General features: G+C 42.8%; 217 protein-coding genes and 1 tRNA gene (1 of these 218 cut by a window edge). 116 read left to right on the top strand and 102 right to left on the bottom strand.

Features of this window, described 5'->3' with window-relative positions:
* From HDC92_RS04085 to HDC92_RS04075, 3 genes are all read right to left on the bottom strand, one after another.
* Positions 1–200: the 5' portion of a thioredoxin family protein gene (locus tag HDC92_RS04085; RefSeq protein ID WP_183872517.1), read on the bottom strand. The gene continues 112 nt to the left of window position 1, outside the view; only the first 200 of its 312 coding nucleotides appear in the window; its start codon is at positions 198–200; its stop codon lies beyond the left edge, outside the window.
* 15 nt (positions 201–215) lie between these two features.
* Positions 216–848, bottom strand: coding sequence for a peroxiredoxin (locus tag HDC92_RS04080; protein WP_015810064.1), 633 nt, complete (start codon positions 846–848; stop codon positions 216–218).
* A gap of 126 nt (positions 849–974) precedes the next feature.
* Entirely contained in the window at positions 975–2,183 is a 1,209-nt protein-coding gene (locus HDC92_RS04075) for a hypothetical protein (protein WP_183872515.1), read from the bottom strand.
* A 44-nt stretch (positions 2,184–2,227) separates the two neighbouring features.
* Here HDC92_RS04075 and HDC92_RS25115 point away from each other — a divergent pair, with 44 nt between their 5' ends.
* Together HDC92_RS25115 and HDC92_RS04070 are read left to right on the top strand one after the other, a co-directional pair.
* Positions 2,228–2,719: an aldehyde dehydrogenase family protein gene (locus HDC92_RS25115; RefSeq protein ID WP_255484448.1), complete on the top strand. Its 492-nt coding sequence runs from the start codon at positions 2,228–2,230 to the stop codon at positions 2,717–2,719.
* On the top strand, positions 2,694–3,638 hold the full coding sequence (locus HDC92_RS04070) for an aldehyde dehydrogenase family protein (protein WP_255484447.1): 945 nt from the start codon (positions 2,694–2,696) through the stop codon (positions 3,636–3,638). The genes HDC92_RS25115 and HDC92_RS04070 overlap by 26 nt, the downstream gene beginning before the upstream one ends.
* A gap of 1 nt (position 3,639) precedes the next feature.
* Here HDC92_RS04070 and ygiD read toward each other — a convergent pair whose 3' ends face one another.
* Positions 3,640–4,467 carry a 4,5-DOPA dioxygenase extradiol gene (gene ygiD / locus HDC92_RS04065; RefSeq protein WP_183872513.1) on the bottom strand — a complete coding sequence of 276 codons (828 nt, stop codon included), beginning with the start codon at positions 4,465–4,467 and terminating at the stop codon, positions 3,640–3,642.
* 118 nt (positions 4,468–4,585) lie between these two features.
* Here ygiD and HDC92_RS04060 point away from each other — a divergent pair, with 118 nt between their 5' ends.
* The 4 genes from HDC92_RS04060 to HDC92_RS04045 are packed head-to-tail and all read left to right on the top strand — an operon-like array spanning position 4,586 to position 8,311.
* Entirely contained in the window at positions 4,586–5,317 is a 732-nt protein-coding gene (locus HDC92_RS04060) for a peptidylprolyl isomerase (RefSeq protein ID WP_183872511.1), read from the top strand.
* A 4-nt stretch (positions 5,318–5,321) separates the two neighbouring features.
* Positions 5,322–6,092: an exodeoxyribonuclease III gene (locus tag HDC92_RS04055; RefSeq protein WP_015810069.1), complete on the top strand. Its 771-nt coding sequence runs from the start codon at positions 5,322–5,324 to the stop codon at positions 6,090–6,092.
* A gap of 3 nt (positions 6,093–6,095) precedes the next feature.
* Complete coding sequence (gene hutI, locus HDC92_RS04050; RefSeq protein WP_183872509.1) at positions 6,096–7,340, top strand: imidazolonepropionase; 1,245 nt, start codon at positions 6,096–6,098, stop codon at positions 7,338–7,340.
* Entirely contained in the window at positions 7,340–8,311 is a 972-nt protein-coding gene (locus tag HDC92_RS04045; protein WP_183872507.1) for a formimidoylglutamase, read from the top strand. The genes hutI and HDC92_RS04045 overlap by 1 nt, the downstream gene beginning before the upstream one ends.
* 54 nt (positions 8,312–8,365) lie before the next feature.
* On the opposite strand, the gene HDC92_RS04040 is transcribed toward HDC92_RS04045, so the two are convergent.
* The 8 genes from HDC92_RS04040 to HDC92_RS04005 form a co-directional block, all read right to left on the bottom strand.
* Positions 8,366–10,156, bottom strand: a complete 1,791-nt coding sequence (locus tag HDC92_RS04040) for an OmpA family protein (RefSeq protein ID WP_183872506.1) — start codon at positions 10,154–10,156, stop codon at positions 8,366–8,368.
* Positions 10,157–10,260: 104 nt separating this feature from the next.
* Positions 10,261–10,821: a 5-formyltetrahydrofolate cyclo-ligase gene (locus HDC92_RS04035; protein WP_183872504.1), complete on the bottom strand. Its 561-nt coding sequence runs from the start codon at positions 10,819–10,821 to the stop codon at positions 10,261–10,263.
* A gap of 294 nt (positions 10,822–11,115) precedes the next feature.
* Positions 11,116–11,676, bottom strand: coding sequence for an elongation factor P (efp, locus tag HDC92_RS04030; protein ID WP_015810074.1), 561 nt, complete (start codon positions 11,674–11,676; stop codon positions 11,116–11,118).
* A 156-nt stretch (positions 11,677–11,832) separates the two neighbouring features.
* Entirely contained in the window at positions 11,833–12,447 is a 615-nt protein-coding gene (locus HDC92_RS04025; RefSeq protein WP_183872502.1) for an ATP-binding cassette domain-containing protein, read from the bottom strand.
* Positions 12,448–12,460: 13 nt separating this feature from the next.
* Positions 12,461–13,246 (bottom strand): acyl-ACP--UDP-N-acetylglucosamine O-acyltransferase, encoded by a 786-nt coding sequence (lpxA, locus tag HDC92_RS04020; protein WP_015810076.1) that lies wholly within the window; start codon positions 13,244–13,246, stop codon positions 12,461–12,463.
* Entirely contained in the window at positions 13,243–14,652 is a 1,410-nt protein-coding gene (locus HDC92_RS04015) for a bifunctional UDP-3-O-[3-hydroxymyristoyl] N-acetylglucosamine deacetylase/3-hydroxyacyl-ACP dehydratase (protein ID WP_015810077.1), read from the bottom strand. The genes lpxA and HDC92_RS04015 overlap by 4 nt, the downstream gene beginning before the upstream one ends.
* A gap of 2 nt (positions 14,653–14,654) precedes the next feature.
* A complete protein-coding gene (gene lpxD, locus HDC92_RS04010) occupies positions 14,655–15,728 on the bottom strand; it encodes a UDP-3-O-(3-hydroxymyristoyl)glucosamine N-acyltransferase (protein ID WP_015810078.1) in 1,074 nt (357 codons plus the stop codon).
* A 119-nt stretch (positions 15,729–15,847) separates the two neighbouring features.
* A complete protein-coding gene (locus tag HDC92_RS04005; protein ID WP_036675014.1) occupies positions 15,848–17,071 on the bottom strand; it encodes an HD domain-containing protein in 1,224 nt (407 codons plus the stop codon).
* Positions 17,072–17,174: 103 nt separating this feature from the next.
* Here HDC92_RS04005 and HDC92_RS04000 point away from each other — a divergent pair, with 103 nt between their 5' ends.
* The 4 genes from HDC92_RS04000 to HDC92_RS03985 all read left to right on the top strand — a co-directional run bounded on the left by HDC92_RS04000 (position 17,175) and on the right by HDC92_RS03985 (position 21,174).
* Positions 17,175–18,728 carry a bifunctional response regulator/alkaline phosphatase family protein gene (locus HDC92_RS04000; protein WP_036675347.1) on the top strand — a complete coding sequence of 518 codons (1,554 nt, stop codon included), beginning with the start codon at positions 17,175–17,177 and terminating at the stop codon, positions 18,726–18,728.
* A gap of 50 nt (positions 18,729–18,778) precedes the next feature.
* Positions 18,779–19,195: a tRNA (adenosine(37)-N6)-threonylcarbamoyltransferase complex ATPase subunit type 1 TsaE gene (tsaE, locus tag HDC92_RS03995; protein WP_183872500.1), complete on the top strand. Its 417-nt coding sequence runs from the start codon at positions 18,779–18,781 to the stop codon at positions 19,193–19,195.
* Between the two features lie 62 nt (positions 19,196–19,257).
* A complete protein-coding gene (locus HDC92_RS03990; RefSeq protein ID WP_015810082.1) occupies positions 19,258–20,484 on the top strand; it encodes an alanine dehydrogenase in 1,227 nt (408 codons plus the stop codon).
* A 9-nt stretch (positions 20,485–20,493) separates the two neighbouring features.
* Positions 20,494–21,174: a M15 family metallopeptidase gene (locus HDC92_RS03985; RefSeq protein WP_183872498.1), complete on the top strand. Its 681-nt coding sequence runs from the start codon at positions 20,494–20,496 to the stop codon at positions 21,172–21,174.
* On the opposite strand, the gene HDC92_RS03980 is transcribed toward HDC92_RS03985, so the two are convergent.
* On the bottom strand, positions 21,146–22,216 hold the full coding sequence (locus tag HDC92_RS03980; RefSeq protein WP_183872496.1) for an aminotransferase class I/II-fold pyridoxal phosphate-dependent enzyme: 1,071 nt from the start codon (positions 22,214–22,216) through the stop codon (positions 21,146–21,148). The genes HDC92_RS03985 and HDC92_RS03980 overlap by 29 nt on opposite strands.
* Positions 22,203–23,555, bottom strand: coding sequence for a D-alanyl-D-alanine carboxypeptidase/D-alanyl-D-alanine-endopeptidase (locus HDC92_RS03975; protein WP_183872494.1), 1,353 nt, complete (start codon positions 23,553–23,555; stop codon positions 22,203–22,205). The genes HDC92_RS03980 and HDC92_RS03975 overlap by 14 nt, the downstream gene beginning before the upstream one ends.
* 40 nt (positions 23,556–23,595) lie before the next feature.
* Here HDC92_RS03975 and HDC92_RS03970 point away from each other — a divergent pair, with 40 nt between their 5' ends.
* The 4 genes from HDC92_RS03970 (at position 23,596) to HDC92_RS03955 (ending at position 26,968) form a co-directional block, all read left to right on the top strand.
* Positions 23,596–24,837 carry an aspartyl protease family protein gene (locus HDC92_RS03970; protein ID WP_255484446.1) on the top strand — a complete coding sequence of 414 codons (1,242 nt, stop codon included), beginning with the start codon at positions 23,596–23,598 and terminating at the stop codon, positions 24,835–24,837.
* A gap of 23 nt (positions 24,838–24,860) precedes the next feature.
* A complete protein-coding gene (locus HDC92_RS03965; protein WP_183872490.1) occupies positions 24,861–25,730 on the top strand; it encodes a phosphodiester glycosidase family protein in 870 nt (289 codons plus the stop codon).
* Between the two features lies 1 nt (position 25,731).
* Complete coding sequence (locus HDC92_RS03960; RefSeq protein ID WP_183872488.1) at positions 25,732–26,679, top strand: hypothetical protein; 948 nt, start codon at positions 25,732–25,734, stop codon at positions 26,677–26,679.
* A gap of 97 nt (positions 26,680–26,776) precedes the next feature.
* Complete coding sequence (locus tag HDC92_RS03955; RefSeq protein ID WP_008241764.1) at positions 26,777–26,968, top strand: cold-shock protein; 192 nt, start codon at positions 26,777–26,779, stop codon at positions 26,966–26,968.
* Between the two features lie 68 nt (positions 26,969–27,036).
* Here the strand turns inward: HDC92_RS03955 and HDC92_RS03950 are convergent, their stop codons facing one another.
* Entirely contained in the window at positions 27,037–27,834 is a 798-nt protein-coding gene (locus tag HDC92_RS03950; protein WP_183872486.1) for a glycerophosphodiester phosphodiesterase, read from the bottom strand.
* A 156-nt stretch (positions 27,835–27,990) separates the two neighbouring features.
* Between HDC92_RS03950 and HDC92_RS03945 the strand changes: the two genes are divergently transcribed.
* The 5 genes from HDC92_RS03945 (at position 27,991) to HDC92_RS03925 (ending at position 37,465) form a co-directional block, all read left to right on the top strand.
* Positions 27,991–31,299, top strand: coding sequence for a DUF4175 family protein (locus tag HDC92_RS03945; protein WP_183872484.1), 3,309 nt, complete (start codon positions 27,991–27,993; stop codon positions 31,297–31,299).
* 10 nt (positions 31,300–31,309) lie between these two features.
* Positions 31,310–31,738 (top strand): rRNA maturation RNase YbeY, encoded by a 429-nt coding sequence (ybeY, locus tag HDC92_RS03940; protein ID WP_183872482.1) that lies wholly within the window; start codon positions 31,310–31,312, stop codon positions 31,736–31,738.
* A gap of 120 nt (positions 31,739–31,858) precedes the next feature.
* Complete coding sequence (locus HDC92_RS03935; protein WP_183872480.1) at positions 31,859–33,721, top strand: ABC-F family ATP-binding cassette domain-containing protein; 1,863 nt, start codon at positions 31,859–31,861, stop codon at positions 33,719–33,721.
* A 109-nt stretch (positions 33,722–33,830) separates the two neighbouring features.
* Complete coding sequence (gene mnmG, locus HDC92_RS03930) at positions 33,831–35,693, top strand: tRNA uridine-5-carboxymethylaminomethyl(34) synthesis enzyme MnmG (protein ID WP_183872478.1); 1,863 nt, start codon at positions 33,831–33,833, stop codon at positions 35,691–35,693.
* A gap of 143 nt (positions 35,694–35,836) precedes the next feature.
* The gene (locus HDC92_RS03925) at positions 35,837–37,465 is read left to right on the top strand and encodes an Ig-like domain-containing protein (protein WP_183872476.1); all 1,629 of its coding nucleotides are present in this window, start codon (positions 35,837–35,839) and stop codon (positions 37,463–37,465) included.
* Here HDC92_RS03925 and HDC92_RS03920 read toward each other — a convergent pair whose 3' ends face one another.
* Positions 37,466–37,975 carry a gamma carbonic anhydrase family protein gene (locus HDC92_RS03920; RefSeq protein ID WP_012780191.1) on the bottom strand — a complete coding sequence of 170 codons (510 nt, stop codon included), beginning with the start codon at positions 37,973–37,975 and terminating at the stop codon, positions 37,466–37,468.
* A gap of 3 nt (positions 37,976–37,978) precedes the next feature.
* On the bottom strand, positions 37,979–39,565 hold the full coding sequence (nadB, locus tag HDC92_RS03915; RefSeq protein ID WP_183872474.1) for an L-aspartate oxidase: 1,587 nt from the start codon (positions 39,563–39,565) through the stop codon (positions 37,979–37,981).
* Positions 39,566–40,078: 513 nt separating this feature from the next.
* On the opposite strand from nadB, the gene nadA reads away from it, so the two are divergent.
* Together nadA and thiL are read left to right on the top strand one after the other, a co-directional pair.
* Complete coding sequence (gene nadA, locus HDC92_RS03910; RefSeq protein ID WP_183872472.1) at positions 40,079–41,077, top strand: quinolinate synthase NadA; 999 nt, start codon at positions 40,079–40,081, stop codon at positions 41,075–41,077.
* A gap of 84 nt (positions 41,078–41,161) precedes the next feature.
* A complete protein-coding gene (gene thiL, locus HDC92_RS03905) occupies positions 41,162–42,202 on the top strand; it encodes a thiamine-phosphate kinase (RefSeq protein ID WP_183872470.1) in 1,041 nt (346 codons plus the stop codon).
* On the opposite strand, the gene HDC92_RS03900 is transcribed toward thiL, so the two are convergent.
* The gene (locus HDC92_RS03900) at positions 42,197–43,519 is read right to left on the bottom strand and encodes a DNA recombination protein RmuC (RefSeq protein WP_183872468.1); all 1,323 of its coding nucleotides are present in this window, start codon (positions 43,517–43,519) and stop codon (positions 42,197–42,199) included. The genes thiL and HDC92_RS03900 overlap by 6 nt on opposite strands.
* 216 nt (positions 43,520–43,735) lie before the next feature.
* Between HDC92_RS03900 and HDC92_RS03895 the strand changes: the two genes are divergently transcribed.
* The gene (locus tag HDC92_RS03895; RefSeq protein ID WP_012780196.1) at positions 43,736–44,428 is read left to right on the top strand and encodes a zinc metallopeptidase; all 693 of its coding nucleotides are present in this window, start codon (positions 43,736–43,738) and stop codon (positions 44,426–44,428) included.
* A 4-nt stretch (positions 44,429–44,432) separates the two neighbouring features.
* Here HDC92_RS03895 and apaG read toward each other — a convergent pair whose 3' ends face one another.
* The gene (gene apaG / locus HDC92_RS03890) at positions 44,433–44,819 is read right to left on the bottom strand and encodes a Co2+/Mg2+ efflux protein ApaG (RefSeq protein ID WP_012780197.1); all 387 of its coding nucleotides are present in this window, start codon (positions 44,817–44,819) and stop codon (positions 44,433–44,435) included.
* A gap of 33 nt (positions 44,820–44,852) precedes the next feature.
* Positions 44,853–45,860 carry a tRNA dihydrouridine synthase DusB gene (dusB, locus tag HDC92_RS03885; RefSeq protein WP_183872467.1) on the bottom strand — a complete coding sequence of 336 codons (1,008 nt, stop codon included), beginning with the start codon at positions 45,858–45,860 and terminating at the stop codon, positions 44,853–44,855.
* Positions 45,861–45,923: 63 nt separating this feature from the next.
* On the opposite strand from dusB, the gene HDC92_RS03880 reads away from it, so the two are divergent.
* Entirely contained in the window at positions 45,924–46,832 is a 909-nt protein-coding gene (locus tag HDC92_RS03880) for a CPBP family intramembrane glutamic endopeptidase (protein WP_183872465.1), read from the top strand.
* Complete coding sequence (locus tag HDC92_RS03875) at positions 46,829–47,638, top strand: phosphatidate cytidylyltransferase (RefSeq protein WP_012780200.1); 810 nt, start codon at positions 46,829–46,831, stop codon at positions 47,636–47,638. The genes HDC92_RS03880 and HDC92_RS03875 overlap by 4 nt, the downstream gene beginning before the upstream one ends.
* Positions 47,639–47,775: 137 nt before the next feature.
* Here the strand turns inward: HDC92_RS03875 and HDC92_RS03870 are convergent, their stop codons facing one another.
* Positions 47,776–47,991, bottom strand: a complete 216-nt coding sequence (locus HDC92_RS03870) for a DUF3820 family protein (protein ID WP_012780201.1) — start codon at positions 47,989–47,991, stop codon at positions 47,776–47,778.
* Positions 47,992–48,001: 10 nt separating this feature from the next.
* Complete coding sequence (mfd, locus tag HDC92_RS03865; RefSeq protein WP_183872463.1) at positions 48,002–51,343, bottom strand: transcription-repair coupling factor; 3,342 nt, start codon at positions 51,341–51,343, stop codon at positions 48,002–48,004.
* Positions 51,344–51,487: 144 nt separating this feature from the next.
* On the opposite strand from mfd, the gene HDC92_RS03860 reads away from it, so the two are divergent.
* The 5 genes from HDC92_RS03860 (at position 51,488) to HDC92_RS03840 (ending at position 55,607) form a co-directional block, all read left to right on the top strand.
* Positions 51,488–51,793: a DUF2752 domain-containing protein gene (locus HDC92_RS03860; protein ID WP_183872461.1), complete on the top strand. Its 306-nt coding sequence runs from the start codon at positions 51,488–51,490 to the stop codon at positions 51,791–51,793.
* 18 nt (positions 51,794–51,811) lie between these two features.
* On the top strand, positions 51,812–52,171 hold the full coding sequence (locus tag HDC92_RS03855) for a TM2 domain-containing protein (RefSeq protein WP_183872459.1): 360 nt from the start codon (positions 51,812–51,814) through the stop codon (positions 52,169–52,171).
* A 24-nt stretch (positions 52,172–52,195) separates the two neighbouring features.
* Positions 52,196–53,293, top strand: coding sequence for a Nif3-like dinuclear metal center hexameric protein (locus HDC92_RS03850; RefSeq protein ID WP_183872457.1), 1,098 nt, complete (start codon positions 52,196–52,198; stop codon positions 53,291–53,293).
* Complete coding sequence (locus tag HDC92_RS03845) at positions 53,293–54,036, top strand: zinc ribbon domain-containing protein (protein WP_012780206.1); 744 nt, start codon at positions 53,293–53,295, stop codon at positions 54,034–54,036. Before HDC92_RS03850 ends, HDC92_RS03845 begins: the two co-directional genes overlap by 1 nt.
* A gap of 77 nt (positions 54,037–54,113) precedes the next feature.
* Positions 54,114–55,607, top strand: a complete 1,494-nt coding sequence (locus tag HDC92_RS03840) for a tetratricopeptide repeat protein (RefSeq protein ID WP_183872455.1) — start codon at positions 54,114–54,116, stop codon at positions 55,605–55,607.
* Here HDC92_RS03840 and HDC92_RS03835 read toward each other — a convergent pair.
* Genes HDC92_RS03835 through rsfS form a run of 4 tightly spaced genes read right to left on the bottom strand, consistent with a single transcriptional unit; the run spans position 55,604 to position 59,933 of the window.
* Positions 55,604–56,686: a 3-oxoacyl-ACP synthase III family protein gene (locus HDC92_RS03835; protein ID WP_183872453.1), complete on the bottom strand. Its 1,083-nt coding sequence runs from the start codon at positions 56,684–56,686 to the stop codon at positions 55,604–55,606. The two genes, HDC92_RS03840 and HDC92_RS03835, sit on opposite strands and share 4 nt — an antisense overlap.
* 55 nt (positions 56,687–56,741) lie before the next feature.
* Positions 56,742–57,386: a lactate utilization protein C gene (locus HDC92_RS03830; RefSeq protein WP_183872451.1), complete on the bottom strand. Its 645-nt coding sequence runs from the start codon at positions 57,384–57,386 to the stop codon at positions 56,742–56,744.
* A gap of 55 nt (positions 57,387–57,441) precedes the next feature.
* A complete protein-coding gene (ftsH, locus tag HDC92_RS03825) occupies positions 57,442–59,532 on the bottom strand; it encodes an ATP-dependent zinc metalloprotease FtsH (protein WP_012780210.1) in 2,091 nt (696 codons plus the stop codon).
* Positions 59,533–59,558: 26 nt separating this feature from the next.
* Positions 59,559–59,933 (bottom strand): ribosome silencing factor, encoded by a 375-nt coding sequence (rsfS, locus tag HDC92_RS03820; protein WP_012780211.1) that lies wholly within the window; start codon positions 59,931–59,933, stop codon positions 59,559–59,561.
* Between the two features lie 83 nt (positions 59,934–60,016).
* Here rsfS and HDC92_RS03815 point away from each other — a divergent pair, with 83 nt between their 5' ends.
* Together HDC92_RS03815 and pfkA are read left to right on the top strand one after the other, a co-directional pair.
* Entirely contained in the window at positions 60,017–60,751 is a 735-nt protein-coding gene (locus HDC92_RS03815) for a biotin--[acetyl-CoA-carboxylase] ligase (RefSeq protein WP_255484445.1), read from the top strand.
* Positions 60,752–60,809: 58 nt separating this feature from the next.
* Positions 60,810–61,793 carry a 6-phosphofructokinase gene (gene pfkA / locus HDC92_RS03810; protein WP_183872447.1) on the top strand — a complete coding sequence of 328 codons (984 nt, stop codon included), beginning with the start codon at positions 60,810–60,812 and terminating at the stop codon, positions 61,791–61,793.
* 30 nt (positions 61,794–61,823) lie between these two features.
* On the opposite strand, the gene HDC92_RS03805 is transcribed toward pfkA, so the two are convergent.
* Positions 61,824–62,147: a YbjQ family protein gene (locus HDC92_RS03805; RefSeq protein WP_012780214.1), complete on the bottom strand. Its 324-nt coding sequence runs from the start codon at positions 62,145–62,147 to the stop codon at positions 61,824–61,826.
* 185 nt (positions 62,148–62,332) lie between these two features.
* On the opposite strand from HDC92_RS03805, the gene HDC92_RS03800 reads away from it, so the two are divergent.
* The 8 genes from HDC92_RS03800 to HDC92_RS03765 all read left to right on the top strand — a co-directional run bounded on the left by HDC92_RS03800 (position 62,333) and on the right by HDC92_RS03765 (position 68,015).
* Positions 62,333–62,947: a 30S ribosomal protein S16 gene (locus HDC92_RS03800; RefSeq protein ID WP_183872445.1), complete on the top strand. Its 615-nt coding sequence runs from the start codon at positions 62,333–62,335 to the stop codon at positions 62,945–62,947.
* Between the two features lie 72 nt (positions 62,948–63,019).
* On the top strand, positions 63,020–63,547 hold the full coding sequence (rimM, locus tag HDC92_RS03795) for a ribosome maturation factor RimM (protein WP_183872443.1): 528 nt from the start codon (positions 63,020–63,022) through the stop codon (positions 63,545–63,547).
* A 15-nt stretch (positions 63,548–63,562) separates the two neighbouring features.
* Positions 63,563–64,240: a tRNA (guanosine(37)-N1)-methyltransferase TrmD gene (trmD, locus tag HDC92_RS03790; RefSeq protein ID WP_183872441.1), complete on the top strand. Its 678-nt coding sequence runs from the start codon at positions 63,563–63,565 to the stop codon at positions 64,238–64,240.
* 233 nt (positions 64,241–64,473) lie between these two features.
* Positions 64,474–64,776 (top strand): hypothetical protein, encoded by a 303-nt coding sequence (locus HDC92_RS03785; RefSeq protein WP_012780218.1) that lies wholly within the window; start codon positions 64,474–64,476, stop codon positions 64,774–64,776.
* A 20-nt stretch (positions 64,777–64,796) separates the two neighbouring features.
* A complete protein-coding gene (locus HDC92_RS03780; RefSeq protein ID WP_012780219.1) occupies positions 64,797–65,069 on the top strand; it encodes a hypothetical protein in 273 nt (90 codons plus the stop codon).
* 146 nt (positions 65,070–65,215) lie between these two features.
* On the top strand, positions 65,216–65,563 hold the full coding sequence (gene rplS, locus HDC92_RS03775) for a 50S ribosomal protein L19 (protein ID WP_008241658.1): 348 nt from the start codon (positions 65,216–65,218) through the stop codon (positions 65,561–65,563).
* Between the two features lie 92 nt (positions 65,564–65,655).
* Complete coding sequence (locus HDC92_RS03770; protein WP_183872439.1) at positions 65,656–66,882, top strand: Glu/Leu/Phe/Val dehydrogenase dimerization domain-containing protein; 1,227 nt, start codon at positions 65,656–65,658, stop codon at positions 66,880–66,882.
* A gap of 8 nt (positions 66,883–66,890) precedes the next feature.
* Positions 66,891–68,015 carry a mechanosensitive ion channel family protein gene (locus tag HDC92_RS03765; RefSeq protein WP_255484444.1) on the top strand — a complete coding sequence of 375 codons (1,125 nt, stop codon included), beginning with the start codon at positions 66,891–66,893 and terminating at the stop codon, positions 68,013–68,015.
* A 49-nt stretch (positions 68,016–68,064) separates the two neighbouring features.
* Here the strand turns inward: HDC92_RS03765 and HDC92_RS03760 are convergent, their stop codons facing one another.
* The 3 genes from HDC92_RS03760 to HDC92_RS03750 are packed head-to-tail and all read right to left on the bottom strand — an operon-like array spanning position 68,065 to position 71,479.
* A complete protein-coding gene (locus HDC92_RS03760) occupies positions 68,065–68,724 on the bottom strand; it encodes a phosphatidylserine decarboxylase family protein (protein WP_183872435.1) in 660 nt (219 codons plus the stop codon).
* A gap of 42 nt (positions 68,725–68,766) precedes the next feature.
* Positions 68,767–69,306 carry a hypoxanthine phosphoribosyltransferase gene (gene hpt / locus HDC92_RS03755; protein WP_183872433.1) on the bottom strand — a complete coding sequence of 180 codons (540 nt, stop codon included), beginning with the start codon at positions 69,304–69,306 and terminating at the stop codon, positions 68,767–68,769.
* A 13-nt stretch (positions 69,307–69,319) separates the two neighbouring features.
* Complete coding sequence (locus HDC92_RS03750; protein ID WP_183872431.1) at positions 69,320–71,479, bottom strand: transglycosylase domain-containing protein; 2,160 nt, start codon at positions 71,477–71,479, stop codon at positions 69,320–69,322.
* Between the two features lie 119 nt (positions 71,480–71,598).
* Between HDC92_RS03750 and HDC92_RS03745 the strand changes: the two genes are divergently transcribed.
* The 3 genes from HDC92_RS03745 to HDC92_RS03735 are packed head-to-tail and all read left to right on the top strand — an operon-like array spanning position 71,599 to position 73,686.
* On the top strand, positions 71,599–72,702 hold the full coding sequence (locus HDC92_RS03745) for an Mrp/NBP35 family ATP-binding protein (RefSeq protein ID WP_183872724.1): 1,104 nt from the start codon (positions 71,599–71,601) through the stop codon (positions 72,700–72,702).
* Between the two features lie 41 nt (positions 72,703–72,743).
* Complete coding sequence (locus tag HDC92_RS03740) at positions 72,744–72,989, top strand: NifU family protein (protein ID WP_012780226.1); 246 nt, start codon at positions 72,744–72,746, stop codon at positions 72,987–72,989.
* Positions 72,990–73,044: 55 nt separating this feature from the next.
* Positions 73,045–73,686 (top strand): hypothetical protein, encoded by a 642-nt coding sequence (locus HDC92_RS03735; protein WP_012780227.1) that lies wholly within the window; start codon positions 73,045–73,047, stop codon positions 73,684–73,686.
* Here HDC92_RS03735 and def read toward each other — a convergent pair.
* Positions 73,683–74,243, bottom strand: coding sequence for a peptide deformylase (def, locus tag HDC92_RS03730; RefSeq protein ID WP_183872429.1), 561 nt, complete (start codon positions 74,241–74,243; stop codon positions 73,683–73,685). The two genes, HDC92_RS03735 and def, sit on opposite strands and share 4 nt — an antisense overlap.
* A gap of 18 nt (positions 74,244–74,261) precedes the next feature.
* Positions 74,262–75,491: a M16 family metallopeptidase gene (locus tag HDC92_RS03725; RefSeq protein WP_183872427.1), complete on the bottom strand. Its 1,230-nt coding sequence runs from the start codon at positions 75,489–75,491 to the stop codon at positions 74,262–74,264.
* Positions 75,492–75,617: 126 nt separating this feature from the next.
* On the opposite strand from HDC92_RS03725, the gene htpG reads away from it, so the two are divergent.
* A complete protein-coding gene (gene htpG, locus HDC92_RS03720) occupies positions 75,618–77,507 on the top strand; it encodes a molecular chaperone HtpG (protein WP_221270915.1) in 1,890 nt (629 codons plus the stop codon).
* Between the two features lie 61 nt (positions 77,508–77,568).
* Here htpG and HDC92_RS03715 read toward each other — a convergent pair whose 3' ends face one another.
* Complete coding sequence (locus HDC92_RS03715) at positions 77,569–78,033, bottom strand: nucleoside triphosphate pyrophosphohydrolase family protein (protein WP_012780231.1); 465 nt, start codon at positions 78,031–78,033, stop codon at positions 77,569–77,571.
* Between the two features lie 234 nt (positions 78,034–78,267).
* Between HDC92_RS03715 and HDC92_RS03710 the strand changes: the two genes are divergently transcribed.
* From HDC92_RS03710 to HDC92_RS03700, 3 genes are all read left to right on the top strand, one after another.
* Positions 78,268–78,975 (top strand): DUF4397 domain-containing protein, encoded by a 708-nt coding sequence (locus tag HDC92_RS03710; RefSeq protein ID WP_012780232.1) that lies wholly within the window; start codon positions 78,268–78,270, stop codon positions 78,973–78,975.
* Between the two features lie 108 nt (positions 78,976–79,083).
* Positions 79,084–79,671 carry an RNA polymerase sigma factor gene (locus tag HDC92_RS03705; protein ID WP_183872425.1) on the top strand — a complete coding sequence of 196 codons (588 nt, stop codon included), beginning with the start codon at positions 79,084–79,086 and terminating at the stop codon, positions 79,669–79,671.
* Complete coding sequence (locus HDC92_RS03700; RefSeq protein WP_012780234.1) at positions 79,668–80,951, top strand: outer membrane beta-barrel protein; 1,284 nt, start codon at positions 79,668–79,670, stop codon at positions 80,949–80,951. The genes HDC92_RS03705 and HDC92_RS03700 overlap by 4 nt, the downstream gene beginning before the upstream one ends.
* On the opposite strand, the gene HDC92_RS03695 is transcribed toward HDC92_RS03700, so the two are convergent.
* From HDC92_RS03695 to HDC92_RS03675, 5 genes are all read right to left on the bottom strand, one after another.
* Entirely contained in the window at positions 80,948–83,764 is a 2,817-nt protein-coding gene (locus tag HDC92_RS03695) for a M16 family metallopeptidase (protein ID WP_183872423.1), read from the bottom strand. The two genes, HDC92_RS03700 and HDC92_RS03695, sit on opposite strands and share 4 nt — an antisense overlap.
* 9 nt (positions 83,765–83,773) lie before the next feature.
* On the bottom strand, positions 83,774–85,234 hold the full coding sequence (locus HDC92_RS03690) for a RagB/SusD family nutrient uptake outer membrane protein (protein WP_183872421.1): 1,461 nt from the start codon (positions 85,232–85,234) through the stop codon (positions 83,774–83,776).
* Positions 85,235–85,244: 10 nt separating this feature from the next.
* Complete coding sequence (locus tag HDC92_RS03685) at positions 85,245–88,802, bottom strand: SusC/RagA family TonB-linked outer membrane protein (protein ID WP_183872419.1); 3,558 nt, start codon at positions 88,800–88,802, stop codon at positions 85,245–85,247.
* Between the two features lie 43 nt (positions 88,803–88,845).
* Positions 88,846–89,850: a FecR family protein gene (locus HDC92_RS03680; RefSeq protein WP_183872417.1), complete on the bottom strand. Its 1,005-nt coding sequence runs from the start codon at positions 89,848–89,850 to the stop codon at positions 88,846–88,848.
* A 91-nt stretch (positions 89,851–89,941) separates the two neighbouring features.
* Positions 89,942–90,544: an RNA polymerase sigma factor gene (locus HDC92_RS03675; RefSeq protein WP_012780239.1), complete on the bottom strand. Its 603-nt coding sequence runs from the start codon at positions 90,542–90,544 to the stop codon at positions 89,942–89,944.
* Between the two features lie 150 nt (positions 90,545–90,694).
* Here HDC92_RS03675 and HDC92_RS03670 point away from each other — a divergent pair, with 150 nt between their 5' ends.
* From HDC92_RS03670 to HDC92_RS03650, 5 genes are all read left to right on the top strand, one after another.
* The gene (locus HDC92_RS03670) at positions 90,695–91,288 is read left to right on the top strand and encodes a TlpA family protein disulfide reductase (RefSeq protein ID WP_012780240.1); all 594 of its coding nucleotides are present in this window, start codon (positions 90,695–90,697) and stop codon (positions 91,286–91,288) included.
* 138 nt (positions 91,289–91,426) lie between these two features.
* Positions 91,427–91,825, top strand: coding sequence for a hypothetical protein (locus HDC92_RS03665; protein ID WP_183872415.1), 399 nt, complete (start codon positions 91,427–91,429; stop codon positions 91,823–91,825).
* A 32-nt stretch (positions 91,826–91,857) separates the two neighbouring features.
* A complete protein-coding gene (locus HDC92_RS03660; protein ID WP_183872413.1) occupies positions 91,858–92,451 on the top strand; it encodes a penicillin-binding protein activator LpoB in 594 nt (197 codons plus the stop codon).
* 26 nt (positions 92,452–92,477) lie between these two features.
* Positions 92,478–93,911 carry a COG3014 family protein gene (locus HDC92_RS03655; RefSeq protein ID WP_183872411.1) on the top strand — a complete coding sequence of 478 codons (1,434 nt, stop codon included), beginning with the start codon at positions 92,478–92,480 and terminating at the stop codon, positions 93,909–93,911.
* A 38-nt stretch (positions 93,912–93,949) separates the two neighbouring features.
* Entirely contained in the window at positions 93,950–94,198 is a 249-nt protein-coding gene (locus HDC92_RS03650) for a hypothetical protein (protein WP_012780244.1), read from the top strand.
* Here the strand turns inward: HDC92_RS03650 and HDC92_RS03645 are convergent.
* The 9 genes from HDC92_RS03645 to ruvX all read right to left on the bottom strand — a co-directional run bounded on the left by HDC92_RS03645 (position 94,195) and on the right by ruvX (position 102,068).
* Positions 94,195–95,733 carry a YifB family Mg chelatase-like AAA ATPase gene (locus tag HDC92_RS03645; RefSeq protein WP_183872408.1) on the bottom strand — a complete coding sequence of 513 codons (1,539 nt, stop codon included), beginning with the start codon at positions 95,731–95,733 and terminating at the stop codon, positions 94,195–94,197. The genes HDC92_RS03650 and HDC92_RS03645 overlap by 4 nt on opposite strands.
* An 88-nt stretch (positions 95,734–95,821) precedes the next feature.
* Entirely contained in the window at positions 95,822–97,162 is a 1,341-nt protein-coding gene (gene ffh / locus HDC92_RS03640) for a signal recognition particle protein (RefSeq protein WP_012780246.1), read from the bottom strand.
* 83 nt (positions 97,163–97,245) lie between these two features.
* On the bottom strand, positions 97,246–98,271 hold the full coding sequence (locus HDC92_RS03635) for a DUF3078 domain-containing protein (RefSeq protein WP_183872406.1): 1,026 nt from the start codon (positions 98,269–98,271) through the stop codon (positions 97,246–97,248).
* Between the two features lie 24 nt (positions 98,272–98,295).
* On the bottom strand, positions 98,296–98,619 hold the full coding sequence (locus tag HDC92_RS03630) for a hypothetical protein (protein ID WP_183872404.1): 324 nt from the start codon (positions 98,617–98,619) through the stop codon (positions 98,296–98,298).
* Complete coding sequence (locus HDC92_RS03625; protein ID WP_183872402.1) at positions 98,616–99,365, bottom strand: hypothetical protein; 750 nt, start codon at positions 99,363–99,365, stop codon at positions 98,616–98,618. The genes HDC92_RS03630 and HDC92_RS03625 overlap by 4 nt, the downstream gene beginning before the upstream one ends.
* 47 nt (positions 99,366–99,412) lie before the next feature.
* Positions 99,413–100,324: a glucosaminidase domain-containing protein gene (locus HDC92_RS03620; protein ID WP_183872400.1), complete on the bottom strand. Its 912-nt coding sequence runs from the start codon at positions 100,322–100,324 to the stop codon at positions 99,413–99,415.
* Positions 100,324–101,004, bottom strand: a complete 681-nt coding sequence (locus HDC92_RS03615; RefSeq protein ID WP_183872398.1) for a glucosaminidase domain-containing protein — start codon at positions 101,002–101,004, stop codon at positions 100,324–100,326. Before HDC92_RS03615 ends, HDC92_RS03620 begins: the two co-directional genes overlap by 1 nt.
* Before the next feature lie 2 nt (positions 101,005–101,006).
* A complete protein-coding gene (locus tag HDC92_RS03610; protein WP_012780252.1) occupies positions 101,007–101,642 on the bottom strand; it encodes an O-methyltransferase in 636 nt (211 codons plus the stop codon).
* Between the two features lie 9 nt (positions 101,643–101,651).
* Positions 101,652–102,068, bottom strand: coding sequence for a Holliday junction resolvase RuvX (ruvX, locus tag HDC92_RS03605; RefSeq protein WP_012780253.1), 417 nt, complete (start codon positions 102,066–102,068; stop codon positions 101,652–101,654).
* Between the two features lie 105 nt (positions 102,069–102,173).
* Here ruvX and HDC92_RS03600 point away from each other — a divergent pair, with 105 nt between their 5' ends.
* From HDC92_RS03600 to HDC92_RS03590, 3 genes are read left to right on the top strand one after another with little or no spacing between them, the layout of a single operon-like run.
* Positions 102,174–103,322 (top strand): ATP-binding protein, encoded by a 1,149-nt coding sequence (locus tag HDC92_RS03600; protein ID WP_183872396.1) that lies wholly within the window; start codon positions 102,174–102,176, stop codon positions 103,320–103,322.
* 2 nt (positions 103,323–103,324) lie between these two features.
* Positions 103,325–104,716: a stage 0 sporulation family protein gene (locus HDC92_RS03595; RefSeq protein ID WP_183872394.1), complete on the top strand. Its 1,392-nt coding sequence runs from the start codon at positions 103,325–103,327 to the stop codon at positions 104,714–104,716.
* Positions 104,713–105,183 carry a gliding motility lipoprotein GldH gene (locus tag HDC92_RS03590; protein WP_183872392.1) on the top strand — a complete coding sequence of 157 codons (471 nt, stop codon included), beginning with the start codon at positions 104,713–104,715 and terminating at the stop codon, positions 105,181–105,183. The genes HDC92_RS03595 and HDC92_RS03590 overlap by 4 nt, the downstream gene beginning before the upstream one ends.
* Here the strand turns inward: HDC92_RS03590 and HDC92_RS03585 are convergent.
* The gene (locus HDC92_RS03585) at positions 105,180–106,481 is read right to left on the bottom strand and encodes a UDP-N-acetylmuramoyl-tripeptide--D-alanyl-D-alanine ligase (protein ID WP_183872390.1); all 1,302 of its coding nucleotides are present in this window, start codon (positions 106,479–106,481) and stop codon (positions 105,180–105,182) included. The genes HDC92_RS03590 and HDC92_RS03585 overlap by 4 nt on opposite strands.
* Before the next feature lie 118 nt (positions 106,482–106,599).
* On the opposite strand from HDC92_RS03585, the gene HDC92_RS03580 reads away from it, so the two are divergent.
* The 3 genes from HDC92_RS03580 to HDC92_RS03570 all read left to right on the top strand — a co-directional run bounded on the left by HDC92_RS03580 (position 106,600) and on the right by HDC92_RS03570 (position 114,194).
* Positions 106,600–109,089: a M14 metallopeptidase family protein gene (locus HDC92_RS03580; protein ID WP_255484434.1), complete on the top strand. Its 2,490-nt coding sequence runs from the start codon at positions 106,600–106,602 to the stop codon at positions 109,087–109,089.
* Positions 109,090–109,560: 471 nt separating this feature from the next.
* Positions 109,561–112,710 carry a SusC/RagA family TonB-linked outer membrane protein gene (locus HDC92_RS03575; RefSeq protein WP_183872388.1) on the top strand — a complete coding sequence of 1,050 codons (3,150 nt, stop codon included), beginning with the start codon at positions 109,561–109,563 and terminating at the stop codon, positions 112,708–112,710.
* A 146-nt stretch (positions 112,711–112,856) separates the two neighbouring features.
* A complete protein-coding gene (locus tag HDC92_RS03570) occupies positions 112,857–114,194 on the top strand; it encodes a SusD/RagB family nutrient-binding outer membrane lipoprotein (protein ID WP_255484433.1) in 1,338 nt (445 codons plus the stop codon).
* An 802-nt stretch (positions 114,195–114,996) separates the two neighbouring features.
* Here the strand turns inward: HDC92_RS03570 and HDC92_RS03565 are convergent.
* Positions 114,997–115,896, bottom strand: a complete 900-nt coding sequence (locus tag HDC92_RS03565) for an LD-carboxypeptidase (protein WP_183872384.1) — start codon at positions 115,894–115,896, stop codon at positions 114,997–114,999.
* Positions 115,897–115,937: 41 nt separating this feature from the next.
* Between HDC92_RS03565 and metG the strand changes: the two genes are divergently transcribed.
* The 4 genes from metG (at position 115,938) to HDC92_RS03545 (ending at position 120,977) form a co-directional block, all read left to right on the top strand.
* Complete coding sequence (gene metG, locus HDC92_RS03560) at positions 115,938–118,046, top strand: methionine--tRNA ligase (RefSeq protein ID WP_183872382.1); 2,109 nt, start codon at positions 115,938–115,940, stop codon at positions 118,044–118,046.
* A 51-nt stretch (positions 118,047–118,097) separates the two neighbouring features.
* Entirely contained in the window at positions 118,098–119,942 is a 1,845-nt protein-coding gene (locus HDC92_RS03555; RefSeq protein ID WP_183872380.1) for a glycoside hydrolase family 2 protein, read from the top strand.
* A gap of 106 nt (positions 119,943–120,048) precedes the next feature.
* Positions 120,049–120,120, top strand: a tRNA-Arg gene (locus HDC92_RS03550).
* Positions 120,121–120,416: 296 nt separating this feature from the next.
* Positions 120,417–120,977 (top strand): WYL domain-containing protein, encoded by a 561-nt coding sequence (locus tag HDC92_RS03545; RefSeq protein ID WP_317618081.1) that lies wholly within the window; start codon positions 120,417–120,419, stop codon positions 120,975–120,977.
* A gap of 25 nt (positions 120,978–121,002) precedes the next feature.
* On the opposite strand, the gene HDC92_RS03540 is transcribed toward HDC92_RS03545, so the two are convergent.
* Entirely contained in the window at positions 121,003–121,770 is a 768-nt protein-coding gene (locus tag HDC92_RS03540; protein ID WP_183872378.1) for a dienelactone hydrolase family protein, read from the bottom strand.
* Positions 121,761–122,534 carry an HAD-IIA family hydrolase gene (locus HDC92_RS03535; RefSeq protein WP_012780268.1) on the bottom strand — a complete coding sequence of 258 codons (774 nt, stop codon included), beginning with the start codon at positions 122,532–122,534 and terminating at the stop codon, positions 121,761–121,763. Before HDC92_RS03535 ends, HDC92_RS03540 begins: the two co-directional genes overlap by 10 nt.
* Positions 122,535–122,651: 117 nt before the next feature.
* Here HDC92_RS03535 and HDC92_RS03530 point away from each other — a divergent pair, with 117 nt between their 5' ends.
* Positions 122,652–123,215: a thiamine pyrophosphokinase gene (locus HDC92_RS03530; protein ID WP_183872376.1), complete on the top strand. Its 564-nt coding sequence runs from the start codon at positions 122,652–122,654 to the stop codon at positions 123,213–123,215.
* Complete coding sequence (locus HDC92_RS03525) at positions 123,212–123,706, top strand: GNAT family N-acetyltransferase (RefSeq protein WP_183872374.1); 495 nt, start codon at positions 123,212–123,214, stop codon at positions 123,704–123,706. Before HDC92_RS03530 ends, HDC92_RS03525 begins: the two co-directional genes overlap by 4 nt.
* 7 nt (positions 123,707–123,713) lie before the next feature.
* Here the strand turns inward: HDC92_RS03525 and HDC92_RS03520 are convergent, their stop codons facing one another.
* Positions 123,714–124,673 carry a M20/M25/M40 family metallo-hydrolase gene (locus HDC92_RS03520; RefSeq protein ID WP_183872371.1) on the bottom strand — a complete coding sequence of 320 codons (960 nt, stop codon included), beginning with the start codon at positions 124,671–124,673 and terminating at the stop codon, positions 123,714–123,716.
* On the bottom strand, positions 124,670–125,755 hold the full coding sequence (locus HDC92_RS03515) for a DUF4407 domain-containing protein (RefSeq protein WP_183872369.1): 1,086 nt from the start codon (positions 125,753–125,755) through the stop codon (positions 124,670–124,672). Before HDC92_RS03515 ends, HDC92_RS03520 begins: the two co-directional genes overlap by 4 nt.
* 176 nt (positions 125,756–125,931) lie before the next feature.
* Between HDC92_RS03515 and HDC92_RS03510 the strand changes: the two genes are divergently transcribed.
* Both HDC92_RS03510 and HDC92_RS03505 read left to right on the top strand, forming a co-directional pair.
* Entirely contained in the window at positions 125,932–126,249 is a 318-nt protein-coding gene (locus tag HDC92_RS03510) for a rhodanese-like domain-containing protein (RefSeq protein WP_183872715.1), read from the top strand.
* Positions 126,250–126,251: 2 nt separating this feature from the next.
* Positions 126,252–126,440, top strand: a complete 189-nt coding sequence (locus HDC92_RS03505) for a DUF6358 family protein (RefSeq protein ID WP_012780275.1) — start codon at positions 126,252–126,254, stop codon at positions 126,438–126,440.
* Here the strand turns inward: HDC92_RS03505 and HDC92_RS03500 are convergent.
* Positions 126,427–127,464: a dipeptide epimerase gene (locus HDC92_RS03500; protein ID WP_183872367.1), complete on the bottom strand. Its 1,038-nt coding sequence runs from the start codon at positions 127,462–127,464 to the stop codon at positions 126,427–126,429. The two genes, HDC92_RS03505 and HDC92_RS03500, sit on opposite strands and share 14 nt — an antisense overlap.
* A gap of 86 nt (positions 127,465–127,550) precedes the next feature.
* On the opposite strand from HDC92_RS03500, the gene HDC92_RS03495 reads away from it, so the two are divergent.
* Positions 127,551–128,519 (top strand): hypothetical protein, encoded by a 969-nt coding sequence (locus HDC92_RS03495; protein WP_183872365.1) that lies wholly within the window; start codon positions 127,551–127,553, stop codon positions 128,517–128,519.
* A gap of 9 nt (positions 128,520–128,528) precedes the next feature.
* Here HDC92_RS03495 and HDC92_RS03490 read toward each other — a convergent pair whose 3' ends face one another.
* Together HDC92_RS03490 and HDC92_RS03485 are read right to left on the bottom strand one after the other, a co-directional pair.
* Entirely contained in the window at positions 128,529–129,146 is a 618-nt protein-coding gene (locus HDC92_RS03490; RefSeq protein ID WP_012780278.1) for a rhomboid family intramembrane serine protease, read from the bottom strand.
* Between the two features lie 16 nt (positions 129,147–129,162).
* The gene (locus HDC92_RS03485) at positions 129,163–129,870 is read right to left on the bottom strand and encodes an outer membrane beta-barrel protein (RefSeq protein ID WP_183872363.1); all 708 of its coding nucleotides are present in this window, start codon (positions 129,868–129,870) and stop codon (positions 129,163–129,165) included.
* A gap of 65 nt (positions 129,871–129,935) precedes the next feature.
* Between HDC92_RS03485 and pepT the strand changes: the two genes are divergently transcribed.
* On the top strand, positions 129,936–131,189 hold the full coding sequence (pepT, locus tag HDC92_RS03480; RefSeq protein WP_183872361.1) for a peptidase T: 1,254 nt from the start codon (positions 129,936–129,938) through the stop codon (positions 131,187–131,189).
* A gap of 4 nt (positions 131,190–131,193) precedes the next feature.
* Here the strand turns inward: pepT and HDC92_RS03475 are convergent, their stop codons facing one another.
* The 4 genes from HDC92_RS03475 to HDC92_RS03460 all read right to left on the bottom strand — a co-directional run bounded on the left by HDC92_RS03475 (position 131,194) and on the right by HDC92_RS03460 (position 134,114).
* Entirely contained in the window at positions 131,194–131,892 is a 699-nt protein-coding gene (locus tag HDC92_RS03475; protein WP_183872358.1) for a class I SAM-dependent methyltransferase, read from the bottom strand.
* A gap of 18 nt (positions 131,893–131,910) precedes the next feature.
* A complete protein-coding gene (locus HDC92_RS03470; protein ID WP_183872356.1) occupies positions 131,911–133,308 on the bottom strand; it encodes an MBL fold metallo-hydrolase RNA specificity domain-containing protein in 1,398 nt (465 codons plus the stop codon).
* A gap of 26 nt (positions 133,309–133,334) precedes the next feature.
* Positions 133,335–133,541: a YtxH domain-containing protein gene (locus HDC92_RS03465; RefSeq protein WP_012780283.1), complete on the bottom strand. Its 207-nt coding sequence runs from the start codon at positions 133,539–133,541 to the stop codon at positions 133,335–133,337.
* Between the two features lie 159 nt (positions 133,542–133,700).
* Positions 133,701–134,114 carry a hypothetical protein gene (locus HDC92_RS03460; RefSeq protein WP_183872354.1) on the bottom strand — a complete coding sequence of 138 codons (414 nt, stop codon included), beginning with the start codon at positions 134,112–134,114 and terminating at the stop codon, positions 133,701–133,703.
* A 667-nt stretch (positions 134,115–134,781) separates the two neighbouring features.
* On the opposite strand from HDC92_RS03460, the gene HDC92_RS03455 reads away from it, so the two are divergent.
* The 9 genes from HDC92_RS03455 (at position 134,782) to HDC92_RS03415 (ending at position 142,275) form a co-directional block, all read left to right on the top strand.
* Complete coding sequence (locus tag HDC92_RS03455) at positions 134,782–135,153, top strand: nuclear transport factor 2 family protein (RefSeq protein ID WP_183872352.1); 372 nt, start codon at positions 134,782–134,784, stop codon at positions 135,151–135,153.
* A gap of 102 nt (positions 135,154–135,255) precedes the next feature.
* Positions 135,256–135,699, top strand: coding sequence for a 50S ribosomal protein L13 (gene rplM, locus HDC92_RS03450; RefSeq protein WP_012780289.1), 444 nt, complete (start codon positions 135,256–135,258; stop codon positions 135,697–135,699).
* Between the two features lie 11 nt (positions 135,700–135,710).
* On the top strand, positions 135,711–136,097 hold the full coding sequence (gene rpsI, locus HDC92_RS03445; RefSeq protein WP_012780290.1) for a 30S ribosomal protein S9: 387 nt from the start codon (positions 135,711–135,713) through the stop codon (positions 136,095–136,097).
* Between the two features lie 18 nt (positions 136,098–136,115).
* Positions 136,116–136,940, top strand: a complete 825-nt coding sequence (rpsB, locus tag HDC92_RS03440; RefSeq protein ID WP_012780291.1) for a 30S ribosomal protein S2 — start codon at positions 136,116–136,118, stop codon at positions 136,938–136,940.
* A 99-nt stretch (positions 136,941–137,039) separates the two neighbouring features.
* Entirely contained in the window at positions 137,040–137,879 is an 840-nt protein-coding gene (tsf, locus tag HDC92_RS03435; protein WP_183872350.1) for a translation elongation factor Ts, read from the top strand.
* Between the two features lie 88 nt (positions 137,880–137,967).
* Entirely contained in the window at positions 137,968–139,068 is a 1,101-nt protein-coding gene (nagA, locus tag HDC92_RS03430; RefSeq protein ID WP_183872348.1) for an N-acetylglucosamine-6-phosphate deacetylase, read from the top strand.
* A gap of 44 nt (positions 139,069–139,112) precedes the next feature.
* Positions 139,113–139,820, top strand: coding sequence for a UMP kinase (pyrH, locus tag HDC92_RS03425; protein WP_012780294.1), 708 nt, complete (start codon positions 139,113–139,115; stop codon positions 139,818–139,820).
* Positions 139,821–139,860: 40 nt separating this feature from the next.
* Positions 139,861–140,424, top strand: a complete 564-nt coding sequence (gene frr, locus HDC92_RS03420; RefSeq protein WP_012780295.1) for a ribosome recycling factor — start codon at positions 139,861–139,863, stop codon at positions 140,422–140,424.
* Positions 140,425–140,526: 102 nt separating this feature from the next.
* Positions 140,527–142,275 (top strand): ABC transporter ATP-binding protein, encoded by a 1,749-nt coding sequence (locus HDC92_RS03415; RefSeq protein WP_183872346.1) that lies wholly within the window; start codon positions 140,527–140,529, stop codon positions 142,273–142,275.
* 23 nt (positions 142,276–142,298) lie between these two features.
* Here HDC92_RS03415 and HDC92_RS03410 read toward each other — a convergent pair whose 3' ends face one another.
* The 5 genes from HDC92_RS03410 to pnuC all read right to left on the bottom strand — a co-directional run bounded on the left by HDC92_RS03410 (position 142,299) and on the right by pnuC (position 148,016).
* The gene (locus HDC92_RS03410; RefSeq protein WP_012780297.1) at positions 142,299–143,576 is read right to left on the bottom strand and encodes an MFS transporter; all 1,278 of its coding nucleotides are present in this window, start codon (positions 143,574–143,576) and stop codon (positions 142,299–142,301) included.
* 34 nt (positions 143,577–143,610) lie between these two features.
* The gene (locus HDC92_RS03405) at positions 143,611–144,243 is read right to left on the bottom strand and encodes a thiamine phosphate synthase (protein WP_183872344.1); all 633 of its coding nucleotides are present in this window, start codon (positions 144,241–144,243) and stop codon (positions 143,611–143,613) included.
* Between the two features lie 7 nt (positions 144,244–144,250).
* Positions 144,251–146,752 carry a TonB-dependent receptor gene (locus HDC92_RS03400; RefSeq protein ID WP_012780299.1) on the bottom strand — a complete coding sequence of 834 codons (2,502 nt, stop codon included), beginning with the start codon at positions 146,750–146,752 and terminating at the stop codon, positions 144,251–144,253.
* Between the two features lie 135 nt (positions 146,753–146,887).
* Positions 146,888–147,418, bottom strand: a complete 531-nt coding sequence (locus HDC92_RS03395; protein ID WP_183872342.1) for an AAA family ATPase — start codon at positions 147,416–147,418, stop codon at positions 146,888–146,890.
* Entirely contained in the window at positions 147,402–148,016 is a 615-nt protein-coding gene (gene pnuC / locus HDC92_RS03390; RefSeq protein WP_012780301.1) for a nicotinamide riboside transporter PnuC, read from the bottom strand. The genes HDC92_RS03395 and pnuC overlap by 17 nt, the downstream gene beginning before the upstream one ends.
* 117 nt (positions 148,017–148,133) lie before the next feature.
* Here pnuC and HDC92_RS03385 point away from each other — a divergent pair, with 117 nt between their 5' ends.
* Together HDC92_RS03385 and carB are read left to right on the top strand one after the other, a co-directional pair.
* Entirely contained in the window at positions 148,134–148,445 is a 312-nt protein-coding gene (locus tag HDC92_RS03385) for a carboxypeptidase regulatory-like domain-containing protein (protein ID WP_012780302.1), read from the top strand.
* 215 nt (positions 148,446–148,660) lie between these two features.
* A complete protein-coding gene (carB, locus tag HDC92_RS03380; protein WP_183872340.1) occupies positions 148,661–151,477 on the top strand; it encodes a carbamoyl-phosphate synthase large subunit in 2,817 nt (938 codons plus the stop codon).
* A 309-nt stretch (positions 151,478–151,786) separates the two neighbouring features.
* On the opposite strand, the gene radA is transcribed toward carB, so the two are convergent.
* From radA to HDC92_RS03360, 4 genes are all read right to left on the bottom strand, one after another.
* Entirely contained in the window at positions 151,787–153,163 is a 1,377-nt protein-coding gene (radA, locus tag HDC92_RS03375; RefSeq protein ID WP_183872338.1) for a DNA repair protein RadA, read from the bottom strand.
* A gap of 202 nt (positions 153,164–153,365) precedes the next feature.
* The gene (locus HDC92_RS03370) at positions 153,366–154,916 is read right to left on the bottom strand and encodes a ribonuclease E/G (protein ID WP_012780305.1); all 1,551 of its coding nucleotides are present in this window, start codon (positions 154,914–154,916) and stop codon (positions 153,366–153,368) included.
* Positions 154,917–155,168: 252 nt separating this feature from the next.
* Positions 155,169–156,038, bottom strand: coding sequence for a tetratricopeptide repeat protein (locus HDC92_RS03365; RefSeq protein ID WP_183872335.1), 870 nt, complete (start codon positions 156,036–156,038; stop codon positions 155,169–155,171).
* A 5-nt stretch (positions 156,039–156,043) separates the two neighbouring features.
* Positions 156,044–156,346 carry an HU family DNA-binding protein gene (locus HDC92_RS03360; protein ID WP_012780307.1) on the bottom strand — a complete coding sequence of 101 codons (303 nt, stop codon included), beginning with the start codon at positions 156,344–156,346 and terminating at the stop codon, positions 156,044–156,046.
* Between the two features lie 172 nt (positions 156,347–156,518).
* Here HDC92_RS03360 and mutY point away from each other — a divergent pair, with 172 nt between their 5' ends.
* Positions 156,519–157,568, top strand: coding sequence for an A/G-specific adenine glycosylase (gene mutY, locus HDC92_RS03355; protein WP_183872333.1), 1,050 nt, complete (start codon positions 156,519–156,521; stop codon positions 157,566–157,568).
* Between the two features lie 14 nt (positions 157,569–157,582).
* The gene (locus HDC92_RS03350) at positions 157,583–158,011 is read left to right on the top strand and encodes a single-stranded DNA-binding protein (protein ID WP_183872331.1); all 429 of its coding nucleotides are present in this window, start codon (positions 157,583–157,585) and stop codon (positions 158,009–158,011) included.
* A 41-nt stretch (positions 158,012–158,052) separates the two neighbouring features.
* Here HDC92_RS03350 and glmS read toward each other — a convergent pair whose 3' ends face one another.
* From glmS to HDC92_RS03335, 3 genes are all read right to left on the bottom strand, one after another.
* Positions 158,053–159,891, bottom strand: a complete 1,839-nt coding sequence (gene glmS, locus HDC92_RS03345; protein ID WP_012780310.1) for a glutamine--fructose-6-phosphate transaminase (isomerizing) — start codon at positions 159,889–159,891, stop codon at positions 158,053–158,055.
* An 83-nt stretch (positions 159,892–159,974) separates the two neighbouring features.
* Positions 159,975–161,432: a DUF4270 domain-containing protein gene (locus tag HDC92_RS03340; protein WP_012780311.1), complete on the bottom strand. Its 1,458-nt coding sequence runs from the start codon at positions 161,430–161,432 to the stop codon at positions 159,975–159,977.
* Between the two features lie 23 nt (positions 161,433–161,455).
* Positions 161,456–162,280, bottom strand: coding sequence for a glycogen/starch synthase (locus HDC92_RS03335; protein ID WP_036675367.1), 825 nt, complete (start codon positions 162,278–162,280; stop codon positions 161,456–161,458).
* Between the two features lie 152 nt (positions 162,281–162,432).
* Here HDC92_RS03335 and panC point away from each other — a divergent pair, with 152 nt between their 5' ends.
* The 3 genes from panC to HDC92_RS03320 all read left to right on the top strand — a co-directional run bounded on the left by panC (position 162,433) and on the right by HDC92_RS03320 (position 164,903).
* Positions 162,433–163,272 carry a pantoate--beta-alanine ligase gene (gene panC, locus HDC92_RS03330; RefSeq protein WP_012780313.1) on the top strand — a complete coding sequence of 280 codons (840 nt, stop codon included), beginning with the start codon at positions 162,433–162,435 and terminating at the stop codon, positions 163,270–163,272.
* 44 nt (positions 163,273–163,316) lie between these two features.
* Positions 163,317–163,667, top strand: a complete 351-nt coding sequence (panD, locus tag HDC92_RS03325; protein WP_012780314.1) for an aspartate 1-decarboxylase — start codon at positions 163,317–163,319, stop codon at positions 163,665–163,667.
* A gap of 96 nt (positions 163,668–163,763) precedes the next feature.
* Positions 163,764–164,903 carry an acyl-CoA dehydrogenase gene (locus HDC92_RS03320; RefSeq protein WP_183872329.1) on the top strand — a complete coding sequence of 380 codons (1,140 nt, stop codon included), beginning with the start codon at positions 163,764–163,766 and terminating at the stop codon, positions 164,901–164,903.
* A gap of 189 nt (positions 164,904–165,092) precedes the next feature.
* Here HDC92_RS03320 and HDC92_RS03315 read toward each other — a convergent pair whose 3' ends face one another.
* Positions 165,093–165,440, bottom strand: coding sequence for a phage holin family protein (locus tag HDC92_RS03315; protein WP_183872327.1), 348 nt, complete (start codon positions 165,438–165,440; stop codon positions 165,093–165,095).
* An 18-nt stretch (positions 165,441–165,458) separates the two neighbouring features.
* Here HDC92_RS03315 and HDC92_RS03310 point away from each other — a divergent pair, with 18 nt between their 5' ends.
* The 7 genes from HDC92_RS03310 to HDC92_RS03280 all read left to right on the top strand — a co-directional run bounded on the left by HDC92_RS03310 (position 165,459) and on the right by HDC92_RS03280 (position 174,432).
* Positions 165,459–165,893 (top strand): hypothetical protein, encoded by a 435-nt coding sequence (locus HDC92_RS03310; protein WP_183872325.1) that lies wholly within the window; start codon positions 165,459–165,461, stop codon positions 165,891–165,893.
* Positions 165,894–166,129: 236 nt separating this feature from the next.
* The gene (gene rimP, locus HDC92_RS03305) at positions 166,130–166,594 is read left to right on the top strand and encodes a ribosome assembly cofactor RimP (protein WP_183872323.1); all 465 of its coding nucleotides are present in this window, start codon (positions 166,130–166,132) and stop codon (positions 166,592–166,594) included.
* 2 nt (positions 166,595–166,596) lie between these two features.
* On the top strand, positions 166,597–167,832 hold the full coding sequence (nusA, locus tag HDC92_RS03300; protein WP_012780319.1) for a transcription termination factor NusA: 1,236 nt from the start codon (positions 166,597–166,599) through the stop codon (positions 167,830–167,832).
* Between the two features lie 82 nt (positions 167,833–167,914).
* Entirely contained in the window at positions 167,915–170,947 is a 3,033-nt protein-coding gene (gene infB / locus HDC92_RS03295; RefSeq protein ID WP_183872321.1) for a translation initiation factor IF-2, read from the top strand.
* A 95-nt stretch (positions 170,948–171,042) separates the two neighbouring features.
* Entirely contained in the window at positions 171,043–172,200 is a 1,158-nt protein-coding gene (locus tag HDC92_RS03290) for a hypothetical protein (protein WP_183872319.1), read from the top strand.
* A 146-nt stretch (positions 172,201–172,346) separates the two neighbouring features.
* Positions 172,347–173,264, top strand: coding sequence for a GDSL-type esterase/lipase family protein (locus HDC92_RS03285; RefSeq protein WP_183872317.1), 918 nt, complete (start codon positions 172,347–172,349; stop codon positions 173,262–173,264).
* An 88-nt stretch (positions 173,265–173,352) separates the two neighbouring features.
* A complete protein-coding gene (locus HDC92_RS03280; RefSeq protein ID WP_183872315.1) occupies positions 173,353–174,432 on the top strand; it encodes an acyltransferase family protein in 1,080 nt (359 codons plus the stop codon).
* Positions 174,433–174,444: 12 nt separating this feature from the next.
* Here the strand turns inward: HDC92_RS03280 and HDC92_RS03275 are convergent, their stop codons facing one another.
* The 3 genes from HDC92_RS03275 to HDC92_RS03265 are packed head-to-tail and all read right to left on the bottom strand — an operon-like array spanning position 174,445 to position 177,325.
* Positions 174,445–175,401, bottom strand: coding sequence for a glycosyltransferase (locus tag HDC92_RS03275; RefSeq protein ID WP_012780324.1), 957 nt, complete (start codon positions 175,399–175,401; stop codon positions 174,445–174,447).
* A gap of 7 nt (positions 175,402–175,408) precedes the next feature.
* Positions 175,409–176,260 (bottom strand): alpha-1,2-fucosyltransferase, encoded by an 852-nt coding sequence (locus HDC92_RS03270; protein ID WP_183872313.1) that lies wholly within the window; start codon positions 176,258–176,260, stop codon positions 175,409–175,411.
* Between the two features lie 48 nt (positions 176,261–176,308).
* Complete coding sequence (locus HDC92_RS03265) at positions 176,309–177,325, bottom strand: glycosyltransferase family 2 protein (protein ID WP_012780326.1); 1,017 nt, start codon at positions 177,323–177,325, stop codon at positions 176,309–176,311.
* A gap of 48 nt (positions 177,326–177,373) precedes the next feature.
* Here HDC92_RS03265 and HDC92_RS03260 point away from each other — a divergent pair, with 48 nt between their 5' ends.
* The gene (locus HDC92_RS03260) at positions 177,374–178,516 is read left to right on the top strand and encodes a glycosyltransferase (protein ID WP_183872311.1); all 1,143 of its coding nucleotides are present in this window, start codon (positions 177,374–177,376) and stop codon (positions 178,514–178,516) included.
* Here the strand turns inward: HDC92_RS03260 and HDC92_RS03255 are convergent.
* Genes HDC92_RS03255 through HDC92_RS03240 form a run of 4 tightly spaced genes read right to left on the bottom strand, consistent with a single transcriptional unit; the run spans position 178,494 to position 183,449 of the window.
* On the bottom strand, positions 178,494–179,474 hold the full coding sequence (locus HDC92_RS03255; protein ID WP_183872309.1) for a glycosyltransferase family 10 domain-containing protein: 981 nt from the start codon (positions 179,472–179,474) through the stop codon (positions 178,494–178,496). The two genes, HDC92_RS03260 and HDC92_RS03255, sit on opposite strands and share 23 nt — an antisense overlap.
* Positions 179,475–179,495: 21 nt before the next feature.
* A complete protein-coding gene (locus HDC92_RS03250; RefSeq protein WP_183872307.1) occupies positions 179,496–180,446 on the bottom strand; it encodes a glycosyltransferase in 951 nt (316 codons plus the stop codon).
* The gene (locus tag HDC92_RS03245) at positions 180,443–181,606 is read right to left on the bottom strand and encodes a glycosyltransferase (protein WP_012780330.1); all 1,164 of its coding nucleotides are present in this window, start codon (positions 181,604–181,606) and stop codon (positions 180,443–180,445) included. The genes HDC92_RS03250 and HDC92_RS03245 overlap by 4 nt, the downstream gene beginning before the upstream one ends.
* 1 nt (position 181,607) lies before the next feature.
* Entirely contained in the window at positions 181,608–183,449 is a 1,842-nt protein-coding gene (locus HDC92_RS03240; protein WP_183872305.1) for an ABC transporter ATP-binding protein, read from the bottom strand.
* 131 nt (positions 183,450–183,580) lie between these two features.
* On the opposite strand from HDC92_RS03240, the gene meaB reads away from it, so the two are divergent.
* From meaB to recG, 6 genes are all read left to right on the top strand, one after another.
* Positions 183,581–184,471 carry a methylmalonyl Co-A mutase-associated GTPase MeaB gene (meaB, locus tag HDC92_RS03235; RefSeq protein WP_183872303.1) on the top strand — a complete coding sequence of 297 codons (891 nt, stop codon included), beginning with the start codon at positions 183,581–183,583 and terminating at the stop codon, positions 184,469–184,471.
* A gap of 360 nt (positions 184,472–184,831) precedes the next feature.
* Positions 184,832–186,169 (top strand): OmpA family protein, encoded by a 1,338-nt coding sequence (locus tag HDC92_RS03230; protein WP_183872300.1) that lies wholly within the window; start codon positions 184,832–184,834, stop codon positions 186,167–186,169.
* A 79-nt stretch (positions 186,170–186,248) separates the two neighbouring features.
* Positions 186,249–186,389, top strand: a complete 141-nt coding sequence (locus HDC92_RS03225; RefSeq protein WP_012780334.1) for a DUF6728 family protein — start codon at positions 186,249–186,251, stop codon at positions 186,387–186,389.
* Between the two features lie 44 nt (positions 186,390–186,433).
* Positions 186,434–186,814: a RidA family protein gene (locus HDC92_RS03220; protein ID WP_012780335.1), complete on the top strand. Its 381-nt coding sequence runs from the start codon at positions 186,434–186,436 to the stop codon at positions 186,812–186,814.
* Positions 186,815–186,818: 4 nt separating this feature from the next.
* Positions 186,819–187,730: an EamA family transporter gene (locus HDC92_RS03215; protein WP_183872298.1), complete on the top strand. Its 912-nt coding sequence runs from the start codon at positions 186,819–186,821 to the stop codon at positions 187,728–187,730.
* A gap of 4 nt (positions 187,731–187,734) precedes the next feature.
* A complete protein-coding gene (gene recG / locus HDC92_RS03210) occupies positions 187,735–189,840 on the top strand; it encodes an ATP-dependent DNA helicase RecG (protein WP_183872296.1) in 2,106 nt (701 codons plus the stop codon).
* Here recG and HDC92_RS03205 read toward each other — a convergent pair whose 3' ends face one another.
* The gene (locus tag HDC92_RS03205; RefSeq protein WP_183872294.1) at positions 189,841–191,073 is read right to left on the bottom strand and encodes a serine hydrolase domain-containing protein; all 1,233 of its coding nucleotides are present in this window, start codon (positions 191,071–191,073) and stop codon (positions 189,841–189,843) included.
* Positions 191,074–191,236: 163 nt separating this feature from the next.
* On the opposite strand from HDC92_RS03205, the gene fumC reads away from it, so the two are divergent.
* The 7 genes from fumC to HDC92_RS03170 all read left to right on the top strand — a co-directional run bounded on the left by fumC (position 191,237) and on the right by HDC92_RS03170 (position 198,073).
* Entirely contained in the window at positions 191,237–192,634 is a 1,398-nt protein-coding gene (fumC, locus tag HDC92_RS03200; protein ID WP_183872292.1) for a class II fumarate hydratase, read from the top strand.
* A gap of 19 nt (positions 192,635–192,653) precedes the next feature.
* A complete protein-coding gene (locus HDC92_RS03195; RefSeq protein ID WP_036675370.1) occupies positions 192,654–193,148 on the top strand; it encodes a hypothetical protein in 495 nt (164 codons plus the stop codon).
* A gap of 22 nt (positions 193,149–193,170) precedes the next feature.
* Positions 193,171–193,977 (top strand): S1/P1 nuclease, encoded by an 807-nt coding sequence (locus HDC92_RS03190; RefSeq protein WP_183872290.1) that lies wholly within the window; start codon positions 193,171–193,173, stop codon positions 193,975–193,977.
* Between the two features lie 2 nt (positions 193,978–193,979).
* Positions 193,980–194,417: a low molecular weight protein-tyrosine-phosphatase gene (locus HDC92_RS03185; protein WP_183872288.1), complete on the top strand. Its 438-nt coding sequence runs from the start codon at positions 193,980–193,982 to the stop codon at positions 194,415–194,417.
* Positions 194,418–194,439: 22 nt separating this feature from the next.
* Positions 194,440–194,997, top strand: a complete 558-nt coding sequence (locus tag HDC92_RS03180) for a DUF1543 domain-containing protein (RefSeq protein ID WP_255484421.1) — start codon at positions 194,440–194,442, stop codon at positions 194,995–194,997.
* Positions 194,998–195,056: 59 nt separating this feature from the next.
* Positions 195,057–195,731, top strand: coding sequence for a tetratricopeptide repeat protein (locus HDC92_RS03175; RefSeq protein ID WP_143715676.1), 675 nt, complete (start codon positions 195,057–195,059; stop codon positions 195,729–195,731).
* 161 nt (positions 195,732–195,892) lie between these two features.
* On the top strand, positions 195,893–198,073 hold the full coding sequence (locus HDC92_RS03170) for a carboxy terminal-processing peptidase (RefSeq protein ID WP_012780345.1): 2,181 nt from the start codon (positions 195,893–195,895) through the stop codon (positions 198,071–198,073).
* Positions 198,074–198,149: 76 nt separating this feature from the next.
* On the opposite strand, the gene HDC92_RS03165 is transcribed toward HDC92_RS03170, so the two are convergent.
* Positions 198,150–199,088, bottom strand: a complete 939-nt coding sequence (locus HDC92_RS03165; protein ID WP_012780346.1) for an SPFH domain-containing protein — start codon at positions 199,086–199,088, stop codon at positions 198,150–198,152.
* Positions 199,089–199,226: 138 nt separating this feature from the next.
* Here HDC92_RS03165 and HDC92_RS03160 point away from each other — a divergent pair, with 138 nt between their 5' ends.
* Positions 199,227–199,412: a hypothetical protein gene (locus tag HDC92_RS03160; RefSeq protein ID WP_012780347.1), complete on the top strand. Its 186-nt coding sequence runs from the start codon at positions 199,227–199,229 to the stop codon at positions 199,410–199,412.
* On the opposite strand, the gene HDC92_RS03155 is transcribed toward HDC92_RS03160, so the two are convergent.
* Entirely contained in the window at positions 199,409–200,518 is a 1,110-nt protein-coding gene (locus tag HDC92_RS03155) for a CapA family protein (protein ID WP_183872284.1), read from the bottom strand. The two genes, HDC92_RS03160 and HDC92_RS03155, sit on opposite strands and share 4 nt — an antisense overlap.
* 105 nt (positions 200,519–200,623) lie before the next feature.
* Positions 200,624–201,178 carry a C40 family peptidase gene (locus HDC92_RS03150; protein WP_012780349.1) on the bottom strand — a complete coding sequence of 185 codons (555 nt, stop codon included), beginning with the start codon at positions 201,176–201,178 and terminating at the stop codon, positions 200,624–200,626.
* Between the two features lie 391 nt (positions 201,179–201,569).
* Here HDC92_RS03150 and pdhA point away from each other — a divergent pair, with 391 nt between their 5' ends.
* The 3 genes from pdhA (at position 201,570) to hisS (ending at position 205,727) form a co-directional block, all read left to right on the top strand.
* Positions 201,570–202,565 carry a pyruvate dehydrogenase (acetyl-transferring) E1 component subunit alpha gene (gene pdhA, locus HDC92_RS03145; RefSeq protein WP_012780350.1) on the top strand — a complete coding sequence of 332 codons (996 nt, stop codon included), beginning with the start codon at positions 201,570–201,572 and terminating at the stop codon, positions 202,563–202,565.
* A gap of 31 nt (positions 202,566–202,596) precedes the next feature.
* Positions 202,597–204,252, top strand: a complete 1,656-nt coding sequence (locus HDC92_RS03140) for a pyruvate dehydrogenase complex dihydrolipoamide acetyltransferase (RefSeq protein ID WP_183872282.1) — start codon at positions 202,597–202,599, stop codon at positions 204,250–204,252.
* A gap of 86 nt (positions 204,253–204,338) precedes the next feature.
* A complete protein-coding gene (hisS, locus tag HDC92_RS03135) occupies positions 204,339–205,727 on the top strand; it encodes a histidine--tRNA ligase (protein WP_183872280.1) in 1,389 nt (462 codons plus the stop codon).
* Between the two features lie 15 nt (positions 205,728–205,742).
* Here hisS and HDC92_RS03130 read toward each other — a convergent pair whose 3' ends face one another.
* The gene (locus HDC92_RS03130; RefSeq protein WP_012780353.1) at positions 205,743–206,135 is read right to left on the bottom strand and encodes a response regulator transcription factor; all 393 of its coding nucleotides are present in this window, start codon (positions 206,133–206,135) and stop codon (positions 205,743–205,745) included.
* A gap of 247 nt (positions 206,136–206,382) precedes the next feature.
* On the opposite strand from HDC92_RS03130, the gene HDC92_RS03125 reads away from it, so the two are divergent.
* The 3 genes from HDC92_RS03125 to HDC92_RS03115 all read left to right on the top strand — a co-directional run bounded on the left by HDC92_RS03125 (position 206,383) and on the right by HDC92_RS03115 (position 210,266).
* Positions 206,383–206,688, top strand: coding sequence for a hypothetical protein (locus tag HDC92_RS03125; RefSeq protein ID WP_183872278.1), 306 nt, complete (start codon positions 206,383–206,385; stop codon positions 206,686–206,688).
* Positions 206,689–206,850: 162 nt separating this feature from the next.
* Entirely contained in the window at positions 206,851–209,142 is a 2,292-nt protein-coding gene (locus HDC92_RS03120) for a TonB-dependent receptor (RefSeq protein WP_012780355.1), read from the top strand.
* A gap of 134 nt (positions 209,143–209,276) precedes the next feature.
* Positions 209,277–210,266, top strand: a complete 990-nt coding sequence (locus tag HDC92_RS03115; protein WP_012780356.1) for an alpha/beta fold hydrolase — start codon at positions 209,277–209,279, stop codon at positions 210,264–210,266.
* Here HDC92_RS03115 and HDC92_RS03110 read toward each other — a convergent pair whose 3' ends face one another.
* From HDC92_RS03110 to HDC92_RS03105, 3 genes are read right to left on the bottom strand one after another with little or no spacing between them, the layout of a single operon-like run.
* A complete protein-coding gene (locus tag HDC92_RS03110) occupies positions 210,267–210,821 on the bottom strand; it encodes a zinc-dependent peptidase (protein WP_317618080.1) in 555 nt (184 codons plus the stop codon).
* The gene (locus HDC92_RS25105; protein ID WP_255484418.1) at positions 210,818–211,048 is read right to left on the bottom strand and encodes a hypothetical protein; all 231 of its coding nucleotides are present in this window, start codon (positions 211,046–211,048) and stop codon (positions 210,818–210,820) included. Before HDC92_RS25105 ends, HDC92_RS03110 begins: the two co-directional genes overlap by 4 nt.
* A 2-nt stretch (positions 211,049–211,050) precedes the next feature.
* On the bottom strand, positions 211,051–212,064 hold the full coding sequence (locus tag HDC92_RS03105) for a Gfo/Idh/MocA family oxidoreductase (RefSeq protein ID WP_183872276.1): 1,014 nt from the start codon (positions 212,062–212,064) through the stop codon (positions 211,051–211,053).
* 79 nt (positions 212,065–212,143) lie between these two features.
* On the opposite strand from HDC92_RS03105, the gene HDC92_RS03100 reads away from it, so the two are divergent.
* Positions 212,144–212,485, top strand: coding sequence for a hypothetical protein (locus HDC92_RS03100; protein ID WP_012780359.1), 342 nt, complete (start codon positions 212,144–212,146; stop codon positions 212,483–212,485).
* 81 nt (positions 212,486–212,566) lie between these two features.
* Here HDC92_RS03100 and HDC92_RS03095 read toward each other — a convergent pair whose 3' ends face one another.
* The 7 genes from HDC92_RS03095 to HDC92_RS03065 all read right to left on the bottom strand — a co-directional run bounded on the left by HDC92_RS03095 (position 212,567) and on the right by HDC92_RS03065 (position 220,864).
* Complete coding sequence (locus tag HDC92_RS03095) at positions 212,567–213,247, bottom strand: OmpA family protein (RefSeq protein ID WP_081436868.1); 681 nt, start codon at positions 213,245–213,247, stop codon at positions 212,567–212,569.
* Between the two features lie 165 nt (positions 213,248–213,412).
* Positions 213,413–214,111 carry an ABC transporter ATP-binding protein gene (locus HDC92_RS03090; RefSeq protein WP_183872274.1) on the bottom strand — a complete coding sequence of 233 codons (699 nt, stop codon included), beginning with the start codon at positions 214,109–214,111 and terminating at the stop codon, positions 213,413–213,415.
* A 7-nt stretch (positions 214,112–214,118) separates the two neighbouring features.
* Complete coding sequence (locus HDC92_RS03085; protein ID WP_183872272.1) at positions 214,119–215,591, bottom strand: DUF5687 family protein; 1,473 nt, start codon at positions 215,589–215,591, stop codon at positions 214,119–214,121.
* Between the two features lies 1 nt (position 215,592).
* Entirely contained in the window at positions 215,593–216,873 is a 1,281-nt protein-coding gene (locus HDC92_RS03080) for a replication-associated recombination protein A (RefSeq protein WP_183872270.1), read from the bottom strand.
* Between the two features lie 51 nt (positions 216,874–216,924).
* The gene (locus tag HDC92_RS03075; RefSeq protein ID WP_183872268.1) at positions 216,925–218,181 is read right to left on the bottom strand and encodes a DEAD/DEAH box helicase; all 1,257 of its coding nucleotides are present in this window, start codon (positions 218,179–218,181) and stop codon (positions 216,925–216,927) included.
* 50 nt (positions 218,182–218,231) lie between these two features.
* Positions 218,232–218,990: a DUF4197 domain-containing protein gene (locus HDC92_RS03070; RefSeq protein ID WP_183872266.1), complete on the bottom strand. Its 759-nt coding sequence runs from the start codon at positions 218,988–218,990 to the stop codon at positions 218,232–218,234.
* A gap of 5 nt (positions 218,991–218,995) precedes the next feature.
* Complete coding sequence (locus HDC92_RS03065; protein WP_255484417.1) at positions 218,996–220,864, bottom strand: vWA domain-containing protein; 1,869 nt, start codon at positions 220,862–220,864, stop codon at positions 218,996–218,998.
* A gap of 129 nt (positions 220,865–220,993) precedes the next feature.
* Between HDC92_RS03065 and HDC92_RS03060 the strand changes: the two genes are divergently transcribed.
* Positions 220,994–221,572 (top strand): RNA polymerase sigma factor, encoded by a 579-nt coding sequence (locus tag HDC92_RS03060; RefSeq protein ID WP_012780367.1) that lies wholly within the window; start codon positions 220,994–220,996, stop codon positions 221,570–221,572.
* Positions 221,565–222,887 carry an energy transducer TonB gene (locus HDC92_RS03055; RefSeq protein ID WP_183872264.1) on the top strand — a complete coding sequence of 441 codons (1,323 nt, stop codon included), beginning with the start codon at positions 221,565–221,567 and terminating at the stop codon, positions 222,885–222,887. The genes HDC92_RS03060 and HDC92_RS03055 overlap by 8 nt, the downstream gene beginning before the upstream one ends.
* On the opposite strand, the gene HDC92_RS03050 is transcribed toward HDC92_RS03055, so the two are convergent.
* From HDC92_RS03050 to HDC92_RS03020, 7 genes are all read right to left on the bottom strand, one after another.
* Positions 222,884–223,894, bottom strand: coding sequence for an inorganic phosphate transporter (locus tag HDC92_RS03050; RefSeq protein ID WP_183872262.1), 1,011 nt, complete (start codon positions 223,892–223,894; stop codon positions 222,884–222,886). The genes HDC92_RS03055 and HDC92_RS03050 overlap by 4 nt on opposite strands.
* A 12-nt stretch (positions 223,895–223,906) precedes the next feature.
* Entirely contained in the window at positions 223,907–224,548 is a 642-nt protein-coding gene (locus tag HDC92_RS03045; RefSeq protein WP_012780370.1) for a DUF47 domain-containing protein, read from the bottom strand.
* Between the two features lie 87 nt (positions 224,549–224,635).
* Positions 224,636–225,661 (bottom strand): sensor histidine kinase, encoded by a 1,026-nt coding sequence (locus HDC92_RS03040; RefSeq protein ID WP_183872260.1) that lies wholly within the window; start codon positions 225,659–225,661, stop codon positions 224,636–224,638.
* A gap of 58 nt (positions 225,662–225,719) precedes the next feature.
* Complete coding sequence (locus tag HDC92_RS03035) at positions 225,720–226,484, bottom strand: TIGR03915 family putative DNA repair protein (RefSeq protein ID WP_183872258.1); 765 nt, start codon at positions 226,482–226,484, stop codon at positions 225,720–225,722.
* Positions 226,485–226,487: 3 nt separating this feature from the next.
* Positions 226,488–227,744: a putative DNA modification/repair radical SAM protein gene (locus HDC92_RS03030; RefSeq protein ID WP_183872256.1), complete on the bottom strand. Its 1,257-nt coding sequence runs from the start codon at positions 227,742–227,744 to the stop codon at positions 226,488–226,490.
* 55 nt (positions 227,745–227,799) lie between these two features.
* Entirely contained in the window at positions 227,800–228,435 is a 636-nt protein-coding gene (locus tag HDC92_RS03025; RefSeq protein WP_012780374.1) for an HD domain-containing protein, read from the bottom strand.
* A gap of 12 nt (positions 228,436–228,447) precedes the next feature.
* Entirely contained in the window at positions 228,448–229,635 is a 1,188-nt protein-coding gene (locus HDC92_RS03020) for a class I SAM-dependent RNA methyltransferase (protein WP_012780375.1), read from the bottom strand.
* A 72-nt stretch (positions 229,636–229,707) separates the two neighbouring features.
* Between HDC92_RS03020 and HDC92_RS03015 the strand changes: the two genes are divergently transcribed.
* Together HDC92_RS03015 and HDC92_RS03010 are read left to right on the top strand one after the other, a co-directional pair.
* Positions 229,708–230,076: a DUF3127 domain-containing protein gene (locus HDC92_RS03015; RefSeq protein WP_012780376.1), complete on the top strand. Its 369-nt coding sequence runs from the start codon at positions 229,708–229,710 to the stop codon at positions 230,074–230,076.
* A 132-nt stretch (positions 230,077–230,208) separates the two neighbouring features.
* Positions 230,209–230,586, top strand: coding sequence for a nuclear transport factor 2 family protein (locus HDC92_RS03010; protein ID WP_012780377.1), 378 nt, complete (start codon positions 230,209–230,211; stop codon positions 230,584–230,586).
* The last annotated feature ends 100 nt before the right edge of the window (positions 230,587–230,686 follow it).

The following is a 230,686-nucleotide window of genomic DNA, read 5'->3' as shown; positions in this document are numbered from 1 at the left end:
TTTGCCAGTTTACGTGAACCCGGAAGTTTTTCAGCATCAACAATAAGGAAGGTTACATCTTCATTTTCTGCTGCCAGTTTTTTAAACTTTGGCTTCATGATCCTGCAGTTTCCACACCAGGATGCGGCATACTGAACCATCACCTTGTTGTTATCGGCAACATATTGCTGAAGATTATCTTCTGTTAATTCTAAAAACATATTTTCGTTGATTAATTAATTAGCGCTCAGATATTCTGCAACGCCGGTCCTGTTCGCACTCATCGCTTCCTTACCTTCTTCCCAGTTTGCAGGGCATACTTCACCATGTTTCTGTACATGGGCATAAGCATCTATTAAACGCAGGTATTCTTTTACATTTCTGCCAACAGGCATATCGTTTACACTTTCGTGGAACACTTTACCCGTCTCATCAATCAGGTAAGTAGCCCTGAAAGTAACATTTGAACCACTGAAAGATTCGTTTCCTTCTTCATCATACTCCACTTCCTGATCAACAATTCCTAAAATATTGGCCAGATGCCTGTGTGTATCCGCCAGGATCGGGTAAGTTACACCTTCAATACCACCGTTGTCCTTTGCGGTATTTAACCAGGCAAAATGAACTTCATTGGTATCGCAAGAAGCACCAATTACAATGGTATTTCTTTTTTCAAAATCAGGTAAGGCCGCTTGAAAAGCATGCAGTTCAGTTGGACAAACAAAAGTGAAATCTTTTGGATACCAGAATAACAATACTTTTTTTTCTTTACTAACTGCTTCTTCAAATACATTGATCTTCAGATCATCGCCCATTTCAGACATCGCATCAATGCTAACACTCGGGAATTTTTTACCTACTATAGCCATAATTATATTTTGTATTTATTGTTTTTTTTGATGGCACAAAGGTACGGCTATCGCCCCTCAAAAACAACCGGAACCGGGATATAAGGGATACTTAATCTTGATACAGATATAGACAAAATCTATGGCCTACCGCAGCACCTTTCCTGCTTTATCTATATTCACAATAAAGGGGTTCAAATACTCGTTCAGCAGTACAGCAAATTCCCTGCGCGTTGCAATGCGGTTCAGGTCAAATTCTGTTTTAAATTTATAGCCCGTCTTCCATTTCTTTTTCACTTCTTCCCTCGTGTTTTCGGGCGATTTATTTCCTACCATACAAACCAGGCTCAATACTGCGCCGATGCTCATTTCAGGTTCCTTGTAATCGTCAAACCAGATCTGTGCCTTATAATAAAAGCTTTTTACGGGCTCCTTTATTTCAGTTGTAGTTACCGGCTGCTCCGGCAAAAAGCGTGCAGTACCCGCAGCAATCTGAGCCTTCAAAAAGCCCGAAAGGCCAAGTAGCTGAATTGCTTTCCAGTTGCTGTCTGCACTAGGCACATCGGCAAAAGGCATTACCGAAAGTTTATGGTCAATCAGCTCCCGCTGTATCACCTTTAAATTAGATAATGAGGTTTTTGTTTTAAAAAATGCTGCATAAGCGGCTGTAGCACCTGCTGCCTGCCCGGCAGCTATGCTCTCCTGAACCGCATTCAGCACCACCAGGTTTTCCTGGCCGGGCAGCAGCAAATTGTGCATCAGCAGAATATTACCTGTAGCACCCCCTTCTGCATAGCCTGAAGCTACACTCAGGCGGTAAAGGTTGTCGGCATAACTCAAAGCCTGCCATTGTTTGGCTGCAGCGGCCGGCAGCGCAATGGCGGTATTTACCTGGCCAGTATGGTCGGCATTTACCAGTACTTCCGGTTTTATGGTCCTCCCGTCTGCCAGCAGCACATTCCAGTTGTTGCCCGAGCGTTTGATCCTGGACCATTTTATATTGCGGATCACCGTTAAATTCTTCACACTGTCGCCCCAGTTTTTAAGCACCACGTTTGCGCTCGTCCCATCCACATAAACCGCAGCGGTGCTGTCCTTAATGCCCTTCTCTTTGCGCATTTTATTTAAAAAGGTCAGCTCCAGTCCCGAGGCCAGGTTTTTATCCATTGCAGCAAGATTAAACTCCGGCTCCTGCAACAGCAATATGGTCTTTACGCCCGACAAGGCCGATTGAAAGCCTGCACCGATTGCATTATTTCCATTCCCGATGACCAGCACCCCCGTTTTAATGGCCTGGGCCATCGCTGCCTGGGCCAATACTGCAATTACGAAAACAACAAATAATCTCCTTTTCATTTTGTATCTCTTATATTTAATTAATCATCTGCAATATCGGTCAAATGAAGTATTTACGGGAACCCCAAATGATGGACTCCGCTTTTGAAGCCCAGCAAAAACATAAATATACACTTAGAAACAGCAATGCTGCACAAAGAATTGACAAATTAAAAACCTTAAAGGCCTGTATAGAAAGCTATGAGGAAAAAATTTATGCTGCCCTGCAAAGTGATCTGCGAAAAAGCCGGTTTGAAAGTGCGCTTACAGAACTGATCTTTATTTACAGTGAGATCGGCTTTGCCATCCATAACCTGAACAGCTGGATGAAACCGAAAAGGGCTGGCAAAACCATCAGTAATCTTTTTGCGAAAAACAGGATCTGTTACGAGCCAAAGGGCTGCTGCCTGATCATTGCGCCCTGGAACTATCCTTTTCAGCTCCTCATGAGCCCCCTCATCTCGGCCATAGCTGCGGGCAATTGCGCGATACTGAAGCCATCTGAACTGAGCCCGGCTACCAGTTCGGTGATTGCAGCTGATCAGGGATTGTTTTGATGAACGTGAGGTCTGTTGTTTTGAAGGGGACGCCGGCATTTCCACTGCGTTGCTTGAGCTGCCTTTCGACCATATCTTTTTTACCGGCAGTACCGCAATTGGCAAACTGGTTATGCAGGCCGCCGCCAAAAACCTCAGCTCGGTTACCCTGGAGCTTGGCGGCAAATCGCCTGTTATTATAGAGGAAACGGCCAACCTGAAAAAAGCAGCCGAAAAAATTGCCTGGGGCAAACTGATCAATGCGGGCCAGACCTGTATTGCCCCCGATTATGTGCTGATCCCCCGCGATCTGCAACAGTCTTTTATCGAATATTATAAAGAGGCCGTTAACCGCTTGTTTTTTAAGAACGGAAAGCTCAATACCGAAGTTTATGCAAAGCTGATCAGTAAAAAACACTTTGAAAGGCTGTCAGACTTAATAACAGATGCCCTGGATAAAGGGGCCATCACGGTGCTGGGTGGCGAAAAAGATGAATCCAGCCAGACCATATCCCCAACTGTACTGGCCCGGATCCCCGTAGGAACGACCATCATGAAGGAAGAGATCTTTGGGCCTGTCCTGCCCCTTATCGCTTACCAGACCCTCAGCGAAGCGGTTGCTTATGTAAACCATAAAAGCAAGCCGCTGGCTTTATATGTTTTTAGTGCCAACCGCAAAAACATTCAATACATCCTCAAAAACACCTCTTCCGGAGGGGCCTGTATCAACGATGTCCTCATCCACATTTCCAATCCGAAACTCCCTTTTGGTGGGGTAAACGGGAGCGGAACGGGCAGCTGCCACGGCTTTTTTGGCTTCAAGGCCTTTTCTCAAGAAAGGGCAGTAGTCTACCAGTCGCCCATCAATACCACAGCGCTCATTTACCCGCCTTATGAAAACAAGTCCCGGCTGCTGAAATGGTTAAAAAAACTGCTGTAAATTACCCTACGCGAACCGAGGTCATGGTCAGCGAGCCCCCCACGGCTTTGTCGTTAAACAAAGAAACCTCCTCATTTTTATTTTGCAGGCCCAAAGTATACATCAGGGGCAGGTAATGCTCGGGGGTAGGAATGGCCATCATGGCCGCGCTACCCAGGCGTTGGTAGTTCAATAAAGGCTGGTGTTCCCCGTTCATGATCAGGCTTTTGAACTTCTCATTCATTTCCAGGGCCCAGTCGTATCCGCCGCCGTTGATCATTTCCCAGCTCATCATCCTCAGGTTATGCACCATATTGCCACTCCCTAAAATCAGCACACCCTTTTTACGTAAAGCCGACAGATCTTTCGCCAGGTTATAATGATAGGTCGCATCTTTAGTATAATCGATGCTCAGCTGCAGTACCGGGATATTGGCTTTAGGGTACATATGGCGCACAACCGTCCAGGCCCCATGGTCAAGGCCCCAGTCGTGGTCAAGCCCCACTGCTGTGCTATGGATCAATCCGGCAGTTTCTTTGGCCAGTTCCGGATCACCGGGAGCCGGATATTCCACGTCAAACAGGGCCTGCGGAAAACCGCCAAAGTCGTGGATCGTTTTTGGAAAATCCATTGCCGTAACCTGCGTACCCCGCGTAAACCAGTGTGCCGATACCACCACTACCGCTTTGGGTTCCGGGATGTTTCGGCCCATTTCGACCCATTTGGCACTGAACTCATTGTCCTCAATCCCGTTCATGGGCGAACCATGGCCCATAAAAAGCACTGGCATCAGCAGGCCCTGATCCTGCAGGCTGCTGGTAAATGTGTTAAACCCGGCTAAGTTTGACATAATCGTTACTGGTTTTAAATGATTTACAAAACTATAACGGATCAGCGACTTAATTGTTGATCCAGGATAAGAAATTGTCTGGCCAAATAAATAACTTAGCAGGATAATTAAACTGATAATGAAGAATTATTTTACCATAATCCTTTGCCTATGCTTTATTTCAGCATTTTCTGCAAAACCTAAGTACCAGTATGTTAAAATCAAAACTACATTCGGCGAATGCATCATCAAATTGTACAATGAAACCCCGCAGCATCGCGACAATTTCCTTAAGCTGGCCGCAGCGGGCACTTATGATGGCACGCTTTTTCACCGTGTGATCAAAGATTTTATGATCCAGGGTGGAGATCCCGACTCCAAAACAGCACTCCCGGGTGCTTTGCTTGGTGAGGGAACTGTAGGCTATACCGTTCCTGCTGAATTTCGCGACAGCCTGTTCCATAAAAAAGGGGTACTGGCCGCGGCAAGGGACAATAATCCGGAAAAAGCATCCAGCGGCTGCCAGTTTTACCTGGTGCAGGGCAAAATATTTACAGACCAGGGCCTGGATGACCTGGAAAATAAACGCCTTAATTTCAAAATCCCCCTTTGGCAAAGGGAAATTTATAAAACCATTGGCGGTACACCCCATTTAGACCACAATTATACGGTTTATGGCGAGGTGGTTAAAGGAATGGAACTGATTGACAGCATTGCAGTAGTGAAGACCGACAGCAACAACCGGCCGCTTGAAGATGTAAAAATGACGGTTACTGTTTTAAAACGCTCCGAATCCCGAAAACTGGAAAAGGAAATCGCTAAGCTGGAAAAAGCGGCCCACACTTCATCACAAAAGAAAAACAAAATTTAAACAGATGAAAATTATCTCTTATAACGTTAACGGAATCCGCTCTGCCTCTACCAAAAATTTCTTCGGATGGCTGCAGGCTACCGATGCCGACATGATCTGTATGCAGGAAGTTAAGGCCCTGCCTTCGCAAATCCCAGAAATCATTGCTTTAATAGAGCAACTGGGCTATCATCACTATTGGTTTCCTGCCGAAAAAAAGGGGTACAGTGGCGTTGCCATTCTGACCCGAATCAAACCCAACCATGTTGAATATGGCTGCGGTGAAGAATGGATTGACAAGGAAGGCCGCATCTTAAGGGCCGACTTTGACGACTTCTCCCTGATGAGCGTGTATCTTCCATCCGGATCAAGTGGTGATGAACGGCAGGTGAAGAAGTACGAGTTTATGCGCTTTTTTGAGGCTTATATTACAGCCTTACGCAAAACGCTCCCCAACCTGATCATCTCCGGCGATTACAATATATGCCATACGGCCATCGACATCCATAACCCCAAATCCAACGCCAACTCTTCAGGTTTCCTGCCCGAAGAACGGGAATGGATGGAACTCTTTTTGAATGGTGGTTTTATCGATACCTTCAGACATTTTAACAAAGACCCCCACCATTATACCTGGTGGAGCTTCAGGGCCAACTCCAGGGCCAAAAACCTGGGCTGGCGTATCGATTATCACCTGGCTACGCAGGCCATGCTGCCGAAACTGAAAAAAGTGTCTATCCTTGCCGATGCGATCCATTCCGACCACTGCCCTGTTTTATTAGAACTAAACCCATAAAATATGGCTGCCCTGCTGCTCATCAATATTGGCTGCCTTGTTGGCCTCCACCCCGGCAACACAAGGCAGTTAAAGGGCGCACAGCTGGGCGAACTCCCGCTGATGGAAAACGCCTGGTTGTTGTGCGAAGACGGAAAGATCTCGGATTTTGGAAAGATGGGCAGCCTGCCTGCACAATTACCAAATGCCCTGCATACACACGATGCTAAAAAGGGCTATGTCTTTCCTTCCTGGTGCGATTCACATTCCCATATAGTTTTTGCGGCCTCCCGGGAAGAGGAATTCGAGATGAAAATAGCCGGAAAAAGCTATGAAGAGATAGCTGCTGCAGGGGGTGGCATCTTAAATTCTGCGCGTAAGCTGCAGCACGCTTCAGCAGATGCGCTTTATGATGCTGCAGCGCTGCGGCTGAACGATATGATCAGGCAGGGTACAGGCGCTGTAGAGATCAAGAGCGGCTATGGATTGACCACAGCCAGCGAACTCAAAATGCTGAGGGTGATCCGCAGATTAAAAGAATCTTTCCCCATTCCGGTTAAAGCTTCCTTTTTAGCAGCACATGCCTATCCCCCGGAATATAAGAACGACCATGCCGCTTACATTAAGCTGATTACCGATGAAATGCTGCCCAGAATTGCGGATGAAGGCCTGGCCGACTATATGGACGTTTTTTGCGAGCAGGGCTTCTTTTCTGTGGCTGAAACGGATGAGCTGCTTGCTGCAGCAGCGGGTTACGGACTAAAACCTAAAATCCATGCCAACCAGTTATCGGTATCGGGCGCGGTACAGTTGGGGGTAAAGCACCAGGCCGTGTCGGTAGACCACCTGGAAGTTACAGATGAGGCCGTCATCAGCAGTTTGCAAAACAGCCATACCATCGCTACCTTATTGCCTTCCTGTTCTTTTTACATCAATATCCCCTATGCCAACGCCAGGGGGCTGATCAATGCCGATATCCCTGTAGCCATAGCCAGCGATTACAACCCGGGCTCTACCCCTTCCGGCAACATGAACCTGGTCGTGTCCCTGGCCTGCATCAAACTGCGGATGCAGCCCCGGGAAGCCATCAATGCGGCTACCCTGAACGGGGCTGCGGCTATGGAGCTGAGCGGGGAAACCGGCAGCATTACCAAAGGTAAAAAAGCCAACCTGTTCATCACCAGGCCCATGCCTTCCCTTGCCTTTCTGCCCTATAGCTTCGGACAGTCGCAAATAGAAAGCATTATCCTTAACGGAAAGATCTGCTGATGGAAGGGTTTAAAATTTACAGCAAAGCGGATTTCCTGGCCCTGGTTAGCCGCAGGGAAGGTGAAACCAGGCTTGGAGAACAGGTGCAGCATGTAAGCAGTGCCGGCCAGCTGCAAACGAGTACCGCTAAATTTGTTTTGCTGGGCATTCCGGAGGATATAGGTGTAAGGGCCAATTATGGTATAGCAGGCGCCTCAACGGCCTGGCAACCCGCACTGAAAGCGCTGCTCAACATTCAAAGTACACCTTCTTTTAAGGGCGATGAATTACTGGTACTGGGCCATTTTGAGTTTTCGGAACCGGCAGACAACAGCATTAGCGGTCTGCAGCAAAAAGTAGCTGAGATAGATGACCTGGTTTACCCCGTTGTCCAAAAAATAGTTGAGGCAGGCAAAATCCCGATTGTGATCGGCGGGGGGCACAACAACGCTTTCCCAATTATGAAGGGCATTTCAAAGGCGCTGAACCGGCCAGTAGATGTGCTCAACATAGATGCCCATGCAGACCTGAGGGCCACAGCGGGCCGGCATAGCGGCAATGGCTTCAGCTATGCCTTAAAACAGGGCTTTTTAAAACATTATAGTGTATTTGGCCTGCACCAGAATTATAACAACGGCAGCATTTTACAGGAAATCGCAAAAAACCCGGATATACAGGCCGTGTTTTTTGACGATATGTTAAAAAGCAGCCAGCCCGTAACCATGTTCTGGGACAGTCTGTTAAAACAAAGCGGCGCAGCACCTGGTCTGGAGATTGATCTGGATGCGATAGCAGATGTGTTGTCAAGCGCCGTCAGCCCCTCCGGCTTTAGTCTGAACGAAGTCAGGAGCCTGGTGTTAAGGGCAGACAAAAAATTCGCTTATTTGCACCTTTGCGAGGGCGCTGTTGCCCTGACAGATGGCCGGCAAAGTACCAGCACCCCCAAAACCATTGCTTACCTTATCAGCGATTTTATCCGGTCGCAACCATAAAAAGCCCTGCAAATTCATCTGCAGGGCTTTGCCACTCCTCCTAAAACTTGCGCACTAAAACTTTAAAACCTTTATTTCAGTCCTTCTGTTTTCCTGATGTTCATCTTCAGTACAGATTATCCCATTTGCACAACGGTTCAGCAATCTTGTTTCTCCATATCCTTTGGCTACCATCCTGTCACGCGCCACACCTTTGCCCACCAGGTAATTTACCGCAGCTTCTGCCCTTTGTTGCGAAAGGCGCAGGTTATAGGTATCCTTACCCCTACTGTCGGTATGCGACGACAACTCGATCTTCAAGGTTGGGTTTTGTGACATGACGTTCAGCAGGTTGTCCAGTATCCTCCCGGCATCTGGCCTGATGTTCGATTTGTCAAAGTCATAATGGATATTTTTCAGTACAAATACCGCTCCGGCATCCAGGTTACTTACCCCAAGTTTCAGGGTTACATACAATGTTTTACTCCTGTCCAGCCCTTTGGTGCTCACACTTTCTGTCTGCGAGAATTTACCGGCCTGATTGGCGACAATATTATAATCCGATTGCTGTTCCAGCTGGTAAACAAATTTAGCTTCCGCATCCGAGATCTGGGTCATATTGGTACTGTTAGATGCATTGGTCAGCACCGTACCAATACCTGGCAGTTTCGCATTGTCATTTGCCCTTACCGTTTCCCCGATCAGCGTAAAACGGGGATCATCATGATAAATCTCTTTATAGATCACATTTCCTGCCTTATCGAAGTCAGACGCAGTGATGGCCACAGGTTCAGCAGCAATTCCATTTTTTACGGCTGTAACCTGGTAACTGCCTTTTTCAGCGCCTTTAATGCGCTCTGCCTGTCCTTCGGCATTGCTGATGGAAGTATGGTCTACCCCCTTATGGCTGATCTTAAGGGTAACGCCGCTTAAAGCAAGGCCTGTTTGCCTGTCCTTTACCACCACCAGAATGTCTTTAGGCACTGCGGAAGCGGGTGGCGCTAGGGTTTTGGTAACAGGAACAGGCGCAGCAATTTTACGTTTACCACCAAAAGTATATTTAATCCCCAGGCCCACATTTACGGCCTGTACAAAAGTTTTTTGAGTAACCGGTTTTTCTTCATAGAAATCAAGTATGTTGGTGATCTGTCCGATTTTTACATTCATGACATCGGTTGCGGTAATGGCTTTCTTTTCACTATAGCGGGTGATGTAAAATTCACTGGAGTCGCTGCCAAAGCTTTTACCAAAGGCCCGCAGGTAGTCGGCCTGTACAAACAAAGCCAAATGATCCCCAAGGCCATATGACAGCCGCAAACCTCCCAGTCCCATCCAGGATTTGGTTTTCTCTTTCGAATTGCTGGTGTAATAATTGTCGAATGTTTTTACCGGGGGGCCTGAAGCAGCATTTACATAAATGGACTGTGTATACTGCGGAAAGCCCTCAAACAATACCCCACCGCGTAAAAATGCCTCAAAATCAAGCTTACCAAAACCCACTTTATAAGTAGGGCCCACACTTAGGGCAATGTGCTGAAAAGAAGGATGGTTTTTATAAGCTGTAGCAATATGCCCATTGGCAAAAAACACGCTGTCCAACTTGCGCATCTCATGGTTCAGAAAACGTGCGTCCAGGCCTATACCCCACTTGTTCCCTTTGAAGTACTGGTCTATAGCCAATCCGGCAAAATAACCGTTTTTGGCCCTGCCGATCTCATTTTTATATTTGCCGAGGGGCATGCTAAGGCCACCAAAAGCCGAAACCTGAAGTCTTCCCCTGTTGCTTGCCGTCGAATCCTGCCTGTTTTGTGCCCAGGTAAGGCTGCTCAATACTACTGCCATTACCATTAATATTAACTTTTTCATAATCTTCTCCTTTAGTTTAAAAATCAAACTGTTTGGAGAGATATCAGGCGGAGCCGGTATTTGTTACCCCCTGAGTTGAAATTTCTTTCTGATTTAAGCCCTGACTAAAAATAATATACTTTTTCGGGGGTGATGCAACAATCCAGCGCCACATCATGCACATTGATATCATCAATCTTTTCAACCGGACCAAAGAACGATAAACCTATTTTCCGGGTATCCAATCCCTGCAAAAAACGGTCGTAAAAACCCTTTCCGTAGCCTGCGCGGTAACCCCGGAGGTCAAAGGCGAGCATCGGTACCAGCACCATATCTACCGCTCCGGTATGCAGTTCGCCACCGGCAGGCTCCAGGATCTTGTAAATATTTTTCAGCAGCCCCTCCCTGCCCGTATACACATAATTATGCATTAAGGCCGTCTCAAAATCAGCCTTAGGTACTATGATCCTGATCTTGGGGTGCTGCCGGGCCAGCCAGTCTATAAACAAAAAGGTATCCGGCTCCTTCTGCTCTGCTATAGGAAGAAACACATGAATGATATGTACGCCGGTCAGATTAAATGAAGTGAAATGGGACAACAATCGCTGGCTATAAACAGCAATTTCTTCTTCAGAAAGCCCTCTACGCTGTACAACAGCCTTTTTTCTAATTTCCGCTTTTGTCATTAAAGCAAATATAACAAAACACCCGGTTGTAACCCCTATCGGTTCCGCGCTCTGCAAATGACACCCCATCAAAAACCCCAAAGCCCTTCTTTTCTGTGTCCTATAGGTACCCAAAGTAAAGTTATGGCTGTGCTAAAGAAGCATTGAAATATTTTGCCCTTCTTCAGGCAAAGGATTTCCGCCTCAGCAGCATCGGCAATGATTTTTCTCCAGAATAAAAAGTAAAAAAGAAGGCTTCGGGAACCACTCCGAAGCCTCAATCAACCTAAACCTAAAACTAAACTATGAAAATTCTTATTTTACTCTTTCTATATAGTCACCTGTCCGTGTATCAATCTTAACTTTATCGCCCTGATTGATAAACATTGGCACTTTTATCTCTACTCCTGTCTCTACAGTTGCGTATTTCAATGCATTTGTAGAGGTATCGCCTTTAACTGCAGGCTCTGAGTAGGTTATTTCTAACTCTACATGCGAAGGTGTCTGGGCCATAATCGGCTCGTCGCTTTCAAATGCAATGATCACATTCATTCCTTCTTTCAAAAACCGAACACTTTTACCGAATAACAATTTCGGGATATTAAACTGTTCGTAAGTATTGTTGTCCATGACCACCAACGCATCGCCATCTTCGTATAAATACTGGTAATCACTGGTTTCAACGCGACAAATCTCCACCTCTTCATCTACACGGAACCTGTATTCCACCAGTTTCCCGGTTTTTACATTCCTCATCCTGGCCTGGTAAAAAGCACGCAAGTTGCCCGGCGTACGGTGTAGAAACTCTTCTACTTGTACCAATTCTCCGTTAAAACGAAGGATATTACCATTTTTAATGTCTGATGCTTTTGCCATTTTTTTTGAAATTGTGCCTAAACTTTCGGCCTTTTTTCGTGCCGCAAAGGTAAAGACTATTTATTAATTATACAATAGTAGTTTAAAAATATTTTCACAAAGGTGTTTTAAGCCCTAAATAGTCCCCTTTGCCCTGTTTTCAAATATAAATTTTACTTATTTATAATCCGTCAACTGCACAAAATGGTTACAAAAAGAATATTCAACCTCCTGATTTGAGCCTATGATCAGCGTCCTGTTCAAGGCAAAACGCTCAATCAGCTCAAGGTACCAGGCCAGCCCCTGCTTGTCGAGGTTAGAGGTCGGCTCATCTAAAAAAAGCAGAGGCGTGTCTGCGCAGCAGGCCAGTACAAGCTTCGTACGCTGCTTCATCCCCGAAGAAAAATATTTTAAGGCCTTGTCCTGAGCTTTCGAAAGCCCCAATAACTCAAGTACTGCTGCCGCATCCATTCCTGCATGAAAACCCTTAAACTTAAAATGAAAATCTATGGTCTCCTGAAGCGTAAACTCCTCTATCAGGTCTAAATAGGGCGCTGCAAAGCTGATGTACTTATAAATAGCTGCTACAGGAACAACTGCTCCGTCCTCATAAACCACCTTCCCCTCAGAAGGGCCAAGATTGCCCAATAAAACACTTAGCAAAGTAGACTTACCAGAACCGTTTGGACCCAGCACTGCGTATTTTCCGGCAGAATTGAAGGTATAATCCAGCCCTCTGAAAATCCATTCCTGATTAAACCTTCTGCCAACGTTCTGCAAGCTGATCGTCATGCTTTCCGGGCGATTAACTGCCAGAGCCAAAACCTTTCATCACCCCTCTGTTCGAGTTCCTGATAAAATCTACGATCTCATCCCGGATCTCGGTAGGTTTAAATTCTGCTTCTATCATATCCAGGGCTTTGGTCACATTGTTATGCTTCACAAATAAGACCCTGTAAATTTCCTGTATCTCATTGATCTTTTCCGAAGAAAAGCCCCTTCTGCGTAAGCCTACAGAATTAATCCCTGCATAAGAAAGCGGCTCTCTGGCGGCTTTTACATAAGGCGGAACGTCCTTTCTAACCAATGAACCCCCGGTAACAAAAGCATGTGAGCCAACCTTTACAAACTGGTGGATGGCCACCAGGCCCGCAAGCACCACATAATTTCCGATTGTAATGTGCCCTGCAAGCGTAGTACTGTTAGAAAATATACAAAAATCACCAACCTCACAGTCGTGCGCAATGTGTGAATACGCCTGGATCAGGCAATTGCTGCCAATAACCGTTTTCCATTTATCCTTCGTTCCACGGTTTATCGTTACACACTCCCTGATTGTTGTATTGTCGCCAATCTCCGCGGTCGTGATCTCGCCGGCAAACTTTAAATCCTGGGGTACACCAGAGATCACCGAGCCGGGAAACACCCTGCAGTTTTTCCCGATCCTTGCTCCATCCATGATCACCACATTGGAGCCGATCCAGGTTCCTTCACCAATTTCAACATCTTTATGAATTACCGCAAAAGGCTCAATAACGACATTGTCTGCTATTTTTGCCTGGGGATGAATGTATGCTAAAGGTTGTATCATGTAGTTTCGGTTTCTTTTACTTTTACGATCTGGGCCATCATCTCGGCTTCAACCACCACTTTTCCGCCCACCATGCCCACACCTTTCATTTGTGCAATTCCGCGTCTTATTGGCTCCATCAGATCGCACCTGAAGATAATGGTATCGCCTGGCAGTACCTGAGCCCTGAAGCGCACATTGTCTATTTTCAGGAATAAAGTAAGGTAGTTCTGCGGGTCAGGAACCGTACTCAGTACCAGGATCCCGCCGGTCTGTGCCATGGCTTCTATCTGGATCACCCCAGGGAAAACCGGCGCTCCCGGAAAATGTCCTTTAAAGAACTCCTCGTTCATGGTCACGTTCTTTACGCCAACCACATGGGTCTTCGATAATTCCAAAACCTTATCGACAAACAAAAATGGTTGTCTGTGCGGCAGGATGTCCATAATCTGAACCGTATCGTACAGCGGTTTAACGCTTGGGTCATACACATGCTGTACCTTTTTGTTTTTTTCCTTTTTGATGGCTGCTTTGATTTTTTTGGCAAATGCCACGTTGGCGGCATGTCCGGGTCTGGCTGCCATAATATGTCCTTTTAGATGCACCCCCACAAGGGCAAGATCACCAATCATGTCCAGCAATTTATGTCTTGCCGGTTCGTTCTGGTGCCTCAGCTCCATATTATTTAAAATACCCTGAGGGGCAACTTCAATCGCCTTTCTTTTAAATATCTTGGCCAGGTGGTCCAGTTCTTCCTTGGTTACTTCTTTGTCTACAATAACAATGGCATTGTTTAGATCGCCGCCTTTGATCAGGTTATTTTGCAGCTGGTATTCCAGTTCGTGCAAAAAGCAAAAAGTACGGCAGGAAGCGATTTCCTTTTTAAATTCAGCAATACTGGTAATCCCGGCGTGCTGACTGCCCAAAACCGGCGAATTGTAATCAATCATACAGGTAAACCTGTAATCGTCCAAAGGCATCGCCACAATTTCTACCTTTCTGTCCGGCTCTGTATAAGCAATATTGTGTGGGATCTGAAAATATTCCCGGTCTTTTTCCTGTATCTGAATGCCCGCACTTTCCAGTGCATCTAAAAACTGAATGGCACTGCCATCCATAATCGGCGTTTCAGGTCCGTCAAGTTTCATCAGCACATTGTCCAGGTCCATTCCCACCAAAGAGGCCATAACATGTTCAACAGTACTTACACTGGCCCCGTTCTGAGAAATGGTGGTTCCCCTGGCGGTATCCGTAACATTGTCACAATCGGCATCTACAACCGGATTGCCCGGAAGATCGGTACGCTGGAATTTAAATCCATGGTTTTCAGGTGCCGGACAAAAAGTAAGTGTAACATTTGCCCCGGTGTGCAGCCCTACGCCCTGTACCGAAACTTCATTCTTTATGGTCTTTTGTTTAACGTTCATTGTTATTTTGGTATTGTACTGTTTTGTTCAATGAGCTCATTCAGCTGTTTAATCTTTGCTTCCAGGCTCGCTATCCTTTTTTCAACACTAGGCAGCTGTTTAAAGATCACAGATGCCCGCATCCAATCGCGAAGGGGCTGTGCCGGACTCCCGTGCCATTGTTTGTTTTCTTCAGTGGTATTAAAATTTATCCCTGCCTGGGCCCCGATCTGGGTGCCCTTTGCCAGCGAAAGGTGACCGGCGATGCCCACCTGCCCTCCAATAACAGACTTTTCGCCCAGTTTAGAACTGCCCGAAATCCCTGTCTGTGCCGCAACAACACTGTGCTCACCCACATCAACATTGTGTGCAATCTGGATCAGGTTGTCTAATTTAACCCCTTTCCTGATAAACGTAGAGCCCATCGTAGCCCGGTCTATCGAAGTATTCGCACCAATTTCCACATCATCCTCTATCACCACATTACCGATCTGCGCAATTTTTGTATAGGTCCCATCGGCCTGGGGAGCAAAACCAAAACCATCGCTCCCAACTACAGTGTTGGAATGTATAATGATGTTATTGCCCAAAACAGACCGGTTATACAACTTCACTCCGGGAAACAAAGTACAGTTCCTGCCCAAAGCAGAATCAGCACCAATGTATACCTGCGGAGAAACTTTGCAGTTATCGCCAATCTCTACATTTTCAGCAATATAGCTAAAAGCTCCTATAAAAACATTTTTACCGATTTTTGCCGAGGGGTGAATAAAACTGGGCTGCTCAATACCTACCTGTGCACTGTTCTGGTTCACCACTTCGTTATATTTTTCCAGCAAAACAGAAAAGGCACTGTAAGGATCTGCCACACGGATTAAGGTGCTGTTCACCTGCTGCGAAGGGACAAAGTCTTTTCCAACAATAACTACTGAAGCACTTGTGGAATATAAATAGTTCTCGTACTTGGGGTTGGACAGAAAGCACAATGAACCGGCCTTCCCATCTTCTATTTTGGAAAGCTCACTAACCCCAACGCGCTCATCGCCTTCAATGGTACCATCTATAAACTCACTTATCTGCTTGGCAGTAAATTGCATTTTACAAAGTTATATGTTAAATTGATATGAACAAATAAACCTGTTTAGGTTGTCAATTCATCATTTTAAATTGAAAAACTAAAAACGGGATAAATCACGAGTTATTTTGTTAAAAAATGCTAAATAATTCGTGGATAGCATAATATATGTTTTTTCACAGTCTTGTCTAAAGATTCTAAGTTAGATAAATCCGAAGCTTTTGCAATATCAATGATCGTATTGTTTTTCAACAGGATGTTGATGTTGCCGCTGCCGGCATTATAGGCCCGGTTCCTGATCATATCTGTAAATACAAAATAACAGACATCTTTTTGGTTCAGGTTTAAAAATGCAGCAGTCCTGGCCCTCAGTTCGGCTACCCGGCTTTCATCGGGCGCATCATTGCTGATCTCTACCTTATAAAGGTTTCTTTGGTTAAGCATGCCACAAAGCTGGGAAAGGATCCTGTCGGGATGCTCGGCCCAAACCTTTACCGAAGCAAAAATATCCTGGTCGTCCAGCTTCGAAAATTGTTCCAGGTGCAAATCCCCTTTAAAAAACTCCTTTTCCGTAATTTCATTTTTTAAAAAATGCTGCAATGCCGGCGTAGCAAACAAAGCCTCGCCATGAGAAGCCAGGTATTTTGCCCTTTCCAGAATTTTTACCAGCAGCATTTCGCCCGCAATCACTGTTTTATGCAGGTAAACCTGCCAGTACATCAACCTGCGTGCAATCAGAAACTTTTCGATCGAATAAATGCCCTTTTCTTCTATGACCAATTCCTCATCCAGTACATTAAACATCTTAATGATGCGGTCAAAACTGATCACTCCTTCACTTACTCCCGTAAAAAAACTGTCGCGGTTCAGGTAATCCATCCGGTCCAGATCCAGCTGGCTCGAAACCAGCTGTGGCAGGAAATGTTTGGGATAATCGCCTTTAAAAATCCTTATGGCCAGCGTTAAGCGACCATCAAAGGCTTCGTTCAGCTTTTCCATCAGCCGCATGGAAATGTCTTCATGCTTAATTTCGTTTACCAATGTATGCTCCAGCGCATGCGAGAAAGGCCCGTGCCCAATGTCATGCAGCAAAATGGCTATCGTTGCAGCCTCTTCCTCTTCGGCCGTAATGTCCTGCCCCTTGCCCCTCAACACCTCAATGGCCAGGCTCATCAGGTGCATGGCACCTATAGCATGGTGAAAACGCGTGTGCAAGGCCCCCGGATATACCAGGTGCGTCATCCCCAATTGCTTAATATATCTTAATCTTTGAAAATACGGATGTGAGATCAGGTCAAATACGATTTCAGAAGGGATATTGATGAAGCCATATACCGGATCATTTATGATTTTCTTCTTGTTCAATCCTTGAAAATAAATTATACGGTACAAAAATTGCTATTTTTATCCATACTAAGAAAGAGATGTCTCTTTTTAAGGAATTATTTTTATATTATACACATAAATGATGCAAGAGACTAAGATTTTATGGGCCGATGATGAGATCAACTTATTAAAACCACATATATTACTATTAAACGAAAAGGGGTACCATGTAACTACCTTTACCAATGGCAACGATGCCCTGGAAGCCTTTGGAAAGGAGCATTTTGACCTGGTTTTCCTGGATGAAAATATGCCCGGGCTAAGCGGACTGGAAACCCTGACCGCCATCAAGAACATCAGGAATGATGTTCCAGTAGTTCTGATCACCAAAAGTGAAGAAGAAAACCTGATGGAGGACGCCATCGGCTCAAAGATTGACGACTACCTGATCAAACCTGTAAACCCTAAACAGGTATTGCTGACCATTAAAAAGATCATAGACAATAAAAGACTGGTCAGCGAAAAAACATCTATGGCCTACCAGCAGGACTTCAGACGACTGGGCATGACCCTGAACGACAAGCTGAGCTATGAAGAGTGGGTAGAAGTTTATAAAAAACTGGTATTCTGGGAGCTGGAACTCGAAAAACTGGATGATCCGCAGATGCACGAAATCCTGACGATGCAAAAATCGGAAGCCAATATGCAGTTTTCAAAGTTTATTGAAGACCATTACCTGGGCTGGGTAAACGGTAAGGGCCAGGCCCCGCTTTTGTCAAATGACCTGCTGAAAAAGAAAGTTTTTCCTTTGATCAACAGTACTACCCCTGTTTTTTTTATTTTGATCGATAATCTGCGTTACGACCAGTGGCGCATTATCAATCCGCTGATTACCGAACATTTCCGGATGGACGATGAAGATATTTATTCCAGCATTTTGCCTACAGCTACACAATATGCCAGGAACGCCATATTTTCCGGTCTTATGCCCCTTGAAATGGAGCGCCGCTTTCCGGGGTTATGGCAGAACGATGATGATGAGGGCGGAAAAAACATGCACGAGGGAGCCTTTCTGGCCGACCAGATCAAACGTCAGCTGCGTAAGGACTGCAAGTTCAGCTACAATAAGATCCTGACCTATGATGATGGCCGGGCTTTGAACGAGCAGGTCAACAACCTGATGCAAAATGAATTCAATGCCATCGTTTACAACTTTGTAGACATGCTTTCGCATGCCCGCACTGATATGCAGATGATCCGTGAACTGGCCAATGACGATGCAGCTTACCGTTCTTTAACGCTTTCCTGGTTTGAACATTCGCCCTTAATGGACCTGCTTAAAAAAATCTCGCAGAAAAAGGTTAAAGTGGTGATCACGACCGACCACGGCACCATCCGGGTTAAACATCCGAGCAAGGTGATCGGCGACAGGAACACCAATACCAACCTCCGCTATAAACAAGGCCGAAACCTTAATTTTAATGCCAAAGAGGTATTTCTGATCAAAAATCCCCATGAAGCACAATTGCCGAAGATCAATATCAGTTCCAACTACATCTTTGCAAAAGAGGACCGTTATTTTGTTTACCAGAACAACTATAACCAGTTTGTAAATTATTACAATGAGACTTTTCAGCACGGGGGCATTTCATTAGAGGAAATGATCATTCCTATTGCAACATATAGTTCAAGGTAAGTGCATTATAAATTCATATTTACTAAATTTGTATTTATTGAATACACCACATGAAACTTACAGTTAATGGCATTGAGGCACTGGATGAGGCTGCTGAAAAAATCTTAAATTATGCAGAGGACGAATCTTTCTTCATTTTTGAGGGCGATATGGGCGCCGGAAAAACTACCCTGGTCAAGGCCCTGGCCAAAGCAATGGGTGTAGAAGAAGTGGTTTCAAGCCCGACCTTTTCCATCGTAAATGAATACCATGCCAATGGCCATATCATCTATCATTTTGATTTCTACAGGATTAAAAACCTGCAGGAAGCTTACGATATTGGTTATGAAGAGTATTTTTATTCTGGTAATACCTGCTTTATTGAATGGCCCGAGAAAATTGACGGGCTTTTACCTGAGCATTACCTCAAAATCCGGATCGAAACCCTGAATGAAAACGACCGTTTATTGTCAATTTCAAAAATTTAAATCCCAAACATAAAAATTTCAGCTAAATTGCTTAATTTCAATCCATAATGAATAAATAAACAATGGCTACAGGATTACGCGAAGGTATGGCCTCCATTGCCCAAAAAGGGTTAATACAACCCAAAGAGGCAATGTCAGAAATCAATAAAAAGAACAACAGTTTATACATCGGCATTCCTAAAGAGATCTCTTTTCAGGAAAACAGGATCGCACTGACCCCACTTTCTGTTGCACTCCTGGTCAACAACGGGCACAAGGTAATTATTGAAACCGGGGCCGGCGTAGGTGCAAATTTTTCTGATAAAGATTATAGTGAACAGGGTGCGATCATTTCTTTTAACAAAAAAGAAGTTTTTGAAGCAGATATCCTGGTAAAGATTGCACCCCCTACTACTGAAGAAATTGCCATGATGCATAAGGGGCAGACCTTAATTTCTGCCCTGCAGATGGGTGCCCTGAAAGAGTCTTACCTCAAGGCCCTGCTCAACAAAAAGATCAATGCCCTTTGCTTTGAGAACCTGCGTGATGAAGGTAATATCTTAAGTGTGGTGCGGTCCATGAGCGAAATTGTTGGTGCCACCTCTATTTTAATAGCCGCAGAATACCTGAGCAACGTAACGGGTGGAAAAGGGCTGATGCTGGGTGGTTTTACCGGTGTGCCGCCTACAGAAATTGTAATCCTGGGCGCAGGTACAGTTGGCGAATATGCTGCCCGTACAGCCATATCGCTGGGCGCAGAGGTAAAAGTATTCGACAGTTCTATTTACAGGTTAAGGCGGTTGCAAAATAACCTGGGCAGCAGGGTTTTTACTTCGGTAATGCAACCTATCGTATTGGGCAAGGCCATTACGACCTGCGATGTGGTGATTGGCGCCATTCGCGCCTCACATGGCCGGAGCCCCTGCATTGTAATGGAAGAAACCGTAGCGCGCATGAAACCAAACTCGGTGGTAATTGATGTAAGTATCGACCAGGGCGGTTGCTTTGAGACCTCAGAAGTAACCAACCATAAGGACCCCGTATTCCGGAAACACGACGTCATTCATTATTGTGTGCCCAATATTGCCTCAAGGGTACCCCGAACGGCCTCTTATGCGCTAACCAATATCTTTACGCCTATTTTGATAGATATAGGCGACATGGGCGGATTGATGAACGTGGTATGGAACAAACCGGGGATCAGGGAAGCACTGTACATTTACCAGGGCCACCTGACCAGTAAGGACCTGGCAAACATGTTTAACCTGCCCTATAAGGACATTGAGCTGCTTGTAGCCGCCAATCAATAACCGCTCCGGATGAAAAAATTATTCCTTTTATTGTTTCTGGCTCCGTTTTGCGCTGTTTTTGCGCAGGAAAATAAGCTCAATCCGTATGGTTTAAAGGTGTGTTCTTATGCCGATTACCTGGATTCCTGCAAAAAAAACAGCGACAATAAGCTACTGGAGATCAAAAAATATGTTCCAGGTATTGTGCTCGACATTAAATACGCCACAGCGAACAATTTTATGAACCGCGTCATGTACAAGCAGGCAAGGGCCTTTGCACGCAGACCGGTGGTTATACAATTGAAAAAAATTCAGGCAGAGCTTAAAAAAGCAGGTTACGGGTTAAAAATATTTGATGCCTACCGCCCGTATCAGGTTACCCTGGCTTTTTACGAAGGGGCTTCGGACAAGAACTTTGTGGCCAACCCTAAAAAGGGTTCAAAACATAACAGGGGTTGCGCCGTAGACCTGACTTTAATTGATTTAAAAACCAGGAAAGCACTGGCCATGCCCACACCTTATGACAGCTTTGCCCCCGAGGCCTCTTCCACTTATGCAGACCTGCCCCCGGAAATCCTGAAAAACAGGGAGTACCTAATCAATATCATGCACAGACACGGTTTCAGGGTAATCCCCAATGAGTGGTGGCATTTTGATTTCATGGGCTGGCAAAATTACGACCTCATGGATATTCCTTTTGAGCAGCTATAGCCTCAAGCAGCTCATTTATACTTTCGGGACTAGCCCAGCTGCTCAGGACAACCCTGTTTAAAGATGGCCCGTTCTGATCTGGGTAAGGGAAGGAAGAGATCAGGATATGATGCTGCAATAATTTCGTGTATAAATTACGGTCCTTACTTAAATAAACCGGATAATCCGGTATAAAATCCCATTCTTCAGGGTTGATTCCGGCAGAGAAGGTTTCCATATGCTGCTTTAGCCTGTTCAGTTCGGCACGATAGAGTGCTTTGGCATGCATAAAAGCATATAGCCCGGCGGCGGCAGGTGGTGAGGCACCCATAAACACATTGCTCTTTTTTAACCCTGCAACAAGCGCCCGGGTGCCTAAGATAATCCCGGCGTCTACGCCTAAAGCCTTGGCCATAGACGCGACCACAACTACCTTGACGTGTTTGGGTGCCGCAATTAAATTTAAAACACCCCGGCCATCATCCAGCACACCAATACCATGAGAATCATCTACGATCAGGATCACTTCATTATCGGGATGGATCTCCTTTAAAAAAGAGAAATCATAGCGCTCGGGAAAAAGATTGTTCAAAGCATTGCTGACCAGCAGCCATTTGTTTTGTTTGCTGGTATTAATATGCGTCAACGCATTTTCTGCCCAGCTGCTAAAGGTTCCGCCAACAGCGGGGGCCTCATTTAACCAAAGGGCGGGGTGTGTTTGCGGGGCATAGAGCACCTTGCCATAAGCTGTATAATGCCTGACCAGCAATTGGGCCGCCAGGTAGCCGCTTGAGGTGATCAGGGCCTCTTCAGCCCCAAAATACTGCGCCGCATAATGTTCTGCTTCATTGTAAATGCCCAGCTGAACATTATTGCCCCTGCTGGTTCCGTTGTTCAGGCCGAATTTTTTAAGCCCTTCCTGATAAAAGGCCATAAAGTCTGGATTTTGGGGAATACCCAGGTAGGCCGTTCCGCTGAAATACAGATACGACTGCCCCTCTACCCTTATGTTTAGCGACAGGGGGCTTTGCAGCTGCGTTAAATCCGGATCAGAATTTTTCATGGATATAAGTCATAACACGCACCATTTCATTTCTCACATCGGCCGTTGGAACAACATAATTGTTGTTCATAAAAGAGAAAATATAAGTTTTTCCCTTTTTGGTAAGCACATAGCCGCTTTGGTTATGCACCCCTGAAAGGGTACCTGTTTTACCAAATACAAAAGGCTGGTCGGTTTTGGGATAGGCATTTCTGAGTGTTCCGCTTTTGCCCCCCGCAGGCATCATGTTAAACAGGCGTACCGGGTTGTTTACCTGTTTATAGATGAGCTCCAGCAATTTTATCATATCCCGGGGGGTAAATAAATTGCGCCTGGAAAGACCAGAGCCATCCTGCCAGCGTGGTTTATCCGGCAGCTCGCTTAAATACGTTTTTTCAATATAAGAAATGGCCTTACTGGTATTTAGCTCTTCCCCCAGTTGGTTTGCGTAAACCAGCAGCAGCTGCTCTGCAATAAAATTATCGCTGGGCAGCATCATTGCCTTGAGCACAGAATCGGTTCTCATATTATAAACGGTCTTTGCATCGGCAGGCATTTTCATTTTAGCCAGCATAACTGTCTTTTTCAACGTATCTGAAAGCAGGCTCAGCGTAAGCGGCAGGCTTACCTTATAAGGAACCTCCTGGCTATAGCCGGCAGGAAGAGGTATTGCCGGGTATTTAAAATGATTGGTATAAAAATCGCGCGTAACGCTGAATGTTTTTTGGGTGTCTCCGGAATCTGCCGAAAGGCAGTCCTTCAGCAGGCGGGGAACCATAGACAGCCTTCCATTTTCGGCCTTCAGGCTAAGCAGGTTGTCCATCAATGGCAGTTCATTGATCTCGGCCTGGTAATACTCGTTATAATCATCCCATTGCCAGCCACTGCCGTAAAAATCGCCGGTATACCTTCCTGGTGCATAAAACAGTTTTTTCGGACTGGCCTTTAAAAATTCTATGGCCTTTGTTCCCTTCAGCTTGCTTTGCAACAAAGATGGGTCCCCTGTACCCCAAAAGATCAGGGAATCGCCCCGCTCTACATAACGCAGCGAAGGAATGGAGTCGGGCAGCATTTTTAAACCTGCATAAAAGGTAAACAGCTTGGTATTGGATGCCGGCGTAAAATACTGGTCGGCATGTCTTTCAAACAACATTCGTGCTGTGGCCATATCGTATAATGCAAAGCCTGCATAATATTTTTTCAGTACCGGCGAGTCTGCAAAAACCTTTTTTACAGAACGGCCAATCTGCTTCTCTGTAGAACAGGCGGAAAATAAAACCGGGCATAATATAGCTGCCAACAAAGCTAACCCGAGGCGCTGCACCTGAAGTTGCTTTCTTTTGTGGATAAATCTGATCATACTGCGACTAATTTATTAATTTAGTTTTATGATGTTGTTAATGAGCAGGATTAATTTCGGTAAACTTATCTTATTCCAGCTTATCCTGGCCTTTCAGATCGGCATCGCAATTCCTGCCCGGGCACAGCAGTTCCATTTCACAGAAAACAAGATCAAGGATGCTATCCGGTTTACGATGGTAAAGAACCTGGTGATCATCCCAGTTTACCTGAACGGCCAGGGGCCCTTTAATTTTATTCTAGACACCGGCGTTGGCCCGCTGATCATCACCGATCCGGCATTGATTGATAGTCTTGGCCTGAAGGTTTCACGTTCCATTAAAATCTCGGGCCTGGGAAAGGGGGAAGAAATTGATGCATTTGTTTCAAACGAAATCTCTGCAAACGTGGGGAAGGCGGCGATTGAGCATATCCCTGCAGCGATCTTAAAAAAGGATATTTTCGGTTTATCCAATTACCTGGGCACAAAGATCTACGGACTGCTGGGGTATTATTTTTTTAAAAGTTTTTTGGTACAGATCAGGTACTCCCAAAAAAGGTTATTGTTTAGCTACCCTGCTGCGGTCCGTAAAATCAAGGGAGAAAGGGTGTCCATTGAAATTGTAGGTTATAAACCTTATGTCAATATTGACATGGAGACCGCTGACCATAAAAATATAACGATAAAAATGCTGGTAGACAACGGGGCAAGTCATGCCATATCTTTGGAAAGGCTCAATGAGCGCCCTTTCCCCGTGCCTTCAACGTCTATTCCCGCCAGTCTTGGTGTAGGCATGAGCGGGCCTATCGACGGTAGCATTGGCCGGATCCCTTCCTTAACCATTGGCGGGGTTGTGCTCAAAAATGTTTTGGCATCTTACCCCCACTACGATGATGTAGCTGCTAAAGTGATACTGAAAGACCGCAATGGTAATTTAGGGGCCGATGTATTGAGCCGTTTTAACATCACTTTTGATTACGAAGATAATTCTGTATACCTGAAAAAGAACAGCCTGTTTAACCGGCCTTTCGAACATGACATGTCGGGCATAGAGGTATACCTTCAGGAGGGCAAGAAAAAACATTATTTCATCAGCAGGATCGAACCCGGGTCACCAGCCGAAAAAGCGGGGATACAGGTAGATGACGAGCTCATTTCCATCAATCTTATGCCTGTTATGAGTTATAAACTGGATGAAATCAGCAACCTGTTCAAAGCTGCCGACGGTAAACAGATGATCCTCACCATTATAAGGAACAATGAGCTGATGATTAAGGTTTTTAAGCTTAAACAAAGAATTTAAAGGATTATTTTACCTTTGTGTATATGCTTAAAAAATCTTTCCTTACCCTTGTTGTGCTTTGTGGCTATGGTTTAGCTTTTGCACAAAATACAGACTCACTTAATCTGGTCCATACCAAATGGGATAAACAGCGCCTGGCCCGGAAAATCAAACTGGTTACCCACCATTTTAATGCTAAAGATCTTTTTCTGGCCAACCAGAACATCAGCTACCTGGAAATTAAAAACAAAGGCAGATCGCCTGTACTGGCCATCGCCGCAGAAGAAAAAGTGTTAAAAATGACCAGTACCTTTGGCACAGAAAACAATGCGCTGGCCGCTGTTAACGGTTCTTTTTTTGATGTTAAGAATGGCGGGTCGGTAGATTTTATAAAAGTGGGGGGCAAAGTGCTGGCCGAAAACCGGCTCGAAAAAAATGATAGCCGCGCAAGGCACCAGCAGGCAGCTGTAGTGATCAGCAATGGTAAACTGGCCTTAAAAAAATGGGACGGTACCGCCGACTGGGAGCAACGCTTAACAGAAGAAAATGTTTTGCTGAGCGGCCCCCTGCTGATGTTAAACGGTACGGACGAGGCGCTCGACTCTACCAGTTTTTCACGGTCACGGCATCCGAGAACTGCCATCGGCATTAAGCCGAACGGAAGAATCCTTTTACTGACGGTTGACGGCAGGAACAGCAACTCGGCAGGAATGAGTTTAACAGAACTGGCCAAAACGATGAAATGGCTGGGCTGTACCAGCTCCATTAACCTGGATGGCGGGGGCTCTACAACCTTATGGGTAAGTGGTTTTCCCGGGGGTGGAGTGGTGAATTACCCAACGGACAATAAACTTTGGGACCATGCCGGACAACGGAAAGTAGCAAATGTGATCCTGGTGAAAAAGACGCGCTGATATGACAAAAACCAGTATCCTGAATGTGCTGGCGGTTGTGGCGCTACTGCTTGGCAGCTGCAACAGCGCAGGGGACAAGCCTGCAAACAGCAAAAAAATTACCGGGAAGCAGCCTTTTGATGCCGTTATTGGCATTAAATATTATGAAGTAAAGCGTCGTTTTAGTACCGGCCTCTCTTTTAATGAACTTGGCTTTCAGCAGGAACCTTCCTGGATCATACAGTTCAAATCCAGGGACACGATAATGGCTTATAGCCCTCAGTATAAAAGGATGCAGTCCTTTTACCTGCATTACGACCATGGTGATGTGTATAATTTTGCCAAAGAGTGGTTCAGGATCAAGAAGGTAAGTAAAGACAGCCTGGTCTTTCAGCGCCTTCATTTAACGGCAAGGGAGATTTCTAGAGACATCCGTTCTGACGTAAACCTGACCTGGTATGCTGAAGATTATATCAACAAGACACTTAAAACGTCGGTAGAAAAGCTGCAACGCCCTACCAGGGCAGATACACTGTACATCCAAAAGCTGGCAGAAAAAACGAACAGGAATCCCGACAACCGTGACAGTGCCTTTGGGGCCCGGCAACCCGTGGAATTGATCCCCCTAAGTAAAATGATTAAAGTAGAAAAGATCAGCAGTGTGGATAAGCTTTTGGGCAAGACTGAGGCTTATGATTATCTTTTCCCGAGATACCGGGTCGACATTTCAAAAGCTTACGCCGATTTTGGCTACGATTTTTCGGCTGTAGTTGATGCAAAAGGCCGCATACATTTAGGCGCTTTTCATACCAATTTTCCGGAGAATTATGAGCCGCGTAAAAAAACGCTGGAGGCCATTATTGATGTTTATTTTCAGCATCTTTTAAAGGTTGTTCCGGGAAAAACACTCGGAATTCCGCATTCAAGTGAAATAAACTTCTCGGTAATAGGCCGGAAAAACAGCAAATAAAGCCTGTTTTATTTTATATTTATCAAAAAATGAAGCATTTGCATATTATAAAAAAATATTATGTACCTTGCACACTTAATTTTTAATAAATAATACAATGCAAGAAGGAACAGTAAAATTTTTTAATGTAACTAAAGGTTTCGGTTTTATTATCCCAGCTAATGGAGATAGCGAAATTTTTGTACATTCAACAGGCCTTATCGACGAAATTCGTGAAAACGACAAAGTTGAATATGACGTTGAAAGCGGCAAAAAAGGGTTGAATGCGATTAATGTTAAAGTAATCTAGATTATTAAAAACATAAATTGTACAGCATCGCGGATAACCCGCGATGCTTTTTTGTTTATAAGCCTTTTCTATTTGTGGTTTTTGATCACCTCGAAAAGCAATTCCGGCTCATTGGTGGTAATGAACTCTACCTTATTGTCGAGCAGCCATTTCATATCCGCTTCCGCATTTACAGTCCATGCGTTAATGGTCAGACCCAGCGCTTTAGCTTTGTTAAACCACTCCCCTTTCTGATAAACGCTGTAATTATAATCAGCACCATAAAAACCATCCTGCTTCATCTTTTCAAGCGAAACATCTCCTTTTAAATAGGCGACATGTGCATCGGGCTGGATCTGTAATACCTGTTTCAGGATGTCGTAGCTAAAACTGATATAGTCTACCCAGGCAGTAGCGTTCAGTTTGTGTACCATAGCCACTACTTTAGCTGTTAAGATCTTGTCAAACTCTGCCCCTGCCTTAGAGGGTTTGATCTCAAGGATCAGCCGGGTTGTTTTTTGCTTCATTCCAGCTTTTAAATAGGCTTCTAAGGTTGGGATGCCCTCTCCATTGGAAAGTTTTTTACCCAGCAGCTCCTTATAGGTAGATTTTTCAATATGCATGCCCTGAAAATCAGGATCGTGGTTCACCACCAGCACACTGTCCAATGTCATATGTACATCAAATTCAGATCCGAAACAACCGATTCTTATGGCCTCTTTTAAAGATGCGATAGAATTTTCAGGAAGATTGTTCTTCTTCCAGGCCCCCCGGTGTGCAATAACCTGATTCTTGTTCCAGCTGTTGATCGTTTTGATTTTCTTTTGTGCAAATGCGCCATTTAATGTCATCACCATAAGGACAATGAGTAAAGATACCTGTTTCATATTGTTATGTTTTTTTACTAAAGTAAAAATTATAAAAACAAATCGAAACATTGTTGTTGTTAATAAAATGTAATCCCTGCATAAAGCCAGGGTTAATGTTCGTATTTTTATTAAAAAACGTGGCTGATTCTTATCTTTAAGCTATATTCACCAGCAATGAGCAGCAATTACGAACTTTTAATTTCTAAAATTAATGAGTTTACGCAAAAGTTTTACCTCAATAAACTTTTGCGGGGCAGCATTTATACGGCTGCGCTCCTGCTGGCTTTATACCTGGTACTGTTTGTCCTGATCTATTATACCCAGCCTGGCACAGCTACTAAAACCGCCTTGTTTTTTGGATACATTGCCCTTGGCCTCCTCGCCATTGTACTGCTGGTGATCAGCCCTGCCCTGTCCTATTTTAAACTTGGTAAAAATTTAAGCATAGAACAGGCTTCGGTGCTTATCGGCGATCATTTTTTTAATGTGAAAGATAAGCTGCTCAATACCCTTCAACTGAAAGCAATGGTCGAAAAATCGCCCGGTAACAGTCAGCTCATCCTTGCCGGGATAGACCAGAAGATTTCAGAACTGAAGCCCATTCCCTTTTCGAGTGCCATTAAACTGGCAGACAACAAAAAATACATCAAATATTTTCTGGCACCAGCTTCCCTTATTCTGCTGATTGCGATCATTGCCCCGGCCATATTGCGGGAAGGTACAAGCAGTTTTGTCCAGTACAATAAGGAAATTTTGCCCAAAGCCCCCTTTAATTTTGTGCTGCTCAACTCCGGGCTCAGGGTGGCGCAGGGCGATGATGTAAAGCTGCAGCTCAAACTTACCGGCGATGAAATTCCACAGGAAGTCTATGTCTCGGACGGAACAAACACTTATAAACTGGAAAAGGAAAGCACTACAAGGTTCAGTTATACATTTAAGAACATTCAAAAAAGCCAGAAAATAAGTTTCATGGCCGGGGGCTTTAATTCGGCAGCCTTTGCCATTGAGGTAAAGCCAAGGCCATCCATCCTTGCCTTGACGGCCCGGTTGCTTTATCCGGCCTATCTGAACAAAAAGCCCGAAAGCATTAAAAATGCGGGCGACCTGCTGCTGCCTGAAGGAACAAATGTAACCTGGACAATGGAAACGCAGCACAGCGACCAGCTTACTTTTACATTGGGCAACAAATCGCAGGTTTTAAAGGCCATCAACAATTCCTTTTCCTATACGGGCACCATCCGCGAAAATTCGACCTACCGTATTGTACCCAGAAACAATTTTGTAGTCAGTAAAGACTCCCTGACCCATCAGTTAAATGTAATCAAGGATGAGTTTCCCGCCATTTCTGTTACCGAAACACCAGATTCCCTGAGCAGTAAGGCGCTTTATTTTTCAGGCAAGATCAATGACGATCACGGTTTTACTTCACTAAAATTTAAATACAGCATTAGGGAAGACGACAAGATAAAAAGTACTGTGAGCAGCCTGGTCCCGTTCAAAAATGGACGACAGGACTTTGCCTTCTTCTATTTCTGGGATTTAAAAACGATAGCCGTAAAACCTGGCCAGCGTATGGAGTATTACTTTGAGGTTGCCGATAATGATGGGGTAAACGGACCAAAGACCACAAAATCAGAAATTAAGGTCTTTACCCCCCCTTCTTCTCAGCAGGTTGCCGAGAAAATAAACGAAAGCAGCCAGGTACTCAAACAGAAAATGGGAAAAGCAATTAAACTGGCCGCACAGGTAGAAAAAGAAAGTAAAAAGCTGGGGGAAACCCTGCTGGACAAGAAACAGCTTACTTATGAAGATAAAAAGCAGGTTGAACTGCTGCTGGACAAGCAAAAGCAATTGGAAGAGGCCGTAAAAGAAATCAACAGCCTGAACAAAAAGAACACTTTTGAAAAAGAAGAAAATAACATTCTTAAACAGGAACTTGCCGAGAAACAAAAGCAGATCGACGACCTGTTTAACCATGTTCTGGATGAAAAAACGAAGACCCTGCTGGAAAAGCTGCAGCGCCTGATGGACCAGAACAACAAGGACCAGACCCAGAATGAATTGTCTAAAATGCAGCTGGACAATAAATCGCTTAAAAATGAGCTGGACCGAATCCTTGAACTTTACAAACAGCTGGAATTTGAACAAACCCTTCAACAGACGACAGACCGGCTGAAAGAACTGGCCAAAGCACAAAAAGAACAGGCCGACAAGAGCCTGGCCAAAGATGCAGGGCTAAACGAACTGAAAAACAAGCAGCAGCAATTGTCGGAATCTTTTAACGACCTGAAAAAAGAAATGAAAAAGCTGGACGAAAAAAACCAGCAGCTTGAACGGCCCAACCCTTTTCAAAACCCTGAAAAAGAAACCAAGGACATTGAACAACAGCAAAAAGGGGCTGAAGCGCAGCTGGATAAAAACGACCGGAAAAAAGCTGCTGAACAACAGCAAAAGGCTGCCGACCAAATGGAGCAGCTGGCCCTTAAAATGAGTGAAATGCAGCAGGAATCGGCCGAAATGGAAAATAACCTGAATGCAAAAGAACTGCGCCAACTTTTGGAAAACCTGTTAAAGACCTCATTTGACCAGGAAAAAGTAATGTTGAATTTAAGACGCTTAAATAGCAATGATCCCCAATATACCAGCAATGTTCAGCAACAACGCCTGATCAGAGACAACATGAAGACCATTGGCGACAGCCTGTTTTCGTTGAGCAAACGCGTACCACAGATTGAGACTGCGGTAAATGAGGAGCTGCAAAAGATCAATTTTAATATGGACAAGGGGCTGGAAAACCTGGGTGAGCGGAACACAGCCGCTGCAAATAAAAACCAGCAGTATGCGATGACCTCTATCAATAACCTTTCCTTAATGTTAAATGAAGCGCTGGACCAGTTACAGAAGAGCAAAGCAGGCAAGGGGGCTGGAAAAGGAAAGAAACAAAGCCTTGGGCAGTTACAGAAAATGCAGCAGCAACTGAATGACAATATGCAAAAGGCCCGTGAGCAGATGCAAAAAGGAGGCAATAAAGGCAATGTCCCAAAAGGCGCGATGAGTGAGGAATTTGCGAAAATGGCCCAGCAGCAGCAAATGATCAGGGAAGCTCTACAGAAAATAAACAGTGAAGAAAACAAGGATGGAAAAGGAAAGCTCGGTAACCTCAACAAAACCATTGAAGACATGAAGGCTACAGAAACGGAACTGGTGAACAAACGACTGGAACAGGAAACCCTGAACCGCCAAAAGGAAGTGTTGACCAAGCTGCTGGAAGCGGAGAATGCCGACCGGGAACAGGACGAAGATGCCAAAAGAGAAAGCAAAGCAGGTAAAGACCTGCCTCCTTCGTACAGACAAATGCTGGAAAAGTTTAAAACCCTGCAAAAAAGCGAGACCGAATGGCTGCAAAAAATGCCCCCCAGCTTAAACCACTATTACAAAAATAAAATTGCAGAATATTTTAAATTGTTAAATTCGGGGCAATAATTCTGATCAGATGAGTAAAGCCAGCATCCATTTTTTTACTGAAGACACCAGTTATCGCCTCAAAAATAAAACACAGATCAAAGACTGGATCCGATCGGCCATTGCCGAAGAAGGTTATGTATTAAGGGAACTAAATTTCATTCTTTGCTCTGACGAATATTTATTGCGTATAAACCAGGATTACCTTCAACATGACACCTATACCGATGTAATTACTTTTGACAACGCTGAGGAGCTTAAAACAATTGTGGGCGATATATTTATCAGCATAGAGCGGGTCCAGGAGAACGCCCGGGTGCTAAAGCTGCCGGTAGCCGAGGAATTGTGCCGGGTGATGATCCATGGCACATTGCATTTACTGGGTTATAAAGACAAGGGGAAAGCAGCGAAAGCAACCATGACAACACGGGAAGATCATCATTTGGCCAAACTTTCCTGAACTGCTTATCAATCTGCAATTTACCTGCTGTTGTCAAATTCCGCCTGCGGTAAAGCGATGCAAAAGAATTAATGTTTACTTTTGTGGTAATTTCTTATCTATAATATCTTAAACACAGAATTGAGCACACTTATTGCAGCCGAAAACTTAGGCCATGCTTATCACGACGAATGGCTATTCAAAAATTTAACCCTGGGTATCCAGACCGGGCAACGCATAGCGTTGGTAGGAATTAACGGTGCCGGAAAAAGCACCTTACTGAAACTCCTTGCGGAAAGGTTCTCTCCTCTTGAAGGAAAAATTGTAAAGAACAAATCTGTAAAAATTGGCTTTCTGGATCAGGAGCCCAGTTTTCCGGAGAATTATTCTATCAGCGATTTCATCTTTTCCCTCGAAAACAAACAGCAGCAGCTGATCAAAGAATATGAGGAACTGATAGAAGATCCGAACCCTGATGAAAAGACTTTAAACCGTTTATATGAGGAGCTGAGCGAGCACAATGCTTGGGAATACGAGCATGAGATCAAAACCATCCTGAGCAGAATGGGCATTAACCATCTGCAGCAAAAGATCGCTACCTTATCAGGCGGACAAAAGAAACGCCTGGCATTGGCTAAACTTTTGATTGAAGACCCGGAGATCTATGTACTGGACGAACCCACCAACCACCTGGACATTGATACCATAGAGTGGCTGGAGAAATTACTGACTTCAGGCAACAAGACCATTCTGCTGGTTACCCATGACAGGTATTTTTTAGACAATGTATGCAATACTATTGTAGAGCTTGACCGGGGGAAGATCTACAACTATAACGGAAATTATGCCAATTTCCTGGAAAAGAAATCGGAAAGGGAGGCTGCGAATGAAAGCACATTTCAAAAAAACAAAAACCTGCTGAAGAAAGAGCTGGAATGGATGAGAAGGATGCCGGCAGCACGTACCACCAAATCGCAATCCAGGATAGGTGCTTTCTATGACTTAGAGGAAAAAACGAAACAAAGAACTGATAATCAAAAGGTTACATTAAATGTAAAAATGTCCAGACAAGGTAATAAAATACTTGAACTGGATCATATCGGGCAGTCCTTTGATGGCAAAAACATCATTAACGACTTCAGTTATACTTTTAAACGCGCGGATAGAATTGGACTGGCTGGTAAAAACGGGACCGGAAAATCAACTTTACTGAACATCATTACCGGATACTTGCAGCCTGAAAAAGGAAAGGTTAGTACCGGCGATACAACCGTGTATGGTTATTACAAACAGGGCGGACTCGCATTTAATGAAAAAGAGCGCGTAATTGATATTGTGAAATCAGATGCAGAATATATTAAAATGGCCGATGGGCAAACCATCTCTGCTTCGCAACTGTTAACCCTCTTTCTCTTCCCTCCTAAAAAACAACATGGGATGGTAGAGAAGCTGAGCGGTGGTGAAAAGAAAAGGTTGCACCTGATGAAGGTGTTGATGCAAAACCCGAATTTCCTGATCTTGGATGAGCCGACCAATGATCTGGATATTGATACATTAAATGTACTGGAAGAATTTTTGGAAAACTTTCCGGGCGTATTGATCCTGGTTTCTCACGACCGGTATTTACTGGACAAAATGAGCGAACAATTGTTCATCATGGAAGGCAATGGAGCGGTAGCCATTTACAATGGAAATTATTCGGAATACAGAATAAGTTTAGATATACCTAAAGAAAAACCAGAACAAAAACAGAAACAAACTACAGCCAGCCCCGCTCCTGCAGCTGCAGTAAAAAAATTAAGTTATAAAGAACAACGGGAACTGGAAGAACTGGAGAACAGAATAGCAGCAGTGGAAACTGAGCTCGGTACACTGAATGCTTCCCTGTTGAAAACAGATACATCAAACTATTTAGAGCTGCAGGAACTGACTAAAACTATAGAGACGTTAAACGCGGAGCTGGAAGAAAAAACAGAACGGTGGTTAATACTTTCTGAAGCATAGATCAAATTAATTATTTAAATTAAAACAAATGTTCCACGTGAAACGAGACCAACAAGAGTTCAATACTAAGCGACTGTTTCACGTGGAACATCTATAAAATAAAAACAAAATGTTTAAAGAATATGATGTAATTGTGGTGGGCGGAGGCCATGCCGGTTGCGAGGCGGCAGCGGCAGCGGCCAATCTTGGATCATCTGTTTTATTGATTACGATGAACATGGAAACCATTGCGCAGATGAGCTGTAATCCGGCCATGGGCGGCGTTGCCAAAGGTCAGATTGTACGTGAAATTGACGCTATGGGGGGTTACTCTGGTATCATCAGCGACAAAACAACACTCCAATTCCGTATGCTCAACCTTTCTAAAGGACCTGCTATGTGGAGTCCAAGAACGCAAAACGACAGAAAAAGATTCGCAGAAGAATGGAGGCTTGCGCTGGAACGCACGCCGAACGTAGATTTCTGGCAAGATATGGTAGGTAGTTTACTGATCAAAGACAATACGGTTATTGGGGTTAAAACGGCAATAGGTGTTGAAATAAAAGGTAAAGCCGTAGTGCTTACCAATGGCACATTTTTAAATGGGCTGATCCATATCGGAGAGAAAAAGTTTGGCGGCGGTAGAACAGGAGAAAAAGCTGCAACCGGATTGACTGAGCAACTTACAGCATTTGGGTTTGAGGCCGGGAGAATGAAAACCGGTACCCCACCCCGTGTAGATGGACGGTCGTTAAATTATAGTTTGATGGAAGAACAATGGGGAGATGAAAATCCTGGTCGTTTCTCCTTTACAAATGTAGAACTTCCAAAAGAACAGCGCTGCTGCTGGATCACTTATACCAATGCAAATGTACACGAAACCTTAAAAGAGGGATTCGAAAAATCGCCCATGTTTACCGGTCGGATCAAAGGTCTTGGGCCAAGGTATTGCCCTTCTATAGAAGATAAGATCAACCGCTTTGCTGAACGGGAAAGACACCAGATCTTTGTAGAGCCCGAGGGCTGGAACACCTGCGAGATTTACGTAAATGGGTTCTCTACTTCATTACCTGAAGATGTACAATACAGGGCGCTTACCCAGATACCTGGTTTTGAAAATGCCAAAATGTTCCGCCCGGGGTACGCCATAGAATACGATTATTTTCCACCTACGCAGCTGTCTTTAACACTGGAGACCAAATTGATCAGCAATTTGTTCTTTGCAGGCCAGATAAATGGCACAACTGGTTATGAAGAGGCTGCTAGTCAGGGTTTTATAGCCGGAATCAATGCCCATCAGAAGGTAAGTGGCCAGCAGGAACTCATCATGAAGCGTTCAGAGTCGTACATTGGTGTATTGATCGATGACCTGGTCACTAAAGGGACGGAAGAACCTTACAGGATGTTTACTTCAAGAGCAGAACATCGCTTATTGCTGCGCCAGGATAATGCCGATATCCGCCTCTCTCCTATTGCGCATAAACTGGGTCTGATCAGCGATGAGCGGTTGGATATCGTAAACCAGAAAATAAAAAATTCAGATACCATTGTAGCTTTTGCCAAAAAACAGGGAATTGAAATGAATAGCGCAAACTCCATGCTGGAAGAATTGGGAACTACTCCATTAAACCAGAATGTAAAGTTATTCAGCTTACTGAGCCGGCCACAGGTTGGCATCAATGATGTAAGAAAAGTAAGTGAGCCGCTGGAAGGATTACTGAAACAATTTGATAAAGAAACCATAGAACAGGCAGAAATCAAAATCAAGTATGAAAGCTATTTTGAAAAAGAACAGGAAATTGTGAATAAAATGCAGAAAATGGAAGATAAAGATATCAATCCCAATTTCGATTATTCACAATTGGTATCTTTATCAAAAGAAGCCAGAGAGAAATTGCTTAAGATCAAACCGAGAACATTGGGACAAGCCTCCCGGATTTCAGGTGTTTCACCTTCTGATATCTCTGTTTTAATGGTACACATCAGTAAATAACATTCAACTCATTGATTTTTAAATAATTAGAGGTAAACAAGCAACATTTTAAACAAGGCTATTTAAATGCGATCTAAGCGACTTTTAATTTTCTTTAATGATATGGGTTAAAAAAGTATATAAATTAAATATAGCGCATATAAATGGCTAAAAAACGAATTGTAATAAACTCGCTGAATTTTTCCCTGCTTATTTTCATAAGTATGCTCTTTTATGCCTGTGCAAGTATGCAGCAACCACAAGGAGGGCCGAGAGATACGGAGCCCCCAAAGATTTTAAAAATGAGCCCTAAAAATTTGACCGTCAATTTTACTGCCCCTAAAATTGTCATTGAATTTGATGAATATTTTAAAATTCAAAATGAGTTTAAGGAATTTTCCGTTTCACCTGAAATGGAAAAAGCTCCACAGCTAAAAGTCAAAGGTAAAAAACTGGAAGTAAGTATTCAGGACAGCCTGGAAAAGAACACCACCTACACCTTAAATTTCGGCAAGGCCATAGGCGATGTAAATGAAGGCAATACCGTTAAAAACTTTACCTATGTTTTTTCTACTGGCCCCCAGCTTGATTCTTTAAGTATTAAAGGAAAAGTTACCAATTCGGTAACCGGACTGCCTGAACTGGATGCGCTTGTATTTATACTTCCTTTAAAAAGAGATACCCTATTTGGTAAAGGTAAACCATCCATATTTACACTGACAGACAGTAGTGGCAATTATGCATTAAATAACCTGAGAAAAGATACTTATAAGATCTATGCCCTAAAAGAAAAAGGGGGAGATAAGATCTATCAGCAGGCTTCCGACGAGATCGGCTTTTTAAAGGACTCAATTTTTTTAGATAAGGTTCTGGATAACATCAATTTAAGTATTTTTAAAGAAGATGCGGTGACTTTCAGGATATTGGACAGAAAGTTAAATGCAGACGGAAGCATTTCTTTTGCTTTTAACCAGAAACTAAAAAAACCGGAAGTGGTGGTTACAGACCCCCCTGCACTAAATGAGGGTAAACTGATCAAATTTAGCCGGAACAATGATTCATTAAAAGTCTGGCTAAAGGACCTGAGCTTTGATTCTACCAAAATAACCATTAAAGACCAGGGGAAGGAACTGCAGACGGTAAACATTACCCGGGGTAAAAAAGAAACCTATACCCGCAACCTAACGGCCACCGACAATCTTGAGGGACGCCTTTTAAACCCAAACAAGCCATTAAAACTGAGTTTTAATTTTCCCCTGGAAAGCACAGATATCACCAAAATAAGTTTACTGGAAGATTCCGTTGAACGTACAGGATTTACATTGTTAAAAGACAGTGCAGACTTTCTCTCCTACTATTTCAGGTATCCCTGGAAACCCAAAAAGACTTACGAACTAAAATTTGAAGCAGGGGCTGCAACTGCTATATTCAACACCAAGAACAAAGAATTTATCAAAACGTTTGAGCTGGCAAATAAAGACGATTATGGAACATTAATTGTAAAAATAGTTCCGCCCGAGCCCGATAAAAGTTACATTCTTGAAGTTATAAATGAAAGCAAAAATGTAGCCAATACCCTGGTGGTAACCAGAGATACGACAGTCAGGTTTGCCAATTACAAAGCAGGCAAATACTGGTTGCGCATTACTTACGACACCAATAAAAACGGAGTATGGGATACCGGAAATGTAAAACTTGGCCGGCAGCCCGAAAGGATCTGGAATGAACCCAAAGAGCTCTCTATAAGGGCCCTCTGGGAAAGGAACGAAACTGTAACTATTCCTAAAGAATAACTATTTGAACCATTCCGCATATAAGTTATAATTGTCTGGTAATCTTTTCAATAAGTCTCTTTGCTCCTCTGTAATGGGCTTTATTTTCTTTGCGGGCGTGCCTGCATAAATATAACCGCTTTCGCAGCGGGTATTTTCAAGCACCACCGAACCGGCAGCAATAATGCAATACTCCTCTACCAATGCATTATCCATGACAATAGCGCCCATGCCCACCAATATATTATCCTTCAGGATGCAACCATGAACAATCGCATTGTGACCTATAGATACCCTGCTACCTATAATGGTAGAAGCTTTGAGGTAAGTAGCATGGATTACTGCACCATCTTGTATGTTGGTCTCATTTCCTATGGTAATGCTGTTTACATCCCCTCTGATCACGGCATTGAACCAAACTGAACAATTGCTGCCCATCAGCACATCACCAACAATAGTTGCATTTGGTGCGATAAAACAATCACTTCCCCATTTGGGTTCTTTATCTTTAACTGGCAATATAACTGGCATAATCTAAAAAATAGTATCTGTTAACTGTGTGGAATGATTTGGATAATCAGTTGTATAATGCAGTCCCCTGCTTTCCTTTCTGACCATAGCCGCTTTAATCACTAAAAAAGCTACCTGTATTACGTTTCTAAGTTCACAAAGTTTCACCGAAACTTTATTGGCTTTATAAAATTCTTCTGTTTCCTCATGGAGTAAAAAAAGCCTTCTCATTGCCCTCTCCAGGCGGAAATCTGAGCGTACAATACCTACATAATCGCTCATAAGTTTTTGTGTTTCCCTAAGGTTGTGGGTCACCAAAATATCCTCATTGGACTGTGTTACCCCTTTTGCATTCCATTCGGGTATATTCTCAGGTATGACATTGTCTTTAAATGCTTTAACGGCATCTTCATATATTCTGTGGGCAAACACCGGCGCTTCCAGAAGGGAGTTTGAGGCCAGTCTGTTTGCCCCATGCAAACCTGTTGAAGAGCATTCGCCGCAGGCATACAGATTTTTAATAGAAGATCTGCCATACTCATCTACCATAATGCCCCCACACATATAATGTGCTGCGGGTGTAACGGGGATCAGGTCCTTTGTCATGTCAATGCCAATAGATAAACACTTGGCATATATATTAGGAAAATGTGCTAAAATATCAGATTTTTTCCTGTTCCTGATATCAAGGTAAACAAAATCATCTCCTGATTTCTTCATTTCCGCATCTATTGCACGGGCTACTATATCACGCGAAGCCAGAGAGCCCCGTTTGTCATACTCGTACATAAATTCTTCTCCATTCTTACGTCTCAGCACGCCTCCAAACCCCCTTACCGCTTCCGAAATTAAAAAAGCCGGATATTCACCGGGGTGATACAAAGCTGTAGGATGGAACTGTATAAACTCCATATTCCTAACTTTTCCTTTTGCACGATATACCATAGCCATTCCGTCGCCTGTGGCAATTACAGGGTTTGTAGTACTTGAATAGATATGTCCCGCCCCTCCGGAAGCCATGATAGTCACATTCGCCAATATCTTTTCCACATCGTTACACTCTGTATTAAAGGCATATATACCATAACAGTTGATATCTTCAGAACTCTTATCCACATGCTGGCCCAGGTGGTGCTGGGTAATCAGCTCCAGGCAAAAGTAATGTGTTAATATCTCTATATTCTTATTCTGATGGATTTGCTTTAGCAATACACTCTCAATTTCATAGCCGGTAACATCCTTATAGTGCAAAACACGGTGTTCTGAGTGCCCACCCTCTTTAGCCAGATCATAAACACCTGTTCTGTCCTTATCAAAATTTATCCCGTAATCTATAATCTCCTGTATTCGCTGGGGCCCTTCTTTTACTACAATCTCTACTATGTTTTTATCACACAGGCCATCACCGGCAATCAGTGTGTCTTCAATATGTTTTTCAAAAGAATCATGCTTATCTACCACAACAGCTACCCCACCCTGTGCATATTTAGTATTTGACTCATCTTCATTTGATTTGGTAACAATTAGTACTTTACCGTGCCTGGCCGCCTTTAAGGCAAAACTTAAACCGGCAATTCCAGATCCGATTACTAAAAAATCTACTTTTCTCATTTCTGTGCTGTTGTATTTCAATATATTAGATACACCTCTTGTCTTCTATCAGCCAATTTAACCCTTTCAACATATTTAAAATATACGAATTATCAGGCTTTGTTAACAACGTTAATATAATTGTTAATTACATGTCTAAATAAAAAGAACAAATATTTTTGAATGTTTAAAGCTAACCTAAAAAGCTAATTTGCCACAATATTTTATTTATTTTTAAGCAGCATCACCTAGTTTATCCACTTTTTTTGCAGCCACTAACAATACACATATTTATATGGATAAAAAAATGGGCTTAAAAATATCTCACTGTAAATCAGCCTTTATTTTAAATGAAAATGTAATCTAAATGTTAGTAAATTATTAATAACTCATATAATCGAACAGAAAAAGGATATTTATGCACAGTATCCACATGATAATAAACAATAGAAATCTATTTATATTAAATTAATTATAATTTATTGAAGTGTGGAAACTCCGTACATTTACAAAAGTTAAAATAAACTCATTCTGATGAAAACGGAAACTTTAGAGGAATTAAACAGAAAAGGTTTTATAGAAGAAAGCATTGATCCTACCCTAGATCTCTTTGAGGAAATTGAAAGATTAAAAAAGGAAAAAAATGCCATCATACTGGCTCATTATTATCAAGAACCTGATATTCAGGATATAGCAGATTATATAGGGGATAGTTTAGGCCTTTCACAGGAAGCTGCAAAAACAGAAGCCGATGTAATTGTGTTTGCTGGGGTACATTTTATGGCAGAAACAGCCAAAATACTTTCTCCTGAAAAAAAAGTATTACTGCCGGATTTAAAAGCAGGTTGTTCACTGGCCGACAGTTGTCCGCCTCACTTGTTCAGAAAATTTAAAGAGAAATACCCTGATCATCTGGTCATTACTTATGTAAACTGTACAGCAGAACTGAAGGCTTTGAGCGACATTGTCTGTACTTCAACAAATGCCGTTCAGATTGTTGAAAGTTTACCTAAGGATCAGAAGATCATATTCGGACCAGATAAGAATTTAGGGGCCTGGGTGGCCAAAAAAACCGGCCGCGATATGGTCTTGTGGAACGGGGCCTGTATGGTACATGAGATATTTTCAAGAGAAAAGATTACCAAACTGAAGGAACGTCATCCGCAGGCCAGGTTTATAGCGCATCCCGAATGTGAAGATGCGGTATTGAAAATGGCAGATTATATAGGTTCTACTACTGGTTTATTGAAATATACCATCAATAATGACGCAAAGGAATTTATTGTAGCTACCGAAAGTGGAATTATCCACCAGATGGAAAAGGCCAATCCGGATAAAACTTTTATTCCTGCACCTCCAAATAACAGCTGTGCCTGCAACGATTGCCCTTATATGAAAAGAAATACACTGGAAAAGCTGTATTTATGCATTAAAAATGGCTTACCGGAGGTTACAGTGCCTGCCAATATTATTGTACAGGCCCGTAAACCGATTGAAAGAATGCTGGAAATATCGGCAAAGCTTGGCTTGTAATGTGATTGTTAACAGCAGATAACGCTGTTGGGTACTGCACATGGATGTGGATAACCTGTTAATTGACTGTAAAAGAAGAAAATAATGTTTGAAAATAAAGAACGCACGGATATAGCAGAATTGCGAGAATTTGGCCTGATTAAACACCTGACTGATCATTTTAAAATTAGACATGAAAGTAGCATAAAGGGCATTGGTGATGATGCTGCTGTATTAAATTTTGGAAATAAAGAAGTTTTGGTTTCTACAGACCTGTTACTGGAAGGTATCCATTTTGACCTGGCTTATGTACCGCTCATGCACCTGGGCTACAAGGCTATACAGGTTAACCTGAGCGATATTTATGCCATGAACGGCATTGCCAGTCAGGTAACGGTTTCGATTGGTTTATCCAGTAAATTTCCGCTGGAAGCGGTAGAAGAAATTTATAAAGGGATAGCGCTGGCCTGCGATAAATTCAATATAGACCTGGTGGGTGGTGATACTTCATCCAGCAAACAGGGACTGGTGATCAGCGTAACCAGTATCGGCTATGCGGATAAAAAAGAAGTAGTGTATAGAAATGGGGCACAGGAAGGTGATCTTTTATGCGTTTCAGGTGATTTAGGGGGTGCTTATGTAGGCCTGCAAATCCTGGAAAGGGAAAAACAGATATTTTTAGAAAATCCTGCTATTCAGCCTGATCTGGAAGGTAAGGATTATATTATAGAGCGTCAACTTAAACCTGAGGGAAGAAGGGACATTGTTGATTTGCTTGCGCAGATGGATATTGTGCCAACCTCTATGATCGATGTTTCGGATGGCCTGGCCTCTGAAGTGATGCACCTTTGTCAGCAATCCGAAAAAGGAGTGACTTTGTACGAAGAAAAACTGCCTATTGACCCGATGACCTATGAAACTGCGCGGGAACTTGGGCTTGACCCAACCGTATGTGCTTTAAATGGCGGTGAAGATTATGAGTTGCTGTTTACCATAAAACAAGCCGATTATGATAAACTGAAACACGATGTGGACATCAGTATCATCGGACACATAACAGATAAAAATTCGGGCTGTAAAATGATATCCAAATCCAATGTGGTACACGAACTGAAGGCCCAGGGCTGGAATGCCTTTAAACTATAAACCCTCTTCTTCAGGTAAAACAGAATCTAAAAATTTGGTGTCAATCTGCTTTGTTGCTTTGGCACCTAATTTTTTTATCTTTTCTGAGGTATTGGACAGGTTCCCAGTACCTGTCGATAACTTGTTAATGGCCTTATCATAAGCATCCTGGCTCAGTTTAATGTTCCGGCCTATACTTTCCATATCGGTTAAAAAACCTACAAATTTATCGTACATACTTCCACTTAAACGGGCTATTTCCAACACGTTCCTGTTTTGTCTTTCCTGTTTCCAGATGCTGGCAATGGTACGTAAGGTAGCCAGTAAGGTAGAAGGGCTTACCAATACAACTTTACGGTCCCAGGCATAATTAAAAAGTTCGGCATCCTGTTGTACAGCAATACCAAAAGAAGATTCAATAGGAATAAAAAGCAATACAAAATCAGGTGAATTGATCTGATAAAGCTCCTGGTAGTTCTTTCCTGACAAACCCTGGATATGTGTTTTTATAGAAATTAAATGCTGTTTGAGCTGTATTTCCTTTTCTTCATCTTTATCTGCTGTTACCAATCGCTCGTAAGCTACTAAAGAGACCTTGGCATCAACGATAATGTGTTTATCATCCGGAAGGTCAATAATTACATCCGGCTGCATCCTGGAGCCTTCAGACGAGCTTAAACTGCTTTGTATCCTGTATTCCCTATCCTTGGTTAAACCGGAGCGCTCCAGGACACGTTCCAGTATCACTTCTCCCCAGTTGCCCTGTTTTTTACTGTCGCCTTTAAGGGCCCTGGTTAAATTGCCGGCCTCTTCCTGGATCTGTTTACTCTGGTCCATCAGCTGTGCAATTACCCCTTTTAAAATGTTGCGTTCATCAGATTCGGCTTTATACACTTTTTCAACTTTGTCTTCAAAAGCTTTGATGTTTTCTTTAAGGGGATTTAAAATGATATCGAGGTTTGCCTTGTTTTGCAGGGTAAATTTTTCCGATTTTTCGTCCAGTATTTTACCGGCAATATTTTCAAATTCCAGTTTAAAGCGTTGCTGAAGTTCCGCTATAGATTTTTCTTGTTCAGCATACCTTTCCCTCTGGGCCATTAAATTTTCTTCTGCCTTGATCACTTTGCTGCGTTCTGCAATAAAATTCTGACGAAGATCGTTCAGTTCATCTTCCAGCTTTTGTTTTTCGTCCCTTAACCAATTTAAGGATTTTTGGTGTTCTGTTTCTTTTAGTTCTAAAAGCAGCAACTCAGTATTATGGGCAGCGGGCTTTTTAAACAATAAAAAGAGAAGACTGGCCAGAATGATGATCAATAAAACTATTCCTGTTATTTCCATACTAATATTGTTATCAAATGTCATGATAATAAGTAATTTTTGCAAAAGAAAATAGTATTTGGTTTAAAAGCATTGCTGCTCAGTTTATACTACAAATCAGAAAGCATTCTGCTTTAATTACATTAGGTTGTTGGATATCCAGGGCCTTTTTTGGTTTAAAGATAAATTAGGAACGCTTTTTGATTAAACAATTGTGGAAAAAACATTCTTAAAGAAATGGGAACTTATTTTGTTTTGATAATCCCGATACTGATAATTAGCATGTTTGTGCAGTGGCGTTTTAGAAACAGATTTTCTAAATATGCAGAGATGCAGTTAAATTCAGGGTTTTCGGGAAAAGAGGTGGCTGAGAAAATGCTGCAGGATAATGGGATTTTTGATGTAAAAGTGATGAGCACAGACAAGGCCTTATCCGATCATTACAATCCTGAAGATAAGACAGTCAATTTAAGTACTGACGTATATTACGGAAGAAGCGTTGCGGCAGCTGCAGTGGCAGCACATGAATGTGGACATGCGGTACAACATGCCCGATCCTATCATTGGTTACAATTGAGATCAAATATGGTACCTGTAGTCAGCATCACTTCAAATTTGCTGCAATGGGTATTGATTGTTGGTGTATTGCTGATTGCTTTTACCTTTAACCCAATCGTATTGGGCATTGGTGTACTGGGTTTGGCCTTAATTACCATATTCAGCATCATTACTTTGCCGGTTGAATTTGATGCCAGCAAAAGGGCTTTATTGTGGTTAAAAAACAATAAAAGTGTGTTGTATACTACTGAAGAACATGTTCAAGCAAAAGATGCCCTTTGGTGGGCCGCTATGACTTATGTGGTTGCGGCAATGGGTGCCCTGGCCAATCTGTTTTACTATGCTTCTATTCTTTTTGGCAGGAATAAATAGGCACTTAATTTAAGCGGTAAGGTACAATCAATTCAAATTCGGGAATATCTACAATAAAGTCCCTGTCATCGGCAATCCGGTACATCAGGTAATTACCACTCATGGTACCCATATCCGTGTTTAAATTACAGCCTGATACATAAGAATGGCTGGCCCCAGGTTCTATTACGGGTTGTTCACCAACAACGCCCTCACCTTCTACTTCTCTTTGTGTACCATTAGAGTCAAATATAAACCACTGCCTTCTTTTAAGCTGTACGGCATAGTCGGTCAGGTTTTCAATTGTAATGCGGTAAGCAAACATAAAATGTGCGTTAGCCGGATTAGAATGTTCTTCCTGGTAAGTTGTTTCAACTGAAATCTTAACGCCTAATGTAATAGCTGTAACCATTTTAACTTATATTTAATAAATAGTTTTCAAAAATCAAGCCATTTCACTGGCCGGGTAAATATGTTGATATTTTTCAGCTATTTCATCTAAAATACTGTGAATAGTATCTATATTTTCTTCTTTAACCAATTGCATCCTGTAGCTTTTAAAATCGGGTATGCCTTTAAAATAATTGGCATAATGACGCCTCATTTCAAATATACCAACTCTTGGTCCTTTCCAGGCAATGGATTTTTCAAAATGTGTACGGCATACGGAAACCCTTTCTTCTATGCTCGGACCCGCCAGGGTTTCCCCTGTATTAAAGAAATGTCTGATCTCTCTGAATATCCAGGGATACCCAATGGCGGCCCTGCCGATCATGATGCCATCTACCTCATATTCCAGGCGCCAGTCGGCCGCTTTCCTGATGCTGTCCACATCCCCGTTTCCAAAAATCGGGATTTTTATCCTGGGGTTCCTTTTGATCTGACGGATCAGTGTCCAGTCGGCTTCTCCCTTATACAATTGTGCCCTGGTACGGCCATGAATGGTTAAAGCCTGGATACCTATATCCTGCAAACGTTCTGCCACCTCTTCCACATTTTTGGTATTGTCGTCCCAACCCAGCCTTGTTTTAACCGTTACAGGTAAATGTGTGGCTTTTACAACGGCTTCAGTCATCCGTACCATTTTATCGATATCCTGGAGCAAACTGGCACCAGCGCCCCTGCAGGCTACGTTTTTAACCGGACAGCCATAGTTGATGTCCATTAAATCAGGCCCAGCCAACGTAGCAATTTCAGTAGCCTCACGCATGTGGTCTATTTCGCTGCCAAAAATCTGTATGCCTATTGGTCTTTCATATTCAAAGATATCCAGCTTTGCCCTGCTTTTAGCCGCGTCCCTGATCAGTCCTTCCGATGAAATAAACTCTGTATACATCATATCCACCCCACTTTGTTTACATACAAAACGGAAAGGCGGATCGCTTACATCCTCCATCGGTGCAAGCAATAAGGGAAATTCTCCCAGATCAATATTTCCTATCTTTACGGACATTTTTCTATCTTCAACCCAAAATTCAGGGTACAAAGGTACGAAACTTAGCTAAAATTTACATAAATGGGTTCTATAGAAGAAATTAAAGAAGAGAACAGCCCCTTTGTACAGCTGTTGATGTTGTGCTTTTATGCTTTTTTAGGCCTGTTTGTATTTTTAGCTATAGGTTTTGCAGTGATCTATTTGAAATATGGCGGGAGCCTGCTGCAAAATATGGACTGGCTGAGTAGTACTGAAGCAAGTTACTTGCCCGCACAGAGAATACTGATAACAGCCCAGCAAATCGGTTTATTTTTAGTGCCCGCCCTGCTGCTTGCTAAAATTGAAGGCGGCCGAATCAATGGTTTTTATGGATTTAAAAGACCTGATGCAGGGCTGTTGTTGCTGGTATTGCTGATGATGGCTGGTGCCCTGCCCTTGCTGGAATGGGTGACCCAGTTGAACCAGAAAATGAGCTTTCCTGCCGCTTTAAAAGGTGTAGAAAACTGGATGAAAGCAGCGGAGGACCAGGGTATGAAAATGACCATTGCCTTATTAAAAATGGAGAATATAGGGATGTTCCTGTTGAATATAGGAATGATTGCCCTGCTACCGGCTGTGGCTGAAGAACTGATGTTCAGGGCAGGCCTGCAGCGTATTTTTGGCAGAATGTTTAACAATCCACACCTGGCGATCTGGTTTTCAGCTTTTGTATTCAGTGCCATACATATGCAGTTTTACGGGTTTTTACCCCGATTGCTGCTGGGGGCAACATTTGGGTATATCTATTTCTGGAGCGGCAGCTTATGGTATGCCATATTTGGACATTTTTTAAATAATGCCTATGCTGTATGCGCAGCATGGTATATGCAAAAAAACAATATACCTTTGTCGGAGGCCGATAAAACGATGGACATTGCCTGGTATGGTTATGTGATCAGTGCCGGATTGACCTTTTTGCTGTTCCGATATTTTAAAAAACAAACTCAATGAAGACAAGAGCAATAACTGCTTTCTTTTTTACCATTGTAATGTTAGGTTCTATATTTTTAGGGGCCTATACCTTTACTTTTTTTTACCTCATTTTAAGTCTTGCCGCTTTATTTGAATTCTTTGGCATGATTAAGACTGCAGGCATCCGTCCGCACAGAAATATTGCGCTGGTTGCAGCAGCACTTATTTTTTTGATGACGGCAGGCTATCACTTACTACAATTTGAAACTAAGTTCATGCTGCTCATTGTACCCTTAATTTTCTCGGTATTCATCAGTGAGCTGTATAAAAAGGAAAAAATACCTTTTTCTAATATTTCCTACACATTTGTAGGGTTTATCTACGTTACAGCACCCTTTTGTTTCTTTTATTCCTTAGGTTTTATACAGGAAACAGCCACTTATAATTTTCATTTACCACTGGCTTTTTTATTGATGTTATGGGCCAGTGATACCGGAGCGTATCTGTTTGGGATGAAATTCGGAAAAACACGTTTGTTTGAACGCCATTCGCCTAAAAAATCATGGGAAGGCTTTTTTGGTGGTGTCTTTACCAGTGTGCTGGTGGCTTATTTAATTTCTTTATGCTTTACGGAGATCAGTCCATTCATATTTGGTGGAATGGCGGTCTTGATCGTCTGTTTCGGTACACTTGGAGATCTTGTGGAATCCATGCTTAAACGAAGTTTAAATGTAAAGGATTCCGGTAATATACTGCCAGGCCACGGAGGTTTTTTAGATCGCTTTGACGGACTTTTAATTGCTGCGCCGGTAGTTTATGCTTATCTGTACCTGATACTGAATTAACCACATTTTCTCCGTTTGGCTATACCTGTGTAAGCAATTAATTTTGCTTTAGGATAGATTCATATCACCTAAATAATAAATGCAATATAAGTCCAGGTTTTATAGTAAAAACATGGACTTGATATGGAATTGAGCCCTTATTTTCTCTTCTTTAAGGGTTCCAGAAGGTATTCCAGTCCGTTTAATTTGATTTCATAAAGTGTTGCGATCATCTCGCCCAGTTTTCCTGGCGGAAATCCTTCCTGATGAAACCAGACCAGGTAAGATTCTGGCAGGTCACAGATGATCCGGCCTTTATATTTGCCGAAAGGCATTTGCATGGTAACCAGGTCTTGTAACAGCTGTGGGTTCATCTTGATCTGTTTAATTGACCACCATTTCCAGCATTTCTACAGCTTCATCTATGGTATTGAGGTTGTCGAATGAAATGCGGAGTGAATCTTTAACTTCTTTAAGGTTGCATAAACGCGGGTGGATCTGTGCAAAATGCAATATTTTATTGAACATGGTAGAATCAAAAAAGGCAGATTGTTTGTCGGTAATGAAATAACCGCGCAATACACCTTTTTTGAAACTTATTTTTTCGAAAGCCAGTTTTTTGGCTATCCATTGCAGCCGCAATACATTCAACATGGTTTTTACCGGATGAGGAACAGGACCAAAACGGTCTTTTAAACTCAGTTCAAACGCCTTTAGCTGGTTTTCATCCTCAATTTTTGAAAGTTCGGTATAGAGGTTATACCTTTCGGTAATGTTGGTTACATAATCATCCGGAATATACAGCTCCAGGTCGGTATCCACTTGTGTAAAATTCACAAAGGGGCGTAAGGGCTCATCTTTAAACAGGTCTTTAAATTCATCTGTTTTCAGTTCCTGTATGGCCTCATCCAGTATTTTGTGGTACATCTCGAAACCTATTTCGGCAATGAAGCCACTTTGCTCAGCGCCTAAGAGGTTTCCGCTACCCCGGATGTCCAGATCCCTCATGGCAATGTTAAAACCGCTTCCAAGGTCTGAAAACTCTTCAATTGCACTCAGGCGTTTGCGGGCTTCCGAAGTAAGCGTACTTAAAGGCGGGCTAAGCAGGTAACAGAAGGCTTTTTTATTGGACCGGCCTACCCTGCCTCGCATTTGGTGCAGGTCGCTCAGGCCAAACATATGCGCATGGTTGATGATGATGGTGTTGGCATTTGGGATGTCAAGGCCGGCCTCGATAATGGTGGTGGCTACCAGGACATCCTTTTCTCCATTGATAAAATCGAGCATCACATCTTCCAGCTGATCGCCATCCAGTTGTCCGTGTGCAATACCAATACGGGCTTTTGGGACCAGCGTCTGGATTAATCCCCCCAGTTGAGGGAGGTCGTGCACCCTGTTATGGATAAAAAACACCTGTCCGCCCCTGTCCAGTTCAAACTGAACGGCTTTCTGGATCAGTTTATCGTTAAAAACATGTAATTCTGTATTTACAGCCTGCCGGTTTGGTGGCGGGGTACTCATGATGGAAAGGTCGCGGGCCCCCATTAAAGAGAAGTGCAGTGTTCTGGGTATGGGGGTTGCGGTAAGGGTTAAGGTATCTACATTTACCCTTAAAGCCCTTAATTTCTCTTTGGAAGATACCCCGAATTTCTGCTCCTCATCGATGATCATGATGCCCAGATCTTTAAACTTCACATCCTTACTGAGCAGGCGGTGCGTGCCAATGATGATATCTACTTTGCCTTCGGCCACTTTAGCCAGCGTTTCTTTGATCTGCTTGCTTGTTTTAAAGCGGTTGATGTAATCTACGGTGCAGGGAAAGTCCTTTAATCGACCGGTAAAAGTTTTAAAGTGCTGGAGGGCAAGAATGGTGGTTGGCACCAGTACGGCCGCCTGTTTGCCATTGGCAACCGCCTTAAAAGCAGCCCTGATGGCAATTTCCGTTTTACCGAAGCCCACATCACCACAAACCAGCCGGTCCATGGGATGTGGCGCTTCCATGTCCTTTTTTACATCGCTGGTTGCCTTTTCCTGATCGGGCGTATCTTCATAAATAAAGGAGGCTTCCAGCTCGGTTTCAAGATAGCCATCGGGCGCGAAAGCTGTTCCTACCTGCGATTTTCGCAGGGCATACAGCTTGATCAAGTCTCGGGCAATGTCCTTAACTTTTTTTTTAGTTGTTTTTTTGAGCTTATCCCAGGCCTCTGTGCCCAGTTTGTTCATTTTTGGAGCAGTACCATCTTTTCCACTGTATTTGGCAATGCGGTTAAGGGAGTTGATGTTGACATACAGCAGGTCGTTATCGGCATAGACCAGCCTGATCATTTCCTGGGTTTTACCGTTTACCTCTACCTTTTCCAAACCGGCATATTTACCTATCCCATGGTCTATATGGGTTACAAAATCGCCGGGCTTCAAGTCCCTCAGTTCTTTTAAGGTGATAGCCTGACTTCGCTGATAGCCTCTTTTGAGCTTATATTTATAGAAACGGTCGAAAATCTGATGATCGGTATAAAAGGCCACTTTCTGCCCCCCATCTACAAAACCCTCCCTGAGCGGGATATTTACCGGTGTAAATTTGACCGTTTTATCGATATCGTCCAGGATGGCATATAAACGTTCCGTTTGTTTAACTGAAGCGCTGAAAATAAAGTTATGCAGGCCCTGTTTTTCGTTTTCTTTAAGGTTGTGGATCAGCAGGCTGAAATCTTTGTTAAAAGAGGGTTGGGGTTTGATTTCGAACTGAAAAACCTGATCTGTTTTATAAAAGAACTGCTTTCCAAATTCTACAAGCGGAAAATCGTGGAACATATCGCCCATCATTTTCTCGTCTGTAAAAGCAAATTTAGGATCTATCCAGTCCTGGTTTTCCTGTTTTTCTTTTGCAGGCAGGGCTTTCCATAGTTCAACCGCTTTTTTATATCCACTTTTAACAATGTCCAAAGTGAATTCTACGTCCTTAAACCAAACCTGGGTATCCTTTTCAATGTAGTCGAGGATACTGATGTTGTTTTCGGTAAGGTATTTTGATTGTACATTGGGAATGATGGTCAGTGTTTTTACATCTTCAACGGAAAGCTGGCTTTCAATTTCAAAAGTACGGATACTTTCCACGATATCGCCAAAAAACTCGATGCGGTAAGGCAGGTCGTGCGAGAAGGAAAAGATATCGACGATACCGCCACGGATGGAAAACTGTCCGGGTTCATATACAAAATCTGTACGGTTAAAATCGTAGTCGATTAGAAACTCATTGATAAAATCGATGCCCAGTTTGGCATTTAAACTGATCTCCAGCGTGTTTTTTTCCAGCACGGTGCGGTCTATCACCTTTTCGGCCAGGGCCTCAGGATAGGAAACCACAATTTTGCCGTATTCTGACTGGTGGTTCAGTTCGTTCAGTACTTCGGCACGCGCCAGCACATTGGCGGTATCCACTTGTGTAAAATCAAAGGCTTTACGGAAGGAAGAAGGAAAGAGCAGTACCTCTTTATCGAGGATACTTTCCAGGTCGGCCAGAAAATAGGCCGCCTCTTCCCTATCGGGAAGTACAAATAGCTGGGGTTTATGTAACAGGAAATAGATGGCCACAGCAATTGTTGCATCGGCAGAACCTACTAGACCCTTTAGTTGAAGTTTAGTGCCTTTACCGGCGTTAAGTGCCTTTGCCAATGCTACAATACGCTCATCTGTCTTGTATCTGCTGATCAGGTCGCGAATATTCACCTTGCAAAGGTAAGATTTATGAAGGGCATTAAATGTAACAAAATTTCAACCAATTGATCTAAAATTAAAATTTATGCACAAAACGGGCTTTTGCAGGATGTTTGATGGAGAAGTGCCTATATTTAGCCATTAAGAGAAAATAAAATGAAAACGCTGAAGCATATCCCTTTTGAACTGATTTTCTGGATTGGGGCGATGATATTGCTGGCGACAGCAAATCCAGATAAGCATGGGGATGCGCAGCATTTTACGCTTTGTCCACTGGCCAATATGGGTTTCAGCTGGTGTCCCGGATGTGGCATAGGGCGTTCTATCACCCAGGTGTTCCATGGAAACTTTACAGAAAGTTTTGCCCATCACTGGTTTGGCGTTCCGGCTTTGCTGATTATATGTTGGCGGATCGGGGTTTTGATACGTACAAATTTGATAAACAATAAGTTATTAATTTAAAATACAAGGAGGAAAGCTATGTTTGATTCACCATTTATGTCGCTACCAGGCATTACGCCACAGGAATATTCGTACTTGCAAAGTGCAACTACCGGATTTAGCGAGCAACAGTTAAGGGGCTTTTTAATGATTTATAGAGGTAAAAGACGGAACCCTGATGATATGGTGCTGTACTGTATCCTTGGTTTTTTTGTACCGGGACTGCCCAGGTTTTTAGTGAACCAGATTGGTATGGGTATTTTGTATTTCTTTACAATCGGTTTGTGCTTTATAGGTACGATCATCGACCTGATCAACCATAAAAGCCTTGCCTATGAATACAACCAGCGGATGGTGTTTGAAAGTCTGCAAATGGTAAAAATGGGTAATTTACAGTAATTAAAATCGTCGTATATTTACGGGATGAGGTTATCTGTTTTAATAAAGCACCTGGAGGCGTTTGCGCCTTTAAATTACCAGGAGGATTATGACAATTCGGGCCTGATTGTTGGCGATCCGGAGCAGGAGGTACAGGGGGCTGTTATTGCGCTCGACTGTATGGAAAATGTGGTTGACGAGGCTATTTTACATGGCTGTAACCTGGTCATTACCCATCACCCGATTGTTTTTAAGGGCCTGAAAAAGATTACCGGGAAAAATTATGTAGAGCGGGTGGTCCTGAAGGCGATAAAAAACAACATCGCCCTGTACGCCATACACACGAATCTGGACCATGTACAGCATGGGGTAAATGGGGTGATTGCGGAAAGGCTGGGCCTGAAAAACAGAAAAATACTAAGCCCGAAAGCTTCGGTTTTGAAAAAACTGGTTACTTTTTGTCCGGTTGAACAGGCAGAAGTATTACGGGAAGCCTTGTTTGCTGCAGGAGCGGGGCATATCGCAAATTATAGCGAATGCAGCTTTAATGCGGAAGGTTTTGGCACTTTTAAAGGAGGAGAAGGTACAGATCCTTATGTTGGTGAAAGGGGGATACAGCACCAGGAACCGGAGGTGAGGATAGAAACCATTTTTAAAGTCCAGGACGAACGGAAGGTCCTGCTGGCCCTGTTTGAACACCATCCTTATGAGGAAGTGGCCTATGATATTTATGTGCTGGAAAACAAGCTGGAAACCGTTGGGGCCGGAATGATTGGCTGGCTGGAAGAGCCGCTGGATGGCCCTGAATTTTTGAGGCGGGTAAAAAACAATATGGATGCGACAGTGATCAGGCATACGAGACTATTGCCCAAAAAGATCAGGAAGGTTGCCGTTTGTGGAGGATCGGGAAGTTTTTTATTGCGGGAAGCGATAGCTGCCGGAGCAGATGCTTTTGTGACAGCAGATTTTAAATATCATGAGTTTTTTGATGCAGACGAAAAAATAGTTATCGCAGATATCGGACACTTTGAGAGTGAACAATTTACATCTGATTTGTTGATAGATATTATTCAAGAAAAATTTCCTAACTTTGCAATCCGTTTAACGGAGCATAATACAAACCCCATAAATTATTTCATTTAATGGAACAAACTGTAGAGCAAAAGCTAAAAGCTTTATACGAATTACAAACCCTGCATACTAAGATCGATAAAATACGTCAGATACGTGGTGAACTGCCAATGGAAGTTGCCGATTTAGAAGATGAGGTTGCAGGACTGGAAACACGTATACAAAAATTCAAAGGCGAATTGGATGATACTGAAGATGCCATTGTAACGCGTAAAAATATGATCAAGGAAGCTCAAAACCTGATCAAGAAATATGAGACCCAATTAAAAGATGTTAAAAACAACCGGGAGTACGATGCCCTGACTAAAGAGGTAGAGATACAAACACTCGAAATCCAGGTTTGTGAGAAAAAGATCAGGGAATTCGGATTTGACATCGCCCAAAAAACGGAAGTTTATGATAAGGCGCTTGCTGATTTAGAATCAAGGAAAAAAGATCTTGAGATAAAAAGGGGAGAGTTGCAGACCATTACTGCCGAAACAGAAAAGGATGAGCAGGGCCTGCTTAAAAAAGCAGAAAAAGCAGAAACCCAGATTGAAGAAAGGCTATTGGTGGCTTACAACAGGTTAAGAGGGAATGCCAACAATGGTTTAGCGGTAGTAACAATTGACCGTGACTCTTGTTCAGGTTGTTTTAACCAGATTCCGCCCCAGCGCCAGCTGGATATCCGTCAACGCAAAAAAATCATCGTTTGCGAACATTGCGGAAGGATTTTAGTAGACGAAGCACTTACTCAGGAAGTCGTTCCTGCTTAAACATTTAAATGATATAGAAGAGGCCAGAAATTCCATCTGGCCTTTTTTTTGTGGTTAAATTTGCACAAAATGAAATTATGCACAAGATCAGTTTAGCGAACAAATTTTTTTTAGCCCTCAGCCTGTTGTTTTTACCCGGACCTTTATTTGCCAAATTTGATTTTAATGCAAACTGTCTAAAGGCTTATCAGCTGATTTTTGAGCTTAAACTGAACCCGGCAAGACAAATGGTCGCTTCAGAGAAGAAAGCTAATCCTAACAATGCTATTGTGCCTTTACTGGAAAATTACATTGATTTCTTTTATTTGCTGACAACAGACAGTAAGGATGATTTTAACCGTTTGAAAGGCAATAAAGGGAGCAGGCTGGACCAGATTGCAGATGATGACAGCAATTCTCCGTATTATTTATATGCACAGGCAGAGATCAATTTACAATGGGCGCTCATTCGTGGGCGTTTTGGCGAACAGTTTAATGCTGCGCTGGAAATTAAAAAAGCCAACAGCTACCTGCAGGAGAACGCGAAGAAGTTTCCCGGCTTCCATTTAAATTTAAAAGGGATAGGCCTGATCAATGCCGTCCTGGGCAGCCTGCCGGATGGTTTCATGAAGAAAACACTATCCACCTTTGGAATCAAGGGAAATGTAAAAACCGGCCTGGCCATGATGCAGAAGCTGGCAGAGGGCTTACCTAAATCTACCTACGAGCCATTTTATGAAGAGGCTGTATTTTATTATTCATTTGTACTGGTAGATGTAGCCCATGCGGAAAATGCCTATGCCGAAACCATGAAATATGCGGCCAGGGTTTCGGACAACAGTTTGTTAAAATCCTACCTTAAAGCTTATGTAAGTGCCAAAAGAGGGCATAATGAGGAAGCGATTGGCATTCTTGCAGAAAGGCCTTCCGGGGGACAGTACCAGGCTTTTCCATACCTGGATTACCTGATGGGGATTGCAAGGCTGAATAAGCTTGATTTTAGTGCTGCAGCTTATTTCAATAAATTTTTGCAGAGCAATAAAGGGGTAAGCTATGTAAAGGACAGCTACCTGCATTTGGGATGGATCGAATTGATCTCGGGCGATATAAAGGGGTATCAGGCTTATGCTGAAAAAGTTAAAGGTATGGGCTATGCGATTAACGAACGCGACAAGCAGGCGCTGAACGAAGTGGCTTCAGGAAGCCCGAATGTTGGTCTTTTAAAAGCCAGGTTGTTATTTGACGGAGGCTATTACAGCAAATCGTTGGAAATATTGGGAGGAATAAAGGAGGGCGACCTGAGCCTGGTAAAAGACCGGACGGAATACCATTACCGGCTGGGAAGGAACAATGATGAACTGGGAAAATGGGATGCCGCACTGGAGCATTACAAGCAGGCGGTAAATTATGGAAAAAGCCTGAAGGCGTATTTTGCGGCCAATTCAGCTTTGTGCATGGGAAAGATCTATATGAAGAAAAAGGCCTATACGCAGGCCAAGGCCAGCTTTAATACCGCGATAAACATGAAAGACCATCAATATGAAAACAGTATTGAAAGTGAAGCAAGGGACAGCTTAAGAAGGATCAATTAAAAGCGATAGACAAAAGCATTGATGTGCATACCTGCCCCAACAGAGGTAAAAACGGCATATTCGCCCTTTCTGATCTGGTAACCTTTCACTTTGTTTTTCATGACCAGGTCTAACAGCGTTGGAATGGTAGCTACCGAACTGTTTCCTAACCATGAAATGGTCATAGGCACAAGGTTTTCGGGAACAGTATCCAGTCCGTAAAGTTTAAAAAGCCGCTTCATGATGGCATTGTCCATTTTTCCATTGGCCTGGTGGATGAAGACTGTTTTAATATCGGTAATGCTGATTCCGGCTTTATCTATTGCAGTTTTCACAACCTGTGGTACGGTAGTTACGGCAAATTCATAAAGCTTACGGCCATTCATTTTAAGGTAAGCATTGCCATTGCATTCATCCGGATTATTGCTTTTCCCCATGACCAGCAATGAACCGTAATCAACCGCATAGGTCTGTGTTTTATGAGCGATGATACCAAGGGCTTCTTCACTGTTTTGGGCTTCGAATATAACTGCGGCTGCCCCATCAGAGAAGATCATGCTGTCGCGGTCGTGCGGGTCAATAATCCGGGACAATGTTTCTGCGCCTATGACCATTACCCGGCCGGCATCACCACTTTGGATCAGATAATTGGCCTGGATGGCTCCCTGTACCCAACCTGGGCAACCAAAGATGATATCATAAGCCACACAGTCCGGATTTTTAATCTGCAGGGTCTGTTTTACTTTAGCGGCAAGCGAAGGCAGGATGTCCATGCGGTTGCTGCCTGCTTTTACATCCCCAAAGTTGTGGCAAAAAATAATGTGGTCAAGGCTTTCCTTATCGATTTTTGCGCTGTCGATGGCCCTTTGTGCAGCAATGGCAGCAATATTACTGCTCACCAGATTGGCATCAATATATCGGCGCTCGTTGATCTCGGTAATTTCTGAGAATTTGCTGATGATCTCATTGATGTCCTTATCCAGCTTTACCCCATTTTCGTAAAAGGATGCGTTTAAAAAGGCATTTCCTGAGATAACATTTTCGGGGATATAACTTCCCGTGCCAGTAATAACCGAGTGTATTGTTGATTTAATGCCCATTTTGTACCGTATACTGTTTTAGTGTACAGTATAAAACTAGAATAAAATAATTAGATTATGAAAAATCGTCGATTAAAAATACAAATAATTCTTTAGGTCCGTGTGCACCCAGCACTAAAGTCTTCTCAATATCGGCTGTACGGCTTGGTCCGGTAATGGTGCTGATCATAGAGGGAATCTGGCTGCCGTATTTGTCGCGGATCAGTTTAAAAGCATCTTTCAGATCCATTACCAGTTGGCCGGTACGGGCAATAACGATATGGTGATGGGGAAAAATACTTAACCTTCGGCCGGCTGCATTCTGATTGGAGACCATTACAGATCCATTACGGGCAATTAAGGCTTCACACAGGGTAATGCCTGCTTCGGCCATTTCAAAATCCTTGTCGGTCTGATAAAAAGGGAATTCGTAGGTGGAAAGCAATTCCTGGAGTTCGGGTTCCCAGCAGTATATCTTTCTCCAGTTAAACTTTTCGGCCAGCTGAAGGATATTTTCAATGAATTCTATTCCGTTTTCACAGTAAATAAAATTTCCGGAGACCGCGGTAAGTTGTTCTGCAAACAACACCTCGGGATATTCTGTATTTTCAGCGTAAAGGGGGCTGTCTTCTAAGTTGGGATAAGGGTTGTCTCTTCTTTCAAGAAGGGCTTTTCTTATCTTTTTTAGCATGAGCTCTTTTGAGGAAATGTTTTCTTGCATAGGTAATGGATTTGCTGCCGTTCTATAAAGAAACGGCAGCTCCATAAAATTGTTATTAAGACTCTGTTTTAGCCGGAGTTATAGGCGTTGCAGGATCTGCGGGCTGGCTAACGCCATCGTGCAGCAATCCTTCGGCTGCCGGTTTCTGGTCACCTGTGCCATTTACAAACTCATCATAAGTGGTGCGGTTGTCGAAAGGGCGTTTGCCCAGGATCTCTTCCAAATCTGCCTGGAAAAGGATCTCTTTCTCTATCAGCTTTTGGGCCAGTTTTTCAAGACCTTCCCTTTTATCTGTTAACAAGGACTTTGTTCTGGTATAAACTTCCGAGATCAGGATACGCACTTCATTGTCGATCATTTCCGATGTTTTTTCAGAATAAGGTTTATTGAAGTTGTATTCATTTTGAGGATCGTGGAAAGAAACATTTCCAATAGTGCTGTTCATACCATAAATGGTAACCATGGCGTAAGCCAATTTAGTAATGCGTTCCAGATCGTTCTGTGCACCGGTAGAGATTTTTCCGAAAACAATGTCTTCTGCGACGCGGCCACCCATGGTCATACACATGCCATCGGTTAACTGCTCTGTAGTATACAGGAACTGTTCTTTAGGCAGGTATTGCGCATAGCCTAAAGCTGCTACCCCACGGGGAACGATAGATACTTTTACCAGAGGATCGGCATGTTCAAGGAACCAGCCCGCAATGGCATGACCAGCTTCGTGGTAAGCAACGATGCGTTTTTCTTCAGGAGAGATGATTTTGTTTTTCTTTTCTAAACCACCAATAACACGGTCTATCGCGTCCTGAAAGTCCTGCATATCTACAAACTCCTTATTGCGTCGGGCGGCAATTAATGCGGCCTCATTACACACATTGGCAATTTCAGCTCCTGCAAAACCAGGGGTTTGTGCAGAAAGCTTTTTGGCATCTACAATTTCATCGGTTTTGATGGGTTTCAGGTGAACTTTAAAGATCTGTTCACGGCCCACCAAATCTGGCTTATCGATAGAGATCTGCCTGTCAAAACGTCCGGGTCTCAGTAAGGCTGAGTCCAGTACGTCAGGACGATTGGTAGCGGCAAGGATAATGATTCCCGAATCTGTACCAAAGCCATCCATTTCAACCAGCAACTGGTTAAGCGTATTTTCACGTTCATCGTTTCCGCCCATCATACTGTTTTTACCACGGGCACGGCCAATGGCATCTACCTCATCAATAAAGATGATACAAGGGGCTTTATCTTTCGCCTGTTTAAACAGGTCGCGTACACGGGAAGCGCCTACACCGACAAACATTTCTACAAAGTCTGACCCTGAAAGGGAGAAGAAAGGCACCTGGGCTTCTCCGGCTACAGCTTTGGCCAGTAAGGTCTTACCGGTACCCGGTGAGCCTACCAACAGCGCCCCTTTAGGGATTTTACCGCCAAGATTGGTGTATTTTTTGGGGTTTTTAAGGAAATCTACGATTTCCATTACTTCCTGTTTGGCTTCTTCAAGGCCGGCTACATCATTAAAAGTAACATTTACCTGGCTTTCTTTATCAAAGAGGGTCGCCTTGGATTTTCCGATATTAAAGATCTGACCGCCCCCACCACCGGCACCACCGCCCATGCGGCGCATGATAAAGATCCAGAAGGCGATGAACAATAATACAGGGAGGATAATGGTAAAGAACCAGGAGTTAAAGGTACTTTGTCTGGTCTGTTTTTCGGCAAGGATCTGCTGATCTTCAGGAATGTTCTTTTGGGACTCCTTCAGATCAGTGTCCAGCCTGTCCATTGAACCTGCATTAAAGTAGACGGTAGGGCCGTCGCTGGCACCAAAGTTGTTTCTGCTGATATACTGTTTATATTTTGCTTCTTTTAGCCTGTCCTTTTTAATAAAAACTTCTACTTTAACCACATCTTCATGTTTGTAGGCGATCAGTTTCTCTACATCACCAGGTAAGAGCATCTGGGTTTCAAAGGTGCGGTAAGAGACTGTTTTGGTCGCATCGGCACTAAACAGGAACTGTAATAAAATAAGGCCTAAAATAATAGCAGCATAAACCCAAAATATGTTAAACTTTGAACCTTTTTGAGGTTTCTTGGGAATATTTGGAATTCTCTTTATCAATTTGGGTTTTGTATTTGGGTTCTCTTTCATTGTAAAATCAAAAATGGGGTGAATGATTAAGCACTTTGATAGGAAGTAGACTGGGCATCGCCCCAAAGGTCTTCAATTCCATAAAATTCGCGCTTTTCAGTTTTAAATATGTGAACTACGATATCAAAATAATCAAGAATGATCCAGTCGGCATGTTCCAGGCCTTCTTTTCTCCATGGATTAGTTTGAGTTTTTTTATAGATTTCTTCCTCTACACTATCGGCAATTGCTTTAACTTGTGTTGCGGAATCTGCATTGCAGATGATAAAGTAATCAGAAACAGAACTATTGAGCGCTCTTAAGTCCAATCTTACGATGTCGTTTCCTTTTTTTTCCTGGATGCCGTGTACAGCGATCTCTGAGAGGTATGTAGAAAGGTTTCCAATTTTCTTTTTTACCATTAAAATGTTTTAATTTTGATAAACAAATATACAATCAACACTTGCAAAATAACACTTTTTCAACATTATTTGTTGGTCAAAATTTGATCAGATTATCTGAGGTTGATTCTACCAATAACTTTTTAAAAGCTAAGGTGTCAAATTCCGAGCCATTACCCGAAGGAACTGTTATTATGGCAGATAATCAATTTGCGGGGAGGGGGCAGCAGGAAAACACCTGGTATGCAGAACCTGGGGCAAGCCTTACTTTCAGCATTTACCTGTGTCCGCTTTTCTTGCCTGTTTACAGCCAATTTCTGTTGAATATGGCAGTCAGCCTTGGGGTTAAAGAGGCGCTGGCAGGCTTTCTGGGCGATTCCCTGAAAATAAAATGGCCTAACGACCTGTATGATAACGATCAGAAAGTTGCAGGGATTTTGATAGAAAACATCATTTCCGGATCTCAATATAAGGCCAGCATTGTAGGCATAGGGGTTAACGTGAACCAGGTAAATTTTGATCCTGTGCTGTTAAACAGAGCGACGTCTTTAGCTAAAATTTTACAGCGGGATGTTAATTTAATGGAAGTATTGGCAATTATTTGCGAAAACATCGAAGCAGAATACCTTAAATTAAAAGCAGGGAATTTTAAGATGTTGCAATACAATTACATTAATGGCCTGTATAAATTCAATCAACCGGCGCTTTACCGCCATAATGACGAACAGTTTGAGGGGACGATAACAGACGTAACCGGGAACGGACAGCTGGTAATCTTATCGGAGGGGACTGAAAAGCAGTTTAATTTTAAAGAAGTAGAATTTTTAAATAACATTTAAAGATTATAGCTAATTTCACGGCCTTGTAGAATACTGTTTAAAACCGGCTGAAAACTAAATGAACAAGATTAAAAATATAGGAGTATTAACTTCCGGCGGTGACGCCCCGGGAATGAATGCTGCCATTAGGGCAGTTGTTAGAGCGGCAATTTACTATGATTTGGAAGTTACAGGTATTTTAAGGGGTTATGAAGGCTTGGTTCATGGCGATTTTATCGAAATGAACAGAAAATCGGTAGCGAATATCATTCAACGGGGCGGAACCATTTTAAAAACTGCCCGCAGTGAAACGTTCAAGACCGCGGAAGGTCGTGAAATGGGATACCAGCAATTAAAAAAACACCATATAGATGCCCTGATCGTGATTGGTGGTGACGGGACTTTTACCGGGGCAAATTTATTTACGAATGAGTTTGATTTTCCGATAGTGGGCCTTCCGGGTACCATAGATAATGATTTACAGGGAACAGATTTTACGATTGGATATGATACGGCCATTAATACAGTCGTAAATGCGGTTGATAAAATAAGGGATACTGCTGAATCGCATGACAGGCTGTTCATTGTAGAGGTGATGGGCCGGGATTCGGGACTGATTGCTTTGAGAAGCGGTATAGGAGTGGGCGCTGAAGCGATCCTTATCCCGGAAGCGAACATGGGTGTGGAAGGCCTGATCCAGCGCCTGGAGAACGGGCGTAAAGACAAGGCCTCAAAAATTGTGATCGTTGCTGAAGGTGATGAAGTTGGCGGGGCTTTTAATGTTGGAGAAGCACTCAAACAAAAATTCCCGAACTACGACATCAGAGTCTCGGTACTGGGACATATACAACGTGGTGGGAAACCAAGCTGTATGGACCGGGTTCTGGCAAGCAGGTTTGGCGTGGCCGCCGTTGAGGGGATTTTGGCCGGACAGTCGGGCGTAATGGTTGGACAGGTAAACCGGGAGCTCATTTTTACCCCATTTGATCATGCCATAAAACATATTGATGCACAGCAGGTTAGTCCGGCCTGGTTAAAACTAGTAGAAATTTTATCTTTATAAATAAGAAATGGCCAGTTAACTGGCCATTTCTTATTCTTCTATAATCACAGCAGTACCTGTTGCAGCAACCATGAGCATGCTGCCGCCACTGCCAACGGTTTCATAGTCCAGATCGACCCCGATAATTGCATTGGCACCCATTGCCGCTGCATATTGCTGCATCTCGTTTACAGCGGTATTTTTACCTTCGCGGAGGACCTGTTCGTAAGAGCCTGACCTGCCGCCAACAATATCACGGATGCCAGCAAAAATATCTTTAAAAATGTTGGCACCAATAATGGTCTCGCCGCTTACAAGGCCGATGTATTTAACTACTTTTTTGCCTTCTATAGAGTTGGTGGTTGTGATTAGCATAAATTATTTTTTGATTGTTTGACTGCCATACAACCCGGATGTTACAGGGAATAATGGGTTTTTGCAATATAATGTGGAATTTTAAAACAGTGCATCTTGTTAATCATTAGTATTTTACTTACTTTTGCAGCCCCGCAAGCATAAAGCTCCGGGAACTATGTTGAATACATAAATTAAAAGAAGAAATGGCAACTAAAATCAGATTGCAAAGATTCGGTAAAAAAGGGAAACCTTTTTTCCACGTAGTGGTAGCGGATTCCCGTTCACCAAGAGATGGTAAATTTATTGAGCGTTTAGGTTCTTATAACCCAAATACCAATCCTGCTACCATTGACCTTAATTTTGATAAAACTTTAGACTGGGTAAACAAAGGCGCTGAACCTACGGATACTTGTCGCGCTATCCTTTCTTACAAAGGTGTTTTGTATAAAAAACATTTAGAGGGCGGTGTTAAAAAAGGTGCTTTAACCGCAGAACAGGCAGAAGCTAAATTTGCTGAATGGTTAGGCGCAAAAGGTGAAAAAATTGAAGGCAAAAAAGACAGCTTAACTAAATCTAAAGATGAAGTTAAAAAAGCTGCTTTAGCTGCTGAGGCTAAGAAAAATGCTGACCGTGCTACTGCACTTGCAATTAAAAATGCACCTGTAGAAGAAGAAGTAGTAGAAGAGGCTCCTGTAGCTGAAGCTGCAACTGAAGAAGTAGCTGTAGAAGAAAGTCCTGCTGTAGAAGAAGCCCCTGTGGCCGAAGCTGCTGCTGAGGAAGCTCCTGCTGCTGAAGAAAGCAAAGAAGAAGAAGCATAATATTTTTGTTATGCTGCAGGATAGCGAAGGATTCATTTCATGATTCTTCGCTATTTTTATTCATAGGTATTTATGACACAGGAAGAAACATTTTATATAGGGTATATTACCAAAACAAAGGGGCTAAAAGGAGAGGTTCAGTTATTTTTTGAATATGATGAGCCAGACTTGCTTGATCTGGATGTGGTTTTTGCAGCTATCAATGGCAAAATGGTTCCTTTTTTTGTCTCTTCTTATAAACTACAGAACAACAATACGGGGAATTTCTATTTTGACGACATTGATCATATAGACAAGGCGCAGCCCCTGGTGAAAAAAAAGATATACCTGCCCCTGACTAAAATGCCGGACCGTTCGGACGAGGACTTTCATTATAATGACCTTAAAGGCTTTATGGTCTCAGATGAAAACAAGGGCGAACTGGGTGAGATTATTGAAGTAAACGAATACCCCCAGCAATTTGTGGCAACGGTTTTATATAAAGGAACAGAGATCATGTTTCCTTTAAATGAGGACATGATTGTTGAAATAGATGAGGAGGAGGAAACATTACTGGTAGATTTACCGGAGGGCCTGCTTGATATTTATCTGTCAAATTAATTTTAACTTTATACCATGCGTTTCGACATTATATCCGTCTTGCCCGATCTGCTGAGCAGTCCTTTTGCCCATTCTATTTTACAGCGGGCACAAAAGAAAGGTCTTGTAGAAATTGTGCTGCATAACCTGAGGGATTATGCCAGTAATAAGCAGAAAAGCGTTGACGATTATCCTTATGGGGGAGGCAGCGGCATGGTGATGTCTATAGTGCCTTTTGCCTGCTGCATTGAAGCGCTGAAGGCTGAAAGGGATTACGACGAGGTTATTTTTATGAGCCCGGATGGGGAAACATTCAACCAAACTATCGCGAATGAGCTGTCGGGGAAAAAAAATATCATGATTTTATGCGGGCACTATAAAGGGATCGACCAGCGGATCCGCGATCTTTTTGTAACCCGGGAAATATCGATCGGGGACTATGTGCTTTCGGGAGGAGAATTGCCCGCCGCAGTATTGGTGGATGCAATTGTACGCCTGATACCAGGTGTACTGAATGACGAAACTTCGGCCCTGTCCGATAGTTTTCAGGGCGAATTGCTGGATGCGCCAGTTTATACCAGACCGGCCGACTGGCGGGGGCATAAGGTTCCGGATATTTTATTGAGCGGCCATGAGGCGAAGATCAATGAATGGCGACACGAACAGGCCTTAATACGCACGCAATTGCGCAGGCCGGATCTGCTGGAGGATTAATTTTCTATTTAAATACCCTTATTCATCTTTTGAAAGGACTAAGTCCCGTATTTAAGCTAATCCAGCTTACATACGGGACCGCTGTTTGGTTATTTTCTTTTTAAATAAAAATATTTTTTGTTGGGTTGTGATTATTTTTTAAGTAGATTTACGCTAAAAAAATTATGATTGTATCGGTTTTTTTTGATAAAAAATCATAAAAATATAATTAAAAACAAGCTAAATATACCTTTATGAGCGACAAAGCAAGAAAATACAAGATCAATGATTGTTTGTTGCGGTTGCCAGTGCCACAGTACCGGGAGGCCGTAAAAATTATTCCTAAGATTTTAGGTGTTTCATTAAATACCTTTCATAATTACCGGAATATTTTATTTGATGACAAACAGGACATTCCATATGAAAAAGTGATCATGTTTGAAAAATTATTTGAAATGAGGACAGGTGAGCTGATCAATAAAGAGGTGCAGTGCAAACCTTTAAAAGTGCTTATGGGAAAAGAGTTGCTCACCAGCAGGTTTACGAAGAGGAATTAAAGCAAATTAATTTTATTAAAATGTACAAGTATAAAATCAATGAGTATTTATATGGCCTGAATGTGGTAGAATATTCGGCTGCAAGAAAGATCATTCCCCAGGAATTGGAAATATCGTTAAATACCTTTCATAACTACCGGAACATCCGGATTGATTCTGAAGCAGATATTCCCTATTGTATGATCAGAAAGCTGGAGATTCTTTTTAAGATGAACCGGGGCGGGCTGGAAAATTTTAAAATTAAGGGAGAGGACCTGCAGTCACTAATCTATAAAAGGAAAGGAAAAAAATGATTGGCAGCTCCGATCGGCCACTCTGGTTTTGTGGAAATATTAAAGAATGTGGAAAAAAATAAAAAACGTTTTTATTTTTGAAATAATATTCCTAATATTGCAGTCCGATTTTAAACAACAAAAAATCGGCTTAATAGCTTAAAATCATGGATTTAGTAAAATTTGTTGAAGAGCAGGTAATCGCAAAAAATGAGTTTCCTGCATTCAAATCAGGAGATACAGTGAGTGTTCACTATAAAATTCGCGAAGGTAATAAAGAACGTATTCAAATTTACCAGGGCGTAGTATTACAACGTAACAGCGTAGGCGCAAACGAAACGTTTACTGTTCGTAAAATGTCTAACGGTGTTGGTGTAGAGCGGATATTCCCTATTAACTCTCCAAACATTGCCAAAATCGAGGTGAACAGCCATGGTAAAGTTCGCAGGGCGAAACTATTTTATCTGCGCGAATTAACTGGTAAAGCAGCACGTATAAAATCTAAAAGGGTATAACATTCTTTCAAAAAAATATACGAACCTCCCCGATCATATCGGGGAGGTTTTTTTGTTTGTATATCTTTGCGCCAACTAACTTATTATAAATAATGAAAGAACTGTTAAAAAAATTCGAAGAGAAGCGGCCGGAGATCGTTTTTGAGTGGAAGGATAAGGATTCTGAAGCTGAAGGGTGGGTGGTGATCAATTCGCTTCGCGGAGGAGCAGCAGGTGGAGGGACCAGGATGCGCAAAGGCCTGGACAAAAGAGAGGTTGAATCTCTGGCAAAAACAATGGAAGTAAAATTTACCGTATCCGGCCCACCGATAGGCGGGGCAAAGTCGGGCATCAATTTCGATCCTGCAGACCCGAGAAAAAAGGAGGTTCTGGAGCGCTGGTATAAAGCGGTAATGCCCCTGCTAAAAAATTATTACGGTACGGGCGGCGATTTAAATATTGATGAGATCCATGAGGTGATCCCTATTACTGAAAACTACGGGTTATGGCACCCTCAGGAAGGCGTAATCAATGGGCATTATCAGGCAAGGGAAAATGAAAGGATCCACCAGATCGGGCAGCTGCGCTACGGGGTCTCCAAAGTGCTGGAGGATTTAAATTATACGCCAGACATTAAAAGAAAGTACAAGGTTGCTGATATGATCACCGGTTATGGTGTGGCGGCATCTATCGGCCATTTTTACAGCATCTGGGGTGGGAAGTTGTCAGGAAAAAGAGCGGTTATCCAGGGCTGGGGAAATGTAGCGGCAGCAGCAGGGTATTACCTGGCACAAAATGGTGTGAAAATTGTTGGGATCATTGACCGTGTTGGTGGATTGATCTGTAAGGATGGCTTTACACAGGAAGAGGTCATTAGCCTGTTTAACAGCAGAACAGGAAATACGCTGGTATCGCCCGACCTGATTCCTTTTGAACTGGCCAGTAAAGAGATCTGGGATATTGGCGCCGAGATATTTGTTCCCGCTGCAGCTTCCAGACTTGTTCAGCAAAACGAAGTGGACCAGTTGATACATGGGGGGCTCGAAGTGATTGCCTGTGGTGCAAATGTTCCTTTTGCGGATAAAGAGATTTTCTTTGGGAGCATTATGGAGCATGCAGATAAGCACGTTGCAGTGATACCGGATTTTATATCAAATTGTGGTATGGCCAGGGTTTTTGCTTACCTGATGCAGAGAAATGTAGAAATGAGTGACGATGCGATATTTACGGACGCGTCACAGGTGATTTATAAGGCACTGAAAGCGGTTCATGAGGAATCTCGGGAAAAGAAGGAACTCTCTAAAACTGCATTTGAGATTGCGCTTAAACAATTAGTATAATTATGATTATGGACTATCAATTTTTTGAACAGGTTTTTTGGGGAAACACCGTTAAGCAATATTGCGTTTTTGTAGTTATTATTTTACTTGGATTGCTGTTTAAAAGATTGGTGTCCAGGTTGTTTAGTCTGGCCCTTTTTAAGGTGTTCAGCAAATTTGCGGAAGAGGTCAGGGGAGAAACCTTTGTTGCGCTGCTGGTAAAGCCTATAGAGTCTTTCATTACTTTTTGCACCATTTATCTGGCGATCAACAATTTAACCCACCCCCTTAACCTTGTGCTCTGGCACAGGTCGAAAACTAAGGTTGGGGTTACGATAGGGGATTGCCTGGATAAGATCTTTCTTTTTCTGATTATTCTGTCCATTTTCTGGATCATCCTGAGGATCATTGATTTCATCGCTTTTGTATTAAAACACAAGGCAAGCATAACGAATAACCGGGCCGATGATCAGTTGGTCCCTTTTTTAAAAGAACTGACCAAAACCTTGATCTGTTTTCTTGGTTTTTTTGTTTTGCTGGGCTTTGTTTTTGAGATCAATGTGCTTACACTGATCACGGGATTGGGTATAGGGGGTATTGCGATTGCACTGGCTGCAAAAGAAAGTCTGGAAAACCTGATCGGTTCATTTACGATATTTTTGGACAAGCCCTTCACGGTTGGCGATGTGGTAAAGGTGGATGGTATTGAAGGTACAATTGAGAAAGTGGGCTTCAGGAGTACCTGGCTGGTCAGTCCGGATAAAACAACTATTGTTATCCCAAACCGGGCAATGATAGATGGTGTGCTTGAAAATGTGACGTTAAGAAATTACAGAAGGGTTAATTTTTTTATAGGAATAGTCTATGAGACGGCGCCTGAGGATATTAAAAAGATCCTGTCTGCCATTGCTGCTTTTCTTGAGGCACATCCTGATACTAAGGACGGATATGCCACATTTGATAATTTTGGCGATTCTGCCTTGCATATCCAGGTTGTTTACCTGGTGATCAATATGGAGCACAGTAAATATGTAAAAGTAAAAGAAGAGATCAATTTTAAACTAATGGAGATTGTAAAAGAATTCAGGTCTGGGTTTGCCTATCCGACCCAGCGCTCTATCAGTGACAGCTTTCCGCAGCAAAACAGTAAATAAAAAAGACCCGGCATTACCGGGTCTTTTTTATAGTGTATAGGTTCATCCCTTATGCCAGCTCGGCCAGCACTGTAATCCCGCCTTTTACGACCTGATTGAGCTCGAGGTTAACCTTCGTGCCCAACGGCAGGAAAATGTCCACCCTAGAGCCAAATTTAATAAATCCGAATTCTTTATTCTGGGTTACGGTATCGCCTTCCTTAATGTACCATACAATTCGTCTGGCAAGGGCCCCTGCAATTTGTCTGAACAGGACCGGGGTGCCATTTTGGTGTTCTACTACAACCGTGGTCCTTTCATTTTCTGTAGATGATTTAGGGTTCCAGGCGGCCAGGTATTTGCCGGGATGATATTTAAAGAATTTAACTACACCGGAAATGGGGTTTCTGTTGATGTGTACATTTACAGGCGACATAAATATCGAGACCTGTAGTCTTTTATCTTTAAAATATTCTCCTTCCAGCGTTTCTTCTATCACCACTACTTTTCCGTCTGCCGGACAGATCACAAGGTTCCCGCCACTTGTAAATGACCGGGATGGATTCCTAAAGAATTGGAGGACCGTGATAAACAATAAAAAAGATAAAATGTAGATCAGCCACTTTAACCAGGTCATATTTGCAAATCTGTAATCGATGAATGCGTTGAGTACAAATATGAAAAGAACAGATAGTGCTATGGTGGTGTAACCCTCTTTATGTATGGTCATTGATATGGTATAATATGTTTGCGCAAAATTGGGAAAAAAAAATTACATTTTTGCCCTGTAAATGTCTTTAAGGTTTCGGCCAAGGCCAATATAATCCAGGCCATATCCTACTACAAATTCATTGGCAATTTCAAAACCTACGTATTCCAGTTCGGCAATTTCTATTTTTAATGCTGCGGGTTTAAACAATAAAGCGCATACCCTAACTGAAGCGGGCGCTTGTTTGTGTACCTCATTTAAAATATGGCCCAGTGTAAAACCGGTATCTACAATATCTTCCACAATGATGACGTCACGATTGTGCAGGTCCTCAGGTAAACCAAAGGCCTGTTTCATAGTTCCACTGCTTTCTGTACCCTCATAAGAAGAGACCCGGATAAAGCCGGCTTCGCAGGGCCCGTCAAATTCTCTCAGCAGGTCGGCCATAAAGAGGAAGCTGCCATTGAGTACGCCGATAAATACCGGGCTGCGGTTCTCGTAATCAACATTTAACTGTATGCCGATTAAACGGATACGTTTGCTGATGTTGTCGTTGTCCAAAAGGAGCTCAAATTCTTTACCGGCGATTTGAATTTTATTCATGGTATGGGTTTCATTAAAGCTGTCCTGTTTTCTCCTTCTCCTTTTCTTTCCGGCGTTGTTCGCGGCGCTCCTGCCTTAATTCTTTTTTTGTTTTTTGCGCTGTATCTAGCTTTGCCGGCTGGGTGGTTGTAGTATCTTTTTTATTGCGCCCAAATAAGCGGTCAAATAAGTTCTTTGAAGCGTCCTGTGTTTCAACAGCAGGCAGCGGGTCGTCGTTATCGAAAGCATTGGTGTCAATTTTAGCAGAGTCGGGCAGCAGATATTGCCGCAAACCTTCACGAAGGCGTACATTGTAGAAGCCATATCCGCTGGTATCGGCAGGGGTAAGTCCCCTTCTGGCCATAATGTTACCAATGTATTTGAAATAGGGATACAGGTAGTCTTTCAATCCGCCATCACCCCGGAACTTAAAGAGGGCAATTTTAGGGCGGGGGACAATATTGGCCAGAAAAATGCCTTCTCCTATGTTCAGGTCAGACGGTCTTTTGCCAAAATAGTATCGTGTAGCTTCTCCTATGCCATAAATGTTCTGCCCCATTTCGATAATGTTGAAATAAACCTCAAGCATACGATTCTTGCTGACCAGGTGGTTGTTTTCTATCAGCCAGACAATAAGGATCTCTTCAGCCTTTCTTGCGAGCGTTTTCTGACGGCTGAGGAAAACATTTTTAACCAGCTGCATAGAAATGGTGCTGCCGCCGCGTACAAATTTCTTTTCTTTAAAGTTTACGGCAAACGACTTGCGGATGGATTCCTGAACAAAGCCCTTATGTGTAAAAAAAGAAGGGTCTTCAGAAGTTAAGATCGCATTTTTAAAATTGCTTGAAACATCAGAAAGGGGCGTAAAGTTGGGATTGGAAGGCCCGATCATAATGTCGCGCATGGGTTTGCCCCGTTCATAGGGGGTATAAATAAAGTCACTGTTGATCTTTTGCAGGTTTGTTTTGCCCCATTTCAGGATCTTAAAGTTCATTGGTGTTAACGAGGAATTGAATTGCACGCTGTCGGGCAAAGCGCTATCCAGGTAAAAATTCAGGTCGTACCGTACTTTTCCGCTTACCTGCATCCCCTCAAGCGATTCAAAGAGCCCTTTAGGAAAGGCGCTCAATACTTCCTGGGCATCCTGGTCGGGAGCATGCAGCTGAAGTTCATAAATTTTGTGGGGTGAAAGGGTGTATTTTAAGTAAGGATGAATAGCGGCGTTTTTCAGAAATATAGTGGATGAGCTGTCAAGGGCCACAAAGTTTTTTCCGATCAGCATATCTGCATCAATTTTTGCATCCGGAACGATGATATCGTTCGAAGCGATCTTAGGATGGTTGATGAGCAGGTTTTTTACCGACCAGGAGCCTGAGATCTTAAAATTATCCCCGCTGTAATCGGCATTTTTCATTTCTGTCCTTACCGTATCAAAGCTGAACCTGGCCTGCAGTTTTCGCTCCAGATAGGGCAGCTCAACTTTTTTATTGTCGGCAAAAAGCATAACGTCCAGTTGTTTTTTGCCCGGTTTTACCGTTCCCTTGATGTGCCAGGTTGCTTCATTCCAATTTACTAGAATGGTCGAGTTCAGGTCGCCATCATCTATCGTGGCTGTTGTGGTCAGGAAAGTTAATTTTGCTGTGTCGTTGTCATTTACGTTCAGCAAAAAGTCTTTGACCTCCATGTTATCCGGAATTTTGTACAAAACTTGATTTAAAAGGTTATGTGCAAGATCGCCAAGGCCAATTTTTGATTTATTTTCTGTGCTGTCTTTCTTTTTGCGTTTCAGGAAGAAATCAAGGTTGCTCAGGGAGTCCCTGAACACAATGTTGACTTTCCCGCTGTTTAAATTGATCTGCGAAAGCTTTACATCTCCAAAAATCAGAGGAAAAAGCTTTACCCCAATGGTCATATCGTTAATAGTCGTCAGGGTATCACGGTCTTTGGGTACCACAGAAATACCTTTCATCTGAACGGTATTGAGGCCGTTAAAGCCATATTCTCCGATTTTTATATCGAGTCCATAATCCTTATCTGCTTTTGCAATGGCTTTTGCCATCATTTTTTCCAATAACGCTTCTCTTTTGTTATAGGCAATAATGCCTCCAATAACCAGGACGAGCAGAAAACCCCCTAGTACCCACGCGCCAATCTTAATGTACTTTTTAGGGATGTTAATTTTTGGAAGATGCATGCTATAAAACAGATATTATTGCTAAACGTTAAACTCAAATGTTTATTTCGTGTTAAAATTACAATAAAAAGGGGCATTTAAAATTAATTGTGGCGGTCTTTTGTTAAATTTGACTAATGATGATTAGCCAAGAACAAGTTCTAGCCGCTTTAAGGAATGTTGAAGACCCAGATCTGAAGAAAGACCTGGTGACCTTAAACATGATCAAGGACTTAAAAATAGAAGACAAACACATAAGTTTTACCTTAGAACTGACCACTCCGGCCTGTCCGATGAAGGATATGCTTAAAAATGCCTGTTTAAATGCCATTAAGCATTTTGTGAGCAGAGAGGCAGAAATAGAGATCAACATTACCTCGAGGGTAACCAGACCTATGGATACCACGCAGCTTAAGGCCATCCGGAATATTATCCTGGTCTCTTCAGGCAAAGGGGGGGTAGGAAAATCAACTGTAGCCAGTAACCTGGCCATTGCACTGGGGGCCGATGGGGCAAAAGTAGGGCTGATAGACGCGGATATTTATGGGCCTTCGGTACCAACTATGTTTGGCCTGGTTGGGGCAAAACCAGGTGCAAGAGAAACAGCAGAGGGTAAAACGCTGATTATGCCTATCGAAAAATATGGCATAAAACTATTGTCTTTAGGCTTTTTTGCCGATCCTGACCAGCCTGTGCCCTGGCGCGGACCAATGGCTTCCAATGCGGTAAAGCAGCTGTTTAATGATGCCGACTGGGGCGAGCTGGACTACCTGATTGTAGACCTGCCACCGGGGACGGGCGATATCCACATTACGATTACCCAAAGTTTTCCTATTGCCGGGGCTGTAATTGTGACCACACCCCAGCAGGTAGCGCTTGCGGATACACGAAAAGGGCTTGCCATGTTTAAAATGCCATCCATTAACATCCCTGTATTGGGTGTAGTGGAAAATATGGCTTATTTTACACCGGCCGAGCTGCCCGAAAACAAATATTATATTTTTGGAAAAGATGGCGGAAAAGAACTCGCAAAATCATTTGGTGTGCCTTTCCTGGGCGAAATTCCGATTGTACAAAGCATTACTGAAGGGGGCGATAGCGGCGTTCCGGTAGCTATGGATACACACAACAGTGTGGCCCGGTCTTTTGCAGAAATTGCAGGTAAAGTAGCCCAGCAAATTGCTATAAATAATGCCCAAAGTGCAGGTAATGTTTCCCCTGTCGTAGAAATTGATACGAATTGAGGAAAAAAATTACTATTTTTATATTTTAATAATTTACCAAAATGAATTTAACAGAACAAGTAGAGCAGGCACTGGAAACCATCAGACCTTATTTAATAGCTGATGGAGGAGACGTAGCCATAGAAGAGATTACGCCGGAAAATGTAGTTAGATTGAAATTATTAGGTAACTGCGGATCCTGCAAAATGAGTTTTATGACCATGAAAGCAGGGATTGAACAGGCCATCATGAAGTCTGTTCCACAAATTACTGCTGTTGAAGCCGTTAACCTTGCCGAACCGGTATAAAATGATTTAACACAATTTAACTAGCCGTTTTAATCTTAACCGCTATTTTTGCAATATGAAGTATGCGCTGACCATTTTATTGTTTCTTTTCGTTTCTCCGTTATTTGCGCAGCAAAATACGACGGAGCGGCCATTGATCCAATTTACAGGTATCATTACCGATGTGGATAGCAATACAGTGGTCCCTTACGTTACGGTTACAAATTTAACCAATAAAGGTCAGCGCTACGCTGCCAATTATAAAGGGTATTTTTCTTTTATAGCCCATCCGGGCGATACCCTACTGTATACTGCAATCGGGTACAAGGACCTGCTGCTGGCCATCCCTTCGCAGATCAATGACAGTAAGTATACGGCAATGGTCAAAATGAAAGCCGAGATTGTAAACCTGCCTACCGTGCGTGTTTATCCCTGGGCTACTGTTGAAGAGTTTACCCGTGACTTCATGTCGATGAAGATTGCAGATGATGACTATGTCATTGCCGCCAGAAATCTTTCGCAGGAAAGTCTTAGCGGATTGATCCAAACCCTCCCAAGGGATGGTGGTGAGATCCAGAGCATCAACAACCGGCTTAACCACGACCGGGCATTAAATAAGAATATGGTTCAGACCAACCCACTTTTAAATCCTTTTGCCTGGGGCAAACTCATGCAGTCCATCTTTAAAGGAGATAAAGCCCGGAGCGAGAGCAACTAGCGTTTTTTGCTTTGTTTCGGAAAGCGCATCTTATAATCGGCCTTTACATTTCCTTTAGAAATGGCATCCAGCTTGCTTTTAAGCATTGTTTTACGCAGCAGGCTTAAAGTATCTGTAAACAGCTTGCCCTCTATGTGGTCATATTCATGCTGTATTACCCTTGCCGGCATTCCGCTTACTTCTTCTTCATTCAGCTCCCAGTGCTCATCGTAATATTTAATACGGATATTGGGCTTGCGCATAACGTCTTCCCTGATGTCGGGAATACTCAGGCAACCTTCATTAAATGCCCATGGCTCACCCGTTTCTTCCAGAATTTCGGCATTGATGAATACTTTTTTAAACTTGTTCTTATCCCCCTCATCGGCCCCTGTATCTACAATGAACAGGCGTATAGGCAGGCCCACCTGCGGTGCCGCCAACCCAACGCCGTGCGCGTTATACATGGTTTCAAACATGTTGCTGATCAGTTGTTTCAGATCCGGGTAAGTTTGTTCAATGGGTGTACATACTTTTTTTAAAACCGGGTCACCGTAGGCTATAATGGGTAGTTTCATGCTGCAAAAATACGAATATTACGCTAAAGGATAAAAAGTTAGGGAAGTAAGATTACTTTCGTCCAATATTTCATGCGTAATATTAGCCATATCAGTAGTGCTAACCGCCTGTATTTTCCTGAAAACGGTTTGCAGATCGTCAATTTTATCATAGTCGATCAGGCTTTTTGCCATAGATATGATCAGGCCGATCCGGTTTTCCTCGCCAAGGGCAATTTGTCCGATGAACTTGTTTTTAGCTTTTTGAAGCTGTACTTCAGTAAGGGGCTTGTCTTTAAGCTTTTTAAACTCTTTAAAAATGAGCGCCCAGGCCTTGTTTACCTTTTCTTTATCTGTTCCGAAATACAGGGTAAAAATACCGGTGTCACTTAAAGGGCTGTAGCCCGTTTCAATGGTATAGGCAATGCCGTATTTTTCCCTGATCTGCAGATTCAGAACAGAACTCATTCCGGTGCCTCCTAACAGGTTATTTAACAATAAAAGACCTGTTTTGTAAGGGTGTTGCAGGGAATAGGCCTGCGCACCCAGCATGGCATGCGCCTGCTGAATGGGCTTTTGAAATGTTTGGGTAATTGGCTCTACTTTGAGTGGTGCAATCCTTGTTGCGGTATGCAGGTTGGCAGGAATGTCTGAATAATGCTTAGAGCCAATTTTTACCACCTTGTTTAGAGAATAATTTCCCAATACGGCAACCACTATTTTGTCGGTATGGTAATTGGTTGCAATGAATTGCAGAATGTCCTTTTTATTCAGCTTGCCCACGCTTTCGGTAGTACCCAGAATGTTCCTTCCTAAGGGGTGCCCGGCAAATACAAGGTCTTCAAAATCGTCGTATATGGCCTCTTCTGGCTGGTCGAGGTAAGAGGCAATCTCATCCAGCACTACACTTTTCTCTTTCTCTATTTCCTCTTCAGGGAAAGTAGAGTGGAATACGATATCGTTAAACAGGTCCAGCGTCCGGTCTAAATAGGGATTCAGAAAAGAAGCGTGGATACAGGTATACTCTTTGGTGGTATACGCATTCAAATCGGCACCCACACTTTCCAGCCTGTTCAGGATCTGGTTGGTATTGCGCTTCTCCGTACGTTTGAAAATCAGGTGCTCAATGAAGTGGGCCAGTCCGGATTTGCTTTCTTGTTCATCCCTGGAGCCACTGTTAACAATAATACAGGCATGAGATATGGCAGATGCGGCCGGCACATGGAGCAGACGGATGCCGTTGGGTAAAGTATGAACGTTGTATTCCATTAAGGGGCAAAGGTACGGAGAAATATATCATGGCATTATAATTTTATTGTACTGTCAATTTGACAACAAAACCAATTTGGAATGCCCCTTGATATGTAGCTGATGTACTTAAAAATGAGTTAACATATGAGCATAGAAGAAAAAGGAACGATATCCATTCACACGGAGAACATTTTCCCAATCATCAAGAAATTCCTGTATTCAGACAACGAGATCTTTTTAAGAGAGCTGGTTTCCAATGCCGTTGATGCGGTACAAAAAATTAAACGCCTGGCAGCACTGGGCCAATACAACGGTGAACTGGGCAACCCACTGGTTGAAGTTGCGGTGGATGAAGAAAAAAAGACCATTACCATTACCGATAATGGCTTGGGTATGACCGCCGAAGAGATTAAAAAATACATCAACCAGGTGGCATTTTCCGGCGCCAGCGAGTTTGTAGAGAAGTTTAAAGATGCCAAAGATGCCAACGAGATCATCGGTAAATTTGGCTTGGGCTTCTATTCGGCCTTTATGGTTGCAGATCTCGTAGAGATCCAGACACTTTCTTATCAGGAGGGTGCCGAACCTGCCCGTTGGGTATGTGATGGCAGTACTGAGTTCGAAATTACGGCAGGTAACAGGACCAGCAGAGGTACCGAGATCATTTTACACATCAATGCAGAATCGGAAGAGTTTTTAAGCAAACACAAGCTGGAAGAGATCCTGGATAAATATGGCAAGTTTTTGCCTGTACCCATTAAGTTTGGTACCAAAACCATACAGGAACCGGATGGGGAGGATGAAGAAGGAAAACCGAAAACCAAAAGCGTTGAGACAGACAACATCATCAATACCACCAACCCGATCTGGACCAAGGCACCTGCAGATTTGTCAGACGAAGATTACCTTGACTTTTATAAGCAATTGTATCCTTTTTCGGAAGATCCGCTTTTTTGGATCCACCTGAATGTAGATTATCCTTTTAACTTAACAGGTGTATTGTACTTCCCGAAAGTGAAGAATGATTTTGATATGCAGCGCAATAAGATCAAATTGTTCTCACGTCAGGTATTCATTACCGATGAGGTGAAAGACATTGTGCCGGAGTTTTTAATGTTGCTGCATGGGGTGATCGATTCACCTGATATCCCTTTAAATGTTTCCAGAAGCTTTTTACAGGCCGACAGCAATGTGAAAAAGATCAACAGCTACATCACTAAAAAAGTTGCTGATAAGTTACAGGAGCTGTTCAATAAAGACCGTAAAGGTTATGAAGAAAAATGGGGTGATATTGGCCTGTTCGTAAAATACGGAATGGTGAGCGAAGAGAAATTTTATGAAAAAGCTAAAGACTTTGCCTTACTGACCAATACAAAACAAGAAAACTATACCCTGGAAGAGTACCGCGATAAGGTGAAAGACATCCAGACCGATAAAAACGGGCAGCTGGTTTACATTTACGCGAACGATCCGTCAAAACAGGATAGCTTTATACAGTCGGCCAATAAAAAAGATTACGACGTATTGCTGATGAATTCCCCAATCGATAACCACTTTGTACAGCACCTGGAGCAGAAGCTGGAAAAAACATCTTTAAAACGTGTAGATTCAAGCGTGGCCAGTAAATTGATCGAGAAGGATGATAACCTGGAATCGGTTCTGTCAGAAGAACAAGCTAAAAAGGTTGCAGCTATATTTGATAAGGCGATCAATAAGCCGGGATACCATGTTGAGGTTGTAGGCTTAAATCCTGATGAACTACCTGTAACCGTAACCATGGATGAATTTATGCGCCGGATGAAAGATATGGCCGCTATGGGCGGTGGAATGGGTTTCTATGGCAATATGCCGGATAGCTATAAAGTCGCCATTAATGGAAACCACAAGCTGATCGGAAAAATTATAGCTGCTGACAATGAAGAAGAGCAGGGCTTGCTGGCCAAACAGGCTGTAGATTTAGCATTGCTTGCGCAAGGCATGCTTACCGGAGCGGAACTGACAGCCTTTGTGAGCAGAAGTGTAGAATTGATATAGCATATAGCTGATGCTTTTCTGAAGAAGATAAAAAGGCCTGGCTACTGCCAGGCCTTTTTATTTATAGCATGCTTTTAAGATCAGCAGGCGAATAATTGATGGATTTTAAGGTCTTGTCGTCATTGGACCTGTATACCAGGAACAATTCTTCTTCTTCCTTATGATAAGCATCGCACTGGTGGTTTTTTCTGTAGTGCGCTATTGTTTCATTCGCTTCTTCAAGCGATTTACAGGCTTTGCTCATGTTGGAACGGTGGACTTCATCAAAAAGAGACTTGAACTTATCACCCAGTCCGAATTCGAGAATGGCACCAGCCAGCACATATTGCAGGTCACATAGTGCATCGGCAACTTCTACAAAGTCGTTCGCCTCAATCGCCTGTTTCAATTCATGGAGTTCTTCAGCAAGTAAAGAAACCCTTAAATTGGCCCTTTCCCGGGAAGGAATGCCTGGTGTTTCTTTTATGGGGTGCTTAAAGGTTTTATGAAATTCAGCAACCTGATTTAATGAATTCGGCTCTTGCATAGCTTTATAGAGTTGTTAGTGATCTGATTAAATTACTTCCGGGCAAAATTAAGTATTCCCGCTTAATATTTCGGTCCCCAGGCTACATCCTTAAAAAAAATATACGCTGCTGTAGCGTTTTTGATGCGGCCATCGTTTTAAGAAGAAAAATAGTTAATGGCCATTAACCTATTGTTGTGTAAAATTTAATAAAGACTCTTGTCGGGCCCTGTCTGACAATTAAAAACAAAAAAGATGAAACTAACAATTAATTTAAAAACGATATTCAAAACATTTATAGCTGCGGTTACCTTATCAGTAGTTTTTGTGGCCTGTTCAAAAGACAGGAGTGAGCCTCAGCAGGTAGCGGGGCTTTCTATTATCATGGCCTATCCGGATACCACAACTTTAGATTTTATCGTCGATCAAACAAGGGTAAACAATGCTAAAGGGTTGAACTTTAACGGAAAAATTGATTATTTAAACCTATTTCCAGGAAACAGAAGGCTGGGCATCACCAAAAGAAATTCCAACAGGTTAATCATGTCCGAGAACTTTAACCTGCTTTCAGGGGTTGGCTATTCTATTTTTGTGGTAGATACCGTTAAGGATAATACCAAAAGATTTCTTTTGACAGAGGACGACCTGAGTGCTCCTGCTGCAGATAAAGCAAAAATCCGCTTCATCAATTTAAGCAAGGATGCCCCTGCATTGAGCCTTAGGATACATGGAAAAGATGCAGACCTGTTTACCGGTAAAGCATTTTATGAATATACCAGCTTTTCTGCTGTTGACCCGGGCGAAAGTGTAACCTTTGATGTCAACGAAGGAACAACACTTAAAACCAGTTTGCCGAATGTTAAAATAGAAAAAGGGAAAATTTATACCATTTACGCCAAAGGGTTTCAGGCTGCTGCAATAGATAGCTTAAAACTGCGCGCTGCAATTTACACACACAAATAATATCTGTTTATATTTGAGGATGTTCTGTAATTTTATACGGGACATCCTCTTTTAAAATTCAGCTGAGGTCTATGAAAAACGTATAAACCCCTAATTGCCTAAAAAGGAATGCTCAAGTTTGAGGACGCTATAGCGGGGTGCTTAAGGAACGACAATAAGAGTAAAGAGATGGTGTATAAATCATTCTATGGATATTTAATGGGCGTAATTTTACGGTATGTTGAGGATAGGAATGACGCGGAAGAGCTTGTAAATGACAGTTTTATAAAGATATTTAAGAATATCTCCCAGTTTAGCGCACCTAAGTATAATGACCAGATGCAAAAAGCCTTTAAAGGCTGGATTGCCAAAATTTCTTCCCGTACGGCAATAGATTTTTTGAGGGGCAAAAGAACATTTCTATACGTTGATGACATGACTGAACTGCAGCAGCCCATTACCGAGCTGAATGCGGTTTCGCAGCTTAATGTGCAGGATATGATGAAGATGCTGAATAAATTACCGGAAACACACAAACTGGTTTTTAATATGTACGAAATTGAAGGCTTTTCGCATGAAGAGATTTCAAAAATGATGAATATCCCGGAAAGTTCCTGCAGGGTTTACCTGACAAGGGCAAAGAACAAGTTGAGAGAACTTTATAAAAACTCTTTGTTAAATGCATACGAACCGACAACACAAATCCGCAAAACATGAAACCGGAAGATGACGGGCTGATTGCCCATATAAGAGAAAGTTTGACGGAACACGAGGAGGCCTATAATCCTGGTGCATGGGAGCGCTTTGAAAAGAAAGAGCGTAAAGGGAAAGGTCTGCTTTGGCTAACAAGTTTAGCTGCGGCAGCAGTGGCCCTGATGATTGGTTTTGCTTTATTTTATACCAGCCATAAAACACTGCATAAAAACCCGGACCTGTATACTAAAATCAGTAAGCCGGTACAGGATACTATCGCTGTGTTGCCGGTCCCGGCAAAAGAAACAGCAGCTGCTCATGGCATAGCCGAAAGACTGAATACTGGAGTTGCACATAACCAGGCGGTAACTAAACAACGCAGCAACAATAACATCAGCAGCAGTCCTTTAATTGTGAATACACAACAGCCTGTGGCACCGATTAGCGCTGTAAGCCCCGTAAAAGAGCCGGCCGTTCAGGAGCCTAAAACAAGTACAGCACCTGTTGCGGTGACTATTGAGAAAAAAGAGGTTATTGTAACTGCTGCAGATTCGGGAGTTGTGGCTAAAACCCAGGAAAAGACAAATAAGCCACTTAGTTTTCAGGAGTTTCTGAACGCAGAAGTAAAGACCAACCCGCAGGTTGCCCAAACAAAATCGGTCGCCAAAAAGAGCGATAAATGGGAAATGGGAGTTGTTGTGGCCCCGTCTATAGGCAACGGTAAAAAACTGAACATGGGTTATGGTGTAAGCATGGCTTATGCATTGTCCAATAAAGTATCTATCAGTTCTGGAATTTCTTACAGTGAAATGGGCGCATCTAAAGACCTCACAAATAATGGCGAAAGAGCATTTAACAGTCCCGGTCCGGCCTCGGCAATGGTTAGGGAAACAAAAAGCCTGCAATCTGTTGATGCCAACCTGGTAGGACTGGATATCCCGATAGAGATCAAATATTACTTCAATAAAAAATTCTATACCAATGTCGGGCTCTCTGCCTTTGCCGTATTAAGCCAGAAACAAAGTAACAATTACCTGCAGGGGGTGGTAGAAAATGACCTGAGCAACCAATCGGGGTTTTCGGCTGTTTATACCACGAAAAGTGTTTCTGAGGCAGTTCCATCGGCTGAAGTGAGGAACGACAAATATCTCGGCTTTTACAACATCTCCTTTGGCTATAAGCAAAAAATATCCGACAAACGTGCTTTTGCTGTAGAACCCTTTCTGAAGCTGCCGGTAAAAGAATTTACAAAAGAAAACCTATACCTGCTGGGTACAGGTATAAGGTTAAAGTTTGATTTCTAATGGCGGGGGCCTTTCTTTTCCGGCATTAAGATAAATTCGGCCAGATTTTCGCCACCGGCATATTGCCGCGCAGCAGTGCGGACACTTTCAGGGCTTACTTCACCAAGAAGCTTATTGTAGGACGGTTCTGTTTCGGGTTTATCCCTGTTCATGTACTGGTTTCTCAGGTAATATACCCACCAGGTATTGCTTTCCACCTGCGTTTCGCGCATGCGCAGTTGCGCTGCCATAAACTTCTGTATTTCTGCCGGTTCGGGCCCTTCTCTTTTTAAGCGCTCCACTTCTTCTTTGCTGGCCTCAATTAAATGCTGTACATTTTCGGGGGCACAGTTAAAGCTGATGGTGATGCTGTATCTTTGAACGGGGATATTGCCATAACCCACATTTACAGATGGGGTATATACACCGCTTTCTTTTGCCCTTAAACGGTTCAGGATCCTGTAATTGATCATTTCCTTTAAGGCTTCCAACTGAATGTTGTTCAGGTCATTGTAGGTATAAGTGCCGCTATATACCAGCTGCACCCTGCTTTTTGCTTCGATACCCTTATAAACGGTTTTGCTTACCTGGCCCCTGGGCGTGCCAAAGCCAGCGTCTTTGTAGTGCTCTTTTCTGTGGATGGCCGGCAGGTTTCCCAGGTATTTTTTGATCAGGGGAATGGCCTTTGCCGTATCTATCGCCCCCACCAGTATAAAAGTAAAATCACTGGCATCAGCAAAACGATCCTGATAGAAACGATAAGCCTGGTCTATCGATGTACCATCCAGGTTTCCCGCTGTTTTTCTGGGGTTATAGCTGTTTAAAACAGCTGTAACGGTATCCTGAAAAACCAGGTTAGGACTTGCACTTCGATTGGCCATACTGGCTTCCTGTTGTGAAATGATGGCCAACCAGGCCTCAGGATCTTTGCGGGGCTGTGTAAAATACAGGTATATCAATTGCAGTGCTGTTTCCAGTTCAGTTGGCGAGGCACTTCCACTCAGACCTTCTGTAAAGTCGCTGATGGAGGCCGAAAGATTTACCGAACGGCCGCTCAGCATTTTATTCAGCTGTGCCCGTGTCAGCTTGCCCAGGCCACTCCGGTTTACCAGTAATGCTGCCAGCGCGGCTGAATGGTATATAGAATCTGCGGCAATAGATGTACCGCCATAACTGTATCCATTGATGATAATCTGGTCATTTTTAAAACGTGTCGGTTTGAGTATTACCCGGGCACCATTGCCTAAAATGAGTTCGGAAACCCCGGTGCCGACATTGGTTTTTGCCGCACTTATAACACCGCCCTCCGGTAGGTTGTCCAGCAGTTTTGATGGAACGGCCTCGCTCTGGTAGGGCTGCAGGTTCCTGCCGGAATCACTGATCCAGGAAAGCAGTTTTTTTTGATCAGGAAGCAGGGCTTTGTCCTTTTCCGGCGCTTCTATAATAATTACCCGGTTCTCTGTGCTGTTCAAAGCGCGGATCAGTTTATCCAGCTGCTCAAGCTTAATCTTAGCGAGGTTATTTTTCAGGAAATGATACTCATAATCGATGCCGGGAATGGCTTCTCCCTTTGTAAAGTGATTCAGGTATTCGGTCACATAAGCGGCAGAACTGTTCTTGTCGCGTTCTTTCCATTGTCTTTCTATGGTATTGAAAAGCGATTTCTTTGCACTTTCTAGTTCAGCCTGGGTAAACCCGAATTGCCTGGCCTGTTCATTAACCGCAAGTATTTTTTTTGCTGCCTGTTCCAACTGTCCCGGCTTGGCGGTTACCGCAATTGTAAAGGCATCAATATCAGCCAGAAAGCGGCCATAACCAATAGAGCCGATCAGCAAGGGAGCATTGGCCTGCTGTCTCAGTTCAGCAACACGGCTACCCAACATCCGGTTCAGCAGGCTCCGGCTTAATGATTCTATCAAATCGGCACTGGTTCTGACCGCTTTACCCTGGTGCCGTACAATAATCTGCATCCTGGTACTGGTCTGCTCGGGGTCTGTAATGATTTTTATTTGTGTGCCTTTATCAGGGGGAATGGAATAGTTTATTCTTTTCCTGCTGTGCATCGGATTTTTTAAAGTGCTGAAATTTTCCCTGATCAGCCTTTCTACCAGCTTCGGGTCAAAATCACCAACGGCAATAACGGCCTGAAGGTCGGGCCGGTACCAGTCCTTATAAAACCTTTTGATCACATCAGGTTTAAAGGTTTTTAACAGCTCATCTTTGCCAATTGGCATGCGACTGGCGTACCTGGAGTTGTTCAGCAAGGCAGGTATTACCTGTTTCTGAATGCGTTCTGCCACATTTTTGCCCCTTGAGCGTTCTTCTTCTAAAATGATCCCGCGCTCCCTGTTTATTGCCCCCTCTTCAAAAGTAACCAGTCCTGCCCAGTTGGCCATCATGCTGAAGCTCTTTTTAAAAACGGCCATACTATCTGTTGGCAAAGGGAGCTTGTATATCGTTTCATTAAAAGAAGTAGAAGCGTTTACATCCGCACCAAACTTTACCCCGGCCTTTTGGAGGTAATTGACCAGTTCATTTTTAGGGAAATCCCTTGTACCGTTAAAAGCCATATGTTCTGTAAAGTGGGCAAGGCCCAGCTGGTCATCATCTTCCATTAAGGAACCGACATGTGTAACCAGGTACAGGACAGCCCGTTTTGCCGGTTCGCTGTTTTTACGAATGTAATAAGTAAGCCCATTGGGCAGCTTGCCGATTTTAACTGCCGTATCTACCGGCAACAATCCGGCCTTAGCGGTGGTTTTTGTTGTATGCTGTGCCATTAACGGTACAGCATACAATAGCATTACAGTAAAAAATAAAAAATGATTCTTCATGCCAGGTGGTTAATTGTTTTTCATTCCCGGATTGGCATTGATCACACTTTGAGGAAAACGAATGGCAAACCTTTCAGGTTTTAAAGTATAGGTAGTTACCGCCCCTGTTGCCGATACATATTTGTGGGTATAGGGCATTTTGCCGGCAAATAAAGGATCTTTATACAGACGGCGCATGTCAAACCAGCGATAACCCTGCATAGAAAGCTCCCGTGTCCGCTCGTCTATGATAAAGCGGATCAGCGCATCTTTATCGGTAATGCTTACGGTAGCGCTGGTTGCAGGCATCCTTTTCTTTCTCAGGGCCTCCAGGTCGGTTACAGCTCCGCCGATGTCGCCCGTACGGGCTTTACATTCTGCACTCAGCAGGTACATTTCGGCTAAGCGAACACCATATTGTGTGTTGTAAAAACCGATGGCCCGCATCGGGGCCGGGGCTCCGGGAGGATTTGGTGATACGATGGTCCCGCCTCCGTAAGGTTGGCTGGAGAACAGCTTAAGGCGGGTATCATTTGCGGTATACAAAGCCACAACTTCGGGTGCCAGCAAAATGTCGGCCCCGTTTAACGACCAGCTATTGTTAAAGCCCCGGTCCAGCAAAGTCTCTTCGTGCAGGTCTCCGGAAGGTACACCTGATAAATAAGCTTTAGGGGTGGTGGTCACATTATAGCCCCAGGTACCACCTGTAGCCAGGGTTACATTGTAATCATATAATTTAACCACAAAATTAGTGGGCAGGTGCGTAAATGCATTGCTGATCTGGGTAAGGCCCTCCGTATAGCGGCCCATAAATACATATACTTTAGCCAATATGGCCTCTGCTGCGGCTTTGGACATCCGTACGCGGGCCGCAGATTGGGGGGGCAAGCCAGCAATGGCCTTTTTAAGGTCGTCAATAATAAAATCATATACTTCGGCTACCGAAGCCCGGGTAAATTTTGTTTCTGCCACATCTGCGGCAGTAATGATCGGATAGCCCGGATCTGTTTTAGAGGTTGTTTCATTGTAAGGCAGACCAAAATAATTGATCAGCATGAAATATGACCAGGCGCGGTTGGCATAGGCTTCGGCCTGCAGTTCTGCCTTTTGCTGCTGAGAACCGCCTTCAGAATCCATCACCTCATTGATCACTTTGTTGTAAATATAGATCTTGGGCATCAGCAGGCTCATCTCTGTGGCATTGTCTTCCGGTTCATACACCTCATCTTCCCAGCGGAAAAAGCGCTGCGTTCTCAGTGTGGCCTTGGCATAAAGCGGATCGGCAACAATGGCATCGTCGCCCATAATTACTGCAGAAGTTGGAAGGCCGATGCGGATCGCGCCCCAGTTAAACATCAGGTCATATTCAGCGGTTTTTGAAGCAATCAGTTTTCCCTTCGGATTAACGTTCAGAAAGTCTTTTTTGCAGGCATTTAATGCAGTCAGCACGAACAGCACAACAGCTATTTTGGTTAATAATCTCTTTTTCATAATCGTTCGTTTAAAAAGTTACGTGAGCGCCCAGGGTAAAGGTTTTTTGGTTGGCGGGCATGTTCCTGGTACCCGATGCCGCACTTTGAAATTCAGGGTCTATGCCATAATCATTGGCTTTCCACAATAGGATGTTGGAAACCTGGAAACGGAAACTGATGCTTTCTGCCCTGATGCTGTTCAGCAGGGCCTTTGGCAATTGATAAGCTAAAGTAATGTCCCTCAGTTTGATATACGAGGCATCAACTACATTTTTATCTGCCAGGTAGTAGTAGTTCAGTTCGCGGGTGTCGGTTTTTGAACCCACATAGGCCGGGATATCTGTAAAGGCCTCATCACCTGAAGCTTTCCAGCGGTTTGCGAAATCAGAATGAACATTTCCGGTAGTGAATGAGCCTACATCAGGTACCAGCCTCCCGCCTGAATAAAAGCGGTTGACATCTTTGCGCATCACAAAACCAAGGTTATAAACGGCATTGAACTGCAGTCCGAAATCCCTGTACTTTAGACTGTTGCTAAAACCCCCGGCCCATTTAGGCTGAAAGCTGCCCATATAAACGATATCGTCTGGTGTGGCCACATTTTTGGCTGTACTTACGGTACCATCATTTAACCTTACCTGCGGCGCACCGGTATTGTCGAGCCCCGCGTATTGATAAGCGAATACGGCATAAGCAGAATATCCCTTAATAAAACGTTGTTCTACTTTCCCGCTGCCGGTAGTAATGGCGGTTTTACTGTAAAGGTCGGTCACTTCATTTTTGTTATAGCCCAGGGTCAGTAAGGTTCTCCAGCTAAAATCCCTGGTATTGATGTTTAAAGAACTGAGGTTCAGTTCAACCCCCCTGTTTTTTAGGGCGCCCTGATTTCCTTCTATGGTAGCAAAACCGGTAAAAGGGTTCACCTGCAGTTCGCCGATCAGGTTCTCTGTTTTTTTGCTGTAAACATCAACAGAGCCGTTCAGGCGTTTAAGTATGGAAAAGTCGACCCCAAAATTGAGTGTTTTTGTCGATTCCCAGGATAAGCTCTGATTGCCAGGGGTAGACAGGACCAGCCCTTTACCCCCGGGGAAAATGGCATTGGCCTGTGCGGCAAAAATATCATAAGAAGCCGCACTACCTGGTATAGGGGCATTACCGGTAATGCCGTAAGTACTACGCAGGTTAAGGCGATCTACCCATTTAACCTGATCCATAAAGCCTTCGTTGCTCAACAGCCAGCCCGCGCCTACACTCCATACCGGCCTGTTCTGGGCCGATTGGTCCTTCCCGAAAAGGTTAGACTCATCAATGCGCCAGCTGCCATTTAAAGTATACCTGTTGTTAAAGGTATAGCCAAGGTTGGCATAGTAAGAAAGGAAACGGACATCAGCTTCATTGGCTGAAAAATTCCTGATGTCCAGTTTATTGGCACCAGACCCTCTTGGTAAAACTCCTGTAACACCTGTTACGGCAAGCATTTTATAATCCACCTGGCCTGAAGTCAGTAATTGTTCGTCATAACCCCTTACAATGCTGCCATTGCCGGTGTTGAATGTTTTGCGGATTTCCTGCCCAAATAAAGCAGTGATCTGGTGTTTCTGGTTATCAAAAGAATGGTCAAAGACCAATTGGTTCCTAACATTCCAGTTTTCCTGCAGGTTGTTGGTCACTTCATAAATGGCCCCTGTTTCGGGCAGGTAATAAGTAGGTTTGGTTGCCGGGGCAACAGCCGCTACAGTAAACTGAGCCAGCTCACGTCTGAAGGTAAAGCTGTCGTCGCCATCATAGCTCCTGGTTTTGGTATTGCCTTTGACCAGGCCATACACGCCCTGGAACTTCAGGCCCTTAATCAGGTTTACATCTAAACCGGTGTTTATCCGCGCCAGCATGCTGTTGGAGTTGTTGTACCCGCGGTTTATTTCATCCAGCGGGCTGTAATTCAGGTCAATCAGACTTTTGCTTTCGAAAGTTGCCCTGTCTGCATCTGGCAGATATAGCCAGGGCATAGAAATGTTGCTGCCGTTCTGGTCCTGGAACAATGCATAAGGAAGGAACATATTGTTTGGGCGGATATTGCGTTTTGCCTGTGCCGTAGTATTGGTCAGGTCGGTGATGAGGTACAACTGGATCCTGTCCGAGAACTTAAAGTCCTGCCGTAAATTGATTTTATAAGTATTATTGCTGGCCCCAGGACTGCTATTGAGTGTTCCGGTATAAGCTGCCGAGCCGTAAAAGTTATACTTCTCCGTTCCTCCGCTTAAGGAAAGCGTGTGGTTGGTGAGTAAAGCGTTGCGGTACAACAGCTCGTTGATCTGTTTCTGATTGCTGGTATTTGCCAGATCGGTCAATTGCTGTTCATAAGCGGCTACCTGCTGCGGGCTAAGCGTTTTATCTGCAAGTTTATATAAGAGTTCTTCATGCGCAGGAACAGGTTTCCAGGTAGTAGGACTAAACTTTGTAACCGAAGCGTAAGTGTTCAGTACAGGATCAAAAATGTCTCGCGCAGCCTGTATAAACTGACTGCTGTTCAAGGCCGGCAGGTAATCGGTTTCAGGCCTGCCCTGAAAATTCACAAAACCGTCGTAGTCTATCCTGATCCTGCCGGTATTGCTCCCTTTTTTGGTGGTAATGACAATTACCCCATTGGCGGCGTTAGAGCCCCATATAGAGGCCGCAGTGGCATCTTTTAGTACAGTAATGTCGGCCACGTCATTTGGGTTAATGGAGTTTACATTGGCGCCGTCCAGCACAATCCCGTCTACTACAAAAAGCGGCGAAGCTGTAGCATTGATAGAGGTAAGGCCCCTGATCAGTAAGGTCTCGGTGCCGGGGGCATTGTTAACTGTAAGTCCGGGTACCAGTCCGTCTAAACGCTGGGCAATGTTCATACTTGATGAACGGCTGTTCATGATATCCAGGTCTGGCTTGGCAAAAGACCCGGCACTCCGCTCCCGGGAGATGCGCTGGTAACCTGTCGATACCACTTCCACGTCTTTTAGCTGCGAAACGTCAGGTTTCATGTTTACATTTAAAATGCCCCCTGAATTGGGCGAAAGTTCTGCTACCTGATAGCCAACGAAAGTAAACAGCAGCAGGTCTTCCCTGTCGGCCGCAATTACATAATTCCCCGAATTGTCTGAACTGGCCCGGCTTGTTTTATCCTTTACCGTAATGTTGACCCCTGGTAAAGGCAATCCGTTTTCATCAGTAACATTTCCTTTTATTATACCACGTACAGCAGTACCAAGTGTTATTCCGGCTGCGTTTTGGAATGACTTGTCATCTTTATTGATGATGGCATAGTGGTTGTCGCTTACGTAAAGAAACAACAGGTTGTTGGGATATAGAATGCCTTTTAATACCTCTTCTATAGACTGTCCATTTGTTTTTTCCAATGCGGCCGTGGTCGTTTTGCCACGCAGCACAGCCGGTTCGTAAACAAATTTGGTCTGGTATTTCTCTGTGATCTTTTTTAAGGCCTCTGCAACAGGCATTGCTTTATTCACCTGAGCATGCGCCTGGTTCAAATAGAGGACGGACAGTACAAGGCAAAATACTTTAATAAGGCAGGTAATGGTTTTCTTCATCGTTTGGAGTTTAGTTTATTTATGTGATTTCTTATAATTGGTCTTATGGTGTTTTGCGCGGTTTAAACCAAATGGTGTCGCCTTGTTTCCTGATCTGTACGTTCAGGATATTTGCAATTACAAAAAGGGTATTGTCTTTATCGCCCATGGGTACCACCCCATCAATAACACGGTTATACAAAGTGGTATCCTCAAGAATGATCCTGCTGCCATACAAGTCTTCAAAATCCTTAATGATGCTGCCAACAGTTGTGTTTTCGGCAATTACTTTATGGTCCATCCAGGCGGTATAAACCTGGGGATTTGTTGTTGTTTTTACAGCTGTATTTGTGTTTTCATCAAAACGAAAAAGCTCAGCAGGATTCAAAATCGAAGGTTTTAAAGGGTTAATGGCAGATCCTTTTATGGCTACCCTACCCCTGATGAGGGCAACCAGTGTTGTTCCCCGCCTTTCTTTGATGTTAAACTCTGTTCCCAGCACCTGTACTGTCAGGTTTTTTGTATGTGCACTAAAGGGGCTTCCATGGCTTACCTTAAAATAGGCTTCCCCTTTTAAGAAAACTTCCCTGGTATTTTTCCAGTTATAAGCCCTCGGGTACCGGAGTTCTGTGTTGGCGTTTAGCAGGACCTGGCTCCCGTCGGGCAGAAAAACCTGCTGTGTTTTTCCGTAAGGTGTGCGCAGCGTAATGCTGGAATTGAAAAACCATAACGAAGCCGAGAGCAGCATCAGCGCCAGCACTGCTGCAGCCGAAAGAATGGCCATCTGTATTTTTCGCAGTTTATGCCGGTGCTCAGTTTCAATACTTCCGTTGATGTCTTCCCACAAACTTTCCATAAATACACTTCCGGGCTTTAGCCGTCGGGACGACAGGATCAGCCGCAGCTGCAGTTCGGCAGCCTCATAGTCCTGCAGATTCGATGGGCCGGAACTTTTCCATTCTTTCCAGTAACTAAGATCACGTTCTTTATGATGCTTTATGGCATTTATAAAGGAAATATCATCCAGAAAATCAGCGGTTTTGTATGTTTCGTGTTTAGGGTTGATCATGTGATTACGTCTGTTCTTTTATACAAACCAGAAAGCCCGAAAAAACACCCCATGGTTTTGCATTTATTTTAAAAAAAGAAATTTATAAGGTTTAAAACCGTTCCCGGCCCATCAGCAACAGGAAAAGAAGGAGTGACAACGGAAGTTTCATAAGTTCACGCAAGGCCTCCAAAGCACGTGCAGATAATTTATATGCTCCTTTTACAGAGATGTTCATCATTTCAGCAATCTGGTTGTAATCCAGTTCTTCAAAATACCTCAGGTAAAGAATTTCCTTTTGTCTGGGGCTGATCTGGTTCAGCGCATCCAGCAATTGTATGGAAAGCAGATTAAGGTCTTCTTTCCGGATGTATGCCGACTCAAGGGTAAAATCAAGATGAAAAGCATCCGCCTCATTTAAACCGGTCAGCTGCATCCTGTTCTCTATGCCCTTTAATGTAAAAATAGTGTTGCGAAGCGCTGTGATAAGGTAATACTTGATGTTATTGGTTGTGCCAATGGATTTTCTGTTTTGCCAGAGCTTCACAAAAAGGTCATGGATGGCGTCCCTGGTCAGTTCTTCATCCTGCAGTATCCTCATCCCATATTCATACAAATTAGGGCTATAAGTGGTGTAAATGAAAGAAAATGCCTTTTTATCGCCATTTTTAAATAGCTGCCAGGTTACTGAATCATCTGTAAAAGGAAGTTCCATGATCGCCAAAATGCTTTAACATGAGCGCATTAATTTGGTGAAATTAGCAAAAAGCCCTAAGGTTTTAGCCCTTCAACAGCAAAATGTCAAAAGCCGGGCAGATTTGAGCGGTTACAGAATAATCCTGTAGCTTTACAAAAAAGATTGCCAATGGAGAAAATTTTCAATAAAAAGAATGGCCTGAACATCTTGTTTATCGCCATTTTTCTGGTACTTATTTTTGTTCCGGCAGCAAAAGCATTGATGATAAGGGGACTGATGGAAATCGGGCTTTTCAGGCCCGATGTAGCGCAAACCGAAGCGCCGCTGACTGCTGCTGTAAATGACCTTTCGGGTATCCGGTTTAAAGATGCTGCCGGTAAGGAAGTTGACCTGGGCAGTTTAAGAGGAAAAGTTGTTTTTATTAATTTCTGGGCTACTTGGTGTCCGCCCTGCCTGGCCGAAATGCCTGCGGTAAATAAACTGTACAGCCAGTTTAAGGAGGACAAGGGGGTGGTATTTATATTGGTGGATGCCGACAGTGATTTTGCAAAAGCACAACAATACATGGACAGAAAAGGCTATAAAATGCCAGTTTACAATGCGGCAAGCCCTATTCCTGAAGCCATTTTTAAAGGCTCACTGCCCACAACCCTGGTGTTTGATAAAAAGGGTCGTGTTGCTTATAATGAAGTGGGTGCAGCCAATTATGGAAGCGAAAAATTTATAGAATTCTTAAAAAAATTAAAAGCAAGTAACATTTAGGCGCTTAAACCCGTCTTATGTTAAAATAGGTTAAATCGTTACAGATCATTAAAAATTCTGTAATTTTATATACAGCTAACATCAATAAATGGGCCGCTAGACTAATGAAGGTTCATTTTGATAAAAAAACGGATACAGATGAAAACGAACTGGATTTTTGTATGGAGTTGTGCAGCGGCAATGGTTTATGGTACCGCAGGCTATGCACAAAAAACAGAACTGGTAAAGGATCAAAACCCAAGGTACCAGGAAAGCAGGGCCAAATACATTGAACTGGCCGATTCTTTGAACCGCGATCAGGGCACAACTGTTCAGCAGACTTATAAGGCTTACGACTGGTATGAGGCCCGGGAAGAGCGCAGAAAACTGAGGCGGGAACGGAACTATCAGCTGAACCTGAACAGTGGCTATTATTATGGCAGCCCATATTTTTATCCTTCTATAAGCTATGGCAACTATGGCTTTGGCAGGGGCTTTAATTATGGCGGATATCTGGGCTATAGCTGGGGTAACAGCAGGCCCTGGGGCAGATGGTAAAACAGCAAATAAAAACAATAAGATTCAATAATATGCAATTAAAAAGAACAATGACCATTGCGGCTATAGCCGTTTCCGGAATGATAATCAGCTCATGTTCGCGACAAGTTACCCGGGTAAACACAGACCAGGCCATTGATGTAAGCGGCAACTGGAACAATACCGATTCCAGGCTTGTGGCCGAAGAAATGACCCAGACAGTTTTAGGTGGCAAATGGTTATCTACCCATCTGGAAGAGAAGCATGGCAAAAGACCGGTTGTAGTGGTTGGTGTGGTAAAAAATAAAAGCCATGAACATATCGATGCCGAAACCTTTGTTAAAGACGTAGAGCAGGCTTTTATTAAAAGCGAACGTGTACGCCTGGTGCAGGGTGGCAAGAAAAGAGAGGAACTGCGTGCCGAAAAAGCCGATCAGCAGGACAACGCCACAGTATCTACCATGAAAAAGTTTGGCCTGGAAAATGGTGCAGATTACATTTTACAAGGTTCCATAAATTCTATCGTAGATTCCCATAAGCGTAAAAAGGTGGTTTATTATCAGGTAAACCTGGAGCTTACAGATATCCAGACCAATGAAGTGGTATGGATTGGGGATAAGAAAATAGCTAAATACGTTAAAAATTAGTTAGGGGTACCCGGCTAAATACCATAATGATAAATATCCGCAGGAACATTTTTAAAGCATCATTCTTTTTAGGACTGGTGCTTTTTCTTTCCGGCTGTGCCAGCTATAACGACATGATCGCCTCTTATTACAAGCAGATCGCTGCCGGTAATTATACGGAAGCGGTAAAAGAGCTGGATAAGAACAAACTGCTGCAAAAGCCACGCAACAAGCTTCTTTTTCTGATGGAAAAAGGGAAGGCGAGCCATCTTTCAGGCGATTACGAAAATAGCAACCGTTATTTTAATGAGGCCGATCAGCTCTTGGAGAACGGAATAGGCGGAGCTATGGATGCCGTAGTAGGCACACTGGTTAACCCCATGACGCAAAGCTACAAAGGCGAGGACTTTGAGAAGTTTATGATCCATTATTACAAGGCACTGAACTATGTGTACCTGGGGCTTAACGAAGACGCCATTGTAGAGGCCCGACGCATTACACTGCAATCGCAGGAGCAAGGCGATAAGTTCAATGATAAAGATAGCCGCTATTCCAAAGATGCCTTTTCATTGATGCTGCAGGGGCTGATCTATGAACAGGATGGTGATGTAAACAATGCCTTTATTGCCTATAGAAATGCAGCAGAAGTTTACCTGAACAGTAAAGATCAGACTTATTACGGGGTGAAAATACCGGCTGAACTGAAACAGGATGTGTTAAGAATGGCCGACAGGAATGGATTTACTGCCGAATTGAGCCGTTTTGAAGCGCTGTTTGGTATGAAGTACCAGGCAGAGCCCAAGCCGGAAGGTGGCGAACTGATCTTTTTCTGGGAAAACGGATTGGCCCCGGTTAAAAAACAGGAAGAGCTTTTCTTTTCACTGATCAAAGGCAGTAATGGCGACCTCTTCTTTACCAATCTTGGCGGAACGATCATTATCCCCTTTAACCATACGTACAGCAATAGTAATTTTAGCCTCAATGGGGTAGAAAGCCTTCGGGCAACGTATCCCAAATATCAGGCCCAGCCACCCCATTACAGTTCTGCGACACTGAGTAATGGAACACAGACTGTTTCATTTGAAAAGGCTGAAGACATCAACGAACTGGCTTTTAAGACCCTTGACCAGCGTTTTGTGAAGGAGATGGGCAAGGTGCTGACCCGCCTGGCTGTTAAAAAGAGTGCAGAATACGCCTTAAGGCAAAGCGCCAAAGGAAATGGTAAGGATGGGAAAGACAATTCTCTGCTGGAAGGCCTGGGCATTGGCATGCAGTTGTACAGCCTGCTTTCAGAAAAGGCCGACACACGGAACTGGCAATCGCTTCCGGCCAACATCAGTTATACCCGTATTCCACTTAAAAAAGGTGAAAATACCCTTACCCTTGATTTAAAAGGCGCTGGTGGAAACAGTGATTCCAAAACGATAACCGTTAACGGTACAGGAAAACTTCAGTTCTATAATTATTCAACTTTACGCTGATTATTCCCAAATTTGCGTCAATTATTAACCTTACCAACATGCAACAACCTTTTGATATTGAAATCGGAACTACAGCTTATGCCGTGTTTCCGGAAGGCAACGATACTTACGTTATTTTTAAAGATGGCAAAGAATATGTAGAGATCCAGAAGGATACAGATGAGCAATGGCTAAAACTGGATCCTGAAACGGCATTGCCCTTATTTGAACTGGACGAAGAGATCAACGCCATAGGCCGTGCCATCACGGCTTACGTTCCGGAAGAAGAAGATGAAGAAGAGGATTAACCCGACCAGCTGTCGCGGTCTAAACTCCGGTAATGTATGGCTTCTGCAAGGTGCTCCAGCGTAATGACGTCGCTGGCTGCAAGGTCGGCAATGGTTCTGGCCACCTTTAAAATCCGGTCGTATGCCCTGGCCGATAAACCCAGCTTTTCCATTGCTTTTTTAATGAGTGTTTGCCCGGCATCGTCTATTTTACAGATCTCCCTTACCATATTGGGGCTCATCTGTGCATTGTAATGCAGGTTGGCCCGGCTGCTGAACCTGAGGTCCTGAACAGCCCTGGCCCTGATCACCCTTTCCCTGATGGCGGCACTTTTTTCCGCTTTTACGGCCGAAGTCAGTTCATTAAAATTTACCGGGGTAACCTCTACATGCAGGTCTATACGGTCTAACAGCGGCCCCGAAATTTTACTCAGGTACTTTTGTACCTGCCCGGGAGCACAGATACATTCTTTTTCAGGGTGGTTAAAAAAACCGCAGGGGCAGGGGTTCATTGAGGCGATGAGCATAAAGCTTGCCGGGTATTCCACACTCAATCTTGCCCTGGAAATGGTTACCCGGCGGTCTTCAAGGGGTTGCCGCATTACTTCAAGTACACTTCGCTTAAACTCGGGCAGCTCATCTAAGAAAAGGACACCATTATGGGCCAGAGAAATTTCTCCTGGCTGCGGATTGGCCCCGCCACCTACCAGGGCCATATCTGAAATGGTATGGTGCGGACTTCGGTAAGGCCTTTCTGTCATCAGCGCATCGGCTGCATTCAGCTTTCCGGCTACAGAATGTATTTTAGTGGTCTCCAGGGCTTCATGCAGGTTTAAGGGCGGCAAAATTGTAGGCAAACGTTTGGCCAGCATGGTTTTTCCGGCCCCGGGAGGGCCAATCAGGATCAGGTTATGCCCCCCGGCCGCGGCAATTTCCAGTGCCCGTTTGATGTTTTCCTGGCCCCTCACATCCGAAAAATCCTGTTCATAATTGTTGATGTGGTTTAAAAATTCGTCCCTGGTGTTCACCAGTACAGGGTGGGGCGCAAAGGAACCATTAAAAAAAGAAACAACTTCCATTAAATTGCACATCCCATAAACGGCAATGTCGCTTACAATGGCGGCCTCCCTCGAATTCTCCTTGGGCAATATAAAACCTTTAAATCCGGCAGACCGGGCTTGTATGGAAATGGGTAAAGCTCCTTTTATGGGCTGCAGGCCGCCGTCTAACGACAGTTCTCCCATGATGAAGTATTTGTCTACTTCCGGGATTTCCAATTGACCAGAAGCCGCTAAAATGGCGATCGCAATGGGCAGATCGTAGGCTGAACCTTCCTTGCGGATATCTGCAGGGGCAAGGTTGATGACAATCTTTTGCCGGGGCATTTTAAGCCCGGCCGACTGGATCGCACTTTCTATCCTTCTCAGGCTTTCTTTAATTGCATTGTCGGGCAGGCCCACAATGTGGTACCTGTTGCCGCCACCTATACTTACCTCTATGGTAATGGTTAAGGCATCAACCCCAAAAACGGCACTGCCATAAGTTTTTATCAGCATAAAAAAATCGGTCTAAATCCACTACTGTGAATCTAGACCGATTTAACGATATGGTGGTCAAAAATCCTGAAATTATTTTCAGACAAGCCTACATTCTGCCCTGAGGCATTTTAGGCATGTTTTTCATCATCCTTGCTGCGGCAGCGGGATTAGAGAACTGCTTCATCACTTTACGCATGTCCTCAAACTGTTTGATCAGCTTGGTCACTTCCTCTATTTTATTGCCCGATCCTTTGGCAATGCGCAGACGTCTGCTTTGCTGGATACTATCAGGGTTTTCACGCTCGTATTTGGTCATCGACTGGATAATGGCCTCTACATTTTTAAAGGCATCATCTTCAATGTCCACATTTTTCATCATCTTCCCTACACCAGGTATCATGCCCATCAGGTCTTTCATGTTACCCATTTTTTTGATCTGCTGGATCTGGTTGTAAAAGTCGTTGAAGTCAAATTTGTTCTTACGGATCTTTTTCTGCAGTTCTGCGGCTTCTTTCTCGTCAAACTGCTGCTGGGCACGCTCAACAAGGGAAACCACGTCACCCATGCCTAAAATACGGGAGGCCATCCTTTCCGGATAGAATACATCAAGGGCTTCCATTTTTTCGCCTGTACCGATAAATTTGATCGGCTTGTTCACTACAGATTTAATGGAAAGGGCCGCACCACCACGGGTATCACCATCTAATTTGGTCAGTACCACCCCTGTAAAATCGAGCCTGTCGTTAAATGCTTTGGCTGTATTTACGGCATCCTGTCCGGTCATGGCATCTACAACAAAGAGGATCTCATGCGGTTTGGTACTTTCTTTTACAGCGGCAATCTCATCCATCATCTGCTCATCTATTGCTAAACGACCTGCAGTATCTATAATGATGACATTGTTTTGCTGTTTTTTACCCTCTGCAATCCCTTCCAGGGCAATCCCAACGGGGTCTTTAGAGGCCGTGTTGGCATACACCGGAACACCGATCTGCTCGCCAAGGATCTGCAGCTGGTCTACCGCTGCAGGCCGGTATACGTCGCCTGCTACCAGTAAAGGTTTCTTGCCTTTGTTTTTCAGGAAGTTGGCCAGCTTACCGGTAAAAGTGGTTTTACCCGCACCGTTTAAACCGGCAATTAATATAATGGTTGGATTTGTTTTTAAATCAAGCTCCGTTACCTCACCACCCATTAAGGCTGCAAGCTCATCGTTCATGATCTTGGTCAGCAACTGGCCCGGCGAAACAGCCGTAAGTACATTGGCGCCCAAAGCTTTTTCTTTTACCTCATCGGTAAAGCTCTTGGCCGTTTTGTAATTTACGTCGGCGTCTAATAAAGCCTTACGGATCTCTTTCATGGTTTCAGCCACGTTGATCTCGGTAATGCTGCCTTGTCCTTTTAAAACTTTAAACGCACGGTCTAGCTTGTCCTGTAAATTTTCAAACATTTCTTTTAATGCTTAGTGTTCAATTTTTTGTAGCTCCAAAGGTATTAATTTTGGAGGAAAAGATGGGGGAATAATAAAAAGTATTAGCGCGGGAAGATAAACATTACGCCAAGGGCAAGCGTCTGGCTCCCCTGTATCTTGGTATCATTGTCACGGTCAAACAAACCAACACCCGTAAGTGAAACGTTCATCAGCCGGTTTAATTTAGAGGAAATAGAAACATCCAGGCGATGGTCTATGTTGACCAGCGCCCTGTCGTACGGGATAAACATCTGGTACCTTGCCTTAAGCATGGTATTGGTGAACACCTCTTTTTCAAAATTGCTCACAATCTGAAAAGCCAGCTCGTTCTTAAACTTTTTGTTGAAATCGACCCCATATTTTGTCTGACCTTTGGTCATGACCCCGGTACTGAAGTTTTTGGTATAATAAACGGCGGTATCCAGCACAAAAGTTTGTCGCGCGGTTCCGGTACCAATACGTGTAGAAAAGAATTTGTTGGGCTTGTACTCAAAACCGAATGATTCGGTGAGGTAGCCGGGGGCCATAAATTTAGAAATCAGGTATTTGTCTTCAGTTCCTTCTTTATCCTTGCCATAGGCAAAACCAGCATCAAATTGCGATTCAAAACTTACAGATCCAAAGAAATACCAGTTTTTAGACAATTGAATTGCCGCCTTATTGTCCCAGAAAATCCGGTCGCGTGTTTTCTTTTGCAACTGGTCTTTGTTCCTGATCTTCCCATATTCCAGGATCACCTCGCTTACATAGCTATAGCTTTCTTTGGAGTATTCAGCCTTGTAGTTTACCAGGCCGCCTATGGCAAGTGAGTTTACCCCGCCGCCTTTCCAGTTGTTGGAAAAAGTGGCCTGGTTTACATTGATGCCTACAGAAGTCCGGGTTTTCCAGTAGTTTACCCTTGCATCTATTACAATAGGAGTCAGTGGCACCGCTTTAAAAGGAATGGTACCGCTTCTTGAAGGCAGAGGACTCCGCTTTAATTTAATGTCAAGTCCTTTGGTATTGATCTGGATCGTGTCAATCTCCTGTGCTTGCAGGCTTGTCGTACCGATAAAAACTAAAAGTAAGTAGGCATAAAAAATCTTCATTCCTACAAAGAAAAACAAAAAAAATCAAACATACTTTATCCAGGCAAAAAACTTCCTTTTCTTCAGGTAAACAAGGTCATGCTCATGTGCATAGGCCTCTTTTTCAAAAAGGATATTAAAATAGGCCAGGTAGTGATTTTTAAAGCGGACAAGGTTAACCAGGTAATTCAGCAGGTATAACAGGTAAAAAGGCAGGATCAGTAACTCCAGCTGCTGCCTGAAATGGATGCGCTCATGGTTTACCAGCACCGGGTCTGTTTTCATCCGTACATCTTTAATGATGATAAAGGGATATATTGCCATCCCGTTTGCCGGGAGCCTGCTCCATATCAGAAACCAGGGTTTCAAAACTGCTCCACGTTTATTTTAGGCAATGCTGGTAGCCTGAAGGCCGAAGGATTGCGTTTATAGCTGGCATAGCTGTTCCGCAGGTATACCACAAAGGCATAATCAGAAGCCGCTAAAACAAACTGATAGGAAGGCCGGTATTGCTGCATAAAATCTTCTGCTTCATAATCGCTGATCTGCAACACCCGTTTAACATAATCGGGTTTAAAACGGTAATCAATAATGGCCTCCTTATAGTCCCGCTCCAGTATTTTCTGCAAATGCCGGGCATTTTTCCCTTCACGGCTCAACAGGTTATAAATGGCATCAATGCCAAGGCCTGCACCACCCAGGCCTAAATTGAGCAGATCTTTTGCTTTACCCTTGTCCAGTTTATACTTGTATTCCTTTAATGTTTTTTCATGGCGTTCCCTGGGCGTGTATTTGTCGCCTATAATGGCCACCTCCTTTAAGGTAATCCCTAAAGATTTCAGCTGAAAATATACTGCTTTCTGTCCATTTAGCACAACTGTGTCCAGGGCATAACCCTGTAAAACAGCAAACAGCGTATCGCCGGGCTTGGCCTTAATGCTGAACTCGCCTTTAGGGGTATTGTAAATCCCCTCATCATTGGCCGAATTGTAGATGTAAACTTTGGCCAGTCTCAGTTTGGAATCCTTGTCTACCACAAAGCCCTGCACAGTACCCTGCTGTGCAAATACCTTAAATGCCAAACCATAGAAAAGGAGCAGGAGAAAAACCTTCATTTATTACAAAATTACAAGATAACGATAATGCCGTAATAATATTAACATTATTTAACTAAGACCAGCTTTTGTCCGATCTTAATCCCGGTATCTGTAAGGTTATTTAAGGTTTTAAGTTCATCAATGCTGATGTTGAACCTTTTAGAAATGCCATATAGCGTATCGCCCTGTTTAACAGTGTAGCTTGTGGGTTTAAATATTGGCGCAACATCAGGCCTGGCGGCCGAAGTGTCCTGTACTACAGGGGCTGATATCTTTAAGGTATCCGGTGTTTTGAGCACTTGTTTTGACGGAGGGACCTCTACCGGTGTAAACTTCTTCTTCTCGTTAGGGATGTTGGCATTGATCTCTGTAAACACTTTATCTTCCCGCTTCAGCTTGTCCCTTTCCGATTCCGGCTGATCATACTGGTACAGCTGGTACTTATCGATCACATTGATGAGCATGTCGGGATACCTGGGATTTGTGGCGTAGCCAGCCTGCTTTAAGCCATAAGCCCAGTTTTTGTAATCGTTCTTGTCCAGCTCAAACAAAAAACTGTAGCGTTTTCTTTTCAAGAACTCCGAATGGTCTTTATACGATTCCCGGGCATCTTTATATACCCTGAAACAATCGTTTGCCTGGTCGTCATCCTTATAGTAAGCTTTGCCTTTCCATTCAGAGGTACACTTAATGCCAAAGTGGTTGTTGGCATACTTGGCCAGGCTGCTGTTGCCGCTTCCCGACTCGATAATGCCCTGTGCCAGGGTAATGCTGGCCGGAATGCCATATTTGTTCATTTCTTCTACGGCCACAGCTTTAAAGGCTTCAATATAATTTAGTGTGGTATAAGATTTAACATCGGGATTGGCTTTATTGGCTGCCTTTTCAATTTGCTTGTTGTTGCGGCTATACTTTTTAGTTTTACATGCGCTAAAAAAAACAAGGGCCAGTGCTAAGGCTAATAATCTGTTGTTCATTATAGTTTAAGTTTTTGTCCGGGTTTAATGGCCGGGCCTTTTAATCCGTTCTTTTTCATTAATGCTGCGGGCGTAGTGTGTCGCGCTTTGGCAATGTTGTGCAGGTTGTCGCCAGCCTTAACCGTATAGGTTTTTGCAGTGCTTCGCCTGTTGCGGCTGGCTACACGGACTTCCGGTGCTGCAGGTTCTGTATAATCTTCCGGCCTTTCGTCGTATTGATAAAGGTTGTTTTTTTTAATGATGCCAATGATCTGGGCAGCCCAGGTCCGGCTCCTCGCATACCCTCCGCGCTGTATCCCCCTGGCCCAGCTCTTGTAATCGTACTGGTCATATTTGTCAAACAAGGTCCTGAAAGCCATTCTGCTGGTCAGAAATTCTATAAAATGATCGTAAGATTCCAGTGCGCTGGGGTAATCTTTATAAGCAGAACGGATTTCATTGTTGCTGTTTGCCCCTTTTATTCCGAAATGGTTGTTCAGGTAACGGGCAATTTTACTGGTGCCGGCAGCCGATTCATGGATGGCAACCGCCAGGATCACACTTGCCGGAATTTTATATTCACGCATCAGGCCCTGTGCATGCTCTGCATAAGAATCGATGTAATCTTCTGTGGTCTGTGCCGCAGCACTAAAAGTAAGAATGGTAAAACATAGCCCGGTATACAGTAGTGTTTTAAACATAATTATTTTTTTCTGATGACAAATAACCCATCCCTGACCGGCAGGATCAGTTTTTCTATGCGGGTGTCTGCAGCAATTTTATCGTTAAATGTAGTGATATTTCTGGTGTCCTTATCGGGATTGCTGTTCAGTACTTTTCCACTCCACAATACATTATCAACAATGATCAGCCCCCCCGGCCTTACCTTGTCGAAGATCAGGTCGTAATACCTGCCGTTGTTCTTTTTATCCGCATCAATAAAAACCAGGTCAAATGTTTCGTCCAGATGGTTAACCGTTTCTGTGGCATCCCCCAGGATGTATTTTATTTTATCGTTATAGCCCGAGGCTTCAAAATTACGGCGTACCATTTCTTCCAGCTCCTCATTGATGTCCAAAGTATAAATGAGCCCGTTTGCTGTTAAACCTTCGGCCAGGCAAAGCGTGGCATAGCCGGTAAAAGTACCGATTTCCAGAATCCTGCCAGGATTGGTCAGTTTACTGAGCATGCTCAGTACGCGGCCCTGGTAATGCCCGGAAAGCATCCTCGGCATTAAAACCTTAAGGTTCGTTTCCCGGTCAATCTTTTGCAGTAAGTCGCTTTCCGGTTCACAATAACCGAGCAGCAGTTGCTGCATATCGTCGCTAATTAAACTCATATAATTTTCTTATAAACGGTGCTGTTCCATAAAATATTGCAGAATTATAGTTGCCGATATGGTGTCTACACGTTCTTTATTTTTTCTGTCCTGTTTTTTCAGGCCGCTTTGCATAATGGCCTGATGGGCAAGTTTTGAAGTAAAACGCTCATCTATCCAGTATTGCGGAATATCCGGAAAAGTTTTTTTCAAAGTTTTGGCAAAGCCTTTTACATGCTGGGCAGATTCGGAGGGTGTGCCGTCCATTTGTTTGGGGTCGCCAAAAACAAAGGCTTCTACCTGTTCTGCCAACAGGTATTTTTTCAGGTACTCCACAATGTCCTTAGGGTGTATGGTGTCCAGGCCTGTTGCAATAATCTGCAGGGGGTCTGTAACGGCTATCCCGATACGTTTGGTACCATAATCAAAAGCTAGGATTCTGGGCATGCTGGCAAAGATAATAAAACCTGGAGCAAATGGTTAGCCGGCCAGTACTTGTCAACTTTGGGGGCAGTACCACCCAAGTCTTAAAATTTTACTATTTTGCACCAAATGCAATTTAAAGAGATCACCGGTCAGGAAAACGTAAAGCAGCAATTGTTACAAACAGTTGCAGAGAACAGGATCAGTCATGCCCAGTTGTTTTTGTCGTGCGATGGCAGCGGGGCTTTGCCACTTGCTATCGCCTATGCGCAGTACATCAATTGTTTAGACAAACAGGAAAACGACAGTTGCGGGCTTTGTTCATCCTGCCGTAAGTACGAAAAGTATATTCATCCCGATCTGCATTTTTCCTATCCTTTTTTTGCTTCCAAAGATGTAAAAACAGCGGTTGATGTGCTGGAAGAGTGGAGGAGCATGCTCCTGGCCGATGCTTATTTTGATATAGACATCTGGCGATCTAAATTAAATGCCGAGAACAAACAGGCCAATATCAACATTGCAGAATGTCATGATATCATAAAAAAATTAAGCTATAAAGCATTTGAGGCCCATACCAAGGTGCTCATTATGTGGCTGCCCGAATACCTGGATAAAGAAGGGAACGCCTTATTAAAAATTATTGAAGAACCGCCGCAAAACACACTGTTCATTTTGGTGGCCAATAACCAGGAACAAATCCTTTCTACTTTGCTGTCGCGCACACAGATTGTGAAAATACCAAAGCTTTCTCATGCTACCGTAGAAAATTATTTAATGGAAGCACATGGCTTACCCGAAAACCAGGCTACAGAATATAGCTTCCTGGCCGATGGAAACCTGATAGAGGCCAAATCGCTGGTAGCGAATATCCATAACGACAATGCAGATAAGTTTGCCGACTGGCTGCGGATGGGTTATGGCAACCGGGTGCTCGATCTGGCTGCTTTTACTGAGCAGGCCGCTGGCTGGGGAAGAGAAAACCAAAAGAATTTTTTAAAGTACGGCATCAGCTTTCTGAGGGAATGCAGCTTGTTGCTGACTGGGGCCGATGACCTGGTAAAACTGCCTTCAAGGGTACTTGAAACCGCGAAAAAGCTGGCTACCCATGTGCTCGACCTGAATATGGCGGATGCCATTATCTCGGAACTGGAGCAGGCGCATTATCACATTGAACGAAATGCAAATCCTAAAATTCTGTTTTTAGATGTATCTTTACAATTGGTAAAAATAATTAAGTTTAAAACGCTCCCGAAAGGGACTCAATATATATACAATTAATTATGGGATGTGGAAGTTGTTCTACAGGTGGCGGATGCGCCCCCGCAGGTTGCAAAAGTAATGGCTCGTGCCTTACAGGTGGCTGCGGAAAAATGGAAGTTTACGATTGGCTGTCCAATTTGGATATGCCTTCAAATTATAAGCCTTTTCCGATCATTGAAGTTAAATTTAAAGGCGCAAGAAAAGAATTCTTTGTCAATCATGACAACATTTATCTGGAAATCGGTGAGCTGGTTGCAGTTGAAGGCCCTACAGGAGGCTACGATATAGGTCATGTATCCTTAACAGGAGAGCTGGTCAGGATGCAGATGAAACGTAGAAAGACCAACGCTGACCAGGTAACCAGAAAGGTTTACCGTAAGGCAACAGAAGCGGATGTGGAAAAATGGAAAGTGGCCAAATCTATGGAGTGGGAAACCATGCATAAAGCCCGGACACTGGCCTTGGACCTCCGTTTATCTATGAAAATAAGTGATGTGGATTATCAGGGCGACAAAACCAAGGCTACGTTCTTTTATACAGCTGAAGGGCGTGTAGATTTCAGGGAACTGATCAAGAAAATGGCCGAAGCTTTCCGCATCAGGATAGAAATGCGGCAGATTGGCATGCGCCAGGAAGCGGGCCGTTTGGGCGGTATCGGATCCTGCGGCAGGGAGCTGTGCTGCTCTACCTGGCTAACGAATTTCAAAACCGTGTCTACAGCTGCGGCAAGGTACCAGAACCTGTCTTTAAATACGCTGAAGCTGGCAGGCCAGTGCGGTAAGCTCAAGTGCTGCTTAAACTATGAGCTGGATACTTACCTGGATGCACTGAAGGATATCCCTGATCGTGTGGATAGCCTGCAGACCGAGATTGGGGTAGCCAGACATCAGAAAACAGATATCTTTAAGAAACTCATGTGGTTCAGCTACCCGAATACGGAAGACTGGATCCCATTAAAAGTAGACCGTGTAAAAGAAATCATGGCCATGAACAAAAAGGGCCAGAAACCGGTTAACCTTAAAGAGGAAGCGGTTGAACTGGTAACCACCGCTGTATTGGATAAAATTCCTGATTACGAAAATGTTGTGGGCCAGGACAGTTTAACCCGCCTGGATGATAAGCCCAGGAACAAGGGCAATAAAAACAACCGGAATAACCAGAACCGCAATAAAAACAATGCAGAGCGGAATGATAAGACTGCGAGACCGGATAAACAGCCAAAACCTGCGCAACAAATAAAAAACAGGCCTGAAGGCAATAAAAAGGAAAATGTGAATGCCGGACAGCCTGGTGGAAATGCAGGGGCGCAGCCAGGTACAGGACAAGCTAACGGCGGCCAACCCTCGGGCAACAGAAACAACAGGAACCGGAATAACCGCAGGAAAAAGCCAACCGATAAGCCTACGAAATGAATAGATGGATAATTCTGCTTCTGTTTTTTGCTGTTTTAGGGCTGCTTTTTAGTGGCTGCGACCTCAATAATATAGCGGACAGCAACCAGACCATGCCGGCACGTAACTGGAGTTATGCCGATAAGGTGAAGGTGATGGTTGACATTACCGATAGCAATAAATTATATAACATCTATTTTAAACTGCGCCATACGGCAGATTACAGGTATTCCAACATTTTTATCCTGCTAAATGTAAAAACGCCAAAAAAGAAACGGAGCCGGCGTTATGAGTTTAAACTGGCCCAGGCCGACGGGCAATGGAACGGATCAGGATCGGGCAATTTATATACCTATACTTTCCCTTTGCTTACACGTTTTAAGTTTCCGGCGCCAGGTCGCTACGAGCTGGAACTGGAGCAGAATATGAGGGACAATCCCCTGAAACAGATCAGTGATGCAGGAATAAAGGTCTCTGTAATTAATTAAAGCAAGGGCATCAGTTGCTCCAATGCCATTCCACGCGACCCTTTAAGTAAGATCAGGGCATTTTTTAGCGGGTTTGTTTTCAAAAATGCAGCTGCCTCTGCCGGGGTAGCAAAAAAATGGCCCTTGTGGTCTTGTTTCGCATGGTAAAAGTGTTTTCCAATAAAAATAAGCGTAGCAATATCTAGCTTTTCTGCCTGTTCAATAATGTTCAGGTGCTGTTTGGCCGATTCTTCCCCCAATTCAAACATATCTCCGATAATCACCGTTTTGTTGCTGCCCTTTAACAATTCAATATTGGTTAAGGCTGCAGCCATACTGCTTGGATTGGCATTGTAAAAATCGCAGATCACGGTGTTACTGGCGGTTTTGGTTAACTGTGAGCGGTTGTTGTTGGGGAAATAGCCCGACAGGCCGGCATTGATCTCTACCGGGCTTACTTCAAAAAACTGGCCGATACATATGGCAGCAAGGATATTTTCAAAGTTATAAGCACCGGTTAAGTTTAAGGCGATGTAGAATTCGCCGGCCTTGCTTTGCCAGGAAAGTTCAATAAAGGGATCTGTTTTTAAGAGCTTTCCAGCTACCGTATTGCTGCTTTCAGTACCATAATAAACAACTTTGCTCAGTTGCGCTTTTTCGCTCATCTCTAATAAATAAGGGTTGTTGCGGTTGATGAACGCAAAACCCGAATGCTGCTTCAGGTAAGCAAACAGTTCTGCTTTTCCTTTTTTTACCCCTTCAAAGCCGCCAAAGCCGTCCAAATGGGCCATGCCAATATTGGTGATCAGGCCATGGGTAGGCTGGGCTATGCCACAAAGAAATTCAATCTCCTTTTGATGATTGGCACCCATTTCTATCACAGCCATTTCTATTTCGGGTCCAAGGGACAGGATAGAAAGCGGAACCCCGATATGGTTATTCAGATTGCCCTTGGTGGCAAAGGTTTTGTATTTGCGGGAAAGCACGGCATTGATCAGTTCCTTCGTGGTGGTTTTGCCATTACTGCCTGTAAGGCCAACCACGGGGATATGGAGTTGCGAACGGTGATGCCTGGCCAGGTCCTGCAGGGCGGTTAGCACATCGCTTACCAGCAGGCAACGCTCATTGGTTTGATAAGCTTCATTATCGATGATGCTGTATGCTGCACCAAGCTTCAGGGCCTCTTCTGCAAAGGTGTTGGCATCAAATTTTTCGCCTTTAAGGGCAAAGAAAAGACAACCAGGTACAATATTCCTTGTATCAGTACATACAGTGCTGTGGTTGAGGTAATGCTGATATAGGGAGCCTATGCTTGTCATACGTTAAAGTTAAAGCAACAAATTTATTCTAATGAACCCTAAACAAAGAATAATCTTTATTATTTTGGTATATTAAACAAGTATAGCCGGCCATCAAGAATAGTAATAACGAATCCAGATGATAAAATACTTTCTGTACCCCTTTTTGTTGTTATGGATGGGCGTTTTTACTGCGGATGCACAGGTGAAATCACCTGATGAGTTCCTCGGTTATGCTTTGGGCAGTAAATTTACGGCTCATGATAAAGTGCTGGACTATTTCAGGTACCTGGGCAAAGCAGGTAAAAATGTGCGGATTGTAAATTATGGCAAAACTTATGAGCGAAGGGAATTGCTGCTGGCCATTGTTTCTTCCAAAGAAAACCTGGACAACCTGGAGCAGATCAGAAAAAACAACCTGATTTTGAGCCGTGGGCAAAAGATAACGGGGAAACAGTTTAAACAACCGGCTATCCTGTGGCTGAGTTATAATGTTCATGGCAATGAGGCCAGTCCGACAGAAACGGCCTTAAAAACTTTATATACCTTGGCCGAGGCCAGGACAGGTAACATTCAGGAATGGCTAAAACGTACAGTGGTGATTATTGACCCCTGTCTGAATCCTGATGGCAGGGAGCGCTATGTAAATTATTTTAACAGTGTAAGCGGTCTTAAACCGAACCCCGATCCGATGGCAAGGGAGCATGTAGAACCCTGGCCCGGGGGGCGTAGCAACCATTATTATTTTGACCTGAACCGCGACTGGGCCTGGCAAACCCAGGTAGAAACGCAGCAGCGCCTGGTGTTATACCAGGAATGGATGCCACAGGTACACGTAGATTTTCATGAGCAGAACTACAATGAGCCTTATTATTTTGCACCTGCAGCAGAGCCGATACACCAGGATATTACAGCCTGGCAAAAGGAATTTCAGGTAACGGTAGGTAAAAACAATGCAAAGTATTTTGACCAGAAAGGCTGGTCGTATTTTACCAAGGAACAGTTTGACCTGCTATACCCCTCTTATGGGGATACTTATCCCCTGTACAATGGGGCTGTGGGAATGACTTATGAGCAGGGTGGGATTGGGGCTGGCCTGGCTGTAACTACTATTGATGGGGATACATTGACTTTGAAAGACCGGATAGACCACCATTATACCGCAGGAATGGCAACGCTGGAAACCGTGGCCCAAAATGCAGACCGCCTGCAGGAAGAGTTTAGAAAATACTTTGAAAAAGGGATGCTTGTCCCGCCCGGAATTTTTAAAACATACATCGTAAAAGGGAGCAATACTGGTCGTTTAAAGCGGATGGCTGCGCTTTTAAAGAAAAATCAGGTCGAATTTGCTTTCGGGGCAGAGGGAACTGTAAGTGGTTACAACTATGAAACAGGTAAGGTTGAGCCCTTTAAAATGGAGCGGAATGACCTGGTCGTAAACCTGCAGCAACCCCGTGCCGTGCTGGCCAATGTGCTGTTTGAACCGCAGACAACGGTAAACGACTCCAATACTTACGACATTACGGCCTGGGCCCTGCCTTATGCCTACGGTTTAAATGCTTACGCCATAAAAGAATCCATTAAGGGCAGGTATCCGTTTATGGAAACGGAACAGGCTGCCGTTGCCCTGCTGCAGCGACCCTATGCCTGGATATTGCCCTGGAATTCGCTGGATGATGCCAAAGCATTGATTGCCCTGCAAAAAACAGGGGTTAAGGTAAGGATAGCCGAGGAAAGCTTTAAGGTAAGTGGCCGGACCTATGATCCTGGGACCTTATTGGTTTACCGCTCCGAAAATGAACGTTTGGTTAAAGACGTTTCAGCAAAAATTGCCGCGGTCGAAAAAATAGCTAAAGTAGCTTTTTATCCTGTAGCGGGGGGCTTTGTGGACAAGGGAAAAGATCTGGGTTCCTCTGTTTACAGGGCCTTAAATGTGCCTAAAGTAGCCATAGTTGCCGGAGCAGAGAGTTCGGCCCAAAGTATGGGCGAGATCTGGCATTTTTTTGAACAGGAACTGGATTTCCCTTTAACCACTATTGGCTTGGATGATATTGGCAACCTGGATATCAATAAAGTGAATACCCTGATTTTTCCGGATGGGGCGTATGGGGACAGTATTGGAGAAAAGCTGCAGGAATGGATAAAGATTGGCGGCAAACTGATCCTTTTTGAGGATGCCATATTGAGTGCTGCGGGTAAAAAACCGTTCGACATCCAGAAGAAAGAATATTTTAAGGATGAACTGCCGGTTAATTCTATCCCAAAATATTTGAGCAGGAAACAAGCCAATTTATCCAATGCCATTCCGGGGGCAATTTTTAAAGTAGAGCTTGACCATAGCCATCCCATATCGGCCGGACTGGGAAACTACTATTATACGTTAAAGACTGATGACAAGCTGTATGAATTTCTGAAAAAGGGCTGGAGTACCGGTATTTTGAAACCTGGGAGTTATATGGCCGGTATTGCCGGTGAAGGCGTGCTGAAAAAACTGGGCGCAGGAATGCTTTTTGGTGTACAGCCTGAAGGGAAAGGCTGCATTATCTACATCGGGGCGAATATCCTTTTCCGCTCTTTCTGGGAAAATGGGAAACAGATGTTTGCCAATTCTATTTTTTTAGTGAATTAAAACTTTAATGATTTAGGTATTCGTAATAGCAAGTCCTCACATAGTTCACACATTCTACACACTTTCTTCACAAAAAGGTACCTGTTTGTGGGTTTGGTGTGAAGGATAGGTGAACCAGGTGTGAAGAATGACTTTCTTTGTGAAGAATCCGGTTGGAAATACATCCTGGTAGATCAGCAAGCATAAGAAAACAGACTGAATTTTACTTTATTGTTGTGCGGATGTTAGGAAGTGTTAAAAAAAGTTAAAATTTTGAAATTCAAACCGTTTGGCGCTCTGTTTGGTTTTTTGTTTTGTTATGACGGTTTTTTGTAAAATAATATTCCGAATTAAAACTTTTTTCAGTTATTTGTTGTTTAAATGATGTGTCACTGAAGTGTCATATGTGGGTTGAACTTACTGAATATGTTATGCTTGCATATCAAGTTTGGTATATTTGATCATTATTAACTAACCTAAATTTTTTATCTAATGAAAAAACTTCTACAAAGTTTGTTCATTTTTGTGTTCGTTGCGGGAGCAGCTATGGCACAAGATCGGACAATTACTGGTACGGTTACAGGAAAGGACGACGGATTGCCGGTTCCTGGAGTTTCCGTAAAAATTGTTGGTACACAGAATGGTACTTCAACAGATGCAAATGGTAAGTACGCCCTCAAAATTTCTTCGGGTGCAGCTTCAATCGAATTCTCTTCAATTGGTTATTTAACACAAACCATTGCTGTCGGCTCTGGTAATGTGGTAAATGCAGCTTTAGCTACTGATGCGCAGCAACTGGGCGAGGTTGTAGTTACAGCTTTGGGTATTTCCAGGGAGAAAAAATCGTTGGGATATAGCACAACTACGATCAACTCTGAAGAACTGACCAAAGCAAGAGAAACAAATGTTTTGAACTCACTGGCAGGTAAAGCTGCAGGTGTGAGGATTAACTCGCAGTCTGGAACGGTTGGTGGATCAAGTAAAATTGTGATCAGAGGTGTAAACTCACTTAGTTCCACGGGTAACGAACCTCTTTTTGTAATTGATGGAATGACTGTTGGTGATGCTACCGCGGCTGGCGGTACAACAGCTAAAAATGTTGATTTTGGTAACAGGATGGGAGATTTAAGTTCGGATGATATCGAAAGCATGACCATATTAAAGGGGGCTGCAGCTACAGCATTATATGGAGCAAGAGCGAGAGACGGTGCGGTTATCATTACCACAAAAAGAGGTAAAAAAGGAAGCACCAGCTCAGTAAGCGTGAATTCATCTATGCGTTTTGATAATCCCTTGGTTTTGCCTGATTTTCAAAATGAATATGCCCAGGGTAATCAGGGTGTATACAGTGCTGACCCGAATGCCAACAGTACCAGCACTAACGGCTGGGGGCCTAGAATTTCAGATGTTGCAAACCAAACATTTGTCAACTTCTTAGGTAATCGGGTTACTTTACAGGCTTATCCGGATAACGTTAAGGATTTCTTCAGGACAGGGATTTCTGCACAGAACAACATTTCATTTTCTGGTGGCGGTGACAATTCTGATTACCGGATGAGTTTTTCAAGTGCAAATGAAAAAGGAGTAATTCCTGAATCTAAACTAGACCGTTATGCACTTACTTTAAATGCCGGAAGAGATTTTAGCCCGAAATTATCATCAAGATTTTCTGGTACTTATACCAGTATCAAATCGGATGGTAGACCTGCTCAAAGTTCAAATAATACCAATGCGATCGTTTCGACTATTTATGGTCTTCCACGAACGATTGATATCGATTTATTAAAGAATAATTTCGAAGATCCGGTTACTGGATCACAGATCTTTCTGACTTCTAACCGGAATGGGAATAACCCGTACTGGGTAATGAACTACAATAAGAATGGTAATACTGTAGATCGTTTTCTTGGAACTTATAATATGACGTATAAACCGATAGACTGGATTACCATTAGTAATACTTTAGGGACAGATATTTATACAGAAAAACGTTCATTAATAGTACGCAAAGGAACTGCAGGTTTTCTCCCTGGTAATTTTACCAATTTTGACCAGCTAAGTAAACAAATCAATGACGATTTGATCGCAACTTTTGAGCAGAACAACCTCGTTAAAGACTTTAAGTTTAAGCTAATTGTTGGTGGTAATATTAACCAGAGATTTGTACAGGGAACCAATATTGATGCGGTTGGTTTAACCGTTGACGGTATATATAATTATACCAATGCTGAAAGTAAGACGCCGACACTGACCTATACCAAAAGAAGATTAATGGGCGTTTATGGTGATCTCGGTATCAGTTATAAAGATTTTTTATACATGAACATTACTGGACGTAATGACTGGACTTCTACTTTACCGGTGGCGAACAGGTCATATTTCTATCCTTCGGTAAGCGGTGGGTTTGTGTTCTCTGAATTGTTAAAAGAAAAAAATATGGACTGGCTAAGTTATGGTAAATTAAGGGGAAGCTGGGCTTCTGTAGGTAGCGATTTACTTCCATATAACTTGGACTTTCAATATACACCAATTTCAACAGTTTTTTTACAGTATGTATCTGCTCAGGCAAACGTTTTCCCTGCCGGACCGATCACAACAGCCTATACAGGCCCAAGGATTCTTCCTAATCCAAACCTGAAACCACAAAGGCAAAACTCCTTCGAATTTGGTACAGAACTGAAGTTTTTAAATAACCGTATAGGCTTAGATTTCACTTATTATAATACTACAACTAAAGACAACTTAATTCCTTTAGATGTGGCCATATCTACCGGATATTTCGCAAAATACATTAATGCGGGAGCGATCAGAAACAAAGGTATTGAGATTGCTTTAAACCTTGTTCCAATTAAAACGGCCGATTTCCAGTGGGATATTGATGCCAACTTTGCTAAAAACAAGCAAACAGTAACGGAGCTTGCTGAAGGACTAAATGAATATAGTTTAGCTAGTGGTTACAGTGGCCTACAGATCAAAGCTAAAAAAGGTGAAGTTTTTGGACTTTATGGTTCTAAGTGGGCAAGAGACCCCGATGGTAATTACATCATTAATGCAACAAGTGGTTTAAAAACAGCGGTTGCAAACCAACGTTTGGGTAATATTTATGCCGACTGGACTGGTGGTATCAATAATACTTTCAGGTATAAAGGACTTAGCTTAAGTGCGTTGCTTGATTTCCGTCAAGGCGGTGTATTCTTCTCTGGTACAGTTTCTAACTTAAGGACCAATGGTTTAGCTAAAGAAACCGGCGGTGACCGAACTATTCCTATTATTGATGATGGTGTAAACTTGGTTGGCGGACAGTATGTTAAGAATACCACACCAGTAGCCAATGCACAGGCATATTGGGCATGGGAATCAAGTACAACAAATACTGACGGAAGTTTATTTGATGCATCTTTCATCAAATTGAGAGAGGTGAGACTGGCTTATGCTATTCCTGCAAAAGTGCTTCAGGGTACATTTATCCGTGGCGCAGAATTTGGAGTAGAGGGCAGGAACTTATGGTTAATTAAAAGCCATGTACCTCACGTTGATCCTGAGCTTAACTTCTTTGGCGCTGGTTCTGTTGGTGAAGGGGTTGAATTCAACAGTATTCCTTCTGTCAGGTCATTTGGTTTGAACTTAAGGTTGACTTTATAGAAATTTTAAATATTAATATCATGAAAATTAAACATAAAATTTTAGTCAGCTCTGTACTGTTCCTCGTGGCGGTTGCAGGGGTGTCTTGTAAAAAATATCTGGATATCAACAAGAGTCCGCTTACTGCTGAAACGGTAGATCCAAAATTGCTTTTTGGTTACGCTGTTACAGCATGGGACGTAAGTAAAAACAGTGGAGACTCTTATATTGCTGTCGGCTTTATTGGTCAATCGCTTTCATCAGGAGCAGATTTTTCTGACAACTGGGGTTCTTCTAACTTATACAATGTAAGTACCAATGTTTTAGGAAATACCTGGAAAGTATATTTTAGTACTGCGGGAAATAACTTGAAACTCGCGATTAAAAATGCTGAAACAGCGAACCCCGTAAATAATAATGCTGCTGCACAATGTAAGATATTACTTGCTCAGCTGATGTATGAATGTACTACTTTATACGGGGATGTTCCATTTACACAGGCATGGGACCCTGAAAAATTCCCATATCCTAAATATGATAGTCAGCAAAGTGTTTTAGAGAGTGTACTGAGCTTGCTTGAAGAAGCGAAAGCACAAATTGATCCTTCAAGTCCCTTTAAAATTGCTGATTATGATGTGTTTTATGGTGGGAACATGTCTAAATGGACAAAGCTGGCCAACTCGATCAAATTCAAAACTTTGATGGTAATGGCTGACAAAGATCCAAGTAAAGCTGCTGCGATTGGCCAACTGGTATCTAACCCTACAACGATGATCGCATCAGCCGCAGAGAATTTGAGAGTGTTGTATACAGGAAATACAAATAACGAAAACCCTAAATTCAGATTATTTGGAGGCGAAAACCCTTTTACTTATGCAAGTAAAGCTGTTACCGATATTATGGTTCCAAAAAATGACCCAAGGTTAAAAAAATATTTTGATCTCCCAACTGGGCAAACACAATATATTGGTGTTCCTGCAAATGTTGATGCTAATGCAAGCACTTCGTTGATCAGTTTATATTTGTATAGAAAGAATGCACCGTCCTTGATTTTGTCTTACCAAGAGCTTCTTTTTTTACAGGCTGAAGCCTATGCAAGAGGGTTAGGTGTGGCTAAAAATTTAACAACAGCTAATACTTTATATAAACAAGCATTACAGGTAGCAATGGAGTTTTATGAAGCAGATCCTACTGATATAGCAAATTACATGAAAACCCCAGCCAATGGGGGCCATCTTGTAGATTTGACTACCGCTGCCGATCCTGTTAAGGAAATCCATCTTGAACAATGGGTTGATTTAATGGACAGACCTTTAGAGGCTTTTGTACAATGGAGAAGATCGGGTCCTGATGGTAGCGAAGTGCCTTTACTTACTTTGCCTAAGGATGCTACACCTGGACCCCTGATTAGAAGATTTACTTTGTCTCCTGATGAGCTTGCAGCAAATCCTAATATCCCAAATCCACAACCAAAATATTTTGATAAAATGTGGTTTGATTTGTAATTATAATAATATTGAATGAAAAGAGGGTGCCAAACGTTGGCATCCTCTTTTTTTTGCAATTTTAGATATCGACTCCTTATGGAGTTTATCTGTGTTATTAGATTGATAGTGAGTCAATACGAATGTTCTGCTCTATCTTTTGCTCCCTTCCGACACATAGTGAATTACCTCATGAACCTGCCAAAAATCAAACGCTGAACAGTCTATACTAATATTTAATACTTAGAGAGAGCTTGATTTGCACTTTATTCAGCTCCTTTAACTGACAATGTTTATTGGAGAAAAGCAATCTGTAGAATCATTATCTTTTTACTTCAAATTGAAATGTGGTGTAGTCAGAATCTCTATCACTCCTAAGTCCCTATATAATAACTATGTATTTACCGGACTGAACAGAGCTATAGAAATTAAGATTTCCCTTGCTAAGCACATCGGTTGAGAACTCAGGTATCCAGGCCAAAACAATTTTTCTATCTGGCATTTTACTATTTCTCTTGAGGATTGTTTCGTATGTAGGCGCGAAAAATTCTGTTCTCATTTGAAGCCCATCATCATCTAAAATTAGTGCATTGGACTCAATTTCATATCCTGCCATATTTTTTTATTGATTGTCATGTTTAAAATGCCATCTTCAATTCTATCATTCACAATTTAAAGGGTTGATTCGTTTGGTAGGCTCAGGAAAATACAGCGCTACTCTTTTTACAAGATAAATAGCTAATAGTGGGGGATAAATAATAGTGTGAAATCAATTTTTTTCATATCGAACCGCTTTTTTCTTGCTTAAACGAGTAAATGTGGGTTATTTAAAATTTAGGGTTACGCTTTTTTCTTGCACTGACATCTTTAATTCCCTCCCCAATACCATTGCCCGGTTGTCGTCAATATGTCCGGTAGGAAAATTAAAACAAACCGGATAGTTGTATTCTTTTACAATATCCCATATGACCTGCTCGGGGCTGGCACCAAAGGGAATCGATTCTGGCGTAATTTCATTAAAAGCACCAACAATAAGGCCTTTTAATTTGGCCAGTTTGCCACTGCGCTTTAACATACGCATCATTCTATCTATGGAATATTCATGTTCACCAACATCTTCAAGAAACAGGATTTTATCGTTATAGTCCATTTCCGATTCCGAACCTTGTACGGCAACCAGCAAAGTTAAATTGCCGCCAATTAAAAGGCCCTCGGCATGGCCACTGCGGTTTTCGAATGTACTGGTATGATGATAACTGACTGTGCCCCCAAATAAAGCGGCTTTTAAAGATTCGAGCGATGCCGGGCTTGCTTCATCAAATGTATAGGGCATTTGGCCATGAATGCTTTGTGTTTTTACTTCCGCAAACAGATGGGAGAGCAAAACGGTGATGTCGCTAAAGCCAACAATCCATTTGGGATAGCGTTTAAATGTGCTGAAGTCAAGGTCATCAATGATCCTGATGGTGCCATAGCCCCCTCTTCCAGCAATAACGGCCTTAATTTCCGGATCGTCTAAAAAGCCTTGCAGGTCAGCAGCCCTTAAAGCGTCGTCGCCAGCAAACTGGTGGTGCACTGCACTTACTGTTTTTCCCCTGATCACGGTTAATCCCCATTGTTCAAGAAGGGCAATCGCACTTTCTATGCTCCTGGGTAATTGCTTGGCCGGACAAACAATTGCAATTTTGTCACCTTTTTTTAAATACGGGGGCTGCTTAATCATTACGTAAAACACTTATCTTTGCCAAAATAATAAAAATAGTTTTGGATAACAGTAAAATAAAAAGATATACGGTAACCGCCGCGCTTCCTTATACCAATGGACCGGTACATATCGGGCATTTGGCAGGTGTTTATTTACCTGCAGATACCTATGTGAGGTACCTGCGCTCTAATAAGAGGGATGTAAAGTTTATTTGCGGCTCTGACGAAAATGGGGTACCCATTACCCTCAAGGCCAAAAAAGAAGGGGTAACCCCCCAGGTTATTGTAGATAAATACCATAAGATCATTGGTGATTCTTTTAAAGAATTTGGTGTTTCTTTTGATATTTATCACCGCACATCATCACTGATGCACCACCAGACTGCATCCGACTTTTTTGAGACCCTTTATAACAAAAGGGTTTTTACTGAAGAGGTTACCGAACAGTATTATGATGAAAAGGCACAGACGTTTCTGGCCGATCGCTACATTACCGGTACCTGCCCGAAATGTGGCAATGAAAATGCTTATGGCGATCAGTGCGAAAACTGCGGCAGTACGTTAAATGCAACTGATCTGATCAATCCGAAGTCGACATTATCAGGTGAGCCACCTGTAAGAAAGGAAACCAGGAACTGGTTTTTGCCATTGGATAAATATGAAGAGCAGTTAAGAAAATATATTGACGGACATAAAGAATGGAAGCCAAATGTATTTGGGCAATGCCAATCCTGGTTAAACGCAGGTTTACAGCCCAGGGCGATGACCCGTGACCTGGACTGGGGCGTAAAGGTGCCATTAAAGGATGCGGAAGGGAAAGTACTTTATGTTTGGTTTGACGCCCCTATTGGCTACATTTCAGCAACAAAGGAACTCTTTGAATATGCCCGTCTGGATGTGTGGAACCCAAAGGCCGAAGAATATTATATCAACCAGAGTGAGGTAGAAAAAGGCAGCTGGGAAGATTACTGGAAAGATGAAGAAACCAAACTGGTGCACTTTATAGGAAAAGACAATATCGTTTTTCATTGCATCATATTTCCGGCAATGTTAATGGCGCATGGCGATTACATTTTAGCAGATAATGTACCGGCCAATGAATTTTTAAACCTGGAAGGGCAGAAAATATCTACTTCTAAAAACTGGGCCGTATGGTTAAATGAATATCTGGAAGAGTTTAAGGATAAACAGGATGTATTGCGCTACGTATTAACGGCCACGGCTCCTGAAACAAAAGATAACGATTTTACCTGGAAAGATTTTCAGGCCAGGAACAACAATGAACTGGTTGCCATATTGGGCAATTTTGTAAACCGGGTGGTGGTACTGACGCACAAGTACTTTAAGGGTAAGGTGCCAATGTGTATGCACATTACACCGGAAGACCAGCAGGTAATGGATGAGCTGGCTGCAGCCCCGGCAAAAATCAGCGCATCGATAGAGAATTACCGTTTCAGGGAAGCGTTGGGTGAGGTAATGAATGTTGCACGCTTGGGCAATAAATACCTGGCAGACACAGAGCCTTGGAAAGTGATTAAAACGGATGAGGACAGGGTGCGTACGATTTTGAACATCAGTTTACAGATCGCTGCCAATTTAGAAATACTGATTGAGCCGTTCCTGCCGTTTACAGCGGATAAGCTGATGAAAATGCTGAACTATGGTGGGCATACGTGGGAATCGGCAGGTAACGTAAATTTACTGCATAGGGGCCATCAGCTGAATGAGCCGGTATTGCTGTTTGAAAAAATTGAAGATGAGGCCGTACAGGCCCAGATAGATAAACTGAACAGGAGCAAAGCAGACAATACTGCTGCTGCTGCGGTTACAGCACCGGCAAAAGAAAACATTCAGTTTGAACAGTTTACAGCCGTTGATATCAGAGTTGCCACGATAATTGCGGCAGAGAAGGTAGAAAAAACCAAAAAGTTGCTAAAATTAACACTGGATACTGGAATAGACCAGCGTACAGTGGTTTCTGGCATAGCCGAATTTTATAAGCCAGAAGATGTGATTGGGCAACAGGTTAGCCTTGTGGTCAATCTGGCACCGAGAGAGATCAAGGGGATTGTTTCACAGGGAATGATCCTGATGTCGGAAGATGCAGAGGGAAAGCTGGCGTTTGTGGCGCCGGTAGTTAAGCATAATAACGGTAGTGTGATCAGGTAAACGGATCACACAAAAGTTAAGATAAAACTAAACCAATATAAACCTGATGCTATGACAAGACTAAACCTTAGTTTGCTGCTACTGCTTATGGTTCATTTTGCGCATGCGCAATGGAAACCTGTTCCTGGAAAAATTTCAACAGACTGGGCAGCTAAAGTAAACCCATCCAACCCTTTACCTGAATATCCGAGACCACAACTGGTCCGTAAAAGCTGGATAAACCTTAACGGGTTATGGCAATATGCCATTTTACCTAAAGGCAGTGATAAAATACCGGTAAGCTATGCAGGGCAGATCCTGGTTCCTTATGCGGTAGAATCTTCACTGAGTGGTGTGGGCAAAATGGTTGGTGAAAACAATGTATTGTGGTATAACCGCAGCATAGACCTGCCAGCAAAAATGATGGGAGGGAAATTATTGCTTCATTTTGGAGCTGTAGATTGGTCTTGTAGGGTGTATGTAAACGGAAAGCTTGCAGGCGAGCATGCCGGGGGCTATGATGCCTTTTCCTTCGACCTTACTTCGCTGGTCAAAAAGGGTGTTAAACAGAATATTTCCGTACAGGTCTGGGATCCTACAGATGATGGACCACAGCCACGGGGCAAACAGGTTAAACAACCCAAAGGTATTTGGTATACACCTGTTACAGGGATATGGCAAACCGTATGGCTGGAAAATGTACCTCAAACTTATATTGTAGCTACCAAACAAACGCCTGATATTGATAAAAAACAATTGGCTGTTCGGGTAGAAGTTGCTGATTTACAATCGGGCGATCAGCTGGAAGTTACTGCCTGGGAGGGTGCCAAGCGGGTTGCTTTACAGGCCGGTGATCCGCAAAGAGAAATGATACTGAACATTCCTGATCCCAGGTTATGGTCACCGGAATCGCCATTTCTATATGATCTGAAAGTAGCGGTTAAGAGAAAAGGGAAAACGATTGATGAGGTTGCGTCCTATTTTGGAATGCGTAAATCTGCTATGGCTAAGGATGCCGCCGGCATACAAAGGATGACGCTGAACAATCAGTTTGTATTTCAATACGGACCTTTAGATCAAGGCTGGTGGCCGGATGGTTTATACACGGCCCCAACAGATGAAGCATTAAAATTTGATATCGAAAAAACGAAGGCTTTGGGATTTAATATGATCCGGAAGCATGTTAAAGTAGAGCCGGCCAGATGGTATTACCATTGCGATAAAATGGGCATGCTGGTATGGCAGGATATGCCAAGTGGCGATACCGGAGGAAATGTATGGGATGCGAAACCTGGTTTTATCACCGGCGGTAAGCTGGATAAGGACCGTAGCCCGGAATCGGAAAATATTTTCAGAAAGGAGTGGAAAGCCATTATGGATCAGTGCTATAATTATCCGAGCATTGTTTCCTGGGTTCCTTTTAACGAAGCATGGGGCCAATTTAAAACCAAAGAAATTGTAGACTGGACGATGAAATATGATCCATCGCGCCTGGTAAATGCAGCGAGTGGCGGAAATTATTTTATGGGCGCAGGACAGGTGCTCGACCTCCACATTTATCCGGCACCTGCGATGCCTGATCCTGCAATTTTTGGTGCCCGGCAAGCTTTGGTGTTGGGTGAATTTGGTGGATTGGGGCTGCCGATTGAGGGGCATACCTGGCTGGACAAGGGCAATTGGGGATACCAGAGTTATAAAAACAAGGAGGATCTGTTTGCACAGTATACCAAGTTTATCAGCGCTATTCCTAAATTGATCCGTTCGGGCTTATCTGCTGCGGTTTATACCCAGACAACGGATGTGGAAATAGAAACCAATGGCCTGTTTACGTATGATAGAAAAGTGTTAAAAATGCCTTTGGATGGAATGTATCAGCTGCATCGCCAGTTATACGATCCATCGCTTGTTAAATGGTAATCACTTAAAGATTAAACAGCGGATTAAGAGGTTTTTTTCTTTCCTGCTATTTAAACAAAGGGTTTTATTGTTATATTTGCGACCGTTACTTTTTAAGGTAACAATTGGTTTCGTAGTTCAACGGATAGAATAGAAGTTTCCTAAACTTTAGATATGGGTTCGATTCCCGTCGAGACCACTTCACAAGAAAGGTGCGAATTTATCGCACCTTTCTGTTAATCTGATATATTAGCCCTGCTGCCTCATTCAATTCTCCGCGACATCTTTCAATATTTAAAAAAAGGGCAAAAAGCAACTTGTGAATGTAAAATCTGAACTACTTGTAAATGATTACAGGTTGGATTTGAACCAAACGACCTTCCCGATTTTGTCGGGGTGTTCTAACCGAAGTATCACCAGTTTACGGCACCTTTTAGGTTTAATAAGCAATGGGTTAAAGGACTGGAATACATTGAAGTAATCCGCAAGGCCATTGTGGCTAAAAAAACAATTTGCATCACTTATCGCTCGTTTAAAGCCCGGCAGGAGAGTAGCTTTTGTTTTAGCGGCTATCTGCTGAAAGAATACCGCAACCGCTGGTTTGTATTAGGCGTACAACACAGGCAGGCCGGAAGGAACCTGTATAATTTGGCGCTGGACAGGATCCAATCCATAACGGATCACGAGGAGCCTTATCAGGAAAATATCACACTGGATCTGGCTACTTATTATGACAATTGTATCGGGGTAACCAAATCTCCAGAACAACGTGCTTGCGATGTTGTTTTTTGGATAGACAAGGAAAATGCACCCTATGTCGTTACTAAGCCCCTGCACCATACGCAAACCTTGTTGACTGAAGACGAAACGGGTAAAATATTCAGTATAAGGGTAATTCTGAATTTTGAACTTGAGCGGGAACTGTTGGGCTTCGGCTCCAAAATGAAAGTGCTGGGGCCAAGGATTTTGGTAAAGCAAATGAAACAGCAATTGCAAAAAGCGATTGAGCGTTATCATACCCAGCAGATCGTACAACTAATCCGGAAAATTAATTAGTAAAGCTTTTTAGTCAACGTGTGCTTTATCGCCTTCTTTGAGAGAAAAGCCAGTCAAACAAACCAGGCTCCTCATAAGCTTTAAGCCAGCTGTTGTGTTTAACGCCCTGATATTCCGTGTACTTCGGCGTTCCTTTACGGTTTTCAAGAGCTGTAATCATCAATCTGGAATATTTCACATCGTTTACATCATCCTGATCGCCATGAAAAGCCCATATCGGTATTTTATAAATCAACCTGGCCTTAGCCGTGTCTGACACAGAACATATAGGAATGGCTGCGGCAAATAAACCAGGGCGACGGGCTAAAAAATCAAAGGCCCCTTCGCCACCCATAGAGTAGCCCGTTACATACACACGCTTAGGATCAATTGGAAGGTTTTTAATCAGTAGATTGAGTTTTGCCAGTACCGACTTAGTAGCAGGTGTAGCAAGCTTAGTAGTTTCTAAGCTTGCCGGAAAGTTCGGAAACTTAACCCATACATCTTTTTTACTACACTGGGGTGCAAGAATAAAGCAGGCATATTTCACCCTTCCTGCAGAATCTGTTAAACGTTTTGGCACTCCGGTTAACTGGGCCTCGTTATTATTTCCACGTTGCCCAGATCCATGCAAGAAAACAACAATTGGATATTTCTTGTTCTTATTATAGTTTAACGGATATAAAAGCCTATAAGGTAAGCTGTCCTTCGATGTTACATATACATCCTTTGTATATGTTGAAATTTGTTGTGCTTTTACAGACTGGCAAGCCAGGATGAAGGCAATAACCAATTTCAATTTATCTACCACCATTTTAACGGAAATTCGATCTGGTCAACAGAGCTTACAATCAAGTCTGGTTTAAAGGCATAATGACTTAAACGTTCCTTTTTGGCTATACCCGATAAAACGAGAATGGTCTTATAACCCATCTGTACCCCACCCTGGATGTCTGTTTCCATCGTATCACCTATAACAGTGGTTTCGGCAGTCTCCAGGCCCAGATATTTTCTGGCCGAGCGCATCATTACCGGGCTTGGTTTTCCAATTACAAAGGCTTTTCGGCCAGTTGCCTCTTCTATCATGGCCGTAGTGGCGGCAATGCCTAAATTGCTCCATCCTGGTTTTTTAGGTGAAGGGTCTTGATTGGTAGTAATGAACTTGGCCCCGGCCAGGATCATGTCTACTGCCCGCTGTACCATTTCCAGGGTAAAATTCCGGCCTTCTCCCAATACCACAAACTCAGGGTCGGTATTCACCAGGTTGATGCCATTTTCGTGTAAGCTGGTAATCAGACCACCTTCCCCCAATACATAAGCGGTGCCATTGGCAGCCTGGTCGCCCAGAAACTTGCCCGTTGCCATGGCGCTGGTGTACACATGGTTTTCTGTTACCTCAATTCCCAGCAGCTTCAGCTTCCGTACCACATCAAGGCGGGTACGCTGACTGTTGTTGGTCATAAAAGTAAAAGGAATGTCGTTTTTAAGCAGTCCCGCTATAAATTTATCTGCGCCTTCTATCAGTGTTTCGCCACTGTAAATAACGCCATCCATATCAATTAAAAGTCCGTGTTTCATATTGTTCAATTATGGTTACAAATATGCATATATCCATTTAATCTTGATGTTAAGATTCTTGTCAATAATTTAATCTTCAGAAATTTCCACGCAGCTTTGTTTTTATATATTTGCTTTATGTCATCACACCATATCATAAGGGAAAAGCAGGAACCGGCACTGTATATCCATAATCCGGGTACTTTTAATGAAGAATACCTGGGGCAGCTGCTGGAATGGAACCCTACATTGATTGTTAATGAGCCGGTTTATGAAAAGGTGCTGAGCATGGGCTTAAAGGTTGACGCCGTAGTAAGCCTATTGGAGACACCTGCTGTGCAGGAAAATACTAAACTGATCAGAGCAAGAACAGAAGCTTTGGATGCGGTACTCGACTATCTGATTGCCGAAAAATATCCGGCGGTAAATGTAATCGATACCGAAAGTAATTTAAGGGAACTGGGCAGTTACATTGCCGAGATCAATATTGTGGTGTTTACTGCAACAGAAAAGGCTTATGCCATTAAAAAAGGCTTTAAAGTATGGAAGCCAAAAGGCAGTGTTTTCAGGATAGAAGTGGTGTCTTACTTTGAAACCAGTAACCTGATGCAGCAGGAAAACGGTGATTTTGTGGTTATCAGCGATGGTTTTGTAGAATTCAATTTCAATACGGATTATTTATTTATCAGTGAGGTGTTATGATCATTTTAAGAAAGGCAAAGGAACAGGACATTCCATCTATTCAAAACATAGCCAATAAGACCTGGCCTGAAGCTTATGGCGATATGATCAGTAAGGAGCAGATCAGTTATATGCTCGATAAAATGTACAATAAAGGAGAGCTCCTGTCACAGTTTCAACAGGGTCATATCTTTTTAATTGCTGAAGAAGATGATAAAGACCTGGGTTTTGCAGGGTTTTCGGTAATTGATTCAAAGAACCAGGTGTATAAACTGCACAAGCTGTACATACTCCCCCAAATGCATGGTATGGGCGTAGGGAAACTGCTGATCAACGAAGTGGTAAATGTGATAAAGAAAGCGGGAGGGAAATACCTTCAGCTAAATGTGAACAGAAACAACAAGGCTGTCCGGTTTTACGAAACGGCGGGCTTCAAGGTTAAAGAAACGGTTGATCTGGATATTGGCAATGGCTTTCTGATGAATGATTATGTAATGGAAAAGCGGCTTTAAAAAAAAGCTATTCATGGCTGTCAACCAACTTTGGTATCCTGCTGGGCGTATCTGTACCTTTCACAATGCTGATGGCACTTTTTGCAATTGCTTTAATGGTGTACAGGATGTTTAAAGTGTCTAAAGTGCTGTACTCATCTTTTACGGTATGGTAAAATTCATCCTTATCAATCTGATCTGTACTGATGGTATGTGCCGGTACACCCAATGCCGCTAAAGTGGCGTTGTCGCTCCGGTAAAAGAGATTTTGCTGTGGGTATGGGTCAGGATGAAAGGTAAATTCGGTGCCGGCAAGGTTTTTCTGCAGTATTTTTCCAAAATCAGATTTGTCGTAGCCGGTAATAAAAGCGGTGTTTTTTCCGAACTTACTTTCCTTGCCGATCATCTCTATGTTAAACATGGCCGTTACCTGCTCAGGATCCAGTTTTTTGGAGAAATATTTGGAGCCAAAGCCTCCGATTTCCTCAGCGGTAAAGGCGATAAATACCAGTGTACGTTCATTATTGTTTAAAGCCTTATAATATTTTGCCAAAGCAATTACGGCTGTTATACCCGATGCATCGTCATCTGCACCATTGGCAATGCTGTCCTGCAAATCGCCTTTTACTATGCCCAGGTGATCGTAATGTCCCGAAAAAACAACAATTTCATTGGCCCTGGATTTTCCGGGGATCATGCCTGCTACATTAAACAAAGGCCTTTTATCTGTCGAATCTTTATAAAACGTTTGCCGGTAACCGGTTTCTCCCTTTAAAGGCTGTAATCCAATGGCTTTAAATTGCTGTTCAATAAAGGTGGCGGCTTTGTCAATACCCGGGGTATATAAACCACGGCCCTGCATGTCGTCGCTGCTCAGTGTTTTGATCAGGTGATCAACATATCCGGCAGTAATAATTTTATTGATGTCCTGGGCCCGGGATAGCTGGGCCGACAGTACAATAAGCAGGGCGAAGCAGATCTTTCTCATTGTTCGTATAGTTTATGCTTTCTTTTTTCAATTTCGGTATGTACGCGTGTGTCATGTACCCCGTCTATTACCGCTGTTTCATAATCTTTGTCCTTATCAGACTCATATACCTGGGTTTCTTCGGTATTTTCTACCGACCTGTCGTAAGGCCCCCGGCTACTCATCAGTTTTACAAAAACGGGCAGGCATTCGAAAAATATGAATAATAATCCAATAAAAGTTACAGCCAGATAAGTACTGGTATCGCGCGTGCCATCGCGGTTAAAGCTCAGCTGGCCCAAAGCCCAGTTGCGGTCGGCAAAACCGGCTAGGCTGGTCAGGCTGTCCAGTTGCTTTCCGGTGTATAGTTTTTCTGTCATCAGCCCATCAAATTCTTTTCTGCCGGCTACAAACGCTTCCTGTGAGCGTACGCTGGCCGTTAAGGTATCTAATTCCTGTTCACGTTGTTTCAGCTCAGCCTCTTTTCTTTTGGCATAAGGCCCATAGCCCATAATGCCCGAAGTTTCTTCAGTCTTATTTCCAAAAATCTCGAAATTCAGTTTTTGCCGGTCTGCCTTTATGGCGCTGGCCATAGTATCCCTTTGGGCTTTACTCTCATTCAGTTTGCCCATTTCTATCCGGTATTTATTTTCAAAAGCGGCATTCAGGGTGTCAATTTTTGAACGCTGGTTGTTCAGGTAACTTACCTTTAAACGCTCTTTGATCTCTTTGTCAAATATTTTAAGCTCCAAGGGGCGCGATATCACCACCCCAATCATAATGGCAAGCAAAATACGTGGGGTAGCCTGTAAAATCTGCTTATTGGTACTGGCATTTTTGTTGATGCTGGACACGATATACCTGTCCATGTTAAAAATGGCAAGACCCCAGATCAAGCCAAAAAACAGGGCAAAAAAGACAGCCCCGCTATCGCCCTTAAAAACGAAATACATGGCATAGCCACCAGATAAGGCCGCAAACAGGCCGGTAAAAAATATGGTAGCGCCAATGCCAATGTATTTGTTGTGTTCTGTAGGGTGTTTTTCCAATGTAGAAAGATGCGCACCAGAGCAAAACCAAAAGAAACGGGATATCGCATTCATGATATAATGGTCAGATTAATAAGCTTACCATTTAAACGCACGGGGCCTCAAGTTGTTACAGAATTTTTTGTAAAGCTGTACAGAATTGCTGATAATTATCACTCTGATGTATTTTTAGCCACAAACATTCCCTATGACAAGTGATTTAATTATCTTTGAAAAAATCAAATGACATGATAAAAGAAATAACCGTTGAGGAGCTTAAAGAAAAGATTGACAATAAGGAAGATTTTCAATTGATCGATGTTAGGGAAACATTTGAATATGACACTTCAAATCTGGAGGGCCTTAACATACCTTTGGCCGGCATTTTAATTGAAGCAGATAAAATTGCGCAGGACAAACCTGTAATTATTCATTGCAGAAGCGGAAAAAGAAGTGCAGCTGCTGTAATGCAGCTGGAACAGCAACTGGGTTTAACCAATTTATATAACCTGAAAGGTGGAATTCTTGCCTGGCAGGAAGCTTTTGATCCTGAAATGCCTGTTTATTAAGCATGGGAAAGAAAATTGCATTGAACGTTTTTTATAACCTGGGCCTTATTGTTTCCATTTTTGGCATCGTATGGGGTTATAACAATACTAAGTATCTGGCCATCGCCTTGTTTGTGGCTACGGCTGCATTTTTCCTTTACTTAAAATTGAAATTGGTAAAAGAAATGCGCGAAAACCTTAAAAGGAAGTGAACAAAGAGGGCTTTATGCCTTCAAGACCCAGTCCCGGCAACTGATTGAAAAGATATTTACCTTCAAGCATTGCCGGGGCCTTAAAAGGATTGTTGCTGGTTAACCAGGGCCCATCCAGATCGGCCCAGTCGCACAAAGGGGCAAGTGCCATCCCCGCCTGGGTAGCACAGGAGGTTTCGCTCATGCAGCCAATCAGTACTTTCATACCAAATGACTTTGCTTTCAGGATCATCTGATGACCTTCATACATACCTGTACTCTTCATCAGTTTCATATTAATGCCATGATAAGCCCCTTTCAGCGTATCCATATCGGCCAAACGTTGTACGGCTTCATCGGCTAAAATCGGGATCGGGCTGCGGGCAGTAAGCCAGGCATTGCCATCCAGATCGGCCTTATCCATAGGTTGTTCAATTAGCTGTACGCCCTGGTCATGCAGCCAGTAAATCATATCTATAGCCTGTTTTTTATCAGCCCAGCCCTGGTTGGCATCTACATACAAAGGCAGGTCGCTTACACTCCTGATCGTATGGATCAGTTCCTTATCATTGTCCCTGCCCAGTTTTATTTTTAACACTTTGAAACCTTTGGCATCGGCAACCTTTTCCTTGATGACCTCTGGCGTATCAATACCTATGGTATAAGAAGTAACCGGCATTTTAACCGGGTCAGCGCCATAAATTTCATAGCAGGGCTTATTCAGCAGCTTTCCGTTAATGTCGTTTAATGCTATATCTATTGCCGCTTTGATGGCAGGGTGGCCCTTTTCTATACTGTCCAGATAGGCAATGATCTCTTCAAAATTAAAAGGATGAACAAACCGGCCCCAGTCTACCTGCTTCAAAAACTTAACCGCAGTTTCTTCACTTTCGCCCATGTATGGCACCATAGAAGCTTCTCCATAGCCCTCTATATTTTCATAGCTTAGCCTGATCAGCATAACCGGAGTGCTGGTACGGGAAAATTTGGCAATTGCAAAAGGGTGTTTCAGTTCCAGGTTATAAGCGGTATAAGCAAGTTTCATTGGAAAATAAGGTTTTGGTAATTTAAAGGTTATAAAAAAAATGCCAGGGGCTAATGTAAAAATAATATACCTAATATTGTGCCTTTATGAGCAGCATGATATACCAGCCTTTTAAAAATTTCGACTTTAAATATAAAAACTGTTTTTTAAGTGGCGATACATTCCCCTCGCCAGTTGAAGAACTCAATATCCTGCCGGCATGGCTGCTGGAAGTGGCCAATTTTAGTGGCGAAGAACAGATTAAATTGCTTGACGAAAGTGTGCGTTCCTATAATGCTTTAAAGGTTCCCTGCAATACTGAGGTTCGGGATCATTTTATACAACCCCTGGAAGAGAAAATTGCTGCAGCATTTGCAAAAGGTTATGAAGGGGTTTCGCAGCTGGATGAAGTTGATCTTTTTAACTGGATTGGCAAGTTTATGTACAGCCTGATCTATATAGAAATGAATGCTGCGGTGCGTTTGCAGCAGCTAAGTGCCGATGGGCTAAACATGTCGCAGGGACTGATGCACAAATTTGGGAACCTGAACACCATGATCCAGGGCATTTACCTGGATGTGGTATTTGAAGATTTCGTGCCCTGGTCTGTCGTGGTGGTGCCCCTTGAAAATAAAGAAACAGCTTTCAGCTTTAGGGACGAGATCAATACACTTACTTTCTCTTTAAAACTGAAGGACTTTGGCATCATTGCCTGTTTACAGGACAATGGCACCAATAAAAAATATCACCGGGAAGTCCTGGACCAGATCGGCAACACGGCTTTGTCGGCCGAGCAGTTTGAAGAGCTTTGTGCGCGCTTTTTTTATTCGGCATACCTGTTTAACCGATTGCCCGAATATGCCGTTATGCCTGTTGAAGGATCGATATACATTGATGCCATGCCGCTAAAAGGCACACTGAATAAGGCGCTGTTTGACCACTGGCAGCATAAAACCTATGCCCAGGTGCTGCAGGATTTCTGGAAACCATGGGGGCATACGCTGTTCGAGATCATTAAAGACCCGACAAAGCCCATGAGCTATTTTAACCCGCCAGCATTACCCGAAACCAATTAAAAAATAAGGTTACCCGATTTTAGCCAGCAGCTGACCAATGAAATGAGGGATTGTTCCGGGCACTACCAATACGGTAACAATCATTCCTGCCAGTGCACCAAAAAAGTGTGCATCGTGGTTAATGTGGTCTCTGGCATTTTTAGAGGCATACACACAATAAACCAGGTACAGTGGCCCAAAAATAATTGCCCAGATGCGAATGGGTATCGGAAATATCATCATGCTGGAAAAAGGCTGAAACAGGATGAAGCTGAACAATACCCCGCTGATGGCGCCGGAAGCACCGAGGCTGTTGTACCACATGTCATTCTTATGTTTCATTACCGATGGAATATCGCTCAGTATCAGGCTTAAAAAATATACGGCCCCAAACTGCCATGAACCGATCATTGCCTCCAGCTGGAAGGCAAAGAAAAAGAAGGTCATCATGTTGAAGATCAGGTGCATCCAGTCGGCATGAATGAGTCCGCTGGTAATCAAAGTATACACTTTATACCTGCGTGAAACGCTATAGGGATGCAGCATAAATTTGCCATACAGGCCATTGTCGTTAAACGCGTAAATGCTGGTGACTATAGTAAAAAGAAAGATGATCGAGGCAACAGGCGTATGTATTAAATATTCCATTTCTGATGATTTCCCGCTAATATAGGGATTTTATAGAGAGGCCCATCGGTCCGAAGTAATACTTAAGGCCAATAGAAACATAGGTATATACATCAGGTTTGCCGCTTTTAAATTTAATTGGCGAATCGTTATAGCCATCCAGTCCCTCGCCCAGGGTAACATTGGCCTGGTAATTCAGATTGAGGCCATAGCGGGTATAGCCACTACGGTCCATGAAGTTAAAGGCAATGCCCAGGTTTAAAGGGACCACCAGATCTTTGGAGCTGTCGCTTCCCGGAAATACATATCCATTGGGATCGTTCGGCTTTTCCCTCACCACAAACTTCATCTTATTCATGATTACACCAGCACCAGCACCAACATATAGTCCTTTTATGGCATTGGTAAAACCACTCCTGTCGTAATCGATGAGGGCACCCAAATAGAGTTTGGCATTCAGTGCAAAGGCTTTGTAGCTGTTTATAAACTGGCGGTTGTTGGGGTCAGTATTGATGTCGCCCCCGTTAATTTCACCCATCTGACCTTCAATACCCATACTTACAAAGGGCGTAAAATAATAATCGAAAGAGCCATAACCGGCGAGCCCGTAATCGTGTTTGTTCAAATCAGCAAACGACTGGGTAACTCCTAATCCGCCGCCTATTCCCAGTTTGTAAAAGTTAGATTGTGCTGCGGCGCTTACATATAATAATGCGGACAGTAAGAGGGTTAAAGTTGTTTTCAAGTGATCTTCATTAAATTTTTAGGCAAAACTATAATCTTTACATAACTTTGAATTTTCATAAGAGTATGCTAATTTATATAAATAAAAATAAATCCCTTCAAAATAGATTTACAAAATACGTTCAAATCGACACACAGTCAGACCCTTCCTCGCCAACCGTACCTTCTACTGAAAAGCAAAAGGATCTGGGCAGGGTGCTGGTAGCTGAATTACTGGAGATGGGAATAGCAGACGCACACCTGGATGAGTATGGCTATGTTTATGCCACTATACCATCCAACTCCGACAAGAAAGTTCCGATAATCTGTTTCTGCTCACACATGGATACCTCACCGGATTGCAGCGGCTATGGTGTAAAGCCGGTGATCCATGAAAACTACCAGGGGCAGGACCTGGTACTGCCAGACGATCCTTCTGTTGTTTTAAAAATGGCAGAACATCCCGACCTGAAACACCAGATCGGGAATGACATCATTACTGCCAGCGGTACCACTTTGTTGGGGGCCGACAATAAAGCGGGCCTTGCAGAAATTATGGAGGCTGCCGCATTTCTGATGAAAAACCCGGAGCTGAAACATGGCACCATCAAAATATTGTTTACACCGGATGAAGAAATAGGACGTGGTGTAGATAAGGTGAACCTGGAAAAGCTGGGAGCCGATTTTGCTTATACCATTGATGGGGAAACGCTGGGTTCTATTGAAGATGAAACCTTTTCGGCTGATGGGGCTGTGCTTAGCATTAGAGGGGTAAGTGCACATCCCGGCTTTGCCAAAGGAAAAATGGAAAGCGCCATTAAAATATTGTCTGATGTGATCAGTGCTTTGCCTGCCGATTGCCTTTCACCAGAGTCAACAGAAGCCAAGGAAGGCTTCATTCATCCGGTCAGTATCAGCGGTAATGTAGAGCAGGCCGAGGCCCGGTTTATCCTGCGGGCTTTTAACGATGAGGAGCTGGCTGCAAACGGAGAACTGCTGGACGCCACAGTCCAGAACATCATAGAAGACTTTCCAAACTCAACATACGAGCTGAAGATCACTGAACAATACCGCAATATGAAACAGGTGTTGGACCAATACCCTCAGGTAATTGAATATGGTATAGCAGCCATAAAAAGGACGGGTATTAGGCCTAAACAACAAAGCATAAGAGGTGGTACAGATGGTTCACGCTTGTCCTTCATGGGTTTGCCCTGTCCGAATATCTTTGCCGGAGAGCACGCCTTTCATGGCAAGCAGGAATGGGCATCGGTGCAGGATATGGAAAAAGCGGTAGAAACAATTGTCAATATCGCCACCATCTGGGAAGAAAAAGCCTGATTGATCAGGCCAGTGTTAACCTGGCCAGGTACTGGTCCGAGTCATCTTCAAAGATGATATCGGTGTGCCATCCGGTTTGAGTGGCCAGCTCAGTAAGTGTTTGCTGATCTACATAGATCCATTTAAACCAATTGCCTTTAAGACTTTTGTATTCATATCTGAAACTTACTTCACCAAAATAGCCTTTTTCGGGAAAGGGGATCTCCAGGTACAGGTAAGAAAGGTCGGAGCTGTCGAAAACCAGCTGTCCGTCTTCGTTGATCAGTTTTTTGACCTCTTGCAGAAAAGATTTTAGCCCCGCAACAGAGCCAGTAAGGCCAATTCCATTCATCATAAACAACAGGGTGTCGTATTTGCTGCTCCCTTCAGGCAGTCTGTAGGTTAGGATATTCCCTTCAATGGCCTGCTTTAGGCCGCGCTGTTTCATAATGCTTACTGCAGCTGCCGAGATGTCCATTCCACATACGTTAATCCCCCTTTTTTGCAGAATTAAGGCATGGCTGCCCACGCCGGCACCCACATCAAGTACTTTTCCCCTGCAAAGGTCAAGCGCTTTGAGCTCCAGCTCGGGCATCTCGTTTTCATTCCTGAAATAAATATCGACAGGCATTTCTTCGGGTTCATCGTAAGAATTGTGTACCCATAAGGTTTCTGCAGGTGGTTTTATAAACTGATCTTTTAAGGCTTCTCCAAAAACGTCCATGCCGCGAATTTATGGAAATTACAGCTCAAATTCCTGATGGTATTCCGGAATGGATACATTTTTAAAGCCCGCATTTATGATCCGTTGTGCAAATTTTTGCTGTACTTCATATTCTCCATGTACCAGGAACAGGCGTTTAACCTTTGCAGGATCCTGAACAGACAAGAATTGCAGCAGGTCTTCATAATCTCCATGCGCGCTCATAGATTTAATGGCCCCCACTTCGGCAATAACATCATATTCCTGCCCAAATAGCCAAACCCTTTTCTGTCCCGCCATTAACCTGCCCGCTAGCGAGCCAGGGCTGGCATAACCCACCATTAAAATGGTGTTTTTCTTGTCGCTGATGTTGTTCCTGATGTGGTGCCTGACCCTGCCACCTTCGGCCATTCCTGAGGAAGAAATGATCACACAAGGATGCATGTCGACGTTTAGGGCTTTGGATTCTTCCACACTTTCTATGAAGCGCAGACCTTTAAAGCCAAAAATATCCTGATCAACCTTCAGGATCTCTTTTACCCCGTTGTTGTAAACCTCGGGGTGGCTCCTTAATACTTCTGTAGCTTCCATAGAAAGCGGACTGTCTACATAATAAGGTATTGCGGGCAGTTTATTTTTTAGCTCCAGGCCGTTCAGGGCATATAAAAGTTCCTGGGTACGGCCAACACTAAAGGCTGGGATGATCACTTTTCCTTTTTTTTCTATACAGGTGCGGGTAATTACCTGCAGCAGCATATCTTCTATCGGGTCCAGGTCGGCATGCAAAGAATCGCCATAGGTAGATTCCATCAGGATATAATCTGCCTGGGGAAAGGTTTGCGGACTTTTAAGCAGCAGGTCGCCATAACGGCCAACATCGCCGCTAAAGGTAATACGGGTTGTTGTCCCGTTTTCATGGAGCTGTAAATGAACGGCAGCGCTGCCAACAATGTGTCCGGCATCCGTAAACCTTAGGGTAACGTCCGGATCTATGCTAAAGTCCTGATCGTAAGGTATGGTTTTAAACTGGCTAAGGGTTTGTTCTACATCCTTGTCGGTATATAAAGGCATTTCCTGATCTTCCACACGCCGGATCTTTTTGTTGGCGTATTCAGCATCCTGCATCTGGATCTTTGCCGAATCGAGCAGTAAAATCCGGGCCAGGTCTCTGGTGGCTGGTGTACAATATACCGGACCGTGAAAGCCTTCTGCTACCAGACGGGGCAATAGTCCACAATGGTCTATATGGGCATGCGACAGGATCATATAGGTTACCTTTGCCGGGTTAAAACCAAAAGATTCGTTCAGGCCGTCGGTCAGGTCTCCCATGCCCTGAAACAGCCCACAATCCAGCAGTATTTGCACACCCTTGTCCAGGGGAATGAGGTGTTTACTGCCGGTTACCGCACGCGCGGCACCATGAAAAGCAATTTTCATTAAATAGTATTAGTGGTTAAAGGGAATTATGCGCGTACTTTTGAAATGGTGTCTTTAACCTGATCGGTTACATCAGCCAGTTTTTCTTTGGAAGCATCTAAAAGGTCACAAAACCAGTCCGACATTTTATCTTTTACATCTCCTGTTTTATCTGACGATAATATTAAAGCTATAGCAGCACCTAAGGCAGCGCCAGCCAATACACCTGCAATTATTTTAGTTTCTTTCTTCATCGTGATAATTTTAAATGATTTATACGCCGGGGCATTATGCCCTATCTGTTTGTAAGATAAACAAAAATGGGGCCGAATGGTTTAAGGTTCCGGACTAATTCATAAAAAAAGCCACGTAATATTTACATTACGCGGCTCGTTCATAGGGATGTGATGATATTATTTTACATTTGTGCCTTCAAACTTGAACATAGCATCCTGAAAGTTGTTGACCAGGGACATTTCTATAGTTCCGTTAGACTGAAAAGAGAATATAACTACCCTGCTGCTTCCAGATGAGGACATATACTGTTTAGTTGCATCCGAATAGATAAAGTTTGAAAATGTTAAAGCGGTAAAATTACCATATTCCTGTCCGCTTACCGGCTCGATAACAACCTCATTGGCCGCTTTTCTGGTTACTTTAATTTTTGTATTGTTGAAGTCAACATTACCAACAGATAGTTTACCTTGATAGGTCTGCGATACTTCCACAGATTTATCTGCGCCATCTGGTGATTTGTCTTTGTCCTTGCTGCATGCAGCGAAAATAGTAATGAGTAATAAAATTGGATAGATGATTGCTTTTTTCATAAAAGATTAAAAGTGTAAGGTTAAAAAATAATTAACCATGGCATTGGTAAAAACTGTGCCAAAGGGTAGGTACACATATGGTTTTTCTTTCAGATTTCTGCAGCTTTAACTTTTGGTTTATTTTAAATGTATTGACAATTAGCAAGCTGTGGCTAGGGTTCTCTTTGTAGGATAATTTGATTTTTTAAGCAGGAATGTGTTTTTGGATTGGGAAATGTAGCTAAAAACAAACAGGGACCACCTGGCGGTGCGTCCCTGTTATAAGATGGTTGATCCACCACAGATCAACCTAAACCAAACAAACTGCAACTATAACGGAGAATATTGCGGAAAAGTTTTGCGCTGATATGTAAATATAATTTCCTGACAATATAATGACAGGAGGGGTGAGTTTAAAGTTTGATGTTCCTATTGGGCTCAAAGGGCCTTTGGTGCAGCCTGGGTTGGGCTTTGCTAGGCTAGAGGTATCTTTTTTCCCAGCAAGCCCTAACTAAGCCCCCAATCAACCTTCCTGATGTGGTAAGTAGGGCTGATTAATTCTGGTTTGATTAGTTTTTCGGTAAAACAATAAATGCAAGTTTAAACTAAGTTAACCTAAACATAAAACCTTCTGAACAATTAAAACGTTTACTTTAAATAACTTAGGACATAACTTAAAACTATCATTATGAATATTCAGGAAGTAGCTGACAAATTGGTACAGCTTTGCCGTGAAGGCAAAAACGATCAGGCCATTGATGAACTATATGCCGGCAACGTAGTAAGTAAAGAGCCAAAAGGTTCGCCGATGGAATTCACAGAAGGTAAAGATGCCGTCAAAAACAAAACCTTACAATGGGAAGAAAGTGTTAAAGAAATACATAGTGCTTCATGCTCGGACCCTATCGTTGCCGATAACCACTTTTCTATTGTTATGAATATAGACGCAACCTATAAAGAACATGGAAGAATGGCGATGAGCGAGATTTGTGTTTATGAAGTAAAGGATGGGAAAATCGTAGCCGATGAATTCTTCTACCGCATGAATGGTAAAAAATAAATATCTATTCAACTGTTTGACAATTAAATATTTCTCTCTATCTTTGCAGTCCCTAAAAATTAGGGGGAATAAACAATTGTTAAACAAATTAAATACAAGCAAGTGAATACGTTAAGTTACAAAACTGTCTCTGCCAATGCAAAAACTGTTAACAAACAGTGGGTTGTTGTGGATGCTGAAGGCGAGATTTTGGGGCGCTTGTCATCGAAGATCGCTATGATCATCCGTGGTAAAAACAAGCCTGAGTACACCCCACACGTAGACTGCGGTGATAACGTTATTGTTATTAATGCAGACAAGATCAAGTTGACCGGGAATAAATTTTCTGAGAAAGTTTACATCTCTTATACTGGTTATCCAGGTGGTCAGCGTTTCATTTCTCCAAAAGAGTTAATGGCGAAACATCCTAAGCGTGTTATCGAGAAAGCTGTTCGTGGTATGTTACCTAAAACTAAGCTTGGTGCAAAATTGTTCACCAACCTTTTTGTTTATGCAGGTGCAGAACATCCTCATGCGGCGCAATCACCAAAAACCATTAAACTTTAATTAAAGAAGAAATGTCAGTTACAAACACTTCAGGAAGAAGAAAAACAGCTGTTGCACGTATCTATTTAAAAGAAGGCAACGGCACCATTACCGTAAATGGTAAAGACTACAAAGTATATTTCCCAACATTGCCTTTGCAATACATTGTTAACCAATCGTTCGAAGTTTCTGAACTTGTTGGTCAGTATGATGTAAATGTAAACGTAGCAGGTGGTGGCGTAAAAGGTCAGGCAGAAGCAGTTCGTTTGGCTATCGCTAAAGCTATTGTTGAATTAGATGCTGAGAAAAAACCAGCATTACGCGCTAAAGGGTTAATGACCCGTGATATGCGTATGGTTGAACGTAAGAAACCAGGACGCAAGAAAGCACGTAAGAAATTCCAATTCAGTAAACGTTAACCTTAAGGAGACAAAACAATGGCAAGAACTACATATCAAGACTTATTGGATGCAGGTGTACACTTTGGTCACCTTACCCGTAAATGGAACCCAAAAATGGCCCCATATATTTTCATGGAGCGCAACGGTATCCACATTATAGATTTAAATAAAACTTTAACTAAAACTGAAGAAGCTGCTTCAGCGATCAAACAGATCGTAAAATCTGGTCGTAAGATCTTATTTGTAGCGACGAAGAAACAAGCTAAAGAAATTGTTGCTGATCAGGCGAAAAAAGTAAATATGCCTTACGTAACCGAGCGTTGGTTAGGTGGTATGTTAACCAACTTTGCTACTGTACGCAAGTCGATCAAAAAGATGTCTAACATCGATAAAATGACTAAAGACGGTACTTATTCGATCCTTTCTAAGAAAGAGCGTTTAATGATCCAGCGTGAGCGTATCAAATTGGAAAGCTTATTGGGTGGTATTGCAGACTTAAACCGTTTGCCAGCTGCTATCTTTTTAATTGATGTTAAAAAAGAGCACATCGCTGTTAGTGAAGCGTTGAAATTAAACATTCCAACTTTTGCAATGGTAGATACCAATTCTGATCCTTCAAACATCGATTTCCCAATCCCTGCGAATGATGACGCTACTAAATCGATCTCTTTAATTACTGATGTGATCATCAAAGCAATTGAAGAAGGTTTAGATGAGCGCAAACGCGAAAAAGATGAAGAAACCGAAAAAGAAGCTGTAGCTGCTAAAGCTGCTGCTGATGCCCCTGAAGCTGCTGCTCCTGGTGCAAGAAGGAAAAAAGTTGAGGCTGAGACCGAAGAAGGTACAAGCGAAGAAGCTTAAATAATATAATATGGGTTGTATGTTGTGCGTTGCAGGTTCTACTTACAACAATCTGCGTACAACCCTTAATTTTTTGATAAAAACTTAAAAAGAATTAAAATGTCGACAGTACAAATTTCTGCAGCTGATGTAAACAAATTGCGCCAACAAACTGGTGCTGGTATGATGGACTGTAAAAAAGCATTGATCGAAGCGAACGGTGATTTCGAAGCTGCGGTTGATTATTTACGTAAAAAAGGTGCTAAAGTTGCTGCTTCCCGTCAGGATCGTGATTCTAACGAAGGGGTTGTTATTGCTAAAGCTACTGCTGATGGCAAACGCGGTGTAGTAGTTGAACTGAACTGCGAGACCGACTTTGTGGCTAAAAATGCTGATTTTGTTGCTTTGGCCAATACATTTACTGACCTGGCTATCGATAAAAATCCTGCTTCTTTAGAAGAGCTGTTAGCTTTAGAGGTTGACGGACAAAAAGTGTCAGATATCATTGTTGAAAACACAGGTAAAATCGGTGAGAAAATCGGTATCTCTAAATTTGAAACCGTTACTGGTGATAAAGTTGTTCCTTACATTCACGGTAACTACCGTTTAGGCGTATTGGTTGCTTTAAACCAGGCTGGTGCAGGTGTTGAGGAAGCCGGTAAAGATGTGGCTATGCAGATTGCTGCAATGAGCCCTGTTGCCTTAGATAAAGCTGATGTGGATGCTACTACTATTGAGCGCGAAACTGAAATTGCTAAAGAGCAGATCCGTGCTGAAGGTAAACCTGAGGAAATGGTAGAAAAAATTGCTGCCGGTAAATTAAATAAATTCTACAAAGACAGTACTTTGTTAAACCAGGAATTTGTTAAAGATTCATCTAAGGATGTACGTGAATTCTTAAACGATGTTTCTAATGGTTTAACTGTTGTTGCGTTTAAACGCGTACAATTAGGAGCTTAATACTTAGTTAATTTTTTTAGAAGAGCCTTCTGTTTTCAGGAGGCTTTTTTTTTGTTTTATATTTGATGGTATAAATCGGATAACCGCTATGATCGCAATCACCAATTGTAAGCTCTTCAAAGAGGGGCTGCTGTCAGCAGACCAGCATGTACTTATAGAAAATGGAAAAATCACGAAAATTTCCAATGAAACCATTCCAGATGGGTTTGAGCGTATAGATGCCAGGGGTGATTACCTTTGTCCTTCTTTTATAGACCTGCAGATCTATGGCAGTGGAGGCCAGCTTTTTTCGGCCTATCCGACAGCAGATACCTTAAAACAAATGGACGCAGACCTGATTGGAAAAGGCACTACTGGTTTCCTGGCCTGTGTGGCCACCAATAGCATGGAAATCGTTTACCAGAGTATTGATGCAGCCAAAGCTTATCGTGCGGAAGCCCGGGGTTTTTTAGGCCTGCACCTGGAAGGACCATATCTGAATCCTAAACGCAGGGGCGCACATATAGCAGCTTATATCCATAAAGCCAGTTTAGATGAGGTGAAACGTTTGCTGGACCATGCTGATGGCACGGTAAAGATGATGACCCTCGCTGCAGAACTTCAGGACGAGGCGGTGATCAGCTGTTTACTGGAACATGGTGTGCTTTTATCACTTGGACACAGTGATGCCAGCTTTGCTGAAGCTACTGCTGCTTATAACAATGGATTTAAGACGACTACGCATTTGTTTAATGCCATGCCGCCCATACATCACCGGACGCCAAATTTACCTGTTGCTGTATTTAACCACCCCAGTGCAATGGCCAGTATCATAGCGGATGGCAACCATGTGGATTTTGAGGTGGTAAAAATGAGCCATAAACTGATGGGCGACCGCTTATTTTTAATTACAGATGCGGTAACGGAATGCGATACCGGTCCTTATCAGCATCAGCTGTCCGGCGAAAAATTTATTACAGCAGATGGCACGCTTTCTGGCTCTAATATCACCCTGGTCCAGGCAGTACAAAATTGTGTAAAATATTGCGAAATTCCATTGTATGACGCGATAAACAAGGCTTCAGCATTGCCTGCGGGTTTAATGGGACTGTCTGATGAAATCGGTTCTTTGAGCGTGGGCAGCAGGGCTAACCTGCTGCTGCTGGATGCTGAACTTCAGCTCCGTAAAGTTTTTGTGGACGGTTTGTAGATTTCGACGCTTGTTAATTAAAACAAATTGGTATTTTTGGCCTCATGAAGTATAAACGGATCCTACTAAAATTAAGTGGCGAATCGCTGATGGGCGATAAGCAGTATGGTATTGATAACGAGGTAGTAAGACAATATGCGGAAGACATCAAAGCGGTACACGATGAAGGTCTTGAAATAGCAATTGTGATTGGTGGTGGTAATATTTTTAGAGGTCTGAGTGCTGAAAAATCGGGTATGGACCGTGCCCAGGCCGATTATATGGGCATGTTGGCCACTGTAATTAACAGTATGGCACTGCAGGATGCCCTGGAAAAAGTTGGCCTGAAAACCAGGCTCCTTACTGCCATAAAAATGGAACAGATCTGCGAGCCGTTTATCCGTCGCAGGGCAGTGCGCCACCTTGAAAAAGGGCGTGTTGTTATTTTCGGAGCGGGTACCGGGAACCCTTACTTCACAACAGATTCGGCTGCAGCGCTTCGTGCAATTGAAATTAAAGCAGATGTAGTATTGAAGGGGACACGTGTGGATGGAATCTATACGGCGGACCCGGAAAAAGACCCTACGGCCACAAAATATTCAGAAATATCTTTTAAAGAAGTTTATGCCAAAGGCCTGAATGTGATGGATATGACCGCCTTTACACTTTGTGAAGAGAACAACCTTCCGATCATTGTTTTTGACATGAACAAAACCGGTAATTTTATGAAAATAGCAAATGGTGATGGGATTGGTACGCTTGTAAGGAGCTGATGCTAAATAAATTTTATATTTTTGGTTAAATTTAATAATTATGAATGACCTCATAAAGAAACAATTACAAGATGCTCAGGCCACTATGGAAAAGGCTATTTTGCATTGCGAAGCTGAACTGACAAAAATTCGTGCAGGTAAAGCTTCGGCAGGAATGCTGGATGGCATCATGGTTGATTATTACGGAAATCCAACCCCTTTGAGCCAGGTGGCAAGTATCAATACTCCTGATGCGCGTACCTTAATTGTACAGCCATGGGAAAAGACCCTGCTTACACCTATAGAACGCGCCATTATGGAAGCAAATATAGGCATCAACCCCCAAAATGACGGTATTGTTATACGTCTGGTGGTTCCCCCGCTGACAGAAGAACGTAGGAAAGACCTGGTGAAAAAAGTGAAGGAAGAAGCCGAAAGAGGTCGCATTACTGTTCGTAACATCCGCAAGGATGCCAACGAAAAGATCAAAAAACTGAAAGGCGAAAGCGTTTCTGATGATGAGATCAAAACCGGTGAAGCTGAAGTGCAGAAGATCACGGATGCCTATATCATCAAAGTTGATAAACATGCAGAAGCAAAAGAAAAAGATATCATGACAGTTTAAAGATTATAATCTACTTGTAAATTAAAGGGAATGAAGAGAATGCTTCATTCCCTTTCTTTATTTTTGACAGCTATTTTTTAATAATCTACGCAAACCCCATATATGAAAATCTTGTTCAGCTATTTAAAAAACTATAAAGGTCTGATCGTATTGGCCTTGTTTCTGGCGGCGGTTAACCAGATATTTTCTTTTCTTGACCCCTACGTATTTCGCCTCATTATTGATAAATACGTAACCAATTATAAGAATTTTACTACAGATGAATTTATAAAAGGTGCAGGTGTACTGATCTTGCTGGCCATGGGGGCCGCAATGGTATCCCGTATTGCCAAGAACTTTCAGGATTATTATGTAAATGTAATTACACAGCGCCTGGGTGCAAAGATTTATTCTGATGGTCTGGCCCATTCATTAGATTTGCCCTATCAGGTGTTTGAGGATCAGCGAAGCGGAGAAACGCTGGGCATACTACAGAAGGTCAGACTGGATACCGAAAAGCTGGTGCAGGCCGCAATTAACGTTTTGTTTACCAGCATCATCGGAATTGTATTTGTTACGGTTTATGCCATATCTGTATATTGGGTAATAGCAGTGGTCTATTTCTCGGCCATTCCCTTATTGGGTTTTTTGAGCTCCTTTTTAAGCAAACGGATTAAACGTGTGCAGAAAAATATTGTGGCTGAAACCACTTCCCTTGCAGGCTCTACCACAGAATCCCTGCGTAACATTGAGCTGGTAAAAAGTTTGGGTCTGGCCAAGCAGGAGATCAACAGGTTAAACAGCACTACAACCAAAATATTGGGCCTGGAACTTAAAAAAGTAAAGTACATCAGGAGCCTGAGTTTTATACAGGGAACATTTGTGAACCTGCTGCGCAATGGCCTGCTCTTTTTAATGATGTACCTGATCTTTGCAGGACGCATTACCGTAGGAGAATTCTTTTCGCTGTTTATCTATTCCTTCTTCATTTTTGGGCCTTTGCAGGAACTGGGCAACATCATTAATATTTACAGGGAAACTGAAGTCTCGCTGAACAATTTTGAACGCATCATGTCCATCCCGAAAGATAAGAAACCTGAGCGTCCGGCCACACTTACTAAAATAACAGAACTGGAATTTGAAAATGTGGGTTTTAAGCATCAATCGGCCAATACCAATGCCCTCAACAACATCAGCTTTAAAACCGGAATAGGAGAAACAATTGCTTTTGTTGGCCCTTCCGGTTCAGGAAAAACAACCCTGGTTAAACTACTGGTTGGATTGTACGGCCCTAAAACGGGTGACATAAAATACAATGGCATTCCGGGAATAAATATAGACCTGGATGTACTCCGGGAAAAAATAGGCTTTGTAACGCAGGATACGCAATTGTTTTCAGGAACCATCAGGGAAAACCTGCAGTTTGTAAGGCCAGGGGCATCCGACGAAGAATGTATGCGGGTATTGCATCAGGCTGCCTGCCAGAACCTGCTGTCCAGAGCTGATAAGGGGCTGGATACAGTAATTGGTGAGGGTGGGGTTAAGGTGTCAGGTGGCGAGAAGCAGCGTTTATCAATAGCCCGTGCCTTGTTGCGTAAACCGGATATCCTGGTTTTTGATGAGGCCACTTCATCACTGGATTCTTTAACTGAAGAAGAGATTACTGCTACCATTCGAGAGGTGTCGGATATAGATAACCACATTACCATTTTAATTGCGCACAGGCTGTCTACCATTCGTCATGCCGACCGCATCTATGTGCTGGAGAAAGGAAATGTGATAGAGGAAGGTACCCACAATGATCTGGTTGCGCTCAATGGGCTGTATTATGCCATGTGGAGACAGCAGATCGGGGAAAGGCAGGAGGTTTAACCAGCTGGTTTATGAGCCGGCGCTTAAGCCCTTTGTTCGTTAATTTCATTAAGGCTTAACCTGAGCAGGTTTTTTGTTTTTAAGTAAGTAAGTCCGGCCACCACTATGGTCATGCTGCCCCCAAATACCACTGCCGGAACAGTCCGCATCAGTTTGGCCGTTAAACCCGATTCAAAAGCCCCTATTTCATTAGAAGAGCCGATAAACATGCTGTTCACTGCCGATACCCTGCCCCGCATCTCATCGGGTGTAAGCAACTGCATGATGGTAGAACGGATAAGGACACTCACACTATCAAAGGCTCCTTCCATAAACAAAAAGAATAAGGTGAGGTAAAAGTTTTTAGAAATGCCATAACAAATGATGCTCGTGCCAAAGCCGGTTACCGCGATAAGCAGATTTCTCCAGGGCTTGTTCATAGGTGAAAAGCGGGTCATGGCCAGCATGGTAATCACCGCCCCCGCAGATGCAGCAGCCCGCATAAAACCCAGCCCTTCAGACCCCACTTTGAGAATATCGTTCGCAAAAACCGGCAGCAGCGCAACGGCTCCGCCAAAAAAAACAGAAAAAAGGTCAAGGCTCATGGCGCCCAGCATCATTTTGTTTTTAAATACAAATTTTACACCTTCTGTAAGACTTTTGACAATGTTTTCTTTAGGGATGAACCTAGCCGGGATTGGTTTTAAAAGGAAAATGAAGCAGAGTGCAACAAGGATGAAGGCAATGATAACGGCATAAGTGACAGTTACACCAAAGAAAGCATAAATCAGCCCACCTACCGCAGGGCCCAGAATTGAAGCGGTCATATAGGCCGAGCTGTTCCATGTACTGGAATTGGGGTATAGCGCCTTAGGCACAACCTGTCCCATTACAGAAAAAGCAGCCGGACTGTAAAAGCCCCTGGCTATGCCAATCCCAAAGATCATCAGGTACATGACTGGGACTACATAATTTGCCGGCACATACGCGTGCATTTGCGGAATGGTAACCAGCATCATTACAAAGGAACAAAGGAATACGGTAATGAAAATTTTCATGAGCAAGCCCCTTTTCTCAGATTTATCGGCTACATAGCCTCCATACAAGGCAATGCCAATAGATGGAATGGCCTCACAAAGGCCTACCAGGCCCAGGGCCAGCGGATCTTTTGTCAAATGATAAATATGGAATCCGATGATAACGGCCTGCATCTGATAGCCAAACGTAAAGAAGAACCGCATACCCATATAATATCTGAATTCTTTGAGCCGTAAGGCTGCGTAAAGGTCGGGCTTTTCTGTTATGACTGTATGATCGTCCAAGGGTAGATACTTTAAACAAAGCTAAAAAAAGTATTTACATGATTCTGTCATAAAATGAGAGATAGGCCTCCCGCATATCATCTGCCCGGTTAATGGCAGCAGAGGCCGCGATACCAAAAATACCAGTATTCATTAAAGGGTCAATGTCGTTAGCTGTTATGCCCCCAACTGCCAGTACAGGTAAATCTATTACCTTTTCCTTCAGCAGGCCCATCGCTTTACGATAGCCTTCAATACCAAGTAAGGGCAGGTCGTTGGGTTTGGTAAGCGTGGTATAAAAGGGGCCAAAACCGGCATAGTCGGCACCTTCAGCGGCCAGTCTGATCAGGCCCTCAACCGTGTTTGCCGATCCGCCAATGGTCAGGGCTTCACCCAGTTGCTGCCTGAGCTTCACAAAATCAGCAGCCATATCTTCGATATGAAAACCCTGTATGTCGGCCATGCCGTTCAGGTGCACATGATCTGTAACGATCAGGGTGGCTCCCCAGTCGTCACAGATCTCGGCAATGGCATTGATATCAGCGAGCAGCTCATTGTCATTTTTGGTTAAGCAACGGTATTGTATCCATTTTGCACCTGCAGTACAGGCAATCTGCGCCTGTTCCAGGTGGCTTAAGTGTTCAATATCATGCGTAATAAAATGGAGCTTCTCGATGAACTTCTTCATAACCGGGTTAAAATTTCAGGTTCAGCGAAAGTAAGAAATTTGTTCCGGCCTGAGGGAAATAAAAGTTTTCTGTTAGCATGCCCCATGGATAAATGGAGCTATAGGTATAGCCATTGCTCTCATATTTTTTATCCAGGATATTGTTGATCAGCAAGCCGATATTGATATTTTTTATCCCCTTTAAATTAAAATCATAGCCCAGCCTGGCATTGTTTACCCAGTAGGCATCCAGTTTACGGCTTTCATTCTGTGTATTGTCCATGTACTGTTTGCTTACATATTTGCTTTGCAGGGCCATTGCAAAGCCACTAAGCGGCTTGTAAACCAGCTCTCCGAACAATACGGTGTTGGGTGAGAAGGAAATATCAGGATTGGCATAGCTGGTAGCCTGTACATTGATCAGGTCAAAATTGGCATCATATACTGAAACGTAATCTATGTAATTTTTGATCTTGTTCCGGCTTAAGGCCGCATTGGCATTGATGATAAACTTTGGGCTAATGCTATAGGATCCATCTATTTCAAGTCCCATACGGGAACTTTTATCTACATTCTGTCGGTAAGGGTCTCCTCCATCATTCACCTCTCCAGTGAAAATAAGCTGGTCTTTATAGAACATTCCATAAACATTGATGCCCACATTAAAGTCTTTGTCTGTAATGCGGTAGCCTGCTTCAACATTATTTAAATGTTCTGATTTTGGAACGGGCAGCCCTGCCTTAAGATTGCTGAAGTCGTCGCGGTTTGGTTCTTTGTTCCCCACACTAAAGGATGCGTAAACGTTACTTTGTTGATTTATAAAATAAGTGGCACCAACTTTAGGATTGAAAAAATTGTATTTATTATGGAAATCAAGAGTGTTGCGATTTTTATCAAGGCCGGTAATGTCGTAATTTACATTTCTATACTGAAGATCAGCAAATAAGCTGAGCTGGCTTACAGGAGAATAATTCACCTTAGCATAGGTGTTAAAATCATCTTTATTTCCTTTTCCATCATAGTAATGATAATCATTTGCAGCAGTTGAAGCATATTGGGCCCAGATGATCTGGCCAAAGTGTTTACCTCGGTATTGATTATACGCACCACCTAAGGTAATGTTTAAGTTGGACGAGGGGACGTAATTGAACGCGTAGGTAAGGCCGTAAAAGTCATTGTCCAGCCAGCGGCGGCGAACCAGGTTGGTTTTGCTAATGGGGCTACCACCAACACTTACATCCGGCAAACCATACTTGCTAAACTTCTGGTCGTTCTTATATTCTTCAAAATAACCGGCGCCATCGGTATAGTGCAGGGCCCCGTTAAACGAAAATTTTTCGTTCAACTGCCTGGCATATAAAGCCTGGTAATGGCTTTGGGTATAATTGTCGTTCTGGTCTTTATAAGTAAACTGGTTATAAGTTCTGTTGTTGGAATTGAACAGGTTTGCACGATCGGCATCTGTATAATACAGATAACCCAGGTTGTTGTTGTAGTGCTCTTCCAGGGCTACCAGGTCTCCCCTTAATTTTGCTTCGGGAACACCGTTCCAGGCCTGGTAGGTTTTTTCCTGTCCCGAAAATACATTGATGCGCAACAGGTCTTTTTTACCGTAATAGGCGCCCGACAAAAAGTATGATTTCAGGTCGGAAGCCGCCCGGTCTATAAAACCATCCGATTTTATCCTGGATAAACGCCCGTCAAAGCTCCATTTGTTGTCGATCATCCCTGTTCCAACCTTAACGGTATTTTTTAAAGTATTAAATGAGCCATAAGCGTTGTTCAGTTCGGCATAAGCCTGATCGGCAACAGATGCTGTTTGTATATTTACACTGCCACCAAAAGCACCTGCCCCATTGGTAGAGGTACCCACTCCGCGCTGGATCTGTATATTATCTACCGAAGAAGCAAAATCTGGCATGTTTACCCAAAAGGTACCCTGACTTTCGCTGTCGTTATAGGGAATGCCATTTACGGTCACATTTACCCTGCTGGCATCGCTGCCCCTTATCCTGATGCCGGTATAGCCCACACCTGCACCTGCATCCGAAGTGACCACTACACCCGGTGTATTGTTCAGTATAAAAGGCAGGTCCTGGCCAAAGTTGTTTTCTTCAATTTCTTTTTTACCGATGTTTTTATAGGTGGTGGCCGATTTTTCATTGGCACGCGTGGCCCTTACAATTACTTCATCCGCAAGGAAGGCAGCGGGGGCCAATGTTATGTCTACTACTGCATCAGCATTTAAACTGACTGCCTTTTCTGTACTCCGGTAACCAATATAACTTACAATAAGCACATAATTCCCTGCTTTCAGGTTGTTAAAACGGTACTGCCCATGGGCATCGGAAGTAAGGCCTGTCCCTTTGTTTTTGAGCCTTACAGAAGCGCCCGGTAGTACCTGGTTTGATTTTTCGGATACAGTTCCCGAAATGCTGAACTGTGCCATTGATAGCAATGGCAGCATCAGCACAGTGAACACTGCGATAATTGATCTTTTCAATTTGCTTGATTTTAAATAATTTTCCATAACTCTTGTCCCTCCGCCGGCATTATCCGGATCAGGTGTTTATATCTGTTTGGAGATATAATGGGTATACTCTCAGCCTGTTTTCGTGTTTTTTACAAAACAAGGCACCCCTTTTTGATGAAGCAAAGGTAAAGCTTATTTTATCAATAGCAAACTTTCTACAGCAGCAATGGCATTGTCCAGCCGGTTTTCCTGACCGCCTATCACTATGTAGGTTGCATTTAAAGCTTTAAGTTCCTTATGCCATACCTGCATAAAATGCTCGCGTTTATGAGGGAAATCGCGCAGCGGATCTTCCTGCCAGGGCAGGTCGATGTCCATCAGTAAATAAAGGTCATAATGATAGCAGGGCAGGGCATCCAGCACTACCTGAGGCGTTTCGCCAAAAACCTCATCGCTCCATATTTTTACCGTCAGAAAGGTAGTATCACAAAAAATGAAGTCTTTTTCGGCAATAGACAATATCGATTCTTCCAGGGCTACCTGTCCGTGAAACATATTGGTCTCATCCTGTAAGTTACAGGGTTCGGTTAGGGCTGCACAATAATACCGCGCATATTCGGGCACCCAAAGTGTTTCGTAATGCCTGGCCAGCTGTGCAGTAATGGTCGATTTACCCGTGCTTTCCGGGCCTACAATGGCAATTTTTTTAATGTTCCTGTTCACGGTAAATCTTCCTCCAGTCCAAATAACCAACAATTGCAATATAAACATATAATGCATACATCACAGCTGTAGCATACAGGTCTTTCGACACGTACATCCCTACATAAATGATGTCTGCAAAAATCCAGATCAGCCAGTTCTGTATCACCTTACGGGCAAGAAATACCTGGGCAACCAAACTGCAGGCGGTACAAAAACTATCAATAAAAGGGAAAGAAGCATCTGTATTTTTATGCAGCAGCTGCCCCAGCAGGAAGGTGAAAACGACAACGCCAATTGCAGACAGCAGCATTTCTTTTTGGGTAATGTGCGCTATCGGTCTGGAGGCAGCCGGGTTGTTCCTGTTTTTGCTCCAGTAATACCAGCCGTATACATTCATAAAAAAGAAATAAAACTGCAGGCCCATATCGGCATACAATTTCGATTCAAAGAAAATAAAGATATAGATGATTACACTTACAATTGCAATAGGCCAGCTGTAAATGTTGTTCTTGGCCGCCAGCCATACACAAAGTATACCGGTAAACACACCAAACCACTCCAGGGCCCCGGTTTGAATAAAAAATTGAGTAAAGCTGTCCTTCAGTAATTCAATCATCGCCCAAAAGTACTAAATGGATCTTGCATGGTTTAAAACAATCCGGAATATTGTTTGTCTATAAATGAAAGATCATCATTACAACTGAAATAAAGGTTAAACTAAAATTGATTAGCAATGAAAAAGATAAGCTTCTTAGTGGCAGCGGGCTTGCTGCTCACGTTTTTTGCCTTCACATTGATTAAAGCGACTGGCATACAGGGTAAGGTCAGTCCGCCTGATGGAGCTGTACAGGTGCTTGCCGTGACAGGAACAGATACCCTTAAAGCAGAAATCAGGAATGGTAGTTTTATGTTCAGCGGAATAAAACCGGCCACCTATACCTTATGGATAAAGGCCAAAGCGCCCTATAAAGATACATCAGTAGAGAACGTGGCCGTTATAGACAGCGCCGTAACAGATGTTGGCGAGATTAAGCTTCAGCAATAACTAAAGTTTATAGCATGATTTGGAGGGTATTTTATCCTCCATTTTTATTTATAAGGGTTTTTTTAAAAATAGCAGATTTTTAACACACAAAAGCGTAACTTTGCATCCCGACAGAAGAGTCGGGAGCTTTATACCCTGCAAGGGAAATCTCTGGACTATTCCGGTCTCAAAACTGCATTTTTTTATCCATAATACATTAGACTTTTTAAAGCCTTATGCCTAAAGACACCTCCATACGCTCAGTACTAATTATCGGATCGGGCCCTATCATCATTGGCCAAGCCTGCGAATTTGACTATTCGGGATCTCAAGCCGCCTTATCTTTAAAAGAAGAGGGAATTGAAGTTTCGATCATCAATTCAAATCCTGCAACCATCATGACCGACAAAGTGATTGGGGACCATGTTTATCTCTGGCCGCTAACGGTAGATTCTATTGAGCAGATTTTGCAGGAACGCAAAATTGATGCTGTACTGCCTACTATGGGTGGACAAACAGCGTTGAATCTTTGTATTGAAGCATCTGAACGGGGCATTTGGGAAAAATACGGTGTTAAAGTGATCGGTGTGGATGTTGCAGCAATCGAGAAAACTGAAAACCGGGAAGCTTTCCGCCAGTTAATGGTTGATATAGGTGTAGGGGTAGCTACTTCAAAAATTGCCAACTCTTTCCTGGAAGGTAAAGAAGCAGCCCAGGAAATTGGTTATCCATTGGTTATCCGCCCTTCTTATACATTGGGTGGTTATGGAGGTGGTTTCGTACACAAAAAAGAAGAATTTGACCAGGCTTTAAAACGCGGGCTTGAGGCTTCTCCTACCCATGAGGTACTGGTAGAGCAAGCCGTTTTAGGCTGGAAAGAATATGAACTGGAGTTGTTAAGGGACAGTAATGACAATGTGATCATTATCTGTTCTATTGAAAACTTCGATCCAATGGGTATCCATACAGGAGATTCCATCACCGTAGCACCGGCAATGACCTTGTCCGACCGTTGCTACCAGGATATGCGTAACCAGGCTATCCGCATGATGCGCGCCATCGGAAACTTCGCCGGAGGCTGTAATGTACAGTTCTCGGTAAATCCCGACAACGATGAGATCATTGCCATCGAGATCAACCCAAGGGTATCCCGCTCGTCGGCCCTGGCCAGTAAAGCAACAGGATATCCTATTGCCAAGATTGCGGCTAAACTGGCTATCGGGTATAACCTGGACGAACTGGAAAACCAGATTACAAAAACAACCTCGGCCTACTTTGAGCCTACTTTAGACTATGTAATCGTAAAAGTACCCCGCTGGAACTTTGATAAATTTAAAGGCGCCAATATGGAGCTGGGCCTGCAGATGAAATCGGTAGGTGAGGTGATGGCTATCGGCCGTACTTTTATCGAAGCCCTCCAAAAAGCTTGTCAGAGCTTAGAGATCAGCCGCGCAGGTCTGGGTGCAGATGGTAAGCACAAAAGAAACATCGACGAAATCATGTATGGCCTGGAGCATGCCAGCTGGAACAGGTTGTTCCTGATCAAGGATGCCATGAGTATGGGTGTGCCACTTGAGTCGATCCGTAAAGTTACCCGTATCGACAAATGGTTCCTGTCACAAATACAGGAATTGGTGCAGCTGGAAACAGAGCTGAAACGTTATTCACTAAATAATATTCCTAAAGACTTCTTCTTTACCCTAAAGCAGAAAGGTTTTTCTGATATCCAGATTGCCTATCTGCTGGGCAATGTAACCGAAGATGAAGTATACGAGCGCAGAAAGTCATTGGGCATCAAACGCGTTTACAAAATGGTGGATACCTGTGCTGCCGAGTTTGCTGCAAAAACACCTTACTATTACTCAACTTTTGAGGAAGAGAACGAATCTTTACCATCTGATAAAAAGAAAGTGATTGTACTTGGCTCTGGTCCTAACCGTATCGGGCAGGGTATAGAGTTCGACTATTCTTGTGTGCATGGTCTGCTTGCCGCCAAAGAAACCGGTTTCGAAGCCATCATGATCAACTGTAACCCAGAGACGGTATCTACCGACTTTAACATGGCCGATAAACTATATTTTGAACCGGTATTCTGGGAGCATGTACGAGAAATTATAGAATTGGAAAAACCAATAGGTGTAATTGTACAGCTAGGCGGACAAACGGCCTTAAAGATGGCCGAGAAGCTGCACGAGAATGGCATTAAGATTATCGGCACTTCTTATAACGACATGGATGTGGCCGAAGACAGGGGCCGTTTCTCAGACCTTTTAAAGGAACTTGATATTCCCTATCCAAAATATGGTGTTGCAGAAAATGCCGAAGAAGCAATAGTTGTAGCAAATGAAGTGGGTTATCCGGTATTGGTCAGACCAAGCTATGTATTGGGCGGACAGGGAATGAGCATCGTGATCAACGATGAAGACCTGGAAAAAGCGGTCGTGAAATTATTAGGAGACCTTCCCGGTAACCGTGTATTGATCGATCATTTCCTGGATAGGGCAGAAGAAACAGAGTCTGATTCGATCAGTGACGGGGAAGATGTACATATCGTTGGATTGATGGAACATATTGAGCCAGCTGGTATCCACTCCGGAGATTCCAGTGCGGTATTGCCTCCGTTCAGCTTATCTGAAAAGGTAATGAACGACATGGAAACTTACTCTAAAAAGATTGCAAGAGCACTGAATGTCATCGGCCTGTTGAACATCCAGTTTGCAGTTAAAGATGAAAAAGTATATGTGATTGAGGCCAATCCAAGGGCTTCCAGGACGGTTCCTTTCATTGCTAAAGCTTATGATGTGCCTTACATCAATATTGCCGCCAAGGTGATGCTGGGTGTAAATAAACTGAAAGACTTTACCATCGAGCGCAAACTGAAAGGTTATGCCATTAAAGAACCGGTATTCTCCTTCAACAAATTCCCTGAGGTAACTAAAGAATTAGGCCCGGAAATGAAATCGACCGGCGAGGCCATCAGGTTCATTAAAGACACCGAAGATCCTTACTTCAGAAAATTGATTAAAGATAAATCGATGTATTTGTCCAAGTAATATAGAAAGTCCCGAAAGGGACTTTTTTATTTTACAGGCCTTCGCCAATTTCCCCCTGAAATAAAAAATCCTCGTTACCTTACGATAACGAGGATAATCATCCCTATTGTTTGTTAAAATCCATAAATGAACGTTAACGATTGAATAAAGGCAATTAACAGGCCATTTTCAAAATACCTTTGTTCGATGGTGTAACTGTCTTATAACTAGATAGGTATGAAAAACAACAAAAGAAGTTTAATTACAATTTCGTGTAAATAAATCCCCGTACTGTAGAAATATGTGGTTTGTTTTCTACGCTTTAGCTGTTTATCCAAATAACTGGGAGAAAACATCTTCTATTTTGCTCACTGCGATCAACTCAATCTTATAACGTTCAACCACCAGCCCTTTCCTGTTGTAATTAGAAATAAAGATTCGTTCAAAACCAAGCTTTTCTGCTTCAGAAATGCGTTGTTCAATTCGGGTTACCGCCCTGATCTCGCCAGAAAGGCCAACTTCAGCAGCAAAGCATATTTTTGAAGAAATAAAAATATCCTCATGAGAAGAGATAATGGCCACCAGGATGGCCAGGTCAATAGCCGGGTCCTCTACCTTTATTCCGCCGGCAATATTTAAAAATACGTCTCTTGTGCTCAATCTGAACCCGCATCTTTTTTCCAGCACGGCAAGCAGCATGTTCATCCTTTTGGTATCGAAGCCATTTGAGGACCGCTGGGGGGTTCCATAGGCTGCTGCACTCACCAGGGCCTGTGTTTCAATCAACATTGGTCTGGCGCCCTCTAAAGTGGCCGATATGGCAATTCCGCTCAGCTCTTCATCCCGCTGGGAAAGCAGTATTTCTGATGGGTTGGAAACCTGCCTCAATCCGCTGCTGTGCATGGCATAGATCCCAAGCTCGGCTGCAGCACCAAACCTGTTTTTTATCGACCGCAATATCCGGTATACATGGTGCCTGTCGCCCTCAAATTGTAAAACGGTATCCACCATATGTTCCAGTATTTTGGGCCCAGCAATCGTTCCGTCCTTGGTAATGTGGCCTATTAGAAATACCGGGGTATCCGTCTCCTTTGCAAAACGCAGCAACTCGGCCGTACACTCCCTTACCTGCGACACGCTGCCCGGGGTAGATTCTATGTGTGCCGAATGCAGGGTCTGTATCGAATCGACAACCACAATATCGGGCTCAAGCTCCTCTATCTGTTTAAATATATTTTGTGTGGAAGTTTCTGTCAGGATGTAGCAATCTGCCATGGGCTGTACAGTGATCCGCTCTGCCCGCATTTTAATCTGCTGTTCACTTTCCTCTCCGGATACATACAAAATCTTTTTGCCCGAAATGTTTAAGGCCAGCTGCAGCATTAAAGTGGATTTGCCAATGCCAGGCTCACCGCCGATCAAAATAACAGAACCGGCAACAAGGCCCCCGCCCAAAACCCGGTCAAGCTCTGTATCGCCGGTCAAAATGCGTTCTTCGGTTATAGACTGGATATTGTCTACCTTGTTGGGCTTACTAACGCGCTGGGTACCGGTACTTGTTTTCCAGGTGGGCACTTTAGCAGCTGCTTTTTCAATAACCTCTTCCACAAAAGTATTCCACTCATTGCAGGATGGACATTTGCCCAGCCATTTTGCTGACTCGTATCCGCAGCTCTGGCAAAAATATGCTGATTTTGTTTTAGCCAATTTATTTAGTTTTAATGAACCATTTCGTAACCCTGAACCGGGCCCTCACTTTGTAATGCAACTTTCTCTTGCGATGTTCAGGAAGACACAATATAATGTAAGGGCTTACGAATTTAGCTTAAATTCCAGTAAAATCAGCTTGAAAACAAAACAGGCCTGATCTCTTTTTCGAAATCAGGCCTGTTGAACAACCGAAAAGGTATTATAATTTGATCTCTTCGTCCTTTGACGAAATAAAGTGGAATTCAGTAAGGTTATACGAAGGCACAGCTTTAATCTTTATGCGCTGTCCAAATTTAAAGAACCACTTCCACTGTAAAGAAATAAATCCTTTTTTAATGTAGGCTTCAATGTAAGGGTGCACACAAAGCGTAATATTTTTTTCGTTTTGCTCCTGCAAAATATAGGTCAGATTGTTTTCAATGTCATCCATCAAAACAATGCTTGCCTTAATTTCTCCCGTCCCGTCACAGGCCGGGCATTTCTCACTGGTCACAATGTTCATCTCCGGTCGTACACGCTGACGGGTGATCTGGACCAGCCCAAATTTACTTGGTGGCAATATGGTATGTTTGGCGCGGTCTAACTGCATCAGGTCCCTCAAATGGTCAAACAGCATTTTTCTGTTTGCCGGTTTGTGCATATCAATAAAATCGATCACCACAATACCACCCATATCACGCAAACGCAGCTGGCGGGCGATCTCTTTTGCCGCCTCTTTGTTTACCTGTAAGGCATTCTCTTCCTGATTTTCCTTGCTGGCCGTTCTGTTGCCGCTGTTTACGTCAATTACGTGCAAGGCTTCAGTATGCTCTACCACCAGGTAGGCACCACCAGCCAGGTTTACCGTTTTCCCAAAAGCATTTTTAATTTGCTTCTCAATCCCGAAGTGTTCAAATATAGGCTCTTTATGTCTGTACAGTTTTACAATCTTCTCCATTTCCGGAGAGATCTCATGTACATAAGAGCGGATATCCTCGAACAGATTGTTGTCGCTTACATATACATTCGTGAAATCGGTACTCAAAATATCACGGATCAGTGTCGAAGTCCGGTCCATTTCTCCCCAAACACGTTTAGAAGGCTCCGCATCGGGCAACTTCTTAATGAAGTTTTCCCATTTGGCTACCGAATCTAAAAGGTCTTTCTGAAGTTCGGCAACACCCTTGCCTTCTGATACCGTTCGGATGATCACGCCAAAATTCTTAGGTTTAATACTTTCAATAATCTTTTTAAGACGATTACGTTCAGTATTGCTCTTAATCTTTTTGGAAATAGAGATCACATTTGAGAAGGGCACCAATACAATATATCTTCCGGCAATCGAAAGATCAGAACTTAAACGGGGTCCTTTTGTTGAGATGGGCTCTTTAGCGATCTGGACAGGCAAAACGAGGTTCTTACTTACCACCTCTGATATTTTTCCTGCTTTGTTAATGTCACCCTCTAATTTGAAATTATCTAATAAAGTGCCGTTAACAGAGCCATTACGCTTGATTTTCGTAAGCTTTATTAAAGATTGTACTTGCGGACCAAGATCAAAGTAATGCAAAAAAGCATCCTTTTCATAACCAACATCAACAAACGCAGCATTTAGGCCCGGCATAATTTTCTTTATGCGGCCTAAATAAATGTCGCCTACAGCGTAATTGTTATTGATCTGCTCCTTATGGAGTTCTACAAGTTGTTTGTCTTCAACTAAAGCTATGGTTACTCCCGAAGGAGATGAATCTATAATTAGTTCCTTTACCAAAAGCTACAGATTTTAAGGTATAAATACCTTATTAACACATGGACAATAAAAAAAACATTACTGCCAACAACTAAAGGCTACGATCACAAATCCTAGCCTTTATGTTGAGCAATACTTTAAGAAAAATTATTTTTTCTTATGTCTGTTTTTTCTTAAACGTTTTTTGCGTTTGTGGGTAGCCATTTTATGTCTTTTTCTTTTTTTACCGCTCGGCATAATTTTAAATTTTAAATATTTTTATAAATCTGTTTATTAATTTTTACTTTTTAATGCTTTTACCTTATCGTCAATAAATTTTGATAAAGTTGCATTGCCCGCTAATTTCTTGCTCTTTAAATAGGCGTCAATAGCCTCTTCGTTCTTGCCCAGGTTCTCATAAGCTGTTCCCAGGTAAAAATAGGCGTCCGGTGAACGTTTTATGGCAATAATGTCGTTAAACCTGTTTACGGCCTTGTCAAACTGACCCGATTTCATCGCAAAAGTACCTAAGCTCATATTTGCTTTTAAATTCTTAGGATCTTTTTTAACCACATCCATCAGCATCGCTATACCCTGCATTGGCATGCCCATTCCATTAACAATGGTAATGCCTAGCCCGGTTTTTGCATCAGCACTGGCCGAATCTATTTTCACCGCATTGGTATAGGCCGTATGGGCCTTTTGTAACAATGCAGGTTGCAATAAACTATCGCGTGTGTTGTCAAATGCTTTTAAAAAACGTTCGCCTGTTGATAACCAGTGGTTTAATGTCGGCTCTTTCTCGGCCATCAGCTCTAAATACAGGGCGCTTGGAACAGCCTGTTCCACATCATCCCATTTTTGGGCCAACAGTTTTGCTGCTGCAGCTTTATTTGCCTCAGGAGCCGATTTATAGGTGTTTTCCAAAGCAGTTATTTCTGCGGCAAGGTTAGCACTCAATAGATTTTTACCGGTAACAGAAACCTCAGTTAAATTAATAGCCGCTGTCTCGGCAGGGGCCATCTGACCTCCGGCTGGAACAGCAGCTGTTGGGTCTTCTTTTGGCTTCACCAAACCTTTAATATCCCTCGTAAACAAAAATGCAATCAGCAAAACCATTGCGCCAATTAAAATAATTTGTCTGGAACGGATACTGTTTATCATGGCTATTAAGCTTCTACGCTAAGTTTTTTAGAGTTGTTTTTCACTTTGTCTACAAATACCTTTGCTGGTTTAAAGCTTGGAACAAAGTGCTCAGGGATGATGATTGCTGTGTTCTTAGAAATATTTCTTGCAGTTTTTTGTGCTCTCTTTTTTACAACAAAACTACCAAAACCTCTAACGTATACATTTTCTCCACCGATCATACTGTTTTTGATGACCTTGAAAAATGCCTCAACGGTTTCTTGTACATCTACCTTTTCAATTCCTGTTTTCGTTGATATTTCTGAAATAATATCTGCCTTAGTCATATTTTTTGTTTTATTAATTTACTGTGTGTTGTATATTATAAATGTTTTGGGGTTGCAAAAGTATTGCTTTTTAATGAGATAGGAAAATAAAAGATGATTTATTTGTCGTTTCTTCTATCACCCGATTGCAAGTTTTACTAAAATCAAATAATTACGCCGTATTTTTACGGGCATGAGTTTTCAATCCGAAATCGTAAACTGGTACTTAAACCATAAAAGGGACCTGCCCTGGCGGGGTACTACAGATGCATACATCATCTGGTTATCCGAAGTGATCCTGCAGCAAACCCGGGTAGACCAGGGCCTGCCCTATTTCAATAATTTTTTACAGAACTATCCAACTGTGCTCGACTTTGCCAGCGCCAGTGAAACACAGGTGCTTAAATTATGGCAGGGGCTTGGCTATTATTCCAGGGGCAGGAACATGCTTTTTACAGCCCGGCAGGTGCGCGACCTGCATGGTGGCGTTTTTCCGGTGCGCTATGATCAGCTCATTAAACTAAAAGGGATTGGCGAGTATACCGCCGCTGCCATTGCTTCTTTTTCTTCAAATGAATCAAAAGCAGTGCTCGATGGCAATGTGTTCCGTGTATTGTCCCGTTATTTCGGTATAGAAAGCCCCATAAACAGCAGCGCCGGTAAAAAACAGTTCGCAGACCTGGCCCAGTCACTCATCAGTGGTCAGCAGCCTTCAGTATACAATCAGGCCATTATGGAGTTCGGCGCATTGCAGTGCAAACCCAAATCTCCCAATTGTGGTATATGTCCGGTTCAGGACAGCTGTTTTGCTCAAAAGCATCATCTGGTCGGTACGCTTCCTGTAAAATTGAACAAACTGAAAAAACGTACCCGCTATTTCAACTATTTCCTGTGTATGGAAGGCGACAACATCCTGGTCAAAAAAAGGAGCCCTGGCGATATATGGCAGGAATTATATGATTTTCCACTCATCGAAACAGACCGGCCTTTTCTGGAAGATCCCGAAAAGTTTGCCCCTTTGTTACAGGAAAGCTTTGGCGCAGCTTGTAAAGTCAGGACTTTATCCCATCAAAAACATTTATTAACACACCAAACTATATATGTTCAATTTTTTGGTTTAGATAATTATATCATTAACTTTAATCAGAATGCAGAAATAAAATGGGTCTCATTGCCGGAATTCGACGAATTGCCGCAACCTAAAGTGATCACCAATTTTGTTTGTAAGCATTTTATTACATAGAAAAACCAAAATTCATGTCAGGTATTAACAAAGTTATTTTAGTCGGGCATTTAGGAAAAGATCCTGAAGTCAGACATTTGGACGGGGGGGTAACTGTAGCAAGTTTCCCACTGGCAACATCAGAGACCTATAACAAAGATGGCAAGCGCATAGAGCAAACAGAATGGCACAACATTGTTTTATGGAGGGGACTGGCAGAAGTTGCCTCTAAATATTTGCAAAAAGGCAAGCTGGTTTATATTGAAGGTAAACTGCGTACCCGATCTTTTGAAGACCGGGAAAAAATAAAGAAATACGTTACAGAAGTTGTAGTTGAAAACTTTACCATCCTGGGCAGGAAAAGTGATTTTGAACAAACACCGGTTAGTAGTGAGGGCACAACACCTAAAAGTGAAAGTGAGTATACCGATCTTACTGACCCATCCGGAGATTTACCTTTCTAAATAAAAAAGGGGTGTTTTTTTGAAAGCACCCCTTTTCTAAATTATTCTACGGTAACCGATTTGGCCAGGTTCCTTGGCTGGTCTACATTACAGCCTCTCAGCACCGCTATATGGTACGATAGCAATTGTAAAGGTATGGTAGCCAGTAAAGGCAAAAAGGCCTCACTTGCATCAGGTATCTCAATGCAGTAATCTGCCATTTTTCTAACCTCAACATCACCCTCGGTAACAATAGCAAGTACAATTCCTTTTCTGGCCTTTACTTCCTGTATGTTGCTGATTACCTTCTCATATGAAGAATTTTTAGTCGCAATCACCACCACCGGCATTTCCTCGTCAATTAAAGCAATAGGCCCGTGTTTCATCTCGGCCGCAGGATAACCCTCGGCATGGATATAAGAGATCTCTTTCAGCTTTAAAGCGCCTTCTAAAGCCACAGGGAAACCACTTCCCCTGCCCAGGAACAAACAGTTCCTCGAATCTTTAAATTTTTCGGAAATTTCCCTGATCATGCTGTCCGATTCCAGGGCCCGCTCAATCTTTGCCGGGATACAATCCAGTTCGGTCAGCAGTTCTACCAGTTTAGAATGGGTCAGCGTGCCTTTTTGCTGTGCCATGTAAAAGGCCATCAGGGTAAGTACCGTTACCTGGGCGGTAAAGGCCTTGGTAGATGCCACACCAATTTCCGGCCCGGCATGTGTATATACACCTGCATGGGTAAGCCTTGGTATAGAAGCCCCCACCACATTACATACCCCAAAAATTGTTGCCCCTTTTTCCTTGGCCATTTCAATTGCTGCCATGGTATCGGCCGTTTCACCCGATTGCGAAATGGCAATCACCACATCCTTCTCTGTAATGATCGGATTGCGGTACCTGAATTCCGAGGCATACTCCACTTCAACAGGGATGCGTGCATATTCTTCAATCAGGTACTCCCCAACCAAACCTGCATGCCAGGAAGTTCCGCAGGCTACAATGATGATCCGGTCTATGTTTTTCAGTTTATCTGCATACTCTTTAATGCCGCCCAGCTGAACCTTGCCCTCATTGGGATAAATCCGGCCGCGCATGCAGTCTCTTATGGAGCGCGACTGCTCAAAGATCTCTTTCAGCATAAAGTGCTCATAGCCGCCTTTTTCCAGCATCTCAAGCTTCAGCTCCAGTTCCTGGATATAAGGGCTCTGTACCACATTGTCAAGCCGTTTAATGAGCAGTTCATCGCGTTTCAGAAATGCAATCTCATTGTCGTTCAGGTAAATTACATTTTTAGTGTATTCTACAATCGGCGTAGCATCAGAAGCAATAAAATACTCCCCGTCGCCTACACCGATCACCATAGGGCTGCCTTTTCTGGCTGCAATCAGCTGCCCTGGCTGGTCTTCATCCATCACGACTATGGCATAAGCACCACTTACTTCGTTCAATGCCAGCCTAACCGCCTCTAAAAGGTCCGTATTGTCATTCTTATAAATCTCTTCTATCAGGTGTACCAGTACTTCTGTATCCGTATCACTTTTAAATTCATGGCCACGGGTCATCAGTTCTTCTTTCAGGGTGGCATAATTTTCAATGATCCCGTTATGGATAATGGTCAGTTTACCATTGTTTGAAGTATGGGGATGCGAGTTCCTGTCGGAGGGTGCACCATGCGTTGCCCATCGGGTATGCCCGATGCCAATGGTACCGTTTAGGTTTTTGCCGGCAGCAAAATTTTCCAGTTCCTGTACTTTTCCGGCTTTTTTATAAATGTTTAACCCCGTGTCATTGATCAGGGCAATACCGGCACTGTCATAGCCACGGTATTCCAGTCTTTTTAGTCCTTTAATAACAATGGGCCAGGCTTCTCTATGGCCGATGTAACCAACTATTCCACACATACAATAGGTTTATATTTTGTTGTAAATAAAAATCCCCCGAAAGTAATTATTCTCGGGGGATTTGACCACAAAATCAGGTGAAATTAATTTACCTGCGTGTAGTAAATATTTAATTTTAAGCTCTTTTCGCCTGTTGCACGCGGATATTTGAACTTGTTGATCACAGAGCGGGCAGCCGAGGTTACCGAAGGACTGATGTTAAATTCTGTTAAAGAACTTGGTGCCAAAAAGGTTCCATAGTCTTCCGTTTTTCCGTCCATTAAGTCCTGAATATAACTCGTTACCGTAAACAAATATCTTTTACGTACAGAGTCAAAATAACCACCAAATAATACCTCGCTGCCAAGCGCCCTTGGGTCGCCCGCATACTGTCCCTGTATGGCATTGTCATTATCAGGAATATTGGCACGTTGCGATGCAATGTCAAGTCTGTATAAAGAAAGTCTTTGTGCCGCGCTAAAAGGAAATACATCCGTCCCATCGTTCAGGTCAATCACCAGTTCCGCTTTATTGATGATGATCTTGGTATTGGGGTTGCCACCGTTCTCCGGTTTTTTTGCATTGGCCACAAAATTTTTCAGGTAAGGGAAAGAGATTTTATTCCTCAATCCACCCAGGGCCTGCAAATAAGTAATTGCATAAGGTGTAGCCGGGTTAGGTACATCCAGCTGGGTTTTAACCGGCGTACCCGTATAATCGTGCTTAATGGTCGCCGTTACTGGTCCGGTAGCCGTACCAATAGGGAAACTTGTCGCTACTGTGTCTGTTGCGGTAGTGGTTGTTGCATTTTGTCTTTTGTAGTATACCTCTATCTTGCCATCCGTTCCGCTCAGGTTAAAGAAGACGATCCCGCCTTTATCTGTCGTAGTGGCGGTCAGGTGCAGGCCTTTAAAAGCTTTAAAGAAGTTGGCCTGTTTGGATAAGGTAACCGAATCCAGGTTAATGATGTTGTTCTGGATAAAAGAATTATCCAGCTTGATCCGCATTTGTGGCACCACTGTTTTCAGCGTATCGGCTGCGCCGGCAACAATATCATAGATCTTTAATTTTGTATTGGGCTTAATCTTGCCGCTAAAAGTACCCAGTACGGTTGCAGCAGCAGGCCAGTCTTTATCTGTAGGGTACGATGTTTCTTTAGAGATGTCGTTCGTCAGCTGGTTTACCTTCACTGTGTAAACCGGTACAATGGTATCGCCATACAACTGGGTCGAATAAGGTAAAACAAGAACCGCCGAATCAATAACTGCGTTGGTGCCAAATTTATAGCCCGTACTTGGCAGGCCTACAGCCATGGCCACGGCCGCTTCCGATTTACCGAAAACAGGGTCTACCATTACCCCAAGCGGATGTCTGACCAGGCCAACGCCCGAAGCCACTTCATCTTTCAGGGTTTGTGAAGTCACCGTAGCCGAATCCATCAGCGTGCCTTTAATGGCATAATCAGGGTCAAGGTCCAAACCTATGGTATTGGAGTCTTTACAGGAAGCAAAAAGAAAAAGACCTATCAACAGGGTTAATAAGTCTTGTTTTGTAAATTTCATATATAATTTAATAATACCTGAGTTTATGCTATTGAAGCCAATTCTTCATTTGAAATCTCCTCGTATAAAGTGTAGAAGTTTTCAAAATTTTCGGTTAAATTATAAGCTAAAGTTGGTTTATTAGAATCTTTAACAAATTTTAACACATCGCTGCCAATATTTTCATCGGCCAGCACTACGGCGTCACTATAACTTACAGCACCTTTATGCAGGGTATCGCAATTTGCATTTTCGAACATCTTAGTGTCCTCAAGCGTCATTGCACTCATTACAGCCTTTTTATGCAGGTCGGCATTTAAAGTTTCTGTAAAGCAGTTCTCGTAAATAGAATACACTACTTTCGAGTTTTTAAAGGTAGGGTCGTTTTTATAGGTCGTTTTAATATATGCAGGCACCAGTGCCGTCATCCAGCCATGGCAGTGTACAATATCCGGGGCCCAGCCTAATTTCTTAACGGTTTCCAGTGCGCCTTTGCAAAAGAAGATCGTTCTCTCGTCATTGTCGGCATAAAACTTCTCTTCTTTATCCCTGAATACATGCTTGCGCTGAAAATAATCTTCATTGTCAAGAAAATAAACCTGCATGCGTGCAGCCGGAATAGAGGCCACCTTTATAATTAATGGGTTGTCATTGTCATCAATAATAATGTTCATTCCTGAAAGACGGATAACCTCGTGCAATCTGTTCCTTCTTTCGTTAATGTTCCCGAACCTCGGCATTAAAATGCGGATTTCAAATCCTTTATCCTGCATTGCCTGTGGTAGTTGACGGGTAATTTCAGAAATCTTTGTGAGTTCAAGGAAAGGCGACATCTCGTGTGTAACAATCAGTAGCTTCGTTTTTGCCATCTCCATATTCTAAATAAAAATTTATGTTAAAGAAAAGATTATCAAGGGGCAAAGGTAAGCAAAATAATAACATTTATCAATAATATACGCAAGATGTTTTGTTGGGAATGTATAATTAACCAACTTTGCCCCTTGAAATTTTACAGGCTGGTTTGAAAGTTATAAATACCATAGCGGCATTAAAGTCGCTGCTTGAACCAATAAAGTTGGCTCAACAGAAAATTGCCTTAGTGCCCACCATGGGCGCTTTGCATAAAGGACACGTATCGCTGATCAACATTGCACAGCAACAAGCTGATGTGGTGGTATGCAGTATTTTTGTAAACCCAACCCAGTTTACCGATCCCAAAGACCTCGAAAAATACCCCCGCCCCCTGGAGCACGACATGAAAATGCTGGAAGATGCCGGATGTAATGTGGTTTTTATGCCCTCGGTTACTGAAATGTACCCCCGGCCGGAAGTATGGCACATAGACCTTGGCCCTGCCGAATTCCTTTTGGAAGGCGCATTCCGTAAAGGTCATTACCAGGGCGTAACCCAAATCGTAAAAAAGCTTTTTGATGCCGTAAACCCCGATATTGCCTTTTTTGGCCAGAAAGATTTTCAGCAGGTGCTGATGATCAAAAATATGGTGGCTTATTTTAATATGCCTGTAGAGATCGTTTCCTGCCCCATCATCAGGGAAGAAGATGGTCTGGCCATGAGCTCACGCAACATCCACCTTACAGCAGCCGACCGGAAAAACGCGCTGGTCTTGAGCAGGGCATTAGGTTATGTACAGGATAATTTTACAGCACACAGTATTCCTGAACTGTTAAAAGAAGCAGGAAAAATGATCAGCAATACCCCCGGTGTAGTACTCGATTATTTTACCATTGCCAACGGCGAAACCCTGCTGCCCGAAGAAGATAAGACCCATCATCCTATTGTGGCGCTGGTTGCCGCCAGGGTTGGCCAAACCCGTCTTATTGATAATATGATACTGAACTGAAATAAGAAAAAACGCTTATTCATAAAATTAGCTAACTTTGCATCATGATTATCGAGATCTTAAAATCGAAAATACACCGTGTTAGAGTAACACAGGCAGAACTGAACTACGTTGGCAGCATTACTATAGATGAAGATCTGATGGATGCGGCCCAGATCATCCCGAACGAGAAAGTACAGATCGTAAACAACAATAACGGCGAACGCTTCGAAACTTATGTCATCAAGGGCGCACGTGGCAGTGGTACCATCTGTTTAAACGGTGCAACTGCCCGGAAAGTCCAGGTTGGCGATATCCTGATCATCATGTCTTACGGTTCCTTGCCCATAGAAGAAGCCAGAAAATACCACCCTATCCTTGTATTCCCCGACGATAACAATCACCTTTTAAAGTAGTATCGTTTTCGCTTTGTAAAATAATGTTATGCAGCCATAGTAATTTGCCCCGAAATTATATAAATTTGGCCTAACTTATTATTTTACAATATTATTATGCTATTTCAACTCAATGAAGAACAATTGATGATCCGGCAGGCTGCAAGGGATTTTGCGCAGACTGAACTTAAGCCCGGGGTTATCGAAAGAGATGAGCACCAGAAATTCCCTGCAGAACAGGTAAAAAAGCTTGGGGAACTGGGTTTTCTGGGGATGATGGTGTCTGAAAAATACAATGGCAGTGGCCTTGATGCCCTGTCGTACGTCCTGGTCATGGAAGAGCTTTCTAAGGTAGATGCCTCTGCTTCGGTGGTGGTATCTGTAAACAATTCCCTGGTGTGTTTCGGACTGGAAGCTTATGGCTCCGATTTTCAAAAAGAAAAATATTTAAAGCCCCTGGCTGCCGGTGAAAAGATCGGCGCCTTCTGCTTATCAGAACCCGAAGCAGGTTCTGATGCTACCTCACAACAAACCACAGCTGAAGATAAAGGCGATCACTACCTGTTAAACGGCACCAAAAACTGGATTACCAATGGCGGTACAGCTTCTACCTACCTGGTTATTGCACAAACTGATAAATCTTTAAGACATAAGGGGATCAATGCTTTTATTGTTGAAAAGGGCATGGAAGGTTTTACAGTAGGCCCCAAAGAAAACAAGATGGGCATCCGCGGTTCAGATACACATTCGCTGATGTTCAATGATGTGAAGGTGCCCAAAGAAAACCGTATTGGTGAAAATGGCTTTGGCTTTAAGTTTGCCATGAAAACCCTTGAAGGTGGCCGCATAGGCATTGCCGCCCAGGCCCTGGGTATTGCTGCAGGTGCGTACGAACTTGCCCTGGACTATGCAAAACAACGTAAGGCCTTCGGTAAACCTATTGCTGAACATCAGGCCATTGCCTTTAAACTGGCCGATATGGCTACGCAGATAGAAGCTGCCCGTTTACTGGTTTATAAAGCGGCATGGTTAAAAGATCAGGGGCAACCTTATACACTAGCCGGCTCTATGGCCAAACTTTATGCTTCTAAAGTGGCTATGGAAGTAACTGTAGAGGCTGTCCAGATCCATGGCGGTTATGGTTTTGTGAAGGAATATCATGTGGAGCGCTTAATGCGCGATGCAAAAATTACACAGATTTATGAAGGAACTTCAGAGATCCAGAAAATGGTGATCTCGAGGGAGATCATCCGGTAAAGTATTTTGGAGGTTCAGCTAAAAACAAAATTACCATTCTCTTCGTACGCGGATTTACTCGGAGCTTTTTATTTTGAGTTGTTGTCTCGTAGAGCTCCTTTCAGTCGGTTTTTAAGGCGCGAAAAGCGCATAAAAATAATGCTCCTCTGAGAAGGTAATTTTGTTTTTAAACGCCGAATTTTTAAGCGTTTAATCTTTATCTGTTTCCATCACCGCGTTAAATATCGCTTTGATCAGTGCCACAACAATGGCCAGGAAGGCTGCCGACCAGAAGCCCGAAGTGTTAAATCCGGTCATCATTTTATCGACCAGCAGGATCATCAGTACGGTAATGATAAATGAAACCAGGCCAAGGGTTAAAAAATTAACCGGAAAGGTAAGCAACCTTAAAATAAAGCCAAGGGTTGCATTAACCAGGGCAATCAGCACGGCAGCAATAATAGCCGATCCGTAGCCATCTACCTGCACACCTGGTACAATGTATGCACCAATCAGTACAGCCAGGCCCATCAATAAAATTTCTACAATCAGTCTCATAATGTTTAATTTAGCGGTATGGTTAAAAATTCTGTTAAGTTGTCAGTCGCTTTTTGTGCGCTGATGGCATTGTTTGCCTGTTCATCTGCAAATAATAAGCCACTTTTAATTGGTTTTAACACCGATAGTACCGCTATTGTTTTTAACCAGATTGAACAGAGCGGCTTACTGGAACTGCAGCAGCTGCAAGCCGGAGATTCTACTTTTAACAACCTGGTATCTGTTTTACAAACGCCTTCTGAAAAAGACAGCACAATTAAAGAAACCCCGGTTGAAGGCCATTTTACCGTTACCGACAGCAACCTGGTCTTTATCCCCATCTCGTCTTTTGTAAAGGGAAGAGATTACCTGGTGATTACCCATCTGAATGCGAAGTTTGGCAATATGAAAGATTTGCTGAGCGGAGAATTGAAAAATAGGGTAAGGCCAGTGCAGAAACTGTTGCGCAGATAAGGACATGTCCTCACATCGTACACACATTATTCACACTTTGTTCACAAAAAGGTACCTGTTTGTGGGTTTGGTGTGAAGGATGGGTGAATAATGTGTGAAGAACGGCTTTCTTTGTGAACAAGAGAACTCATTGTATTCTAGCATTTTTAGTTTTTAAAAATATTTCTTACATTTGCACAGTAATAGAGGTAAGAGGGGGCAGAAGTCCCCTCTTTTCTGTTATTGGCAAATTGGTTATGCAGGTAGAAAAAAGAGTTACAGAATTGGTTGAGGAGAAGATTTCGGACAGGCCGGAATTGTTTTTAGTTGAAGTAAAGATGTTGCCAAACAACAAACTTATTATTCATGTTGATGGCGATGAGGGGATCAGTATTCAGGATTGCGCCGCCATCAGCAGGCATGTAGGTTTTCATTTGGAAGAGGAAAATACGATAGAAAAAGCATATAACCTGGAAGTATCTTCACCTGGTGTTGGCGAGCCTTTAAAGCTGAAAAGACAATACCTTAAAAATGTTGGCCGCGAACTAAGCATTAAGCTGGATGGAGGCGAAGTAAAAGAAGGTAAATTGCTTGCTGCAGATGAACAAGGCATAACCATCGAGGCAAAAATAAAAGAAAAAGGCAAAAAAGTCCAGCTGGTGGAAACCAGGATAGACTTTAATAAAATAATAGAAACAAAGGTTTTAATTTCATTTAAATAAAAATGAGCAATATTAATTTAATCGATTCATTTCAAGAGTTTAAAGACTTCAAGAACATCGACCGTCCTACAGTGATCAGTGTGCTGGAAGAGGTATTTCGCAGTATGCTGCGCAAAAAATATGGTACTGATGAGAATTGTGACGTAATTGTTAACCCGGATAACGGTGATTTGGAAATCTGGCGTACCAGAAAAGTGATGGAGGATGGTTTTTCTGAGGATGACGATCTGGAAATTGAACTTGCAGAGGTAAAACAACTGGATCCGGATATGGAAGTTGGCGACGACTACATTGAGCAGATCACTTTGGAAAGCTTTGGCCGCAGGGCGATTTTAGCTGCCCGTCAGACCCTGGTTTCTAAAGTTCTGGAACTGGAGAAAGACGAGATCTTTAAAAAATATAAAGACAGGGTTGGTGAGATTGTGACCGGTGAGGTTTACCAGGTATGGAAAAAAGAAACCCTGGTTCTGGATGATGAAGGCAACGAGCTGATGATGCCTAAAACAGAGCAGATACCAGCCGATTATTTCAAAAAAGGCGATACTGTACGTGCAGTGATCCTGAAGGTGGATATGGTAAATGCTACACCTAAGATTATCATTTCGAGGATTGCACCTGAATTTTTACAGCGCCTGTTTGAAATTGAGGTTCCTGAGATCTTTGATGGTCTGATCACCATTAAAAAGATTGTTCGTGAGCCAGGCGAAAGAGCTAAGGTTGCGGTAGAATCTTACGATGACAGGATTGATCCGGTGGGTGCCTGTGTAGGTATGAAAGGTTCGCGTATCCATGGGATCGTAAGAGAGCTGAAAAACGAGAATATTGACGTAATTAACTTTACCAATAACATTTCACTATACATCACAAGGGCTTTGAGCCCGGCCAAGATCACTTCTATTAAATTAGATGATGAAACCAAACATGCTTCGGTTTACCTGAAGCCTGACCAGGTTTCACTGGCCATAGGCCGTGGTGGGCATAACATTAAACTGGCCGGTAAATTGACCGGTTATGAAATTGATGTATACCGTGAAGCAGGTGAAGAAGACGAAGATGTGGACATCGAAGAATTCTCGGATGAAATCGATAGCTGGATCATTGATGAACTGAAAGCGATAGGCTGTGATACGGCAAAAAGTGTGCTGGCACTTTCTGTAGACGAATTGGTTAAACGTACCGATTTAGAGGAAGAAACCATCAAAGAAGTGATGAGTATTTTAAAATCAGAATTTGAATAATACAAAAACTCCCCGCTACAGATGAAATAAACAAGAATAAACGTTACTTTTGTATAAGAATTAAAGAAAAAATAGGATATCAATGTCAGACGACAAACCAATAATTTTATTTAAAGCAGTTAAGGAACTTAACGTAGGAATTGCTACGGCCGTTGAGTTTTTAGAAAAGAAAGGCTTTTCTGTTGAGAATAAACCCACTACTAAGCTCTCCCGCGACATGTATAATGCATTGTTGAAAGAGTTTCAGGGCGATAAGATCGTAAAAGAAGAAGCCAATCAGATTGTTATTGGTAAAATTCGTCGTGATGAGCCTGAAGTAACTGAGAAAGTTACGGAAGCACCTAGAAAAAATGTTGAATTTGAAAACGAAGGGATTTTAGTTAAAAACCTTCATTCTTATACTCCTCCTGCTGCAGAAAAGCCTAAAGAAGAGGCTCCTGCCCCTGTTGAAAAACCGGAAGAAAAAGTGGATGAAGGTGCTTTCCCTGGTGTAAAAATAGTAGGAAAGATCAACCTTGATGATTTAAATGCCAAAACACGCCCTGTTAAGAAGGAGGAAACGCCTGAACCGGAACCTAAAGCTGAAGCAGCCCTTGCTCCGGTCGCTCCGGTTGAAAAGGCGCCTGAGCCGGTTAAGGAAGTAGAGAAGCCGGTTGAACAGCCTGTTGCAGAAATAAAACCTGAACCTGTTAAGCCTGTGGAAACACCAAAAGCCGAGGAGCAGCCTAAACCGGTTGCAGAGGCACCGGTGGTAAAAACTCCTGAACCACCAGCAGCACCTAAAGTGGCTCCTGAGCCACCTAAAGTGGAAAAACCTGAAGAAAACGAGGTAATCAAAGCCCGCTCCGTAAAACTTTCGGGCCCAAATATTATTGGTAAGATTACTTTGCCGGTAACTCCCGACCGTAAATCTCAGCCTGTAGCATCTTCTGGTGAGAGTGCAGATGCAAAAAGAAAGCGTAAGCGCAAAAAAACACCTGGAGGACATCCTGGTCAGGCTGGTCAGCACGGACAGCAAGGTAGCAACCAGCATGGTGGTCAGCAAAGCCCGCAACAGGGCGGACAGCCAGGTGCGGCTAAACCTGCACCAACATTTGGCAACAGACCTGATTTCAGGAACAACACCAACAATACAGCCAACAGGCCTAATTTCAGGAACAATAAGCCGGGAGCACCGGCTGGCGGACCTAAAGAAGAGCCTACGGAAAAAGAAATACAGGACCAGATCAAAGCAACGCTTGCCCGTTTAAGCGGGGCTGGTAAATCGGGTAAATTCGCACAGCGTGCCAAACTGCGCCGCCAGAAACGTGACGATGTGGCTATGTCGGCCGATGAGGCTGCAATGGAGCAGGAATTACAATCGCGTGTACTTAAAGTAACCGAGTTTGTAACTGCAAATGAACTGGCTACGATGATGGATGAACCGGTTACAAAAATTATCGCGACTTGTATGAGTCTGGGTATGTTTGTTTCCATCAACCAACGTCTGGATGCTGAAACATTAACCATTGTTGCAGATGAGTTTGGTTACGAAATCCAGTTTGTTAAACCGGATGATGAAAGCGATATCCTGATTGAAGAAGAGGATTCAGAAGAAGATTTATTACCAAGGGCTCCGGTTGTAACCATTATGGGACACGTGGATCATGGTAAAACATCTTTGCTGGATTATATTCGTAAAGCAAATGTGGTAGCCGGTGAGGCGGGTGGTATTACCCAGCACATCGGTGCATATATGGTAACTACCTCTACAGGTAAAAAAGTAACTTTCCTGGATACACCGGGTCACGAGGCCTTTACGGCGATGCGTGCCAGGGGTGCCAAGGTAGCAGATATTGCCATTATTGTTGTTGCTGCGGATGATGCGGTGATGCCTCAGACCAAAGAGGCCATCAACCATGCACAGGCTGCAGGTGTGCCATTGGTATTTGCCTTTACAAAAATTGATAAACCGGGTGCAAACTCCGATAAAATACGGGAACAGCTCTCGATCATGAATATTCTGGTTGAGGATTGGGGCGGAAACTTCCAGTCGCAGGAAATTTCGGGTAAGAGTGGTTTGAATGTAGACCTGCTTTTAGAAAAAGTTTTACTGGAAGCAGAATTGCTGGATCTTAAAGCAAATCCAAACAAGCGTGCCACAGGTAGTGTAATTGAAGCTACACTGGATAAAGGACGTGGTATTGTAACTACAGTACTTGTTCAGGCGGGTACACTTAAAGTAGGAGACCCGATCCTTGCAGGTAGTTATAGCGGCCGTGTAAAAGCGCTGTTTAACGAACGTGGACAGAAGGTTGATAAGGCAGGACCATCGGTACCGGTACAGGTATTGGGTATGCAGGGTGCACCTACTGCGGGCGACAGGTTCAACGCACTGGAAAGTGAAGTTGAAGCCAGAGAGATTGCAAACAAGCGTTTACAATTGATGCGTGAGCAGGGGCTTCGTACCCAGAAACACATTACTTTGGATGAGATTGGCCGTCGTTTGGCTATCGGTAACTTTAAAGAGCTGAACCTGATTGTTAAAGGTGATGTGGATGGTTCTATCGAGGCTTTATCAGATTCATTACTGAAGCTGTCTACTCCGGAGATACAGATCAATATCATTGGTAAGGCTGTAGGTCAGATCTCAGAATCTGATGTATTGCTGGCATCTGCTTCTGATGCGATCATTGTTGGTTTCCAGGTACGTCCTTCTCCGGGAGCACGTAAACTGGCCGAGGCTGAACAGATCGACATCCGTTTGTATTCTATCATCTACGATGCGATCAATGAGATCAAAGCAGCAATGGAAGGTATGCTTGCGCCTGAGTTTGAAGAGAAGATCACAGCTAACGTAGAGATCAGGGAAACCTTCAAGATCACCAAAGTGGGTACCATTGCAGGATGTATGGTGCTGGATGGTACAATTACACGGAACAGCAAGATCCGTATCGTAAGGGATGGTGTGGTGATCTACACCGGTGAGCTGGCTTCACTGAAACGTTATAAAGATGATGTGAAAGAAGTTTCAAGAGGTTACGAGTGCGGATTAAACATCCAGAACTTCAATAATATTGAAGTAGGCGACATTGTGGAAGCTTACGAGCAGGTGGAAGTGAAAAGGAAATTGTAATACTTTAAAAACAGCATATAAAGGCGCTTCAGGATAATTTCTGAAGCGCCTTTTTTTATGCGCGTAATTGCTTTCTTTTTTTAAATTTGACGGGTATGAATATTAAGAGAAGCATTGGTAAAAGGCTCCATAAAGTGTTTGGCAGGAAAAAAAAAGACCAGCCGGTAGGCCCTTTAACTAATTTGTACCAGACAAATTATGATAGAACGGTACTGATCTCTTACCTGACCACCCCCTTTTATAAGGCCAATGATTTTACGCATCAGAACTACCTGACCTCACATATTGTGGCGGAGAGTTTTTCAGCGCTTGGGTATAACGTGGATGTAGTAGATTATTCGGACAGCTCTGAGCTCAACTATGATAAATATGCAGTGATATTTGGGATGGGTAAACGGATGGAGCAATCTTTTTATGAGCAGAACAGGCACATACCCAGAGTTTACTTTGTGACGGGTGCGCATGACGACCTGCACAACAGGATGGGCTTAAAGAGTATTAAGGATTTTTATGCCTTGTCGGGATTGTGGCTTCCCGAGGAAACAAATATTTTGACAGACTGCAGTTATTATACGGTGTTTAATGCTGATTTCGCCATTATTTTTGCCCGGGGTTATATCTATGAAGATTATAAGTCGCGCTTTGAACAGGAAATTTTTTCTTTGAACAACAATATCCTGAATGTTTTTTCGGATTGTAAGCCTAAATCAGCAGCCGGACGCAGTTCGGGATTTCTATATCTGAGCGGGGGGAAGCAGCTGACCAAAGGACTGCCACTCTTTTTAGAAGTGGCCAGGTTACACAAAGACCTAAAATTTTATGTGGTGGTGCCCGATTTAAACCAAGCGTTGGAAGACTATTATAAAGATGTTTTTGCGCCCGAAGGCAATGTATCTTTGTTTAAGAACCTGAGGATGGATGGGAAGGAGATGAAAGCGATTGTGGAGGCCTGTAGCTATGTGGTTGCGCCAAGTTATATTGATGGCTTGCCCGGGGGTATGATTGAGCCTATGTCGGCAGGGCTGGTCCCTATAGTAAGCAGGTACTGTGGTTTCCCTAAACAAGATTTTATATTCGAAATGGAGACCCTGTCTGTAGCCGGGTTGCAGGAGATGTTTGCCAGGGTGCTGGCCATGGATGATGAGGCCTATATCAATTGCAGCAATGCGGTTAAAGCTTATACACAGAAGAATTTTTCTGCTGCTCAGGTTAAAGAGGAATTAATAGAGATATTAAAGGCAAAATTATCATGATCTTTGTATCATATCCGGATCAGAGAGCTTGATTTTTTTAATTAATTTGATGGCTGTTTGGATATATAAAAATTGGTAAGGGTTTGAGGTTTAATGGTATTAGATTTTTCTTGATTTTTAGCTTTACCCTGGTGTTTAGCTTCACAATGTACGGACAGGTAAAAATGCCCGTATGTGGCCCCTATGCCCAATTTTATAATAAAGATAGTATAAACGTTACCAGTTTTGGAGCCAGTACTGTACAGGGAAACGGGGAAATGCTCAATTTTCAGACTCCGTTAAAGGCCTTTCTGGAGCGTTGTTATACAGGGAAACAGGTGCAGGTGTCTAACTATGGCATAGCCGGAGAGACCACCGCTATGGGTTTACTCCGCTTTGACAATGCTATAGCCCAAAAGACCGGGTTTTTATTGATTCTTATGGGGGCCAATGATGCCATTCAGATTGCCGATAATAAAGGAAGGGTAAGCTTAACCCTTGATAATATCCGTACTATGGTAAACAAGGCAAAAGAACAAAAGCTGGATGTCATATTAGGTACCCTTCAATATTTTGTTGAACCTGCGGGCAGGACACCTGAAGCCATACTTATGCGACGCAGAAACAGGATAATCGATCAGCTGAATACAGGTTTTAAGAATTTAGCCAGAGAACTTGGGGTGTTTGTTGCAGACATTAATTCGGTAATTGGTAAGAATAAAGAGCTATATGCAGACATTGTTCATCCAAATGCAAGAGGCTATCGTATTATGGCGCTGGTTTGGTTTGATGCCCTGAACCAGACGATCAACGAGAATTATCTTTCGCCCGGAATTGTACAGAATTTTCCAAACCCTGCTAATGGCTTTACAAAACTTGGATTTAACCTTCCCAGTGCTTCAAGGACCAGGGTAACTTTATACAATATGAGAGGACAAAAAGTGGCCGTTGTTTTTGATGATTTCCGGAATGCAGGGTTTCATGAAGAACAAATATCAACAGAATTGTATCCTTCAGGTGTTTATATATTATATTACGAGCTATTGAACATGAAGTTTTCAAAAAAAATAATTATTGTTCATTAAACCATTTGCTCAATTGCTAATCCATTATTACTTGTTAAGACATGTTAATTTTTTTATATTCTAAATATAAAAGTGGATTTTGCCCTGAATGGAGAAATTAGAAGAAAAAGAAAATGTAAAAGAGAATTTTGACTTTGTAGATACGATCCGGTGCATTTCCATGATGGGAATTGTTTTTGAACATACTTCTTCTGTTGAAACCGGAATCTATAAATCTACTTTTGATACCCTGGTTGAAACCTCATTGATACAATCTTTTAAGTTTAGCACCATAGCTTTCTTTTTAATTGGGGGTATTCTGATCAATCATAAATTTCAGGAATATTCGGCAGGGCAATATTTGAAAAACAGGTTTAAGAAAACAATTAACCCCTGGTTGTTCTGGTTGTTCGTCTATATCGTGCTCATGTGCGTAGACCGCTACGTTGCTTATTTACGGGGAGGTGATACAATAATTGTGACAAATTTTTTTGGTTATGTCTGGCATTTGTTTGGATTTGGGCTATTCTATACCCCAAGCTGGTTTGTGTTAAATTTTTTAATATGTATTTGTATACTCCTTGCCTTCAAAAGATATTTATACAGTTGGATTTTCGGTACAATTTTAGGATTGATCTCAATTACCTATAGTTTAAATTTATACCACGACTGGTTTATTGCCTCACATTCAACGGCCTTATTTGGCTTTGTATTTTATCTGTGGCTGGGCGTTATCATCAATAAGAACTTTGAGTTGGTTATGGGATACATCCGGCGCATCAGCTGGCCTGTAATAATTCTTCTTGTTGTTGTTACTTTTGGTTTAGCGATTTCAGAATCATGGATACTGATAAAAATTAAGGCCCTGGATGCATACAATACATTAAGAATAACCAATATATTGTATTCTCTTGCCATGTTTGCCCTGCTGTTAAAAATCGGGAAAATTAAATTGTTACATAAACTGGAACCCCGGCAAACCACATTTGGAATCTATCTGGTGCACTTTGTTATCATTGTAAGGCTTATGCCTCTGATTTTTCAACCTTTAAAGTTGAATTATGCAAAGTATTCCGTCTGGCTTAACAGTGGTATCCATCTGCTAACATTTATCGCCGTATATGGTATAAGCTTTGGGCTTGTACAGCTCATAAGAAAAACCAGGTATAGGTGGACAATTGGATTATAAGAAATATTAATTTTATAAAGCAGCCAGCACATCATTGATCCTGTTAAAATAGGTATGGTTCTTTAGCAGGTTGGCCTGCATCTTTTTGATCATGTGCAGACGTTCCTGAGGATGTGAAATGTAATGATGCGTTTTTTCAATAAAATCGTTGCTGTCGGTTGCAATTACAAGCTCGTCTTCGTTAAAGTATTTCCGGGCAAGCAGGTTGTCGCAAATCTGGAAGCCGCCAAGCATGGTAGAAGTAAATACCCTTTCATTAAGCAATATGTTGTACTTGATCTGCGCAGCTGTATGAACATTTGGGGTGATGTAAGAACGGCTGTATAATTTTTTTGTTTCCGCTGTTTCTGGGTTGATCATGTTGTGCTCAGTATATTCCAGGTGGTTCTTAAACTCCTTTTTTAAAGGTAAAATAACGGAGTTATAAGTGCTGAGCCTATGGCTGACATTCCCGATCCAGAGGAAATCGAATTCTGGATTCAACATGGGTTCGGTAAACCTTGTTTTATCCGCGCAATGCAGCAACTGGATTACCTTAAGCCCCAGCTCCTTTTGATAGCCAGAGAAAAATTGCTCATTAATGAGCTCCTCGTGCTGAGACCAGATTAATATATTATGCCGGGAACTGTATTTATTCAATACACTTTTTGTCTTTTCAAGTATGGTGTCAATTTGTGGCTCATAATTGCAGGGTGAGTAGAACGATCCCCAAAGTACAAGCGCTGTCGGTTTGAGTGTATTTAAAGGGAGATAGGGGATATTATCAACTGAGGTGAATATGATATCCGGACTGAAAGCAATAAGTTTAACTTTTTCTGCGGGCCAGAAAGAATTTTCCAATTTGGCAATGTCGAAAAACTTAAAAGAATCACCCCGCTCTATAAATGCATTTTTAAAACCATTGGCTACTGTTTTTGCAGCGTAACCCCATTTGTTGTCTGTTTGATAGATATAAGCGATTTTTTTCATTAAATTATTATAAGCTGATCCAACCTTGAGGAAATGACATGCGGACATTTATATCCTTGTCATTTGTCCATTTTTCAGGAGCAATGACAATTTTATCCGGATTGGGATTTAGCCATGCTGCCCACCAGCTAAAACTACTGTTTGCAACAATATGATGTTTGCAGCTACTCATTAACTGCATGTCGATATAACTTGATGTTCCTTTATTCCAGGATATAAAGCTACAATCCTGGAGCTTAAGGTTAGCGATACACCAGTCGATATCATCGGAGAAAATAAAGAATCTGGCGGCGTTGACTTTGGATGTAATGTAGTTGATCGCTGTCTGGTAGTACTCGGGGCCGCACAGGCCACCAAGTAAAGGGTCTTTTATGTAGTCGCCCCTTCTGATGTGGAGGGATATGCTGTTGCTGAGTTTAGTCTGATCTAAAACCTCCTGGTTTTGTGCGGACAGGGGAGCCCTGAACTGAAAATCTTTTCTCAGTTCATCTGCTATGTGCTCAAAATATTGAAAATTTTGCCAGTATCCCCAATAGTAAGCGCTTTTGGGATTGTTTAACAGAGATGGATCGAAAGAAAATAGTTTTTTTTCTTCTATATAGGTATTTCGCAGGTTGAGGATTCTTCTAAGCTTTCTGTACAACCATTTTTTGTTGTAAAAAAGATCACTTGTAAAAGAGGAGACGCTGTTTACTTTTATATTGAAGATATGTTCCAGTTCAAAGCCATTGTGAAGTGTATATTCCTGGTAACCTTGTAAATCTGCCTTAACATGGGGGAATCTGTGTTGCAAGGATTTATAGAATGCGTATTGAAACATCTGGTTGCCCAGTCCACCCAGAAATCTGATAATTTTCATTGAACAAGCCTCTCGATTTTTTTTCTGTTTTTAAGTTTGCCGAACATTTTATTTGGATAAACGACCAATTCCTTTAATGGAAAGCTTAAATGCTTTTCTAAGTTGACGCGAAGTTACAAAAGACCAGCTAAAAAGATGTTTGTTTAATAATAATGGAAGGGCATTCATTTTAGCTTTTTTGGTGTAAATAATTTTGAACCAGTAATTAAACAACATTTTTTCGAAAGGGATGATGGGATATTTGTTTAATGCCCGGTTTGCGTACTTTAATTTGGTAAACAGGTAAAGATAATCAGAAAGGTCTGAATTATAGCTCCACATCAGGATGCTGTATAAGGCATCTGTAAGTCTTTTTTCGGGTTGGATCTGTAAGTTGGTCAGTTGTATTTTTTTGATCTCATAGAGTTTGGTCCAGCTTGTATCGGCATGAAGTACGGAAGTATTACTCTCGTGGTCCCTGTATTTAACCAGCACTTCGTCCAGGTTATCAACAGGATATTTTTCTGCAATGCGAATAAACAGCTCGTAATCTTCTGCCGGTGCAAAATCTTTATAGCCATGTAGTTCCTTTAGTACAGTGGTTTTATACATCACTGTGGAATTTACATAGGTATTGATAAAGAGGAGCGTCATTTTGATGTGCTCGTTTCCGGTTGGCACAATTAGGCGGTTGTCATCCAGTAATTTTCCATCTTTATCAATTACTTTACCATGCCCGCCGCATAAAGCGTAGCCTGGATTTTCCTGCAGAAAACGATATTGGAGCTCGAGCCGGTTGGGGAGGGCGATGTCATCGCTGTCCAATATGGCCAGGTATTCGCCCCTTGCTTCCTTTAAGGCAACATTCCGGGTATAGACCAGGCCACGGTTTTTATCATTGTGGACCAACCTAATGCGGGAATCATTAAATTCAAGAACAAGCTGAACGGTCTCATCTGTTGATCCGTCATTGACAATTAATAACTCAAAATCTGTAAAAGTTTGGCTTAAAATACTTTTTATTGATTCATTTATATAATTTGCCGCATTGTAAGCAGCCATAAAAACGGTTATTTTTGGGGCCATATGGGCAAAGATAGTGTTAGCGTTGCACATTAGGGAATTTGGTATGATATGAAGAAAAGGATATTGTTTATTACCCAGGATCTTGGGAGGACCGGATCGGAAATGGTGTTGTGGTATTTGCTGATCAACCTGGACCGGGAGAAATATGAAGTTTCGGTTTTTTGCCTGAGAAAGGGGGCACTATATGACCTCCTGCCAGACTATATAGAAAAAAACATCCTGTATAAATCCAGCCCGGATTGGTCTGACCGTGCGTTCAGGCGCTTGATTAAGCTGTTCGGCGTACACCCTTTAACTTACCAGTTAAAGAGGATCCAGCAACGCTTTAAGGCAGATGTATGGTATGTAAATACCATTGCGGTTCCTGAGGTACTGGAGATCCCTAAACCTGAAGGAGTAAAAATGATTACCCATATCCATGAATATTTATATGCTTTTAGTGAAATTAAGGCGAAGACCCTGCAAAGGGCAATGGATTATTCCGATGCATGGATCGGCTGTTCTGATATGGTATGTGAAAAACTGGTTGACCTGAAGCAGCAGAATGTGTTCCTGCAATATAGTTTTGTGGATACAGAAACCATTCATACGGATCCGTTGAAAATTGCTGCCATTAAGGAAAAGCTGGGGATTTTACCTGGAGACCAGATCTGGGTGGTTTCCGGGGGCACGAAATACATGAAAGGTCTGGACCAGGTTTTACCTATCCTGGAGCATTTTAAAGCGGAGCCGGTAAAGATCATCTGGCTTGGGGCACAGGTAAGTAATGCGCTGGAGTTATATGTAAGAACCGTTGCGGAGGAAAAATATCCGGGCAGGCTGTTGTTTGCCGGGGCTTTAGCTGCAGATTATTACAACTATATGTCTGCTGCAACTGGTTTGCTGCTGTTGTCGAGGGAAGAGACATTTTCATTGGTGATGATCGAGGCAGCTTATCTCGGCCTGCCCATCGTTGCTTTTGATATCGGTATTGCCAGTGCGTTTATACAAAAGGACATGGGAACTGTAGCCAAAAACCGTAACCTGGATGAATTGATCCTGGGCATGGAAAAAGTTCATGAGGGGGCTGGCTATAGTAAAGTAAGCTTAAGGAATGCAGCAATGGCCTATAGTGCAAAGCAGCAGCTTCCGCTTTATGAGCAGTTATTGGCTAAGGTCATCGCGCAGCTTACTGCTGAAAACCAGGACTAAGGTTTTTGCTAAGCAGCCGTTGAATTTTTGACTCTAAGCTGTCAAACTGATGGATGATGTATTCTGCAGCATGTGGTTGAAACTTTGGCTGGCTGAGGAACTCCTGGTATAATTTTGGATTGCGGTGCAGTTCTTCTACCTGTCTATTTAGGCCGGCCAGGCTGTCTGGGCCATTGTAGAACAGGATCGCATCTTTATTGAGTACATCTGGTTCGGGGTTGTTGTTGCTGCCCCAATAAATGGGAATGGTATTGTTTTTTATGGCCTCAAAAACTTTTTCGGTTACGTAGCCAGTTTCGTTTGAATTCTCGGGACAGATGTTAAATTTATAATGGCCAATAAATCGTCCTTTATCGTCGTTAAATACTGTTTTAAGCGCGGGAGTATTGTTCATGTATTTGCCCCCGCTGTCTACCTGGTCAATTTTACTGAGGCAATTGAACAGAATGGTCCTGATTTTTCCATCGTCGTGGCTGCAGACTAAGGAAGTGAACTTTTTGTCTTCATCTTTGCAGATATCCCTGTTCACGAAATTTGACATCATGGTCCGGATCAGCTGACTATCGGTTTCTGAATGGAACATATGTTCCATCCAGTAGGGAAAGCGTTGGTAATGTTCATGATCTATGTAATCAAATCCTATGGCGATATCGGCAATGTGTTTGCAATGGTCTTTGTATTCCCGGTAGCGCATGACATTCTCTCCGGTATAGAATAGTTTGATACGGCTCTTACTTTTTTTGATCAGTTCCTTTGGGCCGAAAACTGAACTGATGAGCAGGGAGTTCTCTGCCGTTAGCAGATGCGAGAACTGACGTTTAAGACGTCTGTAATGCCAGATCTTTTCTGCGTCGTTTGTCCAGCAGTTTAAGATCTCGATATGGTTTTCATCAGGAAGATAAGTATAGGGTATTGGTTTTTGGAGTCCGAGGAATTTGAACAGCGATTTTAATTTCATGAACGTTTAGGATGAGGGATGTTATTTTTTTAACAGCTTTTTTTTCAGTTTTTTAAAAAATGATTTTTTTTGTGACTGGTTGTTGGCCGTATAGTAATTAGACATTTTGATGTAGTGTTCATATTCATTTGCCTTTAATACTTTGTGGTATTCCTCCAGCAAAGGTTTCACATCCGGGCGCATTTCCGGGGTAAATAAGGTCCATTTAGAAATGTTTAGCGGGTGGTTATAATCCCAGCCGCTAAAGTGAAAGAAAGATAGCGGGGTGGTACCGTTTACCATAAATATGCCTTCTTTTTGTGAGATGGTCCTTTCATGTAAATTCCAGTAGGCCACATTTAAGCCTGTATTTTGCTCGACATGCGCATTTTTAAAATACAGGGGAATAAAGTTTAGCCACAGCTGCTCGCCATAGTAGCCCCTTTTAAAATCATAAATGCAGTCGAGCACGGATCTTTCCCTGTGCCAGTTTATGAATGCATCAACCTGTGCCGATTTTTTCAACTTGAAAAAACCACCATTGTATAACCCTGCATTTAAAACTTCGAGTTCCTGCCTTTTCATTTCAACAGGGGGAGGAGATGAAAAGTGTGGTGTAAGGATAATTTCATGTTCATTGATCACGTTTTCTGGCAGGCGGCCAAAGAAGAGCATGTCGGAATCACCAAATATCACCTGATCGATTTCCTTTTTATCGAGAAAATGGCGCGCAAATAATATTTTGGAACTGTTTGCCAGTTGCATAGGGTTATAGTTTTGGGTAATGAAGCCAAATTCTTCTGCCTGCAGTTCATGCAGCTGAAGAATGGGATATTTACGCATCAGTTTATTTTTAGCTATGGCATCAGGCGTTAAGTAATCTGTAAGGCAAATGCAGACCTCGAATTCTGGATGCTGCTGTTTTGCAGAATCGATCAGCGAAACGGCAAAGGGCAGGTAATTGGTTGTCGCAATGGTGAAAAATAAGGTCATAAAAATAGCTGGTCTAGTTTCTGATAACGGGCTTCCTGTTCGTAATCTGATTCAAATGCCTGTTTTGCATAAACAGACTGCTGCCGATAGATTTCAGGTTGTTCCAGCAGGGTAATGATGTGCCTGCTGAATTCTTTTGGATTATCGCTCACCAGGCAGCCGTTATTGGTTTTATTGATCAGGCCGTCTACCCCCCTGGTGTTGCATACTACAGGCAGGTGATGGGATAGGGCCTCAATCACTTTAATTTTTGTTCCCGTCCCTGAAAGCATGGGACATATCGCGATTTTTGCCTGATGATAGCAGGTGTCCAGTTCGGTTGCAAAAGGGATAAGGGTAATGTTATTGTAATTCCCTTTAATAAAAGCAGTAACCTGTCCGATGATACAGATGTTTATAGTTTTTGGAAGCAGAGGGTACACTTGCGTCATGAACCAGTTTGCGGCCTCTATGTTATGCGGGTTTTTACTGGCCACATAGATAAGATCGAACTTTCGTTCTGCTACCGGAACTGGACTGGCCTCTGACTTTTTGATCATCATTGGGGCCAGGGCGATTTCAGTTTTACAGAACTGACTGAAAAGATATTGTTCTTCAACAGAGATGGCCAGTACTTTATCAAACAGGGACAGCCTCCTGATCTCTTCCTGAAAGGAAGCACCTATAGGATATTTTTCCTGATGCTGGGCAGTTAAAAAATCGTGGGTGTCTAATAGGGTTGTTGCTTTTCCGAGGTTTGGGTTATTTTCTATCAGGGATGACCAGCTTGCATAGTTGATGAAGATGTAATCGTATTGGTTTTGCCGGAGTATTTTATTGAAAGCCCGTTTTAGGCGAATGCTAACCAGCTCCGGAAAGTTTAGCGGGAACAGGCCCCACTTTTTCTGATAGAAAAAATTAGGCAGTTTGTAACAGAAGAAGTAGTAAAGCAGATTCTTTTTAGGAGCCTTTCTGGGCAGCACCCAGGTTTGACTGGCGAGCCCGCTGTTTTCAAATTCCCGGATGTCCGTTTCGTTCCATTCCCCCCAGTAGTACTCGCTTACAAAGTGGACCTGAAAACCCCTGGATTTAAAATAATCCAGGAAGCTTAATGCCCGGATTTTGTTGCCGGCATTTTTTTTTAAAGGATTATCGGGCATGAAAAACAAAATCTTTTTCATCTTATTCTTCAAAGGTCTGCATATCTATCAGCCTTCTGTACAGGCCGTCATTTTTCATCAGTTCGTTATGAGCACCCTGTTCTACCACAGTGCCTTTATCTAAAACAATGATCAGATCTGCATTTTGTATTGTTGATAAGCGATGTGCAATGATCAAAGAGGTGCGGTTTTCCATGAGTTTGTAGAGGGCATCCTGTACCAGTTTTTCCGATTCCGTATCCAATGCCGATGTAGCTTCATCTAAAAGCATGATAGGTGGATTGCCCAATACGGCCCTGGCAATACAGATCCTTTGTTTTTGCCCGCCTGATAAGCGGATGCCGCGGTCGCCTATAAAGGTTTCATAACCATTTTCCGCATCGAGGATAAAATCGTGCGCGTTGGCAATTTTGGCCGCACGGGTCACTTCTTCTAAAGTAGCGTCTGGTTTCGCGAAAGCAATATTATTGAAAATGGTATCATTAAACAGGATCGATTCCTGGTTAACAAAGCCCATTAGTCCTCTTAAAGAATTGGTATTTACGTTGCTGATGCTGACATCATCTATATAGATATCACCTTGCTGGGGCTCAATAAAGCGCGGCAACAGATCCATTAAGGTAGATTTTCCGCCTCCGGAAGGGCCAACAAGGGCAACCGTTTTACCTTTAGGGATTTCTATGTTCACGTGGTTCAATACCCTGCGTTCGCCATAAGCAAAGGATACATCGGCAAATTTAATGGCTTTTTCAAAAGACTTTAAAACAATGGCATCTGGTTTATCTACCATTTCGGGCCTGGTATCGATGAGGTCTAATACACGTTTGCCCGCCGCGAGTCCGGTATGTATGGCACTAAAAGCATCAGATAGTGCTTTTGCCGGACGTGTAACCTGCGAGAATATGGCGATATAGGCTATAAATTCGGAGGAGGTTAGGGAAGACTGTCCTGTTAATACCATGGACCCCCCAAAATAGACAATCCCTGCCACCATTATTACACCCAAAAATTCGGATACCGGCGAGGCGAGTTGCTGCCTGCGTACCATTTTTCTGGTAATGTTAGAGTAATTTACATTCTCCTGATGAAACCGTTCTTTTACATATTCAGTTGCATTAAAAGCTTTCACGATCTTAATGCCCGACAGGGCCTCATCCAGATAGCCCAGCATGGTGGCAAAAGTTTCGTGTGCTTTGGTAGCCTGCTGCCGCAAACGTTTTACGATTTTGGCTATAATGAGGCCTGATATGGGGATAACAAGTAATGAAAACAAGGTGAGTTTTACAGAAATGGCAAAAAGAAATATGATGTATACAATTAGTGTTACGGGTTCTTTAAATACAACCTGTAAAGTGTTAGTCACCGTAAACTGCACTACCTGTACATCTGAGGAGACTTTAGAGATGATATCACCTTTACGCTGGCTGTTAAAATAACCAATATGAAGGTTCATCACATTGTTAAATACAGATTTTCTTAAGCTTAACAAAGTATGGACACGAAGGTCTTCCATGATCCTGTTGGAAAAGTATTTAAAGACATTAGAGAGCAATACCGAAATCACAATGACAATGCACACAAACTTTAAGGCCCCCTGAGGTCCGTAGTTGGTGACATAATAATTTGTCTCTTCCCTGAAACGGGCCATGATGTCCCACCAGTCCTTATCTTGAACGCCAACCGGATGAATTGCTTTGGCACTAGCTACAACGGCCTGACTATTAAATAAGGTATCTAATAGGGGAACCAGTAAAGCCAGATTTAATGTATTAAACAGGATATACAAGAGGGTAGTGATGACATAGGGAATAGCAAATTTTTCAATTGGCCTTGCATATGCTAATAATCTGAAATAGTCTTTCATTTAAGAATTTGAAATTTTTCAAAGGTAAGGATTTACAACCATGTTTAAAATACGGGCATAATGCGCACTTTCTCTACACTATTGGAGCGCTACAAAATAAATTTTGTTTATTTGTGCATACTCAATCCGGAATGAATACCCTTAAGTCACTTATTACAGAAATTGGGCGTGGGAGCTTTAATGCTTTGGCGAGGGCGATTACGCTTGTAGAAAATGACATTGCTCCGGCAGCTGAATTATTGAGGGCCATAAACACAGACACAAAGGTTCCGGTAATTGGCATAACCGGTCCTCCGGGTGCCGGAAAAAGTACCCTTGTTAATGCAGTAACTGCAGCGCTTGTTAAGCAGGGCAAAAAGGTAGCGATCCTGGCCATCGACCCGACATCGCCCTTTAATTTTGGGTCTTTACTGGGCGACAGGATCAGGATGGCCCAGCTGTTTAACCATCCTGGGGTTTATATCCGATCGCTGGCTACCCGTGGTGCATTGGGGGGGATTTCAGCAAAAACCATTGAAATTGTGGATGTGCTGAAAGCCGGGGGATTTGATCTTATCCTGGTGGAAACGGTGGGCGTCGGACAATCGGAGGTAGAGATTGCCGGACTTGCAGATAAAACGATTGTAGTACTTGTTCCCGAATCGGGGGATGAGATCCAGCAGATCAAATCGGGATTGATGGAGATTGCACAGGGCTTTGTGGTGAATAAGGCAGACCGGGAGGGGGCCGATACTTATGCGAACAACCTGAAAAAACTGGTCCACCATCAGCAAAATCAGATTCCTGTTTTTAAAACAGTGGCCGACAAAGCGCAGGGGATTGCCGAGTTATGTGAATGGTTGTTGCAGCCCGCATTAAGGGATAATGAGCGTAAATCTTATTTGCTGACAGAAAAGGCTTTTAAAATTATACAGCATTACCGCATGGCAGATGTGGACCGCAAACAGTTGCATGGAAAAATCAGGGAGGCTTTGAAAGATCCTGGATTTAATATCTATCGTTTTACTGATAACTGGGTATAAGAACAGGCAGAGTGTAGCATTTAAATTAATTACCTGTCTTAAAAACAGGACTTCAGTGTCTGCTGCATTAGGACATTAAATAAAATATTTTGGCATTTAATTACTTTTTAAGAAACCAATAATTGTACTTTATACACGATTTACGCCTGAAATGCTTTTTTAATGCGGTATGAAAATTTTTTTTTGGGGGTTTAAATACTGTTTAGATGGCCTGTTATCGTTAAATGAGCTTATTTATTTATAATTTAGAAGTTTGGAACGGAGTTTGTGTAAGTGTTTTGAGAATTTAAAAATTTGTTTAATTTTGCTACACAAAAAAATTATACAATTAAAATTTGTTTAACCTTAAAAAAGAAAATTATGAATTATTCTACTTTAAAAAAGGGTCTAGCAGCTTCTTTTGTAGCATTAATAGGAGTAACAACTCTTGCTAATGCTCAGGACGCTTCGACTTCTTCTTCTTCAGCCAAGGTATTTGGTGGAAGAGGTCAGTACAGGACGTGGTCTTTAGGTGTTAACGGTGGTGTTTTATCTCCATTTGTTGCTATCGGCGGATCAAACGACTTTACTAACTTCGACGTTAACTTAGGTTACGGTATCTCATTGAGAAAACAATTGGGTCATGCATTTGGCTTAGAAGGTAACGTTTTCCGTGGAAAAGTTTCCGGTACTAACAAAGATGCTCCAGGTGGTGCAGTAAATGGTATCAGAGAATTCGAAACTGAATTGGCTTATGCTACTGACTTAAGAGGTGTTGTTAATGTGGCAACTGTTGACTTTTTACGTCGCGAAAACTCAGTTAACTTCTTCGTAACTGCTGGTTATGGTGTTGCTGCTTACAGAACTGCATTAAACGGTGCTGACATCAAAAACTTACCAGAAAACAAAGGTGATAACGGAGATAAAAAATACATCAAAGAAGCTTATATCCCAGTTGGTGCTGGTATTAAATTCAAAGTTTCTGAGCGTGTATCATTTAACTTAGGTTATACCATGCATTTTATCGACGGAGATAACTTTGACGGAGTTTACGCTAAAGCAACTTCTAAAGATAAATTCTCTTACGGATATGCTGGTTTAGAATTCTCTTTAGGATCTAAATCTAAACCGAACCTGGATTGGGTTAACCCATTGGCTTTAATGTATGATGAATTGAAAGATCCTTCATTACGTCAGGAAGTTGAAGCTTTGAAAAACCGTGTGTCTAACATTGAAAAATCTGTTGAAGATTTGAAAAAAGACAGCGATGGTGACGGTGTAGCTGATCAGTTTGATAAATGCCCAGGTACTCCGGCTGGTACTGCTGTTGATGGTTCAGGATGTCCTCTACCTAAAGCACCAGAGCCTACTGTAAAAGACCAAAGCAATTTAACTGGTTTTGAAACTATCCAGTTTGAATTTAACTCTTCAGTTTTAAAAACTGATTCTTACCCTACTTTAGATAAATTATCTTCAGTATTGCGTGAAAACGGTGGTAAAGTAACTGTAAAAGGTTATGCTTCAAGCGAAGGTACTGCTGCATACAACCTGAAATTATCTAAAGACAGAGCAAATTCTGTTAAAACTTACTTAGTGAACTCTGGCGTTAATGCTAGTCAGGTTGTAACTAAAGGTTATGGTGAAGCTAATCCAATTGCTTCTAACGATACTGAAGAAGGTCGTATCCAAAACCGTCGTGTTGAATCATCTAGAAACTAATTATTTCTAAATAAAATACGAAAAAAAGAGGGCTTCAATTTTGAAGCCCTCTTTTTTTTATTTATACCTTTGTATAAGTATGTACCTATTCAGAAAAAAAGACCCGAACAGGCCGGTAAACACTAATATCAAAATTATGCACATCATTAATGCAACAGCCATTATTGTGTTTATTGCAGGTATTTTATGGAAGCTGATTGATTGGTTTCTTTTAGGCTGATTTCCAAAAAAGCATAGCATACACTGATTTATAACTGCATAAAAATGAAGAAGATTATCAATACCACAAATGCCCCGGCACCGATAGGCCCCTACAATCAGGCGGTAATTGCCAATGGTTTTTTGTTCCTGTCCGGCCAGGTCGCCATCAATCCTGCCACAGGAGAATTAACTCAGTCTTCCATTGTCGAAGAAACGAACCAGGTGATGAGGAATATCAAAGCGGTATTGCTGGAAGCTGGTTATGGCTTTGAAGATGTTGTTAAGACAACTATCTTTTTGTCAGACATGGGGCTGTTTGCTGAAGTGAATGATGTATATGGTTCTTATTTCGAAACTGATTTCCCTGCACGGGAAACCGTAGCCGTAAAAGGCCTTCCCAAAGGTGTGAACGTAGAAATTTCAATGACAGCATTTAAAGGCTAAGCCCTTGCAACCATCGAACTTTAGGTATTTTTTTGCGGGTATTCTGTCTTTTGCAATCTGGGGCTTTTTCTCTATCCCTTTACGAAACCTGAAAGCTTTTCCTTCGGAAGAGATTCTGTATTACCGTATTTTTACCTCAGTTATTTTCATTTGGCTGGCCATTTTTATCTTCAGAAAAAAACAGCTAAGGACTGATCTGGTCTATTTCAAATCTCTTAAATTAAAAGGAAAACGAAATATTTTATTGCAGCTTGTTGTTTCCACTTTATTACTGATGGGGAATTGGTATACTTATATTTATGCGGTAAATAATGTCAGCCTGCAATCGGCAGCCTTTGCTTATATGGTTTGTCCGCTCATTACGGCCTTCGGCGGATTTATCATTTTAAAAGAAGAACTTTCAGGCTTAAAACTCATCTCGCTGGGAATTGCCTTACTAAGTATCCTGCTGCTGGCAACAGGTTCTTTGGTAGAGGTATCGTGGTCTGTAATCATTGCCTCGTTATATGCATTTTATCTGATTATACAACGTAAAATGCAGTACCTGGATAAACTAAATGTGCTTGCAGTTCAGATAGGCCTGGCTGTTTTGCTGATGCTGCCTTTGTATCTTGCCCGGCATGCCGGATTTCCGCAATCATTGTGGTTTTGGGAAAATATTACGGTAATAGCTGTTTTCTTCACCATTATTCCGTTGTTCATGAGCCTTTATGCTTTAATTGGAATCCCCTCGTCAACACTGGGTATTATCATTTATGTCAATCCAATTATCGCCTTTGCAGTAGCTATTTTTTATTTTGGGGAGCAGGTTAATGCACATCGGCTGTTTGCTTATACATTGCTCCTGGCATCAGTATTGGTATTTAATTGGGTCATCATAAAAGATATTCTTACATTTAAGATAAAAAAAACATAGAGCCTTGTTTGCATCTACCTTAGATACGACTATAGAATTTTTAAAGGGCGTAGGGCCCAGGCGTGCAGAGCTTTTACAGAAGGAGCTAGGTATCTTTACCTATGGACAGCTGCTCAATTATTTCCCTTTCAGGTATATTGACAGGACAAGGTTTTATAAGGTCAATGAACTGGATCCTGAGCTCCCTTACGTGCAGATTCTGGGAAGAATTACCGCTAAGGAACAGATTGGGGAAAAACACAAAAAACGTATTGTAGCAAAACTGACGGATGAGACGGGCTCAATTGAACTGGTATGGTTCCAAAGTTTAAAATGGGTTGATGAGCACATCATAAAAGGCAAGGTTTACATTGTATTTGGTAAGCCTACTGTTTTTAATGGTAGCTTTAGCATTTCACATCCTGATCTTGAAAACTATCCGCGACCGGCCACAGTTACAGGGAATTTAAGGCTGCAACCGGTTTACAATTCAACAGAGAAATTAAAGAAATCTTTTTTGGATAGCAAGGGTATCCAGAAACTTCAGGCCTTGTTACTGGAGCAACATCTTCATGAAGTTAAAGAAACCATACCTCCTTATATCCTTCAAAAATATCAGATGATTTTGAGGAAGGAAGCAATCTTAAACATTCATTTTCCCAAAGATGTGGCGAGCTTAAAAAAGGCAGAGAGCCGATTGAAATTTGAAGAACTGTTCTTTATCCAGTTGCAGTTGCTGCACAATAAGCAACTTAGGGAACTGAAATTTAAAGGGCACCTGTTTGATAAAGTTGGTGAAGGGGTGAATACATTTTACAGGGAAATACTTCCTTTTAAACTAACAAATGCACAGAAACGTGTAATCAAAGAAATCAGACTGGATACACAGCGTGGGATACAGATGAACAGACTGGTGCAGGGGGATGTAGGAAGCGGGAAAACTGTAGTAGCCCTGATGAGCATGCTGCTGGCCAGCGACAATGGTTATCAGGCCTGTATGATGGCCCCTACGGAGATTTTGGCCCGGCAGCATTATGAATCTATCATTTCCCTGTTAAAAGGCCGTCTGGTTAAGGTGGCCATCCTTACAGGAAGTTCCACTAAGAAACAGAGAACACAACTACATGCGGCGCTTGAGGCTGGTGAAATTAATATACTGGTGGGCACACATGCCCTGATTGAGGATAAGGTGGTGTTTAAAAGTCTGGGGATGGTGGTGATTGATGAGCAACACCGTTTTGGAGTGGAGCAAAGGGCCAGGCTCTGGCGTAAAAATGCGATACCGCCACATATTCTGGTCATGACGGCTACCCCCATTCCGCGAACATTGGCCATGACGATGTATGGCGATCTGGATGTATCGGTAATTGATGAGCTGCCCGCCGGAAGAAAACCGATTGAAACCCGGCATCTGTATGAAGGACAACGGCTGCGGATGTTTGGTTTTATGAAGCAGGAGATCGCAAAAGGCAGGCAGGTATATGTGGTTTATCCATTGATCAAGGAAAGTGAAAAACTGGACCTGTTGCATTTGGAAGCTGGGATAGAACAGATGGGCTATCAGTTCCCGCGTCCTGACTATCAGATCAGTATTGTACATGGTAAAATGAGCAATGCTGATAAGCAGTATGAAATGCAGCAGTTTATAAACGGGAAAAGCCAGATTATGGTGGCTACTACCGTAATAGAAGTTGGGGTAAATGTTCCGAATGCATCGGTGATGATCATTGAGAATGCCGAACGTTTTGGGCTTTCGCAATTGCACCAGCTGAGGGGGCGTGTGGGCAGAGGTGCAGCACAATCGTTCTGTATCCTGATGTCTGGTAATAAATTAAGTGCCGACGGGAAGCTGCGTCTGGAAACCATGGTTAAAACCAATAATGGGTTTGAAATATCAGAGATTGACCTGCAATTGCGCGGACCAGGCGACATTACCGGTACACAACAGAGTGGGATACTGGAACTAAAGCTGGCCGATCTGACCAAAGATCAGCTCATTTTACAGGAGGCCCGAAATACGGTTATTGAAGTACTTGCCGCAGACCCGCATCTGGAGTTGCCCGAAAACAGCTTGCTGAAAACCTATTTGTCAAAAAGAAGAACCGGCATTGCCTTTGATAAGATCTCCTGATCAATCTTCATCACTGCCAGGTAAAGACCCGGATCCTGAATAAGCTCCCTTGCGAATAATTGGCATTTTAAGATATTTGTACAGTTCATCAAGATGCATCAGGCTGCCATTGGTTAAATTGCCTAAAAAGATAACCACAATGTTCTTTTGCACATCCCGCACATAAATGTGCCTGAAACCATGCCACCAGCCGGTATGGTATACTACCTTTCTGCCGTTTTCGCCATCAAACATCCTCCAGCCATAGCCATAATTGAAATGTCCGTTTACAGCCTTGTTGCGCCCTTTATAGGCAGAATCAATGCTTTTCTGAGTAAGTAAGCGGCCGTTTTTTAAATACTTATCATATAAGACCAGATCGTGTAAAGTACTGTAAATGCCCTTATCGCCCACCGGCCCGTCTAAAAAGTTTTGGGCTACAGAATAGCGCCAGGTACGGTCGTGGCCCACAACATCCACCGGAATTTTCTCATATTCTGTTGTTGAATAAACATGCGTGTGTTTAAGCCCTGCAGGTTTAAACACATGCTCCATCATGTATTGGGAAAAGCGTTGGCCGGTCACCTTTTCTATAATAGCGCCCAGCACCATAAAGTTGGAGTTGTTGTAGTGGAAACGGTTGTTGGGCTTGGTATAGGGATTTGGCTTTTTGTCGGCAATAATTTCCATGACTTCCTGATTGGATACCCCCTTTTTCATGTTGCGTTTTTCCTTCCGCCAGATGTCGTCAATGAAATAAACATAATTCATCATTCCGCTGCGGTGCGACAACAGCAGTTCTATGGTGATCCCATCATAAGGAAAGTTGGGATAGAACTTTTTTACGTCGTCTGTTAGCTTCAATTTTCCGGCTTCAACCAATTGCATAACGGCTACGCCAGTGAAGGTTTTGGTAATGGATGCCAGTTCAAATTCGGAGTTTATTTTCAGGCTGTCGCGGTGCAGGTAATCTGCCCAGCCGATTGCTTTTTCGTAGAGGATCTTTCCATCCTTTGCAACCAGCATGTTTCCGTTGAAACCATATTTTTTATGCAGGTTCTGTACAAAGTCGGCAATCCATTTATCGCCTTTGGCCGGATTATATACCAGTAAAAGACTATCGGCCTTATCATCTTCTGCAACTCTTACTTTTTTATCAGCATCTGCTTTTTTCGCTTTTTCTTCGGGCGATGAACAAGATGAGAAGAATAAAATGGTTAGGGAAAGGGCTAGAGTTAACAGACGAAACTTCATGAAGAATTGCAATACAGGTTAAAAAGTCGAAAAATAAGGATTTTTAACCCTTTTAACGTAAAAGAGTTTTAAACATTATGTCATTTGTATTTATTAATTACATAAATAGAATCCATTGAGAGACAAAAACCTTAAATTTGTGACAACAAAAAAAGTAGAACAGATGAATTTTAGAACCGAACACGATACGATGGGTGAAGTGCAGGTGCCTGCTGATAAATATTGGGGTGCTCAAACTGAACGTTCAAGAAATAACTTTAAGATTGGTCCGGAGGCCTCCATGCCTAAAGAGATCATCCATGCCTTTGGATATTTGAAAAAAGCAGCTGCATTGGCCAATACTGAACTGGGGGTTTTGACATCAGATAAGGCAGATTTAATTGCCAGGGCCTGTGATGAAGTCATTGCAGGAAGTTTGGATGATCAGTTCCCATTGGTGATCTGGCAAACGGGTTCAGGTACACAAAGTAACATGAATGCCAATGAGGTGATTGCTTACCGGGCGCATGTTTTAAATGGTGGGGCACTGGCCGACGAGAAGAAAGTGCTGCACCCCAATGATGATGTGAATAAATCCCAATCTTCCAATGATACTTATCCAACAGCGATGCACATTGCGGCGTATAAGCAAGCTGTGGAAGTTACCCTTCCGGGACTGGAGAAGTTGCATCAAACGCTTGTTGCAAAGTCTGAAGAATTTGCCCATATAGTTAAAACCGGCCGTACCCATTTTATGGATGCAACGCCGTTAACACTGGGACAGGAGTTTTCTGGTTATGCCCAGCAGGTAAGCAATGGTATCAGGGCGGTTAAAAATGCCTTGGTTATGATTACTGAACTGGCTTTAGGCGGTACTGCAGTTGGTACAGGCTTAAATACACCTAAAGGCTACGATATTTTGGTGGCTAAAAAAATAGCTGAACTGACAGGTTTGCCATTTGTGACTGCGCCCAACAAATTTGAGGCTTTAGCTGCACATGATGCGATGGTGGAGCTTTCGGGTGCTTACAAACGTGTTGCAGTTTCTTTGATGAAAGTGGCGAATGATGTCAGGATGCTTAGCTCTGGCCCGCGTTCTGGAATAGGGGAAATCATTATTCCTGATAATGAGCCCGGATCGTCTATTATGCCAGGGAAAGTTAATCCTACACAGCCGGAAGCCCTCACTATGGTTTGTGCACAGGTTATTGGAAATGATGTTGCGGTAAGTATTGGTGGGGCTACCGGTCATTTTGAACTGAATGTTTTTAAACCGGTAATTGCAGCTAATGTTTTACAATCGGGGCGCCTGATTGGTGACGCCTGCGTTTCGTTTAATGACCATTGTGCCGCGGGGATTCAGCCAAATCTGCCTGAAATTAAAAAACACCTGCAAAACTCTTTGATGCTGGTTACGGCCCTAAACCCTCATGTAGGATATGAAAATGCTGCAAAAATTGCAAAGAAAGCACATAAAGAAAATAAAACTTTAAGGGATGCCGCCGTAGAGCTGGGGCTGTTGACAGGTGAACAATTTGATGCCTGGGTTCGTCCGGAAGATATGGTAGGCAGTTTAAAATAATAGTTTTAGCTGGATGGATATGCTGAGACTGGTATTTTATCTGTTGCTTATTGTATGTGTTTCTGCTGCCTGCAGAAGGCTGCCAGATGTGCAGGGAAAAGGGGAAGCTTTTTTACAGGGGATATGGAACCAGGATAGTGTTCCAAATTCAACCAAACTGTTAAATTATACACAGCATAAATTTAAGTTTACCTGTGATTCCTTTTATGTTGACCTGACTACACACTCTAAAGTAAATTACTATGCAGATTCCTGTTTTAACGGCGGAATATGGAAAGAGTACGCTAAGGGGGTGTACGCTGTAAGGGGGGATAGTTTATTTTTGGAAGGGACCTATACCAAAGCGAATTATAAACAGAAAATATCCGGCTGTTACCAGATTGGCCGGTATATCAGAACTTTTTATATCAAATCAGCCACAGCCGAAGAATTACAACTGGAAAGCATCAATGACCAACGCGAGTGTGACCTGGTTTTAAAGGAACGGATCGTTTGTGTGCCCAAGGAATTGTAATAAAATTAATAATTATATACCAATGAAAAATTATACAGTTACTAAGGTGGGTAAGGCCCTGCTGATCCTTGCCCTTGTTGTATATCTGCCGTTAAATGCTGCTGCCTGGGGCATGCTGGGACATCGCATTGTAGGTCAGATCGCAGAAGGCTATTTGAGCAATAAGGCAAAAAAAGGTATAAAAGATGTGCTGGGAAATGAGAGTTTGGCAATGGCCAGTAACTGGGGCGATTTTATAAAATCGGACCCTGCTTATGATTATCTATACAACTGGCATTTTGTAAACCTGCCGGCAGGTTTGGATAAGCAGGGCGTTTTTGACCAGCTGGATAAAGAAACATCACCCAATGTATACAATAAGATCCCGGAAATGGCCGCTGTGTTAAAGAACAGACAAAGCACTGCAGAGGAGAAAAGGCTGGCCATGCGGTTACTGATCCATTTGGTGGGCGACTTAAACCAGCCGATGCATACGGCAAGAAAGGAAGACCTTGGGGGCAATAAAGTTTTTGTGACCTGGTTTGGTGAAAAATCTAACCTGCACAGGGTTTGGGATGAAGGACTGATTGAGTACCAGCAACTGAGCTACACAGAATACGCAAATGCAATTAATTATCCTTCCAACGATCAGCTGAACAGCTGGAGAAACAATTCCTTGAAAGATTTCGTTTATGGATCCTATCAGGCATGTAACCGGATCTATACCGATATCAAGCCGGAGGAAAGGCTGAGTTATAAGTATAATTTTGAATTTGTAGGGTTGCTGAACGAACAGCTTTTAAAGGGTGGAATCTGTCTGGCCAATATGCTAAACGATATTTATAAATAGAAATGAAGTTATTGATGGTTTGCCTGGGTAACATCTGCCGTTCGCCGCTGGCAGAGGGCATCATGAGACATTTGGCGGATGAACAGCAACTGGGCTGGGAAATCTCTTCGGCAGGGACCGGCGACTGGCATGTCAACCAGCCGGCCGACAGGAGAAGTATTGCAGTGGCTAAAAAGTTTGGATATGATATTTCAGCGCAAAGGGCCAGGCATTTCAATGCAGAGATGTTTGATGAATTTGACCATATCCTGGTTATGGATCGTCAAAATTTAAGAGATGTGCTGCAACTTGCTTCAAACGACCGGCAGCGTAAGAAGGTGAGATTGTTTTTAACAGATGACCTTGAGGTTACAGATCCGTATTATGACGATAACTTGTTTGAGCCGGTGTTTTTAGGTATAGAAGAACGGTGTAAACAACTCATAAAAGAGATAAAGTAAGGAATACGGAATGGTGAATATAATGGAACCTAAGCTTTTTATGGTTTTGCTGGGCTGTAAACCAGAGGGAAGGCATACGGAACAACACGATGTGTTTTTTGGAATAGGTCATTCTCTTGCAGAATTAAAACAGGATATGATCGGTTTTTGGCCGGAAGCCAAGGCTAAGCTACATATAGATGCCTGGAGGGAAGTAACTGCAGTTGCTGGCCACCAGCTAAAAATAGTGCCTGCAAACAAGCAAAATGACCAGCATGTGGCTAAACTTTTTTTCATCAACCTGGGTGGATACAAAAAAGGGGAATTTGATGAGCTGCATTATAAGATGCTGATCGTGGCGGATGACCTTGCCGGCGCTACCAGGACAGCTAAAAATACTGCTTTTTATAAGCATACTGGTTTTGAAGGGGCAGTTTCCCATATTGATGATAAATACGGCGTCGATGTTGATGATGTTTTTGAAATTGCGGATGTGCTTCCGGTAAGTGTTAAACATAAATTCAGTGTGCAGATTATGCCTTTTTCTGCAGCAGTAGAAGACGGGATGCAGCTCGGTTATATGCCCTTAAGTAAGGTTTAAACAGAATGCTTTTGATTTAGTTTACAGCCGTTTACTTAAAATTGTTATATCTTTATCGAATGAACAAAACTTGTTTAATGTTGATCTGCCTGTTTTTTTCGGTTCAGGCAATGTCTCAGAGCAATACTTTTTTGTCGCAACAGCCTCCTAGCGGTGCAGTGAACATCGTTGTTTCCAATCTGGAAGAAAATGATGGCGATGATTATTTTGCAGAGGCAGAGAAGAATGAGCGGCGGGGAGATTTAAATGATGCCATTACCTTGTTCGGTAAAGCCGCATTTGAGTACAACAGTTCTAAAAAGTTTACACAATATGGCTCTGCCCTGCTGAGACTGGCCAATGTTCATTTTTTACTGGCACATTATTCGGAAGCAGAGCAGGTTACCTTAAATGTAGCGCTTAAAAACTATTCAAAGATTGGCAGTAAAACCGGGCAGATGGAATCGTATGGTCAGCTGGGAAGAATATATTTTGCTGCCAATAAGCTTACGCAATCTTTATGGTTTTATACCCAGCAGGGTATTCTTGCACAGCAAATCGGAAATAATAATGCTTATATAGATTCTATATTGGGTTTGGCACAGGTTAAAACAAAGAAAAAAGAATATACACTTGCAGCAAGAGACCTGAACAGGGCTGAACTTTTGGCCAGGTCTTCAAGTCTGACCAGGTTCAAGACCCAGATCCGAGAAGCAAGGGCCCAGATTCCGGCTAAAGCAATGGCAAAGAAATAGTTGATTATGCCAAATAAATTGTAACAGAAATAGTTTTTTTGTATTATTGATGCTTAAGTAATTGACTACTTTCGGTATGTTTACAGAAAAGAGACAGTAATAATACTGTCTCTTTTCTGTTTATTTCTGAAATTGGTATCATATTAGTGCGAAATATAAAAATGGATTTTAAAATAGTAAAAGAGATGTTGAAAAAGATATTACTGGTAACGTTTACTGCCGCTGTTCTTGCATGTCATGCTGCACCTAAACCTCAGCCAATGGTTCAGGGGGTAAACAATATCCTACCTGATGAAAAGCAGGCTTTGGTTTGTAAAGAAATAGTGGGGTTGATTGAGAACTACAATTACAAAAAGATCAAGGTGAACGATTCTATCTCTTCGCTTGTTTTAGACAAATACATTAAGGCACTGGATCCTTATAAATATTATTTCCTGGCAGCTGATATTAAGGAATTTGAAAAATTCAGGTATACACTTGATGATGATTTCAGGAATGGGGAATTAAGTGCGCCATTTTATATTTTTAATGTTTATTTAAAACGCTATAATGAATTTATAAATTATGCATTTACCCAGATCAAGGCAAAGCAAAATTTTAATTCGACTGAGACCTACGTATATGACCGTGAGAAAATGCCGTGGACCACTTCTAAGGCAACGCTCGATGATCTATGGAGGAAACGTGTAAAATATGAACTGGTAAACCTCAAAATTGCCGGAACACCTGAGGACAAAAATGTAGAAACCTTAACAAAACGTTACGAGGCACTTAAATCGCAGGCATCCAAACTAAATAATCAGGACGTTTTTCAAACCATTATGGATGCGTTTACGGAGACCATTGATCCGCATACCAATTATTTTAACCCGGCAAACGCACAACAGTTTAACGAAGATATGGCCCGTTCTTTTGAGGGTATCGGGGCAAGGCTGCAGCTGGAAAATGAGATACTTAAGATTGCAGAGGTTATTCCTGGCGGCCCGGCGTTTAAAAGCAAATTGCTAAGTGCTGGCGATAGGATCATCGGTGTTGCGCAAGGTTCTGGTGAATTTGAAGATATCATTGGCTGGAGAATAGAAAACTCGGTTTCTAAAATTAAAGGACCTAAAGGCACCAAGGTCCGTTTAAAGATTATTCCGGTAGGTATGGAAATGTCGTCCAAGCCAGTAATCATAGAGCTGGTGAGAGAGAAGATCGTAATGGAAGATCAGTCGGCCAAAAAGAAAGTCCAAACCATCGAATCAAATGGCAGGCCATATAAAATAGGTATCATTACTGTACCTGCTTTCTATGCTGATTTTAAAGCTGCAAATGCAGGAGATCCTAATTATAAAAGTACCACACGGGATGTAAAACTGCTGATCGATACTTTAAAGAATAAAGATAAAGTAGATGCCATTGTAATGGACCTTCGGGCAAATGGTGGCGGCTCTTTGGTAGAAGCTATAGACCTTACCGGTCTGTTTATTGACAAAGGCCCGGTGGTACAGGTAAAAGATCTGAGGAACAATATAGAAGTTAATGAGGATACTAACCCTGGCGTGGCCTGGAGCGGGCCTTTTGGTGTAATGGTTGACCGTTTAAGCGCTTCAGCATCAGAAATTTTTGCCGGGGCCATTCAGGATTACGGAAGGGGGATCATCATGGGGACCCAAACTTATGGTAAAGGTACCGTACAGTCGTCGATAGACATGAATAAGCTGGTGAACCCTTCCATGTTGCAAAGACTTGCAGCCCTTGTAGGCAAGAATGCCGGGCTCACAGGAACAAATAAGGAAGGTGTTCAGCTGGGACAGATCAATCTTACCATGGCTAAATTTTACCGTGTAACGGGAAGCAGCACCCAGCATAAAGGCGTGATGCCGGATATTGAGTTCCCATCTATCTATCCGATGGATAAAATTGGTGAAGATACAGAACCTTCGGCCTTACCATGGGATGAGGTCAAACGGTCTAACTTTACAACGGTTGCGAACTTGGCACCAGTTAAACCGGAACTTATTGCATGGCATAAAGCACGGATGGCAAAGTCGCTCGACTATAAAATAATGGAACAGGATATCGCGGATGCCAAAAAACGCGAGGGGGAAGTTTCGGTTTCTTTAAATGAAGTGAAACTGAAGGCAGAAAGAGATAGTCTGGAAGCAAAAAATTTGGCCAAGCTAAATTCCTTAAGGGCTTCAAGAGGATTGGCGCCAATGAAAAAGGGCGAGAAAATCAAGAAAGAGGATAATTTCGATTTTATACTGGATGAAAGCTTAAGGATAATGACCGATTTTATGCAGGTTACTGATCCGGCAAGTAAAGGATTGGTAAAGAATCAGGGTGCTTTAAATTAGCAAGCCCATTTAAAACGAAATCCATTAAAAAAGGGGATCCAGATTCTGGATCCCCTTTTTTAATGTGGCTTATGGTTTATTTGCCTGACTTGTTTTGGGTCTCTTTTTGCATCTGCATAGCCATCATTTCTTTCATAGTACGGTTCATGCCTTCTGTAGAGCCATCAAGGAAGATGACGTTACCTTCACTGTTCTCTGCAAATTGTTTAATGGATTCTGTCCACATGGTAAACAGGATTACAGAAATATCAAGATTTGCCTCTTCCATTTCCTGCGCAGCTTTTGTCATGCCATGTGCAACTTCGGCCCTGAATAAGGCAATACCCTGTCCACGTAACTGTGCGGCTTCACGTTCAGCGGCAGCAGCAATTTTAATGGCGTTTCCGTCTGCTTCTGCACCTTTTGTTTTGGTGATCAGCAAAGCCTGCCCTTCATTCTCTGCGGCGGCTTTTAAATTATTAGAAGCAACCACACGGCTCATAGAGCGCATGATCTCTTCGTCGAAGGTAATGTCGTTCAGTTGCAGGTCTTGCAGGTGATAGCCCCAGGTTTCCAGTACCTGATCAATCTGATGCTTCACGTGTTCTACAATCTCATTGCGTTGCGCCAGTACATTGGCTTGCTTTTGTGTAGCTACATAAGCCCTGATCGAACCTTCTATGGTGCGGATGAGTGCCTGCATTAGATTGGTTGAGTCGACGAATTTAAAGGCCACGTTTTTAATGGTCTCTTCATCGTGATTGATAACAGAATAGAGCAGCATGGCCTTAAAATATACATTGGCCTGGTCCTGTGTAACCGCCTGAAAGGACAATTCGACCGACCTGTTTTGTATAGATATGCGGGAATGGATAGCTTCTATTAATGGAATTTTTAAACTAAGGCCCGGACTAAGTAATCTCCTGTATTTGCCAAAAATTGTAATTACTGCAATTGTTCCCTGTTTAACCGTAACAAAAGAACTGAGCAGGATAACCACTGCGACGAAAAGAAAAATGTAAAATGAATAAGCCATAAGATTGTTTAATAGTGAATAGATCCTTTAAGATACGAACATTTCCTGGCCATCTAAAGATTAATTGTTCAATAGGGGTATTATTCTATATGCGGGCACAGATATTGCATACAATAACTGAACTAAATTTTAAACGTTATGAATGTTAAGCGGACTTTTGGAACAATCCTTACCATATTGGGTATAATTGGCCTTATTTATGCAGGTTGGGGCTTTGTGAAACATAGTTTACAAAGCCGTGAACTGGTAGTTGCCGGTATAATCGGTATTATTTTTTTTGTGTCTGGTATTGGCCTGGTTAAAAATACAAAGGACGAGTCCTAGTTTTTCTTCAATCCTATATGTCCTGATCCGGAAAAAAGTAAACTGTGATCAGGAAAGTCGGTATTTGTTAAGAATCTGATCTTTTTGAAAGCACCCTGATCAGGGTCTAATGTTAAACGGTTTATTTTGTCCTGTTTTACCGAAACAATATCTGCATACAGAAAATCACCATTCGCATTTATTTTAAGTTGTAACAGCGGCGCCATGCCATTGGGCCCTTTAAGGCTAAACATACCATAAGTACAAAAGTTGCCTAAGCTATAGGCAATAAATTTGTTCTTGTAAACTTCAACGGCACGGGTTACATGAGGCCCATGGCCCAACACCACATCTGCACCGGCATCGATTACAGCGTGTGCAAAAGCATAAACGTCAGCCCTGTTCTCGCCATAAAATATCTCCTTTTTTTTGGGTACATGTTCAAACCTGGCTCCCTCTGCGCCACCATGAAAGGAAACAATAACAATATCTGCCTGCTCTTTTAGCCTGGTAACCAATTGTTTGGCGCTATCGGTTTGGTTAATAGAGACTGTGTTTTCATTTGGCGCAAAGGCACAAAAAGCATATTTTACACTATCTTTTTCAAACAGGCTTGAAGGATGGGACTGAAGGCCGGCATAATGGATGTTCAGCGAATCTAAAATTGCAGTGGTACGTGTCCTGCCCTTTAGACCAAAATCCCCAACATGGTTGTTTGCTATGCTTAAAAGGTTAAATCCTGCATTTTTAATGATGCCAGCATAGCGCTCTGGCATTCTGAAGGCAAAACAGCTGTTGCTGTTCGGATCTTTGCATTTGGTGGATTTACCATTGTCAAGCAGGCAGCCCTCCAGATTGCCAAAAATGATATCACCTTGCAACAGGCTGTCTACAGCTTTAAAGCTGGTTTTTGCATCATCAGGGGGTAATCCGGATTTATCGGGATATGCAGATCCAATCATGATATCGCCAACAGCAACAATTGATATGGTATCTTTCTTCGGGATCAAAGGGGTGTCAATAGCAACCTGATGAAGCGGAGCACTTGTGGTATTGCTTGCGCAGCTTAAGCTGAGCAGGGCGATGGTAGCGGTTAGCAGTAGCAGGGGTAGGACTTGAAATTTCATTTCAATTTTGGTAGGGTTTATTGCGGGCTGCAATATGCGGGGTTATAAAAAAGTCCTTCTAAAATATTTTAGAAGGACCAGTATTGTTGATGTTGGGGGCAAAGGTTATTCCTGGATCAGGTCTTCTTTAACTTCATCCAGTATCCTGCCGCCTTTATAAAAATATCTTGAGTAATAAGGTTCATTCAAATTGCTGATGACCACCCCTCTGCTGGATGAGGCATGGGCAAAGCGATTGTCGCCAAGGTAGATCCCTATATGGGTAATGCTCCTGCTTTTTATTTTAAAAAATACCAGGTCGCCCTCTTTCAGTTCGTCTTTCGGCAATGGATCAACCATGCTAAAGATATCCCTTGAATTGCGCAATATGGTAGTGTTGAAAACTTTGTCGTAGATCGCTTTGGTAAATGCCGAACAGTCTATTCCTTTCTGTGTATTTCCACCAAATCTGTAAGGTGTGCCAATCCATTCGTAAATGAATTTATACAGTTTTACATTAGAAGTTGCGTCTACAGCAACACCCATAACCTGTGAAAAATACTGGGAAGCTAAATTGTCAGGATCTGCTAATTTATTGGTCTCTTTTGTTTTTGTTTGTGCTTTAACAGCCGTTAAACTGCACAAACCAATGAGGGAAGAAAACAGAAACTTTTTTATCATGTTATACTGTTAAGTTTGGGTATGAATCACTTACACTTAAACGTACACCACTAGGGCTTATTGTTAGGATGTCAAAACTATGTATTTTACAAATGTTATCCAAATGTAATATATATAATTCCAAAAGTTATTAACATTTTTGGCATAGTACTGTGTTTTTTTGTACCATATAAGTTTCGGTTAGTTCTGATTTAAGTGCAACTTATGATGGTTTATGAAGAATATGTTTGCTTTAAATTTGCTGAGATGTGTATAAGTGCTAATATTGACGGGGTTAGCTTAAATGTTTGTCGCTGTAAATTCTGTACGCTTAGTGTGCATTTTACATCAATTACTTCGATATATTGCAATAAAAAAGTAGATTTGCTCTCGTAAAAAAATCAATACCCAAATGAGTGCAGTAGAAATAAATAAAGATACCTATCTGAAGTGGTTTGAGTCGATGTTGCTGATGCGCAAGTTCGAAGAAAAAACCGGTCAACTTTATGGACAACAAAAAATCCGTGGTTTTTGTCATTTATACATCGGTCAGGAAGCGGTGGTAGCCGGGGCTATTTCTGCGATGCAGCAAGGAGACTCCATGATCACTACCTACCGCGATCATGCGCATGCACTGGCCCTGGGCGTAAGTGCAGATAGCATTATGGCAGAAATGTATGGTAAAGCTACCGGTGTCTCTAAAGGTAAGGGGGGCTCTATGCACATGTTTAGCAAAGCACATCATTTTTATGGCGGACATGCAATTGTTGGTGGACAGATTCCTCTGGGTGCAGGGATTGCATTTGCTGAAAAATATAAAGGCACTGATAATGTAAACATTTGCTATATGGGCGATGGGGCTGTTCGTCAGGGTGCTTTAAACGAAGCGTTCAATATGGCCATGCTTTGGAAACTTCCTGTAGTATTTGTTTGTGAAAACAATTTTTACGCAATGGGAACTTCTGTGGAGCGTACTACAAACATGACTGATATTTACAAAATAGGTTTGGGTTTTGACATGCCTTGTGCTCCGGTTGATGGTATGGATCCTGTTGCGGTTCACAATGCAATGGACGAAGCCATTCAGCGCGCAAGAGCTGGTGAAGGTCCTACATTCCTGGAAATGAGAACGTACAGATACCGTGGACATTCTATGTCTGACCCGGCTAAATACCGTACAAAAGACGAATTGGAAGAGTATAAAGCCAAAGATCCTATTGAAACGGTAAGGGAAGTTATCCTGAAAGAGAAATATGCGGACCAGGCCTGGATTGAAGAAATCGAAAATAAAGTAAAAGAGATTGTTGACCAATCTGTGAAATTCGCGGAAGAGTCTCCATGGCCGGATGCATCAGAATTGTATACTGATGTTTATGTACAGCAGGATTATCCATACGTAAAAGATTAATTAAGAACGCATTTCAATAGATATTATTAGTATGGCTGAAATAGTTAGAATGCCCAAAATGAGTGATACCATGACCGAAGGGGTGATGGCTAAGTGGCATAAAAAAGTTGGCGATAAAGTAAAAAGCGGTGATGTAATGGCCGAAGTGGAAACCGATAAGGCTACTATGGATTTAGAATCATACTGGGATGGTACCATTTTATACATTGGTGTAGAAGAGGGAAAAGCTGTTCCGGTTGATGCCATTATTGCAGTAGTAGGTAAGGAAGGCGAAGATTATAAAGCTGCACTGGCAGCAGAAGAAGGTGCTGCTCCAGTACCAGCCAAAGAGGAGAAAGCTGCTGAGCCATCATCAGAAAAACCTGCTGAAGGTGGTTCTGGTACAACAGCTGGGTTATCGGAAGCTGAGCTTACTGCAAAAGGGGTTACCGTTATCCGCATGCCTTTATTAAGTGATACCATGACTGAAGGCGTGATTGCTGAATGGCATAAAAAAGTAGGTGATAAAGTAAAAGACGATGATATCCTTGCTGATGTAGAGACCGATAAGGCCACTATGGAAGTGATGGGTTATGCTACCGGAACTTTATTGCATATTGGTGTAGAAAAAGGACAGGCTGCCAAAGTAAATGGTATTATTGCCATTGTTGGCCCAGAAGGAACTGACATTAGTGGAATCCTGAGCCAGGGCGATGCGCCTGCCAAACCTGCCGCAGATGCAAAATCTGATGCGCCTGTTGCAGAAAAAGCTGTTGCTGAAGTAAAAGAAGAGACTCCTGTAGCCTCTGGTAGTGGAGAACGTTTAAAAGCATCGCCGCTGGCTAAACGGATTGCCAAAGATAAAGGTATTGATCTGGCCCAGGTTGCAGGTAGTGCTGATGGTGGCAGGATCATTAAAAAAGATATAGAAAACTTTAAACCTGCGGCAGCGCCGGCAAATACAGCATCTTCATCAGCTCCGGCTGCAGAGAAAGCCGCACCGGTTATTCCTCAATATGTAGGTGAAGAAAAATATACAGAGAAACCAGTCTCGCAAATGCGTAAGGTGATTGCCAAACGTTTGGCAGAAAGCCTGTTTACTGCCCCTCATTTTTATCTGAACATCAGTATTGATATGGACAATGCCATATCAGCCCGTACTGCAATCAATGCGGTGGCTCCCGTGAAGATTTCTTTCAATGACATTGTCATTAAAGCAGTTGCCGTTGCATTGAAACAACATCCTGCCGTTAACTCTTCATGGGGCGGAGATAAGATCCGTTTCAATGAGCATACGAACATTGGTGTGGCCATGGCTGTAGAAGATGGTTTACTGGTTCCTGTAGTTCGTTTTGCTGATGGCAAATCGTTGTCTCATATCTCTGCTGAGGTTAAGGCATATGGGCAGAAAGCAAAAGCTAAAAAACTACAACCGTCAGACTGGGAAGGTTCTACCTTTACCGTTTCTAACCTGGGTATGTTTGGTATTGATGAATTTACATCAATCATTAACTCTCCGGATGGTGCGATCCTATCTGTAGGTGCTATACAGCAGGTACCTGTGGTTAAAAACGGAGCGGTTGTTCCTGGTAACATCATGAAGCTAAGTTTAGGCTGCGATCACCGTGTGGTTGATGGGGCTACAGGTGCCGCGTTCCTGCAAACGCTTAAAGGCTTGCTGGAAGAGCCAATAAGATTATTGGTCTAAGCCAGACCCGAAAATAATAAGAAGGTTGTCTGCCCATAGTGCAGACAACCTTTTTTTATGCCCGTTTGTTTTGTACTTTTGCGCTCATGTCGAATATCAAACCCTCTTTAGCAAAAGGAACCAGAGATTTTTCTCCTCAGGAAATGGTTAAGCGCAACTTTATTTTTGATACAGTTAAAACTGTTTTTAAGAAATATGGCTATGCTGAGATACAAACCCCCTCAATGGAAAACCTTTCTACCTTAACTGGTAAGTATGGGGATGAGGGTGATAAGCTGATATTTAAGATCCTGAACAGCGGAGATTATCTGGCAAAAGTGAAGCCCGATTTGCTGACCAATGCCAATTCAAATGCCATACTTCCATCCATCAGTGAGAAGGCCCTGAGGTATGACCTTACGGTACCTTTTGCGCGGTATGTGGTCATGCACCAGAACGATATATCCCTGCCCTTTAAGCGGTTCCAGGTGCAGCCGGTATGGCGTGCCGACAGGCCACAGAAAGGACGGTACAGAGAATTCTATCAGTGCGATGTGGATGTTGTAGGTTCTGATAGTTTATTAAACGAAGCAGAATTTATATTGATTTACCAGGAAGCACTGACCGGTCTGGGTTTAAAAAACTTTACCATAAAGATCAACAACCGTAAAATATTGTCGGGGATTGCCGAAGTTGTAGGTAAGCCGGAGCTCATTATTGACATGACGGTAGCCATAGACAAGCTGGATAAAATAGGGCTTGACGGTGTGGTTAAAGAACTGCTGGAACGTGGTTTTACCGATGCAGACATAGAAAGGTTAAAACCGGTTATTTTATTGCAGGGTAGCAATACAGAGAAACTGGAAAGCCTGAAAAAGGTATTGTCTGCATCGGCAGCCGGACTTAAGGGCATTGAAGAGATAGAAACTGTTTTTGATTATGTAAACAGTATGCTTAAAGCTGAACCTGCCATAAAGCCTGATGTTGAACTGGACATTACCCTTGCCCGGGGGTTAAATTATTATACCGGTTGTATTTTTGAAGTGAAAACCAATGAGGTGGCTATGGGTAGTATAGGTGGCGGTGGCAGGTATGATGACCTTACCGGTATGTTTGGTTTAAAGGGTTTGACCGGTGTTGGGGTTTCATTTGGTGCCGACAGGATTTATGATGTATTACAGGAACTCAATCTTTTTCCTGAATCGACCGTTGCAGGTACAAAAGTGCTGATCAGTAATTTTGATAAGGAAGCGGAAGAGTATGCACTGCCGGTCTTACAGCAATTGCGCAGCGCAAATATTGCTGCCGAACTTTATCCTTCTTCAGCTAAGCTTAAAAAACAAATGAGCTATGCCGATGATAAGCATATTCCCTATATGATGCTGATCGGCAGTGATGAAATGGAAAGCGGGATGCTGACACTGAAAGATATGCAGAGCGGACAGCAGCAAAAACTGACGGCCGAATCCATTGTCGAATTCCTGAAAAAGGATTAGTACTTATTTAACGGTTTAATAGGTTTTTCCGGCAAGTATCCCTTCAATCCTGTCCAGGAGATCATCTATGTCAAAAGGTTTTGGTAAAAAACCATTGGGTTTGTATTCACCATGCTGGATGTTCTGGGCGGTATATTTTGCAGAAATCATCAGCACTGGTATGTTCTCAGTGGCAGGGTTGGTCCTGATCTCCTTTAATAAAGTCCTGCCATCACCATCCGGTAACATAATGTCTAAAATGATCAGGTCTGGCCTCGACTCGTTGATGTGCATCATCATATCCACGCTCTTATTTAATCCATTTACTTTATAGGACTCGCTTTGAAGGATTAATGTAATGACATCTAGTATGGCATGATTGTCTTCAATCACAAGAATTTTTTTATATGTTACTGTTTTTTTTTTCAAAGCGGGCAGTTTTTTGATTTACAAATATACCAATAGATTGATTTGTTTATGTATTATTTGCTTTTTGTAAACAAAAATATCCAATAATTTTTATGATCACGCTATCTATAAGCCAGGATTCTTTAATCATAGGTTTGTAATATTAAGATGAGCTTTGTGCAGGCGGTATCATATTGGTTTTGTTATCTTCCGGAATTCAGTAGTTTTGCCTGACTTGAGAAAAAAACATTTACATATTCATCGGATATTGTCGGTATTGCTGCTGTGGGTTTTTGCCATTGCACTTACGCCCTTTAGCGTATTCCACAACCACCACGACGATGAACCTCAATGTGTTCCCCACGAAAAAATCTGCACACATAAAATACATATTGGCAGTCATAAAGAAGAGTGTCTGATCTGTGCAGCCCATTTCGAAAAAAATTACACCACAACACAGCAGTATTTTCAGGTATACCTTGTTAATAAAGCGGTAGCCCAGTACTTTGTAACAGCCGGTGGCTTTTACACCGAATTGATAGGGCAGTCGCTTCGCGGGCCTCCTCTGGCCTAAATTTTACCAAACAGGTGTTTATCTGTTTTGTGATTCAACATAATGGGCAGCATTCATTTGCCTGTGCCAATCGTATCAACAATTTTTAATGGTTAATAATAACCTTTATCGGTTCAGGATAAGGTCATTGTTTTCCGTCACACCATAAAAAATTATATTCCAATGAAAAGAGTATATCTTTTGCTATTCCTATATTTATTTATACCAGCTGCAGGCTTTGCTGCAGAACTTGCCCAATTTAAAGGGAAGGTGCTTGATGCGGCTAACCAGGCCCCACTTGCAGGAGCAACCATTTATATTACCGACCTTAAAGCCATTACGACTACCAATGCCCAGGGCGAATTTGTATTAAAGAACATCCCTGCAAAGGGGCGGTTCTTGCTGGAAGCACGATTTGTAGGTTACAAAACCTATGCTGCTGTGATTGACCTGGGGAGTCAAAAGGAGCTGACCATCTCATTATCTCCTTCTATCATAGAAAGTGCCGAGGTAGTGATCACCGGGTCGCCATTTAGTTCAAATAACAAGACCAACAGCTTATCGGTGGTTTCGGTAGGTAAGAACAAGCTGGCACAGTCAGGAGGTACCAATCTTGTAGATGCGATTGCCAGAATACCAGGGGTTTCGCAGGTAAGTACGGGAGGGGCAATATCCAAGCCTGTCATCCGTGGACTGGGCTATAACCGCGTACTGACCATGGTGGATGGTGCAAGAGAAGAAGCCCAGCAATGGGGGGATGAGCACGGTATTGAGGTAGACCAGTTTTCGGCGGCAAGGATTGAGATTTTAAAAGGCCCAGCAAGTTTGTTATATGGTTCTGATGCCTTAGGGGGTGTAATCAACGTAATTGATGACCTTGTGCCGGCACCCGGTGTGCGCAATGGCGAGTTTACTTCGGCGTACAGCACCAATAATGGTCTTAGTGCCTCATCCCTGATGCTTCAGGGCAATGAAAATGGTTTCGTATACCGCGGCCGTGCGTCTTATAAAAATGCCTATGGTTTTGGCTATAAGGGGGCAACTGTACCCAATTCCGGCTTTAATGAACTTAACTTTAACGGGATGCTGGGGCTAAACAAAAGCTGGGGTTATTCCCATTTAACCTTTTCACGCTTTCATACCAATATCGGACTGGTAGAAAACGGGCCAGATGACCATGGAAATTATTTAAATGAGGATGGGGAAGTCATCTCAGCCGACGAAGCAAAAGAAAGAAGGCTGGGTCTGCCTTTTCAAAACATTAATCACTACCGGGCAGCCTTAAACAGCAATTTTATTCTTGGAAAAGGGCAGCTTAAAACCGTTTTTGCCTTTCAGCAAAACATCAGAAAAGAGTTTGAAGAAAGTATACAGGAGCCTGGATTGAACCTGGACCTTAAATCGTATACTTATGATATTAAGTATTACTTTCCCAACCTTGGGAAATGGGAGCCCGCATTTGGTGTCCAGGGGATGTATCAGGACAATGTTAACCATGGTGACGAGTTTCTTATCCCTGACTATAATAGCAATAACATTGGTGCTTTTGTGTACCTGAAGCGGAACTTTGATAAGGGGGCCATTAATATCGGGGCAAGATATGACTATAAAAAAGTGGATGGAAAAGATTTGAATTTTAACGGGGAGGAGGTTTTTGGTGGTTTCAGTAATGAATTTTCAAATGTATCAGGATCCCTTGGCTTCGCTTATGAAATTGCTAAAAACCTGGTGCTTAAAGGCAATGCAGGTTCTGGTTTCAGGGCGCCAAACATTGCAGAACTTGGGGCCAATGGCCGGCATGAGGGTACCTTCAGGTATGAAATAGGCAATAGTAAATTAAAACAGGAAACCAGTGTACAATTTGATCTTGGCCTGGAGTATAATGCGGAGAGTGTGACATTTGGATTAAATGCTTACGCCAACCGCATATTCAACTATATCTATCCGGGTAATTTTAATGATGAAACCATTCCTTTCGACAATAATGGCAGCATAGAAACATTGCCGGTTTACCGTTACGTACAAACGAACGCTGATTTGGTAGGTGGAGAGGCTTCAGTGGATTTTCACCTCGTAAAGTCGCTGCATTTTGAAAACTCCTTTTCTTATACCAGGGGTGTAAACCGGGCTACTGATACTGCCCTGCCCTTTATTCCTGCTGCCAGCATCAACAACGAAATCCGTATTGAACCGAACATTAAAGGTCTTGCTGATAGCTATATTAAGGTTGGCCTAACCAATACCTTTAAACAGGCCCGTTTTGATAGTTTTGAAACCCAGACCAATGGTTATACACTGCTTGATGCGGGGTTAGGAACCAGTATCAAAACTGCCAGAGGTAAACTTAACCTTTGGGTAACCGGACAGAACCTGTTAAATAAAGAATATTACAATCATTTGAGCAGGTATAAAATCGCCAATATTTACAACCCGGGGCGTAATGTCACTTTTGGTATCAGTGTGCCATTTTTATAAGCATTAAACTTTTCCATGCAGTCTAAACCATCTACATGGTTTAGACTGTAATTTTTAAGCCAGGGGTAATGGGGTTTTGTAAATAATGCTTAAGTTTAGAAATCACTATCTTTGATTATTTTCAGAAACCTATTATGTTAAAAAAAATAGCATTGCCCATTTTTATACTTTGCTGCACAGCCTTAACGGCATTGGCACAAAAAACGGACACTTTATCCATCACTTTGGAAAATGTCAAATACGCCTATCCTGTAAAATATTTTCCGATAACAACAGAAGGACAGGATGTACGCATGGCTTATATGGATATTGCTCCAACCCAGCTGGCCAATGGACGTACTGTAATGCTTTTTCATGGTAAGAACTTTGGAGGATATTACTGGACGGAAGTTATAAAATCGCTGACCAGCAGGGGCTTCAGGGTGGTTGTGCCAGACCAGATCGGTTTTGGTAAATCGTCCAAACCCTTTATACATTACAGTTTCCATCAGATGGCCGCCTGGAACAAGGCATTGCTGGATGCGTTGGGCATTCAGAAGGCAAGTATCCTGGGACATTCCATGGGAGGCATGCTGGCCACTCGTTTTGCGCTGATGTATCCTGAACAAACCGAAAAGCTGCTCCTCGAAAACCCGATAGGATTAGAAGATTATCGTAGGTTTATACCGTATGTGACTACGGAGGAACAATATAAATCGGAGCTGAAAACTACGGCTGAAAGCGTTCGCAAGTATTATCAGAGTTCTTATTTTACCTTGTGGAAACCGGAATATGAAGAACTGGTACGTATAGCCGGTGGTGTTACGTATAGTGCAGATTTTCCACGCTGGGCAAAAGTTGCGGCCATGACGTTTACGATGATCTATGAGCAGCCAGTGGTATATGAGTTTATCAATATAAAGGTACCCACCGTGCTGTTTATTGGTAAAGAAGATAGAACTATAGTAGGCAAAGGGCTGCTTAGTCCGGATCAACAGGCTTTATACGGACAATACAGGTTTTTGGGCAAACAAACTGCAGCTAAAATTCCGGGTGCCAAAATTATTGAATTTGACGGTTGCGGCCATATCCCACATATAGAAATCCCTACTGAGTTTACTGTAGCCCTGCTGGGCAGTTTATAGCTATCTCTTTGCAGGGTCCTGCGAAAAAGTTTCCATCAGCAGGGCATACAGTCCGGGGTGTTTGTCCCTTAACTGTTTAGGCTTTTCAAAGAAATATTCTGATACAACTGCAAAAAATTCAGCTTCATTGGTAAGGGCATAAGGATTGATATCTGACCTGCCCTTTTCTATTTGCTGCATTTCCTGATGGATCATTTTTAACCAGGGCAGGGTATATTCATGCCGCATTAAGTTTTCGGGAACTCCGTCTGTTGCACCATCTGATTTGTCCAGCAGATGCACAAACTCATGTATGGCCGTATTTTCTTTATCTTCTGGATTGGAAAATCCCCGTAACAAAGCCGATTTAGACAAAATCATCTGTCCGTTCATGTAGCCTTCTCCTACCATACCTAAAATATTTCTTTCTCCTCCCTCAAATTGAAAATCCTTATTAAAGGTATCCGGATATAGCAATACACGGCTCAGGTTTTTATATTTCCAGTCTGGAAATCCAAATACCGGTATTACGGCGCTCGAGGCTACCAACAGCCTGTCAACCTGGTCAACATTCACACCAACGCCTCCAGCCTTATATCACTTAAAAAGGTGGCGACCTTATTTTCAAAAATGAACTTTTCGGCTGGCTGTAATTGCCGGTAAAAATGGACATGTGCTAAAAGCAGACTGCGATCGGTTGCACTAAGCGCAGCAGGAGCTTTTCCGGCTTTTGAATTGCCCCTTAAAATAAAATATAAAACGATGATCAGTAAAGGGATCAGGATAAATAATATCGTATCCATGCCTAGGCCTCCAGTATCTCCAGCTGTGTGATGATCTGCTCTTCAGTTATTGGATATGCCTTATCGTTGATCAGTGATTGGTATACTGCCTCAAAGAGGCCCATATAATTGCCGTTATCAGAATCGATATAACTCACATGGGGCTTGCCCTGCTGATCCATGATGGTTAAGCGGCCTTTACTATCCGGACTTTCTATACCAAAAGCAGGGTTGCTTATTTTCATTCCTTTCAGCAGCTGTTCTTCCTGAACATCTGAACGGCCTTTTACATAAGATCCTTTAGCACCATGCAACACGAAGGCTTTCTGCGGATCTGCAACCAGTAAACTGGCAGTCAGAAATACATTAAGGTCGTTCGGATAAGTCAGATGGATCATAAAATAATCATCTACCTGGGTGTTTTTGCGGTGTTTGCCAAGAACCTTATTAAAAGACAGGGGCTTGCCAAACAGGCTAATGGCCTGATCCAGCAAATGGGGACCAAGATCATACATTAGTCCACTCGCAGGATGTGGTTCTTCCTTAAAAGTTTTTGGCCCTATGGCACTTCTGTAACGATCGTAGCGGTAATGAACCTCATTGAGCTGGCCCAGCTGTCCGCTTTCTACCACCTTTTGTATAGCTGTGCAGTCGCTGTCCCACCTCCGGTTATGGTAAACAAATATTTTCCTGCCCAGGGTTCTGGCCAGTTCAAATAGTTCTTTTGCTTCTGCTGAAGTCGCTGTAAAGGGCTTTTCTACAAGTACATGTTTTCCGGCCTGGAGACACTTGCGTGTATAATCTGCATGTGTAAAATTGGGTGTGTTTACAATAACCAGTTCTATTTCCTGATCCGCGATCAGCTCTTCAAAAGTAGCATAGCTTTTTACACCGGGATAATCTGCTGCGGCTTTTTTTTGGTTGCGTTCCAGGACTGCATGAAATTTAAAACCAGGATGCCCATCAATAAATGGTGCATGAAATACTTTACCCGACATACCAAAGGCCAGTAAGCCTGTTACAATTGCTTTTTCCATAGGGATAAAATTAGCAATAAGGATTCAATTGGCATTCATTTATTCGCATAAGCTGTACTGCTAATTGTATCTTTGTGTTATGAAACCATCAGAAACATATGCAAAATGGAAAATTTTGCAACAGAAAATAGCGGAAGAGTTTGACGCTGATGAACCTGATTTAAAGGTCGTCCTGTTTTTGATAGGCGTACAGGAGCTTGGAAAAGGACCTGGCAAATACAGCAAACGTCAGAAAGAAGAGCTGATGCACATTGCTACCTGTCGCTTATTAAGCGAAATGGGATTTTATGAGCTGGAAGGATTGGATCAGGATGGCTGGCCACATTGGAAGCTGGTTAAGCCGGTTCCTTCTTTTGCCATGATGGAGCAGGAACTGCTGCTGAAATCACTGGCCATACATTACTTTGAAGAAATCTATTGATCTATCTCATAAAATCTAAAAAACCCGAAGTACATTGTACAACGGGTTTTCGCTTTTATAGGTAGATGTAAATGTGCTGAATTATTTTCCTTGTTGCTGAGCTTCTTTTTTCAACTGATCGTTCGCAACAATCACCACTTCAACCCTACGGTTAGCAGCCCTTCCGGCTTCAGTTGAATTGTCTTCAATTGGTTCAGAAAAACCTTTCCCGATGGTGATCAAGCGGGATGACGGAACACCCTGTGATACTGCATAGGCTTTAACTGCTGCTGCTCTTCTTTCAGATAAGCCCATGTTATATGCCTCAGTACCTTTATTATCAGTATGTCCAATTACTTTAATATCTGTTCCCGGATACTGATTTAATGACCCGGCTAGAGATTTGATATTTGTTTTAGCTTGTGCTGTTAAATCAGATTTGTCAAAACCAAATAAAATACCACTGTCAAATTTAACAATGATACCTTCACCTTCGCGGATTACTTCTGCATTGGGGATGGCATTTTGTATTTCAGCAGCCTGTTTATCCATTCTTTTACCGATAAACCCACCAGCTGTACCACCAACAGCAGCACCAATAATAGCACCTACTGCAGTGTTGCCAGCTTTTTTACCAATGATTGCGCCAAGTACACCACCGGCAGCGGCACCAATACCTGCTCCTTTTTGTGTTTTTGTTAAACTATCGCAACCTTGAAATGCCATGGCACCAAGGGCTAATGCTATACTAAATGTTGCTATTTTAAATTTTGAAGTCATCATAATTACTATCATTTGTTTAGGATGAAGATAAATCAAACCTAATGCCAAGTTTTTATGTTTCCTGATTTTATTGACGATATCCTCAAATGCTGTATAAAATATCCTTACCAAAGGTGGAGACGGACGAGGGTCATGGTAGTGTGACTATAATTCTATACAATAAATTTATTCGGAGAAGTAGGCTTCCAATGCTTTTAAGGTGTTTTCATCCTTATTGAAATCTTTAATGACCAAACCTTTTTCCAAAAGGATGATCCTGTCACATACATCGGTCACATGATTCAGGTCATGACTGGAAATCAGGGTGCTGATCTGATGTTGTTGTTTGAGTGATTTGATCAAGGTTTTAAGCCTGATCTGAGTGGTTGGGTCCAGATTGGCAAAAGGTTCATCAAGAACCAGCAATTCGGGGTTTTGCATCAGCGCAGCGGCAATGCCCACCTTATTTTGGTTCCCTTTGGAAAAATCCCTGATGTACTTGCCCTTATTCAGGATTTCTCCGTTAAAAAATTCTTCATACCGCTGCAGGTACTCATGTACATGTGCGGCAGTCAGGTTGTGCAGGCTTCCAATGAACACGAAGTATTCCTCAGGTGTCAGGTAATCGATCAAAAAGCCCTCGTCCAGAAAAGAAGCGGTATAGTTTTTCCAGGCATCGCTTTGCATTACGTTTTCCCCTTTGGACAAGACTGATCCGGCAGTCGGACGGATCAGGTCCAATATCATCCTGAACAATGTGGTTTTGCCGGCACCATTGTTCCCTACCAGTCCTATTGTTTCCCCCTGTCCAATCTGCAAATGCGTAATGTTTACAACCGTTGTGCCGTCGTAAACCTTTTTTAAATCCTTTATCTCTAAAATCATAATTATGCTATGCTCTAAATCCTTCGGCTATCTTATACCTTTGCTGTTCAAATTTTCTGGTGATGAAATTAACCCAGTAACCACGCATTAAAATCATCATTAAGCCGAACGCCGAAACCAGGATTAAGCCCAGATAGGGTTTGCCCAGCAGGCCAAAAGGCAAGTAAATTAAAATGGGGGTTAAGGCATAAGGAAACATCAGCAGCCATTGATTGGCACTTATGCCCTGATAATTAAAGGTGGCGCTTTTGTTAATGTCTATCCTTTTATAATTGAAATTGGCCAGGTAAAGTACCATTACAGTTCCGAAGCCTACATTGTACAGATAGGCAGTTAAATGCAGCAATAATAATTTTGGGCTCAGAAAACCATAAAAACTGGCCAGTAATGTAATCAGGGTGCAGGCTATAGTAAAGAGTAAAAATTTAGCCTTTATAAAATCTCTAAAATTGACCTTATTACTTAGTAAGCCATCAAAATGCGCACTTTGCCAGGCAAACATAAACTGTCCGTACATGAGGATAGAAATGCCCGTCATAAATATGGCACCAAACATCATCTGTCCAAAGGCATTTGCTGCAATCACCTCCTGCTTATAAAAGAGAAACCCGTACAGCAGAAAAAGGAAACCCATAAAAAAGGATACACGGGAGCGCTTATGCCGTAAAATCAGTTTCAGTTCTAAAGCAGCAAGTTCTCCTGTCCTGCCAAAACGGTTTAAAAAAGGATAATCTGTACTTACTTTTTTCTCATTGTCACTACCCAGTTCTTCTACATATAAATTGCGGCCCAGGTAGTGGCTGTTCATCTTAAATATCAGGATGGCGGCGATGCTGAAAACCAGGGCGCTAAGGGGTTGGCCGACAATTATCCTGAATACGGCATCAGAGCCATTCATGATAGAGATCACTTTATAGTACTCAAGTACGGCGAAACCTGCAATGATTAACAATCCTGCAATGGTGTAAAATAAGTTAGTGATGGATTTCCGTTTAATATACAGCACAAAATAATTGTTAAACACCGCAATTGAAAGTATGGAAACCAGATACATGAGGGTTACAAAACCCCCATACTGAGCTGATATTTTTGTAAAGCAGAAAGGCAGGAACAAGAGGAAAGGCCATAGGTTGAAGGCCGAAAACAGGGCCTTAATGTTTAAAAAGCCGATAATTTTGTTTTTGGGAATTTTAAGGTGCAGATAGGGGATGACACTGAGTGTTGGCAGTTCCTGTAACTGAAAACGCATGACAAGATCAAAAGCAAAGTAGTATAAAATTATTCCGTTAAAGCTTTTGATGATGTCCTGGTGTGGGAATAGCTGCAGCAGAAAATGAGCCATTCCGAAACCTAAACCTACAGCTACGGCCAGAAAATAAAGGATAAAAAAGATGAGTACAATTTGTGTTGCCAGGCTGCCTTTACGGTTTCTGGAGCGCCAGAAAGCCTTCCACTGGTGATTTAAAAAGGTAGTCAGCATATCAATAATTGTATTTGTTTTTCCAGTTCTTCCGCAGTTGTTCCCTCAGCTTATCTTCTGCAGGATTTTTTCCGGGCTCATATAATTTGGTGCCACTTAGTGGTTCCGGTAAATATTCCTGGGCTTCAAAGTTCCCCTCATAGCTATGGGCGTATTTATAGTCTTTACCATAACCAATGTTTTTCATCAGTTTGGTAGGCGCATTGCGGATGTGCAGGGGTACAGGCAGGTTGCCGGTTTGTTTTACCAGGGCCTGGGCATTATTTATGGCTTCGTAAGCCGCATTGCTCTTCACAGAAGCCGCCATATAGGTTACTGCCTGTGAAAGTATGATCCGGGCTTCCGGATAACCGATCACATTAACTGCCTGGAAACAATTGTTTGCCAATAATAAAGCATTTGGATTGGCATTGCCAATGTCTTCAGATGCAAGTATCAATAGCCTGCGGGCAATAAACAGCGGGTCTTCACCGCCTTCTATCATTCTGGCCAGCCAGTAAACAGCTGCATTGGGGTCGCTTCCCCGTATAGATTTGATAAATGCAGAGATGATGTCGTAATGCTGTTCTCCGGCTTTGTCATACAGGGCCAGGTTTTGCTGTGCATGGGCCAAAACGTTTTCATTGGTCAGCAAAATCTTAGTCCCTCCAATTCCGTTAACGGCAATCTCCAGCACATTGAGCAGCTTTCTGGCATCTCCGCCTGATAAGCGGATCAAGGCCTCATGTTCCTTTATTGTGATTTTCTTTTCCTTAAGGAGTACGTCCTGCTTTATGGCTGTTTGCAGTAATCCCGACAGTTCTTCTTCGTTCAGGGCTTTTAGAATATATACCTGGCACCTGGAAAGCAAGGCCGAGATGACTTCAAAAGAAGGATTTTCTGTAGTAGCACCAATTAAAGTGACCAGGCCTCGTTCTACGGCACCCAGCAGGCTGTCCTGCTGCGACTTACTGAACCTGTGAATCTCATCAATAAAAAGAATGGGCAAACCCATCAGGCTGTCTTTGAGCAGTGCAGCCCGGTCTATCACGTCCCTGATGTCCTTAACCCCCGAATTGATGGCGCTCAGGTTAAAAAAAGGCCGGTCCAATGTTTGAGAAATGATATAGGCAAGGGTTGTTTTGCCTACACCCGGAGGTCCCCAGAATATCATTGAAGGCAATTGCCCGCTTTGTATAGCCTTTCTTAATACGGCATCCGGTCCTACTAAATGTTGTTGCCCTACATATTCGTCCAGGTTTTGTGGGCGCATACGTTCGGCTAAAGGAGGGAGGTTTTGCATAAAAGTAAAGATACTAAAAAAAGTAGCAAAGAAAATCCTTCTTTAATCTGCTTAGGCTCCGCCTTCTTTAGAACTTGCTTTAGGTTTTTTATTCCAGAATTTACGTTTTGGCTTACCCGATCCTGATTTTTGTGCTGCTGGTTTTGGCCTTGCATGGCGTTCAGTGGTTGCCTCTGGTATTGCCACAAGGTGCTCCGGCAAAGGAATCCTGTCAATCTCCTTTTCTATCAGTTTTTCAATACTGACCAGCTTACGCTTGTCCCGGCTATTTACCAGGGTTATAGCAGTTCCTTTTGTTGCAGCCCTGGCGGTACGCCCAATGCGGTGCACATAATCTTCTGCATCATGGGGCACGTCAAAATTCACGACCAGATCTATACCTTCCACATCAATCCCCCTGCTCAATACATCCGTACCAATCAGGATGGGCAATTGCTTGTTTTTAAACTTCAGTAAAATGCTTTCTCTTTCACTTTGTCCGAGGTCAGAATGAAATGCTTCCGCTTTAAGGCCCAGGGTACGGAATACCTTGCCCAGGTTTTTTACTTTTTCTTTGGTGGAGGCAAAAATAATGATGCTCTTATATTCACCTGTTTTTAACACATCAGTTAGCAAGGGTACTTTTTGTTCATCATGAACAAAATAGATCTGTTGTAATATGCCTTCTGCGGGTTTAGACAAAGCAATGTTAATTTGTTCAGGATGCTTCAGCAGTGTTGCTGCCAGTTTTCTGATCTTCGGCGGCATGGTAGCCGAAAACATTACAGTTTGCCTTACCTGAGGCAGGTAGCTTACTATGCGCATAATGTCATCGTAAAAGCCCATGTCCAGCATTCTGTCTGCCTCGTCCAGCACCAGGTGCTGCAACTGGTCCAGCTTTAATACTCCCGATGAAAGATGGGAAATCAAACGCCCGGGAGTGGCGATAATGAGGTCTACACCTTCCCGCATCGACCTTTTTTGCTGTTCATAGGCAATGCCGTCGCCACCACCATAAACCGTTAACGAGCTGATGTTGGTAAAATAAGACAGGGCTTCTACCTGCAGGTCTATCTGTTGGGCAAGCTCCCTTGTCGGGGCCAGTATCAGGGTATTGTTATGCCGGTTTTCCGTTTCCACAATCATATTCATGATCGGCAAAAGGTAGGCACCCGTTTTTCCGGTTCCTGTTTGTGCACAGGCAATTAAATCTTTCTTATTTAAAATAAGCGGAATAGCCTGCTGCTGGATTGGGGTTGCGTTGCGAAACCCCATGGCTAATAACCCTTCCAGTAATTCGGGGTTAAAATTAAAATCTTTGAAATCCAATATACTTCTATGTTGTTAGTATTTACCGTATAAAAGTAATCTTTTTTATTCTATTTATTCTTATCCGCGTAACCAAACACTTTCTGAAGCAAGGAAGATGACCTTGCACCCAGATTATCCCTTATTTTAAGCTCTTCCTGGGCCACCTGTATAAACATACCATCAATTGCTTTTTGGGCAACATATTCCGAAAGGTCTGTATTCACCGGCTTCATCAGGGGTATTTTATTGTATTGGCCGGCGGCCTGGCCCCAATATTTGGTAGCCCCTACATTGGCCAGACTGGTGGTGATCACCGGTTTAAACTTCTCCATCAGCTGAGCCGTGGTTACCCTTTTAAAATAATTGGTTGCGGCATCTTTACTGCCCAGCAATATATTGGTGGCATCGGTAATGGTCATTTGTTTAATGGCCGAAATAAAGATGGGTTTAGCTTCTTTGGCGGCGCTTTCGGCTGCACGGTTTAAGCTTACGATCACATTGTCGGCCAGTTTACCCATGCCTATGCTGCGCAGCGTTTTTTCAACTTTCTGGGCTTCCGGCGGAAAGAGGATCTTTACCGCCATATTGCCCAGAAAGCCGTCTTTTGCCGAAAGGAGGTCGGCCCCCCTTGAGGTACCTATTTCCAGTGCTTCTTTAATGCCCATCCCAATTTCCAGTGCGCTGGGTGTGCCCGTTGCAGCGGTTGTACCACTGCCTTTTCCAGTTACCTGTTTTAAAATATTGCCTATTTTAATCTGGCTTTGTGCTTGCAGGACAGGAAATGTTAACCCTGCCGCTAAAGCCAGGTAAAGAAACTTCTTTTTCATCAGTGTTATTTTTTGGCTGAAGATAGCAATTCTTCTGCCATTAATTTTGCCGACTTAGCCAGTTTTATAAATTCTGAGCGATAACCTTCTTTGTCTTTTCCCTTCGCATTTTCTGCAATGCCGATCAACTGGTCATAAGAAGCTTCCTGTTTAAATTCCGATTGCCTGAGCAGCATCCCGAATTCTGCAACGGCTGCCGCAAACCTGAAATTGTTACTGGTATGGCTAAAAGGGGCCGACTGATCAATCACTGCTTTCGAGATCAGTTTACTTGTATGGCCATCCGGGGTTTTATAACGCAGTTTTACCGTTAGCATTTCAGCACTCCCATTGCCCCTAACCGGGGTTTTATTGAACTGATATTTTAGTTTATCTACAGAATCCAGGAAACTGCTTTTGATACCAGCAGGTATGATTTCATACAAGGCCGTTACGGTATGGCCCGAGCCCATTTCACCGGCATCCTTTTTATCGTCATTAAAATCCCTGTCCTGCAGCAACCTGTTTTCGTAACCTATTAAACGGTAGGCCTGTACTTTGTCCGGATTAAATTCCAGCTGGAGTTTCACATCTTTGGCAATGGTAAATAAGGTGCCCCCAAATTCGTTGATCAGTACTTTTCTGGCTTCACTGATGTTGTCAATATAAGCGTAATTGCCATCGCCCTTATCGGCCAGTGTTTCCATTTTGCTGTCTTTCATATTTCCCATGCCATAGCCCAGCACAGTTAAGAACACACCTGATTTGCGTTTTTCTTCAATCAGGCTTTCCATATCCTTATCACTGGATGCGCCCACATTAAAATCGCCATCTGTAGCCAGGATAATCCTGTTGTTGCCGCCTTTAATAAAACTATCTGTAGCTACCTGGTAGGCCAGCTGAATACCTGCGCCACCGGCAGTTGAGCCTCCGGCACTTAATTTATTTAACGCTTCTTTAATTTTTGTTTTTTCATTACCGGGTGTAGAAGGCAGTACCAGCCCCGAATTTCCGGCATACACCACAATGGCCACTTTATCTTCAGGACGCAGCTGCGTTGTCAGCAGCTTAAATGAAGCGACCAGCAGCGGAAGCTTATTGGGCTGGTTCATTGATCCGGATACATCTATCAGAAAAACCAGATTGGATGCAGGCAGGTTATCTGTCGATATTTTCTTTCCCTGCAAGCCAATCTGTACCAGTTTGTGGTTTGCATTCCAGGGCGCATCTGCAATTTCTGTTACAATATTTACGGGGTCATTTCCTTTGGGCTGCGGATATTCATAGTCGAAATAATTGATCATTTCTTCAATCCTTACCGCATCTTTAGGTGGCATACCCCCATTGTTGATGAAACGGCGTACATTGCTGTAGGAAGCCGCATCCACATCAACAGCAAAAGTAGAAAGTGGGTTTTTGATAGGGTTCCTGAATCCGTTCTCGCTAATGCCGGCATAACTTTCTGTATTTTGTTCAGGCCCCACCCATATTCCTGAAGCCATGCCGCGTATCATCATATTTGCAGGGACAGCGCCAACCATTTCACTTTTTTTCATCGTGCCATAGCCCACTGCTACTACTTCATTCAAACTTTGACCGCTTTGTTCCATTACTACATTCAGGCTGGAAAACTTCCCGATTTTTACCGTAAGTGTTTTATAACCGATATAAGAGAAGCTTAAGCTTTCTGCATCCTCTGCTACAGAAATGGAATACCGCCCATCTTTGTCGGTCCGGGTATAGGTTTTACCTGCGGGCAAACTTACCATTACACCCGGCAGCCCTTTGCCATCGGCTTTATCAGTTACCATTCCGGTAATGGTCTTTACTGCGGCAAAGCTTTCCTGGAAACCCATTACCATCAGCATCAATAGAGGTAGCAATAACTTTTTCATAATCGTTTGTTTTTGGACATGATGTCAGCTTTGCAGAATTTCCATACCTTGTCGAAAAATATTTTTATACTTGGACAGCTTTTGCTGGTTTAATTGTATAGTTTAATGAAATCAATGTTTTAATAAGCCTTGAAGTTTATAAAGAATAACGCCCGGATACAGGAGCAGGACGACGCTGCTTTAATTGCACGCTATAAAAGCGGAAGCGATCTGGAGGCTTTGGGCGCGCTTTATAACAAGTATATGCACCTGGTATTCGGGGTTTGCTTAAATTATCTGAAAGACGAGGAGCAAAGCAAGGATGCTGTGATGCAGATCTTTGAGGAACTGGTGGTAAAGCTGAAAATACATGAGGTGCAGAACTTTAAAAGCTGGCTGCATGTGCTTACCCGGAACCATTGTTTAATGGCTTTAAGGAAACAATCAAAACATACTACCGTTTCAATTGAGGATACTTTTGTGGAAAACACAGATTTTGTGCATCTTGATATGGATGATACAAAAGAGAGGAAGCTTACCGTTATGGAAAAGTGTATGGAAACACTTCCGGAAGAGCAGCGTTTAAGTGTAGACCTGTTTTATCTGCAGGAAAAATGCTATAAGGAAGTGGCCGACATTACTGGTTATGATATGCTTAAAGTAAAAAGTTATATCCAGAATGGGAAAAGAAATCTTAAAATTTGTATAGAAAAGAAGAGCAGTGAATAAGGATTGGTTAGATATAGGGATTTTAGAGGATTACCTTGATGGTAAACTGGATGCTAAAACCATGAACAGGGTGGAGCGTGAAGCGCTTGATGACCCTTTTGTGGCCGAGGCCCTTGCCGGTTTAAGCGAATCGCCCAGGCGCTCCCTGCAATCCATTTCCCTGCTCCAGAAACAATTGCACGAAAGGATTGCCCAGCAGCAGACAGTAAAAAAGACATCAGTGGTTACCTGGCAGCGTTTAAGCATAGCGGCTGCAGCTGCGGTAATGTTTATTGCGGTCAGTATCATGTTCTGGATGAGGGAAGACAACCATCAGAAAGAACTTGCCGGACGCGCTAAAAAAGTGGAGGTGAACATTGCGCCTCTGGACAGTATTAGGGCCACGGCTCCTGCTGTTGCAGCAGCAACACCCGCACCGGCAGCAGTATCGGCTGATAAAATTGAGGAAAAAGAACTGGACAGGGCTATAAAAGCAGCTAAAACGAACAGCTATGCCGTAAGGGCAAAAGCCGAAAAAACGATAGCGCCGGAAGTAACCCCGGCTGCTGCCCCCCATCAGTTAAATGATGTGGTTATCGTTGGCTATGGCACGCAGAAAAAAAGCGATTTGGTTGGTGCAATTTCCAGGGTTTCCCTTGCCCCTGCCAATGTATGGCGTGGAAAGGTGGTTGCACAGGACGATGGTAAGCCACTGCCTGGTGTTTCAGTAAAGCTGGAAGGGACCAACCTTGCAGCAGTAACAGATGTGAACGGAGAATTTAAGATCAGTGCAGATACCTCGGTAAAAGCAGGCATGATCCGTGCAGATTATATAGGTTTTAAGCGGACAGAAGCCTTAGCCACATTGAACCAGCCGCTCAATCTGGCCCTGGTACCGGACAATTCTACGCTGAATGAAACGGTAGTTGTAGGCTATGGCACCAGGAAGAAAAAAGAAGCCATTACCGATACTGCCAGCATCAGCAAAGCCCTTGCAGGTCGGGTTGCAGGTGTCAATGCCTCTAAGGAAATCCGGATCAGAGGGATAAACAGCCTGCCCAAAACAGTGACTATGGTTTCCAACCCTGTTGATGGCTGGGATAAACTGTTTGCCTATATTAAAGCAAACAACAGTTTTGCCCATGCAGAAAAGACCGGACAGCGTGTTGAACTGAGTTTCAGGATTGCTAAAGACGGGAGCCCTACGGACGTGAAGATCGTTAAAGGGGCAGATTCAAAATATGAAGAAGAAGCCATCCGGCTGATCATCAATGGCCCTAAATGGGAAAGGCCAAAGAAATCGAGAAGCAGGATGACTTTCCAGATAGATTTCTAAAAGAAGAGGTGGATGATGCTGAAAACGATAGCCGCCAATGTAGCAGATACAGGGATAGTCAGGATCCATGCCCATAATAAACTTACCGGTACGCCCCATCTTACTGCAGATACCCTTTTTAACAGACCAACACCTACAATAGAGCCGGTTATAGTATGTGTAGTAGATACCGGGATACCAAAATGTTCGGTAATCCCTAAGGTTACTGCACCTGCAGATTCAGCCGCCACACCTTCAAAAGCATTTACCTTGGTAATTTTTGAACCCATGGTTTTCACAATTTTCCAGCCGCCGCTCATGGTGCCCAGTGCAATTGCTGCATAACAGGAAATCGGGATCCATTCTGGCATAGGATCGCCTGTATTCAATACATTAGAGGCAACCATAGATACGTAAATGATCCCCATTACTTTCTGGGCATCATTACCACCATGGGTAAAGCTCAGTGCTGCCGAAGAGATCAGCTGTAAACGTTTAAACCATTTCTCGGCTACAGAAGGCCGGGCATTTTTTGAAATGTGTAAAATAATGATCGAAATGATCACCGAGATGACCATACCGATAACCGGTGCCAGTACAATAAAGGCGACTACCTTTAAGATCGGTGCTAGGTTAATGGCCGACATGATGCCTGCGCCCATTGATGCCGCCTTAGCCATACCTGCTCCTGCAAAACCGCCGATAAGTGTATGTGAAGAACTGGAAGGGATACCAAACCACCAGGTAAAAAGGTTCCAGGTAATGGCCGCCAGAAGTCCGGCCAGTATAACCTCCAGGGTAATAAAGTTCTCTACAACAGTTTTGGCAATGGTATTGGCAACTTTATGGTCCGTAAAATAAAAATATGCAGCAAAGTTGAATACTGCCGCCCATAGTACGGCCTGAAAAGGCGACAATACTTTTGTAGATACAATGGTTGCAATAGAGTTTGCCGCGTCGTGAAAGCCGTTTATATAATCGAAGGCAATGGCCAGAACGATTACAACAACCAATAAGGTAGTTACCATTTTTTTGTATGTTTAAGCGTTCTTTACCAAAATAGATTCCAGCACATTTGCTGCATCTTCACATTTATCTGTAGCCAGTTCTAAAGTCTGCAATACCTCTTTTTGTTTGATCAGCTCAATGGCATTGGTCTCAAACTCAAACAAGCGGGCAATGGCAAGGTTACATACATAATCAGCCTGGTTTTCTCCGCTGTTGATGCGTACGCAGGCATCAGCAATTACACGGATGTTTTTAAAGCTCCTTAGTTCTTTAATGGCTTTTTCAAGGTCAGTGCACATTTCTACCAGCAATTCTGCCAGTTTGATCATGGCATCACCAATGTTGGTTACATTGTACAATTCTATATTGCTGGCCGATGCGTGGATATAATCTGCAATATCATCTACTGCGCTGGCCAGGGCATGGATATCCTCCCTGTCAAAAGGTGTAATGAAATTTTTACTCAATTCAAGGAAAATGGAGTGGGTAATGTCGTCGCCAACATGCTCCAAACGTTCCACTTCTTTAATGTGTTCTTTCCTTTTCTCCATATCAGTTGCACTAAGCGCAAGCAATAATGCCTGGGAAATCTTTAATACATTGCTTCCTGCCTGTTCAAATAAAGGCTGAAATTTCTTGTCTTTCGGGGTAAAGAACTTAAAAATGCTATTCATATTAATATTAAAATATGATGCAAAAGTATAAGAGTAATGTTAAGTTAGTGTTAAGTGTTAAGTTTATTTTAATTTAGCACCTTGTTGTTAACTAATCTTTTCCAGGGTAAAGGCAAAGGTAGTCCCTATCTGCAGGGTACTCCGTACAGATATAATTTGCTCATGGGCCTCAAGAATATGTTTTACAATGGCCAGGCCCAGTCCGGTACCACCTTCCTCCCTTGACCTGTGCGAATCGATCCTGTAAAAACGCTCAAAAAGTCGCGACAGGTGTTTTTCATCTATACCGATACCATCATCAGTTACTTCTATCAGGTACTGATCGTGCAGTTCAAAGATCTTAATGGCAGTTGAGCCATATTCCTTTCCGTATTTTAATGAATTGTGGATCAGGTTGATCAGTACCTGTCTGATTTTTTCACGGTCTGCCCTTACAAAGGCAGGGTGGGTATATTTGTCTTTAAAAGAAAGGGTAATGTTCCTTTTGCGGGCCGTATCTTCCAGCCCGTCCATTACTTCCCGGGCAAGTGGCACAAAGTCGAACTTCTCATAATTGATGGGAATTTCCCCTGTTTCCAGCTTGGAAATCGAATCCAGGTCGGTAATCAGATAACTCAGCCGCTCTACATTCTTTTCTGCCTTATCCAAAAATTTAGCAGCCATCTCAGGGTCTTCCGTCAGGCAGTCCTGCAAAGTTTCGATATAACCCTGTATTGCAAACAGTGGCGTCTTAAATTCATGCGATACATTGGATAAAAACTCACGTCTGAACTGTTCCTGTTTTTTCAGCACTTCAATCTCACGTTTTTTAGCGCCCGCCCATTCTTTTACTTCCTGTTCCACATCATTGATGGGGTCGGAACTTACATACTCGCCCAATGCATCTTTAAGGTCCTTACCCAGTTTCAGGTTATGGATCATCTTATAGATGAGCACTATTTTTGAATAGATATATTTCTCCAGCAGGTAATAAAAAACAATAAAACTGGTGATAAAAGTTACCACAAAGGAAACCAGCATAAAATACCAGCTTTGCTGGAAATAGAAATTAACCAATCCGATAGACAGGCCCACTGCAAAGGCAGCAATTAACACCAAAACACTTAACTTCATCCTATTAATTTTATGGTAAGACAGCTGTCTATGCCAGGACCAATTTACAAGATAAATTCTATATGCTGATCTTTTCTGTGAGATATTTCCAATATCTTTTTGGCACATGTTGCACATGTAGTTTCGTGTTTTTTCTGGCCGTAATATTGGTGCTTTTGAAATAGTCTTTCCAGAGAACCGCATACAATGGTTCTTTTTCAGCTTGTATTTCAGTACATGGTTTTTGCAGTCTTTTTTCTGCTTCTGGTTCCAGGTGAATTTCTTCAACCCTTTCCAGGTTATAAAACAACCCGTAATGACGCTTTAAGTCATAAATGACCCATTGCTGATCTGCATACCTGTGCTTAAAATGGCTCATAATTAAAGGCAGGACATTAAAGTCGGGGTCTATGCCGCAATAAAATATCCCATCCGCAGCATGCCGGAAACGGATAAAAGCCTCCATTCTGTGTTTTTCACGTTCTACCTTTTTCGCGGTTTGCGCTACATGAAGTACATACGCATTGCCATAATTGCCTTCAGCTCCCGGCCCACTGCTAAAAATATAACAGACAAATTCAAACAGGTAGCTGTAAGCCTCCGGCAGTTCAGCAAGAAAAGTGCAGTAAAATCTGCGCATCCATACCTTGTCCAGTTTCTTTTGCAGCCCTTTCCATACCCTGTCGGCCTTTTTACTGTCGTTATGTACAGCAAGTACTTTGCTGAAAGCATCTGGCTGATGGTAATGTTCCAGTTTAAGCAAAACTTTTCCGGGCTTTCTTTCAAACCACTCATAAACTGCACAAAGCAGGCCTTCCAGGCTCCCATCTATCAGGTATATCATGGTTTAAAACAGGATCAGTTGCTGAACATCGTACTTTAAATATTTGCTCTGGCTTTCTGCCAGGATAAATGATTTGATCTGGGTTCCCTGGTAATCTTTGAGCTGATAAGGTGTGTCTGCACAGGTGATGAAATGTTTTGCCCTGTTGTAAGCTACGCCTATTTTTTTGAGCTGGTCAATCCTTAGTTTCCCGAATTTGCGCGCCTGCACAATTTTTTTTGCAGAGCTTAGCCCTATTCCGGGGATGCGCAGGATCATTTTATAGGCGGCCACATTAATGTCTACCGGAAAATATTGCAGATTCCTTAATGCCCAGCTTAACTTTGGGTCAATGTCAATATCCAGGTGAGGGTTCGCTTCGTTGAGCAATTCATTCACATGAAATCCATAGAATCGCATCAGCCAGTCGGTTTGGTACAACCTGTTTTCACGGATCAGCGGTGGCTGGGAGCCAAGCACAGGCAGCCTGTTGTCGTTGCTGATGGGGATATAGCCGGAGTAATAAACACGTTTCAGCGAAAAATCCTTGTAAAATGCGGCTGCAGTATGCATAATGTCCTTATCCGTTTCCGGAGTCGCCCCTATGACCATTTGCGTACTCTGCCCTGCGGGAACAAATGTTGGCGTACTTTTGATGAGTTTCTTTTCGTCTTTTAACTGGATGAGCTGGCGCTGGACAACAGCAAGTGGTTTTTTTACCTCTTCATGATTTTTTTCGGGAGCCAGCAGTTTCAGTCCGCTTTCTGTTGGCATTTCCAGGTTAATGCTCATCCGGTCGGCATATAGGCCCGCTTCCCTGATCAGTTCTTCACTGGCACCAGGAATTGTTTTCAGGTGTATGTAACCATTAAAGCGTTCCTCCAGACGAAGTTTTTTTACCACCCTGAGCAAACGCTCCATAGTGAAGTCTGCATTTTTAAAGATGCCTGAACTTAAAAAAAGACCTTCTATAAAATTGCGCCTGTAAAAGTTGATGGTCAATGATACTACCTCTTCTACCGTAAATGCTGCCCGTTCAATGTCATTGCTTTTGCGCGAAACGCAAAATGCACAATCGAAAATGCAGTGATTGGTCAGCAGGATCTTCAAGAGAGAAACACAGCGCCCATCCTCTGTATAGGTATGGCAAATGCCGGAGGCATGGCTGTCTCCTAAGCCCTTATTGTCGTTTTTCCTGGTCCCACCGCTTGAAGAACATGAAACATCATATTTGGCCGCGTCGGCAAGTATGTTCAGCTTTTCCCTGATCCGTTCAGACATAATACTAAGATTTGCTAACAAATATAGTGATTATGCTAATTATATTAGTTTTTATTTAAACTTCCAAATAAAACTGATCCAGGTAGGCCAGCATAAAATCATGGCGCTGCCGGGCCATTTTTTTACCTTCCCCTGTTTTCATGAGGTCTTTTAACAGCAGCAGTTTTTCGTAAAAATGGTTGATGGTAGGGGCAGTTGTATTTTTATACTCCTCCTTGCTCATGTTTAGCTTAGGCTTAATTTCAGGGTCATATAAAACCCTGTTCTTATAGCCGCCATAGGTAAAAGCACGGGCAATGCCTATGGCGCCAATGGCGTCCAGGCGGTCGGCATCCTGTACCACATCCAGTTCTTTCGACTGGAAGGTAACCAGGCCAAGGCTGGTCTTGTAGCTCAGGTTCCTGATGATCTGTTGTACATGCTCAATAATTGCGGGTTCCAGGCCAATGCTCTTCATAAAGTCGCCAGCTATCCTTGGGCCAATTTCTTCATCACCATTGTTAAACTTTGCATCTGCAATATCATGCAGCAGGGCAGCAAGGGCAACTACCAGTGCATCTGCTTTTTCGATGGCATTGATGTGTATTGCATTTTTATATACCCGCTCAATGTGAAACCAGTCGTGCCCGGCTTCAGCATTGGCCAATGTTTTTTTAACAAATGTTATGGTCTGGTCAATCGTTGTATCCATTGGTATTTTGTATTAAGCTTTAACCGGGCGTTCCTCTTCCGGTCTGCGGCTACCGTCATACAGTTCATACTCCAGCATGCGGCAATCCAGCTTTCCATTATAAAACTCTACTTTACGGTCGGCCTTTAAGCCTATCTTTTTAGCCAGATCAGGGTTGCCGGTAAAAATATAGCCAGAATACCCCTTGCAATGCTGCTTCATAAAATCGCCCATGCGTTTATAGGTAGCTTCCAGCTTGGAATGCACGCCTAAACGTTCACCGTATTCGGGGTTAAATACGACTACGCCTTTTCCACCTTCGGGTACCGGTGTTTCGGCAAAATCGCAGACTTCAAAAGTGATCAGTGTATCTACACCAGCTGTTTTGGCATTTTTACGGCTGATGTCGACTGCATCATCCGATAAATCTGTAGCAATGATCTGCAGGTCCGTATTTTTAATTACCTGGTCCTTTAAAATTCTCCGCTCTGCAAAAAATACCTGTTCATCATAGCCTATAATGTGCATAAAGCCATAGTTCATGCGGAACAGGCCGGGCCGGCGGTTGGTCGCAATTAAAGCGGCCTCAATGGCAAGGGTTCCGGAACCGCACATTGGATTTACGAAAGGTGATTTCTGGTCCCACCTGGTACTCAGCACTACGGCTGCGGCAAGCGCTTCCAGCATGGGGGCCTTACCAGGGATTTTTCGGTAGCCATGTTTGGCTAAGGTCTCGCCCGAGGTATCCAGAAATATATCGGCCTCACTGTCTTTCCAGTACAAATGGACCACTGTTTTATTGGCATCAGAGCCCGAATTGGGGCGGATGCCTTTTTTTTCTTTAATGCGGTCAACAATCGCATCCTTCACTTTTAAGTTTGCAAAAAGCGGGGTAGTGATGGTGGGGTTATCCACATTGGAGGTTACTGAAAAATAACCCGAAAAATCAATCAGTTCTTCCCATGGCATATCCAGCAGCTCACGGTACAGCTCTTCCGGGTTATTGGCTTTAAAGCTGTTTAAGCTATACAAAATCTGGCTGGCACACCTCAGGTTTAAATTGAGCTTAATGCATTCGGTAAGGGTAATGTTCAATTCCAGGCCAGTCGGAAAATCCCTGACAATGGTATAGCCAAGGGCCTTAACCTCATCCAGAAGATAAGGCGAGAGCCTTTTGTTACAGGTAATGATAACCTTGCTTTTTGTGTGGAAAACTTGCATAATTTATTCTGCGAAGTTATCAATAAAAATATAGAGATTTGAACTTCGTAGTAGAATAAAAGAGTATTTGTTATGGAAATAAAAGGAAAAGTGCATGAAATTGGTGCATTACAGCAGGTGAGTGAAACTTTTAAAAAAAGAGACCTGATTATAGAGTATGCAGAAAACCCAACTTATCCTGAATACATCAGGTTTGAGGCTTTACAAGATAAAACCGCTTTATTTGACAGCTTAAAACAAGGCGATGATGTTGAGGTTTCATTCAATTTACGCGGACGTCCATGGACGGATAAAACCGGCAAAACTTCTTACTTTAACAGTTTGGTAGTATGGCGTATCAACGCACTTACAAACAGTGCAGCGGCAGCAACTACTCCAGCATATGCACCTCCGGCCGATCTGAACAGCGCACCAGGCGAGGAAGATGATCTTCCTTTTTAAGAGCTTTTTTAAATAAACAAATTGAACAATTTGCCGGAAATACCTTCCGGCATTTTTTTTGGCTTTATTTTTAAAAATAGTATTATTACACCTATAACAGCCTGTATCCATAATGGCATAAACAGAAAAATCATGGATAATAAACTAACAGAAAATAGCATCCTGGAACAGGAAAACAAGCTTCATAGTGCAATCAAAAATGGCAATATCACCGCGCTTGATCAGTTGCTGCATGATGACCTTTTGTTCATTCTCCCAAGCGGGGAAACAATAACCAAGGAGATGGATCTGAATACTTATCGCAATGGAGCATTAAAGGTTGACGAGCTTCTACCTGATATTGAAAAGCTAAACATTATCGATGATATGGCGGTGATCACATTGAGCATTAAATTGAGTGGAAAGTTTAATGATGTACCGTTTGAAGCTAGCTATCGTTATATCAGGGTTTGGAAAAAATTTGGTGATGGGATTAAAGTAATAGGCGGAAGTGGAATTGCTATAAGATAATATGTTGTCCATTCCTAAAAAAGCTATACACAAAAACTAGTGTATGGAAACAACAGAAAAAGAGTTTATTTTCTCAGAACGTGGCAAAGGTCAGCCTTAT

The sequence above is a fragment of the Pedobacter sp. AK017 genome (assembly GCF_014200825.1).
Classification (GTDB): Bacteria; Bacteroidota; Bacteroidia; order Sphingobacteriales; family Sphingobacteriaceae; genus Pedobacter; species Pedobacter heparinus.
This window is presented reverse-complemented; position numbering and strand designations above follow the sequence as displayed.

Coding starts and splice junctions, on each gene's coding strand:
- HDC92_RS04080 (WP_015810064.1), bottom strand. CDS start 848: ATGGCTATAGTAGGTAAAAAATTCCCGAGTGTTAGCATTGATGCGATG.
- HDC92_RS04075 (WP_183872515.1), bottom strand. CDS start 2,183: ATGAAAAGGAGATTATTTGTTGTTTTCGTAATTGCAGTATTGGCCCAG.
- HDC92_RS25115 (WP_255484448.1), top strand. CDS start 2,228: ATGAAGTATTTACGGGAACCCCAAATGATGGACTCCGCTTTTGAAGCC.
- ygiD (WP_183872513.1), bottom strand. CDS start 4,467: ATGTCAAACTTAGCCGGGTTTAACACATTTACCAGCAGCCTGCAGGAT.
- HDC92_RS04060 (WP_183872511.1), top strand. CDS start 4,586: ATGAAGAATTATTTTACCATAATCCTTTGCCTATGCTTTATTTCAGCA.
- HDC92_RS04055 (WP_015810069.1), top strand. CDS start 5,322: ATGAAAATTATCTCTTATAACGTTAACGGAATCCGCTCTGCCTCTACC.
- hutI (WP_183872509.1), top strand. CDS start 6,096: ATGGCTGCCCTGCTGCTCATCAATATTGGCTGCCTTGTTGGCCTCCAC.
- HDC92_RS04045 (WP_183872507.1), top strand. CDS start 7,340: ATGGAAGGGTTTAAAATTTACAGCAAAGCGGATTTCCTGGCCCTGGTT.
- HDC92_RS04040 (WP_183872506.1), bottom strand. CDS start 10,156: ATGAAAAAGTTAATATTAATGGTAATGGCAGTAGTATTGAGCAGCCTT.
- HDC92_RS04035 (WP_183872504.1), bottom strand. CDS start 10,821: ATGACAAAAGCGGAAATTAGAAAAAAGGCTGTTGTACAGCGTAGAGGG.
- efp (WP_015810074.1), bottom strand. CDS start 11,676: ATGGCAAAAGCATCAGACATTAAAAATGGTAATATCCTTCGTTTTAAC.
- HDC92_RS04025 (WP_183872502.1), bottom strand. CDS start 12,447: ATGACGATCAGCTTGCAGAACGTTGGCAGAAGGTTTAATCAGGAATGG.
- lpxA (WP_015810076.1), bottom strand. CDS start 13,246: ATGATACAACCTTTAGCATACATTCATCCCCAGGCAAAAATAGCAGAC.
- HDC92_RS04015 (WP_015810077.1), bottom strand. CDS start 14,652: ATGAACGTTAAACAAAAGACCATAAAGAATGAAGTTTCGGTACAGGGC.
- lpxD (WP_015810078.1), bottom strand. CDS start 15,728: ATGCAATTTACTGCCAAGCAGATAAGTGAGTTTATAGATGGTACCATT.
- HDC92_RS04000 (WP_036675347.1), top strand. CDS start 17,175: ATGCAAGAGACTAAGATTTTATGGGCCGATGATGAGATCAACTTATTA.
- tsaE (WP_183872500.1), top strand. CDS start 18,779: ATGAAACTTACAGTTAATGGCATTGAGGCACTGGATGAGGCTGCTGAA.
- HDC92_RS03990 (WP_015810082.1), top strand. CDS start 19,258: ATGGCTACAGGATTACGCGAAGGTATGGCCTCCATTGCCCAAAAAGGG.
- HDC92_RS03985 (WP_183872498.1), top strand. CDS start 20,494: ATGAAAAAATTATTCCTTTTATTGTTTCTGGCTCCGTTTTGCGCTGTT.
- HDC92_RS03980 (WP_183872496.1), bottom strand. CDS start 22,216: ATGAAAAATTCTGATCCGGATTTAACGCAGCTGCAAAGCCCCCTGTCG.
- HDC92_RS03975 (WP_183872494.1), bottom strand. CDS start 23,555: ATGATCAGATTTATCCACAAAAGAAAGCAACTTCAGGTGCAGCGCCTC.
- HDC92_RS03970 (WP_255484446.1), top strand. CDS start 23,596: ATGAGCAGGATTAATTTCGGTAAACTTATCTTATTCCAGCTTATCCTG.
- HDC92_RS03965 (WP_183872490.1), top strand. CDS start 24,861: ATGCTTAAAAAATCTTTCCTTACCCTTGTTGTGCTTTGTGGCTATGGT.
- HDC92_RS03960 (WP_183872488.1), top strand. CDS start 25,732: ATGACAAAAACCAGTATCCTGAATGTGCTGGCGGTTGTGGCGCTACTG.
- HDC92_RS03955 (WP_008241764.1), top strand. CDS start 26,777: ATGCAAGAAGGAACAGTAAAATTTTTTAATGTAACTAAAGGTTTCGGT.
- HDC92_RS03950 (WP_183872486.1), bottom strand. CDS start 27,834: ATGAAACAGGTATCTTTACTCATTGTCCTTATGGTGATGACATTAAAT.
- HDC92_RS03945 (WP_183872484.1), top strand. CDS start 27,991: ATGAGCAGCAATTACGAACTTTTAATTTCTAAAATTAATGAGTTTACG.
- ybeY (WP_183872482.1), top strand. CDS start 31,310: ATGAGTAAAGCCAGCATCCATTTTTTTACTGAAGACACCAGTTATCGC.
- mnmG (WP_183872478.1), top strand. CDS start 33,831: ATGTTTAAAGAATATGATGTAATTGTGGTGGGCGGAGGCCATGCCGGT.
- HDC92_RS03925 (WP_183872476.1), top strand. CDS start 35,837: ATGGCTAAAAAACGAATTGTAATAAACTCGCTGAATTTTTCCCTGCTT.
- HDC92_RS03920 (WP_012780191.1), bottom strand. CDS start 37,975: ATGCCAGTTATATTGCCAGTTAAAGATAAAGAACCCAAATGGGGAAGT.
- nadB (WP_183872474.1), bottom strand. CDS start 39,565: ATGAGAAAAGTAGATTTTTTAGTAATCGGATCTGGAATTGCCGGTTTA.
- nadA (WP_183872472.1), top strand. CDS start 40,079: ATGAAAACGGAAACTTTAGAGGAATTAAACAGAAAAGGTTTTATAGAA.
- thiL (WP_183872470.1), top strand. CDS start 41,162: ATGTTTGAAAATAAAGAACGCACGGATATAGCAGAATTGCGAGAATTT.
- HDC92_RS03900 (WP_183872468.1), bottom strand. CDS start 43,519: ATGGAAATAACAGGAATAGTTTTATTGATCATCATTCTGGCCAGTCTT.
- HDC92_RS03895 (WP_012780196.1), top strand. CDS start 43,736: ATGGGAACTTATTTTGTTTTGATAATCCCGATACTGATAATTAGCATG.
- apaG (WP_012780197.1), bottom strand. CDS start 44,819: ATGGTTACAGCTATTACATTAGGCGTTAAGATTTCAGTTGAAACAACT.
- dusB (WP_183872467.1), bottom strand. CDS start 45,860: ATGTCCGTAAAGATAGGAAATATTGATCTGGGAGAATTTCCCTTATTG.
- HDC92_RS03880 (WP_183872465.1), top strand. CDS start 45,924: ATGGGTTCTATAGAAGAAATTAAAGAAGAGAACAGCCCCTTTGTACAG.
- HDC92_RS03875 (WP_012780200.1), top strand. CDS start 46,829: ATGAAGACAAGAGCAATAACTGCTTTCTTTTTTACCATTGTAATGTTA.
- HDC92_RS03870 (WP_012780201.1), bottom strand. CDS start 47,991: ATGAACCCACAGCTGTTACAAGACCTGGTTACCATGCAAATGCCTTTC.
- HDC92_RS03860 (WP_183872461.1), top strand. CDS start 51,488: ATGAAAACGCTGAAGCATATCCCTTTTGAACTGATTTTCTGGATTGGG.
- HDC92_RS03855 (WP_183872459.1), top strand. CDS start 51,812: ATGTTTGATTCACCATTTATGTCGCTACCAGGCATTACGCCACAGGAA.
- HDC92_RS03850 (WP_183872457.1), top strand. CDS start 52,196: ATGAGGTTATCTGTTTTAATAAAGCACCTGGAGGCGTTTGCGCCTTTA.
- HDC92_RS03845 (WP_012780206.1), top strand. CDS start 53,293: ATGGAACAAACTGTAGAGCAAAAGCTAAAAGCTTTATACGAATTACAA.
- HDC92_RS03840 (WP_183872455.1), top strand. CDS start 54,114: ATGCACAAGATCAGTTTAGCGAACAAATTTTTTTTAGCCCTCAGCCTG.
- HDC92_RS03835 (WP_183872453.1), bottom strand. CDS start 56,686: ATGGGCATTAAATCAACAATACACTCGGTTATTACTGGCACGGGAAGT.
- HDC92_RS03830 (WP_183872451.1), bottom strand. CDS start 57,386: ATGCAAGAAAACATTTCCTCAAAAGAGCTCATGCTAAAAAAGATAAGA.
- ftsH (WP_012780210.1), bottom strand. CDS start 59,532: ATGAAAGAGAACCCAAATACAAAACCCAAATTGATAAAGAGAATTCCA.
- rsfS (WP_012780211.1), bottom strand. CDS start 59,933: ATGGTAAAAAAGAAAATTGGAAACCTTTCTACATACCTCTCAGAGATC.
- pfkA (WP_183872447.1), top strand. CDS start 60,810: ATGAACAAGATTAAAAATATAGGAGTATTAACTTCCGGCGGTGACGCC.
- HDC92_RS03805 (WP_012780214.1), bottom strand. CDS start 62,147: ATGCTAATCACAACCACCAACTCTATAGAAGGCAAAAAAGTAGTTAAA.
- HDC92_RS03800 (WP_183872445.1), top strand. CDS start 62,333: ATGGCAACTAAAATCAGATTGCAAAGATTCGGTAAAAAAGGGAAACCT.
- rimM (WP_183872443.1), top strand. CDS start 63,020: ATGACACAGGAAGAAACATTTTATATAGGGTATATTACCAAAACAAAG.
- trmD (WP_183872441.1), top strand. CDS start 63,563: ATGCGTTTCGACATTATATCCGTCTTGCCCGATCTGCTGAGCAGTCCT.
- HDC92_RS03785 (WP_012780218.1), top strand. CDS start 64,474: ATGAGCGACAAAGCAAGAAAATACAAGATCAATGATTGTTTGTTGCGG.
- HDC92_RS03780 (WP_012780219.1), top strand. CDS start 64,797: ATGTACAAGTATAAAATCAATGAGTATTTATATGGCCTGAATGTGGTA.
- rplS (WP_008241658.1), top strand. CDS start 65,216: ATGGATTTAGTAAAATTTGTTGAAGAGCAGGTAATCGCAAAAAATGAG.
- HDC92_RS03770 (WP_183872439.1), top strand. CDS start 65,656: ATGAAAGAACTGTTAAAAAAATTCGAAGAGAAGCGGCCGGAGATCGTT.
- HDC92_RS03765 (WP_255484444.1), top strand. CDS start 66,891: ATGGACTATCAATTTTTTGAACAGGTTTTTTGGGGAAACACCGTTAAG.
- HDC92_RS03760 (WP_183872435.1), bottom strand. CDS start 68,724: ATGACCATACATAAAGAGGGTTACACCACCATAGCACTATCTGTTCTT.
- hpt (WP_183872433.1), bottom strand. CDS start 69,306: ATGAATAAAATTCAAATCGCCGGTAAAGAATTTGAGCTCCTTTTGGAC.
- HDC92_RS03750 (WP_183872431.1), bottom strand. CDS start 71,479: ATGCATCTTCCAAAAATTAACATCCCTAAAAAGTACATTAAGATTGGC.
- HDC92_RS03745 (WP_183872724.1), top strand. CDS start 71,599: ATGATTAGCCAAGAACAAGTTCTAGCCGCTTTAAGGAATGTTGAAGAC.
- HDC92_RS03740 (WP_012780226.1), top strand. CDS start 72,744: ATGAATTTAACAGAACAAGTAGAGCAGGCACTGGAAACCATCAGACCT.
- HDC92_RS03735 (WP_012780227.1), top strand. CDS start 73,045: ATGAAGTATGCGCTGACCATTTTATTGTTTCTTTTCGTTTCTCCGTTA.
- def (WP_183872429.1), bottom strand. CDS start 74,243: ATGAAACTACCCATTATAGCCTACGGTGACCCGGTTTTAAAAAAAGTA.
- HDC92_RS03725 (WP_183872427.1), bottom strand. CDS start 75,491: ATGGAATACAACGTTCATACTTTACCCAACGGCATCCGTCTGCTCCAT.
- htpG (WP_221270915.1), top strand. CDS start 75,618: ATGAGCATAGAAGAAAAAGGAACGATATCCATTCACACGGAGAACATT.
- HDC92_RS03715 (WP_012780231.1), bottom strand. CDS start 78,033: ATGCAAGAGCCGAATTCATTAAATCAGGTTGCTGAATTTCATAAAACC.
- HDC92_RS03710 (WP_012780232.1), top strand. CDS start 78,268: ATGAAACTAACAATTAATTTAAAAACGATATTCAAAACATTTATAGCT.
- HDC92_RS03705 (WP_183872425.1), top strand. CDS start 79,084: ATGCTCAAGTTTGAGGACGCTATAGCGGGGTGCTTAAGGAACGACAAT.
- HDC92_RS03700 (WP_012780234.1), top strand. CDS start 79,668: ATGAAACCGGAAGATGACGGGCTGATTGCCCATATAAGAGAAAGTTTG.
- HDC92_RS03695 (WP_183872423.1), bottom strand. CDS start 83,764: ATGAAGAATCATTTTTTATTTTTTACTGTAATGCTATTGTATGCTGTA.
- HDC92_RS03690 (WP_183872421.1), bottom strand. CDS start 85,234: ATGAAAAAGAGATTATTAACCAAAATAGCTGTTGTGCTGTTCGTGCTG.
- HDC92_RS03685 (WP_183872419.1), bottom strand. CDS start 88,802: ATGAAGAAAACCATTACCTGCCTTATTAAAGTATTTTGCCTTGTACTG.
- HDC92_RS03680 (WP_183872417.1), bottom strand. CDS start 89,850: ATGATCAACCCTAAACACGAAACATACAAAACCGCTGATTTTCTGGAT.
- HDC92_RS03675 (WP_012780239.1), bottom strand. CDS start 90,544: ATGGAACTTCCTTTTACAGATGATTCAGTAACCTGGCAGCTATTTAAA.
- HDC92_RS03670 (WP_012780240.1), top strand. CDS start 90,695: ATGGAGAAAATTTTCAATAAAAAGAATGGCCTGAACATCTTGTTTATC.
- HDC92_RS03665 (WP_183872415.1), top strand. CDS start 91,427: ATGAAAACGAACTGGATTTTTGTATGGAGTTGTGCAGCGGCAATGGTT.
- HDC92_RS03660 (WP_183872413.1), top strand. CDS start 91,858: ATGCAATTAAAAAGAACAATGACCATTGCGGCTATAGCCGTTTCCGGA.
- HDC92_RS03655 (WP_183872411.1), top strand. CDS start 92,478: ATGATAAATATCCGCAGGAACATTTTTAAAGCATCATTCTTTTTAGGA.
- HDC92_RS03650 (WP_012780244.1), top strand. CDS start 93,950: ATGCAACAACCTTTTGATATTGAAATCGGAACTACAGCTTATGCCGTG.
- HDC92_RS03645 (WP_183872408.1), bottom strand. CDS start 95,733: ATGCTGATAAAAACTTATGGCAGTGCCGTTTTTGGGGTTGATGCCTTA.
- ffh (WP_012780246.1), bottom strand. CDS start 97,162: ATGTTTGAAAATTTACAGGACAAGCTAGACCGTGCGTTTAAAGTTTTA.
- HDC92_RS03635 (WP_183872406.1), bottom strand. CDS start 98,271: ATGAAGATTTTTTATGCCTACTTACTTTTAGTTTTTATCGGTACGACA.
- HDC92_RS03625 (WP_183872402.1), bottom strand. CDS start 99,365: ATGAAGGTTTTTCTCCTGCTCCTTTTCTATGGTTTGGCATTTAAGGTA.
- HDC92_RS03620 (WP_183872400.1), bottom strand. CDS start 100,324: ATGAACAACAGATTATTAGCCTTAGCACTGGCCCTTGTTTTTTTTAGC.
- HDC92_RS03615 (WP_183872398.1), bottom strand. CDS start 101,004: ATGTTTAAAACACTACTGTATACCGGGCTATGTTTTACCATTCTTACT.
- HDC92_RS03610 (WP_012780252.1), bottom strand. CDS start 101,642: ATGAGTTTAATTAGCGACGATATGCAGCAACTGCTGCTCGGTTATTGT.
- ruvX (WP_012780253.1), bottom strand. CDS start 102,068: ATGCCCAGAATCCTAGCTTTTGATTATGGTACCAAACGTATCGGGATA.
- HDC92_RS03600 (WP_183872396.1), top strand. CDS start 102,174: ATGCAATTTAAAGAGATCACCGGTCAGGAAAACGTAAAGCAGCAATTG.
- HDC92_RS03595 (WP_183872394.1), top strand. CDS start 103,325: ATGGGATGTGGAAGTTGTTCTACAGGTGGCGGATGCGCCCCCGCAGGT.
- HDC92_RS03590 (WP_183872392.1), top strand. CDS start 104,713: ATGAATAGATGGATAATTCTGCTTCTGTTTTTTGCTGTTTTAGGGCTG.
- HDC92_RS03585 (WP_183872390.1), bottom strand. CDS start 106,481: ATGACAAGCATAGGCTCCCTATATCAGCATTACCTCAACCACAGCACT.
- HDC92_RS03580 (WP_255484434.1), top strand. CDS start 106,600: ATGATAAAATACTTTCTGTACCCCTTTTTGTTGTTATGGATGGGCGTT.
- HDC92_RS03575 (WP_183872388.1), top strand. CDS start 109,561: ATGAAAAAACTTCTACAAAGTTTGTTCATTTTTGTGTTCGTTGCGGGA.
- HDC92_RS03565 (WP_183872384.1), bottom strand. CDS start 115,896: ATGATTAAGCAGCCCCCGTATTTAAAAAAAGGTGACAAAATTGCAATT.
- HDC92_RS03555 (WP_183872380.1), top strand. CDS start 118,098: ATGACAAGACTAAACCTTAGTTTGCTGCTACTGCTTATGGTTCATTTT.
- HDC92_RS03540 (WP_183872378.1), bottom strand. CDS start 121,770: ATGGTGGTAGATAAATTGAAATTGGTTATTGCCTTCATCCTGGCTTGC.
- HDC92_RS03535 (WP_012780268.1), bottom strand. CDS start 122,534: ATGAAACACGGACTTTTAATTGATATGGATGGCGTTATTTACAGTGGC.
- HDC92_RS03530 (WP_183872376.1), top strand. CDS start 122,652: ATGTCATCACACCATATCATAAGGGAAAAGCAGGAACCGGCACTGTAT.
- HDC92_RS03525 (WP_183872374.1), top strand. CDS start 123,212: ATGATCATTTTAAGAAAGGCAAAGGAACAGGACATTCCATCTATTCAA.
- HDC92_RS03520 (WP_183872371.1), bottom strand. CDS start 124,673: ATGAGAAAGATCTGCTTCGCCCTGCTTATTGTACTGTCGGCCCAGCTA.
- HDC92_RS03515 (WP_183872369.1), bottom strand. CDS start 125,755: ATGAATGCGATATCCCGTTTCTTTTGGTTTTGCTCTGGTGCGCATCTT.
- HDC92_RS03505 (WP_012780275.1), top strand. CDS start 126,252: ATGGGAAAGAAAATTGCATTGAACGTTTTTTATAACCTGGGCCTTATT.
- HDC92_RS03500 (WP_183872367.1), bottom strand. CDS start 127,464: ATGAAACTTGCTTATACCGCTTATAACCTGGAACTGAAACACCCTTTT.
- HDC92_RS03495 (WP_183872365.1), top strand. CDS start 127,551: ATGAGCAGCATGATATACCAGCCTTTTAAAAATTTCGACTTTAAATAT.
- HDC92_RS03490 (WP_012780278.1), bottom strand. CDS start 129,146: ATGGAATATTTAATACATACGCCTGTTGCCTCGATCATCTTTCTTTTT.
- pepT (WP_183872361.1), top strand. CDS start 129,936: ATGCTAATTTATATAAATAAAAATAAATCCCTTCAAAATAGATTTACA.
- HDC92_RS03475 (WP_183872358.1), bottom strand. CDS start 131,892: ATGGACGTTTTTGGAGAAGCCTTAAAAGATCAGTTTATAAAACCACCT.
- HDC92_RS03470 (WP_183872356.1), bottom strand. CDS start 133,308: ATGAAAATTGCTTTTCATGGTGCCGCGCGTGCGGTAACCGGCAGTAAA.
- HDC92_RS03465 (WP_012780283.1), bottom strand. CDS start 133,541: ATGAAGAAAGAAACTAAAATAATTGCAGGTGTATTGGCTGGCGCTGCC.
- HDC92_RS03460 (WP_183872354.1), bottom strand. CDS start 134,114: ATGAAAAAAGCAATCATCTATCCAATTTTATTACTCATTACTATTTTC.
- HDC92_RS03455 (WP_183872352.1), top strand. CDS start 134,782: ATGAATATTCAGGAAGTAGCTGACAAATTGGTACAGCTTTGCCGTGAA.
- rpsI (WP_012780290.1), top strand. CDS start 135,711: ATGTCAGTTACAAACACTTCAGGAAGAAGAAAAACAGCTGTTGCACGT.
- rpsB (WP_012780291.1), top strand. CDS start 136,116: ATGGCAAGAACTACATATCAAGACTTATTGGATGCAGGTGTACACTTT.
- tsf (WP_183872350.1), top strand. CDS start 137,040: ATGTCGACAGTACAAATTTCTGCAGCTGATGTAAACAAATTGCGCCAA.
- nagA (WP_183872348.1), top strand. CDS start 137,968: ATGATCGCAATCACCAATTGTAAGCTCTTCAAAGAGGGGCTGCTGTCA.
- pyrH (WP_012780294.1), top strand. CDS start 139,113: ATGAAGTATAAACGGATCCTACTAAAATTAAGTGGCGAATCGCTGATG.
- frr (WP_012780295.1), top strand. CDS start 139,861: ATGAATGACCTCATAAAGAAACAATTACAAGATGCTCAGGCCACTATG.
- HDC92_RS03415 (WP_183872346.1), top strand. CDS start 140,527: ATGAAAATCTTGTTCAGCTATTTAAAAAACTATAAAGGTCTGATCGTA.
- HDC92_RS03405 (WP_183872344.1), bottom strand. CDS start 144,243: ATGAAGAAGTTCATCGAGAAGCTCCATTTTATTACGCATGATATTGAA.
- HDC92_RS03400 (WP_012780299.1), bottom strand. CDS start 146,752: ATGGAAAATTATTTAAAATCAAGCAAATTGAAAAGATCAATTATCGCA.
- pnuC (WP_012780301.1), bottom strand. CDS start 148,016: ATGATTGAATTACTGAAGGACAGCTTTACTCAATTTTTTATTCAAACC.
- HDC92_RS03385 (WP_012780302.1), top strand. CDS start 148,134: ATGAAAAAGATAAGCTTCTTAGTGGCAGCGGGCTTGCTGCTCACGTTT.
- carB (WP_183872340.1), top strand. CDS start 148,661: ATGCCTAAAGACACCTCCATACGCTCAGTACTAATTATCGGATCGGGC.
- HDC92_RS03365 (WP_183872335.1), bottom strand. CDS start 156,038: ATGATAAACAGTATCCGTTCCAGACAAATTATTTTAATTGGCGCAATG.
- HDC92_RS03360 (WP_012780307.1), bottom strand. CDS start 156,346: ATGACTAAGGCAGATATTATTTCAGAAATATCAACGAAAACAGGAATT.
- mutY (WP_183872333.1), top strand. CDS start 156,519: ATGAGTTTTCAATCCGAAATCGTAAACTGGTACTTAAACCATAAAAGG.
- HDC92_RS03350 (WP_183872331.1), top strand. CDS start 157,583: ATGTCAGGTATTAACAAAGTTATTTTAGTCGGGCATTTAGGAAAAGAT.
- glmS (WP_012780310.1), bottom strand. CDS start 159,891: ATGTGTGGAATAGTTGGTTACATCGGCCATAGAGAAGCCTGGCCCATT.
- HDC92_RS03340 (WP_012780311.1), bottom strand. CDS start 161,432: ATGAAATTTACAAAACAAGACTTATTAACCCTGTTGATAGGTCTTTTT.
- HDC92_RS03335 (WP_036675367.1), bottom strand. CDS start 162,280: ATGGCAAAAACGAAGCTACTGATTGTTACACACGAGATGTCGCCTTTC.
- panD (WP_012780314.1), top strand. CDS start 163,317: ATGATTATCGAGATCTTAAAATCGAAAATACACCGTGTTAGAGTAACA.
- HDC92_RS03320 (WP_183872329.1), top strand. CDS start 163,764: ATGCTATTTCAACTCAATGAAGAACAATTGATGATCCGGCAGGCTGCA.
- HDC92_RS03315 (WP_183872327.1), bottom strand. CDS start 165,440: ATGAGACTGATTGTAGAAATTTTATTGATGGGCCTGGCTGTACTGATT.
- HDC92_RS03310 (WP_183872325.1), top strand. CDS start 165,459: ATGGTTAAAAATTCTGTTAAGTTGTCAGTCGCTTTTTGTGCGCTGATG.
- rimP (WP_183872323.1), top strand. CDS start 166,130: ATGCAGGTAGAAAAAAGAGTTACAGAATTGGTTGAGGAGAAGATTTCG.
- nusA (WP_012780319.1), top strand. CDS start 166,597: ATGAGCAATATTAATTTAATCGATTCATTTCAAGAGTTTAAAGACTTC.
- infB (WP_183872321.1), top strand. CDS start 167,915: ATGTCAGACGACAAACCAATAATTTTATTTAAAGCAGTTAAGGAACTT.
- HDC92_RS03290 (WP_183872319.1), top strand. CDS start 171,043: ATGAATATTAAGAGAAGCATTGGTAAAAGGCTCCATAAAGTGTTTGGC.
- HDC92_RS03285 (WP_183872317.1), top strand. CDS start 172,347: ATGTACGGACAGGTAAAAATGCCCGTATGTGGCCCCTATGCCCAATTT.
- HDC92_RS03280 (WP_183872315.1), top strand. CDS start 173,353: ATGGAGAAATTAGAAGAAAAAGAAAATGTAAAAGAGAATTTTGACTTT.
- HDC92_RS03275 (WP_012780324.1), bottom strand. CDS start 175,401: ATGAAAAAAATCGCTTATATCTATCAAACAGACAACAAATGGGGTTAC.
- HDC92_RS03270 (WP_183872313.1), bottom strand. CDS start 176,260: ATGAAAATTATCAGATTTCTGGGTGGACTGGGCAACCAGATGTTTCAA.
- HDC92_RS03265 (WP_012780326.1), bottom strand. CDS start 177,325: ATGGCCCCAAAAATAACCGTTTTTATGGCTGCTTACAATGCGGCAAAT.
- HDC92_RS03260 (WP_183872311.1), top strand. CDS start 177,374: ATGAAGAAAAGGATATTGTTTATTACCCAGGATCTTGGGAGGACCGGA.
- HDC92_RS03255 (WP_183872309.1), bottom strand. CDS start 179,474: ATGAAATTAAAATCGCTGTTCAAATTCCTCGGACTCCAAAAACCAATA.
- HDC92_RS03250 (WP_183872307.1), bottom strand. CDS start 180,446: ATGACCTTATTTTTCACCATTGCGACAACCAATTACCTGCCCTTTGCC.
- HDC92_RS03245 (WP_012780330.1), bottom strand. CDS start 181,606: ATGAAAAAGATTTTGTTTTTCATGCCCGATAATCCTTTAAAAAAAAAT.
- HDC92_RS03240 (WP_183872305.1), bottom strand. CDS start 183,449: ATGAAAGACTATTTCAGATTATTAGCATATGCAAGGCCAATTGAAAAA.
- meaB (WP_183872303.1), top strand. CDS start 183,581: ATGAATACCCTTAAGTCACTTATTACAGAAATTGGGCGTGGGAGCTTT.
- HDC92_RS03230 (WP_183872300.1), top strand. CDS start 184,832: ATGAATTATTCTACTTTAAAAAAGGGTCTAGCAGCTTCTTTTGTAGCA.
- HDC92_RS03225 (WP_012780334.1), top strand. CDS start 186,249: ATGTACCTATTCAGAAAAAAAGACCCGAACAGGCCGGTAAACACTAAT.
- HDC92_RS03220 (WP_012780335.1), top strand. CDS start 186,434: ATGAAGAAGATTATCAATACCACAAATGCCCCGGCACCGATAGGCCCC.
- HDC92_RS03205 (WP_183872294.1), bottom strand. CDS start 191,073: ATGAAGTTTCGTCTGTTAACTCTAGCCCTTTCCCTAACCATTTTATTC.
- fumC (WP_183872292.1), top strand. CDS start 191,237: ATGAATTTTAGAACCGAACACGATACGATGGGTGAAGTGCAGGTGCCT.
- HDC92_RS03195 (WP_036675370.1), top strand. CDS start 192,654: ATGCTGAGACTGGTATTTTATCTGTTGCTTATTGTATGTGTTTCTGCT.
- HDC92_RS03190 (WP_183872290.1), top strand. CDS start 193,171: ATGAAAAATTATACAGTTACTAAGGTGGGTAAGGCCCTGCTGATCCTT.
- HDC92_RS03185 (WP_183872288.1), top strand. CDS start 193,980: ATGAAGTTATTGATGGTTTGCCTGGGTAACATCTGCCGTTCGCCGCTG.
- HDC92_RS03180 (WP_255484421.1), top strand. CDS start 194,440: ATGGAACCTAAGCTTTTTATGGTTTTGCTGGGCTGTAAACCAGAGGGA.
- HDC92_RS03175 (WP_143715676.1), top strand. CDS start 195,057: ATGAACAAAACTTGTTTAATGTTGATCTGCCTGTTTTTTTCGGTTCAG.
- HDC92_RS03170 (WP_012780345.1), top strand. CDS start 195,893: ATGGATTTTAAAATAGTAAAAGAGATGTTGAAAAAGATATTACTGGTA.
- HDC92_RS03165 (WP_012780346.1), bottom strand. CDS start 199,088: ATGGCTTATTCATTTTACATTTTTCTTTTCGTCGCAGTGGTTATCCTG.
- HDC92_RS03160 (WP_012780347.1), top strand. CDS start 199,227: ATGAATGTTAAGCGGACTTTTGGAACAATCCTTACCATATTGGGTATA.
- HDC92_RS03155 (WP_183872284.1), bottom strand. CDS start 200,518: ATGAAATTTCAAGTCCTACCCCTGCTACTGCTAACCGCTACCATCGCC.
- HDC92_RS03150 (WP_012780349.1), bottom strand. CDS start 201,178: ATGATAAAAAAGTTTCTGTTTTCTTCCCTCATTGGTTTGTGCAGTTTA.
- pdhA (WP_012780350.1), top strand. CDS start 201,570: ATGAGTGCAGTAGAAATAAATAAAGATACCTATCTGAAGTGGTTTGAG.
- HDC92_RS03140 (WP_183872282.1), top strand. CDS start 202,597: ATGGCTGAAATAGTTAGAATGCCCAAAATGAGTGATACCATGACCGAA.
- hisS (WP_183872280.1), top strand. CDS start 204,339: ATGTCGAATATCAAACCCTCTTTAGCAAAAGGAACCAGAGATTTTTCT.
- HDC92_RS03120 (WP_012780355.1), top strand. CDS start 206,851: ATGAAAAGAGTATATCTTTTGCTATTCCTATATTTATTTATACCAGCT.
- HDC92_RS03115 (WP_012780356.1), top strand. CDS start 209,277: ATGTTAAAAAAAATAGCATTGCCCATTTTTATACTTTGCTGCACAGCC.
- HDC92_RS25105 (WP_255484418.1), bottom strand. CDS start 211,048: ATGGATACGATATTATTTATCCTGATCCCTTTACTGATCATCGTTTTA.
- HDC92_RS03105 (WP_183872276.1), bottom strand. CDS start 212,064: ATGGAAAAAGCAATTGTAACAGGCTTACTGGCCTTTGGTATGTCGGGT.
- HDC92_RS03100 (WP_012780359.1), top strand. CDS start 212,144: ATGAAACCATCAGAAACATATGCAAAATGGAAAATTTTGCAACAGAAA.
- HDC92_RS03095 (WP_081436868.1), bottom strand. CDS start 213,247: ATGATGACTTCAAAATTTAAAATAGCAACATTTAGTATAGCATTAGCC.
- HDC92_RS03090 (WP_183872274.1), bottom strand. CDS start 214,111: ATGATTTTAGAGATAAAGGATTTAAAAAAGGTTTACGACGGCACAACG.
- HDC92_RS03085 (WP_183872272.1), bottom strand. CDS start 215,591: ATGCTGACTACCTTTTTAAATCACCAGTGGAAGGCTTTCTGGCGCTCC.
- HDC92_RS03080 (WP_183872270.1), bottom strand. CDS start 216,873: ATGCAAAACCTCCCTCCTTTAGCCGAACGTATGCGCCCACAAAACCTG.
- HDC92_RS03070 (WP_183872266.1), bottom strand. CDS start 218,990: ATGAAAAAGAAGTTTCTTTACCTGGCTTTAGCGGCAGGGTTAACATTT.
- HDC92_RS03065 (WP_255484417.1), bottom strand. CDS start 220,864: ATGAAAAAGTTATTGCTACCTCTATTGATGCTGATGGTAATGGGTTTC.
- HDC92_RS03050 (WP_183872262.1), bottom strand. CDS start 223,894: ATGGTAACTACCTTATTGGTTGTTGTAATCGTTCTGGCCATTGCCTTC.
- HDC92_RS03045 (WP_012780370.1), bottom strand. CDS start 224,548: ATGAATAGCATTTTTAAGTTCTTTACCCCGAAAGACAAGAAATTTCAG.
- HDC92_RS03040 (WP_183872260.1), bottom strand. CDS start 225,661: ATGAAGTTAAGTGTTTTGGTGTTAATTGCTGCCTTTGCAGTGGGCCTG.
- HDC92_RS03035 (WP_183872258.1), bottom strand. CDS start 226,484: ATGATATACCTGATAGATGGGAGCCTGGAAGGCCTGCTTTGTGCAGTT.
- HDC92_RS03030 (WP_183872256.1), bottom strand. CDS start 227,744: ATGTCTGAACGGATCAGGGAAAAGCTGAACATACTTGCCGACGCGGCC.
- HDC92_RS03025 (WP_012780374.1), bottom strand. CDS start 228,435: ATGGATACAACGATTGACCAGACCATAACATTTGTTAAAAAAACATTG.
- HDC92_RS03020 (WP_012780375.1), bottom strand. CDS start 229,635: ATGCAAGTTTTCCACACAAAAAGCAAGGTTATCATTACCTGTAACAAA.
- HDC92_RS03015 (WP_012780376.1), top strand. CDS start 229,708: ATGGAAATAAAAGGAAAAGTGCATGAAATTGGTGCATTACAGCAGGTG.
- HDC92_RS03010 (WP_012780377.1), top strand. CDS start 230,209: ATGGATAATAAACTAACAGAAAATAGCATCCTGGAACAGGAAAACAAG.